The 224,401-nt window shown below is 69.4% G+C and carries 221 protein-coding genes, 4 tRNA genes, 1 other RNA gene, 1 pseudogene and 1 riboswitch (1 of these 228 only partly in view); of the genes and pseudogenes, 76 read left to right on the top strand and 151 right to left on the bottom strand.

What is annotated here, in order from left to right:
• Nucleotides 1–660: the start of a chromosome segregation protein SMC gene (gene smc, locus LBN7_RS00265; RefSeq protein ID WP_407360631.1), read on the bottom strand. Its footprint begins 2,883 nt before the window's first position; 660 of the gene's 3,543 nt are visible here — the first part of the coding sequence; its start codon is at nt 658–660; its stop codon lies beyond the left edge, outside the window.
• A gap of 530 nt (nt 661–1,190) precedes the next feature.
• Here smc and LBN7_RS00270 point away from each other — a divergent pair.
• The 5 genes from LBN7_RS00270 (at nt 1,191) to LBN7_RS00290 (ending at nt 5,767) form a co-directional block, all read left to right on the top strand.
• A complete protein-coding gene (locus LBN7_RS00270; protein WP_116635086.1) occupies nt 1,191–1,472 on the top strand; it encodes a hypothetical protein in 282 nt (93 codons plus the stop codon).
• Nucleotides 1,473–1,486: 14 nt separating this feature from the next.
• The gene (locus LBN7_RS00275) at nt 1,487–2,575 is read left to right on the top strand and encodes a GNAT family N-acetyltransferase (RefSeq protein WP_407360632.1); all 1,089 of its coding nucleotides are present in this window, start codon (nt 1,487–1,489) and stop codon (nt 2,573–2,575) included.
• The gene (locus LBN7_RS00280) at nt 2,572–3,651 is read left to right on the top strand and encodes a GNAT family N-acetyltransferase (protein WP_407360633.1); all 1,080 of its coding nucleotides are present in this window, start codon (nt 2,572–2,574) and stop codon (nt 3,649–3,651) included. Before LBN7_RS00275 ends, LBN7_RS00280 begins: the two co-directional genes overlap by 4 nt.
• Nucleotides 3,652–3,752: 101 nt before the next feature.
• Nucleotides 3,753–4,448 (top strand): ABC transporter ATP-binding protein, encoded by a 696-nt coding sequence (locus LBN7_RS00285; RefSeq protein ID WP_407360634.1) that lies wholly within the window; start codon nt 3,753–3,755, stop codon nt 4,446–4,448.
• The gene (locus tag LBN7_RS00290; protein WP_116635090.1) at nt 4,445–5,767 is read left to right on the top strand and encodes an FtsX-like permease family protein; all 1,323 of its coding nucleotides are present in this window, start codon (nt 4,445–4,447) and stop codon (nt 5,765–5,767) included. The genes LBN7_RS00285 and LBN7_RS00290 overlap by 4 nt, the downstream gene beginning before the upstream one ends.
• Nucleotides 5,768–5,778: 11 nt before the next feature.
• Here LBN7_RS00290 and mutM read toward each other — a convergent pair whose 3' ends face one another.
• The 6 genes from mutM to LBN7_RS00320 all read right to left on the bottom strand — a co-directional run bounded on the left by mutM (nt 5,779) and on the right by LBN7_RS00320 (nt 10,906).
• Nucleotides 5,779–6,642 (bottom strand): bifunctional DNA-formamidopyrimidine glycosylase/DNA-(apurinic or apyrimidinic site) lyase, encoded by an 864-nt coding sequence (mutM, locus tag LBN7_RS00295; RefSeq protein ID WP_407360635.1) that lies wholly within the window; start codon nt 6,640–6,642, stop codon nt 5,779–5,781.
• Nucleotides 6,635–7,327: a ribonuclease III gene (rnc, locus tag LBN7_RS00300; RefSeq protein ID WP_116635092.1), complete on the bottom strand. Its 693-nt coding sequence runs from the start codon at nt 7,325–7,327 to the stop codon at nt 6,635–6,637. Before rnc ends, mutM begins: the two co-directional genes overlap by 8 nt.
• Before the next feature lie 14 nt (nt 7,328–7,341).
• On the bottom strand, nt 7,342–7,551 hold the full coding sequence (gene rpmF / locus LBN7_RS00305; protein ID WP_116635093.1) for a 50S ribosomal protein L32: 210 nt from the start codon (nt 7,549–7,551) through the stop codon (nt 7,342–7,344).
• A 2-nt stretch (nt 7,552–7,553) separates the two neighbouring features.
• Nucleotides 7,554–8,102 (bottom strand): DUF177 domain-containing protein, encoded by a 549-nt coding sequence (locus LBN7_RS00310; RefSeq protein ID WP_116635413.1) that lies wholly within the window; start codon nt 8,100–8,102, stop codon nt 7,554–7,556.
• Between the two features lie 71 nt (nt 8,103–8,173).
• Nucleotides 8,174–8,671 carry a pantetheine-phosphate adenylyltransferase gene (gene coaD / locus LBN7_RS00315; protein ID WP_116635094.1) on the bottom strand — a complete coding sequence of 166 codons (498 nt, stop codon included), beginning with the start codon at nt 8,669–8,671 and terminating at the stop codon, nt 8,174–8,176.
• Nucleotides 8,672–8,731: 60 nt separating this feature from the next.
• The gene (locus LBN7_RS00320) at nt 8,732–10,906 is read right to left on the bottom strand and encodes an ATP-dependent DNA helicase RecG (protein ID WP_407360636.1); all 2,175 of its coding nucleotides are present in this window, start codon (nt 10,904–10,906) and stop codon (nt 8,732–8,734) included.
• Nucleotides 10,907–10,967: 61 nt separating this feature from the next.
• On the opposite strand from LBN7_RS00320, the gene rsmD reads away from it, so the two are divergent.
• Nucleotides 10,968–11,603, top strand: a complete 636-nt coding sequence (gene rsmD / locus LBN7_RS00325) for a 16S rRNA (guanine(966)-N(2))-methyltransferase RsmD (RefSeq protein WP_407360637.1) — start codon at nt 10,968–10,970, stop codon at nt 11,601–11,603.
• Here rsmD and thiL read toward each other — a convergent pair.
• The gene (gene thiL, locus LBN7_RS00330; protein ID WP_407360638.1) at nt 11,573–12,568 is read right to left on the bottom strand and encodes a thiamine-phosphate kinase; all 996 of its coding nucleotides are present in this window, start codon (nt 12,566–12,568) and stop codon (nt 11,573–11,575) included. The two genes, rsmD and thiL, sit on opposite strands and share 31 nt — an antisense overlap.
• Nucleotides 12,569–12,591: 23 nt before the next feature.
• On the opposite strand from thiL, the gene LBN7_RS00335 reads away from it, so the two are divergent.
• Nucleotides 12,592–13,074: a DUF3515 domain-containing protein gene (locus LBN7_RS00335; RefSeq protein ID WP_116635098.1), complete on the top strand. Its 483-nt coding sequence runs from the start codon at nt 12,592–12,594 to the stop codon at nt 13,072–13,074.
• A 1-nt stretch (nt 13,075) separates the two neighbouring features.
• Here the strand turns inward: LBN7_RS00335 and LBN7_RS00340 are convergent, their stop codons facing one another.
• The 6 genes from LBN7_RS00340 to leuC form a co-directional block, all read right to left on the bottom strand.
• Nucleotides 13,076–14,158 (bottom strand): D-alanine--D-alanine ligase family protein, encoded by a 1,083-nt coding sequence (locus tag LBN7_RS00340; protein WP_407360639.1) that lies wholly within the window; start codon nt 14,156–14,158, stop codon nt 13,076–13,078.
• On the bottom strand, nt 14,064–15,200 hold the full coding sequence (locus tag LBN7_RS00345; protein WP_116635100.1) for an NAD(P)H-dependent glycerol-3-phosphate dehydrogenase: 1,137 nt from the start codon (nt 15,198–15,200) through the stop codon (nt 14,064–14,066). The genes LBN7_RS00340 and LBN7_RS00345 overlap by 95 nt, the downstream gene beginning before the upstream one ends.
• On the bottom strand, nt 15,190–15,954 hold the full coding sequence (locus LBN7_RS00350; protein ID WP_116635101.1) for a 1-acyl-sn-glycerol-3-phosphate acyltransferase: 765 nt from the start codon (nt 15,952–15,954) through the stop codon (nt 15,190–15,192). Before LBN7_RS00350 ends, LBN7_RS00345 begins: the two co-directional genes overlap by 11 nt.
• Nucleotides 15,951–17,318, bottom strand: coding sequence for a UDP-N-acetylglucosamine 1-carboxyvinyltransferase (murA, locus tag LBN7_RS00355; protein WP_116635102.1), 1,368 nt, complete (start codon nt 17,316–17,318; stop codon nt 15,951–15,953). The genes LBN7_RS00350 and murA overlap by 4 nt, the downstream gene beginning before the upstream one ends.
• Before the next feature lie 67 nt (nt 17,319–17,385).
• Nucleotides 17,386–17,982: a 3-isopropylmalate dehydratase small subunit gene (gene leuD / locus LBN7_RS00360; protein ID WP_407360640.1), complete on the bottom strand. Its 597-nt coding sequence runs from the start codon at nt 17,980–17,982 to the stop codon at nt 17,386–17,388.
• Between the two features lie 2 nt (nt 17,983–17,984).
• Nucleotides 17,985–19,442 (bottom strand): 3-isopropylmalate dehydratase large subunit, encoded by a 1,458-nt coding sequence (leuC, locus tag LBN7_RS00365; protein WP_407360641.1) that lies wholly within the window; start codon nt 19,440–19,442, stop codon nt 17,985–17,987.
• Between the two features lie 190 nt (nt 19,443–19,632).
• On the opposite strand from leuC, the gene LBN7_RS00370 reads away from it, so the two are divergent.
• Nucleotides 19,633–20,928: an O-acetylhomoserine aminocarboxypropyltransferase/cysteine synthase family protein gene (locus tag LBN7_RS00370; RefSeq protein WP_116635105.1), complete on the top strand. Its 1,296-nt coding sequence runs from the start codon at nt 19,633–19,635 to the stop codon at nt 20,926–20,928.
• Nucleotides 20,925–22,238: an LLM class flavin-dependent oxidoreductase gene (locus LBN7_RS00375; RefSeq protein WP_407360642.1), complete on the top strand. Its 1,314-nt coding sequence runs from the start codon at nt 20,925–20,927 to the stop codon at nt 22,236–22,238. The genes LBN7_RS00370 and LBN7_RS00375 overlap by 4 nt, the downstream gene beginning before the upstream one ends.
• A 21-nt stretch (nt 22,239–22,259) precedes the next feature.
• Here the strand turns inward: LBN7_RS00375 and LBN7_RS00380 are convergent, their stop codons facing one another.
• A complete protein-coding gene (locus LBN7_RS00380) occupies nt 22,260–22,757 on the bottom strand; it encodes a DUF427 domain-containing protein (protein ID WP_407360643.1) in 498 nt (165 codons plus the stop codon).
• A 36-nt stretch (nt 22,758–22,793) separates the two neighbouring features.
• On the opposite strand from LBN7_RS00380, the pseudogene LBN7_RS00385 reads away from it, so the two are divergent.
• Nucleotides 22,794–23,389, top strand: a pseudogene (locus LBN7_RS00385) (LON peptidase substrate-binding domain-containing protein).
• A 2-nt stretch (nt 23,390–23,391) separates the two neighbouring features.
• On the opposite strand, the gene LBN7_RS00390 reads toward LBN7_RS00385, so the two are convergent.
• Entirely contained in the window at nt 23,392–24,396 is a 1,005-nt protein-coding gene (locus LBN7_RS00390; RefSeq protein ID WP_407360644.1) for a TerC/Alx family metal homeostasis membrane protein, read from the bottom strand.
• Nucleotides 24,397–24,596: 200 nt separating this feature from the next.
• On the opposite strand from LBN7_RS00390, the gene LBN7_RS00395 reads away from it, so the two are divergent.
• From LBN7_RS00395 to LBN7_RS00415, 5 genes are all read left to right on the top strand, one after another.
• Nucleotides 24,597–25,262 (top strand): TIGR00645 family protein, encoded by a 666-nt coding sequence (locus LBN7_RS00395; protein ID WP_243408880.1) that lies wholly within the window; start codon nt 24,597–24,599, stop codon nt 25,260–25,262.
• 60 nt (nt 25,263–25,322) lie between these two features.
• Nucleotides 25,323–25,880, top strand: a complete 558-nt coding sequence (locus tag LBN7_RS00400) for an RNA polymerase sigma factor (protein ID WP_116635110.1) — start codon at nt 25,323–25,325, stop codon at nt 25,878–25,880.
• The gene (locus tag LBN7_RS00405) at nt 25,877–26,986 is read left to right on the top strand and encodes a DUF4349 domain-containing protein (protein WP_407360645.1); all 1,110 of its coding nucleotides are present in this window, start codon (nt 25,877–25,879) and stop codon (nt 26,984–26,986) included. The genes LBN7_RS00400 and LBN7_RS00405 overlap by 4 nt, the downstream gene beginning before the upstream one ends.
• 111 nt (nt 26,987–27,097) lie before the next feature.
• Nucleotides 27,098–27,646 carry an ArsR/SmtB family transcription factor gene (locus tag LBN7_RS00410; RefSeq protein WP_407360646.1) on the top strand — a complete coding sequence of 183 codons (549 nt, stop codon included), beginning with the start codon at nt 27,098–27,100 and terminating at the stop codon, nt 27,644–27,646.
• Nucleotides 27,646–28,887: an MFS transporter gene (locus tag LBN7_RS00415; protein ID WP_407360647.1), complete on the top strand. Its 1,242-nt coding sequence runs from the start codon at nt 27,646–27,648 to the stop codon at nt 28,885–28,887. The genes LBN7_RS00410 and LBN7_RS00415 overlap by 1 nt, the downstream gene beginning before the upstream one ends.
• A gap of 52 nt (nt 28,888–28,939) precedes the next feature.
• Here the strand turns inward: LBN7_RS00415 and LBN7_RS00420 are convergent.
• Nucleotides 28,940–29,012 (bottom strand) — tRNA-Glu (locus LBN7_RS00420).
• Nucleotides 29,013–29,164: 152 nt separating this feature from the next.
• Here LBN7_RS00420 and LBN7_RS00425 point away from each other — a divergent pair.
• Both LBN7_RS00425 and LBN7_RS00430 read left to right on the top strand, forming a co-directional pair.
• Nucleotides 29,165–29,803, top strand: a complete 639-nt coding sequence (locus LBN7_RS00425) for an MBL fold metallo-hydrolase (protein ID WP_116635114.1) — start codon at nt 29,165–29,167, stop codon at nt 29,801–29,803.
• Nucleotides 29,800–30,330 (top strand): GNAT family N-acetyltransferase, encoded by a 531-nt coding sequence (locus LBN7_RS00430; RefSeq protein ID WP_407360648.1) that lies wholly within the window; start codon nt 29,800–29,802, stop codon nt 30,328–30,330. Before LBN7_RS00425 ends, LBN7_RS00430 begins: the two co-directional genes overlap by 4 nt.
• On the opposite strand, the gene pepN is transcribed toward LBN7_RS00430, so the two are convergent.
• From pepN to LBN7_RS00450, 4 genes are all read right to left on the bottom strand, one after another.
• Complete coding sequence (gene pepN, locus LBN7_RS00435) at nt 30,327–32,813, bottom strand: aminopeptidase N (RefSeq protein WP_407360649.1); 2,487 nt, start codon at nt 32,811–32,813, stop codon at nt 30,327–30,329. The two genes, LBN7_RS00430 and pepN, sit on opposite strands and share 4 nt — an antisense overlap.
• Before the next feature lie 49 nt (nt 32,814–32,862).
• On the bottom strand, nt 32,863–33,876 hold the full coding sequence (locus LBN7_RS00440; protein ID WP_341945515.1) for a DNA topoisomerase IB: 1,014 nt from the start codon (nt 33,874–33,876) through the stop codon (nt 32,863–32,865).
• 88 nt (nt 33,877–33,964) lie between these two features.
• Nucleotides 33,965–34,459, bottom strand: a complete 495-nt coding sequence (locus tag LBN7_RS00445) for a hypothetical protein (protein ID WP_407360650.1) — start codon at nt 34,457–34,459, stop codon at nt 33,965–33,967.
• 9 nt (nt 34,460–34,468) lie between these two features.
• Nucleotides 34,469–35,791, bottom strand: a complete 1,323-nt coding sequence (locus tag LBN7_RS00450; protein ID WP_243408903.1) for an MFS transporter — start codon at nt 35,789–35,791, stop codon at nt 34,469–34,471.
• 116 nt (nt 35,792–35,907) lie between these two features.
• On the opposite strand from LBN7_RS00450, the gene LBN7_RS00455 reads away from it, so the two are divergent.
• The gene (locus tag LBN7_RS00455; protein ID WP_407360651.1) at nt 35,908–36,759 is read left to right on the top strand and encodes a hypothetical protein; all 852 of its coding nucleotides are present in this window, start codon (nt 35,908–35,910) and stop codon (nt 36,757–36,759) included.
• Nucleotides 36,760–36,766: 7 nt separating this feature from the next.
• Here the strand turns inward: LBN7_RS00455 and LBN7_RS00460 are convergent, their stop codons facing one another.
• The 3 genes from LBN7_RS00460 to LBN7_RS00470 form a co-directional block, all read right to left on the bottom strand.
• Entirely contained in the window at nt 36,767–37,762 is a 996-nt protein-coding gene (locus LBN7_RS00460) for an SDR family oxidoreductase (RefSeq protein WP_407360652.1), read from the bottom strand.
• Nucleotides 37,763–37,845: 83 nt separating this feature from the next.
• Nucleotides 37,846–37,917, bottom strand: a tRNA-Gln gene (locus LBN7_RS00465).
• A gap of 106 nt (nt 37,918–38,023) precedes the next feature.
• Nucleotides 38,024–38,575, bottom strand: coding sequence for a CGNR zinc finger domain-containing protein (locus LBN7_RS00470; protein WP_407360653.1), 552 nt, complete (start codon nt 38,573–38,575; stop codon nt 38,024–38,026).
• Nucleotides 38,576–38,708: 133 nt separating this feature from the next.
• Between LBN7_RS00470 and LBN7_RS00475 the strand changes: the two genes are divergently transcribed.
• Both LBN7_RS00475 and LBN7_RS00480 read left to right on the top strand, forming a co-directional pair.
• Nucleotides 38,709–39,155: a VOC family protein gene (locus tag LBN7_RS00475; RefSeq protein WP_407360654.1), complete on the top strand. Its 447-nt coding sequence runs from the start codon at nt 38,709–38,711 to the stop codon at nt 39,153–39,155.
• A 20-nt stretch (nt 39,156–39,175) separates the two neighbouring features.
• Nucleotides 39,176–39,424 carry a hypothetical protein gene (locus LBN7_RS00480; RefSeq protein WP_407360655.1) on the top strand — a complete coding sequence of 83 codons (249 nt, stop codon included), beginning with the start codon at nt 39,176–39,178 and terminating at the stop codon, nt 39,422–39,424.
• On the opposite strand, the gene gltX is transcribed toward LBN7_RS00480, so the two are convergent.
• Nucleotides 39,380–40,885, bottom strand: a complete 1,506-nt coding sequence (gene gltX / locus LBN7_RS00485) for a glutamate--tRNA ligase (protein ID WP_407360656.1) — start codon at nt 40,883–40,885, stop codon at nt 39,380–39,382. The two genes, LBN7_RS00480 and gltX, sit on opposite strands and share 45 nt — an antisense overlap.
• 172 nt (nt 40,886–41,057) lie before the next feature.
• Between gltX and LBN7_RS00490 the strand changes: the two genes are divergently transcribed.
• Nucleotides 41,058–42,302, top strand: coding sequence for an acyl-CoA dehydrogenase family protein (locus LBN7_RS00490; RefSeq protein ID WP_407360657.1), 1,245 nt, complete (start codon nt 41,058–41,060; stop codon nt 42,300–42,302).
• 16 nt (nt 42,303–42,318) lie between these two features.
• Here the strand turns inward: LBN7_RS00490 and LBN7_RS00495 are convergent, their stop codons facing one another.
• The 5 genes from LBN7_RS00495 to LBN7_RS00515 form a co-directional block, all read right to left on the bottom strand.
• The gene (locus LBN7_RS00495) at nt 42,319–43,578 is read right to left on the bottom strand and encodes an MFS transporter (protein ID WP_407360658.1); all 1,260 of its coding nucleotides are present in this window, start codon (nt 43,576–43,578) and stop codon (nt 42,319–42,321) included.
• On the bottom strand, nt 43,575–44,351 hold the full coding sequence (locus LBN7_RS00500; RefSeq protein ID WP_407360659.1) for a fumarylacetoacetate hydrolase family protein: 777 nt from the start codon (nt 44,349–44,351) through the stop codon (nt 43,575–43,577). The genes LBN7_RS00495 and LBN7_RS00500 overlap by 4 nt, the downstream gene beginning before the upstream one ends.
• 28 nt (nt 44,352–44,379) lie before the next feature.
• Complete coding sequence (locus tag LBN7_RS00505; protein ID WP_116635415.1) at nt 44,380–45,480, bottom strand: branched-chain amino acid aminotransferase; 1,101 nt, start codon at nt 45,478–45,480, stop codon at nt 44,380–44,382.
• Between the two features lie 61 nt (nt 45,481–45,541).
• Entirely contained in the window at nt 45,542–46,585 is a 1,044-nt protein-coding gene (locus LBN7_RS00510) for a 3-isopropylmalate dehydrogenase (RefSeq protein ID WP_116635126.1), read from the bottom strand.
• 73 nt (nt 46,586–46,658) lie between these two features.
• Nucleotides 46,659–48,194, bottom strand: coding sequence for an MFS transporter (locus tag LBN7_RS00515; protein ID WP_116635127.1), 1,536 nt, complete (start codon nt 48,192–48,194; stop codon nt 46,659–46,661).
• 63 nt (nt 48,195–48,257) lie between these two features.
• On the opposite strand from LBN7_RS00515, the gene LBN7_RS00520 reads away from it, so the two are divergent.
• The gene (locus tag LBN7_RS00520; protein ID WP_116635128.1) at nt 48,258–48,800 is read left to right on the top strand and encodes a TetR/AcrR family transcriptional regulator; all 543 of its coding nucleotides are present in this window, start codon (nt 48,258–48,260) and stop codon (nt 48,798–48,800) included.
• A gap of 66 nt (nt 48,801–48,866) precedes the next feature.
• Here the strand turns inward: LBN7_RS00520 and serA are convergent, their stop codons facing one another.
• The 3 genes from serA to LBN7_RS00535 form a co-directional block, all read right to left on the bottom strand.
• Complete coding sequence (serA, locus tag LBN7_RS00525; RefSeq protein ID WP_407360660.1) at nt 48,867–50,471, bottom strand: phosphoglycerate dehydrogenase; 1,605 nt, start codon at nt 50,469–50,471, stop codon at nt 48,867–48,869.
• Between the two features lie 114 nt (nt 50,472–50,585).
• Nucleotides 50,586–50,918, bottom strand: a complete 333-nt coding sequence (locus LBN7_RS00530; protein WP_407360661.1) for a hypothetical protein — start codon at nt 50,916–50,918, stop codon at nt 50,586–50,588.
• Entirely contained in the window at nt 50,915–51,379 is a 465-nt protein-coding gene (locus LBN7_RS00535; RefSeq protein ID WP_116635131.1) for a hypothetical protein, read from the bottom strand. The genes LBN7_RS00530 and LBN7_RS00535 overlap by 4 nt, the downstream gene beginning before the upstream one ends.
• 80 nt (nt 51,380–51,459) lie before the next feature.
• Between LBN7_RS00535 and LBN7_RS00540 the strand changes: the two genes are divergently transcribed.
• Nucleotides 51,460–52,398 carry a hypothetical protein gene (locus LBN7_RS00540; RefSeq protein WP_116635132.1) on the top strand — a complete coding sequence of 313 codons (939 nt, stop codon included), beginning with the start codon at nt 51,460–51,462 and terminating at the stop codon, nt 52,396–52,398.
• A gap of 17 nt (nt 52,399–52,415) precedes the next feature.
• Here the strand turns inward: LBN7_RS00540 and LBN7_RS00545 are convergent, their stop codons facing one another.
• A complete protein-coding gene (locus LBN7_RS00545; RefSeq protein WP_407360662.1) occupies nt 52,416–53,072 on the bottom strand; it encodes a GntR family transcriptional regulator in 657 nt (218 codons plus the stop codon).
• A 74-nt stretch (nt 53,073–53,146) separates the two neighbouring features.
• Here LBN7_RS00545 and LBN7_RS00550 point away from each other — a divergent pair, with 74 nt between their 5' ends.
• Complete coding sequence (locus LBN7_RS00550; RefSeq protein ID WP_407360663.1) at nt 53,147–55,981, top strand: FAD-binding and (Fe-S)-binding domain-containing protein; 2,835 nt, start codon at nt 53,147–53,149, stop codon at nt 55,979–55,981.
• Nucleotides 55,982–56,046: 65 nt separating this feature from the next.
• On the opposite strand, the gene ilvC is transcribed toward LBN7_RS00550, so the two are convergent.
• The 7 genes from ilvC to LBN7_RS00585 form a co-directional block, all read right to left on the bottom strand.
• Complete coding sequence (gene ilvC / locus LBN7_RS00555) at nt 56,047–57,075, bottom strand: ketol-acid reductoisomerase (RefSeq protein ID WP_243408881.1); 1,029 nt, start codon at nt 57,073–57,075, stop codon at nt 56,047–56,049.
• 83 nt (nt 57,076–57,158) lie between these two features.
• Nucleotides 57,159–57,671 (bottom strand): acetolactate synthase small subunit, encoded by a 513-nt coding sequence (gene ilvN / locus LBN7_RS00560; protein WP_116635136.1) that lies wholly within the window; start codon nt 57,669–57,671, stop codon nt 57,159–57,161.
• A gap of 3 nt (nt 57,672–57,674) precedes the next feature.
• Nucleotides 57,675–59,477, bottom strand: a complete 1,803-nt coding sequence (locus LBN7_RS00565; protein ID WP_407360664.1) for an acetolactate synthase large subunit — start codon at nt 59,475–59,477, stop codon at nt 57,675–57,677.
• 72 nt (nt 59,478–59,549) lie between these two features.
• Nucleotides 59,550–61,268 carry a dihydroxy-acid dehydratase gene (gene ilvD, locus LBN7_RS00570; RefSeq protein ID WP_341945531.1) on the bottom strand — a complete coding sequence of 573 codons (1,719 nt, stop codon included), beginning with the start codon at nt 61,266–61,268 and terminating at the stop codon, nt 59,550–59,552.
• A 9-nt stretch (nt 61,269–61,277) separates the two neighbouring features.
• Nucleotides 61,278–62,075 carry a trehalose-phosphatase gene (gene otsB, locus LBN7_RS00575; RefSeq protein ID WP_116635416.1) on the bottom strand — a complete coding sequence of 266 codons (798 nt, stop codon included), beginning with the start codon at nt 62,073–62,075 and terminating at the stop codon, nt 61,278–61,280.
• 25 nt (nt 62,076–62,100) lie between these two features.
• Nucleotides 62,101–63,531, bottom strand: a complete 1,431-nt coding sequence (locus tag LBN7_RS00580; protein WP_407360665.1) for a trehalose-6-phosphate synthase — start codon at nt 63,529–63,531, stop codon at nt 62,101–62,103.
• Nucleotides 63,532–63,602: 71 nt separating this feature from the next.
• The gene (locus LBN7_RS00585; protein WP_407360666.1) at nt 63,603–64,868 is read right to left on the bottom strand and encodes an MFS transporter; all 1,266 of its coding nucleotides are present in this window, start codon (nt 64,866–64,868) and stop codon (nt 63,603–63,605) included.
• A gap of 219 nt (nt 64,869–65,087) precedes the next feature.
• Between LBN7_RS00585 and LBN7_RS00590 the strand changes: the two genes are divergently transcribed.
• Entirely contained in the window at nt 65,088–66,293 is a 1,206-nt protein-coding gene (locus LBN7_RS00590) for a PLP-dependent aminotransferase family protein (RefSeq protein ID WP_407360667.1), read from the top strand.
• Nucleotides 66,294–66,302: 9 nt separating this feature from the next.
• Nucleotides 66,303–66,602: a hypothetical protein gene (locus LBN7_RS00595; protein WP_116635141.1), complete on the top strand. Its 300-nt coding sequence runs from the start codon at nt 66,303–66,305 to the stop codon at nt 66,600–66,602.
• Between the two features lie 23 nt (nt 66,603–66,625).
• Here the strand turns inward: LBN7_RS00595 and LBN7_RS00600 are convergent, their stop codons facing one another.
• Genes LBN7_RS00600 through LBN7_RS00610 form a run of 3 tightly spaced genes read right to left on the bottom strand, consistent with a single transcriptional unit; the run spans nt 66,626 to nt 69,276 of the window.
• Nucleotides 66,626–67,825, bottom strand: coding sequence for an acetyl-CoA C-acetyltransferase (locus tag LBN7_RS00600; protein WP_407360668.1), 1,200 nt, complete (start codon nt 67,823–67,825; stop codon nt 66,626–66,628).
• Complete coding sequence (locus tag LBN7_RS00605) at nt 67,818–68,486, bottom strand: 3-oxoacid CoA-transferase subunit B (protein ID WP_207769944.1); 669 nt, start codon at nt 68,484–68,486, stop codon at nt 67,818–67,820. Before LBN7_RS00605 ends, LBN7_RS00600 begins: the two co-directional genes overlap by 8 nt.
• A 1-nt stretch (nt 68,487) precedes the next feature.
• On the bottom strand, nt 68,488–69,276 hold the full coding sequence (locus LBN7_RS00610; protein ID WP_407360669.1) for a CoA transferase subunit A: 789 nt from the start codon (nt 69,274–69,276) through the stop codon (nt 68,488–68,490).
• 105 nt (nt 69,277–69,381) lie between these two features.
• On the opposite strand from LBN7_RS00610, the gene LBN7_RS00615 reads away from it, so the two are divergent.
• From LBN7_RS00615 to LBN7_RS00630, 4 genes are read left to right on the top strand one after another with little or no spacing between them, the layout of a single operon-like run.
• Nucleotides 69,382–70,170, top strand: coding sequence for an IclR family transcriptional regulator (locus tag LBN7_RS00615; protein ID WP_341945539.1), 789 nt, complete (start codon nt 69,382–69,384; stop codon nt 70,168–70,170).
• 37 nt (nt 70,171–70,207) lie between these two features.
• The gene (locus tag LBN7_RS00620; protein WP_116635145.1) at nt 70,208–70,645 is read left to right on the top strand and encodes a MarR family winged helix-turn-helix transcriptional regulator; all 438 of its coding nucleotides are present in this window, start codon (nt 70,208–70,210) and stop codon (nt 70,643–70,645) included.
• Nucleotides 70,642–71,871, top strand: a complete 1,230-nt coding sequence (locus tag LBN7_RS00625; RefSeq protein ID WP_407360670.1) for an MFS transporter — start codon at nt 70,642–70,644, stop codon at nt 71,869–71,871. The genes LBN7_RS00620 and LBN7_RS00625 overlap by 4 nt, the downstream gene beginning before the upstream one ends.
• 31 nt (nt 71,872–71,902) lie before the next feature.
• Nucleotides 71,903–72,385 (top strand): YbaK/EbsC family protein, encoded by a 483-nt coding sequence (locus tag LBN7_RS00630; RefSeq protein ID WP_407360671.1) that lies wholly within the window; start codon nt 71,903–71,905, stop codon nt 72,383–72,385.
• Between the two features lies 1 nt (nt 72,386).
• Here LBN7_RS00630 and LBN7_RS00635 read toward each other — a convergent pair whose 3' ends face one another.
• The 3 genes from LBN7_RS00635 to LBN7_RS00645 all read right to left on the bottom strand — a co-directional run bounded on the left by LBN7_RS00635 (nt 72,387) and on the right by LBN7_RS00645 (nt 73,356).
• Nucleotides 72,387–72,797, bottom strand: a complete 411-nt coding sequence (locus LBN7_RS00635) for a protease inhibitor I42 family protein (RefSeq protein ID WP_407360672.1) — start codon at nt 72,795–72,797, stop codon at nt 72,387–72,389.
• A 44-nt stretch (nt 72,798–72,841) separates the two neighbouring features.
• On the bottom strand, nt 72,842–73,210 hold the full coding sequence (locus LBN7_RS00640; RefSeq protein ID WP_407360673.1) for a hypothetical protein: 369 nt from the start codon (nt 73,208–73,210) through the stop codon (nt 72,842–72,844).
• Between the two features lie 73 nt (nt 73,211–73,283).
• Nucleotides 73,284–73,356 (bottom strand) — tRNA-Lys (locus LBN7_RS00645).
• 154 nt (nt 73,357–73,510) lie between these two features.
• Here LBN7_RS00645 and hisN point away from each other — a divergent pair.
• Entirely contained in the window at nt 73,511–74,308 is a 798-nt protein-coding gene (gene hisN, locus LBN7_RS00650; protein ID WP_341945545.1) for a histidinol-phosphatase, read from the top strand.
• Between the two features lie 19 nt (nt 74,309–74,327).
• Nucleotides 74,328–74,897: a hypothetical protein gene (locus LBN7_RS00655; RefSeq protein ID WP_407360674.1), complete on the top strand. Its 570-nt coding sequence runs from the start codon at nt 74,328–74,330 to the stop codon at nt 74,895–74,897.
• 19 nt (nt 74,898–74,916) lie between these two features.
• Here the strand turns inward: LBN7_RS00655 and LBN7_RS00660 are convergent, their stop codons facing one another.
• The 4 genes from LBN7_RS00660 to LBN7_RS00675 are packed head-to-tail and all read right to left on the bottom strand — an operon-like array spanning nt 74,917 to nt 78,859.
• Nucleotides 74,917–75,729 (bottom strand): ABC transporter ATP-binding protein, encoded by an 813-nt coding sequence (locus LBN7_RS00660; RefSeq protein ID WP_407360675.1) that lies wholly within the window; start codon nt 75,727–75,729, stop codon nt 74,917–74,919.
• Nucleotides 75,726–76,769: a FecCD family ABC transporter permease gene (locus tag LBN7_RS00665; RefSeq protein WP_407360676.1), complete on the bottom strand. Its 1,044-nt coding sequence runs from the start codon at nt 76,767–76,769 to the stop codon at nt 75,726–75,728. The genes LBN7_RS00660 and LBN7_RS00665 overlap by 4 nt, the downstream gene beginning before the upstream one ends.
• Nucleotides 76,766–77,809 (bottom strand): iron chelate uptake ABC transporter family permease subunit, encoded by a 1,044-nt coding sequence (locus tag LBN7_RS00670; RefSeq protein ID WP_116635152.1) that lies wholly within the window; start codon nt 77,807–77,809, stop codon nt 76,766–76,768. Before LBN7_RS00670 ends, LBN7_RS00665 begins: the two co-directional genes overlap by 4 nt.
• Before the next feature lie 3 nt (nt 77,810–77,812).
• The gene (locus LBN7_RS00675) at nt 77,813–78,859 is read right to left on the bottom strand and encodes an ABC transporter substrate-binding protein (protein WP_165808047.1); all 1,047 of its coding nucleotides are present in this window, start codon (nt 78,857–78,859) and stop codon (nt 77,813–77,815) included.
• Nucleotides 78,860–79,020: 161 nt separating this feature from the next.
• Here LBN7_RS00675 and LBN7_RS00680 point away from each other — a divergent pair, with 161 nt between their 5' ends.
• Together LBN7_RS00680 and LBN7_RS00685 are read left to right on the top strand one after the other, a co-directional pair.
• Entirely contained in the window at nt 79,021–79,833 is an 813-nt protein-coding gene (locus tag LBN7_RS00680) for a helix-turn-helix domain-containing protein (protein ID WP_407360677.1), read from the top strand.
• Between the two features lie 12 nt (nt 79,834–79,845).
• Nucleotides 79,846–80,358, top strand: a complete 513-nt coding sequence (locus tag LBN7_RS00685) for a GNAT family N-acetyltransferase (RefSeq protein ID WP_116635155.1) — start codon at nt 79,846–79,848, stop codon at nt 80,356–80,358.
• A 24-nt stretch (nt 80,359–80,382) separates the two neighbouring features.
• Here the strand turns inward: LBN7_RS00685 and LBN7_RS00690 are convergent, their stop codons facing one another.
• Together LBN7_RS00690 and ssrA are read right to left on the bottom strand one after the other, a co-directional pair.
• On the bottom strand, nt 80,383–81,468 hold the full coding sequence (locus tag LBN7_RS00690) for an ATP-binding protein (protein WP_116635156.1): 1,086 nt from the start codon (nt 81,466–81,468) through the stop codon (nt 80,383–80,385).
• Nucleotides 81,469–81,605: 137 nt separating this feature from the next.
• Nucleotides 81,606–81,975: a transfer-messenger RNA gene (gene ssrA, locus LBN7_RS00695) on the bottom strand.
• 141 nt (nt 81,976–82,116) lie between these two features.
• Here ssrA and LBN7_RS00700 point away from each other — a divergent pair.
• A complete protein-coding gene (locus tag LBN7_RS00700) occupies nt 82,117–82,779 on the top strand; it encodes an SIMPL domain-containing protein (RefSeq protein ID WP_407360678.1) in 663 nt (220 codons plus the stop codon).
• Nucleotides 82,780–82,791: 12 nt separating this feature from the next.
• Here the strand turns inward: LBN7_RS00700 and hflX are convergent, their stop codons facing one another.
• Nucleotides 82,792–84,120, bottom strand: coding sequence for a GTPase HflX (gene hflX / locus LBN7_RS00705; RefSeq protein ID WP_407361688.1), 1,329 nt, complete (start codon nt 84,118–84,120; stop codon nt 82,792–82,794).
• Between the two features lie 244 nt (nt 84,121–84,364).
• On the opposite strand from hflX, the gene LBN7_RS00710 reads away from it, so the two are divergent.
• The gene (locus LBN7_RS00710) at nt 84,365–85,006 is read left to right on the top strand and encodes a class I SAM-dependent methyltransferase (protein ID WP_407360679.1); all 642 of its coding nucleotides are present in this window, start codon (nt 84,365–84,367) and stop codon (nt 85,004–85,006) included.
• A 38-nt stretch (nt 85,007–85,044) separates the two neighbouring features.
• On the opposite strand, the gene dapF is transcribed toward LBN7_RS00710, so the two are convergent.
• From dapF to LBN7_RS00800, 18 genes are all read right to left on the bottom strand, one after another.
• Nucleotides 85,045–85,917: a diaminopimelate epimerase gene (gene dapF, locus LBN7_RS00715; RefSeq protein ID WP_116635163.1), complete on the bottom strand. Its 873-nt coding sequence runs from the start codon at nt 85,915–85,917 to the stop codon at nt 85,045–85,047.
• Nucleotides 85,918–85,962: 45 nt separating this feature from the next.
• Nucleotides 85,963–86,490: a dihydrofolate reductase family protein gene (locus LBN7_RS00720; RefSeq protein WP_341945557.1), complete on the bottom strand. Its 528-nt coding sequence runs from the start codon at nt 86,488–86,490 to the stop codon at nt 85,963–85,965.
• A 37-nt stretch (nt 86,491–86,527) separates the two neighbouring features.
• Entirely contained in the window at nt 86,528–87,442 is a 915-nt protein-coding gene (gene miaA, locus LBN7_RS00725) for a tRNA (adenosine(37)-N6)-dimethylallyltransferase MiaA (RefSeq protein ID WP_341945558.1), read from the bottom strand.
• Complete coding sequence (gene miaB, locus LBN7_RS00730) at nt 87,439–88,986, bottom strand: tRNA (N6-isopentenyl adenosine(37)-C2)-methylthiotransferase MiaB (protein WP_341945559.1); 1,548 nt, start codon at nt 88,984–88,986, stop codon at nt 87,439–87,441. The genes miaA and miaB overlap by 4 nt, the downstream gene beginning before the upstream one ends.
• Nucleotides 88,987–89,034: 48 nt before the next feature.
• Nucleotides 89,035–89,949 carry a regulatory protein RecX gene (locus LBN7_RS00735; protein WP_407360680.1) on the bottom strand — a complete coding sequence of 305 codons (915 nt, stop codon included), beginning with the start codon at nt 89,947–89,949 and terminating at the stop codon, nt 89,035–89,037.
• Nucleotides 89,949–90,998, bottom strand: coding sequence for a recombinase RecA (recA, locus tag LBN7_RS00740; RefSeq protein WP_341945561.1), 1,050 nt, complete (start codon nt 90,996–90,998; stop codon nt 89,949–89,951). The genes LBN7_RS00735 and recA overlap by 1 nt, the downstream gene beginning before the upstream one ends.
• A gap of 269 nt (nt 90,999–91,267) precedes the next feature.
• A complete protein-coding gene (locus tag LBN7_RS00745) occupies nt 91,268–91,492 on the bottom strand; it encodes a DUF3046 domain-containing protein (RefSeq protein ID WP_407360681.1) in 225 nt (74 codons plus the stop codon).
• Nucleotides 91,493–91,515: 23 nt separating this feature from the next.
• The gene (locus tag LBN7_RS00750) at nt 91,516–91,824 is read right to left on the bottom strand and encodes a helix-turn-helix domain-containing protein (protein ID WP_060925763.1); all 309 of its coding nucleotides are present in this window, start codon (nt 91,822–91,824) and stop codon (nt 91,516–91,518) included.
• 141 nt (nt 91,825–91,965) lie between these two features.
• Nucleotides 91,966–92,454, bottom strand: a complete 489-nt coding sequence (locus tag LBN7_RS00755) for a CinA family protein (protein ID WP_407360682.1) — start codon at nt 92,452–92,454, stop codon at nt 91,966–91,968.
• On the bottom strand, nt 92,451–93,026 hold the full coding sequence (pgsA, locus tag LBN7_RS00760; RefSeq protein ID WP_341945563.1) for a CDP-diacylglycerol--glycerol-3-phosphate 3-phosphatidyltransferase: 576 nt from the start codon (nt 93,024–93,026) through the stop codon (nt 92,451–92,453). Before pgsA ends, LBN7_RS00755 begins: the two co-directional genes overlap by 4 nt.
• Entirely contained in the window at nt 93,026–95,734 is a 2,709-nt protein-coding gene (locus tag LBN7_RS00765) for a DNA translocase FtsK (protein WP_407360683.1), read from the bottom strand. The genes pgsA and LBN7_RS00765 overlap by 1 nt, the downstream gene beginning before the upstream one ends.
• Nucleotides 95,735–95,807: 73 nt before the next feature.
• The gene (locus tag LBN7_RS00770; protein ID WP_116635173.1) at nt 95,808–96,302 is read right to left on the bottom strand and encodes a GNAT family N-acetyltransferase; all 495 of its coding nucleotides are present in this window, start codon (nt 96,300–96,302) and stop codon (nt 95,808–95,810) included.
• A gap of 74 nt (nt 96,303–96,376) precedes the next feature.
• Nucleotides 96,377–98,053, bottom strand: a complete 1,677-nt coding sequence (locus LBN7_RS00775) for a ribonuclease J (protein ID WP_407360684.1) — start codon at nt 98,051–98,053, stop codon at nt 96,377–96,379.
• A gap of 53 nt (nt 98,054–98,106) precedes the next feature.
• Complete coding sequence (gene dapA, locus LBN7_RS00780; RefSeq protein WP_116635175.1) at nt 98,107–99,084, bottom strand: 4-hydroxy-tetrahydrodipicolinate synthase; 978 nt, start codon at nt 99,082–99,084, stop codon at nt 98,107–98,109.
• 28 nt (nt 99,085–99,112) lie between these two features.
• Complete coding sequence (locus LBN7_RS00785; protein WP_407360685.1) at nt 99,113–99,535, bottom strand: EF-Tu/IF-2/RF-3 family GTPase; 423 nt, start codon at nt 99,533–99,535, stop codon at nt 99,113–99,115.
• A gap of 13 nt (nt 99,536–99,548) precedes the next feature.
• A complete protein-coding gene (locus LBN7_RS00790; protein WP_407360686.1) occupies nt 99,549–100,310 on the bottom strand; it encodes an SDR family NAD(P)-dependent oxidoreductase in 762 nt (253 codons plus the stop codon).
• Entirely contained in the window at nt 100,310–100,786 is a 477-nt protein-coding gene (locus LBN7_RS00795) for a dihydrofolate reductase (protein ID WP_407360687.1), read from the bottom strand. Before LBN7_RS00795 ends, LBN7_RS00790 begins: the two co-directional genes overlap by 1 nt.
• The gene (locus LBN7_RS00800; protein ID WP_341945570.1) at nt 100,783–101,592 is read right to left on the bottom strand and encodes a thymidylate synthase; all 810 of its coding nucleotides are present in this window, start codon (nt 101,590–101,592) and stop codon (nt 100,783–100,785) included. The genes LBN7_RS00795 and LBN7_RS00800 overlap by 4 nt, the downstream gene beginning before the upstream one ends.
• 118 nt (nt 101,593–101,710) lie before the next feature.
• Between LBN7_RS00800 and LBN7_RS00805 the strand changes: the two genes are divergently transcribed.
• The 3 genes from LBN7_RS00805 to LBN7_RS00815 all read left to right on the top strand — a co-directional run bounded on the left by LBN7_RS00805 (nt 101,711) and on the right by LBN7_RS00815 (nt 103,224).
• Nucleotides 101,711–102,124 (top strand): thioredoxin family protein, encoded by a 414-nt coding sequence (locus LBN7_RS00805; RefSeq protein WP_407360688.1) that lies wholly within the window; start codon nt 101,711–101,713, stop codon nt 102,122–102,124.
• Between the two features lie 22 nt (nt 102,125–102,146).
• The gene (locus tag LBN7_RS00810; RefSeq protein ID WP_407360689.1) at nt 102,147–102,713 is read left to right on the top strand and encodes a DUF4395 domain-containing protein; all 567 of its coding nucleotides are present in this window, start codon (nt 102,147–102,149) and stop codon (nt 102,711–102,713) included.
• 85 nt (nt 102,714–102,798) lie between these two features.
• Nucleotides 102,799–103,224, top strand: coding sequence for an OsmC family peroxiredoxin (locus LBN7_RS00815; protein ID WP_116635182.1), 426 nt, complete (start codon nt 102,799–102,801; stop codon nt 103,222–103,224).
• Between the two features lie 25 nt (nt 103,225–103,249).
• Here LBN7_RS00815 and LBN7_RS00820 read toward each other — a convergent pair whose 3' ends face one another.
• The 5 genes from LBN7_RS00820 to LBN7_RS00840 all read right to left on the bottom strand — a co-directional run bounded on the left by LBN7_RS00820 (nt 103,250) and on the right by LBN7_RS00840 (nt 108,684).
• Nucleotides 103,250–103,687: a hypothetical protein gene (locus LBN7_RS00820; protein ID WP_407360690.1), complete on the bottom strand. Its 438-nt coding sequence runs from the start codon at nt 103,685–103,687 to the stop codon at nt 103,250–103,252.
• Nucleotides 103,684–104,424, bottom strand: coding sequence for a 4-hydroxy-tetrahydrodipicolinate reductase (dapB, locus tag LBN7_RS00825; protein ID WP_407360691.1), 741 nt, complete (start codon nt 104,422–104,424; stop codon nt 103,684–103,686). Before dapB ends, LBN7_RS00820 begins: the two co-directional genes overlap by 4 nt.
• 52 nt (nt 104,425–104,476) lie before the next feature.
• On the bottom strand, nt 104,477–105,079 hold the full coding sequence (locus LBN7_RS00830; RefSeq protein ID WP_116635185.1) for a histidine phosphatase family protein: 603 nt from the start codon (nt 105,077–105,079) through the stop codon (nt 104,477–104,479).
• Between the two features lie 70 nt (nt 105,080–105,149).
• Nucleotides 105,150–106,190 carry an aldo/keto reductase gene (locus LBN7_RS00835; RefSeq protein WP_116635186.1) on the bottom strand — a complete coding sequence of 347 codons (1,041 nt, stop codon included), beginning with the start codon at nt 106,188–106,190 and terminating at the stop codon, nt 105,150–105,152.
• Between the two features lie 217 nt (nt 106,191–106,407).
• On the bottom strand, nt 106,408–108,684 hold the full coding sequence (locus LBN7_RS00840) for a polyribonucleotide nucleotidyltransferase (protein ID WP_116635187.1): 2,277 nt from the start codon (nt 108,682–108,684) through the stop codon (nt 106,408–106,410).
• Between the two features lie 366 nt (nt 108,685–109,050).
• Between LBN7_RS00840 and LBN7_RS00845 the strand changes: the two genes are divergently transcribed.
• Nucleotides 109,051–110,361, top strand: coding sequence for a UDP-glucose dehydrogenase family protein (locus LBN7_RS00845; RefSeq protein WP_407360692.1), 1,311 nt, complete (start codon nt 109,051–109,053; stop codon nt 110,359–110,361).
• 24 nt (nt 110,362–110,385) lie between these two features.
• On the opposite strand, the gene LBN7_RS00850 is transcribed toward LBN7_RS00845, so the two are convergent.
• Nucleotides 110,386–112,329, bottom strand: coding sequence for a GDSL-type esterase/lipase family protein (locus LBN7_RS00850; RefSeq protein ID WP_407360693.1), 1,944 nt, complete (start codon nt 112,327–112,329; stop codon nt 110,386–110,388).
• Between the two features lie 139 nt (nt 112,330–112,468).
• Here LBN7_RS00850 and LBN7_RS00855 point away from each other — a divergent pair, with 139 nt between their 5' ends.
• Both LBN7_RS00855 and LBN7_RS00860 read left to right on the top strand, forming a co-directional pair.
• Entirely contained in the window at nt 112,469–113,053 is a 585-nt protein-coding gene (locus LBN7_RS00855; RefSeq protein ID WP_243408887.1) for a DedA family protein, read from the top strand.
• A gap of 37 nt (nt 113,054–113,090) precedes the next feature.
• Nucleotides 113,091–113,267 carry a DUF5302 domain-containing protein gene (locus tag LBN7_RS00860; RefSeq protein ID WP_165808049.1) on the top strand — a complete coding sequence of 59 codons (177 nt, stop codon included), beginning with the start codon at nt 113,091–113,093 and terminating at the stop codon, nt 113,265–113,267.
• 77 nt (nt 113,268–113,344) lie between these two features.
• On the opposite strand, the gene LBN7_RS00865 is transcribed toward LBN7_RS00860, so the two are convergent.
• Nucleotides 113,345–114,781 carry a cation:dicarboxylate symporter family transporter gene (locus LBN7_RS00865; RefSeq protein WP_116635190.1) on the bottom strand — a complete coding sequence of 479 codons (1,437 nt, stop codon included), beginning with the start codon at nt 114,779–114,781 and terminating at the stop codon, nt 113,345–113,347.
• Between the two features lie 148 nt (nt 114,782–114,929).
• On the opposite strand from LBN7_RS00865, the gene LBN7_RS00870 reads away from it, so the two are divergent.
• Complete coding sequence (locus tag LBN7_RS00870) at nt 114,930–116,213, top strand: ATP-binding protein (protein WP_407360694.1); 1,284 nt, start codon at nt 114,930–114,932, stop codon at nt 116,211–116,213.
• Nucleotides 116,210–116,902, top strand: a complete 693-nt coding sequence (locus tag LBN7_RS00875) for a response regulator (RefSeq protein WP_407360695.1) — start codon at nt 116,210–116,212, stop codon at nt 116,900–116,902. Before LBN7_RS00870 ends, LBN7_RS00875 begins: the two co-directional genes overlap by 4 nt.
• A gap of 4 nt (nt 116,903–116,906) precedes the next feature.
• Here the strand turns inward: LBN7_RS00875 and LBN7_RS00880 are convergent, their stop codons facing one another.
• Nucleotides 116,907–118,259, bottom strand: a complete 1,353-nt coding sequence (locus LBN7_RS00880) for an FAD-binding oxidoreductase (protein ID WP_407360696.1) — start codon at nt 118,257–118,259, stop codon at nt 116,907–116,909.
• A gap of 58 nt (nt 118,260–118,317) precedes the next feature.
• Nucleotides 118,318–118,461: riboswitch (FMN riboswitch) on the top strand.
• Nucleotides 118,462–118,474: 13 nt separating this feature from the next.
• Here LBN7_RS00880 and LBN7_RS00885 point away from each other — a divergent pair.
• Nucleotides 118,475–118,909 carry a 6,7-dimethyl-8-ribityllumazine synthase gene (locus LBN7_RS00885; protein WP_407360697.1) on the top strand — a complete coding sequence of 145 codons (435 nt, stop codon included), beginning with the start codon at nt 118,475–118,477 and terminating at the stop codon, nt 118,907–118,909.
• Nucleotides 118,910–118,934: 25 nt separating this feature from the next.
• Here LBN7_RS00885 and LBN7_RS00890 read toward each other — a convergent pair whose 3' ends face one another.
• Entirely contained in the window at nt 118,935–119,579 is a 645-nt protein-coding gene (locus tag LBN7_RS00890; RefSeq protein WP_407360698.1) for an FMN reductase, read from the bottom strand.
• A gap of 1 nt (nt 119,580) precedes the next feature.
• Nucleotides 119,581–120,807 carry an LLM class flavin-dependent oxidoreductase gene (locus LBN7_RS00895; RefSeq protein ID WP_407360699.1) on the bottom strand — a complete coding sequence of 409 codons (1,227 nt, stop codon included), beginning with the start codon at nt 120,805–120,807 and terminating at the stop codon, nt 119,581–119,583.
• Nucleotides 120,808–120,918: 111 nt separating this feature from the next.
• Here LBN7_RS00895 and LBN7_RS00900 point away from each other — a divergent pair, with 111 nt between their 5' ends.
• Together LBN7_RS00900 and LBN7_RS00905 are read left to right on the top strand one after the other, a co-directional pair.
• Entirely contained in the window at nt 120,919–122,049 is a 1,131-nt protein-coding gene (locus tag LBN7_RS00900) for an acyltransferase family protein (protein ID WP_116635197.1), read from the top strand.
• 9 nt (nt 122,050–122,058) lie between these two features.
• The gene (locus tag LBN7_RS00905; RefSeq protein ID WP_407360700.1) at nt 122,059–122,922 is read left to right on the top strand and encodes a serine hydrolase domain-containing protein; all 864 of its coding nucleotides are present in this window, start codon (nt 122,059–122,061) and stop codon (nt 122,920–122,922) included.
• A 4-nt stretch (nt 122,923–122,926) separates the two neighbouring features.
• Here the strand turns inward: LBN7_RS00905 and efeB are convergent, their stop codons facing one another.
• The 3 genes from efeB to efeU are packed head-to-tail and all read right to left on the bottom strand — an operon-like array spanning nt 122,927 to nt 126,437.
• The gene (efeB, locus tag LBN7_RS00910) at nt 122,927–124,204 is read right to left on the bottom strand and encodes an iron uptake transporter deferrochelatase/peroxidase subunit (protein WP_407361689.1); all 1,278 of its coding nucleotides are present in this window, start codon (nt 124,202–124,204) and stop codon (nt 122,927–122,929) included.
• A gap of 59 nt (nt 124,205–124,263) precedes the next feature.
• On the bottom strand, nt 124,264–125,496 hold the full coding sequence (efeO, locus tag LBN7_RS00915; RefSeq protein ID WP_116635200.1) for an iron uptake system protein EfeO: 1,233 nt from the start codon (nt 125,494–125,496) through the stop codon (nt 124,264–124,266).
• Nucleotides 125,493–126,437: an iron uptake transporter permease EfeU gene (gene efeU / locus LBN7_RS00920; protein WP_407360701.1), complete on the bottom strand. Its 945-nt coding sequence runs from the start codon at nt 126,435–126,437 to the stop codon at nt 125,493–125,495. Before efeU ends, efeO begins: the two co-directional genes overlap by 4 nt.
• A 121-nt stretch (nt 126,438–126,558) precedes the next feature.
• Here efeU and LBN7_RS00925 point away from each other — a divergent pair, with 121 nt between their 5' ends.
• Complete coding sequence (locus LBN7_RS00925; RefSeq protein ID WP_341945586.1) at nt 126,559–127,563, top strand: 2-oxoglutarate and iron-dependent oxygenase domain-containing protein; 1,005 nt, start codon at nt 126,559–126,561, stop codon at nt 127,561–127,563.
• A 24-nt stretch (nt 127,564–127,587) separates the two neighbouring features.
• Here the strand turns inward: LBN7_RS00925 and LBN7_RS00930 are convergent, their stop codons facing one another.
• The 3 genes from LBN7_RS00930 to rpsO form a co-directional block, all read right to left on the bottom strand.
• Nucleotides 127,588–127,929 carry a winged helix-turn-helix domain-containing protein gene (locus tag LBN7_RS00930; protein ID WP_407360702.1) on the bottom strand — a complete coding sequence of 114 codons (342 nt, stop codon included), beginning with the start codon at nt 127,927–127,929 and terminating at the stop codon, nt 127,588–127,590.
• The gene (locus tag LBN7_RS00935) at nt 127,926–128,813 is read right to left on the bottom strand and encodes a hypothetical protein (RefSeq protein ID WP_407360703.1); all 888 of its coding nucleotides are present in this window, start codon (nt 128,811–128,813) and stop codon (nt 127,926–127,928) included. The genes LBN7_RS00930 and LBN7_RS00935 overlap by 4 nt, the downstream gene beginning before the upstream one ends.
• 163 nt (nt 128,814–128,976) lie before the next feature.
• Nucleotides 128,977–129,246 carry a 30S ribosomal protein S15 gene (gene rpsO / locus LBN7_RS00940; protein ID WP_055993247.1) on the bottom strand — a complete coding sequence of 90 codons (270 nt, stop codon included), beginning with the start codon at nt 129,244–129,246 and terminating at the stop codon, nt 128,977–128,979.
• Between the two features lie 187 nt (nt 129,247–129,433).
• Between rpsO and LBN7_RS00945 the strand changes: the two genes are divergently transcribed.
• Nucleotides 129,434–130,726, top strand: a complete 1,293-nt coding sequence (locus LBN7_RS00945) for an MFS transporter (RefSeq protein ID WP_407360704.1) — start codon at nt 129,434–129,436, stop codon at nt 130,724–130,726.
• Nucleotides 130,727–130,759: 33 nt separating this feature from the next.
• Here the strand turns inward: LBN7_RS00945 and LBN7_RS00950 are convergent, their stop codons facing one another.
• Together LBN7_RS00950 and LBN7_RS00955 are read right to left on the bottom strand one after the other, a co-directional pair.
• Nucleotides 130,760–131,314 carry a YceI family protein gene (locus LBN7_RS00950; RefSeq protein WP_116635206.1) on the bottom strand — a complete coding sequence of 185 codons (555 nt, stop codon included), beginning with the start codon at nt 131,312–131,314 and terminating at the stop codon, nt 130,760–130,762.
• A gap of 179 nt (nt 131,315–131,493) precedes the next feature.
• Complete coding sequence (locus tag LBN7_RS00955) at nt 131,494–131,862, bottom strand: FKBP-type peptidyl-prolyl cis-trans isomerase (protein ID WP_116635207.1); 369 nt, start codon at nt 131,860–131,862, stop codon at nt 131,494–131,496.
• A 99-nt stretch (nt 131,863–131,961) separates the two neighbouring features.
• Between LBN7_RS00955 and LBN7_RS00960 the strand changes: the two genes are divergently transcribed.
• Complete coding sequence (locus LBN7_RS00960; RefSeq protein WP_407360705.1) at nt 131,962–132,765, top strand: FadR/GntR family transcriptional regulator; 804 nt, start codon at nt 131,962–131,964, stop codon at nt 132,763–132,765.
• A gap of 31 nt (nt 132,766–132,796) precedes the next feature.
• Complete coding sequence (locus LBN7_RS00965; RefSeq protein WP_341945589.1) at nt 132,797–133,516, top strand: cache domain-containing protein; 720 nt, start codon at nt 132,797–132,799, stop codon at nt 133,514–133,516.
• Nucleotides 133,517–133,608: 92 nt separating this feature from the next.
• Here LBN7_RS00965 and LBN7_RS00970 read toward each other — a convergent pair whose 3' ends face one another.
• Both LBN7_RS00970 and LBN7_RS00975 read right to left on the bottom strand, forming a co-directional pair.
• A complete protein-coding gene (locus LBN7_RS00970; RefSeq protein WP_407360706.1) occupies nt 133,609–134,298 on the bottom strand; it encodes an alpha/beta fold hydrolase in 690 nt (229 codons plus the stop codon).
• Between the two features lie 40 nt (nt 134,299–134,338).
• Complete coding sequence (locus tag LBN7_RS00975) at nt 134,339–135,658, bottom strand: PrsW family intramembrane metalloprotease (RefSeq protein ID WP_116635211.1); 1,320 nt, start codon at nt 135,656–135,658, stop codon at nt 134,339–134,341.
• Between the two features lie 89 nt (nt 135,659–135,747).
• Here LBN7_RS00975 and LBN7_RS00980 point away from each other — a divergent pair, with 89 nt between their 5' ends.
• Nucleotides 135,748–136,617 carry a fumarylacetoacetate hydrolase family protein gene (locus LBN7_RS00980; protein ID WP_407360707.1) on the top strand — a complete coding sequence of 290 codons (870 nt, stop codon included), beginning with the start codon at nt 135,748–135,750 and terminating at the stop codon, nt 136,615–136,617.
• A 67-nt stretch (nt 136,618–136,684) separates the two neighbouring features.
• Here the strand turns inward: LBN7_RS00980 and LBN7_RS00985 are convergent, their stop codons facing one another.
• Both LBN7_RS00985 and LBN7_RS00990 read right to left on the bottom strand, forming a co-directional pair.
• Nucleotides 136,685–138,145: an aspartate ammonia-lyase gene (locus LBN7_RS00985; protein ID WP_116635213.1), complete on the bottom strand. Its 1,461-nt coding sequence runs from the start codon at nt 138,143–138,145 to the stop codon at nt 136,685–136,687.
• 60 nt (nt 138,146–138,205) lie between these two features.
• The gene (locus tag LBN7_RS00990) at nt 138,206–139,126 is read right to left on the bottom strand and encodes a phosphodiesterase (RefSeq protein ID WP_407360708.1); all 921 of its coding nucleotides are present in this window, start codon (nt 139,124–139,126) and stop codon (nt 138,206–138,208) included.
• Between the two features lie 62 nt (nt 139,127–139,188).
• On the opposite strand from LBN7_RS00990, the gene LBN7_RS00995 reads away from it, so the two are divergent.
• Nucleotides 139,189–139,755: a TetR/AcrR family transcriptional regulator gene (locus tag LBN7_RS00995; protein ID WP_341945593.1), complete on the top strand. Its 567-nt coding sequence runs from the start codon at nt 139,189–139,191 to the stop codon at nt 139,753–139,755.
• A gap of 15 nt (nt 139,756–139,770) precedes the next feature.
• On the opposite strand, the gene LBN7_RS01000 is transcribed toward LBN7_RS00995, so the two are convergent.
• Together LBN7_RS01000 and LBN7_RS01005 are read right to left on the bottom strand one after the other, a co-directional pair.
• Nucleotides 139,771–140,106, bottom strand: coding sequence for a peptidase (locus LBN7_RS01000; RefSeq protein WP_116635216.1), 336 nt, complete (start codon nt 140,104–140,106; stop codon nt 139,771–139,773).
• A complete protein-coding gene (locus tag LBN7_RS01005; protein ID WP_116635217.1) occupies nt 140,103–141,461 on the bottom strand; it encodes an inorganic phosphate transporter in 1,359 nt (452 codons plus the stop codon). Before LBN7_RS01005 ends, LBN7_RS01000 begins: the two co-directional genes overlap by 4 nt.
• Nucleotides 141,462–141,619: 158 nt before the next feature.
• Between LBN7_RS01005 and LBN7_RS01010 the strand changes: the two genes are divergently transcribed.
• Nucleotides 141,620–143,746 (top strand): S9 family peptidase, encoded by a 2,127-nt coding sequence (locus tag LBN7_RS01010; RefSeq protein WP_407360709.1) that lies wholly within the window; start codon nt 141,620–141,622, stop codon nt 143,744–143,746.
• On the opposite strand, the gene LBN7_RS01015 is transcribed toward LBN7_RS01010, so the two are convergent.
• The 7 genes from LBN7_RS01015 to LBN7_RS01045 form a co-directional block, all read right to left on the bottom strand.
• Nucleotides 143,716–144,744 (bottom strand): 6-phosphofructokinase, encoded by a 1,029-nt coding sequence (locus tag LBN7_RS01015; protein WP_407360710.1) that lies wholly within the window; start codon nt 144,742–144,744, stop codon nt 143,716–143,718. The genes LBN7_RS01010 and LBN7_RS01015 overlap by 31 nt on opposite strands.
• A gap of 201 nt (nt 144,745–144,945) precedes the next feature.
• Entirely contained in the window at nt 144,946–147,111 is a 2,166-nt protein-coding gene (locus tag LBN7_RS01020) for a DEAD/DEAH box helicase (RefSeq protein WP_407360711.1), read from the bottom strand.
• A 210-nt stretch (nt 147,112–147,321) separates the two neighbouring features.
• Nucleotides 147,322–148,275 carry a bifunctional riboflavin kinase/FAD synthetase gene (locus LBN7_RS01025; RefSeq protein ID WP_407360712.1) on the bottom strand — a complete coding sequence of 318 codons (954 nt, stop codon included), beginning with the start codon at nt 148,273–148,275 and terminating at the stop codon, nt 147,322–147,324.
• Nucleotides 148,272–148,709, bottom strand: a complete 438-nt coding sequence (locus LBN7_RS01030) for a hypothetical protein (protein WP_243408889.1) — start codon at nt 148,707–148,709, stop codon at nt 148,272–148,274. Before LBN7_RS01030 ends, LBN7_RS01025 begins: the two co-directional genes overlap by 4 nt.
• A 57-nt stretch (nt 148,710–148,766) precedes the next feature.
• Nucleotides 148,767–149,135, bottom strand: a complete 369-nt coding sequence (locus tag LBN7_RS01035; protein ID WP_407360713.1) for a hypothetical protein — start codon at nt 149,133–149,135, stop codon at nt 148,767–148,769.
• The gene (gene truB, locus LBN7_RS01040; protein ID WP_407360714.1) at nt 149,132–150,025 is read right to left on the bottom strand and encodes a tRNA pseudouridine(55) synthase TruB; all 894 of its coding nucleotides are present in this window, start codon (nt 150,023–150,025) and stop codon (nt 149,132–149,134) included. Before truB ends, LBN7_RS01035 begins: the two co-directional genes overlap by 4 nt.
• 45 nt (nt 150,026–150,070) lie before the next feature.
• Entirely contained in the window at nt 150,071–150,712 is a 642-nt protein-coding gene (locus tag LBN7_RS01045; protein ID WP_407360715.1) for a hypothetical protein, read from the bottom strand.
• 182 nt (nt 150,713–150,894) lie between these two features.
• Between LBN7_RS01045 and LBN7_RS01050 the strand changes: the two genes are divergently transcribed.
• On the top strand, nt 150,895–151,665 hold the full coding sequence (locus LBN7_RS01050; protein WP_407360716.1) for an A/G-specific adenine glycosylase: 771 nt from the start codon (nt 150,895–150,897) through the stop codon (nt 151,663–151,665).
• A gap of 16 nt (nt 151,666–151,681) precedes the next feature.
• Here the strand turns inward: LBN7_RS01050 and LBN7_RS01055 are convergent, their stop codons facing one another.
• The 5 genes from LBN7_RS01055 to nusA all read right to left on the bottom strand — a co-directional run bounded on the left by LBN7_RS01055 (nt 151,682) and on the right by nusA (nt 158,667).
• Nucleotides 151,682–153,754 carry a LuxR C-terminal-related transcriptional regulator gene (locus tag LBN7_RS01055; RefSeq protein ID WP_407360717.1) on the bottom strand — a complete coding sequence of 691 codons (2,073 nt, stop codon included), beginning with the start codon at nt 153,752–153,754 and terminating at the stop codon, nt 151,682–151,684.
• Between the two features lie 240 nt (nt 153,755–153,994).
• Nucleotides 153,995–154,420 (bottom strand): 30S ribosome-binding factor RbfA, encoded by a 426-nt coding sequence (rbfA, locus tag LBN7_RS01060; protein WP_116635227.1) that lies wholly within the window; start codon nt 154,418–154,420, stop codon nt 153,995–153,997.
• A gap of 113 nt (nt 154,421–154,533) precedes the next feature.
• Nucleotides 154,534–157,272, bottom strand: a complete 2,739-nt coding sequence (gene infB / locus LBN7_RS01065; RefSeq protein ID WP_341945599.1) for a translation initiation factor IF-2 — start codon at nt 157,270–157,272, stop codon at nt 154,534–154,536.
• 94 nt (nt 157,273–157,366) lie between these two features.
• Nucleotides 157,367–157,621: a YlxR family protein gene (locus LBN7_RS01070; protein ID WP_116635229.1), complete on the bottom strand. Its 255-nt coding sequence runs from the start codon at nt 157,619–157,621 to the stop codon at nt 157,367–157,369.
• A gap of 59 nt (nt 157,622–157,680) precedes the next feature.
• Complete coding sequence (gene nusA, locus LBN7_RS01075) at nt 157,681–158,667, bottom strand: transcription termination factor NusA (RefSeq protein WP_116635230.1); 987 nt, start codon at nt 158,665–158,667, stop codon at nt 157,681–157,683.
• Nucleotides 158,668–158,733: 66 nt separating this feature from the next.
• On the opposite strand from nusA, the gene LBN7_RS01080 reads away from it, so the two are divergent.
• Nucleotides 158,734–160,155, top strand: coding sequence for a flavin monoamine oxidase family protein (locus tag LBN7_RS01080; RefSeq protein ID WP_407360718.1), 1,422 nt, complete (start codon nt 158,734–158,736; stop codon nt 160,153–160,155).
• Here the strand turns inward: LBN7_RS01080 and LBN7_RS01085 are convergent.
• From LBN7_RS01085 to LBN7_RS01095, 3 genes are all read right to left on the bottom strand, one after another.
• Entirely contained in the window at nt 160,124–161,164 is a 1,041-nt protein-coding gene (locus tag LBN7_RS01085) for a TIGR00730 family Rossman fold protein (RefSeq protein ID WP_116635232.1), read from the bottom strand. The two genes, LBN7_RS01080 and LBN7_RS01085, sit on opposite strands and share 32 nt — an antisense overlap.
• 87 nt (nt 161,165–161,251) lie before the next feature.
• Entirely contained in the window at nt 161,252–163,006 is a 1,755-nt protein-coding gene (locus LBN7_RS01090) for a proline--tRNA ligase (RefSeq protein WP_407360719.1), read from the bottom strand.
• A gap of 43 nt (nt 163,007–163,049) precedes the next feature.
• Nucleotides 163,050–163,820 carry an isocitrate lyase/phosphoenolpyruvate mutase family protein gene (locus tag LBN7_RS01095; RefSeq protein ID WP_407360720.1) on the bottom strand — a complete coding sequence of 257 codons (771 nt, stop codon included), beginning with the start codon at nt 163,818–163,820 and terminating at the stop codon, nt 163,050–163,052.
• A 163-nt stretch (nt 163,821–163,983) separates the two neighbouring features.
• On the opposite strand from LBN7_RS01095, the gene LBN7_RS01100 reads away from it, so the two are divergent.
• Nucleotides 163,984–165,360 (top strand): DUF222 domain-containing protein, encoded by a 1,377-nt coding sequence (locus LBN7_RS01100; protein WP_407360721.1) that lies wholly within the window; start codon nt 163,984–163,986, stop codon nt 165,358–165,360.
• Between the two features lie 71 nt (nt 165,361–165,431).
• Nucleotides 165,432–166,847, top strand: a complete 1,416-nt coding sequence (locus tag LBN7_RS01105; RefSeq protein ID WP_407360722.1) for an RNB domain-containing ribonuclease — start codon at nt 165,432–165,434, stop codon at nt 166,845–166,847.
• Nucleotides 166,848–166,892: 45 nt separating this feature from the next.
• Here the strand turns inward: LBN7_RS01105 and LBN7_RS01110 are convergent, their stop codons facing one another.
• Genes LBN7_RS01110 through ispG form a run of 3 tightly spaced genes read right to left on the bottom strand, consistent with a single transcriptional unit; the run spans nt 166,893 to nt 169,299 of the window.
• Complete coding sequence (locus LBN7_RS01110) at nt 166,893–167,756, bottom strand: hypothetical protein (RefSeq protein ID WP_407360723.1); 864 nt, start codon at nt 167,754–167,756, stop codon at nt 166,893–166,895.
• Between the two features lie 56 nt (nt 167,757–167,812).
• The gene (locus tag LBN7_RS01115; protein ID WP_407360724.1) at nt 167,813–168,145 is read right to left on the bottom strand and encodes a nuclear transport factor 2 family protein; all 333 of its coding nucleotides are present in this window, start codon (nt 168,143–168,145) and stop codon (nt 167,813–167,815) included.
• Between the two features lie 23 nt (nt 168,146–168,168).
• The gene (gene ispG, locus LBN7_RS01120; protein ID WP_116635238.1) at nt 168,169–169,299 is read right to left on the bottom strand and encodes a flavodoxin-dependent (E)-4-hydroxy-3-methylbut-2-enyl-diphosphate synthase; all 1,131 of its coding nucleotides are present in this window, start codon (nt 169,297–169,299) and stop codon (nt 168,169–168,171) included.
• A 250-nt stretch (nt 169,300–169,549) separates the two neighbouring features.
• On the opposite strand from ispG, the gene LBN7_RS01125 reads away from it, so the two are divergent.
• Nucleotides 169,550–171,433 (top strand): chorismate-binding protein, encoded by a 1,884-nt coding sequence (locus LBN7_RS01125; protein ID WP_407360725.1) that lies wholly within the window; start codon nt 169,550–169,552, stop codon nt 171,431–171,433.
• 20 nt (nt 171,434–171,453) lie between these two features.
• Here LBN7_RS01125 and LBN7_RS01130 read toward each other — a convergent pair whose 3' ends face one another.
• A complete protein-coding gene (locus LBN7_RS01130; protein ID WP_116635240.1) occupies nt 171,454–172,767 on the bottom strand; it encodes an RIP metalloprotease in 1,314 nt (437 codons plus the stop codon).
• 65 nt (nt 172,768–172,832) lie between these two features.
• Here LBN7_RS01130 and LBN7_RS01135 point away from each other — a divergent pair, with 65 nt between their 5' ends.
• The 3 genes from LBN7_RS01135 (at nt 172,833) to LBN7_RS01145 (ending at nt 175,913) form a co-directional block, all read left to right on the top strand.
• Nucleotides 172,833–173,414, top strand: a complete 582-nt coding sequence (locus LBN7_RS01135; protein ID WP_407360726.1) for a hypothetical protein — start codon at nt 172,833–172,835, stop codon at nt 173,412–173,414.
• Between the two features lie 100 nt (nt 173,415–173,514).
• Complete coding sequence (locus LBN7_RS01140; RefSeq protein WP_407360727.1) at nt 173,515–174,198, top strand: YcnI family protein; 684 nt, start codon at nt 173,515–173,517, stop codon at nt 174,196–174,198.
• A gap of 92 nt (nt 174,199–174,290) precedes the next feature.
• Nucleotides 174,291–175,913: a Mur ligase family protein gene (locus LBN7_RS01145; protein WP_407360728.1), complete on the top strand. Its 1,623-nt coding sequence runs from the start codon at nt 174,291–174,293 to the stop codon at nt 175,911–175,913.
• 682 nt (nt 175,914–176,595) lie between these two features.
• Here the strand turns inward: LBN7_RS01145 and dxr are convergent.
• Together dxr and LBN7_RS01155 are read right to left on the bottom strand one after the other, a co-directional pair.
• A complete protein-coding gene (gene dxr / locus LBN7_RS01150; RefSeq protein WP_407360729.1) occupies nt 176,596–177,678 on the bottom strand; it encodes a 1-deoxy-D-xylulose-5-phosphate reductoisomerase in 1,083 nt (360 codons plus the stop codon).
• A gap of 31 nt (nt 177,679–177,709) precedes the next feature.
• Nucleotides 177,710–178,672, bottom strand: a complete 963-nt coding sequence (locus tag LBN7_RS01155) for an FKBP-type peptidyl-prolyl cis-trans isomerase (RefSeq protein ID WP_407360730.1) — start codon at nt 178,670–178,672, stop codon at nt 177,710–177,712.
• 123 nt (nt 178,673–178,795) lie between these two features.
• Between LBN7_RS01155 and LBN7_RS01160 the strand changes: the two genes are divergently transcribed.
• Complete coding sequence (locus LBN7_RS01160) at nt 178,796–179,593, top strand: 1-acyl-sn-glycerol-3-phosphate acyltransferase (protein ID WP_116635247.1); 798 nt, start codon at nt 178,796–178,798, stop codon at nt 179,591–179,593.
• A gap of 18 nt (nt 179,594–179,611) precedes the next feature.
• On the opposite strand, the gene LBN7_RS01165 is transcribed toward LBN7_RS01160, so the two are convergent.
• Nucleotides 179,612–180,112 (bottom strand): OsmC family protein, encoded by a 501-nt coding sequence (locus LBN7_RS01165; RefSeq protein WP_341945613.1) that lies wholly within the window; start codon nt 180,110–180,112, stop codon nt 179,612–179,614.
• 48 nt (nt 180,113–180,160) lie between these two features.
• On the opposite strand from LBN7_RS01165, the gene LBN7_RS01170 reads away from it, so the two are divergent.
• Nucleotides 180,161–181,156, top strand: a complete 996-nt coding sequence (locus LBN7_RS01170; RefSeq protein ID WP_407360731.1) for an asparaginase — start codon at nt 180,161–180,163, stop codon at nt 181,154–181,156.
• A 24-nt stretch (nt 181,157–181,180) separates the two neighbouring features.
• Here LBN7_RS01170 and LBN7_RS01175 read toward each other — a convergent pair whose 3' ends face one another.
• The 17 genes from LBN7_RS01175 to prmC form a co-directional block, all read right to left on the bottom strand.
• Entirely contained in the window at nt 181,181–183,922 is a 2,742-nt protein-coding gene (locus LBN7_RS01175; RefSeq protein WP_407360732.1) for an FtsK/SpoIIIE domain-containing protein, read from the bottom strand.
• 59 nt (nt 183,923–183,981) lie between these two features.
• Nucleotides 183,982–184,782, bottom strand: coding sequence for a PP2C family serine/threonine-protein phosphatase (locus tag LBN7_RS01180; protein ID WP_116635251.1), 801 nt, complete (start codon nt 184,780–184,782; stop codon nt 183,982–183,984).
• A gap of 79 nt (nt 184,783–184,861) precedes the next feature.
• Entirely contained in the window at nt 184,862–185,845 is a 984-nt protein-coding gene (locus tag LBN7_RS01185; RefSeq protein ID WP_407360733.1) for an aldo/keto reductase, read from the bottom strand.
• A gap of 98 nt (nt 185,846–185,943) precedes the next feature.
• Nucleotides 185,944–186,735 carry a large exoprotein gene (locus LBN7_RS01190; RefSeq protein ID WP_116635253.1) on the bottom strand — a complete coding sequence of 264 codons (792 nt, stop codon included), beginning with the start codon at nt 186,733–186,735 and terminating at the stop codon, nt 185,944–185,946.
• 139 nt (nt 186,736–186,874) lie between these two features.
• Nucleotides 186,875–187,621, bottom strand: coding sequence for a peroxide stress protein YaaA (locus LBN7_RS01195; protein WP_341945617.1), 747 nt, complete (start codon nt 187,619–187,621; stop codon nt 186,875–186,877).
• Between the two features lie 89 nt (nt 187,622–187,710).
• A complete protein-coding gene (locus LBN7_RS01200) occupies nt 187,711–187,971 on the bottom strand; it encodes a F0F1 ATP synthase subunit epsilon (protein ID WP_045280545.1) in 261 nt (86 codons plus the stop codon).
• A 2-nt stretch (nt 187,972–187,973) separates the two neighbouring features.
• Nucleotides 187,974–189,428 (bottom strand): F0F1 ATP synthase subunit beta, encoded by a 1,455-nt coding sequence (atpD, locus tag LBN7_RS01205; RefSeq protein ID WP_116635255.1) that lies wholly within the window; start codon nt 189,426–189,428, stop codon nt 187,974–187,976.
• Between the two features lie 21 nt (nt 189,429–189,449).
• Entirely contained in the window at nt 189,450–190,349 is a 900-nt protein-coding gene (locus LBN7_RS01210; protein ID WP_341945618.1) for a F0F1 ATP synthase subunit gamma, read from the bottom strand.
• 20 nt (nt 190,350–190,369) lie between these two features.
• A complete protein-coding gene (gene atpA / locus LBN7_RS01215; RefSeq protein ID WP_116635257.1) occupies nt 190,370–192,010 on the bottom strand; it encodes a F0F1 ATP synthase subunit alpha in 1,641 nt (546 codons plus the stop codon).
• 47 nt (nt 192,011–192,057) lie between these two features.
• Entirely contained in the window at nt 192,058–192,849 is a 792-nt protein-coding gene (locus LBN7_RS01220) for a F0F1 ATP synthase subunit delta (protein ID WP_116635258.1), read from the bottom strand.
• On the bottom strand, nt 192,849–193,406 hold the full coding sequence (locus LBN7_RS01225; protein ID WP_407360734.1) for a F0F1 ATP synthase subunit B: 558 nt from the start codon (nt 193,404–193,406) through the stop codon (nt 192,849–192,851). The genes LBN7_RS01220 and LBN7_RS01225 overlap by 1 nt, the downstream gene beginning before the upstream one ends.
• Nucleotides 193,407–193,433: 27 nt before the next feature.
• The gene (gene atpE, locus LBN7_RS01230; RefSeq protein ID WP_025103147.1) at nt 193,434–193,670 is read right to left on the bottom strand and encodes an ATP synthase F0 subunit C; all 237 of its coding nucleotides are present in this window, start codon (nt 193,668–193,670) and stop codon (nt 193,434–193,436) included.
• Between the two features lie 57 nt (nt 193,671–193,727).
• Entirely contained in the window at nt 193,728–194,516 is a 789-nt protein-coding gene (gene atpB / locus LBN7_RS01235) for a F0F1 ATP synthase subunit A (protein ID WP_407361690.1), read from the bottom strand.
• Nucleotides 194,517–194,659: 143 nt separating this feature from the next.
• On the bottom strand, nt 194,660–195,178 hold the full coding sequence (locus LBN7_RS01240) for a hypothetical protein (protein WP_116635261.1): 519 nt from the start codon (nt 195,176–195,178) through the stop codon (nt 194,660–194,662).
• On the bottom strand, nt 195,178–196,347 hold the full coding sequence (locus tag LBN7_RS01245; RefSeq protein WP_116635262.1) for an MraY family glycosyltransferase: 1,170 nt from the start codon (nt 196,345–196,347) through the stop codon (nt 195,178–195,180). Before LBN7_RS01245 ends, LBN7_RS01240 begins: the two co-directional genes overlap by 1 nt.
• Nucleotides 196,344–197,084, bottom strand: a complete 741-nt coding sequence (locus LBN7_RS01250) for an L-threonylcarbamoyladenylate synthase (RefSeq protein ID WP_116635263.1) — start codon at nt 197,082–197,084, stop codon at nt 196,344–196,346. Before LBN7_RS01250 ends, LBN7_RS01245 begins: the two co-directional genes overlap by 4 nt.
• Nucleotides 197,085–197,136: 52 nt before the next feature.
• Entirely contained in the window at nt 197,137–197,997 is an 861-nt protein-coding gene (gene prmC, locus LBN7_RS01255; protein WP_341945621.1) for a peptide chain release factor N(5)-glutamine methyltransferase, read from the bottom strand.
• Between the two features lie 98 nt (nt 197,998–198,095).
• On the opposite strand from prmC, the gene cysK reads away from it, so the two are divergent.
• Together cysK and epsC are read left to right on the top strand one after the other, a co-directional pair.
• Entirely contained in the window at nt 198,096–199,034 is a 939-nt protein-coding gene (gene cysK / locus LBN7_RS01260; RefSeq protein WP_116635265.1) for a cysteine synthase A, read from the top strand.
• Nucleotides 199,031–199,606, top strand: a complete 576-nt coding sequence (gene epsC, locus LBN7_RS01265; RefSeq protein ID WP_407360735.1) for a serine O-acetyltransferase EpsC — start codon at nt 199,031–199,033, stop codon at nt 199,604–199,606. Before cysK ends, epsC begins: the two co-directional genes overlap by 4 nt.
• Nucleotides 199,607–199,618: 12 nt before the next feature.
• Here the strand turns inward: epsC and LBN7_RS01270 are convergent, their stop codons facing one another.
• From LBN7_RS01270 to lysA, 6 genes are all read right to left on the bottom strand, one after another.
• Complete coding sequence (locus tag LBN7_RS01270; protein ID WP_116635267.1) at nt 199,619–200,026, bottom strand: phage holin family protein; 408 nt, start codon at nt 200,024–200,026, stop codon at nt 199,619–199,621.
• Between the two features lie 32 nt (nt 200,027–200,058).
• On the bottom strand, nt 200,059–201,138 hold the full coding sequence (gene prfA, locus LBN7_RS01275) for a peptide chain release factor 1 (protein WP_116635268.1): 1,080 nt from the start codon (nt 201,136–201,138) through the stop codon (nt 200,059–200,061).
• Nucleotides 201,139–201,149: 11 nt separating this feature from the next.
• Nucleotides 201,150–203,156, bottom strand: coding sequence for a transcription termination factor Rho (rho, locus tag LBN7_RS01280; protein ID WP_116635269.1), 2,007 nt, complete (start codon nt 203,154–203,156; stop codon nt 201,150–201,152).
• A 172-nt stretch (nt 203,157–203,328) separates the two neighbouring features.
• Nucleotides 203,329–204,282, bottom strand: a complete 954-nt coding sequence (thrB, locus tag LBN7_RS01285; protein WP_407360736.1) for a homoserine kinase — start codon at nt 204,280–204,282, stop codon at nt 203,329–203,331.
• A 2-nt stretch (nt 204,283–204,284) separates the two neighbouring features.
• Nucleotides 204,285–205,589 (bottom strand): homoserine dehydrogenase, encoded by a 1,305-nt coding sequence (locus LBN7_RS01290; RefSeq protein ID WP_116635270.1) that lies wholly within the window; start codon nt 205,587–205,589, stop codon nt 204,285–204,287.
• Nucleotides 205,590–205,619: 30 nt separating this feature from the next.
• A complete protein-coding gene (gene lysA, locus LBN7_RS01295) occupies nt 205,620–207,038 on the bottom strand; it encodes a diaminopimelate decarboxylase (RefSeq protein ID WP_116635271.1) in 1,419 nt (472 codons plus the stop codon).
• 151 nt (nt 207,039–207,189) lie between these two features.
• Here lysA and LBN7_RS01300 point away from each other — a divergent pair, with 151 nt between their 5' ends.
• The 4 genes from LBN7_RS01300 to LBN7_RS01315 are packed head-to-tail and all read left to right on the top strand — an operon-like array spanning nt 207,190 to nt 210,491.
• Entirely contained in the window at nt 207,190–208,236 is a 1,047-nt protein-coding gene (locus LBN7_RS01300) for a YihY/virulence factor BrkB family protein (RefSeq protein WP_116635272.1), read from the top strand.
• Nucleotides 208,237–208,295: 59 nt separating this feature from the next.
• On the top strand, nt 208,296–209,201 hold the full coding sequence (locus LBN7_RS01305) for an alpha/beta fold hydrolase (RefSeq protein WP_407360737.1): 906 nt from the start codon (nt 208,296–208,298) through the stop codon (nt 209,199–209,201).
• A complete protein-coding gene (locus LBN7_RS01310) occupies nt 209,176–209,757 on the top strand; it encodes a TetR/AcrR family transcriptional regulator (RefSeq protein WP_407360738.1) in 582 nt (193 codons plus the stop codon). The genes LBN7_RS01305 and LBN7_RS01310 overlap by 26 nt, the downstream gene beginning before the upstream one ends.
• A gap of 2 nt (nt 209,758–209,759) precedes the next feature.
• Nucleotides 209,760–210,491 (top strand): alpha/beta fold hydrolase, encoded by a 732-nt coding sequence (locus LBN7_RS01315; RefSeq protein WP_407360739.1) that lies wholly within the window; start codon nt 209,760–209,762, stop codon nt 210,489–210,491.
• 15 nt (nt 210,492–210,506) lie between these two features.
• Here the strand turns inward: LBN7_RS01315 and LBN7_RS01320 are convergent, their stop codons facing one another.
• Entirely contained in the window at nt 210,507–211,358 is an 852-nt protein-coding gene (locus tag LBN7_RS01320) for a DUF2993 domain-containing protein (protein ID WP_407360740.1), read from the bottom strand.
• A gap of 39 nt (nt 211,359–211,397) precedes the next feature.
• Entirely contained in the window at nt 211,398–213,062 is a 1,665-nt protein-coding gene (gene argS / locus LBN7_RS01325) for an arginine--tRNA ligase (protein ID WP_116635277.1), read from the bottom strand.
• A 93-nt stretch (nt 213,063–213,155) separates the two neighbouring features.
• Here argS and LBN7_RS01330 point away from each other — a divergent pair, with 93 nt between their 5' ends.
• Together LBN7_RS01330 and LBN7_RS01335 are read left to right on the top strand one after the other, a co-directional pair.
• Entirely contained in the window at nt 213,156–213,971 is an 816-nt protein-coding gene (locus LBN7_RS01330) for an SGNH/GDSL hydrolase family protein (protein WP_341945628.1), read from the top strand.
• A 16-nt stretch (nt 213,972–213,987) separates the two neighbouring features.
• Nucleotides 213,988–214,060: transfer RNA gene (locus tag LBN7_RS01335), tRNA-Arg, on the top strand.
• A gap of 79 nt (nt 214,061–214,139) precedes the next feature.
• On the opposite strand, the gene LBN7_RS01340 is transcribed toward LBN7_RS01335, so the two are convergent.
• The 5 genes from LBN7_RS01340 to LBN7_RS01360 form a co-directional block, all read right to left on the bottom strand.
• Complete coding sequence (locus tag LBN7_RS01340; protein ID WP_341945693.1) at nt 214,140–214,385, bottom strand: hypothetical protein; 246 nt, start codon at nt 214,383–214,385, stop codon at nt 214,140–214,142.
• An 86-nt stretch (nt 214,386–214,471) separates the two neighbouring features.
• Nucleotides 214,472–214,720, bottom strand: a complete 249-nt coding sequence (locus LBN7_RS01345) for a DUF2945 domain-containing protein (RefSeq protein WP_407360741.1) — start codon at nt 214,718–214,720, stop codon at nt 214,472–214,474.
• Between the two features lie 64 nt (nt 214,721–214,784).
• Nucleotides 214,785–215,051, bottom strand: a complete 267-nt coding sequence (locus LBN7_RS01350; RefSeq protein WP_341945695.1) for a DUF6510 family protein — start codon at nt 215,049–215,051, stop codon at nt 214,785–214,787.
• Complete coding sequence (locus tag LBN7_RS01355) at nt 215,051–215,791, bottom strand: ferredoxin reductase (RefSeq protein ID WP_341947849.1); 741 nt, start codon at nt 215,789–215,791, stop codon at nt 215,051–215,053. Before LBN7_RS01355 ends, LBN7_RS01350 begins: the two co-directional genes overlap by 1 nt.
• On the bottom strand, nt 215,788–216,381 hold the full coding sequence (locus tag LBN7_RS01360; RefSeq protein ID WP_341945696.1) for a sulfite oxidase-like oxidoreductase: 594 nt from the start codon (nt 216,379–216,381) through the stop codon (nt 215,788–215,790). The genes LBN7_RS01355 and LBN7_RS01360 overlap by 4 nt, the downstream gene beginning before the upstream one ends.
• 98 nt (nt 216,382–216,479) lie before the next feature.
• Between LBN7_RS01360 and LBN7_RS01365 the strand changes: the two genes are divergently transcribed.
• Nucleotides 216,480–216,887 carry a hypothetical protein gene (locus LBN7_RS01365; protein ID WP_116635283.1) on the top strand — a complete coding sequence of 136 codons (408 nt, stop codon included), beginning with the start codon at nt 216,480–216,482 and terminating at the stop codon, nt 216,885–216,887.
• Here the strand turns inward: LBN7_RS01365 and LBN7_RS01370 are convergent.
• Nucleotides 216,816–219,323: an HAD-IC family P-type ATPase gene (locus LBN7_RS01370; protein WP_407360742.1), complete on the bottom strand. Its 2,508-nt coding sequence runs from the start codon at nt 219,321–219,323 to the stop codon at nt 216,816–216,818. The two genes, LBN7_RS01365 and LBN7_RS01370, sit on opposite strands and share 72 nt — an antisense overlap.
• A 162-nt stretch (nt 219,324–219,485) precedes the next feature.
• Here LBN7_RS01370 and LBN7_RS01375 point away from each other — a divergent pair, with 162 nt between their 5' ends.
• Nucleotides 219,486–219,926, top strand: a complete 441-nt coding sequence (locus LBN7_RS01375; protein WP_341945698.1) for a hypothetical protein — start codon at nt 219,486–219,488, stop codon at nt 219,924–219,926.
• Entirely contained in the window at nt 219,923–221,047 is a 1,125-nt protein-coding gene (locus LBN7_RS01380; RefSeq protein WP_407360743.1) for a DUF998 domain-containing protein, read from the top strand. Before LBN7_RS01375 ends, LBN7_RS01380 begins: the two co-directional genes overlap by 4 nt.
• On the opposite strand, the gene LBN7_RS01385 is transcribed toward LBN7_RS01380, so the two are convergent.
• Together LBN7_RS01385 and LBN7_RS01390 are read right to left on the bottom strand one after the other, a co-directional pair.
• Complete coding sequence (locus LBN7_RS01385) at nt 220,998–221,378, bottom strand: PLDc N-terminal domain-containing protein (protein ID WP_407360744.1); 381 nt, start codon at nt 221,376–221,378, stop codon at nt 220,998–221,000. The genes LBN7_RS01380 and LBN7_RS01385 overlap by 50 nt on opposite strands.
• 88 nt (nt 221,379–221,466) lie before the next feature.
• A complete protein-coding gene (locus LBN7_RS01390) occupies nt 221,467–221,676 on the bottom strand; it encodes a hypothetical protein (RefSeq protein WP_116635288.1) in 210 nt (69 codons plus the stop codon).
• A gap of 137 nt (nt 221,677–221,813) precedes the next feature.
• On the opposite strand from LBN7_RS01390, the gene LBN7_RS01395 reads away from it, so the two are divergent.
• A complete protein-coding gene (locus LBN7_RS01395) occupies nt 221,814–224,378 on the top strand; it encodes a LuxR C-terminal-related transcriptional regulator (protein ID WP_407360745.1) in 2,565 nt (854 codons plus the stop codon).
• Nucleotides 224,379–224,401 lie beyond the last annotated feature (23 nt).

Below are 224,401 nucleotides of genomic sequence, written 5' to 3' on the forward strand. Positions count from 1 at the left end.
CGCCGCGATGGTCTGCGCCTCGCGAGCGATCTCCGCCTGCCGGCCCAGGGGCTTGAGCTGACGCCGGATCTCGCCCGCCAGATCGCTGAGGCGCGTGAGGTTCGCCTCCATGGCGTCGAGCTTGCGGAGGGTCTTCTCCTTGCGGCGACGGTGCTTCAGGATGCCGGCGGCCTCCTCGATGAAGCCACGACGATCCTCGGGCGACGCCTGCAGGACGGTGTCGAGGCGCCCCTGTCCGACGATGACGTGCATCTCGCGTCCGAGACCCGAGTCGCTCAGCAGCTCCTGCACATCGAGCAGCCGGCAGCTCTCCCCGTTGATCGCGTACTCGCTCGAGCCGTTGCGGAAGAGGGTCCGGCTGATCGTCACCTCGGCGTACTCGATGGGGAGCGCGCCGTCGGCGTTGTCGATCGTGAGCTGGACCTCCGCCCGTCCGAGGGGTCCTCGAGTCGAAGTACCGGCGAAGATGACGTCCTCCATCTTGCCGCCGCGGAGCGTCTTGGCGCCCTGCTCCCCCATGACCCAGGCGAGCGCGTCGACGACGTTCGACTTGCCCGATCCGTTCGGGCCGACGATGCAGGTGACGCCCGGCTCGAACACGAAACTGGTCGGCTGGGCGAACGACTTGAACCCCTTGAGCGTCAGGCTCTTCAGATGCATGCGGGCACCGCTCGTCCGGGGAGAATCACGCCGCTACGCTACCGGAATCGCGCCGATCGGCCGTCATCCCGCGCGGGCGGGCGATGAACCCGCGCCGGCGGCGACACGCCGGGAGACGGCGGATGTGCTTGACGACCTCGGCGATCCTTCGCTACCGTGTCCTCCGGATCGCCACACGAAAGGAGGTTACCGATGATGTTCATTCAGCTCAACGCACAGGCCACAGGCCTCGCCGCGCCCGCGCACTCTGCGCCGCGCCCTGCGTACTCGGTGACCGCCGGCGTCCGCTTCAGCGCGTTCGCATAGAACCACAGCTCGAGAACTCCGGCCCGTACCGGGCTCCCTTCTCGCCGGTTCACCCGCGCCCCACCCTCTGATCTGCTCGCAGATCACGGATCTCCCGCCACTCTCGGCGTCCGCTTCTCGCGACCCCGAGGCGTCGCATCCTTCCTCGCCGTCCCCGACCGCCATCGCGGCCTCTCGACGACGAATCCGCACACCCATCCACCATTCATCTCGAAGGAATCATCGTGAATACGACGCTGCACCGCGGCATCACCCACCCGCCCGATACCGAGGACCGGCAGGTCCTCCAGATCCCCCGCCCCGACGAACTGCGCCGCCTCGCGCTCGCGGATCGTCTCTCCCTTCGGATCGGCCTCTGGCTGCTCCAGAGGGCGCAGCGTCCCCGGCGCGAACGCCGGAAGCTGCACCTCCCGCCCGCTGATTCACTGATCCTCGGGGAGCGCGAGCGCTCCGCCGCGGAGACCTACGCGCTGCTGGCCTACGACCTGCAGCGCAGCATGCGCTGATCGGAGTTCGCCACATGGACATCCCTCTCACCGCAGCCGCGACCCTGCGTCCGCTCGTGCTCCCGGCACGAGCGGACGCAGCGGACGCGGGCGAGTTCCGCGAGCTCGCCCGCGTCCGCAACCTCGTCTACCGCGAGATCACCGGCCGATCCGAGGACGACCTCACGCCCGAGGCGCTGCTGCCGATCCTGCGGTCCCGGAAGGAGCGCTCCACTTTCGTGTGGGCCGTGCGCATCGGCGAGGAGATCGTCGGACGCGCCGTCGTGAACATCCCCCACGAGGAAGGCTCGCGTGTCGCGATCGTCTCGATCGAGCTTCGACCGCACGTCTGGGGTCGCGGGATCGGCAGCGCGGTGCTTCCCCACCTGGAGGCCGTCGCCCGCGAGCATGGGCGCTCCGTGTTGCAGGAGTGGATCGAGCAGCAGCCGAGCGACGGCCCGCGCATCTCCGCGCCGACCGGCTTCGGCAGCGTTCCGGAGGATCATGTCTCCCGGTTCCTCCTCCGCCACGGCTACCGCCTCGAGCAGGTCTATCGCGTGAGCCATCTGACGCTCTTCCCGGAGACGATCCAGAGGGCGCGCGACCTCCTCGATCAGGCGCGCTCGGCCTCCACCGACTACCGCGTCGTGCAGTGGACTCTTCCGACGCCCGCCGATCGGGCCGCCGGGTACGCGTGGATGAAGTCGCGCATGTCCACCGACGCACCCTCGGCCGGGATCGAGACGGATGAGGAGACGTGGGACGTCGATCGTCTGCAGGAGGGCGAGCGACGGATCGCCGAGATGGGCCGAACGGTGCTGGTCACCGCCGCGGAGCACATCGCATCCGGCGAGCTCAGCGCGTTCACCGAGCTCGCCATCGGTCCGGACGCGGACGCGGTCACCCATCAGGAGGACACGCTCGTGCTCCGGGAGCACCGCGGCCACCGCCTGGGGCAGCTGGTGAAATGCGCCGCGCTGCTCGAATGGCTCGAGATCGCCCCTCGCTCGCCGAGCGTGATCACCTACAACGCCGAGGAGAACCGGCCGATGCTCTCCATCAACGAGGCCATGGGCTTCGCCCCCACCGCCTACGAGGGCGCCTGGAAGAAGGAACTGACATGACCACGATCGCAATGACGATCACTCCGCTCACCGCTCCGCGCTCGCTCGATGATGCCGATGCCGCGGACTTCCTGGCCTACGGCGAGCTCAACCGGCTCGTCTGCGACGAGGCCGTCGGGCTGCCCGATCTCGCTCCGGATGCCGCGCAGATGCTGCCGGCGTGGCACGACAGCACCGATGCGCTGCAGACCGGATTCGTCGCGCGTTCGGGCGACCGGATCCTCGGGATGGTGACGGTGTCCTTCGCGCAGGAGGCCGAGGCGCATGCCGCGGAGATCGACCTGCTCGTCCCGGCGGAGCACTGGGGACACGGCGTCGAGGATGCCCTGCTCTCGCGGGCGGAGGACGAAGCGCGCGCACAGGGCCGCCGCGTCCTGCAGATCTGGTCCCTGCACCGCCCGGAAGAGGCCGAGCGCATGCTGGTTCCACGCACCGGCTGGGGCCGGGTGCCCGCGATCCCGCTCAGCGATCTGCTCGAGGAGCGCGGCTTCACGCTCGAGCAGGTGGAGCGCAACAGCGAGTTCGACCTGCGCCAGGACCCGGAGCCGCTGCGCCGGGCACTCGCGGACGCGCAGTCCTTCGCCGGCGCCGACTATCGGCTCGTCGAATGGATGCTGCCGACGCCGCCCGAGCTCCGCGACGGCTTCGCCGCCGTCCTCGCGCGCCTGTCGACGGATGCGCCGAGCGGTGAGATGGACTTCGTCGCCGAGGCGTGGGACGCGGATCGGGTGATCCGTCGCGAGGCCCAGTTCACCGGCGCAGGGCAGACGATGTCCGTGGCGGCGGTCCAGCACGTGCCGACCGGGGAGCTCGTCGCGTACAACGAGCTGCTGATCGGCGCCGATCGCGGAGGCGTCACGCACCAGTTCGGGACGCTGGTTTCGCGCGAGCATCGTGGCCACCGGCTCGGGATGATCGTCAAGTGCGCGAACCTGATCCGCTGGCGGGAGCAGATGCCGTCATCGCCGGTCGTCTCCACGTTCAACGCCGAGGAGAACCGGCCGATGCTGAGCATCAACGAGGCGATCGGCTTCGTGCCGGTGTCGTACGCGGGAGCGTGGCAGAAGAGGATCTGAGCCGGTTGCGGACCCGATCTCATTCTCCGGGATGACGTCGGGCCCGCTCCCTCATCCGCCTGACGGACGACGGCGGCGAGGCCGATGACGAGGCTGGAAGCATGAACATCCCCGTCATCGAATCCCACGCCCTCACCAAGAACTTCGGTTCGACCCGTGCCCTCGCCGGCGTCGACCTCGCGGTCCACCGCGGCGAGTCCGTCGCGATCATGGGAGCCTCGGGGTCGGGCAAGACGACGCTGCTGCATGTGCTGGCCGGCATCGTCTCACCGGATGCCGGCACCGTGACCTTCCGCCCCGCCGAGGGTGCCGCAGTGGAGGTGACCTCGCTGGGAGAGGCTGCCCGCTCCCGGCTCCGTCGCGAGCGCTTCGGCTTCGTCTTCCAGCAGGGACTGCTGATCCCCGAGCTGACCGCCGTCGAGAACGTCGCACTGGCCTCGATGATCAACGGGATCCGTCGACAGGACGCCGCGCAGCATGCGGCCGCTTGGCTCGCTGCGCTCGGGCTCGCCGGCATGGAGGATCGCCGCATCGGCGAGCTCTCCGGTGGTCAGGCGCAGCGCGTGGCGATCGCGCGCGCCCAGGCGACCGGCGCGGAGCTCGTCTTCGCCGACGAGCCCACCGGTGCGCTGGACTCCCAGACGTCGGCCGAGGTCATGGACGCGCTGCTCTGGTCGACGACCGGACAGGGTCGCACGCTCGTCGTCGTGACCCACGACCCCGAGGTCGCCGCACGCTGCACCCGCACGATCGCGGTGCGCGACGGACGCATCGTCGCCTCGGCGGTGTCCGCATGAACGCCAACGTGCTCGCCCTGCTCCTCCGCCCCGCTCCCGGTCAGAACAGCGTCCTGGCCCTGCCGGTCGTGGCCTTCGGCATCGTCACCACGCTCGTGCTCACCGTGATCGGCGGCGCGCAGTCGTTCTGGGGGTGGACCGACGAGTACGCGCCCCTGTACCAGGCGCTGGCCGCGATCGCGCTGGTGCTTCTCGTCGTCCCGCTCCTGTCGCTCGGCGGAGCGGCGGCGCGTCTCTCCGCACGTCGTCGCGACGAGCGGCTCTCCACGCTCCGGCTCCTCGGAGTCTCCCCCGCCGGAGTCACCGTCGCGACCGTCACCGAGTCGGTGCTGGTCGCCGGAGCCGGAGCGCTCGCCGGCATCCTCGGCCATCTGGCGATCAGTCCGCTGGTGGGGATGATCCCGTTCCGCGGAGAACCGCTCGGCTTCGGCGCGGTCGTCCTGTCTCCGCTGCACATCCTCGCCGTTCTCGGGGGCGTTCTCGTGCTGGCGGCGGGCAGCGCGATCGTCGGACTCCGCCGTGTCGTGATCTCGCCGCTGGGAGTCCGGACGCGAGCCACCGTCTCGAGCGTGCACTGGATCCGCGCGGTCATCGCCGTCGGCGCCATCGCGATCGCCTTCGTCCTGATCAAGGTCTTCCCCTCGGTCGGAAGCCTCGTCGCGACCATCGCGGTGCTCGCCGGGCTCTTCGGCGCCGTGCTCGCCGTGCTGAATGTCGTCGGCCCCTGGGTCCTCAAGGTCTCGGCGTCCCGACAGCTGCGTCGCGCGGAGAAGCCGGAGCGCCTGCTCGCCGCGCGCATCGTCCTCGACTCCCCCAAGGCGGCGTGGCGCCAGGTCGGCGGGATCGCGATGGCCGCGTTCATGGCCGTGTTCGCGGGCACGGGCGTCGCACTCCTGGACGTCATGGGCGGCGAGGGGGCGACCGCGTCGGACATCGCCCTGGCGGACGACATCCGCACCGGGCTCGTCGTCACGCTCATCGGCTCGTTCCTCATGGTGGCGGCATCCGTCGGTGTCAACCAGGCATCCGACGTGCTGGATCAGCGAGAGCTCCACCGCAGCCTGCATCACCTGGGAATGCCGCTGGAGACGGTCGATCGGGCGCGACGTCGGGCCATCATGTCGCCGCTGCTGGTGACGGCGATCGGATCGGCGCTGTGCGCGGCCGTCGTCGTGTTCCCGCTCGTGGGCATCGCCCTCATCACGGCACCGCTCTCGCTCCTGACGATCGCTGCCATCGTCGCCGTGGGCATCGGCGTCGTCTGGGCGAGCACCTGGGCCACGCGTCCGCTGCTGAACGGGGCGTTCCAGGCAGCGTGACGATGCCGCGGTCAGCGGCGGCGCTGGCAGGTCGGGCAGAAGTGCGAGGAGCGGTTCATGAACGCCGCCCGGCGGATCGGCGTCCCGCAGCGCGGGCACGGCTGACCACCGCGACCGTAGGCGTTGAGGGAGTGCGCGAAGTACCCGGCCTGCCCGTTCACGTTGACGTACTGCGCGTCGAAACTCGTTCCGCCCTCGGCGAGTGCCTTCGCGAGGACCGCGCGCACCTCGGCGAGAAGCCGATGAACCGCCGGTGTGGACAGGCGGCTCGCCGGTGTCTCCGGATGGATGCGCGCCGCCCAGAGCGCCTCGTCGGCGTAGATGTTGCCGATGCCGCTGACCACGTTCTGGTCGAGGAGCACCCGCTTGATCGCACTGTTCTTGCGGGCGAGAGCCTGCCGGAAGCGCTCGTCGTCGAACGCGTCGTCGATCGGATCCCGGGCGATGTGGCCGACCTGCGTCGGGATCAGGGACGAGCCGTCATGGATCAGGGTGTCGACCGCGAGGGATCCGAACGTCCGCTGGTCCGAGAAGACGATCGCGAGCTCGCCGTGCTGCGGATGCTCGAGATCGATGCGGATGCGCTCATGGCGCTCCGCGGCGGCATCCGGTGCGCGCAGCAGCATCTGCCCGCTCATCCCGAGATGCGCGATCAGCGCGGACTCCGCATCGTCGAGCGGGAGCCAGAGGAACTTCCCGCGCCGGGATGCCGCAGAGAACCTGCGCCCCTCGAGGCGTCCGACGAAATCGGCCGCGCCGGCCGGATGCCGTGTCAGCGCCCGCTCGTCGAGGACGGTGACCGCGGTGATCAGAGAATCGATCGCCGCAGGCGCGAGACCTGCGCGGACGACCTCGACCTCGGGAAGCTCAGGCACGCTCGTTCAGCGTGCGCCAGGCGCTCAGCGCGGCCGCCATCTCGGCGGTCTTCTTGCTGCTGCCGGTGCCGGTCATGCGGATGTCGCCCACCTCGACCGTCGCGGTGAAGCGTCGATCGTGATCGGGCCCGCTGGCCTCGACCGAGTACTGCGGCGGCGTGGCCCCGGAACGAGCGGCGAGCTCCTGAAGACTGGTCTTCGGATCCATCGCCGCGCCGTAGCGCTCGGGATCGGCGAGCAGCGGCTCGGTCAGGCGGAGCACGAGCTCGGTCGCGGCCTCGGGGCCCGCCGACAGATAGGTGGCGCCGATGACGGCTTCCATGGTGTCGGCGAGGATCGAGTCCTTGTCGCGACCGCCGGTCTGCTCCTCGCCACGACCGAGCCGGAGGTGGCTGCCCAGATCGATGCCGCGCGCCACCTCGGCGAGGGCGACGGTCGACACGACGCTCGCGCGGCGCTTCGCCAGCTCGCCCTCATCCAGATCGGGGTGCGTGGTGAACAGCATGACCGTGACGGCCTGGCCGAGCACCGAGTCGCCGAGGAACTCCAGGCGCTCGTTGTGCGGGATGCCGCCGTGCTCGTACGCGTACGAGCGATGGGTGAGCGCCAACTCCAGAAGCTCCGCGTCGATGTCGACGCGGAGCTTGACTGGGAGAGGTCTCGTCCCCCCGGGGACCTCCGTCACGATGAGTTCGCGACTCAGACGTCGGCGACCTTGCGGCCCTTGTACTCCAGGAAGAGCTCAGTGCCCTGCGAGTCGGTGACGACCTTCGCCTGGTGGGGACGGCTGTAGACGGTCTTGCCGTTCTCGATCGTCTTCACGAGGGCGACGGGAGCCGCCTTCCACTGCGCGCGGCGCGAGCGGGTGTTCGAACGGGAGACCTTGCGCTTCGGGGGGTTACCAGCCATGACTAGCTCTCTTCTTTCTCGGCGGCGCGGCTCGATGCCTTGCCGTCTTGGTCTGTGATCTGCTGGAGCGCGCTCCATCGAGGATCGATGGGAGCGGCCTGCTCCGTCCCGGTGCTCACGGTCAGCCTTTCGCCCGTTTTCGGGTCGAGACCCGGGCAGTCCGGCTGACACACCGGCTGAAATGGAAGCGACAACACGGCCGCATCCCTGACGAGAGTTTCAAGATCCACGTGGTCGTCTTGAACCTCGAAGTCAGTTTCTTCCTCACCAGGATACGCGAAAAGCTCCTGGAACTCGACTTCGACAGGCTGAGTGATGTCGATGAGGCATCTTCCGCACACTCCCGCGTACTCCGCCTCCGCCGTTCCGGAGACCAGGATCCCCTCGTGGACCGACTCGAGACGCACGTCGATGTCGAGGTCGGAACCCGCCTCGTACCGGACGATCCCCTCACCCCAGGGTTCGGCGAGACTCACCGTGAACTCGTGTTCACGCATCTCCCCCGGGCGTCGGACGATGTCGCGGACGGGAAGGACGAAAGGGCCGTTCAGTCGAGATCGCACCACGCCATGCTACCCGGCTCCGTCTGCGAGCGGGCCGGACGAGCGGCGGTGAGCGGTCCTCAGATCCCGCGCGCGCCGGTGTCGAGGAATGCGGCGACGGCCGGAGGGACGAACGGCGTGACGTCGCCGCCGAGCGACGCGACCTGGCGCACGAGCGAGCTCGACACCATCGCGTGCGACGGGTCCGGAAGCAGGAAGACCGTCTCGATGTCGGCCAGGTGCCGGTTGACGATCGCCATCGGCGATTCGTACGCCACGTCGATCTGGGAGCGGATGCCCTTCACCAGGACGCCGGCTCCGACGTCGCGGGCGTAGTCAACGAGGAGGCCCATGCTCCAGGAGCCGATCACGATGGTCCCGGCCATGCCGTCTTCGGCGATCGAGCGCTCGAGGAGCGAGAGGCGCTGCGCGATGGGCAGCATCGCCTCCTTGCCGGGGTTGTGGACGACGAGCACGTGCAGCTCGTCGTAGAGCTTCGCGGCACGACGGATCACGTCGAGGTGACCCAGCGTCGGCGGATCGAAGGAACCGGGGACGACGGCGATCCGGCTGCTCACTGGGACTCCATCCGTCGCTCCATGCATCGCATGGCTCCAGCCTAGGGCACGCGGATCGCGTCAGTTCTTCGCCAGCGCGGCGCGGTCCTCGTCGCTCACCCGGCGGCCGATCACTTCGCGCAGTCCCGGATGCCGCGCGAGTTCGGGGTCCGCCGAGAGGATCTGCTCGGCGACCTCACGGGCACGGGTGATGAGCCCCGCGTCCTTCACGACGCGCAGCAGCTTGAGCGACGATCGGACGCCCGCCTGCGCCGCACCGAGCACATCGCCCTCGCCACGCAGCTCGAGGTCGACCTCGGCCAGCGCGAAGCCGTCGAGGGTCGCCGCGACGGCATCCACGCGCTCGCGGGCGACGGAACCTGCCTCGGCCTCCGTGACCAGGAGACAGAGCCCCGGCACCCCGCCGCGACCCACCCGGCCCCGCAGCTGATGCAGCTGGGAGACGCCGAAGCGGTCGGCGTCGAGGACGATCATCGTCGAGGCGTTCGGAACGTCGACGCCGACCTCGATGACCGTGGTCGCCAGCAGCAGGTCGATCTCGCCGCGCGCGAAGGCCTGCATCACGGCATCCTTCTCGTCCGAGGGCATCTTGCCGTGCAGCACGGCCCGACGGAGCGATCCCAGCTTCGGGTGCGTCGCGAGCGCCTCGTCGAGCTGCACCACACCCCACCGCGGCCCTGCCGCACCTTCGGGCGCGAGAGCGGTCTGCTCCCCCGGCTCCGCCGTCTTCTTGGCGGTGTCGATCGCTGCGCAGACGGCGAAGACCTGCCGACCCTGCGCGATCTCCTCGGCAGCGCGGTCCCAGACCCGGTTGAACCACCCCGGATGCTCGGCGAGCGGAGCGACGAACGACTCGATGCCGGCCCGTCCGGCCGGCATCGTCCGGATGACGGAGGTGTCGAGGTCGCCGAAGACCGTCATCGCCACGGTCCTCGGGATCGGGGTCGCCGTCAGCACCAGCGCATGCGGGCTCGAGCCCTTCGCCCGCAGGGCCTCCCGCTGCTCGACGCCGAAGCGATGCTGCTCGTCGACGACCACGAGGCCGAGATCGGCGAACGTCGTCTTCTCGCCGAGCAGCGCGTGCGTTCCGACGACGATGAGCGACTGCCCTGACGCGACGCGCAGCGCGGCCTTGCGGCGTTCGGCGGCCGGGAGCTGTCCGGTGAGCAGCGTCGGCATGACGAGAGGTGCGAGCTGCGGGCCGAGCATCTTCGCGATGGAACGGAGGTGCTGACCGGCGAGGACCTCGGTCGGAGCGATCAGCGCGGCCTGCCCTCCGCTCTCGGCGACCTGCAGCATCGCGCGCAGCGCGACAAGCGTCTTGCCGGAGCCGACCTCGCCCTGGACCAGGCGGTTCATCGGCCAGGCGCCCACCAGGTCGTGCGCGACCTGGTCGCCCACTGTCTGCTGGTCAGGGGTCAGCATGTAGGGCAGCGAGGCGTCGAAACGCTCCAGCAGGCCTCCGGGCTCCGCAGGGCGCGCGGTGGCCGAGAGCGCGCGGACCGCATCGCGCTGCTGGAGCAGGGCCGTCTGCAGCGTGAGAGCCTCATGCATCCGCAGGGTGCGAACGGCAGGATCGATGTCATTGCGCGTGCGCGGCCGGTGGATGAGCTCGAGAGCCTCGGCGGCCGTGAGTAGCTCCTCCCCGGTGCGCACCTCTTCCGGGAGCGGATCGGGGATGCCGGTCAGGTCGTCGAGCACCCGTCCGACGAACTTCGCGATCTGCCAGGTCTGCAGCGTCGAGGTCGCCGGGTAGATCGGGATGAGCACCGCCGCCCGCGCGTCGGCCCGGCGCCGGGCCGCGTCTTCGTCGTCGAAGAGCTCGTACTCGGGGTGAGCGAACTGGGTGACGTCGTTGAACATGCCGACCTTGCCCGAGAACACACCGCGCCGTCCGACCGCGAGGTCTTTCGAGCGCCACTCGGCGGCGCCGAGGTTCTTGGCGAAGAACGTCAGCGACATGCGCCCGATGCCGTCGCCGATCACGACATCGACCATGGCCCCCTGGCGGTTGCGCATGCGGCGGAAGCTCGAGGAGAGCACCTCGGCCACGATCGTCACGGTCTCGCCGATCGGGAGGTCGCGGATGGGCGTGAGCTCCCCCGGATCGGCGTAGCGCCGGGGGTAGTGCGAGACCAGGTCTGCGACCGACTGCATGCCGAACGCCCGGTTCAGCGTCTTCGCGGGGGCGGCGCCGAGGGCCTCCTCCAGCGAGGAATCGAGCGTGAGCGGCATGCTCCGAGTCTAGGGAACCCCGCGGACACCTCGGACGCCGTGTCTGTCGTATCGTGAACGGGTGACGAGGATCATCGCCGGACGGGCACGCGGAGCACGACTCGAGGTGCCGGGCGCCGGCACACGTCCGACCAGCGACCGGGTGCGCGAGTCCCTGTTCGGCGCTCTGGAGTCCGCGGATGCCATCGACGGCGCGCGCGTGCTGGACCTCTATGCGGGATCCGGGGCCCTCGGGCTGGAGGCTCTCAGCCGCGGCGCGGCGAGCACGGATCTCGTCGAGCGCGGACGCCAGGCGGCCGCGCTGATCCGCCGCAACGCCGCAACCGTGGCGAAGGCGGGCGGTTCGGCGGCCGTCCGTGTGCACGAGGTGGCCGTGCACACCTACCTGCTGCGGGCCTCCGGCACGTTCGACCTCGTGTTCTCCGACCCGCCGTACGATCTCGACGATGAGGCGATGACGGCCGACCTGGTCGCCCTCGCGCCGCTGCTCTCGCCACAGGCGCTCGTCGTCGTCGAACGTGCTCGGCGCTCGACACCGCCTGACTTCGCCGCAGCGGGCCTCGAGCTGTTCCGCGAGAAGGCCTACGGCGACACGGCGCTGTGGTGGGCGGAGCCGGTCTCACCGGACGCTGAGCCCGGGATCGATGCTCAGCCCGGGATCGACGCTCAGCCCGCGACCGAGTCCCAGTCGCGATAGGGATCCCAACCGGAGACGTCCACCGGGTGCTCGTCGCACAGCAGCTCGTCGCTGCCGGCGGCCCGCACCTCGCCGATGACCCGGAATCCGGGCGGGAGGACGCCGTCCGGGAACGTCGCGAGGAGACCGTGATCCTCGCCGCCCGCCAGCGCACGATCCGGATCGTCGCCGAGGGACCCGCCGTCGAGAGCGATCGTCACGCCCGACGCCGCGGCCATCCGCCGCGCATCGAGTGCGAGGCCGTCGGAGATGTCCATCATGGCGGTCGCGCCCGCCGTCGCGGCCACCGGGCCGAGTCCGACCGGCGGAGAAGGACGCAGCTGCGCGGCGACCGCGGCGCTCTCCCCCGCGGCGAGCTTCGACGGATCGATCGCGACCGGCACGTCGCCGTCACGGAACCGACCGAACAGCACGGCGAGGCCATGCGCGGCGTGCCCCAGCTCGCCCGCGACCGCGACCACGTCGCCCGGTCGGGCGCCGGAGCGGGTCACCGCCGCCCGTCCCTCCAGATCGCCGAGCGCGGTCACCGCGACGGTCAGCACATCGGAGACCGTGAGGTCCCCGCCCACCACGGCGCAGCCGGGAGCCAACGCCGCGCAGGCCTCACGGAACCCGTCGGCGAGCCGCTCGACGAAGGACAGGCGCAGATCACGCGGGACGGCGAGGGCCACGAGAAGCGCGGTCGGGCGGGCGCCCATCGCCGCGATGTCCGCGAGGTTCACCGCCGCCGCCTTCCAGCCGAGGTCGTACCCGTTCGACCAGGCGAGCCGGAAGTCCGGTCCGTGCACGAGGGTGTCCGTCGTCGCCACCACGCTGCCCGACGGCGCGGCGACGACAGCCGCATCGTCGCCCGGCCCGAGGAGCGTGTACGTCCCCGGAGCGGTGCGGGTGAGGATCGCTCGGAGGATCGCGCCCTCCGAGAGATCTCCGAGGGCAGGGTCGTCGGCTGCGGGTCGGGAGGGCATGCTGTCAAAGGTAGCCTGGAAGCATGCTCCGTTCCCGTCGCCTCGCAGCCGTCGCAGGTGCGGTGATCCTGGCCGCGGCCCTCGCCGGCTGCTCCACGACCGTGCATCTCGAACCCGCCGAGGATGCGAACGATCCCGGCTGCGCTGCGGTCTCCGTGCTGCTCCCGGACAGCGTCGGAGGGTTCGACCGGGTCTGGACCGATGCTCAGGCGACCGGCGCGTGGGGCGACCCGACGATCGTGCTGCGCTGCGGCGTCGAGCCGCCCGCCCCGTCCGCGCTCGTGTGCACGACGATCGGCGGCGTCGACTGGCTCGTCCTCGATCAGGAGGAGGAGCGCCAGCGGCTCGTCACCTACGGCCGCGAACCCGCCGTCGAGGTCAACATCCGCCGCGGCGAGCAGATCGACTTCCAGGCCGTGGTCGACACGATCTCGTCCAGCATCCAGCCGGGGCTCTCCCCGGCGACCGCGCAGTGCACCGAGCGGGTCGAGTTCCCCGCGGGCTGAATCAGCGCCGCAGCCCGGCCTCGACCAGTTCGGTGATCAGATCGCCGTAGCTCAGCCCGGAGGCCACCCAGCACTTCGGGAACATCGAGATCGGCGTGAAGCCGGGCATCGTGTTGAGCTCGTTGACGACCAGCTCACCCGCAGGCGTCAGGAACATGTCGACGCGGGCGAGACCGCGCCCGTCGACGGCCTCGAACGCGCGGATCCCGGCGTCCTGGATCGCGGCGACCTCGGCGTCGGTCAGCTCGGCCGGGCAGACGACGTCGACCCCGTCGCCGCCGAGGTACTTCCCCTCGAAGTCGTAGAACCCTCGAGAGGTCAGCACGATCTCGCCGGGAAGCGACGCCCGCACACCGTCGGCGCTCTCGAGCACCGCGACCTCGATCTCCCGGCCGCTCACCCCGGTCTCGATGAGCACCTTGTCGTCTTCGGCGAAGGCGGTCGCGAGAGCGGCATCCAGCTCGTCCAGGCTCTCGACCTTCGAGACACCGACGCTCGAACCGGCACGCGCCGGCTTCACGAACAGCGGCAGGCCGAGGTCTGCGGCGCTCGCGCGCACCGGCGCGGCATCCTGGTCCCACTCCCGACGTCGGACCGTGACGCCCGGCGCGACGGAGATGCCGGCCGCCTGGAGCGCGATCTTCATGAAGTGCTTGTCCATGCAGAGCGCGGAGTCGAGGACTCCACCGCCGGCGTAGGGAACCTCGAGGGTGTCGAAGAAGCCCTGGATCGTCCCGTCCTCCCCGTGCGTGCCGTGCAGGATGGGCAGGACCACGTCGATCTCGCCGAGCCCCTCGGTGTCACCGTCGGGGTGCACGACCCGCAGAGTGCGGTCGCCACCCGGCTCCGGCCACAGGACGCGGGTGCCGTTGTCGACCACCTCGGGAAGGTGCGCCGCGTCGAGCGGGAACTTCGCGGGGTCGTCGTCCTCGAGGACGAATGCCCCCTCGCGCGTGATCCCCACCGGGATCACGGAGTAGCGGTCGCGATCAATCGCTCCCAGCACGCCCCCCGCCGTTGCGGAACTGATCGAATGCTCGCTGGAGCGCCCTCCGAAGAGCACCACCACCGTCTGCTTGTCCATGGTTGGTCCTCTCACCCTGGGGGGTGTCGTCGTCCGTCGTCAGGTGGGGTGCGATATCGCGGGGATCCATCTTCCCGTCGAGCACCATCTTCACCTGTTCGACGATGGGCATGTCCACCTCGGACTCGCGGGCGAGCTGCAGCACAGGGGCGACGGAGGCGAGGCCTTCCGCCGTCTGCTGCATCTGCTTCACGACATCCTGGAAGCTGTATCCCTGGCCGAGCAGGCGCCCGGCCGTGTTGTTGCGGCTCAGCGGAGACTGGCAGGTCGCGATGAGGTCGCCGAGACCGGCGAGCCCCTGGAGCGTCTCCGGGTGCGCACCGTTCGCCACGGCGAAGTCGGTCATCTCGACGAGGCCGCGGGTGATGATCGAGGCCTTGGTGTTCTCGCCGTAGCCCACGCCGTCCACGATGCCGATCGCGACCGCGATCAGGTTCTTCAGCACACCGCCGAACTCCGTGCCGATCACGTCGGTGTTCACGAACGTGCGGAAGTAGCTGTTCCGCGCCGCCCTCGCGACGATCTCCGCCGTCTCCTGGCTGCGCGAGGAGATCACGGCGGCGGTCGGCTGCTCGCGGGCGATCTCCAGAGCCAGGTTGGGCCCGGATGCCACGGCGATGCGGTCGGGATCGCAGCGCAGCTCCTGCTGGATGACCTGGCTCATGCGCAGTCCGGTGCCGCGCTCGACGCCCTTCATCAGGCTGACGATCTTGGCGTCGCTGTCGGCCAGCAGGGGGCGCAGCGCCTTGAGGTTCTCACGCAGCGACTGGCTCGGCACCGAGAGATAGACCTGCTCCGCGCCCTCGAGCGAGGTGGCCAGCTCATGCGTCGCCGCCATCGAGCGGGGAAGGTTGATGCCTGGTAGGTATCGCGAGTTGCGCTTGGCCTCGTCGATCTCGTGCGCGAGCTCGGCGCGGCGTGCCCACATCGTCACCTGCGCCCCGCCGTCGGCGAGGATCTTGCCGAAGGTGGTGCCCCAGCTGCCGGCGCCGATGACCGTGGCCCGCGGGCCGATCGGGACGGCGGGTCTCTTAGGAGTCAAGGCGACCCGTCTCCTTCTGGCCGTGGCTCGCGGGATTCCAGCGTTCCGCGGGCGCCTTCTCATCGCGCAGCTCCTCGAGCAGAGCGGTGATCGCATCCATCAGACGCGTGGTCGCCTCGTTGAGCGCCGCCGGCTCACCCGCGCGGCTGCGCAGGTCGGAGACGTCGACCGGATCGCCGATGACCACCTGCACGGGCTTGCGCAGCGGCCAGAGGCTGAGGCCCTTCTGGTAGCGGCCCATGATGGCCTGCGTGCCCCACTGCGCCATGGGGATCAGCGGGATGCCGTCGGCGAGGGCCAGTCGCACCGCGCCGGACTTGCCGCGCATCGGCCAGAGCTCGGGGTCGCGCGTGAGCGTGCCCTCCGGGTACACGATGACGCCGCGTCCGTGCTCGACGAGCTCGGCCGACTGCTTCATGGTCTGCTTCGCGGACGCCGCGGACGACGTGCGGGCCACGGGGATCATGCCGGTGCGCTTCAGGAACCACCCCAGCACCGGTACACGGAAGAGGCTCTCCTTGGCCATGAACCGCGGGGCGCGGCCGATGCGCCACACGGCGACGGACACGATCAGCGGATCGAACTCGGAGTAGTGGTTCGGAGCGAGGACGAAGGACCCCTCCTGCGGAAGCTTCTCCGCACCCGTGACGCGGATCTTCGCGATCAGGGCGACCGGTGGGATCACCAGCGCGGCGAGCGGCCAGAAAACACTCGGCCGCGTCGTCTCCGACGATCGGGAAGTCACCCGCGTCACCGGATGACGTCGAAGTCGGCGCCCAGTGCGTCGAGCTTGGCCAGGAACTTCTCGTAGCCGCGGCTGAGGATGTCGACGCCCGAGACCTTCGACTCGCCCGTCGCGGTGAGGGCGGCGATGACGTGGCTGTAGCCGCCCCGGAGGTCGGGGACGACGATGTCGGCGCCGTGCAGCGGGGTCGGGCCGGTGATGACGGCGGCCTGCTCCAGCTCGCGACGCGGAACCCGACGAGGACCGGCCTGAAGGCCGTGCGGGTGCACGACGATGTCGGCGCCCATCTTGACCAGCGCGTCGGTGAAGCCCATCCGGTTCTCGTACACGGTCTCGTGCACCACGGAGCGGCCGTGCGCCTGCGTGAGCGCCACCACGAGCGGCTGCTGCCAGTCGGTCATGAAGCCGGGGTGCACGTCGGTCTCGACGACCACGGGCTGGATGTCGCCGTCGCGACGGAAGAGGATGCCGTCCTCCTGGACGTCGAACCAGCCGCCGGCCTTGCGGAACACGTTGAGGAACGTGAGCATCTCCTGCTGCTTCGCTCCGCCGACGAAGATCTCGCCGTCGGTCGCCAGCGCGGCAGACGCCCAGGACGCGGCCTCGTTGCGGTCGAAGATGGAGCGGTGGTCGTAGCCGCGGAGCTTCTCGACGCCCTCGATCACGATGACGCGGTTGGGCTCGTAGGAGATGATCGCGCCCATCTTCTGCAGGACGGCGATGAGATCCATGATCTCGGGCTCGATGGCCGCGTTGCGCAGCTCCGTCGTGCCCTCCGCGCGGACGGCGGTGAGCAGCACCTGCTCGGTGGCGCCGACGCTCGGGTACGGGAGGTGGATGTTCGCCCCGTGCAGACGCCCGTGCGGCGTGGAGAGACGGATGCCGCTGGGGAGCTTCTCGACCACGGCGCCGAACTTGCGGAGCGCGTCCAGGTGGAAGTCGATCGGGCGATCGCCGATGCGGCATCCGCCGAGGTCGGGGATGAACGCCTGACCGAGACGGTGCAGCAGCGGTCCGCAGAAGAGGATCGGGATCCGGGAGGCGCCGGCATGGGCGTCGATCTCCTCGAAGTGCGCCGATTCGACGTCGCTCGGGTCGAACACCAGCGCGCCGGGCTCGTCTCCGTCGGAGACGTTGACGCCGTGCACTTCGAGCAGCGAGCGGACGACGGCCACGTCGCTGATCGCGGGGACGTCGCGGAGCACGCTGACGGTCTCGCCGAGGAGCGAGGCCACCATCGCCTTCGTCGCGAGGTTCTTGGCCCCCTTGACGTCGACGCGACCGCTGAGCGGGCGGCCGCCTCGAATGGCGAGGACGTCTCCGGTGAGAGCGGGGACTCCGTCCGGAAGAGCGTCGCGCACAGGTGTCGTCATTCGGAGCCTCACTTCATTCCACGGATTTCGGGGGCGGGTTGCCCCTGGCTCCCCCGCCCCCTCCGTGTCACTGCACGGGGAGGGTTCGGGGCCGCCACGACTCGCGACGGGCCTCGAACTGCGCGATCTTGTCTTCGTTGCGCAGCGTGAGCCCGATGTCATCGAGCCCTTCGAGGAGCCGCCATCTAGTGTAATCGTCGATCCCGATGTCGGCCTGGACGTCGCCGATCGAGGCGGTGCGCGCCTCGAGATCCACGGTGATCTGCGCCCCGGGATTCCGGTCGATCTCGGCCCAGATCAGCTCGAGATCCTCTTCCGAGATGGTCGCTGCGAGGAGTCCCTGCTTGCCCGAGTTGCCGCGGAAGATGTCGGCGAATCGCGGGCTGAGCACGACCTTGAAGCCGAAGTCGCGCAGCGCCCAGACGGCGTGCTCACGGCTGGATCCGGTCCCGAAATCGGAGCCGGCGACGAGCACCGAGGCCGCCTGGAACGGCGCCTGGTTGAGGACGAACTCCGGATCCTGACGCCAGGCGTGGAAGAGCGCATCCTCGAAGCCCGTCTTGGTGACCCGCTTCAGGAAGACGGCGGGGATGATCTGATCGGTGTCGACATTGGAGCGCTTCAGCGGAGCCGCGATGCCGGTGTGCGTGGTGAACTTCTCCATGATCAGGCCTCTTCTCCGATGGTGACGAGCAGATCGGCAGGGCTCGACAGCGTGCCGCGGATGGCGGTCGCCGCCGCGACGAGCGGCGACACGAGGTGCGTGCGCCCGCCCTTGCCCTGACGGCCCTCGAAGTTGCGGTTGGAGGTCGACGCGCAGCGCTCCCCCGGTGCGAGCTGATCCGGATTCATGCCGAGGCACATCGAGCAGCCTGCGAAGCGCCACTCGGCGCCGAAGTCGGTGATGATCTTGTCCAGGCCCTCGGCCTCTGCCTCGAGCCGCACGCGGGCGGAGCCGGGGACGACCATGACACGGACGCCGTCCGCCTTCTTCTTGCCCTCGATGATCGAGGCGAAGGCGCGCAGGTCCTCGATGCGGCTGTTGGTGCACGAGCCCATGAAGACCGCGTCGACGGGCACCTCCTTGAGCGGCGTCCCCGGCGTGAGGGCCATGTACTCCAGGGCGCGCTCCGCCGCGGCGCGCTCGTTCGGATCGGCGATCTCGGCCGGGTTCGGAACGGATGCCGACAGCGAGCTGCCCTGCCCCGGGTTGGTCCCCCAGGTAACGAACGGCTCGAGCTCGTCGGCGTCGATGAAGACCTCGGCGTCGAACACCGCGCCCTCATCGGTGGGCAGCGTGCGCCAGTAGGCGACGGCATCCTCCCAGTCCTGGCCCTTCGGCGCGTGCTGGCGCCCTTCCAGGTAGGCGAACGTCGTCTCGTCGGGCGCCACCATCCCGGCGCGGGCGCCGGCCTCGATCGACATGTTGCAGATCGTCATGCGGCCCTCCATCGACAGCGCGCGGATGGCGCTGCCGCGGAACTCCAGGACGTAGCCCTGACCGCCGCCGGTGCCGATCTTGGCGATCACGGCGAGGATGATGTCCTTGGCGGTGACGCCGGGGCGCAGCGTGCCCTCGACCGTGATCGCCATGGTCTTGAAGGGCTTGAGCGGCAGCGTCTGCGTGGCCATGACGTGCTCGACCTCGCTCGTGCCGATGCCGAACGCCATGGCGCCGAACGCGCCGTGCGTCGAGGTGTGCGAGTCGCCGCAGACGACGGTGATGCCGGGCATGGTCAGGCCGAGCTGCGGTCCGACCACGTGCACGATGCCCTGCTCGGCGTCGCCCAGCGAGTGCAGGCGCACGCCGAACTCGGCCGCGTTGCGCCGCAGCGTCTCGATCTGCGTGCGACTGGTGAGGTCGGCGATCGGCTTGTCGATCTCCCACGTCGGGGTGTTGTGGTCTTCCGTGGCGATCGTGAGGTCGAGTCGGCGGAGGGGGCGGCCTTCGCTGCGCAGGCCGTCGAAGGCCTGCGGGCTGGTGACCTCGTGCACGAGGTGCAGGTCGATGTAGATGAGGTCCGGTTCGCCGTTCTCGCCCTTGACGACGAGATGGTCGTCCCAGACCTTCTCGGCCAGGGTCCTGCGGCGTGCGGAATCGGAACCGGGTGCGGGGGTGCTCATTGCGTTTCTCCAGAAGCTGGCGGTTCGGCCCACGATGGACTCCGCGACGAGGAGGGGCTCAGAACGAGGTCTCGTCGCGGCCGCTAAGAAGAAGGAGCACGGTCCGCATGACGTCAGATTACCACCGCCCAGGCGTGCTCCGACCCGCCGTGACACTCTGTTCTTCACCCGACCGACCGAGAGGCACCGCATGACCGTCGACACCGCCCGCTTCGCCACCCGTGCGGTGCATGCCGCGAGAGGCCGCGAGACGGCGGCACCCCGAGCCACGCCGATCTACCTCACGGCCGGGTTCGAGTTCGACGACTTCGACCATGCGGCGGACCACTTCGGCACCGGCACCGGATTCGGCTACACCCGCACCGGGAACCCGACCGTGCACGCGGCAGAGCGTCAGCTCGCCGCCCTCGAGTCCGGAGCGGATGCCGTGCTCGTCGCGAGCGGGCAGGCCGCGGTCGTGACGGCGCTGCTGACCGTCGCCGGCGCGGGCGATCACATCGTGACCTCGACGCACATCTACGAGGGGACCCGGGGCCTGTTCCTCGACAACCTCGCCCGACTCGACATCGAGACCACGTTCATCGACGACATCGCCGACCCGGAGGCCTGGCGTGCGGCGATCCGACCCAACACGCGCGCGCTGTTCGCGGAGTCCATCGCCAACGCCCGCAACGACGTGCTCGACGTCGCCGCCATCAGCGCCGTCGCCGACGAGGCGGCCATCCCCCTGATCGTCGACAACACGCTGGCCACTCCCTTCCTGCTGCGCCCGATCGAGCACGGCGCGGCGATCGTCGTGCACTCGGCGTCGAAGTTCCTCGCCGGCCACGGATCGGTCCTCGGCGGGGTGATCGTGGACGACGGTCGCTTCGACGCGGAGCGCGCGGGTCACAACGCACCGCATCTCGTGCTCCCCGGTCGCGGCGGACTGCCGAGCGTCGCCGCCCGGCACGGCGGCCGCGCGCGGATCGCGTACGCACGCGAGTCGGTGGCTCCGCGCTTCGGCGCCTCCCCCTCGCCTCTGAACGCCTTCCTGATCGGTCAGGGCGCGGAGACCCTCGGGCTGCGCGTCGAACGTCAGTCGCGCAACGCCCTGGCGATCGCTCAGTGGCTCGAGGCGCAGGAGGCGGTCGAGAGCGTCGACTACGTCGGCCTGCCGTCGCACCCGGATCACGACACCGCGGTGCGGTACCTCGAGGGCGGCTTCGGCTCCATCTTCACGTTCACTCTTCGCGGCGGCCTCGACGCCGCCCGCCAGTTCGTCGAGCAGGTGCGCGTCTTCACGCACATGACGCACATCGGCGACGTGCGCTCGCTGGTGCTGCATCCCGGCACGACGAGCCACGCGCAGCGCACGGAGGAGGAGCGCGAACTGCTCGGCGTGCGCCCCGGCACGCTGCGCCTGTCCATCGGCATCGAGGACATCGAGGACCTCATCTCCGATCTGGCGCGCGTGCTCGACGCCACGCGCGAGGCGGTGGCATGAGCCGCCCCCAGCACTTCGGGTGGTTCCTCGCCCGCGGTTTCGGGCCGCAGGGGTGGGGCTATCCCGCCCTCGACTGGGACTACGACTGGACGCGCCCCGAGATCTACCAGGAGGCCGCGCGAACGCTCGAGCAGGCGGGTTTCGATCTCGTCATCATCGAGGATGCTCCGTCGATGGGATCGCCGGAGACCATCGACATCCGCGTCCGGCACGCGTTCGGCGGTCCGAAGCACGACCCGCTGCTCCTCGCGCCCTACCTCTTCCAGGCCACGAAGCACCTCGGTGTCGTTCCGACCGTCAACCCGGCGGCGTCTCTCCCCTACACGTCCGCGCGACAGTTCGCGACGCTGCAGCACCTGAGCGCGAATCGTCTCGGCCTCAACGTCGTGACCGACACCGGCAGTGCACGCCACTTCTCGGATGCCGCCCAGCTGGGCCACGACGAGGCGTACGACCGCGCCGAGGAGTGGCTCGACGGCATCCGCTCGCTCTGGCGCAGCTGGGACGAGGGCGCGCTGGTGCGGGATCGCACCACGGACGTGTTCGCGGACGGCGCGAGGATGCGACGCGTGCAGCACCGCGGCACGCACTACTCCTTCGACGGGCCGCTCAACGCACTGCCCTTCACCGACGGCGAGCCGGCGATCGTGTCACCCGGAGGTTCCGGACGCGGCCTCGGCTTCGCCGGAGCGAATTCCGACGTGCAGCTCGCGCTCGCCCCGTTGCACGAGGCATCCGTCCGTGCATACCGGGCGAAGATCCACGATGCCGCCGTCGCCGCGGGCCGCCGCCCCGACGACATCAAGATCCTCTTCGCCATCCAGCCGGTGATCACCTCGTCTTCCGAGGAGGCCGATCGTCTCGTCGCCGCGTCGGCGCATCCCGACGACTCGGCCCTCCTGCAGATCGCCCGCAAGCAGTCGAGCGATCTCGAGACCGATCTCACGTCGCTCGACCTCGACAAGCCGCTCGACCTCGAGATCTTCGGCCCGCACGTCTCGCGCGGGAGCATCCAGCGACTGGTCGGCGACCGCGGTGAGGATGCCCCGCTGCGGGCGCACCTGACGGCCCTCGTGCGCGCCGGCCGCTTCTCCGACCGCACCGGCTTCGTCGGGACCGCCGAGGAGTTCGCCGATGTGATCGAGGAACTCGGCGAGTGGGGCAACGACGGCGTGCTGCTGTGGGGCGACTTCCACCCGGTCAGCCTGCACCGCACGCTCGACGAGCTGGTCCCCGCGCTCCGCCGACGCGGCATCCTCCGTCGCGAGTACACGGACGGCGGGCTGCAGGCGAACCTGCGCGCCTTCTGATCGGGAGGCTCGGCAGCCGCGCTACCAGCCCAGCGAGCCCGGGCCGCCTTTGAACGGTCCGACGACCGAGGACGTGACCCACCCGCCGTAGAAGCCGCCCGGCTGCGGGGAGACGACCTCGTCCCCGACGGTGCATCCGTCCATCGGCCCCGCGTACACCGCGACCCGGTCACGCAGCGTCTCGAACCCCGGCGCGGGATTCGGGTAGTTCCACGCCGCGCCCTCGCGCACCGTGTCTCCGCCGCGCACGTCGAGGTAGCGCGCGGCGCCCTTGAACTCGCAGAACGAGCTGCCGGGAGCATCCGTCAGCGCTCCCGGGACGAAATCGACGATCGGGAGATAGTAGACGGGAGGATGGCTCGTCTCGAGCACCCGCACGGCATCCCGGGTATCGGCGATCAGCACGCCGCCGAGGCGGATGGTCACGCGCTCCCCGACCGGCTCGACCCGAGGTGGCCTCGGGTAGTCCCACACGGATTCCTGCCCCGGAGCGGGGATGACGGGAAGAGGTCGGCGCATCTGTTCAGAGTACGTCGCTCCGTGTTGACTGATGTCATGACCGCGATACCGATGTTCCCGCTCGGCTCGGTGCTCTTCCCGTTCACCCGCTGCCGCTGCGCGTGTTCGAGCCGCGGTATCTCACGATGGTCGGACGGCTTCTCGACGAGGACGACCCCGAGTTCGGCGTCGTGCTCATCGAGCGCGGCCACGAGGTCGGCGGCGGCGACCGGCGCAGCAGCATCGGCACGATGGCCCGGCTGGTCAGCGTCTCGGCCGGCGCCGAGGTGCTGACCGCCGTCGCTGTCGGCACCGATCGCTTCACGGTCGAGCAATGGCTCGACGACGACCCCTACCCCCGCGCGGATGTCACGCCGCTTCCCCGACTCGAGTGGGACGATGCACTCGCCCCGCTGGAGAAGGAAGCCGAGGCCATCGTGCGTCGCACTCTCGCTCGCGCGCCCGAGACGCGGTGGGACGCCGACACCGAGCTCGCCGATGACCCGCTCGCCGCGGCATGGCAGCTCGCCGCGATCGCTCCGCTGGGCGAATACGACAGGTACACCCTGCTGCAGTCGACGACGGCCGGCGCCCTCCTTCGACAGATCATCGATCTCACGCTCGAGGCCGAGCTCCTGTGGTCAGCCGAGTGATCTCACTCGGTGATGACCGCCTTCTTCTCGGCCCGCTTCTCGCGCCCTGAGGCGATGAGGCTGGCGATCGTCGCGATCGTCATCGACGCGATGATCACGCCCAGCGAGACCATGTTGTCGATGTCGGGCACCCACTCGACGTGCTCGCCGCCGTTGATGAACGGCAGCTCGTTCACGTGCAGCGCATGCAGGATGAGCTTGATGCCGATGAAGCCGAGGATCACGGCGATGCCGTAGTGCAGGTAGCGCAGGCGGTCGAGCAGGTCGCCGAGCAGGAAGTACAGCTGGCGCAGGCCCATCAGCGCGAAGATGTTCGCCGCGAACACGAGGAAGCCGTTCGTCGTGATCTCGAAGATCGCCGGGATCGAGTCGATCGCGAAGATCAGGTCGGTCACACCGATCGTGATGAGCACGATGACCATCGGAGTGAACATCCGCTTGCCGTCTACCGTGGTGCGCAGCTTCGAACCGTCGTAGTGGTCGCTGATGTCGATGCGCCGACGCAGCAGTCGCACGACGAAGTTCTCGCGCTGCACCTCGCCCTCGTGATCGCCGTCCGGCATCGCCTGGCGGATCGCCGTCCAGATGAGGAATGCGCCGAAGACGTAGAAGATCGGCGAGAAGTTCTCGACGATCGCGACGCCGACGAGGATGAACGCGCCGCGCAGGACGAGGGCGATGATGATCCCGATCATGAGCACCTGCTGCTGCAGCCGCCTCGGAACGGCGAACTGCGCCATGATCAGCACGAAGACGAAGAGGTTGTCGATCGAGAGGCTGTACTCGAGCGCCCATCCGGTGATGAAGTCGCCCGCGTTCTTCCAGCCGCCTACGTTGCCGAGCAGCACCGCGAACAGCAGCGCGAGGCCGACGTAGAACACCACCCAGAGGGTGGACTCCTTCGTCGAGGGGATGTGCGGGCGCAGCTTGATGAGCAGGAGGTCGCCGATGAGGATGATCGTGAGGACGACCATCGAGGTGATCTCGAACCAGAGAGGGATTTCCAAGGGCGCACGGCACCTTTCAGGAGGGTCGGGAAGAAGCCGAAAGTCTCTCCCCCGCACAGAAGTGCGTCGCGCGCCCGGAGCAGCGATGCCGATGCTCGTGATGACGTTACGCGCGGATCCGGGATACTCCCTCTCGCGGGAGCAATGCTACCGGAGCAACACTGTCTCGGAGAACGACATTGCATGGTGGAATAGTCGTCGTGACCTCGACTTCGCACCCAGACCACATCGAACACGGCATCGCTCCCCTGGAGACCCGGCCCCAGAACTCCTGGGCCCGGGCGATCGGCTCGCTCATCTTCGTCAGCCGCTGGCTGCAGGCCCCGCTCTACCTCGGCCTGATCGTCGCCCAGCTGGTCTACGTCGTCGTGTTCATGGTGGAGCTGTGGCACCTGATCGCCGAGGACGTGTTCGGCGACATCACGCACATCGAAGAGGCCACCATCATGCTGACGGTGCTCGGCCTGATCGACGTCGTGATGATCGCGAACCTCCTCATCATGGTGATCATCGGCGGATACGAGACCTTCGTCTCGCGTATCAACACGGAGGGGCACCCGGATCAGCCCGAGTGGCTCTCGCACGTCAATGCGAACGTGCTCAAGGTGAAGCTCGCGATGGCGATCATCGGCATCTCCTCGATCCACCTGCTCAAGACATTCATCGAGGTGGGCGGCATGAGCGAGTCGGGGATCAACGAGGACGGCGAGAAGTACACCCCGACCGGCGTCCTCTGGCAGGTCGTCATCCACTGCGTGTTCATCCTCTCGGCCCTCGCGCTGGCCTGGATCGACAAGATGTCGCAGAGCACGGCGAAGGCCGCGCACGCTGCGGCGCAGACCGCTCCGCAGAACGCCGCGCACTGATCTGAGACGATGGGGCGTCCGTCGACACTTTCCCAGTGAGAGACACCGAACGGAAACAGGATGCCCGTGCAGACGAGTGATCAGAGATGGGCCGCGCAGGCCGCAGCAGGCGACGAGAGCGCCTTCCGCGAGCTGTACCGAGCCCACGTACGACCGGTCTACTGGATCGCCAACGGCATCCTCGCGTCGCCCGCCGACGCCGAGGATGTGACGCAGGAGACCTTCGTGGTCGCGTGGCGCAAGCTCCCGGGGCTCGAGCTCCAGGGCGAGTCGATCCTGCCGTGGCTGGCGACGATCTGCCGATTCCAGGCGGCGAACCGGCTCCGCCAGCGCCGCCGTGACCAGGCTCACACGGCCGAAGCCCTCGACGAGGAGCTGCCGGACACGGTCAGCGTCGAGGAGCAGGTCATCACCGCGGATCTCGCGGCGCGGATCGCCGCCGAGGTCGGCACACTGAGCGAGCTCGATCGCGAGATCTTCCGCCTGTGCGCATCCGAGGGCTATGCCTATCAGGCCGCAGCCGAAGAGCTCGGCGTGAGCCACGCCGTCGTCCGGAACCGTCTCTCCCGAGTGCGCACCCAGTTGCGCGGCGCTGTGAAGGAAGCGAGAGACGCATGAACGACCAGACCCCCCGAGACGAGCTCCCCGAGCTCTCCGACGAGACCATCGCCCGCATCGAGACCTCCGTGTTCTCGGCGATCGAGGCGGAGCGCCCACGCGTGGCGGCGCCGTCCGCGGACCGTGCGCGGACCAGACGGCGTCGCTGGCTGACCGGCGCCGGAGTCGCGGCCGCCTTCGTCGTCGGCGTCCTCGTGACACCCCCGATCCTCGGCGCCGTCGGCGGCGGATCGATGATGACCGCGGACGGTGCCGGCGGAAGCGTCGCCGAGTCCGGCGCCGCCTCCCCCGACCGGAGTCTCGAGATCGCTCCCGGTGCCGTGGATGAGGCGGCGACCGACCCTTCTGCGCTTGCCGGCAAGGAGCTCGCGGTGAGCGACCGGGAGATCATCGCCACCGCCCGCGCCACCGTGCAGGTCAAGAGCATCACAGATGCCGCCGCGGCCATCACCGCCCTGGCCGAGGAGCGCGGCGGCTACGTCGAGAGCACGGAGATCGGCAAGGCCGTGGCGGTCGACGGCACGACCGAGCCGGTCCCCGCCGATTCCGGCTACGGATGGATCAGCATCCGCGTGCCCTCCGCCGAGCTGTCCGACGTGATCGCCGCTCTCGAGGATTCGGGCGAGGTGCTGTCCTCCTCGATCTCGAAGCAGGACGTCACCTCGGTCGCGATCGACCTCCGCGCCCGCGTCGACGCGACGAAGGCATCCGTCACGCGGCTCACCGAGCTCATGGCCCAGTCGGGCAGTGTCTCGGAGCTGATCGAGGCGGAGGTCGCGCTGACCGACCGTCAGGCGCAACTCGAGTCCTACGAGCAGCAGCTCGCGTCGATCGAGGATCAGGTCGCGATGTCGACGCTCCAGGTCGAGCTGACCCGCACCACCGCGCCGACGACGGCGGACCCGGCCGGATTCGGCGATGGGCTGCTGGCCGGCTGGAACGGCCTCGTGGTCTCGCTGAACGCACTCGTCATCGCCGTCGGCTTCCTCCTCCCCTGGCTCGCGGTCGCCGGGTTCGTCGTGCTGGTCGTGTGGCTCATCCGCCGGGCCCGTCGCACCCGGCGCGCGAGACGGAACGCGACGACGACGGCGTCCGACGCGGACTGATCGTCTGATCGAGAGCGGCTCCCGGCACCGTCGGGGGCCGCTCTTCGTTGATTTTCCGGGGTATACAAGAAGTCTTGTGGAAACTGCGAGGCCGCACATAGCGTTCTTCCCGTGGAAGACATCTCCGTGATCACCGCCGTGCACCACCCTCTGCGTCGCCGTATGTTCGACTATCTGCTGCTGTTCGGCGCCTCGCAGGTGACAGCGCTCTCCCGTGCGCTCGACAGCCAGGTGGGGAGCATCAGTCACCATCTGCGGATGCTGGAACGCGCGGGCGTCGTGGAGCGTGTGGAGGATCCGACCGGCGACAAGCGCACCAGCTGGTGGAGAGTCGCACGCCGCGGCCTGACCTGGTCGGCCGACGACTTCGCCGATTCCCCCGCCGACGCACTCCTCGCACGTGAGGCGCAGCGCCAGGGCATCCGCCTGCAGTTCGAGCGGCTGCAGCGCTGGCACCGCCACCGCCACGATGCGGACTACGCGGACTACGACGGCTACAGCACCGACAGCACCGCCTGGGCGTCACCGGCCGAGCTGCAGGACCTCTCGATGCGGCTCCTTGCCACGATCCGCGACTGGCAGGAGTCGATCGACGTCCGAGACGGGCAGGACCGCACCCCGGTCTTCCTCTTCGCCCACGCCTTCCCCTCGGAGCCCTGATGACCGCTGTCGTCGATCCGGTGCAGGTGCGCGAGGTTCCGCCGTTCCGCCGCGATCGTCTCGTGCACGCATGGATCGGGGTGAAGGCCCTGTCGGACGCCGGAGATGCGCTCTGGACCATCGCGCTGGTCTGGACGGCTGTGCAGATCGCCTCTCCCGCCGTCGCCGGCCTGATCGTCGCCGCCGGCACCGTGCCGCGAGCGGTGGTGCTGCTGTTCGGGGGCGTGATCGCGGATCGAGCCGATGCGCGCCTGGTCATGCTCCTGTTCAACACCATCCGAGTCGGCGTGCTCGTCGCGGTGACGCTCTGGGTCCTCGCCACCCCGCCGACCGTGGTCGTGCTGCTGTTCGCCGCGATCGCGTTCGGCGTGTGCGACGCCTTCTACGAACCCTCGGCCGGCACGATCTCGCGCCGACTGGTCCGGGCATCCGACCTGCCGGCCTACGGCGCCGCGGCGCAGACGGCGTCGCGTCTGGGGACCATGGGCGGCGCCGCCGTCGGGGGCGTCATCGTCGCCCACGCCGGTCTCGCAGGGAGCGCAGCCGCGAACGCGCTGACCTTCACGTTCGTCGTCGCGTTCCTCGCGATCTGGCTGCGACCGCGCTTCCTGCTCGCGCGCGCCGAGAAGGAGTCCGCGCTGCGCGGGATCGCTGCCGGCTTCCGCCATCTCGCCGCCACCCCCACGACGCGCACGCTCGTGCTCGCCCTCTCCGGCCTCAACCTGGCCGTGGGACCGGCGGTCGGCATCGGACTCGCGCTGCGGGCGCACGACCAGGGTTGGGGCGCGCCGGCCGTCGGACTCTTCGAGGCGCTTCTCGGCCTGGGCGCGGCGATCGGCGCCGTCTCCGTCGCGAAGTGGCGTCCGCGCCGCGAGGCGGTCGCGGGGTTCTGGGCGCTCGTCGTGCAGGGCGCGGCAATCGTCGCCCTCGGATTCGGGCCGATCTGGACCGTGGCGGCATCCGCCTTCGTCGTCGGCGCGACGGCCGGATACGCCTCGGTGCTGCTGAGCGCGACGTTCTCGGCGACCGTCGACACCGCCTATCTCGGACGCATGGGCTCGATCACGCGGCTGGGCGACGACTGCCTGATGCCGCTCGCCATGGCCGGGTTCGGTGCGCTGGCTTCGGCGACCTCCGTCTGGGTGCCCTTCGTGCTCTTCGGGGTCACGATGATGGGGCTGATGGTCGTGCCTCTCCGCACCGGCACCTTCCGCGAGATGTCTTTGCGCTCCGGCCGATGACACCCGAATACGAGGAAAGCCCCCGGCGAACCGGGGGCTTTCTCGTGTCGTGTGACCCCAGCGGGATTCGAACCCGCGTTACCGCCGTGAGAGGGCAGCGTACTAGGCCGCTATACGATGGGGCCGTCTGGCCGGACGTTTCCGTCCCGCGGCAACCGTTCAAGTATGCCACGACGATTCTCGGTCCGCAAAATCGAGGCCGCCCTTCGCGAACTCTCGGGCGTGGCGGGCGGCGAATGTGTTTGCCGCCGAGCGTCCGAAGGGGTTGACTCGTCTCATGCGCGTCACGAAGTTCGAACATGCCACCCTCCGCATCGATGTGGACCAGGACACCCTCCTGATCGATCCGGGCTCCTTCACGTCTCCGCTGGTCGACCTCGGCGGCCTCGTCGGCGTCGTGATCACGCACGAGCACCCGGATCACTGGACTCCGGACCACCTGGATCGCATCCTGCGCGATGCCCCCGGGACCCCGATCTACGCGCCGTCCGGCGTCGCGCGCGCTGCCGAGGGATACGAGATCACCGTCGTCGCTCCCGGCGACACGATCGAGGTCGGGGCGTTCACCCTTCGGTTCTTCGGCGGCACGCACGAGGTCATCCACTCCTCGCTCCCGGTCGTCGAGAACGTCGGCGTGCTCGTGAACGACGAGCTCTACTACCCGGGCGACTCCTACGCGGTGCCGGAGGGCGTCGAGGTCGACACGCTCGCAGCTCCGCTGGGCGCGCCGTGGCTCAAGATCGGCGAGGCCATGGACTACGTGCTCGCGGTGAAGCCGAAGCGCTCGTTCGGCACCCACGACATGACCCTCTCCGTCATCGGCAAGAACATGCACCGCCAGCGCCTGCAGTGGGCGACGGAACAGGGCGGCGGTGCGTTCACGGTGCTCGAGCCCGGCGACTCGCTCGACCTGTGACAGGCCCCGTTCGTCGGCTCCTGCCGGAGCCGACCCCTCGTCTGCGCTTCCGCGAGATGACCGCCGGCGACCTCGATGCGATGGCCGAACTGCTGGGCGACCCCGAGGTGATGGCGTACTACCCGGCGCCGAAGACCCGGTCGGAGAGCGCCGACTGGATCGCACGCATGCGGGACAGGTACGAGAGCCACGGCCACGCCCTCTGGACGATCGAGACGCACGACGGCGTGTTCGTGGGCGACTGCGGCATCACGTGGCAGTCGGTCAACGAAGCTCCGGTGCTGGAGGTCGGCTACCACGTGCACCGATCCCTGCAGCGGCAGGGGCTAGCGACCGAGGCGGCGCGCGCATGCGTGGATCTGGTCGCACGGGAGTTCGCGCCGACGCTGCTGACCGCGATCATCCATCCGGACAACACCGCGTCGCGCCGTGTCGCGGAGAATCTGGGCATGACCCACATCGACGATGACCACGCGCATCCGTGGATCGTTCGCACCGTGATGGGGATGCAGGTCTCTCCGCGTTAGCTCCGCGTGATCGCCCGCACCCGGAGCGAGCGCTCCAGATGGTCGCGCTGCTCGATGACGAGGCGCCGGAGGGCCGCGGGCGCCTCCGCGTGCTCAGCGAGCCATGCGTCTGCCCGGTCCAGGGAGTCGCCCGCGGGGAAGAGCCCGACCACGAGGCGTCTCGCCAACTCGATGCTGCGCGCGTCCCACGCCTCGCGGATCCGGGCGAAGTACTCCGCGTCGAACTCCGCGATCAGATCGCGACGCCCTCCCGCCCGGAAGCCGGCGATCTCGGCATCCAGATGGTCGTTGCTCAGCGAGTGATCGGTCCACGCCGTGTTCCAGGCCTGCCGACGCACCTCCGCATCCGGGCGCGACGACAGGGCGCGCCGCTCGGCGGTGCGCCCGCTGCCGGTGTCGTCGCGCGCGAGCTCGGCGGCGATGTCGTCGGCGCCCGCATGGCCCGTCGACACGAGAGCCGTGAGCAGCTGCCAGCGCAGATCGGGGTCGACGGTGAGACCGTCCGGAACCCGGCCGTCGAGCATCGCCCGCAGCTCGACGTGCCGTACGTCGTCGAAAGCGGATGCCGAGGCGAGGGCCCTCGCCCACGACAGCTGCGCGTCGCCGCCGGGCTCCGCGACCTGCAGAGCGCTCCCCGCCGCTTCTGTCCAGGCGCGCTGCTCGTCGGCGCGGTGCGCGTCGGGGACGAACTGGCGCACCGCCACGGCGGCGTTGGCGAGCACACCGGAGAGCAGCCCGATGTTCCCCTCCCCCGGAGCGTGCGTCCGCACGATCGAGAGGTAGCGACGCGCATCGAGCACGCCGTCGCGGGTCGCGTTCCACAGCGACGACCACACGAGGGCCCGCGCCAGCGGATCATCGACCGCGGACAGCGACTCCTCGACGGTGCGGAGCGAACGCTCGTCGAGCCGGGCCTTCGCATACGTGAGGTCGTCGTCGTTGACCAGCACGAGATCGGCCTCGCCGAGCTCGATCTCGGTCTGCTCGCCGACGATGTCGAGTTCGCGCTGCTCGCGACGCACCACGCGCCCGTCGACGCGGTCATAGAGACCGATGCGCAGGCGGTGCGGGCGCGGATCGGTCTGCCGCAGCGTGCGGCGGCCCTCGGCATCCGTCTCGATCCACAGGGCCGACACCCCGGATGTCTGCAGCCATGCGCGCGACCAGTCGCTCATGTCGCGGCCCGACACGGCGCTCAGCTCGACGAGGAAGTCGTCCAGGGTCGTGTTGCCGAAGGCGTTCGCGGCGAAGTACCGGCGCGCTCCCTCGAAGAAGGCATCGTCGCCCACGAACGCGACGAGCTGCTTGAGCACGGCGGCGCCCTTGGCGTACGTGATGCCGTCGAAGTTCAGCTTCGCGGCCTCGAGGTCGGTGATGTCGGCGACGATCGGGTGGGTGGTCGGCAACTGGTCCTGCTGATACGCCCAGGCCTTGCGGTTCGCGGCGAACTTCACCCATGCGTCGTGGAATCGCGTCGCGACCGCTGAGGCGTGCGACCCCATGTAGTCGGCGAACGACTCCTTCAGCCAGAGGTCGTCCCACCACTTCATCGTGACGAGGTCCCCGAACCACATGTGCGCCATCTCGTGCAGGATCGTGTTCGCGCGGGCGGCGCGCTGGGCGTCGGTGGCCGCTCCGCGGGAGATGTACCCCTCCGTGAACGTCACGAGACCCGGGTTCTCCATGGCGCCGAGGTTGTACTCGGGCACGAAGATCTGATCGTACTTCCCCCACGGGTACGGGTAGGCGAAGGCATCCGTGAAGAAGTCGAGGCCCTGACGGGTGATCTCGAGGATCTCGTCGGACTCCAGGTGCTGCGCGAGGGAACGGCGCACGAACACGCCGAGCGCGATGCGCTGGTCGTCGCGCTCCCAGGCTCCGTCGACCCGCGCGTAGGGACCGGCGGCGACGACCGTGATGTAGCTCGAGATCGGCAGCGTCGGGGCGAACTGCACGCGCTGCACGCCGAGGCCGGGATCGGTGCGCTCCGGGGCCTGGTTGGAGAGGACCTCCCAGCCGGAAGGCGCATCCACGACGAACGTGTAGGCGGCCTTCATGTCGGGCTGCTCGAAGCAGGCCATCACCCGGCGGGAGTCCGCGGGCTCGTACTGCGTGTAGAGGTACGTCGCATCGTCGACGGGATCATGGAACCGGTGCAGTCCCTCCCCCGATCGGCTGTAAGCCCCGACGGCCTCGACGCGGACCACGTTGGCAGTCGTCAGCCCCGACAGCACGATGCGGGCGCCGTCGTACTCGACAGGGCGCTCCTCACCGTTCACGACGACGCGACGCACCTCTTCTCCGATGAAGTCGAGCCAGGTCGCGTCGACCGTCGCGTCGAACTCGAGAGTCGTCGTCGTCGGGAAGCCGGTCCGTGCGCGCTCCGGCGCTCCGGTCAGGTCGAGCTCGACGCGGATGCTGCGCAGAGTGACCGCCGCGGATCGCGCCGCGGTCTCCTGTCGGCTGAGGTTGGCGGTGTCCATCCCACCATCCTTTCATCCGGCGGCTACCGACCCGGACGCCCGCCCTCGCTCAGCGCCGACGCTCCCTCTTCTCACGCCGTCCGGCCTTGCGGCTCTTCTCGGGCCCGCCGAGCAGACGACGGATGGCCGTCTCCGGCGTCACGGTCAGATCGAGCGTCTGTCCGCGGGCGTAGAGCCGGAAGACACGAGGGTCGATGTAGCTGCCGCGCGCGACGGCCGTCGTGTTCCCGAGTGCCGTCGCCGTCGCCTGGACCGCGAGACGCTCCGCCCTGGCCCGATCCCCGCGACGGTCGAGCTCGCCGATCCGCGCCAGCGCATCCGCTGCGGTGATCGTGCCGTGCAGGGTCCGGAAGTCCTTCGCCGAGAACGTGGCACCCGTGATCTCGCGCACGTACGCGTTGACCTCCGCCGGAGTGATGCGCACGCGCCGACGCCCCTTGCGGTAGGCGAGGAGGAACTCCCGTGGGCCACCCGCGGCGAATTCGGTGAGAGCCTCGGCGAGGGAGTCGTCCGTGATCTCGATCGACGCCGTCCTGCCGCTCTTCGCGGGGAAGGACAGGGCGACAGCGCTGCCGTCGAGCTTCACGTCGCGTCTGCGCAGGGTCGTCAGCCCGCGGCTGCCGTGACGCACGAGGTATCGCTCGGATCCGATGCGGAGCGCGGCGTCGTCGAGCAGGCGGAAGGCGATCGCGAGAGCCTTGGCCTTCGTCTGCCCGTCGTCACCGAGCGCGCGGGTCACCTGGGCCCTGGCGCCCGGAAGCGCGGCGGCGAGGTCGAGCGCGCGGATGAACTTGCGTCGATCACGCGAGACCCGCCAGAGCGGGTGATACAGGTACTGCTTGCGTCCGGCTTCGTCGATGCCCACGGCCTGGATGTGAGCCAGGGGGTCGGCGGCGATCCAGACGTCGGTCCATGCCGGCGGGATCACCAGGTCGCTGACCCGCTCCCGATCGGCCTCCGGAGCCGTCTCACCCGCCGCATCCACGTAGCGGAACCCGGACCCGGATCGCACACGACGGAATCCGGGGTCCTGCCCGGGAACGACGCGGTTCAGTCTCGCCATCCGCTCTGCCTCCTCGACTCATTGTCGGATCGAGGATGTCGTGCTTGCTTCGCCACTGAAAGGGAGTGGCGTCGCGTGCTCTGCCGTGCTATCGATCCCCGGCACGGGGTGCGGCGAAGGCACTGCGCATATGGTCGCTCGTGAGGAAGTCGGCGATGCCGATCATGATCAGGCTGAAGACGATCTGCTCGGAGACCATCCAGAGCGGGTAGAGGCCGGGGATCGCCGCCATCACGAGCGTGATCACCGGGAAGATCTGCGCGAACAGCCGCAGCCGTCGATACGCCCACCGCCATCCTCGCCGCGCCCGCCAGGCGAAGTAGAACAAGGTGGCGGTCATCGCGAGCACGACCAGCGTCCGCATCCAGACGGCGAAGGAGACCGGCTCCCCCTCGACGGCGAGCAGCAACGCGACCACGACGGCTCCGACGCCGATCACGAGCTCGACGACGAGAAGCCAGAGGATCCAGGTGAACGCTCGCACGGTCTTGGGGTGTGTGCGGTCGGCCTCGCTGATCGCGACGCCGGCCTGCCGCCCGCCCGCGATCCGGTCGAGACGGAGGAAGAGGGATTCCAGGGCCATGGCTGGAGCCTAAGGGCTTCGACCCCCGCCGTCGTCGTCCGTTCGATGGATGCCGGAAACGCCCGCAGCCCCGGCATCCGGTCCGCCATCGGCACCGACCGACGACACTCCGTTCGCCTCGGGCAGGACGACCCGTTCGAGCACCAGGGCCAGCACGCCGACGGCGAGGCTCCCCGCGATCATCACGCCGATGAACCAGCCGTCCCATCCCCCGCCGAGCATCACACCGGCCACGAGCGGTCCCGTGATGGCGCCGCCCTGGAAGGCCGCGGAGTTGATCGCGTTGTAGCGCCCTCTCGTGCGGTCGGAGGCGAGATCGTTGTAGATGGCGGGGACCGTGGGCTGCAGCATCGTCTCCCCGAATGCGAAGACGCCCATGAAGGCGATCACACCGATCGCTGCCGTCACCGAGCCGGGAAGGAATCCCGTCGCTCCGAGAATCACCCACGACAGCGCCCAGATGAGCGCCATCACCTGCATGACCCTGGTGCGTCGTCGGCCGGAGATGAGCCGGAGCACCGCGAACTGCAGCAGAACGATCACCGCCGTGTTCACGGCGAACGAGAGGCCGACCACCTGCGTCGACACCTCGGAGACCTGCCGCGCGAATGCCGGGAACCCCGCCTCCATCTGCCCGTATCCGATGAACACGGCCAGGAACGTCAGCAAGGTGAGCCACAGGACGGCCGGCCGACGGAGGATCTCGCGGTACCCGCCGACCGGGGGCGCGTCGGCCTCGGCCTCGTGCTGAGTGCGCACGTGGCGGAGCGGTCCAAGCAGCAGCGCCAGCGGGATGAGACTGCTCGCCGCATCGACCAGGAAGATCGTCGTGAACGTCGTGGGGTCGTGCACGTCGACGAAGAACCCGCCGATCACACCGCCGACGCCGATGCCGAGATTCACCAGAGCGAAGTTGACGCCGAAGTACTGCTGACGCACCTCGCCGTCGACGACCGTGGCGATGAGCGCGTTGAAGCCCGGCCATGAGACGCCGAAGTTGACGCCGATGAGGATGACGGCGATCGCGGCGACCGCCGGATGCGTGGCGAACGCGAGCAGCGCGCAGCCCGCGATCATCGACAGGAGTCCGACGATCAGCACGCGCCGCGCGCCGAAACGGTCGATCAGCGTCCCGCCGGGGCCCGTGACGATCAATCCGGTGATCGCGATGAGGCTCATCAGCGCGCCCGAGATGCCGAGATCGAATCCGCGGACCTCGTGGAGATAGATGATCGTGAACGGGAGCGTCATCCCTCGACCGAGAGTCTGGATCGCCACGGTCGACAGCAGCCAGCGTCCTTCGGTGGGCAGCGCGTTCCAGAAGCTTCTCATGCCGGTCACCCGAGCATTCTTCCCGATGCCTCCGACATCCTCCGTGCGCAGGGCCGGATCACCCGAACGCGAATCCGGATTGTCCGGATCCCACCGGTTCTGGGATGATCCTGAACATGGCACTGTCACTCGAGGAGTTCCGCGCCGCCCTGCTGAGCGCGGACGGACGCCGTCACCTCGGCATCACGCTGACGGATGCCGAGGCGCAGCAGGTGCACGACGACCCGGCATCCGCGCAGAGCTGGTACTCCTACTGGCTCACGACCCCCGCCGCCGCGGCCGCTCCCGCGACGACGCCGTATCCCGCCGTACCGCAGGTCCCCTCACCTCCGGCGCCCTCACCTCCGGCGCCCGTGCCGCAGGCTCCCCTCGGCGATCACGATCTGACGCGGATCCTGCCCGCCGCACCCGGGGCGTACGCGGGTGGATCTCCGTACCCTTCGGCCCTCCCCCCGACGGACACGGCTCCGCGGAAGAAGAACGTCGGACTCTGGGTCACTCTCTCGATCCTCGGGGCCCTGCTGCTGATCGCGGCGATCGTCGTCGTCTTCGCCTTCACGACCGCGCGCCACTGGACCAAGGTCGATGTGCCCGAGAAGCCGGAGACGTTCCACAGCGAGGAATTCGAGACCGGACGGTTCGACGTGGCCATGGACGCGGTCAACCCCTGCTTCGTGAACCAGGACTGGACCGACTGCATCACCGTGATGCAGGCGCAGTACGACGCGACGTGCGCCGGTGTCGAGCTCACCGAGTCGGCCGCCGCCCTGTGCGCGGACTACCTCGCGGCCGTCGACGAGATGAGAGCCCTCGACGAACCGGGGTCGTACGTCGCCTCGCTCGGCGACTACGGCAGCCTCTCGCGCACTGCGGAGATCGACACCCGGCAGGTGTCCAACAACGATCAGGCACCGGCCGTGACCCACGAGGCCGTCTGCTACCTGGGCTTCATCGGAGAGTGCGAGTAGTCCGGGATCAGCTCCGCGGCAGAGCGAGAACGCGCTTGAACGCCGCGTCGGCCGCGGCATCGACGATCTGACGATCCGGGTTCGCGTCGTACCACGCCAGGATCTCGTGCGCTCCCTTATCGAAGGTGACCGTGGTGCGGAACTCGGGCACGAGGCCCTTCACCTTGCTGTTGTCGAAGACCATCGAGTGCGCCTTGTCGCCCAGCAGGCCATCACCCCACGCGGGGTGCACCGCCGCGATCGTGTCGGACGCGACGTGCACGAGCTCGGGATCGACGCCGGCCGCCGCTCCGAGCCATCGATAGATCTGATCCCACGTCGGCGCGTGATCACCCGTGATGTGGAACGCGTCGCCCACGGCGGCAGGATGGCCGAGGAGACCCACGAACCCCACCGCGAAATCCCGAGTGTGCGTGATGGTCCACAGACTGGACCCGTCGCCGTGCACCACGACCGGCTTGCCCGCGCGCATCCGGGCGATGTCGGTCCATCCGCCGAGCGTCGGCACCGAGGTCGCGTCGTAGGTGTGCGACGGCCGCACGATCGTCACGGGGAACCCGCGTTCCCGGTAGGCCGAGACGAGCAGGTCCTCGCAGGCGATCTTGTCTCGCGAGTACTGCCAGTGCGGATTGCGCAGCGGCGTGGACTCGGTGACCGGAAGACGTGACGGCGGCGTCTGGTACGCCGACGCCGAGCTGATGAACACGTACTGCCCGACCCGGCCCTCGAAGAGATCGATGCCAGACTGCACCTGATCCGGCGTGAAGGACAGGAAATCCGCCACGACGTCGAAGTCCTCCCCGGCAGCGTCCAGCGCCGCCCGGGTCGCCTCCGGATCCCTGATGTCGGCGACGATCGACCGGGCACCGTCGGGCAGCGGACGGATGCCGGTGGTCCCGCGGTTGAGCACCGTGACGTCGTGGCCGAGGTCGAGGGCGTGCGACACGCTGGCGGAGCTGATGATCCCCGTGCCGCCGATGAACAGGATCCGTTGTGGGCTCATGAGGTCAGTCTGCCAGGAGCGCCGTGCGGAGAACCACTCGCTTCAACGAAAAAACCCCCGCTCACGCGAGGGTTCTCATCTTGCTGGGGTACCTGGACTCGAACCAAGAATAACGGAACCAGAAACCGTCGTGTTGCCAATTACACCATACCCCAAGGGCGAAACCGGAGCCTCGCACCGAGAATCAAGCCTACCGGAGCAGGGGCAGAACGCCAAAACGCCCCGTGTCTCCCGCGCCCCGGGCGCGTCGCGCGCGACATGTCATGCCGACGCTTCCGCGTCCGCGCGCTGACGAGCCCGGAAGTTCGCCGCCTTCACCCGGTTGCCGCAGGTCTTCATGGCGCACCACTCGCGGCGATGACCGCGAGACCGATCGAGATACACCTGAGTGCACTCGGGGCGAGCGCACTCGCGCAGCAGCGCCGCATCCTCTCCTCCGACGATCTCGACGGCCTGGCGAGCCAGGGACGACAGCCCTTGGGCGACGGTTCCCGATCGCCGCACGATGCCGTCGAGCCGCACGCCGATCGGCATCCCCTCGGCGAAGCCGTTCACGATCTCTCTCGCCGGGCCGGGAATCGCATCACCTCGCCGTCGAGCGCTCACGAGGTCGTAGACGGCCTCACGCAGGGCGATGGCCGCCTCGAGGTCGCCGGTCGCAACGTCCGGAGCATCGTGGACCAGCCCGGATTCCTCGAACCATGCCGTGAGCGCGGCATCCGAGTCGAGCTTCTCCGTGGGCGACGCGTTGCGGCGCGCGCGCAGCGTTCCGACGAAGTCGAGGGCGGGCGTTCCGCAGGGAAAGGCGTGCATAGCGTAACCATTCTGGCGGGTCACAAGAAATTGTGCAATCCGGAATAACCTGCTTGACAAGTTACGTTGAGTTGAGCAAGAGTCGTAACCGCTTCAACAAGTTACGCAGATCACCCACACGAACAGGCTCATCATGGAACTCACACTCGAGATCGTCGTCCTCCCCGTCTCCGACGTCGATCGCAGCAAGGCCTTCTACACGCGTCTCGGCTTCCGCCTCGACGCGGACTTCACCACCGATCGCGGTCTGCGCGTCGTCCAGGTGACGCCTCCGGGAAAGGGAACGGCGTCGATCATCTTCGGCGAGAATCTGACGGATGCCGCTCCTGGCTCGGTGCGCGGACTGCACCTCGTCACCCCCGACCTCGAAGCGGCCCGTGCCGAACTCGTCGCCGGCGGCGCAGACGTCTCGGAGATATGGCACGACGCCGACGGGATCTTCCACTGGGCAGGCGATCGGAACCGTCTTCCGGGCGCGAACACCCAGCACGACAGCTACTCGTCGTACGTCTCCTTCGAAGACCCCGACGGGAACGAGTGGATCATCCAGCAGATCGTCGATCGCCTCCCCGGGCGTTGATCACCGAAGCCGGGAACACCATGGATGAGACGACGCGCATCCTCCAGGACCTTCTCACGCGCGCGGCCGCGGCGCACGGCGTGCACGAGCAGGAGGACCTCGGCGGGATCCACGACGAGCAGTGGCCGCAGTGGTACGCGGCCCACATGAGCGCAGCGCTCGTGGAGCGAGGGCTCCGCCTCGTCGCGGACGACGCGAGCCGAGAGGACCCGGGACTCGGGGACTCAGCTCGCGAGGAACTCGGCGAGCCCCCGCAGACGGCGCAATGACTCGTCCTTCCCGAGCAGCTCCATCGACTCGAAGAGCGGCGGCGAGACCCGACGACCGGTGATCGCGACACGCGGCGGACCGTAGGCGACACGCGGCTTGAGCTCCAGCGTCTCGACCAGCGCGTGGGCGAGGGCATCCTGGATCTTCTCCGGGGTGAACTCGCTCACCGGCTCGAGCGCGGCGACGCAGGCCTCGAGCACCTCGGCGGCGTTCGCCGGCAGACCCTTGAGCGCATCGGCGTCGTACGAGACGTCATCCGCGAACAGGAAGCCGACCATGCCGGGCACCTCGCCGAGCAGCTGCACGCGCTCCTGCACCAGCGGCGCGACACGGAAGGCCGTGACGAGCTGCTCGCGGGTCGGCTCGTCGAAGAGGCCGGCGGCCGCCAGATACGGGATCGTGCGCTCGGCGAAATCCTTCTCCGCCAGCGTGCGGATGTGGTCGCCGTTGATGGACTCGGCCTTCTTCTGATCGAAGCGTGCCGGGTTCGGGTTGACGTTCTCGACGTCGAAGGCGGCGGTGAACTCCTCCAGGGAGAAGACGTCGCGATCGTGCCCGATCGACCAGCCGAGCAGGGCCAGGTAGTTGAGCAGGCCCTCCGGGATGAAGCCGCGATCGCGGTGCAGGAACAGGTCGGCCTGCGGGTCGCGCTTCGAGAGCTTCTTGTTGCCGGTCTCCCCCAGCACGAGAGGCATGTGCGCGAAGCGCGGCACGAATGTCGTGACGCCCGCCTCGATGAGCGCCGCGTAGAGCGACAGCTGGCGTGCGGTCGACGGCATGAGGTCCTCGCCGCGCAGGACGTGCGTGATCCCCATCAGGGCGTCGTCCACCGGGTTCACGAACGTGTAGAGCGGGATGCCGTTCGGCCGCACGACGACGAAGTCGGGGAAGGACCCCGCCGGGAAGGTGACCTCGCCGCGGATGAGGTCGACGTAGGTCAGGTCCTCGTCGGGAACGCGCAGGCGCAGAGCGGGCTGGCGGCCCTCGGCGCGGAACGCCTCCTTCTGCTCGTCGGTGAGGTCGCGATCGAAGTTGTCGTAGCCGAGCTGCTTCGCCCGGCCGTTCGCCTCGTTGCGGGCGTCGATCTCCTCCGCGTTCGAGAAGCTCTCGTAGAGGGCGCCCGAGGCGAGGAGCTTGTCGATGACGCCGCGGTAGATGTCGTGCCGCTCCGACTGGCGGTACGGCGCGTGCGGTCCGCCGACCTCGACACCCTCGTCCCAGTCGATCTTGAGCCAGGTGAGCGCGTCGAGCAGCTGGCGGTAGCTCTCCTCGCTGTCACGCGCAGCATCGGTGTCCTCGATGCGGAACACCATCTTGCCGCCGTTATGACGCGCGTACGCCCAGTTGAAGAGGGCGGTGCGCACGAGGCCGACATGCGGCAGGCCGGTCGGCGAAGGGCAGAAGCGGACGCGGACGTCGGCACCACGTGCAGTCGTGGTGAGGGGGTGAGGGGTAGCCATAGCCCTTCGATTCTAGTTGGCGATGCCCGGCTCTCCGACGGCTCGACCGGTGTGCCGGGGCGACGTATCGGGACACTCCGAGTAACAGACGCTCACCCCCGGTAATCCGGGGCGCGAGATCCGCGACCGGCTCCTATCGTTGCGGCACACGTTCCCCACAGGAAGGCACACCATGACCATCGCAGACGCAGTGACCACAGGCCTCGGAGACCGCTGGCGCGAGGCCGCACCCCCGCGGACGAGCATCGAGTGGCTCGATCGCGCTCAGGAGGTCGCCGACATCCTGTCGGTCGACGCCGTCGAACGCGATCGCACCAACGCCGCCCCGCACCTGGAGGTGCAGCTGCTCAAGGACTCCGGACTCGTCACGCTGCTCGGCCCTGTCGCGCACGGCGGTGCCGGCGAGAGCTGGGAGACGGCCTACAAGGTCATCCGGACCGTCGCACGCGGCGACGGATCGATCGGACAGGTGCTCGGGTACCACTACCTCTGGGCGTGGGCGGCCCGGCTGGTCGCGACGGACGAGCAGATCGCCGCCGTCGAGGAGCTCTACACCGTGAACCGCTTCCTCTTCGGCGGTGCGGTCAATCCTCGCGATTCCGACCTGGTGATCCGCGAAGAGGGCGACGACCTCGTCTTCTCCGGGACCAAGTCGTTCTCCACCGGCGGCCGCGTCTCGGACCTCACGGTCCTCGAAGGAGTCCTCGAGGGCACGGACACCCACATCTTCGCCATCGTGCCGACCGCGCAGGAGGGCATCGTCTTCGCCGGCGACTGGGACAACCTGGGTCAGCGGCTCACGGAGTCCGGATCGGTCGCGATCCGCGACGTGCGGGTGCCCTGGGCCTCCGCCGCCGGGTTCGTGGGCAAGGTCTTCCAGCCGCTCACGTACAACACGTTGAACGTGCCCGCGATCCAGCTCGTGTTCGCGAACTTCTACCTCGGCATCGCGCAGGGCGCGCTCGAGACGGCCTCGGCCTACACCCGCACGACCACCCGGGCATGGCCGTACGGCGGCGACGACAAGCAGCGCGCCACCGACGAGTGGTATCTGCTCGAGGGCTACGGGACGCTGGCATCCAAGCTCTGGGCGGACGAGGCCCTGCTGGATGCCGTGGGCGCGGAGATCAGCGCGGTCCTGCACGCCCCGCGCGAGGAGCTCACGGCGCGCCGGCGCGGCGAGATCGCGGTGCGGATCGCGGCGGGCAAGCTGCGGATCGTCGATGACGGTCTCGAGGTCGCCACGAAGGTCTTCGAGCTCACCGGTGCCCGCGCGTCGGCGAACTCCGTCGGGCTCGACATCTTCTGGCGGAACCTCCGCACGCACAGCCTGCACGACCCGATCGCCTACAAGAAGCGCGAGGTGGGCGACTACGTGCTGCGCGGCGAGGTGCCGGAGCCGACCTGGTACACGTGAGCTGCGTCGCGGGATCTCAGCGGGACGACGTGCGCCCGAGCGGCGAGAGCACCACGATCGCGACCACCAGGACGGATGCCGCGACGCCGAGCCCCGCGTACTGGAAGTTCGAGAGGACGACACCCGCGAGCACGGATCCGGCCGCGGCGGAGAGGCTCATGAGCGAGTCGCTGCGCCCCTGCCGGCGCGTGCGGACGTCCGGTGCCGATGCCTCGGTCAGGAGTGCGGCGCCGGCCACGGTCGCCGCACTCCAGCCGAGTCCGAGCAGGATCAGCGCGACGATCACGCCCCATTGCTCGGTTCCGGAGAAGATCGCGAAGGCCAGCGCGCCGGCGAGCAGGACCTGGCCGAGCAGCACGACCCGGAGCCGGCCCCAGCGGTCGGCCAGCACACCGAAGACCGGCGAGAGCGCGTACATGCCGCCGACGTGCAGCGCGATGGTGATGCCGACGAGAGCCGAGACGTCTGCGGGCGTCGGAGCCATCCCGTGGGCACCGTGCGCCATGTGCGAGAGGTGCACGGGAGTCATCGCCATGACGGACGCCATCACGACATGGGACCCCGCGACCGCGAAGATGGCGTACCTCGCCACCACCGGTCGGTCGGCCACGATCGCGCCGGTGGTGGCGGCCGCCGCCTTCGCGAGTCGCTGGGCCGCCAGCAGCGGGTCGGGGCGCAGTGCGACGACGTACAGGATCAGCGCCGCGCACTGCGCGACGAAGGAGAACACGTAGGACCCGGTCTGCGGCGGCATCCCGATCGCCTGCCCGACGATCTCGCCCGGCGCCAGCAGCAGCGGTCCCGCGACTCCCCCGATGGTGGTCGACCAGACGACGATCGAGAGGTCCCGACCGCGATGCTGCGGAGCGGCGAGGTCGGTCGCCGCGAACCTCGACTGCAGGTTGCCTGCGTTGCCGGCGCCGATCATCAGGATCCCCGCCAGCAGCAGCGGGAACACCCGGAGCGACGCGGCGAGGATCACCACCGCGATGCCCACGAGGGCGAACAGGTTCCCCAGGGTGAGGGCGCGCCGACGCCCGACCCGTGCAGCCAGCCGAGCGAGAGGGATGGCGCAGACCGCCGCGCCGAGTGTCACCGACGCGGTCGCGAGACCGGAGAGCGCATCGCTGCCCGAGATGTCCGCGGCGAGCAGAGCGCCCAGCGACACCGTGGCACCGAATGCGATCCCGCCGAGCACCTGCCCGAACGACAGCACGAGCACGGTGCGCCGCTGCACGGCGGACTGCTCGGCCGCCGTCAGGGCGACGTCGGTCATGACGCGGGTGCGGCGTCGCGTGCGCTGTTGCGGAGGATCCCCAGACCTGTGATCTCGACCTCGACGACGTCGCCGGCGCCGAACTCGCCCACGCCGGCCGGGGTGCCGGTCATGATGACGTCACCGGGAAGAAGCGTGAAAACGGCGGAGGCGTACTCGATGATCGCCGGGACCGAATGGATCATGTCGGTGAGCGGCGCCTGCTGGCGCACCTCGCCGTTCACGCGGGTCTCGATGCTCGCGGATGCCGGATCGAAGTCCGTCTCGATGACCGGACCCAGCGGACAGAACGTGTCGAAGCCCTTCGCGCGCGACCACTGGCCGTCCTTGCGCTGCAGATCGCGCGCGGTCACGTCGTTGCCGATCGTGTAGCCGAGCACGTAGTCGAGCGCGTTCTCGGTCTTGACGTTCTTCGCGATCTTGCCGATCACGACCACCAGCTCGCCCTCGTACTCGGTGCGCTCGGACAGGGTCGGCCGCACGATCGCGTCGCCCGGCCCGATCACCGCGGTGTTCGGCTTAAGGAAGAGGAGCGGCTCCTCGGGAGCCACTCCCCCCATCTCGGCGGCGTGATCGTGATAGTTCTTGCCCACGCAGACGACCTTGGACCGCGGGATCACCGGGGCGAGGAGCGCAGCATCCGCCAGCGGCACGCGCGCACCCGTCGTCTCGTATCCCGAGAACATCGGGTCTCCGGCGAGCACGACGAGGTCGGTCCCGTCGATGATTCCGTACATGATGGCGTCGTCGTGGCTGAACCGGGCGATCTTCATGGTTCCAGCCTAGCGAGCGCGCTCCCCCTCAGGCGTCGAGGCGGAGCAGCCAGCCGTGCCGGTCCTCGCGACGACCGTACTGGATGTCGGTGAGCTCCTCGCGCAGCGACAGGGCCAGCTCGCCCAGGGGCTGCGGCTCGTCGAAGCCGTCGCCGACCAGCGCGCCGATCGGAGTCACGACCGCGGCCGTGCCGCACGCGAACACCTCGACGATGTCGCCCGATGCCACGCCCTCGCGCCACTCGTCGATCGAGATCGGCCGCTTCTCCACCGTGTACCCGCGGTCCTCCGCCAGCTGCAGCAGCGAGTCGCGGGTGATGCCCTCGAGGATGCTGTCGGACTCGGGCGTGACCACGCGGCCGTCCTTGAAGACGAACACGACGTTCATGCCGCCGAGCTCCTCGACGTTGCGGTGCTCGTTGAGGAAGACGACCTGGTCGCAGCCCTTCGCGCTGGCCTCGCTCTGCGCCAGCAGGCTCGACGCGTAGTTGCCTCCGGTCTTCGCCTTGCCGGTGCCGCCCTTGCCCGCGCGGGCGTAGTCCTCGGACAGCCAGATGCGCACGGGCTTCACGCCGCCGGAGAAGTAGGCGCCGGCGGGGCTCGCGATCACGTAGTACGCGACCTTCTGCGCCGCACGGACGCCGAGGAAGGCCTCCTTGGCGAACATGAACGGGCGCAGGTACAGACTCTGGTCGGCGCCCGACGGCACCCAGTGCCCGTCGACCTTGACGAGCTCGCGCAGCGACTGGATGAAGTACTCGGTCGGCAGCTCCGGCAGCGCCAGGCGCCGGGCGCTGGCCTGCATCCGCGCCGCGTTGCGGTCGGGGCGGAACGTGTGGATGGATCCGTCCTCGTGACGGTAGGCCTTGATGCCCTCGAAGATCTCCTGGGCGTAGTGCAGGACGGATGCCGCGGGGTCGAGCGCGATCGGCCCGTACGGCTGCACGCGCGGCCGGTGCCAGCCGCCCTTGGCGGACCAGCAGATGTCGACCATGTGGTCGGTGAAGACGACGCCGAACCCCGGGTTCTCGTGGACCTCGGCCACTCGCCCCGGCGAAGCCGCGGTCAGGTTCTTCGTCACCGCGAACTCCAGTGGAGCCACGGTCGCCTCAGCATCGATGGTCGTCATCTCGTCATCCATTCCTCGTGGGTGGGCGCATCGTCGCGCCCTCTCAGCCTACGCCTGAAGGTCAGAGCCGCGCGGCGATCGCGGAGCCGATCTCCGCCGTCGTGCGAGCCGCGCTGCGGGCGGCGATATCAGCCTCGACCGCCGCGCTCACGCGCGCGGATTCGTCGACGAGGCCGAGGTGGTCGAGCAGCAGCGCGACCGAGAGGATCGCGGCCGTCGGATCGGCCTTCTGCTGTCCGGCGATGTCCGGAGCGGAGCCGTGCACGGGCTCGAACATCGAGGGGAACGCGCCGTCCGGGTTGATGTTCCCGGATGCCGCCAGGCCGATGCCGCCCGTGACGGCGCCGGCGAGGTCGGTGAGGATGTCGCCGAAGAGGTTGTCGGTGACGATGACGTCGAATCGCGAAGGGTCGGTCACCAGGAAGATCGTCGCGGCGTCGACGTGCAGGTAGTCGACGGACACGTCGGGGTGGGAGGCGGCGACCTCGTTCACGACCCGCTGCCAGATCGCGCCGGCGTGCACGAGCACGTTCGTCTTGTGCACCAGGGTGATCTTCTTGCCGCGCCGCTCGGCCAGCTCGAACGCGTAGCGCACGACGCGCTCGACACCGAACGCGGTGTTCACGGAGGTCTCGTTGGCGACCTCCTGCGGCGTGCCCTTGCGGATCGCGCCGCCGTTGCCCACATAGGGGCCCTCGGTGCCTTCGCGGACCACGACGAAGTCGATCTCGCCCGGGTTCGACAGCGGACCCGGCGCACCCGTGAAGAGCTTCGACGGCCGCAGGTTCACGTAGTGATCGAGCGTGAAGCGGAGCTTGAGGAGGAGTCCGCGCTCGATGTTCGCGTCCTTGAGCCGGGGGTCCCCCGGCGTGCCGCCGACCGCTCCGAGGAGGATGGCGTCGTGTGCGGCGATGGCCTCGAGGTCGTCGTCGGTGAGCGTGTCGCCGGTCTCGAGGAAGCGCGCGGCCCCGAGCGAGAAGCGGGTCTTGTCGAAGACCACGTCGCTCTGCGCGGTGACCGCTTCGAGGACCTTCTCGGCCTCGGCGACGACCTCGGGACCGATGCCGTCACCGGGGATGACGGCCAGCTTCACGACACGCGACATGACACTCCTTGCACCGGGATGAGCCGGTCACGCTCTCCGCTCGTGGAGCGGACCGGTCATCCCAGCGTAGTGCTCAGTGCGAGGGGGCTTTGCGCAGTGTGACGGCGGCGATCACGCCCGCGAGGACGACGAGGCCCGCGCCGATCAGAGACGTCACCATCACGCCGGAGCCGAACGCCGCGGCAGCGGCGTTCCAGAGCGCGTCGCCGAGTGCCGCCGGGAGGTCGCGCGCCGCGGTGTAGGCACCGGCGAGCGTCTCGCGCGCGGCGTGCGCCACCTCCGCGGGCAGCCCCTCCGGCAGCGCGAGCGCTCCGCGGTAGAACGCCGTGATGATGCCGCCGAGGATCGCTGTGCCGAGCACGGCTCCGAGCTCGTAGGCCGTCTCGGACACCGCACTCGCGGCTCCGGCCTTCTCGGCCGGGGCGCTCGACAGGATCAGCTCGTTGGAGATCGTCTCCGCGGCGCCGATGCCGATCCCGAGCACGACGAACGCGATGATCAGCGGCGCGACGCCGTGCGCGTGGGTCGTGAAGGCGACGATGAGGTAGCCGGCCACCGAGAACAGCAGCGCGCTCGGCACGAGCACGTGCGGCGGGACACGGCGCGAGATCGGCACGACCGTGAGACCGGCCACGATCATCGCCGCCATGCCGGGCACCAGCGCGATGCCGGCGAGCATCGGCGACAGACCGAGCACCAGCTGCAGATGTTGGGAGACGAAGTAGAGGAAGCCGACCAGGGCGACGACACTGAGCAGGTTCACGAGGATGGCCCCCGAGAACGTCCCGCGCCGGAACAGCGCCATGTCGAGCATGGGCACCGTCGAACGGTTCTGCCGGCGGACGAACAGCACGCCCATCGCGATGCCGAGCAGCGCCCATCCGCCCGCGACGAGCGACGGCCCATCGACGGCCAGCGACTTGATGGCGTAGACGACGGGGATCATCGCGGCCATCGACAGCACGATGCTGACAGGGTCGATGCGTCCCGGGTTCGGGTCACGGCTCTCCGGTACCAGGAGGGGCCCGCAGATCAGCAGCGGGATGAGGACGGGCACCGCGATGAGGAAGACCGACCCCCAGGCGAAGTGCTCGAGCAGGAACCCGCCGACGATCGGACCGAGCGCCGCACCGGCCGAGAAGGCCGAGGCCCAGACCGCGATCGCCATGCGGCGCTGGTCCCGGTTCTGGAAGATCGAGCGCAGCAGCGAGAGGGTCGACGGCATGAGCATCGCACCGAAGAAACCGAGCAGCGCCCTGGCCGCGATCAGCAGCCCCGCGGTCGGCGCGAACGCGGCCAGTGCCGAGACGGCGGCGAAGCCGACGGCACCGATCAGCAGCATGCGACGCCGGCCGAACCGGTCGCCGAGGGTGCCCATCGTCACGAGGAGACCGGCGAGCACCAGCGGGTAGACGTCGATGATCCACAGCTGCTCGGCACCGGAGGGCGCGAGCGCGATGGAGATCTCGGGGAGCGCGAAGCTCAGCACCGTGTTGTCCACCGAGACGAGCAGCACCGGCAGCATGAGGACGACGAGCGCCGCCCAGCCGCGGGCCCCGACACGGGGAGCATCCGTCTCTGTCGTCGGGATCGACGCAGTACGGGTCATGGAACACCTCTCAGGATCTTGGCGGCCTCGTTAGTGAACCGTCCAGCTGGTATAGTAACAGATATGCCCCGCCCTCCCCTCGCACGTGAGAAGGTGCTCGACGCCTTCGAGTCCATCGTCATCGCCGACGGCGAGCGGGCGGCGACGCTCGACGCCACGGCCAGAGCAGCCGGTGTCTCCAAAGGCGGGCTGCTCTACCACTTCGGGTCGAAGGAAGAGCTCGCGGCCGGGCTCCTGGAGCGGCTCGACACGCTGACCACCGCAGACCTCGAGGTCATGGCGGCAGCCGAGGAGGGGCCGGTCGCCTACTACATCCGCACCTCGGTCATGGAGGACGACGCCCTCGATCGCGCACTGATCGCCGCGTCGCGTCTCGCCCAGGGCGGCTCGGTCGCCGCGGCGGAGGGCCTGCGCAACAACCGGCGCCGCTGGGAGGACGCGATCCGTCCGCATGTGCGCGACCGGACGAGCCTCGACCTCGTGATGCTGCTCAGCGACGGCCTCTACTTCAACAACTCGCTCGACGTGCACGGGCCGGAGCGCCTCGTTCCCCATCACGACGAGCTCGCGGCCCTCATCGCCCTGGTCCTGAAGACCACCTCGTAGACCCGAGCCGCTGAACGCGATGAAGGCGGAGAGGCTCTCGCCTCCCCGCCCTCATCGCACGGTGATTCAGACCTCGGTGATCTCGATCTGACGGAACAGGTCGGCGTCGATCGCGGCGCTGACGTCTTCCAGCAGCTCCTCGGAAACCGGCGAGTCGAGCGTCAGCACGCTGAGCGCCTGCGCGCCGGCCGCCTGACGAGCGATCTGCATTCCGGCGATGTTGATGCCCGCTTCGCCGAACTTCTGGCCGTACACCGCGACGATGCCGGGGCGGTCGGTGTAGAGCATGACGACGTGGTGCTTCTCGATCGGCAGCTCGAGAGTGTGGTCGTTGATCCCGACCAGCTTCTCGGCCTGCTTCGGACCGGTGAGCGTTCCGGAGACCGAGAGCTGCGAGCCGTCGGAGAGCGCACCGCTGAGCGTGATCACGTTGCGGTACTCGTCGCTCACGTCGTCCTTGAGCAGACGCACCGCGATGCCGCGCTGCTCGGCGAGCAGAGGCGCGTTCACGTAGGACACGGTCTCGCTCACGATGTTCGTGAAGACGCCCTTGAGGGCGGCGAGCTTGAGCACGCTCACGTCGTAGTCGTTGAGCTCGCCGTGCACCTCGACGTCGAGGCTCGTGAGCGGCGAGGTCGCGAGCGACGCGAAGATCTGGCCGAGCTTCTCGACGAGCGAGATGCCGGGGCGGACGTACGGGTCGATGACGCCGCCGGCGACGTTGACGGCATCCGGCACGAGGTCTCCCCCGAGCGCGAGCCGCACGGACTTGGCGACCGAGACGCCCGCCTTCTCCTGCGCCTCTTCCGTGCTCGCTCCGAGGTGGGGAGTGACGACGACGTTCGGCAGGTCGAGCAGCGGCCGCGCCGATCCTCCCTCTGCGGGCGGCTCGGAGGTGAAGACATCGAGTCCGGCACCGGCGATCTCGCCGGCGACGAGCGCCTCGTGCAGAGCCTCCTCGTCGATGAGGCCACCACGCGCGACGTTCACGACGAACGCCGTCGGCTTCATCGCGGCGAACTGCTCCGCGCCGATCATGCCGGTGGTCTCCGGCGTCTTCGGCATGTGGATCGTGAGGAAGTCCGCCTCGGCCACGAGGTCGTCCAGCGACAGCAGCTGCACACCGAGCTGCTGCGCGCGGGCGGAGGTGACATAGGGGTCGTAGGCGACGACGCGCATGTCGAACGCGGCGAGGCGCGCGGCGACGAGCGCCCCGATCCGGCCGAGGCCGACGATGCCGACGGTCTTCTCGAAGAGCTCGGCGCCGGTGAACGAGCTGCGCTTCCACTGCCCGGCGGCGAGCGATGCGTGCGCAGCCGGAATGCGGCGGGCGAGGCTGAGGATGTGCCCGACCGTGAGCTCGGCGGCCGAGACGATGTTGGACGTGGGCGCGTTCACGACCATGACACCGGCAGCCGTGGCGGCCTTGATGTCGACGTTGTCGAGCCCGACGCCGGCACGGGCGACGACCTTCAGCTTCGGCGCGTGCGCCAGGGCCTCTTCGTCGATGCGGGTGGCCGAGCGGATGAGCACCGCGTCCGCCTCGGCCAGCGAGGCGAAGAGCGCCTCGCGGTCGGTGCCGTCGACGTCACGGACGTCGAAGTCGGGGCCCAGAGCCTCGATCGTGGCGGGAGAGAGCACTTCGGCGATGAGCACAACGGGCTTCGGCACAGAGAATCCTTCGGGGCAGCGCGACAGGCGGGAGGGGCCGATGCGCCGCACACCATGGGGGCGCGATCACCTCAACTGTACCCGAGCGCTCGCGACGCTCCGTGCGTGTGACGCTCAGGCGCTGGGCAGGGTCAGGCTCAACGCGATCAGGCTCATCCAGAAGACGGCGACGATCCCGAGCCCTGCCAGCAGGGACAGGGCCAACTCCCCCACACGACGTCGCCGGCCGATGAGGAACGCGAAGACGAAGACGATCACGGGGAAGACCACCCCGAACAGCAGCGTGATCCAGCCGGTTCCGGTCAGGCCGGTCCGCGCCATGTTGATCAGATGCGCGACCGCGTTCCAGACCGCGTAAGCGTAGAGGAGTCCCGCGAAGCCGAGGACGACCCCGACGAGCCAGCGCGGGGAACCGGCCGCGATGGGTGCGCTGTGCGCATCGGTCATGATCCGATCACCCCCACGGTGACGAAGGGCCAGGGCACGAGGAGGACGACGCCGGCGAGGAGGAAAGCGACTCTGACCCAGGCCGCTCTCCCCCGCGTCAGCACCCACGTCGCCAGGAACCAGAGGGCGGGGGCGGCGATGGCGAGCACGAACCACGGCAGGAACATCGCATCGTCGACGAGGAACGAGGCGAGCGGCTTGAGCCGCAGCCCGCCGACCACCCAGCCGATCGTGTACAGCAGGTAGACGCCGCCGACGACGCCGAGGATGAGGAGCATCGCCGTGCTCAGCCCGGCGCGCTCCGGCTCCTCCGCCGGCGTGACGGATCCGTCGTCCTCGATCCGGCCGACGTCGGCGCTGCCCTTCCCCACGGCGTTCCATCCGCGCGGCAGCGCCGGATCCTCGGGCGTCCGCGCCTCGTCGCCGTCCCAGCGGAGGGCGTCGTCGGAATCGGAAGTCATGTCCCCAGAGTAGGACACGCGGTCCACTATGCTCGGGGGCATCGGGCCGCGGAGGCCTTCGGCAGGGGGAAAGGACCGCTGTGGCTGAGAAGAAGAAGGTCGATCGCACGGAGCAGGTCGCGACGAACGCCGGCACCGGAGAACCCCCCGCTGGCTGGGTGCCGACGGCTGCCGCCAAGCAGAAGGCGACGACATTCCGCTGGATCGCCGGGGTCCTCTGGGCGATCGCGATCGCGGGCGAGGCGGTCGGCATCTTCTGGCTGCTCCGTCAGCGGGTCTTCGTCGGCGAGGACGGCACGCTCGTGCGCGACCCCGACACGGGCCTCCTCCAGGAGCAGGGCGTCACGGCGCAGTTCCCGCAGTGGGCGTTCATCGCCCTCCTCGTCCTGCTCGTCGTCATCGCCGCACTGTCGATCACCGGCTCGGTGCTCTGGAAGAAGGCGAACCGCCTGGACCCTGCGCGCAAGTCCGAGACGGTCAGGTTCTTCGTCCAGAACCAGCTCGGAGCGATCATCGCCATCGTGGCGTTCCTCCCGCTCATCATCCTGATCTTCCTGAACAAGGACATGGACAAGGGGCAGAAGACGACGGCGGGCATCGTCGGCATCGCCCTCGCGGCGCTCGCGGTCGTCCTGGGCATCGACTTCAACCCGCCGTCCGTCGAGCAGTACACCGCGGATCAGTCCGCCGTGATCCAGCTCCTCGGCCAGGACGAGGTCGTCTGGGTCGACGGAGGAGCGGTCTACCACGTCTGCGACCAGGTGTCCGCGATCCAGACGGGCAGCGAGATCCGCACCGGAACCACGGCCGAGGCCGTCGAGGCCGGCAAGATCCGCCTCACGCTGCAGTTCGCCTCCGAGCTCCGCGCCTGCGACCTGGCCGTACCGGAGAACGCCGACGAGATCACCGAGGCCCTCCGCGCGATCCAGGCGGGGCAGGTCGACACGCTGCTGCCCGCTCCGGTCTGGGCCGATCCCGCCGACGCCCCGATCCAGGTCGAGGAGGCGCCGGCCGAGTGACGGCCGGCTGAGCGGCGTCACTCGGCGACGACGGCGTCGACCAGTCGCTCTTCGGCCGAGGAGAGATGCGCGGCGAGGAGTGCGGCGGCACGGTCGCCCTCGCCTGCGGCGACCGCTTCGAGCATCTCCGCGTGCTGGGCGGCGATCACCGCGGCGTCCAGCAGGCGGCGGCCCTGCACCTGCGCCATGCAGAGTCGCGCCTCGTCGAGGACGCTGCGATACATCCGTGCCGTCCGCTCGCTGCCGAGCGCGTCGATGAGAGCGGTGTGGAATCGCAGATCGGGGTCGACGGTCGCCGCATCGGGACCGGGCGGCATCGCCAGGATCTCGGCGTTCGCCTCGACCGCCGACGCGGGCACGGCGCGGGTGATCGCCAGTTCGCGGAGCGCGGCGCTCTCCAGTCGGGACCGCGTGCGGTAGACGTCGCGAACGGTCTCCGGATCGATTCCCACGACGCGTGCCGAGCGGTGCGCCGTGCGCACCAGCAGACCGGTGGCGACCAGCTGCTCGATCGCCGCCTTCGCGCTGGGCCTCGCCACGCCGAACGTCTGGGACACCGCAGCCTCGGTGAGCGGCTCGCCGGAGCGGATGTCACCGCTCAGGATGCGCTCGCGGAGTCGGCGGGTGACGGCGTCGACCACGCCGACGATTCCCAGTGCAGCGTCCGTCGTCATCCGAGCAGTCTATCCAGACCTCCGCGAGTCAGTACACTTGTCAGACAATCCTTCGAGCGGAGCAGAGGAGCACCGTGACGACCACACTCGTAGAACCGCTGGACCCCGCCCTGCTCGGGTCGTCGACCGAGGTCCACTCCCGTTCGATCGATCGATTCGCGCGAGCGCACGATGCCTCGCACTACCTCCTGATCCCCGACGCCGTCCTCTCCCCCGCGGATGCCGAGGGCGTCGCCCGGGCGTTCGGCGCCGTCCGTGCCGCCGGTCGGTCGATGACGTTCCGCTCCGGCGGCACGAGCCTCTCCGGGCAGGGCGTGAGCGGCGACATCCTCGTCGACACCCGCAGTCACTTCCGCGAGATCGTCGTCGAGGACGGTGGCGCATCGGTGCGCGTGGGACCGGGCGCCACCGTCCGCCAGGTCAACACGCGACTCGCGCGCTATCGCCGCAAGCTCGGCCCCGACCCCGCCAGCGAGATCGCGTGCACCATCGGCGGCGTGGTCGCCAACAACTCCAGCGGCATGGCCTGCGGCATCACCGAGAACTCGTACCAGACGATCGAGTCGATGCGGATCGTCCTCCCGAGCGGCACGATCCTCGACACCGGCGATCCTGAGGCGGGCGCCCTGCTCCGCGCCGCCGAACCCGCTGTCGTCGACGGGCTGCTGGCACTCCGGGAGCGGCTCCTCGCCTCGCCGGAGCACGTCGCGTTCCTCCGGCAGCAGTTCTCCATGAAGAACACGATGGGCTACGGGCTCAACGCCCTCCTCGACTTCGACGACCCGGTGCGGATCCTCGAGCACCTCATCATCGGCTCGGAGGGCACTCTCGCCTTCGTCGCCGAAGCCCGTTTCCGGACGATCGAGATCCGGCCCGCGATCGCCACCGGATTGCTGGTGTTCGAGACGCTCTCGGCCGCGATGACGGCGCTGCCCGCTCTCGCGGAGCTCGGCCTCGCCACGATCGAGCTGCTGGACGCCGCATCGCTGCGGGTCGCGCAGAGCCTGAGCGATGTGCCGGCCACGATCGCCGAGATCGATGTGCAGGGGCACGCCGCTCTCCTCGTCGAGGTCCACGCCTCCGACGACGCCGGGCTCGCGGCGGCGAGCATCTCAGCGCAGTCCCATTTCGAGTCGCTGCCGCTGGCCATCGCGCCGCGTCTCACGACGGATGCCGCGGAGCGGGCAGCGCTCTGGCACGTCAGGAAGGGCCTGTACACCGCCGTCGCCGGCGCGCGTCCCTCCGGCACGACCGCGCTCCTCGAGGACATCGTCGTGCCGGTCCCCCGCCTGCTCGCCACCTGCGAGCGGCTCATCGAGCTCTTCGCGGAGCACGGGTACGAAGGGTCCGTCATCTTCGGTCACGCGAAGGACGGGAACGTGCACTTCCTGCTCAACGAGCGCTTCGACGACCCCGCGAGCGTCGCGCGCTACCGGCGCTTCACCGACGATCTGGTCGCCCTGGTGCTGTCGCAGCAGGGATCGCTCAAGGCCGAGCACGGCACCGGACGCATCATGGCCCCGTTCGTGCGGCGCCAATACGGCGACGCGCTGACCGACATGATGTGGGAGATCAAGAGGCTCCTCGATCCCGACCTCATCCTCAACCCCGGCGTGGTCCTCTCCGACGACCCCGACTCCTACCTCGACGATCTCAAGCGGGTGCCGACCGTCGAGAGCGAGGTCGACCGCTGCGTCGAATGCGGCTACTGCGAGCCGACGTGCCCGAGCAAGAGCATCACCCTCACGCCGCGCCAGCGCATCGTGATCCGGCGGGACATGGCCTGGGCCGAGGAGCAGGGCGACACCGCGCTGCTGCAGGATCTGAAGGCCGACTACGACTACGACGGTGTGCAGACCTGCGCGGTCGACGGCATGTGCGGCGTCGCGTGCCCTGTCGACATCAACACGGGCGATCTGGTCCGACGCCTGCGCGCCGAGGAGTCGTCGAAGATCGAGGACACGGTCTGGGACGCCGCCGCCAAGGGCTGGGGGGCTGTGACGCGCGTCGGCGGCACCGCTCTGACCTTCGCCGCCGCGATGCCCGCCCCCCTCGTGAAGGGCGTGACCCGGGTGGGTCGCGCGATCCTCGGCGACGACACCGTGCCGCTCTACGACGGCGGGCTCCCCCGCGGCGGAACGAAGGCCCCGACGGCGCAGAACCCTGCAGATGCCCGTGCGGTGTTCTTCGGCGCGTGCATCGGCACGATGTTCGGCGCGGAGGGCCACGGAGAGGGCTCCCGCGACGCGGTCCGCGCTCTGCTCGACCGCGCGGGAATCGCGGTCGTCATCCCGGAGGACACCGGCGGCATGTGCTGCGGCACACCCTGGAAGTCGAAGGGACACCTCGCGGGCTACGACCGGATGACGGAGCGGGTGCTCTCGTCGCTCTGGGAGGCCAGCCGGCACGGTGAGCTCCCGGTCGTGTGCGACGCGGCATCCTGTACCGAGGGACTGCATACGATGCTCGCGAAGTCCGTCGCCGAGTACCCGGAGTACGCGAAGCTCGTGATCGAGGACGCCACGACCTACATCGCGAGGGAGGTGCTCCCCCGCGTGACGGTGTCGGCGAAGCTCGACAGCGTGGCGGTGCATCCGACCTGCTCGACGACCGCGCTGGGCGCGACGGGAGCGCTCACCGAGATCGCCGCGGCCGTCGCCACCGAGGTTTTCGTCCCCGACGGATGGGGATGCTGCGCCTTCGCCGGCGACCGCGGCATGCTGCACCCCGAGCTCACCGCCAGCGCGACGGCCGTCGAATCGGCGGAGGTCCGTGCGGCGGATGCCGACCGCGGCGGATTCGATGCCTTCGTCTCGGCGAACCGCACATGCGAGATCGGTATGACCCGCGCGACCGGCCAGCCGTACCGCCACGTGGTCGAGGTGCTCGAGGAGCTCACCCGCGGCTGAGACCAGGCCAGACGATGAAAGAACGGGCGCCCCCGCAAAGGGGCGCCCGCTCTTCGTGGATCAGATCAGCGCGCAGCGCTGCCGTCGACGTAGTCCTCGTCCTGCTGCTTCCAGGCGAAGAGCGAGCGCAGCTCCTTGCCGGTGACCTCGATCGGGTGCGTCTCCTCCTTGGCGCGCAGCGCCAGGAACTCCTCGGCCCCGTTGTCCTGGTCGTCGATGAAGCGCTTGGCGAAGGCACCGGACTGGATGTCGGCGAGGACGCCCTGCATGCTCTCCTTGACGCGGGCGTCGATGACGCGGGGGCCGGAGACGTAGTCGCCGAACTCGGCGGTGTCGGAGATCGACCAGCGCTGCTTGGCGATGCCGCCCTCCCACATGAGGTCGACGATGAGCTTCAGCTCGTGCAGCACCTCGAAGTAGGCGATCTGCGGCTGGTAGCCCGCCTCGGTGAGGGTCTCGAAGCCGGCCTGCACGAGGTGGCTGACGCCACCGCAGAGCACGGCCTGCTCGCCGAACAGGTCGGTCTCGGTCTCCTCGGTGAAGGTCGTCTTGATGACGCCGGCACGCGTGCCGCCGATGGCCTTCGCGTACGAGAGGGCGACGTCCCAGGCCTGGCCCGATGCGTCGCGCTCGACGGCGATGATGTCCGGGATGCCGCGGCCGGCGACGAACTCGCGGCGGACCGTGTGACCCGGCGCCTTCGGGGCGACGAGGATCACGTCGACGCCCTCGGGAGCGTCGATGTAGCCGAAGCGGATGTTGAAGCCGTGCGCGAACGCGAGGGTCTTGCCCGCGGTCAGGTTCGGCGCGATGGACTCGCTGTAGATGATGCGCTGGTGCTGGTCCGGCGCGAGGATCATGATGAGGTCGGCCCACTCGGTGGCCTCGGCGACGGTCTTGACCGCGAAGCCGGCCTCCTCGGCCTTCGCGGCGGACTTGGAGCCCTCCTTGAGGGCGATGGCGACCTCGACACCCGAGTCGCGCAGGTTCTGCGCGTGGGCGTGGCCCTGCGAGCCGTAGCCGACGATCGCGACCTTCTTGCCCTGGATGAGGGACAGGTCGGCGTCGGCGTCGTAGAAGATCTCGGTGCTCACGGTGTGTTTCTCCTTGTTCATTGCGTTTCGTCTCGCTCCGCTCGCTCAACGAGCGGCGAAACCTTTGGGATATGTGATGTCTGTCAGCCGCGCAGGACGCGCTCTGTGATGCTCTTGCCACCGCGGCCGATCGCGAGAAGGCCCGACTGGGCGATCTCCTTGATGCCGAAGGGCTCGAGCGCCTTGAGCAGGGCCTCGACCTTCCCCTTGTCGCCCGTGACCTCGACCACGAGCGCGTCGGGCGCGTAGTCGACGACCGAGGCGCGGAACAGGTTCACGACCTCGATCACGTTGGAGCGCGAGGCGTTGTCGGTGCGCACCTTGACGAGCATGTGCTCGCGCTGCACCGACGAGGCGGGGTCCAGCTCCACGATCTTGATGACGTTGATCAGCTTGTTGAGCTGCTTGGTCACCTGCTCGAGAGGAAGCTGCTCCTCCACGTCGACGACGACCGTGATCCGGGAGATCCCCGGAACCTCGGTCACGCCGACCGCGAGGGATTCGATGTTGAAGCTGCGACGGGCGAACAGCCCGGCGACACGGGTCAGAAGGCCGGGACGGTCTTCCACCAACAGGCTCAGCACGTGGGTCGACATGGATCAGTCCTCTTCGTCGAAGCTCGGCGCGTGGTCGCGCGCGTACTGGACATAGCTGTTGCTGACTCCCTGCGGGACCATCGGCCACACCATGGAGTCGGCGCTCACGACGAAGTCGATCACGACCGGACGGTCGTTGGTCTCGAGGGCGAGCTTGATGGCGGCATCCACCTCGTCCTCCTTCTCCACGCGGATCGCGAGGCAGCCGTACGCCTCGGCGAGCTTGACGAAATCGGGGATGCGGATGGTGCCGTGACCCGTGTTGAGGTCGGTGTTGGAGTGGCGACCGTCGTAGAACAGCGTCTGCCACTGCCGCACCATGCCCAGCGACGAGTTGTTGATGATCGCGACCTTGATCGGGATGTCGTTGATCGCGCAGGTCGCGAGCTCCTGATTGGTCATCTGGAAGCAGCCGTCGCCGTCGATCGCCCACACCGGGCGGTGCGGTTCGGCGACCTTGGCGCCCATCGCGGCCGGAACTGCGTAGCCCATCGTTCCGGCGCCGCCGGAGTTCAGCCAGGCGTTGGGACGCTCGTACTTGATGAACTGCGCCGCCCACATCTGGTGCTGGCCCACGCCCGACGCGTACACGCCCTCCGGTCCCGTGAGCTCGCCGATCCGCTGGATCACGTGCTGCGGTGCGAGGAGCCCGTCGGTCGGCGGGGTGTAGCCGAGCGGGAACTCGGTGCGCAGTCCGTCGAGGTACGACCACCACTCCTCGGTGTCGGGCTGGGAGCCCGCCGTCGCACCGCGGTAGGCGGCGTCGAGGTCGGTGAGCACATCGCGCACGTCGCCCACGATCGGCACGTCGGCCGTGCGGATCTTCGAGATCTCGGCCGGGTCGATGTCGACGTGGACGACCTTCGCGTGCGGAGCGAACAGCGCGGCCTTGCCGGTCACACGGTCGTCGAAGCGGGCGCCGAGCGAGATGAGCAGGTCGGCCTCCTGCAGCGCGAGCACCGCCGGGACCGTGCCGTGCATGCCGGGCATGCCGAGGTGCTGCGGGTGCGAGTCGGGGAAGGCGCCGCGCGCCATCAGGGTGGTGACCACGGGGGCGCCCGTCGTCTCAGCGAGTGCCAGGAGTTCGGCCGACGCGCGTCCGCGGATCACTCCGCCGCCGACGTACAGCACCGGCTTCTTGGCCTCGGCGAGCAGCGCGGCCGCGGCCTGGATCTGCTTGCCGTGGGCCTTGGTCACCGGGCGGTAGCCGGGGAGGTCGACCTTGGGCGGCCAGACGAACGGCGCCATGGCCTGCTGCGCGTCCTTCGTGATGTCGACGAGCACGGGGCCGGGGCGGCCGGTCGAGGCGATCTCGTAGGCGGCGGCCAGCGCACCGGGGATATCGGCCGCGTCCTTCACGAGGAAGGAGTGCTTCGTCACCGGCATCGTGATGCCGACGATGTCGGCCTCCTGGAACGCGTCGGTCCCCATCAGCGTCGAGAACACCTGACCGGTGATCGCGAGCAGCGGGACGGAGTCCATGTAGGCGTCGGCGATCGCCGTGACGAGGTTCGTGGCTCCGGGGCCCGACGTCGCGATGCAGACGCCGACCTTGCCGGACGCCGAAGCGTATCCCTCGGCCGCGTGGCCGGCACCCTGCTCGTGGCGCACGAGGATGTGGCGGAGCTCGGACGCGTCCATCAGCGGGTCGTAGACGGGGAGGATCGCACCTCCGGGGATGCCGAAGACGTCTTTGATCCCGAGCATCTCGAGCGAGCGGACGACAGCTTCGGCGCCGGAGATCTCCGGCGCTGAAGTCTGGCGGGCGGGCGGCCTCGGCACGGCCGAGACGGAGTCAGCAGTCATGACATTCCTTCTGGTGATCTGAAGAGGAATCCGGTCCTTCGACGGGCTCAGGAACCCATCGAACGAATCGGATCAACCGGTGGTCGCTCCCTCGGCGGCGGACCGCACGAGGCGCGAGTACTTGGCGAGAACGCCTCGGGTGTAGCGCGGGGGAAGCGGCTCCCAGCCAGAGCGGCGGGAGGCGAGCTCAGCGTCGTCGACGAGTAGGTCGAGAGAGCGAGCTGCGATATCGACCCGTATCAGATCACCATCGCGCACGAAGGCGATCGGACCTGCGTCCACCGCTTCGGGTGCTATGTGGCCGATGCACAGGCCGGTTGTGCCGCCTGAGAATCGTCCGTCTGTCAAGAGTAGTACATCTTTTCCGAGGCCAGCGCCCTTGATGGCCGCGGTGATGGCCAGCATCTCCCGCATGCCGGGACCGCCCTTGGGTCCTTCGTAGCGGATGACGATGACGGTTCCCGGTTCGATCTCGCCCTCGGCGACGGCATCCATCGCCGCGCGCTCGCGCTCGAACACCCGCGCCGGTCCCTCGAAGACCGCGGCATCGAAGCCGGCCGTCTTGACGACCGCGCCCTCGGGAGCGAGCGAGCCGTGCAGGATCGTCAGACCGCCGGTGGCGTGGATCGGGTTGTCGAACGTGTGGATCACGGTGCCGTCGATCGGCTGCGGATCGAGCTCGGCGAGGTTCTCGGCAAGCGTCTTGCCCGTCACGGTGAGCGCGTCGCCGTGCAGCAGGCCCTCGTCGAGCATGGCCTTCATGATCACCGGGATGCCGCCGTGGCGGTCGACGTCGTTCATGACGTACTTGCCGAACGGCTTCATGTCGGCGACGTGCGGCACCTTGTCGCCGATGCGGTTGAAGTCGTGCAGGTTCAGGTCGACATCCGCCTCGCGGGCGATCGCGAGCAGGTGCAGTACGACGTTGGTCGAGCCGCCGAGCGCCATCGCCAGTGCGATCGCGTTCTCGAAGGCTTCCTTGGTGAGGATGTCGCGGGTGGTGATGCCCTGACGGAGCAGGTTGACCACGGCCTCGCCGGAGCGGTGCGCGTAGTAGTCCCGGCGCCGGTCGGCCGCGGGCGGTGCGGCGGAACCGGGGAGGCTGAGGCCGAGAGCCTCGGCGACGGACGCCATGGTGTTCGCGGTGTACATGCCGCCGCAGGCGCCTTCACCCGGGGCGATGGCACACTCGATGCGCTTCAGGTCCTCTTCGCTCATGAGACCGGCTCGGCACGCGCCGACCGCCTCGAACGAGTCGATGATGGTGACGTCCTTCTCGGTGCCGTCCGACAGCTTCACCCATCCGGGGGCGATGGAGCCCGCGTACAGGAACACGCTCGAGAGATCGAGGCGGGCGCTGGCCATGAGCATGCCCGGGATCGACTTGTCGCAGCCGGCGAGCAGCACGGAACCGTCGAGGCGCTCGGCCATCATCACGGTCTCGACCGAGTCGGCGATGACCTCGCGCGAGACGAGCGAGAAGTGCATCCCCTCGTGGCCCATCGAGATGCCGTCCGAGACCGAGATCGTGCCGAACTGCAGCGGGTACCCGCCGCCCGAGTGCACGCCCTCCTTCGCGCCCTGGGCGAGCCGGTCGAGGCTCAGGTTGCAGGGCGTGATCTCGTTCCAGCTGGAGGCGATGCCGATCTGCGGCTTCTCCCAGTCGGCGTCGCCCATGCCGACGGCACGGAGCATGCCACGGGAGGTCGTCGCCTCGATGCCGTCGGTGACGACGCGGCTGCGGGGCTTGATGTCGATGGACGCGCGGGGATCAGGATCGAGCGAGGACATGACGGAAGTCTATTCCCGCCGCGCGGAGCGCTCGTCCGCGAGGGCCTCCAGAAGCCGGCCCATCTCTTGTGGGTTCTCCACACGCAGGATCGCGGCGCTCTCCCCCGGTCCCACACGCACGCCGAGATCGCCGTCCTGCAGCACGCCGATGGCATCCTCGTCGGTCACGTCGTCGCCCGCGAACAGGATGCCGGTGGCGTCGAAGCGCTCGCGCAGGGCGGCGACCGCGGCATCCTTCCCCTCGGTGCGCGACGAGAACTCCAGCACACGGTGTCCCGCGCGACGGCGCCAGTGCGGGAACCGCTCGGCGACGAGAGCGTCGATCTCCGCGAAGACGCGCTCCTCCGTCTCGCGGTCCGCGCGTCGGGTGTGCACGCCCATCCCGAACGTCTTGGGCTCGAACTCGGCCCCCTCGTAGCGCTCGATGATGGGCTTGGCCGCCGCCCATAGCTCCTCGCGCGCGCCGTCCTCGGTCGCCTCACCCGTCGACGCGGCTTCGCCCTCGCCCGGGAACCAGTACTGGGCGCCGTGCGACCCGGCCAGCGCGATGACGGAGTCGTCGTCGTGCTCGGTGATCACCCGGAGGTCGTGCATGCTGCGTCCGGAGACATAGGCGACCACGGTGTCGGGCAGGGCGGCGAGTCTGGCCACCTGCGTCGCGACCTCGGGGAGTGCCCGTGCCGCCATGGGATCGGGCACGAGGGGCGACGCGGTGCCGTCGAAGTCGAGGGCGACCACCAGACGGGGCGTCGCGGCGAGGGCCGACAGGTCGGCGTCGGGGGCTCCGGGGGTCCAGGCGCGGGTCACGTGCTCTCCGTTCGAGGTCAGGGTGTCAGCGTGCATCGCGCGCTGCGGTGAGGGCCGACAGGAAGGAGTCGGACCAGGCGTTCACATCGTGGTCGAGCACGCGGCGGCGCATCGACCGCATCCGCCGGGACTGCTCGCGCGGAGGCATCTCGACGGCGCGCATGATCGCCTCCTTGAGGCCCTCGATGTCATGCGGGTTCACCAGGATCGCGCTGCCCAGTTCGTCGGCGGCCCCGGCGAACTCGCTCAGCACGAGCGCGCCTCGGTTGTCGGTGCGGGTGGCGACGTACTCCTTCGCCACGAGGTTCATGCCGTCGCGCAGCGCGGTCACGAGCATCACATCGGCGGCGAGGTACAGGGCGACCATCTCCTCGCGCGGGAATCCCTGGTGCAGGTACCGGATGGCGGTGTGCCCCATGGTGTCGGTGTCGCCGTTGATGCGGCTGACGGCGAGCTCGATCTCGTCGCGCAGGTTGGCGTAGGCGTCGACGCGCTCACGGCTCGGGCTCGCCACCTGCACGAGGGTGACGTCCTCGACCGAGAGCTGACCGGATGCCAGCAGCTCGCCGTACGCCTTGACGCGGTGGCCGATGCCCTTCGTGTAGTCGAGGCGATCGACACCGAGCAGGATCCGCTTCGGATTGCCCAGGCTCTCCCTGATCTCGGCGGCACGGGCCTGGATGTCGGGGCGCGCGGCGAGTTCCAGGTACGGCACCGTGTCGATCGAGATCGGGAAGGCCTTCACCAGAGCGCGATGCGACTCTCCCCTGTCGTCGACCTCGCCGTTGCCCGACGGCACCGTGACGGTCGAGGACTTGATCTCGTACTTCAGCCGTCGCCGGATCGCGTTGAGGAAGTTGGTGGCGTCGGTGGCGCGCTGGAAGCCGATCACGTCGGCGCCCAGGAGTCCCCGCAGCACCTGTCCCCGCCACGGCAGCTGGGCGTAGAGCCCGTGGGTGGGGAACGGGATGTGGTGGAAGTACCCGATGGTCACGTCGGGGCGCAGCGCCCGGACCATCTGCGGGACGAGCTGCAGCTGGTAGTCGTGTACCCACACCGTCCCGTCCTGCGCCACGGCGGCTGCCGCGGCGTCGGCGAAGCGGCGGTTCACGGCGACGTAGGCGTCCCACCACTCGCGGTGGTACTGGGGCGGCGCGATGACGTCGTGGTAGAGCGGCCAGATCGTGTCGTTGGAGAAGCCCTCATAATACTCGGCGACCTCCTGCTCGCTCAGCGCGATCGGGATCAGCCGGAGGCCGCCGGACGTGAACGGCTTGAGCTCGAGATCAGCCTGCCCGGGCCAGCCGACCCAGGCGCCGTTGACGCCCTGCATCACGGGCTCGAGAGCGGCGACCAGACCGCCGGGAGACGTGCGCCACACCTCTTCGCCATCGGGACCGGGGACACGGTCGACGGGAAGCCTGTTGGCGACCACGACGAAATCTGCGGCGGCCATGCGGACTCCTCACGACAGGGGAACGGATGTCCCCAGGCTACCGAGGTTGCGAGGCTGCTTCCGCCACGGCGTCAGGCGGCGACGCGCACGGCACGCGGCGTCGTGCGACTGAGGAACCAGTTGGCGAGTCCGGCGGCGAACACGAGGGCCGCCGCGATCATCGGGATCAGCAGGGCCGGGGCCGTGCCGACCCCCTCGGCGATCTCCCCGGTCGTCGCGGCACCCAGGGACTGCCCCACGACGACCCCGGAGCCGAGCATCGTCATGACGGTCGCCGAGCGGCCCAGCGGACTGCGGGCGGCGCCGAAGCTGTACTGGGTGACGAGTGTCGGTCCGATGCCGATCCCCATGATGGCGAGCGCGACCATCATCGTGCCCGGCGAATCCACGAACAGGAGCAGCACGGTGCCGGCGAGCAGGATGCCGGAGAACACCAGCCACCGCGCGCGCAGGGTGAACGCGGGCGGCAGCCAGGCGACGCCGAGCGCGAGGATCGCGGAGCCGACGCCCATCACGCCGTACAGGAGTCCGGCCTGCTCCGGCGCGCCGCGGTCGGCCATGAAGGACGTGAGCGCGGTCAGCATCGCGCCGAAGAAGACCCCCACTCCGAGGATGCCGAGCACGACGATGAGGAGCTGCGGACGGAAGAGCTCCGAGACGGCGGACGGCGCCTTGCCGTCGGCGTCGCGCTCCTGCGAGACGTGGCGGCCGCTCGGATGCAGGGCGAACGCGCCGACGAACAGCACGGTGAGGGCCGCGGCTCCGGCCAGGGGCGCCCAGGGCGCGAGCGCCGAGGCGAGGACGCCGACAAGGAAGGGCCCGAAGACGAAGACGGTCTCGTCCGCCGCGGACTCGTAGGCCATCGTGCCGGAGAGGGTGCGCGCCTGCCGGGCATCCGGCATCCGCTCGCGGATGATCGTCACCAGACGCGAGCGGGACAGCGGTGCCACCTGCGGTGCCGTCGCGCCGATGCCCGCCGCCGCCAACAGCACGAAGCCGTCCGCCGCGCTGCCGTAGACGACCAGGGTGAAGACCACGAGCATCGCGCCGTTCGCCAGCGCGAGTGCGAGGAGCACCCCGCGCTGGCCCCACCGGTCGGCCGCCGCCCCCAGGAGCGGACCGAAGCACGCGGTCCCGAGCCCCACGGCGGCAGAGGTGAGTCCGCCGAGCGAGAGCGAACCGCGCGCCGAGACGACGACGGTGAGCACGCCGACGACCATCATCGCGAACGGCAGTCGTGCGATGAAGGCGATGAGGAAGTACGGGAGCCCCGCCAGGCGGAAGAGGCTGGGCTCGTCGGAACGGAGCGTCGTGGTGTGCGGTGATGCGTGTGTCATGGCTCTCGCGCGTCGATGACGCGATGTCGGGTGCCGCCGCTGTCCGCGGGAATGCCCGCGGCCGGTAGTTACACGGTCTGTGCGGCCGCGGACGAGCCGCGACACCCCCATGGTATCCGGTCGCACTGGACAGCGGCAGGGAGGGCACGGACTCCGCGGCACGCGGGGCACCGCTAGTCTGGTCGACACTCCGTCGCACTCCCCTTCCAGGAGGAACCGTTGTCCGCTGCCCCGCAGACCTCCACGCCCACCCGTGCGCTCCCGGACCGCTCGCAGCGCGCGGGTTCCGCGAAGACCTCACCGGTGCGCGACCTGCTCGCGCTCACCGAGCGTCCCGAGGTCATCTCCTTCGCGGGCGGACTGCCGGCCCCCGAGCTCTTCGACCTCGACGGGATCCGCGCGTCCTTCGACGCCGTGCTGTCGTCCCCCGCAGTCCTCCAGTACTCGACCTCGGAAGGCAGCACCGCTCTCCGCGAGGAGGTCGCCCGGCGCTACACCGAGGACGGCCTGGAGACCGCGGCATCCGATCTGATCGTCACCACCGGGTCGCAGCAGGGGCTCGGGCTGCTCGCGACCTCGCTGATCGACCCGGGAGACACGATCCTCGTCGAGGAGCCGTGCTACCTCGCGGCGCTGCAGACCTTCGCTCTCGCCGGGGCGCGTGTCGTCGGCGTCCCCTACGCCGGCGACCGCCTCGACCTCGACGCCCTGGAGCGTCTCGCCGCCGACACGGCGCCGAAGTTCTTCTACACCGTGCCGACGTTCCAGAACCCCACCGGTCGCACTCACGATCGGGAGGCGCGGGTGCGGATCGCCGAGATCGCGCAGCGGCACGGCATCCGGATCATCGAGGACGAGCCGTACCGTCAACTCCGCTACTCCGGTGATGCGCTGCCGTCTCTGGCGGCGTTCGCACCCGACCACGTCCTGAGCCTCGGCAGCTTCTCGAAGGTGATCGCCCCGGGGCTCAGGATCGGATGGATCCGCACGACCCCGGATGTGCGCCCGACGGTCACGATCGCGAAGCAGGCGGCAGATCTGCACACGTCGACGATCGATCAGGCCGCCGCGGCGCACTACCTCCTCTCCGGACGGGGAGAGCCGGCGCTCGACCGCATCCGCTCCGCCTACGCGGAGCGACGGAACGCCATGCTCGATGCGCTTCCCGACGTCCTTCCCTCCGGAAGCGAGTGGAACAGGCCGGACGGCGGCATGTTCGTGTGGGTGCGCCTGCCGGAGGGAAGGGATGCCGCGGCCTCGCTCGGCGCCGCCCTCGCGCAGGACGTCGCCTACGTCCCCGGGGCGTCGTTCTTCTCCGGGACTCCCGATGTGCGCACTCTCCGCCTCTCCTTCACCACCTACCCTCCTGCCAGCATCAGGGAGGGGTTGTCAAGGCTCGGGACGGCCTGGGCGGCAGGCGGGTAGCGTAGGAGCATGCGCTACCTCTTCAGCACAGGACTCGTCGCCGCGATCTCCGCGGGGATCTCGCTGCTGCGCGGCACCCGCCAGGAACCCATCACCTGGCGTGCCGCCCTGTCGTGGGTGAGCTGGGGCATCACCATGGCGCTCGCAGTCGGAGCGGTCGTCGACATGAATCGCGAACGTCGCGGCGTGCTCGTCGACGCGGACTCCCCGCAGTCGGTCAAGAAGTCGAAGAAGGCGCAGCGCCTGCAGTTCCGCTCGCAGAAGGCACTCGCCGACGCGCAGGACCACGCCAAGGACCGTCGCAGCTGAGACGACCCTTGGCGCACTCCGCTCTAGCGTGTGAGGATGAGCGCCTCGCCTTGACCCCCGCCGCCGCACAGCCCGACGGCTGCGGTTCCGCCGCCTCGACGGGCCAGCTCATGGGCCAGGTGCACCACGAGCCTGTTGCCCGATGCGCCGATCGGGTGTCCGATCGCGATGCCGCCGCCGTGGATGTTGACGATCTCGCTGTCCAGCCCGAGCTCCACCTGTGAGCGGGCGACCACAGCGCCGAACGCCTCGTTGATCTCGACGAGATCGAGGTCTGCGGGTGAGATCCCCTGCTTCTCACAAGCCCGCTCGATCGCACGAGCCGGCTGAGCCTGCAGCGAGTTGTCGGGGCCGGCCGTCTGTCCGCTCGCGCCGACGGTCACGAGCACCGGCCAGCCCTTGGACTGGGCGACCCTGCGAGACGTGACGATGACGGCGGATGCACCGTCCGAGATCTGCGAGGAGTTCCCCGCGGTGATGGAGCCGCCTTCGGCGAACGCCGCACGCAGACCGGCGAGCGTCTCGACGGTGGTCTCCGGGCGGACGCCCTCGTCCTTCGTCACCAGAAGCGGCTCGCCTCTGCGCTGCGGCACCGAGACGGTCACCAGCTCGGCGTCGAAAGCACCGGCCTCCTGCGCGGCGGCCGCGCGCTGATGCGAGAGCGCGGCGACGGCATCCTGCGCCTCGCGCGTCAGCTCGTACCGCGCGTTGTGCCGCTCGGTCGACGCGCCCATGCTCTCGCGGTCGTAGGCATCCGTCAGCCCGTCGTAGGCCATGTGGTCGAGCACCTCGACGCTGCCGTAGGTCCACCCGTCGCGGGAGCCCATCAGCAGGTGCGGGGCACGTGTCATCGACTCCATGCCCGCCGCCACGACGACCTCCGCGTCGCCCGTGCGGATCATCCGCGCGGCGTCGATGATCGCGGTCAGTCCCGAGAGGCAGACCTTGTTCACCGAGTGCGCCGGCACGTCCCAGCCGATCCCGGCGCCGATCGCGGCCTGACGGGCGGCGTTCTGCCCCGACCCCGCGGCGAGCACCTGGCCGACGATGACCGCATCGATGTCGGCCGGATCGACGGACCCCTGCTCTAGTGCGCCGCGGATGGCGAAGGCGCCGAGCTGCGGCGCCGTGAAGGCGGCCAGCTGCCCCTTGAGGCGTCCCTGCGGGGTGCGCGCTGCGGTGACGATGACGATGTCGTCCTCCGCCCCGTTGCGTTCAGCCATGTTCTTCGATCCTTCCGTCGGTGAGAGCGTCCGCGATGATGAGAGGCGGCTCGGTCGCCGCGACGACCTCGTCCACGGTCACGCCGGGGGCGAGCTCCACGAGGACGAGGCCCTGTTCAGTGATGTCGATGACCGCCAGGTCTGTGATGATCCGGTCGACGACCCCTCGTCCGGTGAGCGGGAGCGAGCAGCTGTCGACGATCTTCGCGCTCCCGTCACGAGCGACGTGCTCCATCAGCACGATCACGCGGCCGGCCCCGTGCACCAGGTCCATGGCTCCGCCCGGCCCCTTGACCATCTTGCCCGGGATCATCCAGTTGGCGAGATCGCCGGATGCCGACACCTGCATCGCGCCGAGGATCGCGGCGTCGATCTTCCCTCCGCGGATCATGCCGAAGCTCGCCGCAGAGTCGAAGAACGCGGATCCCGGCAGGACCGTGACGGTCTCCTTGCCGGCGTTGATGAGGTCGGGGTCGACGGCCTCCTCGCGCGGGTAGGGACCGACGCCGAGGATGCCGTTCTCCGACTGCAGCACGACGGTGACATCGCCGGGCACGTGGTTCGGCACGAGCGTGGGAAGGCCGATGCCGAGGTTGACATAGGCGCCGTCCTCGAGCTCGGCGGCGGCCCGTGCGGCCATCTGGTCTCGGGTGAGCGCCATGTCAGGCTCCTTCCACGGCGGCAGCAGGATCGGAGACCGTGTGCCGCTCGATGCGCTTGGGGATGTCGGGGCCGACCTCGACGATGCGATGCACGTAGACGCCCGGCAGATGGATGCTGTCCGGGTCGAGGTCGCCCGGTTCCACGAGTCGCTCGACCTGCGCGATGCATACGCGACCGGCCATCGCGGCGAGCGGGTTGAAGTTGCGCGCCGCCTTGTTGAAGACGAGGTTGCCGTGGCGGTCGCCGGCGGCGGCGTGCACGAGGGAGAAGTCGGTCGTGATGGCCTCCTCGAGGACGAACTCCTTCGGCACGCCGTCCACGTCGAACGTGCGGACGTCCTTCACCGGGGAGGCCACGGCGATCGATCCGTCCGCGTTGTACCTCCGGGGCAGCCCTCCCTCGGCGACCTGCGTGCCGACCCCGGTCTGGGTGAAGAACGCGGCGATGCCGGAGCCGCCGGCCCGGAGCTTCTCGGCGAGCGTGCCCTGCGGGGTCAGTTCGAGTTCGAGCTCGCCCGAGAGGAACTGCCGCTCGAACTCCTTGTTCTCGCCGACGTACGACGAGGTCATCTTGCGGATGCGCTGTGCCGCGAGCAGGACCCCGAGGCCCCAGTCGTCCACGCCGCAGTTGTTGCTGACGACGCTGAGCCCTTTCGTCCCCTGCGCGAGGAGCGCCTCGATGAGGGCGATCGGGTTGCCGGAGAGACCGAACCCTCCGACCGCGAGAGATGAACCGTCTGTGATGTCGGAGACGGCCGCAGCCGCCGATTCCCACTGTTTGTCGATCACGCCTGCTCCTTCGAATACGCGTCCTCGTCCAGCATCCGCCTTTCTCCCCCGACGAGGGAACAACAGTCTTGCGATGTGGGCGATCTCGGAGATAGCGTCCACATTATGGAACCGGCATCCCGCACCGTCCCGGGCGCTCAGGCCATCGCCAGAGCCGCCTCCCTGCTGCGCCTCGTCACGGCGGCCGGCGCCGAGGGGGCTTCTCTGCAGGACCTGGCCCGCGCGGCGGATCTCTCGAGATCGACCGCGCACCGCCTGCTCAGCGCGCTGAAGGCCGAGGGACTGGTCGATCGAGACGGCGAGAGCACCCGCTGGATGCCGGGACCAGAGCTCTTCCTCATGGGGTCGGTGGCGGCGGCGAGATACGACGTCACCGGGCTCGCGCGCGACATCGTTCGCTCGCTGGCCGTCAAGACCGAGGAGAGCGCGTTCTTCTCCGTGCGGCGCGCCGACGAGACGGTGTGCCTGCTGCGCGAGGAGGGATCGTTCCCGATCCGCTCGTTCGTGCTCAGTGAGGGCGTGCGGTTCCCCCTGGGTGTCGCGAGCGCGGGTCTCGCCATCCTGGCCTTCCTCCCTGACCACGATGTGGATGCGTACCTCGAACGTCATCCGGAGCTGGAGAGCAGCTGGGGCCGCGCACACGGAGACCTCCCGCTGCGCACACGGCTGACCGAGACGAAGGAGCGCGGCTACGCCGTGAATCCGGGCTTGATCGTGGAGGGCAGCTGGGGCATGGGGGCCGCCGTGTTCGATCGCGCAGGTCGCCCGGAATGGGCGCTCAGCCTCACCGGTGTGGAGTTCCGCTTCGGCCACGATCGCATCGCCGAACTCGGCCGCACGCTGCTGTCTCACGCGCACCAGCTGTCGGCGCGCATCGCGAGCGCTCGGCGGTGAGAGCCCGATTCATACCAACAGGTATATACTTGCTGGTATGAATCGTTCGGAAGTGATCCCTTCGCTCGTGCTCTCCGGCTACGCGCTCGGACGCATCGCCGCGCAGGATGCCGGCAACGATGCACCGGCCGCCCAGTGGCGCGTGCTGAGTCTCCTGGAACAGGCGGGAGCACAGCGCGTCGGCACTCTCGCTTCCGCCGCGCGCACGACGCAGCCCGGCATGACGCGCCTGATCGGCGGACTCGAGCGGGACGGACTCGTGCGACGCTCCCCCGACCCGGACGATTCACGGGCCATCGTCGTCGACATCACGGTGCACGGCGCCGACACGCTCTCCGCGTGGCGTCGGGAGTTCCGCGAGACGCTCGCTCCGCGCTTCGCGGGCCTGAGCGACGACGACTGGAGCGCCCTCAGCCGAGCGGCCGAGATCCTCGCCGCGCACACCACCCCCGACTCGACAGGAGAAGCACGGTGAACACCCCCGCCACCACCTCGGTATGGAAGCAGCCCGCGCAGGTCTGGGCCGTCGCGTTCGCCTGCGTCGTCGCCTTCATGGGCATCGGGCTCGTCGATCCGATCCTCCCGGCGATCGCCGAGTCCCTCGAGGCCTCGCCGGTCGAGACCGAGCTGCTCTTCACGAGCTACCTGCTGGTGACGGGGCTGGCGATGCTCGTGACGAGCTGGATCTCCAGCCGGATCGGCGCCAAGGCCACACTCCTGATCGGGCTGGCGCTGATCGTCGCCTTCTCGCTCCTCTGCGCGCTCAGCGGCAGCGTCGATGCCGTCATCGGGTTCCGTGCGGGTTGGGGACTCGGCAACGCGCTCTTCATCTCCACGGCCCTCGCCACGATCGTCGGGGCGGCATCCGGCGGCAGCAGCGCGGCCATCATCCTGTACGAGGCCGCCCTCGGACTCGGCATCGCGATCGGTCCGCTCCTCGGCGGCATCCTCGGCGAGCAGAGCTGGCGCGGGCCGTTCTTCGGCGTCGTCGCGCTCATGGCCATCGCCTTCGTCGCCGTGCTGGTGCTCCTGCGCGGTCCCGGTGAGAAGCGTCAGCCGGTGCCCTTCTCGGCGCCGTTCACCGCGTTGCGTCGGCCCGCGCTCGCGATCCTCGCGGTCGCCGCCCTGTTCTACAACATCGGATTCTTCGTCCTCCTGGCGTTCTCGCCGTTCCCGCTCGGATTCGGAGCGCTCGGCATCGGGTTCACGTTCTTCGGCTGGGGTGTCGCCCTCGCGGTCACGAGCGTCTGGGTCGCTCCCGTCCTGATGCGTCGGATGCCACGGACCCGCATCATCCTCATCGTGCTGCCGCTGCTCGCGCTCGATCTCGTGGCCGCCGGGCTCGTCGTCGGAAGCGCCGGCGCCCTGGTCGTCTGCATCGTGATCGGCGGACTGCTGCTCGGTGTGATGAACACCGTCCTGACGGAGGCCGTGATGGAGGCGACTGATCTCCCCCGCTCCGTGGCGTCGTCGGCCTACTCAGCCGTCCGCTTCCTGGGCGGCGCCATGGCTCCGCCGATCGCCGCGCTGCTGTGGCACGCGTTCAACGCGACGGTGCCGTATCTCTTCGCCGCCGTGTCCGTGCTGCTCGCCGCCCTCACGGTGTTCCTCGGGCGCCGCGTGCTCGCGCGCATAGATGACGAGCCATCAGATGCGGCTGCCGAAGACGCCGAGGCGATCCTGATCGGTGATGCCGCCTGAGGCGCTCGTCGGGCTTCGCTACGGTGGAGCGATGAGCGATGCCTCCTCCCTCCCCGAACGCAGCGTCATCGTGCACCGTCACCTGACGGATGCCGGCGTGGACACCGAGATCCGCGTCCTCCCCGACTCTGCTCGCACCGCGGTCGAAGCCGCGTCCGCGATCGGCTGCGAGGTCGCCGCGATCGCCAACAGCCTCGTGTTCCTCGCCGACGGCGCACCGGTACTGGTGATGACGAGCGGCGGACACCGTGCCGATCTCGTGGTGCTGGCTCGGAACATCGGCGCCGCGGAGATCGTGATGGCACCGGCATCCGTCGTCCGGTCTGCCACGGGCCAGGCGATCGGCGGAGTCGCTCCGGTGGGCCACCCTGCCGCTCTGCGCACCTTCGTCGACGAGGACCTGCAGCGGTTCGACGTGATCTGGGCCGCAGCGGGACACCCGCACACGGTCATGCCGCTGACCTTCGACGAACTCCGTCGGATCACCGACGGTCAGGTCATCGCGGTGGTGTGAGTCACTTCACCGTGACTTCGATCTTCGCCGTCTTCTGATCTTCCGGCTCCTCCGGGATCTCCCCACGGAAGCGGTACTCGAACTCGATCACGGTCGTCCCCTCCCCCGCCGGCGCGAATCGGTACGTGACCTCGCTGGGCGCACCGGTCATGCCGTCCTCGCCGAGATAGCGCGAGCGCTCCTCCCCGGGGCCGAGTACATCGGCATCGGGCTCCTGCGTGATCTCCCAGTCCTCACCCACCGAGGAGTTGACCTCGCCGAAGTCGATGACGAGCGCCTCACCCGGGGCGAGAGTGACGGAGTCCGCCGTGTGGTCGATGACCTTCTCAGCCGCGCCGGCGCAGGACGCGAGTCCCGCTGCAACGGCGATCGTGCCGACCAGGATCACTGCGGACCGAATGAATCCGTGCATCGCACTCCCCCTCCGAGATGAGGATCACGGTATCGCATGTCGCGTCAGAGGAGCGGCGCGAACGATACGGGGACCGTCACGTTCGGCGGGACCCCGATGAACAGGGGCGCGACCTGTTCCGGCGTGTAACCGGCGATGCCGCAGCCGACCGGTGTGAGCAGGAACCGCAGTTCCGGGTGCACCGACGCATAGGCGATGAAGGCGCGCGCCTCGCTCTCGAGCACGTCCAGCCCGCTCATCGTGTCGATCGCGTAGGTCTGACCGTGGCGCCCGTGGCCCTCACCCCACACCGCGCCGAACCTCTCATGGGCGATGCGCGCCGCGCCGCCGCCATGCAGGCCTCCCGCATTCGAACCGAACACGAAGACCTCATCCGGACGCAGCTCGGAGATGCGCTCAGGGGTGGTTTCCATAGCGGAACACTACGCCGCAGCCGCGAAAGCAGAAAAGCCCCGGAAACTGGCGAGAGTTTCCGAGGCTGATCCGTGCACCCCCTCGGACTTGAACCGAGAACCCACTGATTAAGAGTCAGTTGCTCTGCCGATTGAGCTAGAGGTGCGTGGCCCGGGATGACCCCGACCGAGGAATTACATTACCAGCCGATGGGCCCGAGGCGAAATCGAGGTCACCCCGGGCGTGGCAGACGCCGGACGGACCAGAAACCTGGCGGAACGTCCCTCTGGCCGCCTCGCACGAACGACTATTCTGGGACCGTGACCGCCTCCCCCAGCGACGACCTCCTCACCCGCGACCTCGAGCTCGCGCTCCGCCTCGCGGATGCCGCCGATGCCCAGTCGCTCCCGCGTTTCGACTCCGCGGACCTCGAGATCTCGACGAAGGCCGACAACTCGCACGTGACCGACGCCGACCTCGCGACCGAGCGCGCGATCCGCGGCATCCTCGAGGCCGAGCGCCCCGACGACGGCATCTTCGGCGAGGAGTTCGGCGCGCAGGGCAGCACGCAGCGCCAGTGGATCATCGACCCGATCGACGGCACGGCGAACTTCCTCCGTGGCGTCCCGCTATGGGGCACGATGATCGCCCTCGCGATCGACGGAGTCCCCCAGGTCGGGGTCGTGAGCATGCCGGCGTTCGGGCGACGCTGGTGGGCGTCCACGGGCAACGGCGCATGGACGTCGAGCCCCGAAGGACCCCGACGGATCCAGGCGTCCTCGGTCGCCGCACTGGACGATGCCAGCGTCAGCTTCCAGAGCATCGCGCAGTGGTCGCGCGCCGGACACCGTGATGCGCTCCTCACGCTCGCGGATCACGTCTGGCGCGATCGCGCGTACGGCGACGTCTACGCCTACATGCTCCTGGCCGAGGGCCGCATCGACATGGTCGCCGAGTTCGACGTCAAGGAGTACGACATCGCGGCAGCCGTGCCGATCGTCCGGGAAGCGGGCGGACGCATGACGTCGTTCGACGGCGAGGACACGATCTCCGCCCGCTCGACCCTCGCCACCAACGGCGTCCTCCACGATGCCTTCCTGACGCTCCTGCACGACTGATCGGACTGCGAGACCCGCCATGCTCCGCCGCATCATCTCCGCCGTCGCCGGTGGACTGGTGGCGCTCGGCGCACTGGCAGCCTGCGCGGCGCCGTCGGATCCGCCGGCCTCCTCGCCCTCCGCGTCGACGGCGAGGACACCTGACACGGACGGTGGACCGACGGGCTCCCCCTCCGCGACCGCACCGGGCGAGGAGATCTCCTGCGAGACGATGATCTCGCCGGGAACGGTGGACGCGCTCTCGGCGGCCGGATGGACCGCGCAGCCGAAGGAGTTCGTGATCGGCGGCGTCGAGCTCACCGCCGGGATGCTGTGCTTCTGGGCGGACTACTCGGTCGGCTCCGACCACGGACAGCTCTACGGGTGGTCGCCGATCACCGCCGAGCAGGCCGCCGAGGCCCAGGAGGCACTGGCTGCCGGCAAGTGGCGCCGTGAGGAGGGCCCGCAGGGCGTGTACTTCACCGAGGACCCCGAGTACTCGATGGGCACCGACGACGACGGCTACGGCATGACGTACCTGTTCGGCGACGGCTGGGTGAAGGTGTCCGACACCCGGCAGGGCCTCATCCTCGTCACCTGGTCCGGCTGAACCGAACGCCTCCGTGCGCTCAGCGATTCTCCGCGGAGCGCACACGACCGATCGGCACGACACTGGGCTTGCCGGTGATCGGATCGGGCACGACCACGCACGGGAGGCCGAAGACCTCCTCGACGAGCTCAGCGGTCACGATGTCGGATGGGCGTCCCTCCGCCACCACCTCGCCGTCCTTCATCGCGATGAGGTGCGTGGCATAGCGGGCGGCGTGATTCAGGTCGTGCAGGACCGCGACCAGCGTGCTTCCTCCCTCGTGCAGGTCGGTCAGCAGCTCGAGGAGCTCGATCTGATGAGCGATGTCGAGGAACGTCGCCGGCTCATCGAGGAGCAGGAGCGGCGTCTGCTGCGCGAGGACCATCGCGACCCAGACCCGCTGGCGCTGTCCTCCCGAGAGCTCGTCGACGAGTCGTGCGGACAGCTCCGTGATCCCGGTCGCCGCCATCGCCTCGTCGACCGCGGTCTGATCGTCGTCCGACCACGGTCGCATCAATGTCTGGTGGGGATATCGACCTCGCGCCACGAGGTCCGACACACGGATGCCGTCCGGGGCGAGCGAACTCTGCGGGAGGAGACCGACCCGGCGCGCGACCTCCTTGGCGCGGTAGCTGTGGATCTCCTTCCCGTCGAGGACCACATCGCCCTTCTCCGGCCGGATGAGGCGCGAGAGCGCACGCAGCAGCGTGGACTTGCCGCAGGCATTGGGACCGACGATCACCGTGAAGGAGCCGTCAGGAATCGCGACGGTCAGGTCTGTGGAGATCGTCCTTCGGTCGTAGCCGATCGTCACCCTTTCGGCGTGCAGGCGGGTCGAGGGCTTTCCGGTCATCGACGGAATCCTTCCTTGATGAGCAGCCAGGCGAAGTAGCCGCCGCCCAGCACCACGGTGACGAGCCCCACGGTGATCTCGAAGCGCTGGCCGATGAAGTCCGCCGCGAGGAGCAGCACCGCACCGGTCAGGCCCGCGCTCACCATGTCGAGCCCGGGAGACCGGACGAGTCTCCGGGCGACCTGAGGGGCGACGAGAGCGACGAACGAGATCGGCCCGGCGGCAGCCGTCACGATCGCGGTGAGCGATACGCCGAGCACCGTCATGATCAATCGTGATCGCTCGAGGCCGACGCCGAGCGCTCTGGCAGCGTCGTCCCCGAGCTCGAGCTGGGCGAATCCGCGCCGCACCATCGCGACGAGCGGAAGGACGACGACCAGCACGAGAGCGAACGGCAGCAGCTGCTCGGCTCCGAGGGCCGAGAAAGAGCCGAAGCCCCAGGCGATCGCGGCTCGTGCCTCCTGGGCGCCGGTGCTGATCAGCAGGTAGCTGTTGATGCCGACGAGGAAGGCCGAGAGCCCGATGCCGACGATGATGAAGCGGAATCCCTGGATACCGCCGCGACAGGCCAGAACGTAGACGAGCAGCGCCGTGACCACCCCGCCGAGAACGGCGCCGGTGGCGATCAGCGTGTAGGAGACGCTGCCGAGAACGAGCATGACGACGAGCGCGCCGGTGTACGACCCGGCGTCGAAGCCGATGACATCCGGGCTGCCGAGAGGATTGCGAGTCAGAGATTGGAAGATCGCGCCGCTCACCCCCAGTGCGATCCCCCCGAGCACGGCGAAGAGAACCCGGGGCAGACGCCACTCGAGGACCAGCTTGCGGACGTTGCCCTCCCCGGATCCGGTCAGCGCGGAGAGGACCTGCGCGAGATCGAGCTGGAACGTTCCGATGGCGAGGGCCGCCATACCGAGTACGACGAGCACGAGGACGAGGACGATGCGCACGACGAGGGTGCGCATCTCGATGCGCCAGATCGCCCCGCCCATCCGGACGGAGAGCACGCGCGGCGGTGCGTCGACGGTGAGCGCGCTCACAACCCACTCACCTTCTTGCGTCGTGCGAGGGCGATCAGCACGGGCGCCCCGACGATGGCGGTGACGATGCTCACCTGCAGCTCGCCCGAGGGGAGCACGACACGACCGATGACATCGGAGAACAGGAGCATGCTCGGCGCGACCACGGCGGAGAAGGGGATGATCCAGCGCTGATCCGGGCCGGTGAACCATCGCACGGCGTGCGGCACCATGAGTCCGATGAACGCGATGGGGCCGGCGACGGCGGTGGCTCCGCCGGCCAGGACGGTCACCCCCACCACGGACAGGATCCTGGTGCGCACGAGGCGGGCGCCCAGCGTGCGCCCCAGGTCGTCACCGAGCGCGATCGCATTCAGCGGACGGGCGAGGAGGAAGGACAGCAGGAGGCCCGCCCCGATCAGGGGTGCGATGACCGCGAGTGCGCTCTCATCGCGCCCTCCGAGGCTGCCGAGGCCCCAGAAGCGCAAGGTGCTGAACACCTCCATGTTCTTCAGGATCACGATCGAGGTGATCCCGCTGAGGACGGCGCCGATCGCGACTCCGGCCAGCGTCATCCGGCCGGGAGAGGGACCGCCCCGACCGGCGGCGCCGATCAGATAGACGACGAGCGTCACGACGAGCGCCCCGCCCAGAGCGAACCACACGTACGCGCTCGGACCGCGGACTCCGAGCAGGCCGATGCCCATTGTGACCGCGAACGTCGCACCGGCGTTGACCCCGAGGATGCCCGGATCAGCCAGCGGATTACGGGTGAAGGCCTGGATCAGGGCACCGCACACTCCGAGCGCGGGACCGACGACGAGTCCCACGATCGTGCGCGGCAGACGCGAGTCGCGGACGATCGCCTGGGCATCCGACCCGTCGAAGTCCACGAGCGCGCCGATGGCCGTCGCGGGCGGGAGCGCCTTCGCGCCGACCATCAGGCTCAGCAGCACCGCGATGAGGAGGACGATGATCGCGAGAGCGAGACCGCCCGCTCGAGATGCCGCGCCGCGGGACGTCGGAAGACGTTCCGCGGCGCGGCTCGACACGGCGGTCATCGATCAGTTCGACGAGGGGACGCCCGAGGAGAGCGCGTCTGCGAGGTCATCGATGGTCGCCGGGATGCTGAGCACGCTCGGTGCCGTGGTCGCCCATCCGAGTCGTTGGTCCTGGAAGAAGTAGTACGAGCCGTCTGCGATCGGCGCCCAGCGAGCGAGCAGCGGATCCTCGACGGTGTGCGCGACCTCGTCCGGAGTGTTCGCCCACCCGACGTGGAACTGCGACTCGATGTCGCCGACCTCTTCCAGGCTGACGTTCGCGAAGAACTCCTCGGTGCTGTCCTCGAGCGCGGCCACGTCGGGCGACGACACGAAGCCGAGCTGTTCGAGCAGCGGCACCCGCGGGTCGCGCGGCAGGTAGAGGCCGATCGAGGTCTCGCCTTCGGCGACGAACCAGCCATAGGTGAACACCACGTCCTGGAACTCCGGGTGCGCCTCGGCGGCGGCGGCGATCGCGGCGTCGGCCTCGTCGAGCAGGACCTGTGCTTCCTCCTCCTTGTCGAGGATCGATCCGATCGTGAGGGTGAGCTCTTCGCGATCCGACGCCCACATCGATTCGGCGAATCCGACGGTCGGGGCGATCTCGGAGAGACGCTCGTAGTCGGTCTCCGTGATCCCCGAGTGGTTCGCGAGGATCACATCCGGTCCGAGGGCGAGGATCTGCTCGAAGTCGTATTCCGCGGCGTCGGTGAAGGAGATGATCTCGGGCAGCTCTCCGCCCAGCTCCTCGACCTTGTCGGCGAACCACGGCAGGTACGTGTCGACGTTCCCCCAGCTGAAGTCCTCGACGCCGACGGGCACCTCGCCGAGGGCGGCCACCACATCCTGCGAGTACCAGCCGAGGGTGACGATGCGCTCCGGCTTCTCGTCGATCGTCGTCTCCCCGTACGCGTGCTCGACGGTCAGGGGGTACACCCCGGAGCCACCGGATGATGCGGCATCCCCCTGGGACGAGTCGGCCCCCGCACAGGCGGAGAGGGCGGATGCGGCGACGATGAGCGCGGTGAGCGCGACGAGCGCTCGCGGGGCGCGCCGGAGGGGGCGGGACATGGGACTCCTCGGGTGGAAGGCAGGGATGACGCGCTCCAACATAGTGAAGGCTTACCTTATTTGCTATCGTCCTGAGAGGACTCCTATCTGCTTCGAACTCCCGTGGCCTGTCCACCGGGGACGATCCATGGCCGTTGCGAACGGCAGAAGGGCGGGATGCTGTGCTTGGAACGACATCCGAGAATCTGGAGGCGCATCGGGAGAGAGTCGCGTCCGATCAGTATTTCGAGCCGCATCTGCACGACACGGACCAGTTGGCGTGGATCCCGGGCGGTGCTCGCGTCGTCATCGGTCGATCGCGATGGCACCTTCACGCCGATCATCTCGTGTGGATCCCCGCCCTCACCGAGCATGAGATGCGGATGGTCGGCTCGGGCGACATGTTCAGCATCTACCTCGATCAGTCCCTGCGCCTCCCCCAGGACCGCTGGGACCGTCCGCTCGTCCTCCCCGTCGACACCGTCGGCGTGGCGATCATGCAGGACCTGTGCGCGCACGCCACCGAGGATCGTCGTCTGCAGGCGTCGGTCGCGCTCCTGCTCGAGATCCTGTCGGCCACGGACGAGAGCTACGACGCCCTGACGGTGCCCTCCGATTCCCGCGCGCGGACCGTGGCCGACGCCATCCTGCACGAGCCCCACATCGACCGGGACCTCGGCGCATGGGCTCGCGACCTCGGAATCAGCACGAAGACCCTGCACCGGGCGTTCCTGGCAGACACCGGGCTCTCCTTCAGCGAGTGGCGCACTCGCGCGCGGGTGTACGCCGCCGAGCGGCTGCTCGTCGACGGCCTGCCCGTCACGGACGCCGCGGAGATGGTCGGATACCGCACAGCCACCGGCTTCATCAAGGCGTTCCGGCAGGTCTTCGGATCGACCCCCGCTGCGTACATCCGCGCGAAGCGCAGAGCGCGCAGCGCCGGTGCTCCACGGATCTCGGGGAACTCCCGGCCGCGGAATGTCCCTGCCCCGTGACAGGCTGACGACGTGGAATCCCTCTCGCTTCGGCCCTGGCACGACGACGACCTGCCTCTGCTCCGCCGCGCGAACACGCCGGAGATGACGTCGCATCTCAACGGCCCGGAGACCGACGAACAGGTGGCCGATCGCCATGCGCGCTACCTGCGGTATGCGCAGACCGGCGAGGCGCGGATGTTCGCGATCCTGCTCGACGCGGAGCCCGTCGGCTCGATCGGCTACTGGAGGCTGCGCTGGAAGGAGCAGGAGGTGTGGGAGACCGGGTGGTTCGTCCTCCCGGAGGCGCAGGGGCATCGTGTCGCCGCGCGCGCTCTCGGGCTCCTGATCGACGACGCCCGCCGCCACCCCGAGAGGCGTGGCAAACTGGTCGCGTTCCCGTCGGTGGAGAATCCGCCGTCCAACGCCGTGTGCCGGCGCGCCGGCTTCGTCCTGACGGGATCGGAGACGGAGACGTTCCGCGGGACACAGCTGACGATGAACGAGTGGGAGTTCGATCTCACCGCGCCGCCCATCACCGTCTAGCGGGCGACGCATCCGCGCACCGCATCAGCTCCGCAGTGGCACCCGGACGTCTCCCCCGGACTCCTGGGTGAGCCGCTCCCCCATCTGCACGAAGGTCGGCGACGCGATGAATCCGCCGGCGAAGAGAGCCTGACCCTGCGCGAACGTCTGCGCGCGGCGGATCACCTCGTCCGATGCGAAGCCGAAGACCTCCGCGAGCTCGGCCAGATCGCGCGGCGCGTTCACCCGCATCAGCGCCAGGTTGTCGCACTGGGAGAGCACGTTCGGATGGATCTTGGTCGGACGCTGCGTCGACAGGAGGAGCCAGAGCCCGAACTTCCTGCCCTCGGCGGCGATCTGGACGAGCTTCGCCGTCAGCTCCCTCTCCACAGCGGTGGAGGGTTCCGGCGAGCAGAGGTTGTGCGCCTCGTCGATGACGATGAGCACGGGTCGACGTTCCTCGCGTCGCGCCCAGAGGTGCTCCAGCACCGCGAGGGCGGCGACCTTGGGCTCCGCCGGATGGTCGAAGCCGCCGAGGTCGAGAACGGTGGCACGGGGCCGCTCCTGGACGTCGTCGACGACGGATGCCGCACCGCGGGACCAGAGATCCCACTCGAGCACCTGCAGGTTCTCCATGCGGTTCGCCAGACGCGCCTGCATCGGGTCTCCGCTCGCACGGAGGCCTCGGATCATCTGTGCTGTATCGAAGGTCTCGGAGACCATCTCCAGGTGCAGGAGGATGTTGTACTCCTCGGCGTCCGCGATGGGATCGATCTGCAGTACGGCAGCCTTCGATGCCGGGGAGAGGTCGACGTATCGCACCCGCAGCGGGTCTCCGTCGGCATGACCCGAGCGGAACACCCGCACATCGAGCCCGGAGATGCGGCTCGCCTCGGCCTCTCCGGCGGATGAGCGCACTTCGCGCAGGCGCACGAAATCGGCATTGGGGTCCAGGATGAGCAAGGGGAGGTCGGTGTGGAGCAGCAGCTGCTCGAGCACGACACCGAGCGCGTACGTCTTGCCGCTGCCGCTCTGACCGCACCAGAACGTGTGCCGATTGAACCTCCGCGGATCCAGTTGCACCTGCGCGGCGTCATCGTCGATCGCTGCGCCGATCGTCAGCTCCGGCATACGGGGACCTCCTCCTGCTCCTCCCCAGAGTGCACCCTCCGCCGCGCGCAGGGAAGAGGCGATCGTCCCCGGCAGACGCGAAAGGCCCGCCTCCTCGGTCTCCCGGGGAGGCGGGCCTTTCACCCGCGACAACGGCTTGGTGGAGCTGGGGGGAATCGAACCCCCGTCCAACGCTGCTAATCCACGCCTTCTCCGGGCGCAGTCTGCGAAGACGTTCTGCTCGGCTCCGACCTTTGTCACAGACACCTAAGTCGACGAGCCCAGCCTGGGAAGAGTCCCGCGTGACGTCCAGACGCCATCACACAGCAAGATTCCTAGATGACGCCAGGGTCCGTGTCGGAATCACACACGGTCTGACGGACTATCGGGCTCGCTTATGCAGCGAGGGCGAAGTCGTTGCGCTTGGTTTCGGCAACTATTTTTTTGCAGAGAGCGTTTACGAGATAACTCTGCATCCTCGGCCCGCTTCTCGTGGATACACAGGCGCTGTCGAAACCGATCAGCCCCGTGGTCCTTCTCTCGAAGGAGCCGTTGTCGCACTGTGGAATTTTCACCCCGGGTGCGGAACACCCGAGCATCTCAGACTACAACGTCTGGAGCGGCTTCGCCATTCCGCGGAGGCCCGACCCGCTGGCGTAGAGTCGCCCCATGAGCGAAGTCACGGTCACCGTCCGCGGCGAGCACGAGGCGCGTGTCGCGCCCGAGCGCGCAACCATCCGCGTCAGCGTGCGAGCGGAGGGGCCTGAGCGCACTTCCGTCGTCGAGCAGGTGATGCGTCTCGCCGAACCGGTGCGCGGAAGCATCACCGAACGAGCGGATGCCGGCAGCGTCGTCGATTGGACGAGCAAGCGGCTGTCCGTGCGCGCGGAGCGCCCCTGGAACAACGAGGGCAAGCGCCTCGCACCCGTCTACTACGCCAGCATCGACTTCACCGCGACCTTCGTCGAGGCATCCGAGCTCTCCATCTGGGTGTCGGACATCTCCCCCTGGGACGGCGTCGAGGTCGGCTGGGTCAACTGGCATCTCACGCCGGAGACCAGCGCGCGGATCGAACGCGAGGTCGCAGCGCAGGCCGTCGGCGTCGCCGTCACGCGCGCCGAGACCTACGCCCACGCGCTCGGACTCGAAGGGGTCACTCCGCTCGAGATCGCCGACGTCGGACTGATCTCGAGCGGCCAGCCCGCGCCTCCCGCCCCGATGATGAAGGTGCGCGGTGCGGCGTTCGCCGCGGACTCGGCGCCCGCGATGGAGTACGAGCCGGAGGACATCGTGATCTCCGCAACGGTCGAGGCGCGCTTCCTCGCCCGGTGACGGAGGTCCGCCTCAGCGGGTGAAGGGCTCCAGCTCCGCAGCGAGACGCTCGGAGACGCGCGCGTGCACGGCGGTCCCGTCCTCCTGGTGATCGACCGAGAGCAGCATGCCCGTCTCGTGGATCGCAGCGATCAGATCGCCGCGGTCGTACGGGACGACCGCGTGAACCTCGACGGCCGGCTTCGGGAGGGCCTCCTCGATCGCGGCGCGGAGTTCGGCGATGCCCTCGCCGGACCGCGACGAGACGAAGTGCGCGTGCGGCTGCAGGCCGCGCAGCACCAGGCGCTCGTCCTCGCCGATGAGGTCGGCCTTGTTGAAGACCACGATCTCCGGCAGGTCGCGCACGCCCACATCGCCCATCACATCGCGCACGGTCTGCAGCTGGCCCGCGGGATCGGGGTGCGATCCGTCGACGACGTGCAGCACGACGTCGGCCTGCCCGACCTCTTCCAGCGTCGAGCGGAACGCCTCCACCAGCTGATGCGGGAGGTTGCGGACGAATCCGACGGTGTCGGTGATCGTGTAGACGCGGCCGTCCTCGGTCTCCGACCGGCGGACCGTGGCATCGAGGGTGGCGAACAGTGCGTTCTCGACCAGCACACCGGCGCTCGTCAGGGCGTTGAGGAGACTGGACTTCCCGGCGTTCGTGTAGCCGGCGATCGCGACGGACGGGATCGTGTTGCGCTTGCGCTCGGCGCGCTTGGCTTCGCGAGCCGGACCGAAGTCGCGGATCTGCTTGCGCAGCAGCGCCATCTTCGTGCGGATGCGACGTCGGTCGAGCTCGATCTTGGTCTCACCGGGGCCACGGGAACCCATACCGGCACCGCCGGCACCGACCTGGCCGCCGGCCTGACGGCTCATCGAGTCGCCCCAGCCGCGGAGGCGGGGAAGAAGATACTCGAGCTGCGCGAGTTCGACCTGCGCCTTGCCCTCTCGGCTCTTCGCATGCTGGCTGAAGATGTCGAGGATCACCGTGGTGCGATCGATGACCTTGACCTTGACGACGTCTTCCAGTGCACGCCGCTGGCTCGGGGCCAGCTCGGTGTCGGCGATCACGGTGTCGGCGCCGACGGCTGCGACGATGTCCTTGAGCTCCTGCGCCTTGCCCCGGCCGAGGTACGTGGCGGCATCCGGATGAGGACGGCGCTGGAGCACACCGTCGAGCACGACGGCGCCGGCGGTCTCGGCGAGAGCGGCAAGCTCGCGCAGCGAGTTCTCGGCATCCTCCTGAGCACCCTGCGGGTAGACGCCCACCAGCACGACGTTCTCCAGCCGCAGCTGCCGGTACTCGACCTCGGTGACGTCCTCGAGCTCGGTCGAGAGCCCGCCGACACGGCGCAGCGCGTGGCGATCCTCGAGATCCCACTGATTGCCGTCCGTCGTGGAGTGCGTCGCCGTCGATTCGTCCTGCAGCGCCTGCGCGGCACCGAAGACGCGCACCTCGGATCGCTTCTCTGCGTTCGCGAGGACGCGGTCGAGCGCCTCGTCATCGGTGGAGTGGGTCGTGGTCTCCGTCATCCGTTCCTGATCTCTGCTTTCGTTGCGAGCCTTAACCTTAGCCCGGGCGGTCCGGTACGCTCACCGTATGGGGTCTGAACATTACTTCACTGCGGCCCCGGCAAGCCCCGAGAATCTGCGCTCGATCCGTGTGTCGCTCGCAGGCCGTGAGCTGGATGTCACCACCGCGGGTGGAGTCTTCAGCCCGGATCGGCTGGATGCCGGCACCGCCGTGCTACTCGCCAACATGCCCCCGGTACCTCCGGGCGGCAACCTGCTCGACCTCGGCAGTGGCTGGGGACCGATCAGTCTCTCGATGGCCCTCGCCGCTCCGCACGCGACGGTCTGGGCCGTCGACGTGAACGAGCGAGCCCTCGATCTCGTCCGCCGCAATGCCGCGGCTCTCGGGCTCACCAATGTCAACGCCTCTCTGCCCGACGATGTTCCCGGCGACGTCACATTCCGCACGATCCGCTCGAACCCCCCGATCCGTGTGGGCAAGAACGAACTGCACGGCCTCCTGGAGCGCTGGATCCCCCGACTCGACGACCGCAGCGACGCCTGGCTCGTGGTGCAGCGGAACCTCGGTGCGGATTCGCTGCAGCGATGGATCGGCGCGACCTTCCATCCCGGCTACAGCGTCTTCCGCACCGCCACGGGCAAGGGCTATCGCATCCTCAAGGTGCGCAAGCACGGCAGCCCGCCGACCGAGCCCATCGCCGTCGCCTGACGCCGTATTCGCCTGGCGCGGCGCTCGCCTGAGGCCCGTCAGACGAGGTCGACCTCGCCCTGGAACACCAGCTGCGCGGGGCCGGCCAGTCCGACGTGCTCGCCGTCTTCCGCCGGGAACATGCGCACGCTCAGCGTGCCGCCGGGAACCTCGACCTGCCAGTTGTTCGGGGCCTGCTCGCCGGCCCAGTAGCGCACCGCGAGTGCCGTCGCAGCGATTCCGGTGCCGCAGCTGAGGGTCTCGCCGACACCACGCTCGAAGACGCGCATGCGCACGTGTCCGATCCCGTCGCGGACCAGCGGCTCGCCCGGCACGACGAACTCGATGTTGGCGCCGGCCGGCAGCGCAGGCTCCAGGTCCGGAGCACGGTGCAGCTCCACCGAGGCGAGCTCTGCCTCCGAGGCGAGAGCGACGACCACGTGGGGGTTGCCGACGTCGATGCCGAGGCCGGGACGTGTGACGGGGAGCCCGTCCACACGCACCAGGGGGTCGTCGCCGGAGAGCTTCCACAGGCCGAGATCGACCTGATACCCGGTTGCGCTCCGCGTCACATCGCGCACGCCCGCGCGCGTTCCGATCGGCAGCGTCGAACCCTGCTCGATCGTGGCGAGTCCCGCGCGCACGAGGAAGTGGGCGAAAACCCGGATGCCGTTGCCGCACATCTCGGCGATCGAGCCGTCGGCGTTGCGGTAGTCCATGAACCACTCGGCGTCGGGCTCTTCCGCAAGTGCGGCCGCCCCCTCGGCGATCGCGGAGGACCGCACGACCCGAAGGATTCCGTCGGCACCGATTCCGAAGTGCCGATCGCAGAGGACGGCGACCTGCTCGACGGTCAGATCGAGCTCCCCGTCGGGGTCGGCGATGATGATGAAGTCATTGCCCGTGCCGTGTCCTTTGGTGAATGCGACCATGAGCCCAGTCTAGGGATTGCACGAGGGCGGCTCGCTCCACGCCTCTCAGGCGCGCAGCACGCGGTACCGTCCGCAGAGGAAGCTGCGATTGCGCGCGACGTCGAGGAGTTCGAGATCGAGTTCGCGCGGGAGCAGCGGAGCGCCGGAGCCGAGCGTCACCGGCGCGTACTGCACCCAGACCTCGTCGAGCAGTCCGGCATCGGCGAACTGTCCGGCGAGGTCTCCGCCGCCGATGACCCAGAGATCCTTGCCACCGGCGGCCTCGACCATCTCGGCGTGCACCTCGGAGATCTCGCCCTGGGTCAGACGGATGTCGGCCCCGTCGGGAACCTCGAGGTGACGGTGGGTGAACACCCACGCCGGCTGGGTGTATCCCCAGCGGCCTTCTTCGTGCCGCATGACCCATTCATAGGTCGACGCCCCCATGGCGAGCGCGCCGATCGTCTTCTCGAAGCCCTGATAGGCCATCGGCCCCTCGGGGTCGATGTCCTGCTTCAGGAGCCAGTCGAGCGAGTGCTCGGACGTCGCGATGAATCCGTCGAGGCTGGACGCCGTGAAGAAGTGTGTCGTCATTCCGACAGCGTCGCATCGACCTCCGACATCGTGCCCGTCAGACGCCGACGATCCCGTCGAGGCCGGCGGTCGCTTCCCGCCACTCCACCTCGCGGTACCGCTTGAACCAGGAGACCTGTCTTCGGGCGTAGCGTCGCGTGAGCGCCTGCGTCTCGGCGATCGCCTCCCCTTCGGACAGGCGTCCGTCGAGCTGTCCGAGCGCCTGCGCGTAGCCGATGGCGCGACTCGCGGTCACCCCCTGCTCGAGACCCTGACGGCGGAGCTCGGCGACCTCGTCGACGAGCCCCGTCTCCCACATCCTCTCGACGCGCGCATCGAGGCGCTCGACCAGTGCCGGGCGATCGACGTGCAGGCCGATGATGCGGGTCTGCGGGTGCCAGAGGGTCGGGTGCTCCGGGAGCGCCGCCCCGTGCGTGCTGCCGCCCTGCTCGAGCACTTCGAGCGCACGGACGACACGTCGACCGTTCCGAGGGTCGACGCGTCGAGCGGTGATCGGGTCGCGGGCCCGGAGCCGCTCGAGGAGGGCGTCCGGTCCGTCGGCCTCCAGTTCCCTCTCGAGGCGTTCGCGGATGGCCGGGTCGCGCGGAGGGAAGTGGAACTCGTAGACCACGCTCGAGACGTAGAGACCTGAGCCCCCGACGAGGATCGCGTCTCCGCCGCGTCCGTGGATCGCGCCGATCGCCGTCCGCGCCTGCGGCTGGTACCAGGCGACAGCGGCCTCCTGATCGACCTCGCGCACATCGAAGAGGTGATGCGGGATCCCTCTCCGCTCCGCGAGCCGCAGCTTGGCCGTACCGATGTCCATGCCGCGATAGAGCTGCATGGCATCCGCGTTCACGATCTCGGCGGGATTGCCTTTCGAGCGCAGCGCCTCAGCGAGGTCGAGGGCGAGGTCGCTCTTGCCGGTGCCGGTCGCCCCGACGACGGCCCAGAGCCGCGGGCCGTCGGTCACACGCCGACGCGCAGTGTCGGAAGACCGAGCGACACGGCCCGCGGGCCGCCATCCGAGCTCGGGGCCGGCACAGCGCACGACTCGGACTGCGCGCGATCCCACGCATCTCCGCCGCGCGTCCGCCGGATCCGCAGCGGCGCACCCGTGGGGTCGTCGGCGAGCAGGTGGAAGGGCGCCGCGTGCGTGACCGTCACGGTGACGACGTCGCCCGGTCGCGGAAGGTCCGATCCGGGGGTCACCTCGAAGTGCACGAGACGGTTGTCCTCCCCTCGGCCGGTGAGACGGTGCGTCTCGGCGTCCTTCTTCCCCTCGCCGGTCGAGACGAGCACGTGGATCTCGCGACCGATCTGCTTCTGGTTCTCCTCCAGGGAGATGCGCTCCTGCAGGGCGATCAGACGGTTGTACCGGGCCTGGACGATATCCTTCGGGACCTGATCCTCCATCGTGGCGGCGGGTGTGCCCTCACGGATCGAGTACTGGAACGTGAAAGCCCCCGAGAAGCGCGCCTGCTCCACGACGCGCATCGTGTCCTCGAAGTCCTCCTCGGTCTCGCCCGGGAAGCCGACGATGATGTCGGTCGTGATCGCGGCATGCGGGATGCGGTCGCGGACCCGGTCGAGGATGCCGAGGAACCGCTCGCTGCGGTACGAGCGGCGCATCGCTTTGAGGATGCGGTCGCTTCCGGATTGCAGCGGCATGTGGAGCTGGGGCATCACGCTCGGCGTCTCGGCCATGGCGTCGATCACATCGTCGGTGAAGGCGGCGGGATGAGGGCTCGTGAACCGGATGCGCTCGAGGCCCTCGATCTCTCCCGCCGCTCGCAGCAGCTTTCCGAACGCCTGACGGTCACCGAACTCGACACCGTACGAGTTCACGTTCTGTCCGAGCAGGGTGACCTCGATCGCACCGTCGTCGACGAGCAGCCGGATCTCGTTCAGGATGTCGCCGGGACGACGGTCCTTCTCCTTGCCGCGCAGGCTCGGCACGATGCAGAAGGTGCAGGTGTTGTTGCAGCCCACGGAGATCGAGACCCAGCCGCTGTGCGCGGAATCGCGCTTGGTCGGCAGCGTGGACGGGAAGACCTCGAGAGACTCGAGGATCTCGAGCTCGGCATCGCCGTTGTGACGTGCACGCTCGAGAAGACCGGGCAGCGAGCCCATGTTGTGCGTGCCGAACACGACGTCCACCCACGGCGCCTTGTCGAGCACGGCCTGCTTGTCCATCTGCGCGAGGCAGCCGCCGACGGCGATCTGCATGCCGTCCTTGCGGCGCTTCACGGAAGCGAGGTGCCCGAGCGTTCCATACAGCTTGCCGGCCGCGTTGTCGCGCACCGCGCACGTGTTGATGATGACCACATCGGCCTCTGCGCCCTCGGACGCGCGCACGTACCCCGCGCTCTCCAGCGACCCGGACAGACGCTCCGAGTCGTGGACGTTCATCTGGCACCCGAAGGTGCGCACTTCATAGGAACGCTGTCGGCCGTCGACATCGATGGCTGCCGACGACGCGCTGATGATCGTCGGTTCACTGCGCGGGATAGTCATGATCCTCCCATTGTACGAGCGGATCAGGGACGGGAGGAGCGTCGCAGCTCAGTCGGAATCCACGAATCGGACGCCGGACGTCGACCCTCCGGACGAGACCTCGCGCAATGCCGCCTTCGCCGCGTTCATCGCCACCGCGCCGTTGTATCCGCGACGCGAGAGCTGACCCATCAGGCGACGTACGGCGGTGTCGTTGTCGAGTCTGGCCATCGACCGCGCCTTGGAGCGCGCGTAATCGAGAGCGCGCTCGGCGTCGTCGTCCGGCAGCTCATCGAGGGCCGCGTCGATGACGTCGCGCGACAGTCCGCGCTGAGACAGAGCCCGCGAGAGCGCGACCCGCCCCTGCCCCTTGCGCTCGACTCCGGATGTGACGAGCAGACCGGCGAGAACGGCGTCATCGAGATACCGCCGCCGGCAGAAGTCGTCGATCACGTCTTCGATCTGCCCGGAGTCGAGATCATGCCCCTTGAGCACGAGCCTGGCCTCCGAGATCGACAGCGACTTCGCGCGGAGTTTGCGCAGCAGCGCCTCTTCGGCCGTCGCGCGGATCTCATCCGGAGATCGCACCGGCTCCGCGCTGTCGCGATCACCATCGTCCTGGAGGTCGTGCAACGCGCGAAGACGCGGCGCCGATCTCTCCGGAGCGCGCTCCTCCGGCGCACCCGAGTCGAGGTCGCCGCTGTTCGATGCCGCCGTCCTCGCCGCAGCTCCTCTGGCGGGATGGCGATCGCTGGGCGTGCCTGCGTCGCGAGCGTCGCCGAAGCGCGACGGCTCGGGCTGCGCATCCCAGGTCGAACGCCAGAGACCCGCATCGCCGGTACGACGCGGGACCACCTTCTCCGCGCGATCAGCGTCGTCGTCAGAGACCTTCGCCGGCATCGCCTTGCGACCCCCGGCCTTGCTGCCGAAGAGAGGGATGATGGGGGCGATCCGCTCGGAATCGCCCCCATGCGTGTCAGTCATCAGGCCGGACGACGCTCGGCGAGCTCGTCAGCAGCCGCGGGGGCCGCAGCCTGCCCGCCGATGCCGAGCTTCTGCTTGATCTGCGTCTCGATCGCCAGCGCGATGTCGGGGTTGTTGAGCAGGAACGTACGCGCGTTCTCCTTGCCCTGACCCAGCTGGTCGCCGTCGTAGGTGTACCACGAGCCGGACTTCTTCACGATGGCGTGCTCGACCCCGAAGTCGATCAGGCTGCCTTCGCGCGAGATGCCGACACCGTAGAGGATGTCGAACTCGGCCTGCTTGAAGGGCGGGGCCATCTTGTTCTTCACGACCTTGACCCTGGTGCGGTTCCCCACCGCGTCAGTGCCGTCCTTCAGCGTCTCGATCCGGCGGATGTCCATGCGGACCGAGGCGTAGAACTTCAGCGCCTTACCACCCGCCGTGGTCTCGGGCGAGCCGAAGAAGACGCCGATCTTCTCACGCAGCTGGTTGATGAAGATCATCGTGGTGTTCGTCTGGTTGAGACCACCGGTGAGCTTTCGCAGAGCCTGCGACATCAGTCGCGCCTGCAGACCCACGTGCGAGTCACCCATCTCACCCTCGATCTCGGCGCGGGGCACGAGTGCCGCCACGGAGTCGATCACGATGAGGTCGATCGCACCCGAGCGCACGAGCATGTCGGCGATCTCGAGTGCCTGCTCACCCGTGTCGGGCTGGGAGACGAGGAGCGCGTCGATGTCGACGCCGAGCTTGGCGGCGTAGTCGGGGTCGAGCGCGTGCTCGGCATCGATGAATGCGGCGATGCCACCCGCGCGCTGTGCGTTCGCGATCGCGTGCAGGGTGAGGGTCGTCTTACCGGACGACTCCGGGCCGTAGATCTCGACGATGCGACCACGCGGGAGACCGCCGACGCCGAGGGCGACGTCGAGGGCGATGGAGCCGGTCGGGATGACCGCCACGGGGGCGCGCTCATCGCTGCCCAGCCGCATGACGGAGCCCTTGCCGAACTGACGGTCGATCTGGGCGAGTGCTGTCTCGAGGGACTTCTCGCGGTCGGCGGGTGATGGCATGGTCTGCTCCTTCTGCTCGCGTGGTGCCGCCTGTAGGCTGCCGCGGCGCTCCCGATTGGGAGCAACTCTCCGACAAGGCGTATGGCTCTGGGCCTGTTCTTCACCGTACGAGGAGCCACCGACATTGCGTCGAAGCATCCGCGAACCGTGTGGAACGAAACTCAGAGACCACTTGTGCAGAAGACTACGCCCGCTTCGAACAGATCTTCGACGACACGCCGTCATCGGCGTGTCGGATACCGCACGACTCGAACGAGCTGTCGCCGACGTCAGCGACGCCGCGGCTCCTGACGCCCGACGCCGTGTCGCCGGTTCTCCGGCACGTCCATCTCGGCGCAGAGCGCCAGCCAGATGTCGCGGGGCGGCGCGCCGTCCGCGAGCGCCTCCACGGCCGTCCGATTGCCGAGCGCGCCGAGCACGAGGTCATTGACCAGCGATGACGCGCGGGCCTGGAACTCCATCTCGACGGCGCGAAGGAACTCGCTGCGACGCATCCTGTCTCCGAGCCGGCAGAAGGTCAGTGCAGGGAGAGCTCGGGCTCGATCGACGCCACGAGGTCGTCGGGGACGACATCCGGGAAGACCTGGATGCCCTCGAGCACGGAGATGCGATCGCCGACCTCGCGCATGATCGTCGAGATGGGCACATCGAGCGCATCGGCGACCGAGGCGAGAATCTCGCTCGATGCCTCCTTCTGACCCCGCTCGACCTCACTGAGATATCCGAGCGCGACCGAAGCCTTGCTTGCGACCTGCCGGAGGGTGCGCCCCTTCTGCAGGCGGAAGTCCCTCAGCACATCGCCGATTTCCTGTCGTACAAGAATCATCGGAACCTCCTCCCCGTTCGATCCATCGAGTTCCCCCTCGATGAGACAGCCAGTCTAGTCCCCCTGGCTTGCACAGAATCTACCCCTGCACTCTGTGGTTTCAATGTGAGCACATCGGAGATAACCGCGGAATGCACGCGACTATTCCTGGAGGATCTCGAGAAGGAAATCGAGTGCGGCCGAGACCGAACCTGCCCGGACCGCGGCGCGGTCGCCGTCGAGGTGCAGCTCTCGCGTCTGCGAGGCGATCGGGGTGACGACGCCGATGTGCACCGTGCCGACCGGCTGCCCGTCCGGCGAATCCGGACCGGCGATCCCGGTCGTCGACACTCCGACATCAGCCGGTCGCCCACCGACGCCGACGGCATGTCGCACGCCGTCGGCCATCTGCCGCGCGACGTCCGGGTACACGGGTCCGTGCTGCGCCAGCGTCGCGGCGTCGACACCGAGAACGGTGTGCTTGACGGGTGTCGCGTAGGCGACCACTCCCCCGAGCAGGACCGCGGACGCACCGGGCACCGAGACCAGCTCAGCACAGAGCGCTCCGCCGGTGAGGGATTCCGCCACGCCCAGCGTCCAGCCCCGGCTCTTCAGCGCGGACAGCACGGCGGCCGCCGGGGAATCGCTCACGACTTCTGCCGTGCCCCTCTGACCTGCGCGACGATGTAGTCGATCCCGCTGGCCACCGTGAGCACCAGGACGACGATCATCAGCAGGAAGGTCACCAGCGTCCACGGACCGAGGCCGATGACGACATGGAGCGGCAGCAGAGCCCAGCCCAGGGCCACGCCCTGGAACGCGGTCTTGATCTTGCCCATCCACGCGGCGGCGACCACATGCTCGCTGGCCACCATGAGCCGGTGCACCGTGATGCCCCACTCTCGGATGAGGATGACGGCGACGATCCACCAGTCGACCTCACCGAGGATCGCGAGCCCGATGAAGCCCGCGCCGGTGAGCATCTTGTCGGCGATCGGATCCCAGAGCTTTCCGAAGTCGCTGACGATCTCGTACTTGCGGGCGAGGTAGCCGTCGACCCAGTCCGTGGAGATGCCCACGATGAACAGGATCGCGGCGGTCCAGCGCAACGCAGGATCGGGGAGGCCGTAGGTGCCGCCGAGCAGCAGCAGGATGAAGAAGACGACGGCCAGGGGGATGCGGGCGATCGTGATGGCGTTGGGCAGCTGCCGCGGAATGGCCATCAGTCGCGACCCGTCAGACCCCAGGCGTCTTCGTCGCCCTCGGCCTCCACCACCGGAAGCCCGCTGTACTGCGCCTCGACCGGATCATGCGCGGGAGCCGCGGACGCGGCCGATGTCACGGGAGGCGCCGGAGCCGCGGCGGGAGCGTCTTCGCCGCGGAGCTTGGCCATCACCTGCGGAAGCTGTTCGGCCGTCGCGAGCACGTCGCGCGCCTTCGAACCCTCCGACGGGCCGACGATCTCCCGCGACTCCAGCAGATCCATCAGACGACCGGCCTTCGCGAAGCCGACGCGCAGCTTGCGCTGCAGCATCGACGTGGAGCCGAACTGGGACGACACGATGAGCTCGGCGGCCGCGAGCAGCAGTTCGAGGTCGTCGCCGATGTCCTCGTCGACCTCCTTCTTCTTCGTGGGCTCGAGGGCCTCCTGCACGTCGGGACGGTAGTCCGGGCGCGCCTGGCGCGTGACGTGCTTGACGACCGCGTCGATCTCCTTCTCGTCGACCCAGGCGCCCTGGAGGCGGAAGGGCTTGGAGGATCCCATCGGAGAGAACAGGGCGTCACCCTGACCGATGAGCTTGTCGGCTCCGGGGCTGTCGAGGATCACGCGGCTGTCCGTGACGCTGGTGACGGCGAAGGCGAGCCGCGAGGGCACGTTCGCCTTGATCAGGCCGGTCACGACGTCGACGCTGGGTCGCTGCGTGGCGAGGACGAGGTGGATGCCCGAGGCACGGGCGAGCTGGGTGATGCGCACGATCGAATCCTCGACGTCGCGCGGCGCGACCATCATCAGGTCGGCCAGCTCGTCGACGACGACCAGGAGGTACGGGTAGGGCTTGAGAACGCGCTCGCTCCCGACCGGAAGCTCGACCTCACCGGCGCGCACGGCGCGGTTGAAGTCGTCGATGTGGCGGTACCCGAACGACGCGAGGTCGTCGTACCGCATGTCCATCTCCTTCACGACCCACTGCAGCGCCTCGGCCGCCTTCTTCGGGTTCGTGATGATGGGCGTGATCAGGTGCGGCACGCCCGCGTAGCTCGTGAGCTCCACGCGCTTGGGGTCGATCAGGACCATGCGCACATCGGCCGGCCGTGCCCGCATCAGCAGGCTCGTGATCATCGAGTTCACGAAGCTGGACTTACCCGAGCCGGTCGAACCGGCCACGAGGAGGTGAGGCATCTTCGCGAGGTTGGCGATCACGATGTTGCCGCCGACGTCCTTGCCGACGCCGATCGTCATCGGGTGAGTGCTCTTCAGCGCCGCAGGAGAGCGCAGCACGTCGCCGAGCGCGACCATCTCCTTGTCGGCGTTCGGGATCTCGATGCCGATGGCGCTCTTGCCGGGGATCGGCGAGAGGATGCGGACGTCGTTCGACGCCACGGCGTAGGCGAAGTTGTTGCTCAGCTGCAGGATCTTCTCGACCTTGACGCCGTGACCGACCTCGACCTCGTACTGCGTGACCGTCGGACCGCGCGAGAAGCCCGTCACCTTCGCATCGACCTTGAACTGCGTGAGGACGCTCGTGATCTGCTCGATGACCTTGTCGGTCGCCTCGGAGCGCATGACCGGCGCCGGGCCCTCGACCAGCAGACCGGGCGACGGAAGGATGTACGGGGCCACGGGCGCCTGCGGCCCACGGTCCCCCGGTCCCTCGGTGCCGAATCCGTCGAGGCCGGGCAGCTCGGGCATCTCGCCCGTGTCGGACTCGTCGTCGAGCAGCGCCGTGGCCTGCTGCTCCGCGAGCGAGTCGGTGACGGAGCGGACATCGGTCAGCACTTCTGTGGCCGCGTCGTAGGGGTTCTCCACCACCACGGCCTGATCGTATGCGGGGGTCGGCTCGGCGGTGTTCAGCAGAGCGGTGATGTCGTCGGAGCCGAGGGTTCCCTCGTCGGGATCCTCTTCCCTGCCCGTCTTGTTCCGTCGCCACCACGGCAGAACGTCCGGGTCGTCGACCTTGTCGGCCTCGTCGATCGCCGCCGCATCCTTCGCGGGCTTCTCGGCGCGCTCCGCGTCGAACATCCAGGCGTAGAGGTCGCCGAGGCGGGCCCCGATGCGGTTCGGCGGGGTCTTGGTGAGGATCAGGACGCTCAGCGCGGCGAGAAGCGCCAGCACGATGTAGGCGGGGATGTCGGTGAGGTAGGTCAACGGTTGACCCAGCATCCATCCGAAGAGCCCACCCGACTCGCTGAGCGCGAGCATGCCCTCCTTGGGCTGCGGGCGGGCTCCGGCGACGTGGCAGATGCCTGCGAGCGTCAGCACGAACAGGCCGAAGCCGATCCCGATGCGCCCGTTGTCGTGCACGGACGACGGATGCCGGAACAGCCAGCCCGCGAGCAGGAGCAGCATCACCGGCATGACGAAGGCGACGCGTCCGATCAGTCCTCCGACCGAGAACGCACTGATGTTCGCGGCGACAGCGTTGCCGATGAAGAACCATTCGTTGACGGCACCGGCGACCGCGAGCAGCACGAGCAGGAAGGGGAATCCGTCGCGACGGTCGTCCTTCTCGAGGCTCTCCGGGCCGAAGGCGCGGAACAGTCCTCCGACGCCGTGCGCCAGACCCGTCCAGGCGCGGACGGCGACGGGCGGCCGCTCCTGCTCGTCGATGTACTTCTTGGGCGTGGGCTGGGCCTTGGGAGCCGTCTGCCGCTTGGGGCGCGACGGTGCGCTCGCGGACGCACGCTCAGTCTTCGTGGAACTCCTGGCCATGCTCTCACGTTACGACGGACAGCCGACATATCCGCGCAATGACGCGGCTTCTCGCCGATCCCGCTCGGGCGGATCAGGCGGTGCGCCGCACCATGGTGTCGCGGACCGTGCCCTCCGTCGTGACGTTGAACCCCTCGGAGCGATACAGGTTGCGGGCGAAGTTGTCGCGCTCGACGCTCAGGCTGATGCGCGCGTACCCCTGTGCGCTCGCGAGCTCGACGATGCCCCGCAGCAGCGTACGACCGACGCCGCGAGCCCGCCAGAGCGGATGGACGCCGATGATGAGCTCCGGCACCCCGGCGCCGACGAACCCGAATCCCGGCTCGTTCTGGGGCAGCATCCGGTACCAGGCGGCACCGACCGGCACGCCGTCGTCGCCGACGGCGATCAGTCCTTCGTCCGCGGCGCGCTTCCAGCCCGCGAGGTACCGGCGATGGTCCGCGGACGTCAGCACCTCATGTCGCGGGCGCACTCCCCCGGCGCGCCAGTTCGCGGCCTCGACGAGCATGTCGCCGAGGAAGACCGCGTCGGGTTGCGTCGCCCGCCGGGTGGAGAAGCCCGAGAACATGTGGTGAGCCTAGAGGGCGGCTGTTACGACGATGTGTCGGTCAACCGTGAGTGCGCGTGCGACGGCGCGGACCCTCACGCCTCGATGACCAGCGGGACGATCATCGGACGCCGACGCAGCTTCTGGTTCACCCAGCGTCCGATCGTCCGGCGCACCACCTGCGACAGCGCATGCGTGTCGCGGACGCCGTTCCCTGCGGCTTCCTTGAGCGCGGCGACGATCTTCGGGGCGACGTCGTCGAAGACGGAGTCATCCTCGGCAACGCCGCGGGCATGGATCTCCGGTCCCGAGATGATGCGTCCGGTGCCGGCATCCACCACGACGATGACGGAGATGAACCCCTCCTCGCCGAGGATGCGCCGGTCCTTGAGATCGGCATCCGTGATCTCGCCGACCGTCGAGCCGTCGACGTACACGAAGCCGAGGTCCAGCTGCCCGGTGACACGCGCGGTGCCGTCCTTCAGGTCGATCACGGTGCCGTTCGCGGCGATGATCGTGTTCTCCTCCGGGATGCCGGTGTCCTGGGCGAGCTTCGCGTTCGCGATCAGGTGACGGTACTCGCCGTGCACGGGGAGGACGTTCTTCGGCTTCAGGATGTTGTAGCAGTAGAGCAGCTCGCCCGCCGCGGCGTGACCGGAGACGTGCACCTTGGCATTGGCCTTGTGCACGACGTTCGCACCGAGCTTCGTGAGGCCGTCGATCACGCGGTAGACCGCGTTCTCGTTGCCCGGGATGAGGCTGGAGGCGAGGATGACGGTGTCTCCCTCGCTCACCTCGATCGCGTGGTCGAGGTTGGCCATGCGGCTCAGCACGGCCATCGGCTCGCCCTGCGATCCGGTGGACATGTAGACGATCTGGTCGTCGGGGAGGTCGCGGGCCTTCTTGTAGTCGATCAGGACGCCGGCCGGGACCTTGAGGTACCCGAGCTGCTCGGCGATCGTCATGTTGCGGACCATGCTGCGCCCGAGGAACGCCACACGGCGCCCGTTCGCGTAGGCGGCGTCGATGACCTGCTGCACGCGGTGCACGTGGCTCGAGAAGCTCGCCACGATGACGCGGCGGGGCGCCTTGGCGATGACCTGGTCGAGCACCGGTCCGATCGACCGCTCGGTCGGCGTGAAGCCGGGCACGTCGGCGTTGGTGGAGTCGACCAGGAACAGGTCGACGCCCTCCTCGCCGAGGCGGGAGAAGGCGCGGAGGTCGGTGATCCGGCCGTCCAGCGGCAGCTGGTCCATCTTGAAGTCGCCCGTCGCGAGCACCATGCCCGCGGGGGTGCGGATCGCGACGGCGAGAGCGTCGGGGATCGAGTGGTTCACAGCGACGAACTCGAGGTCGAACGGGCCGACGCGCTCCTCCTGGCCCTCGGTGACCGTCAGGGTGAAGGCCTTGATGCGGTGCTCCTTGAGCTTCGCCTCGACCAGCGCGAGCGTCAGGCCCGACCCGATCAGAGGGATGTCGCTCTTCAGACGCAGCAGATACGGGACGGCGCCGATGTGGTCCTCATGGCCGTGCGTGAGCACCACTCCGACGATGTCGTCGAGGCGATCGCGGATCGGCTCGAAGTCGGGCAGGATCAGGTCGACGCCCGGCTGGTGCTCCTCGGGGAAGAGCACGCCGCAGTCGACGATCAGGATCTTGCCGTCGTACTCGAACATGGTCATGTTCCGACCGATCTCGCCGAGGCCGCCGATCGGGATGACCCGAAGCGTCCCTTCGTCGAGAGCGGACGGTTCTGACAGGGGGATGGACATGCTGTCTCCTCAGTCGGACACTGTGCGCGTCCGTTCGTTCATGGCGACGCGGCTCAGCGCGTCGTGCCGTGCACCTTCGGCAGGGCACCACCCGCAGCCGCATTGCGGTCGGGTCGGAAGTTCGAGAAATCGGCACCGGGCACGTCCTGGACGAGGTCGAGCTCGTCTTCGATGAGCGCGGCCTCCCATTCCTCCGGGCCGACGAGGGGCAGACGCACCCGGGGGCTCGAGATGCGACCGAGGCCGTGCAGGATGTACTTGGCCGCGACGGTGCCTGGCACGTGGGTCATCACCGCGCGCACCAGCGGCTCGAGGCGCTTGTGCTCCGCCGTCGCCGTGGCCAGATCGCCGGCGTTCACCGCATCGATGATGGTGCGGTACGGAGCGGCCGCGACGTTGGCCGTCACGCCGATGAGGCCGGTCGCACCGATCGCGAGGTGCGGAAGGACGTTCGCGTCGTCGCCGGAGAAGTACATCAGGTCGGTCTGGTTGAGCACGCGGCTCACCTCGGAGAAGTCACCCTTGGCGTCTTTCACCGCGAGGATGTTGGGGTGCTTCGCCAGGCGCAGGATCGTCTCGTACTTGATCGGCACGCCGGTGCGGCCGGGGATGTCGTAGAGGATCACCGGCAGATCGGTCGCATCCGCGACCAGCCGGAAGTGCGTGAGGATGCCCGCCTGCGTCGGCTTGTTGTAGTAGGGCGTGACGATCATGATGCCGTCGGCGCCGGCCTTCTCGCTGGCCTTGTACAGCTCGATCGCGTGCGCGGTCTCGTTCGAGCCGCCACCCGTGATGATCTTCGCGCGGCCGGCGGCGACCGACTTCCCGACCTCGACGAGCTTGAGCTTCTCGGGGTCCGTGAGGGTCGAGGTCTCGCCGGTCGTTCCCGTCACGACGATGCCGTCCGCACCCGCGGTGATCACGTCATCGATGTGCTTCTCGACGGCGGGCCAGTCGACTTCACCGTCGGCCGTCATCGGAGTGACGAGCGCGACGAGAACCTGTCCGAAGGGGTTGCCCGAGTGCGTCATGCCACCAGCGTATCGGTTCGGATGCCGCTCACCCAGACGAGCCGACCCGGATGACGTCACCACGAGCCACGCCGGTCTTGCCGCGCAGCAGCACCCCGATCATGGTGCCGGCGGATGCCGCGTCCGCGCGCTTGCGGAACATCTCGATGCCGGTGATCTCCGTGTCGGCCACCGGAGCCCCTTCGCGGAACACGACGACGGCGTCGCCGACCCTGATCGTCCCCGTCGTGACGGTGCCGGTCGCGACCTGGCCGCGGCCCGTGATCGTGAAGACGTCCTCGACGGCGAGCTCGGCCGCACCGGCGCCTGCGCTGATGAACGGGGATTGCTCCCGCGTCGCCGTTCCGCCGTTCGCGAGAGCGGCCAGGCGCACCGCCTCCGCCTCGTTGTACTGCCGCAGGATCTCGTTCGCATCCTGCGGATCGTGTCTCCGCCTGCGGAACCATCCCATGCCGGGCTCCCGTTCAGACGCGACCGCGGCGGGCGACGCCGGACGTGAGCGCGCTCGGGAGGATGCTCGCCAGCGCCACGATCGCCTTGTAGCGCAGCGAGGGGATGGACACGGACCGCCCGAGCGCGGCATCCCGCAGCCCTGCCCGCACGACGTCGCGGGCATCGAGCCACATGAAGGCGGGAACACCCTCCTGGCCCACCGCGAGCCCCATGCGCTCATGGAACGTGGTGTGGGTGAATCCGGGGCAGACCGCTGTGACGGTGACGCCGTCTCGGGCGTACTCGGTATTCGCCCAGCGGCTGAAGCCGATCAACCAGGACTTGCAGGCGGAGTACGTGGAGCGGGAGATGAATCCGGCCACCGAGGCGACGTTGATGATGCGTCCGCCGCGACCCCGCATCGTCTGCAGTGCCGCGTGCATCAGCCGCATCGAGGCCTCGACGTGCACGCGCAAGTGGCGGACCTCGTCGTCGATGTCGTTGTCGGCGAACTGCAGCGGCAGCCCGAAGCCGGCGTTGTTCACGAGGAGGTCGACCGGGTCGGCGGCATTCCGCAGCCGGTCGGCGACCTTCGCGACGCCTTCATCTTCGGCGAGATCCGCGACGAGCACCTCGACGGCGACACCGTGCGCGCTCCGCAGGTCGGCGGCCAGGGCGTCCAGCGCATCCGTGGACCGTGCGACGAGGATCAGGTCCGCGCGACGGCGGGCGAGCTGGCGGGCGAACTCGGCGCCGAGTCCGGCGCTGGCTCCGGTGATCAGCGCGGTGGGCATCAGCGCTCGTATCCGAGGAAGCGGTACCGCACGCCCGTGCGCGAGGTCTGCCACTCCCCCTCGTCGACCAGACGCCACCCGGCCTTGGAGGGGGCGTACGCGTCACCGTCGACGGCGAGATCGAGCTCGGTCACTTCGAGACGGTCGGCATCCGCGATGACGAGACGGAAGATCTCCGCCCCGCCGATGATCCACACCTTGTCCTTGCCGCGCACGGACTCCGCGACGTTCGCCGCACGATGCGCGCCCTCGGCAGCCCAGTCCTGCTGGCGGGTGATCACGATGTTCTCCCGGCCCTCCAGCGGTCGGAACCGTTCCGGAAGGGAATCCCAGGTCTTGCGCCCCATCACGACCGGAGCGCCGAGCGTGACCTCCTTGAAGTGCGCGAGGTCCTCGGGCACATGCCAGGGCATTCCGCCCTCGGCGCCGATCACGCCGCCCTGCGCCTCGGCCCAGATCAGGCCCACCCAGGTCATACGGCCACCGCCGCGCGGATCGGGGCGTGGTGCTGGTAGTCCTCCACGACGAAGTCCTCGTAGCGATAGTCGAGGATCGACTCCGGGGTGCGGGCGAACCGGAGCGTCGGGTAGGCGAACGGCTCGCGCGTGAGCTGCTCGCGCACCTGCTCGAGGTGGTTGTCGTAGATGTGGCAGTCGCCGCCCGTCCAGACGAAATCGCCCGGCTCGAGACCGACCTGCTGGGCGATCATCATCGTGAGCAGCGCGTACGACGCGATGTTGAACGGCACCCCGAGGAACATGTCGGCGCTGCGCTGGTACAGCTGGCAGGACAGCTTGCCGTCGGCGACGTAGAACTGGAAGAGCGCATGGCAGGGCGCGAGCGCCATGTCGGGGATGTCGGCGGGGTTCCAGGCGGACACGATGAGGCGGCGCGAGTCCGGAGTCTGGCGGATCTGCTCGATCACCTGGGAGAGCTGGTCGATGCTCTCGCCGGCGGGCGTCGGCCACGAGCGCCACTGCACCCCGTACACCGGCCCGAGATCGCCCGTCTCGTCGGCCCATTCGTCCCAGATGGTGACGCCGTTCTCCTGCAGCCACCGCACGTTGGAATCACCGCGCAGGAACCAGAGGAGCTCGTACGCGATCGACTTGAAATGCACCCGCTTCGTGGTGATCAGCGGGAAGCCCTGGGAGAGGTCGAAGCGGATCTGCCGCCCGAAGACGCTCGTGGTCCCCGTGCCCGTGCGATCCGACTTGTGAGTGCCGCTCTCCAGCACGTCGCGGAGCAGGTCTTCGTAGGGTGTCGGGACGGCTGCGCTCATGACAGCCACGATACCCGTCGACCGTCGGCCGCGGGCGGACGCCGTCCCGCTCGCGCGCCGATCGTCACGGTCGGAAACATCGGCCCTCGACCCCCTCGGGGCGACGTACTCTCGACGCATGTCGCCAGCACTCGCGGGAGGGATCGCGGCAGCACTCCTGGTGCTCGCCACGATCATCGGAGTGACCCTGCGCCGCCGTGACGGACGCAGGCTGGATGCCGGCGCGCTCCGTTTCGATCGGGCGGATGCAGCATCCGCCGAGTTCGGCTCCCGCGCGACGCTCGTGCAGTTCAGCACCGAGATGTGCGCGCGGTGCCCCCAGGTCCGGCGGATGCTGCATGCCTACGCCTCCGACCACGACGGGCTGAGCCACGTCGAGATCGATCTGACCCACCGACCGGACCTCTCGGCCCGGTACAAGGTGCTGCAGACCCCCACGACGTTCGTGGTCGACGCCTCCGGCGCCGTTCGTGCGCGATTCCACGGCGTCCCGCATCGTCACGCCCTCACCGAAGCCGTCGCCTCCGTCTGAGGCCCCGAAGACTGGAGCACCTATGACCTCTCCCGCAGGCATCGATCCGCGCGGCCCGCGCTTCGCGGCCACGATCACGGCCGTGCTCCTCCTGGTCGCGACGTTCCTGGCGCTGATCGGCATCTCGACGGCGCAGGCGACCGGCTGGTTCGCCTATCAGCCCCTGGCGGACGCGACCTTCGTCCCCGGCACCTGGGCGATCGCATCGGCATCGCTCGCCCAGCGCGCCCTCGACCCGGGCTTCCTCGTCACCGTCGTCATCGCCCTCCTGTTCCTCTGGAGCGTCGTGTCCCCCGGAACCGCTCCCTGGGGCGTGCTGTTCCGCCGCCTCGTGCGCCCGCGTCTCGCGCCGCCCGCCGAGCTCGAGGACCCCCGCCCGCCGCGCTTCTCGCAGGGTGTCGGGCTCTTCGTCGTCGGCATCGGCCTGGTCCTGCATCTGATCGGCGTACCCTGGGCGCTCCCGATCGCCACAGCGGCGGCCTTCATCGCGGCGTTCCTGAACGCCGCCTTCGCGTTCTGCCTCGGCTGCCAGCTGTACCTGCTGCTGCAGCGCGTCGGCATCATCGGTCGGGCGGCGTCGACCGCCTGATCGCTGTTCCGTCCGGTCGGCCCGGTCGATAGGCTGGCCGCGACGCATCCCGCACACCGAGCGGGGCGCGAGAACCGGAGGAATCATGCCCGTCACCAGCGAAGCCGCCAGCACGTGGACCGGATCGCTCATGGAAGGGTCGGGCACCGTCGCGTTCTCTTCATCGAACCTCGGCACCTTCCCGATCAACTGGAAGGCCCGCAGCGAGGGCAGCGACACGACCACGACCCCGGAGGAGCTCATCGCCGCGGCGCACTCGTCCTGCTTCAGCATGGCGCTCTCGCACGCCCTCGCCGAGAACGGGACCCCGCCGGAGAAGGTCAACACCAGCGCGTCGGTGACGTTCAAGCCGGGCGTCGGGATCACCGGCAGCCACCTCAACGTGAACGCGGTCGTCCCGGGTCTGTCGCCGGAGAGGTTCCAGGAGATCGCCGCCGAGGCCAAGGTCGGCTGCCCCGTGTCTCAGGCGCTCGCCGGCATCGAGATCACCCTCGAGGCCACGCTGGCCTGAGGCCGGTACCCGCTCGTCGTCGGGGTCAGCGTCGAGCGAGGCGGATCGCCTCGCGGATGCTGGCCCTGGCGTCTTTCCGCCTCCCGGCCGCATCCTGGACGACGCCCAGCCGATAGCGGGCACGCCAATCGTCCGTCGCGGCCTCGGAGGCGGCCGCATAGCGCGCGATCAGTGGATCGGCGTCCGCGCGGGCGATCCGTCCGCTCGGAGTCAGCTCGGTCTCCACGGGAGGCATCCCCCCTTCGGCGTCCAGCGTGCGCCCGAGGCGGTCGGCGGCGAAGCCGAATTGCATCTCGCGGATGAGCGCCCACGCGCCGATCGGGGCGAGCACGACGAGCGTGATCCCCATGCCGATCGAGATGGGGGTGCCGACCGAGATGAACATCACGGCGAGCCAGATGGCGACGGCGAGGTACACGAGCAGCGCCGCGGCCATCAGGCCGACGCCGATCCGCGACATCATGCGCGGATGCCGATGTCGATCATGTGCTCCAACCCCACGACCACGCCCTTCGCCTCGCGGGCGAACGGCACGGCGAGCCGGATGCCGGGGGCGTATGCGAGCGCGGGATCGACCGTGTCGTGCGTGAAGGTGAGGGACTCGCCGGGGCCCGAGAGGATGACCTCCTGCTTGGCCACCACACCGGGGCGACGCAGCGAGTGGATCGGCACGCTGCCGACCTGCTGACCCCGGGCGCGCTGATCCGCGTGCGGGGCGCTCACCGGTCCCTGCTCGGCGCGAGCAACGGCGATGAGCTCGGCGGTGCGCACCGCCGTGCCGCTGGGAGAATCGATCTTGGTCTCCTGATGCGCCTCGATGATCTCGGCCGAGCCGAAGAACGGGGCCGCGGCCGCGGCGAGGGCCGAGCCGAGGACAGAGCCGAGGGAGAAGTTCGGGATGAAGACCACGCCGGTGCCGGCCGCCTCGACGAGCGGCCGTACGAGCGCGATCCGCTCCGCCGACCACCCCGACGTCGCCACGAGCACGTTGATGCCGCGCTCGACGGCGGAACGCACGACGTCGATGCTGATCTGAGGCGTCGACGCGTCCACGACGAGGTCGGCACCCTCCAACTCGGAGAGATCGCTCGACGAGGTCAGCACACGGCTCACCTCGAAGCCCTCGAGATCATCGATCACCGCGTGGATGATCTTCCCGAGCTTCCCGGTTCCGCCGACGAGTGCTACCTGCGAGGTCATGCGTCCAGTCTAAGGAGCGGGCGGACGCCTTCCGGCCGGGGCGCGCGGGGCGTCAGACGGGCATCGGGTCCGGGATGCCCGTCCGCAGCTCGAACGGCAGGTGTCCGGTGTCGTTGTGGTTGAGCAGCGTCCACGGTCGCCCCTGCTTCTGCGCGATGATCGTCAGTCCGCAGTGCGCCTGGTTGAGTGTCATCCAGCGCCATTCCGGTGCACCGAGCACCTCGCGGACGAACCACGAGATCACGAAGTTGTGCGTGATGAGGACCTCGTGCACCTCGCCGTTCTTGCGCATCAGGAACTCGTTGACGGCATCCGCCATCTGCGCGCGACCGGCATCGATCTCCGCGTCGGAGATCGACCCGAAGAACGGCTCGAACGCGGCAGGCGTCTCCTCCGTCATCCCGGTGGGGACGCAGTCGAAGAGCAGCGCGGTCGGTTCGGGATCGACGGACGGGAGCCGACCGGCGATCGCACGGGCGGTCTCGTTGGCCCGCAGCAGCGGCGAATGCCAGACGGCGTCGAGCGGCAGACCGGACAGCCGGTCGGCGATCAGCTCGGCCTGCCGCTGCCCGCGCGGCGACAGGGGACCGTCGGCGAGGCCGTGCTCGGCATCCTGATGTTCACCATGTCTGACCAGATATATGTAGTGCGTCACAAACTCGCTCGCTTCATCGCCAGCATCCGCCGGACCTCCCTTCCACCCTATGTCACGGGTGGGACGATGCTCAGTTGCCGGCGCGCGTGAGCTCGGCGACCTGGGCACGCGAGAGCGTGACCCCCGCGCCCTGCATGAGCTCGTCGACGTGCTCGGTCGCGAAGGTGTTCACGATCGGGGCGGCGACCGTGCGCTGGGCCAGCAGCCAGGCGATCGAGACCGCGGCCACCGGGACCGCGAGTTCCGTGGCCACCTGATCCAGCGCGCGGAGGATCTTGATCCCCCGACGGTTGAGATGACCGCGCAGCTGCTCGCCGCGGACGCCCTGCGACGTCAGCGCCTTGCTCCGATGACGACCGGACAGGAAGCCGTGCTCGAGCGCGTGCGAGGGCGTGACGGCGAGGTTCTGCGCCCCGGCGACGAGGCGGAGGTCGCCTTCGAACGGCTGCCGACGGAGCAGGTTGTACGGCGCGTCGATCACCTCGATGCGCGGGTAGCCGGCCGACGCCAGGATCCGCGCCTCCACGAGCTTCTCCGGTGCGAAGCCGAAGGCGCCGACGGCACCGATCTTGCCCGCGTCCTTGAGCCATTCGACCGTCGCGAGAGTGTCTTCGACGTTCGTCGTCCTGTCGAGGGTCGCGTCGAGGTAGAGCACATCGATGCGGTCGACGCCGAGCCGCGTGAGCGACCCCTCGACGGCGCGGACGAGGTTCACGGAGCCGAGACCGGGGTTGTCGGCATGTGCTCCGATGCGCACGCTCAGGATCGCCCGATCGCGCTGTCCGCGCGACCGCAGCCACTGACCGAGGATGTGCTCGCTCCGACCGCCGGAGAAGCCGTCGGCCGTGTGGATCGCGTTGCCGCCGAACTCCACGTAGCGGTCGAGGATGCCGTGGCTCGTCTCGAGGTCGACGTTCCAGCCGAACTCCGCGGCTCCCAGCATGAGCGGGAACGTGTCGAAGCCGGTCTCGCCGAGCGGCATCCGCACCGTCTCCCCCACGCCGGGTCCGACGATCGGGATCGGTGCGGAGGGATGCTCGATGGAGGCGGGTTCCGTGCCCCTCTGGGCTCGCTCGTCCGACGCTCCCGCGCCTACGCTGAACAACCGCATACTCTCACCCCCGCGTCGATCGATGCGTTCCGATCTCCGTCACTGCCTGTGGTGCACCCCCCGGTGCGTACTTCGAGGGTAAGGGACTTCGGCGAACGTCCCGACCAATCCAGGGAACGGCGCGAAAACTTCCGATAACGGTTTGGTCACGCCGCAGACGACGGAACCCGAGCCCATCCTGTGCGGATGGACCCGGGTTCCGGTTCGAGCGCGGAGCTTACTCGGCGGCTGCATCCTCGGCGGGCGCGGCCTCGGCGGCAGGTGCGTCGTCGAGCACGGGCTCGAGCGACAGCTTGCCGCGGTCGTCGATCTTCGTGATCTTCACGAGGATCTTCTGGCCGACCGAGAGGACGTCGTCGACGTTCTCGACGCGCTTGCCACCGGCGAGCTTGCGCACCTCGGTGACGTGGAGCAGGCCGTCCTTGCCCGGGAGCAGCGAGACGAAGGCGCCGAAGGTGGCGATCTTCACGACGGTTCCGAGGAACTGCTCGCCGATCTCGGGGTTGGTCGGGTTGGCGATCGCGTTGACCTGCGCACGAGCGGCCTCGGCCGAGGGGCCGTCGGTCGCGCCGATGTAGACGGTGCCGTCCTCCTCGATGGAGATCTGCGCGCCGGTCTCGTCCTGGATCGCGTTGATCGTCTTGCCCTTCGGGCCGATCAGCTCGCCGATCTTGTCGACCGGGATCTGCACGCTGATGACGCGAGGCGCGGTCGGCGCCATCTCGTCGGGAGCGTCGATCGCGGCGTTCAGGACGTTGAGGATCGTCAGACGAGCCTCGCGAGCCTGGGTCAGCGCGCCGGCGAGCACCGACGACGGGATGCCGTCGAGCTTCGTGTCGAGCTGGATCGCCGTGACGAACTCGCTCGTTCCGGCGACCTTGAAGTCCATGTCGCCGAGAGCGTCCTCGGCACCCAGGATGTCGGTCAGCGCGGCGTAGCGCGTCTCACCGTCGACCTCGTCGGAGACGAGGCCCATCGCGATGCCGGCGACGGCGGCGCGCAGCGGCACACCCGCGTTCAGCAGCGACAGGGTCGAGGCGCAGACGGAGCCCATCGAGGTCGAGCCGTTGGAGCTCAGCGCCTCGGACACCTGACGGATCGCGTACGGGAACTCCTCGCGGCTCGGCAGCACCGGCACGAGCGCGCGCTCGGCCAGGAAGCCGTGCCCGATCTCGCGACGCTTCGGCGAACCGACCCGGCCGGTCTCGCCGGTCGAGTAGGGCGGGAAGTTGTAGTGGTGCATGTAGCGCTTGCTCGTCGTGGGCGACAGCGAGTCGATCTGCTGCTCCATCTTGAGCATGTTCAGCGTGGTGACACCCATGATCTGGGTCTCGCCGCGCTGGAAGATCGCGGAGCCGTGGACGCGCGGGATGACCTGCACCTCGGCGTCGAGCGGACGGATGTCCGCCAGGCCGCGACCGTCGATGCGAGCACCTTCGGTGAGGATGCGACCGCGCACGATCTTCTTCGTGACCGACTTGTACGCCGCGGAGAACTCGAGCGGGGCCGCAGCCGGGAGCGATCCCGACTCGGTGGCCTCGATGAGCTCGGCCTTGACGCGATCCTTGATCGCGTCGTCCGCCGTCTGACGCTCGGTCTTGTCGGCGATCTGGTACACGCCGACGAGCTCGTCGTAGGAGCGGCCGGCGACGAAGTCGTAGACCTCCTGGCTGTACGCCGGGAAGACCGGGTACACGCCCGGCTCCTTCGACGCGGTCGCCGCGAGCTCGGCCTGAGCCTTGACGAGCTGGGCGATGAACGGCTTCGAGGCCTCGAGGCCCTGGGCCACGATCTCCTCGTTCGGCTTGGTGGCGCCGGCCTTGATGAGGTTCCAGCTGCCCTCGGTGGCTTCGGCCTCGACCATCATGATGGCGACGTCTTCCGTGCCATCGGCCTTGGTGACGACGCGACCGGCGACGATCAGGTCGAAGACGGCCTCGCCCACCTGCTCGGCGGTCGGGAACGCGACCCACTGGTCGGCGTGCTCGCCGTGGCCGGGGATGAACGCGAGACGCACACCGGCGACCGGGCCCGAGAACGGCAGACCCGAGATCTGCGTCGACGCGGACGCGGCGTTGATGGCGAGAGCGTCGTAGAACTCGCCGGGAGCGATCGACAGGACGGTGATGACGATCTGGACCTCGTTGCGCAGGCCGTCGACGAACGACGGACGCAGCGGACGGTCGATCAGACGGCAGACGAGGATCGCCTCGGTGGAGGGGCGGCCCTCGCGACGGAAGAACGAGCCGGGGATCTTGCCCGCGGCGTAGGAGCGCTCCTCGACGTCGACCGTCAGCGGGAAGAAGTCGAAGCCCTCGCGCGGGTTCTTGCCTGCGCTGGTGGCCGAGAGGAGCATGGTCTCGCCGTCGAGGTACGCGGCGACTGCGCCCTGAGCCTGCTGCGCGAGGCGGCCGGTCTCGAAGCGGATGGTGCGGGTGCCGAAGCGGCCGTTGTCGAGAACGGCCTCGGTGGCGGTGATTTCAGGACCTTCCAAGAGGTCTCTCCTTCTTTGTTTAGACTCGCGAATCCGTATGACGCGCGAGCGCATTCAAGAGGAGCGGAAACAGCAGGGTTCGGGCGCGCGGGCACTCCCGCGAACATCGCCTGCGCTGGCCACCAGTAGAAAGCCACCCGACATCTTCGTGCCGAGGAACCCACCACAGGGGACCAGCTTCTCCGCCGCTCGCTCCATGAGTCGATATGAAATTGTGCGATCGACACAGATCGATCCCGTCCACCCTACCAGCGGGGCCCTCGGAATCCCGCGCCTGGAGACGCTCGGCGGATCGGACACGTCCCGGCCATGAGGCGTTCACCGCACGGATGCCGGGGCGTGGGCGGCATCCGCTGTGCTGGGGCGATGCGCATGTCAGTGATCGGCTGCGGCTACCTCGGTGCCGTGCATGCCGCCGCCATGGCCTCGATCGGACACGATGTCGTCGGCATCGACGTCGACGAGGGGAAGGTCGCCGCACTGGCCGCGGGGACGGCGCCGTTCTTCGAGCCTCGGCTCACCGAGCTGCTCTCGGACGGCCTGGCATCCGGACGGCTGCGCTTCAGCAGCGACATGGCGGATGCCGCGGGTGCGGACGTGCACTTCCTCGCGGTCGGCACGCCCCAGACGGCGGGAGGACACGCGGCGGACCTCCGATACGTCGACGCGGCCGTGGAGAGCCTGCTCCCCCACCTCCGCGCCGGGGACGTCGTCGCGGGGAAGTCGACGGTCCCGGTCGGCACCGCGGCGCGACTGGCCGAGCGCCTGACGCGCACAGGGGCCGCCCTCGTCTGGAATCCGGAGTTCCTCCGCGAAGGCTGGGCCGTCCACGACACGCTCACCCCGGACCGGCTCGTAGTCGGCGCCGCCCCGGACGCCGACGGCTCTCGGGCGGTCGACGTGCTCCGCGAGGCCTACGCGGACGCGATCGCGTCGGGCACGCCGTTCCTGGTGACCGATCTGGCCACCGCCGAGCTCGTCAAGGGCGCGGCGAACGCCTTCCTCGCCACGAAGATCTCGTTCATCAACGCGATGGCCGAGATCGCCGAGGCGGCCGGCGCCGACGTCACCCTCCTCGCCGACGCTCTCGGGCATGACGGCCGCATCGGGCGGCGCTACCTCGGCTCGGGCATCGGCTTCGGCGGCGGCTGTCTCCCCAAGGACATCCGCGCCTTCGCCGCCAGAGCGGAGGAGCTCGGGCGCGGCGAGGCCGTGGGATTCCTCCGCGAGGTCGACGCCATCAACCTGCGGCGACGCGACCGGGCCGTGCAGCTCGTCGTCGACGCGCTCGGCGGCCTCGTCTTCGGTCGACGGATCGCGGTGCTGGGCGCGGCCTTCAAGCCGTTCAGCGATGACATCCGCGACTCGCCGGCCCTCGACGTCGCCGTGCGCCTGCGCGGGCTCGGCGCCGATGTCGTGGTGACCGACCCGGCGGCGATCGACAACGCGCAGGCCGCGCATCCCCAGCTCGGCTACGCGAGAGAGCGCGACGACGCGCTGCGCGAGGCCGACGCGGTCGTGATCGTCACCGAGTGGGACGAGTACCGCCGCGACCTCTCCCCCGCGCACGCCGGCGGCCTCGTCCGCGGACGGATCGTCATCGACGGGCGCAACTGCCTCGATGCCGCAGCGTGGCGCGCGGCCGGCTGGCAGTACCACGGCATGGGTCGGCGCTGAGGCGTCTCGCCTCGCGGCGCGCACTCAACGGTCGGAGAGCACTCCGCGCACGGCCGCGGACCGGCCGAGATACACATAGTCCTCGTGCTTCGCCGAGCGGCCGTCGCCGGCGGCGCGGCCGTGCAGGCGGCGCCAGACCCAGGGCAGGGCGTGCCGTCGCCACCACACGCCCGCGCCGATCGTCTCGTTCTCGTGCAGCGCCGCGTCGAGTGCGCCGAGCGCGTCGGCATCCGGGACGCCGAGCACCTCCGCCGCGCGGTAGGCGAGGAAGCGGTGTCCTCGGCTGCTCAGGTGCACGAGGTCCTCGCCCCAGTTCGGACGGTCCGGCAGCGACGGATGCAGATCGGTGTCGATCAGGATCGCTCCCGTACGCGCGGCGACCCCCGCGAGGGCGGTCGCGAAGGCGGAGAACCGTCGCGTGTAGATGGATGCGGCGCGCCGCCCCGGCAGGAAGGGCGTCACCAGCACCACATCGGCACCGATGTCGCGGAGCCGGACCACCGCCTCCTCGAGGCGCACCGCCAAGCCGGCGACGTCGGCGCGGTGCTTCACCAGGTCGTTCGCACCGACGAGGATCGACACGAGGTCCGGCCGCAGTTCCAGGGCCCGCTCCAGCTGCGTGCCGCAGACGTCTCCGACGCGCTTCGAGCGGATCGCGAGGTTCGCATAGTGCAGGCCGCCGCGCGCGGCGAGGAGCAGCGCGAGCCGGTCGGCCCAGCCGCGCAGGGCCCCGTCCGGAGCCGGATCGCAGAGCCCTTCGGTGAGCGAGTCGCCGAGGGCCACGTAGCGACGCCATCTCCGCGGCGAGGCAGGTGCGGCGACCTCCGGGCGCACCACACGGCGAGCGCGAGCACCGGCATCCACCCGATGCAGCGTCCGCGCGTCCTCGAAGTGTCCGAGCAGCTGGTCGCACACACTCGTCCAGCTGCGCCCCTGCACGGCGTCGCGTCCTGCTTCGCCGAAGGCACGCCGCTTGCGGGCGTCCCCCGCGAGATCGGCGACGCGCATGCGGAGGTCGGCGAGGTCGCCCGGCCGGTAGAGCCAGCCGTCGACGCCCATGCGCACGAGGTCGAGCGGACCGCCACGGCCGGTCGCGATGACCGGCACTCCGCTCGCGTGAGCCTCCTGCAGGGTCTGCCCGAACGTCTCGCTCTCCCCCGGGTGCACGAACAGGTCGAAGGAGGCCATCGCCGCGGCGAGCGCTTCGCCGTCGAGATGTCCGAGGAAGACGGCATCCGGCAGCAGGCTCTCCAACCGGGAACGGCTGGGTCCCTCGCCCACGATCACGAGTCGCGTCCCTGGCAGGTCGTGCAGCGCCGCGAGGTCCTCGACCTGCTTCTCCGGAGCGAGCCTGCCGACATAGCCGATCACGACGTCCGCTCCCCAGCCGGCGCGCAGCGCGCCGTCACGGCGGGCGGGCTGGAACCGCTCGGCATCCACTCCGCGGCCCCAGCGGCGCACGCGGTCGATGCCGAGCGCGGCCAGTTGCTGGGCCGACTCCGCCGAGGGGGCGAGCGTCAGGGTCGCGCGCCGGTGGAGCCGGGCGATGTGCGTCTGGGCGATGCCCGTGGTCGCGGCGATGCCGTAGCGCTCCGTGTAGGCGGCGACGTCGGTCTGGTAGGCGGCGACGGATGCCGTATCGAGCCGTTCCGCCGCGAGCACGCCGCGCCACCCGAGCGCGAAGGGCGAGGCGAGATGGACGACGTCCGGCTCGAATCGGCGAAGGGAGGTCGCGACGCGGTGCGCCGTCGAGGTGCCGACCCGGACGTTCCGATAGCCCGGCAGCGCGAGGCTCGGGATGGCCTCGATGCGCGCGCCGTCCACGGTCTCCGGGATGCCGACGGCGGCGGGGGCGATGACATGCGCGTCGTGCCCCCGGCGCTCGAGGTGTCGCAGGATCTGCAGCACCGATCCGGTCACGCCGTTCATGTGCGGAAGGAAGGACTCCGTGATGATCGCTACTCTCACATCCTCAGGATGACGGCGCCGCGGCCCTGCGCTCCCCCGAATCGGCCCTCGCCACCAGATGTTCACCGGATGCTGGATCGCAGGTCACCGGCTATCCGGTCTTTGGTTCCCGTTCACCGTCGACGTGCACAGTGAGCCCGTGCCGACCGATGTGCTCGCCGAATCGCTCACCGGACCCTGGAGCCTCATGCTGATGAGCCTCCTCGTCCTCGGGGACGCCTTCTTCGTGGTCGTCCCCGGCGAGATCGCGGTGACGGCGCTCGGAGCGCTCGCGGTCACGAACGGCGCCCCCGCGCTGTGGGCGGTGATCGTGTGCGCGGCCGGTGCCGCCGCACTCGGCGATGCGTGCTGCTATCTGATCGGGCGGCTGGTCGGCACGGACCGCTGGCGCTGGATGCGGGCGCCGCGCGTACGGCAGGCGCTCGAGTGGGCAGGGCGCCGCCTCGAGAGCGGCACCGCCACCGTGCTCTTCACAGCGCGCTTCGTGCCCTTCGCGCGGCTCGCGATCAACCTCGTCGCCGGAGCATCGCGGATCCACCCGCCGCGCTATCTCGCACTCGTCGCGATCGCCGCGACCGCGTGGGCCGCCTACCAGGCGGCCGTGGGAGCCGCCGTCGCCGCCGTCGTCCCCGGAGGGCCTCTCGTCGCGGTGCCGGTGTCGATCGCGGTGGCGGTGGGCGTCGGCGCCCTGATCGACCTCGCCCTGCGCCGCAGCCGGCCCTGACCTCCCCCTCACGGCGAGCGTGCTCTAGGCTCGGGGCATGAGCACCGAAGAAGGCGCCACCTCCTCCGAGGAGATGAAGCGCAAGTTCAAGGAAGCGCTCGAGAAGAAGAACGCGCAGCACCGACAGGGCGAGTCGCACCTCGACGGCGATTCCGCCGTGCACGGCGCGGCCGCCCCGCAGACGCGGCGCGAGTTCCGACGCAAGAGCGGTTGACCACACGGATGCGGGGCCGGAATCATCCGGTCCCCGCATCCCTCTCTCCGCTCTGCGGCCTCGCTCTTCAGATCAGCTCAACGCTGTGCGGCACGGTCCCTGGCCCGCTGCTCCTTCGCCGCCATCTCCGACACGGCCGAGTCGCTGAGCCCCTGCACCCCGACGGCCTGCGGAGCATCCGACATCCCGTGCCCGTCGACGCCGTCCATCATGGACTCGTCGAACGGCAGCTCCCCGCTGAGCACCCGGCGGGTGCGGTCGCGGTCGATCTGCTTGGTCCACGTGCCGATGAGGAGCGTGGCCACCGCGTTGCCCGTGAAGTTCGTCAGGGCGCGCCCCTCCGACATGAAGCGGTCGATGCCGACGATCACCCCGACGCCGTCGACGAGGTCCGGGCGGTAGGCCTGCAGCCCGCCCGCCAGCGTGGCGAGACCGGCGCCGGTGACGCCCGCCGCGCCCTTGCTCGCGATGATCATGAAGACGAGGAGGCCGATCTGCTCGCCGATCGACATCGGCTGGCCCATGCCCGTCGCGATGAACAGAGAAGCCATCGTCAGGTAGATCGCCGTGCCGTCGAGGTTGAACGAGTATCCGGTCGGGACGGTGATGCCCACCACCGGCTTCGAGACGCCGACGTGCTCCATCTTCGCGATCAGACGCGGCAGCGCCGACTCCGAGGACGAGGTGCCGACGATCAGCAGGTACTCGCGCGCCAGGTACTTCATGAGCGAGAAGATGTTGACCCGCGTCACCGCCCACAGCAGCGTGCCGAGCACCACCACGATGAACAGGATGCACGTGATGTAGAAGGCGACCATCAGGATGCCGAGGCTCCAGATCGCGGAGATCCCGGTCTTGCCGACCACGGCCGCGATCGCGCCGAACGCGCCGATCGGCGCGAGCCACAGGATCATGCCGAGGATGCGGAACACGAGCTTCTGCAGCTGCTTGACCGCCTCCATGATCGGGGCACCGCGGTCGCCCAGCCCCTGCAGGGCGAAGCCGACGAGCAGGGCGATGAACAGCACCTGCAGCACGCTCTCACCCGTGAAGGCGGAGAAGAACGTGGCCGGGATGATGGCGAGGATGAACTCCTGCGTGGTCTTCGCCTCGCCCTCGGCCTCATACGAGGAGGCCGCCATGTCGAGCCCGGATCCCGGGTGGATGAGGTTGCCGACGACGAGGCCGATCGCGAGCGCGAACGTCGACATGATCATGAAGTACAGCAGCGCCAGACCGCCGATCTTCCCGACCGTCGCCGCCTTCGCGATGGATCCGACCCCGACGACGATCGTGCAGAAGATGATCGGCGCGATCATCATCTTGATCAGCGCCACGAACCCCTTGCCGAGAGCCTCGAACCCCTGCCCGACCTCGGGCCAGATGAGGCCGACGAGTGCGCCGAGCACGACCGCGATGATCACCGCCACGTACAGCCACGTGTGCCGATCCCAGGCCTGCTTGCCGCGCCGCGAGTTGAACCCCGGCAGACGGAACCCCGTTGTGATGGCCATGTCTTTCTCCTTGATCATGAACGTCGTCGTGTCATGTGTGCGGCGGCATCCTCGTCGCCGATGACATTCACCGTCGCGGACTTCACACCGCGACGCGATTTGTGGTCGTATTGGTCACTACCGAGATCGCCGACGACCGGAGGATGCGATGGCACACGCCTCTGACGGCCGCAGCACCGCGTCGCGCGTGTTCGTCGTGCTCCTCGGGGTCGCGGTCGTCATCGGCGTGCTCGTCGCCGTCTTCCTCGTCGTGGAGGCGCAGCGAGCCATCCGCGCCGAGGCGGAGCGGGTGACGGCCGCCACCGCCGTCTCTCTCGCGGCCGCGCCGGACGTCGTCTCCGCACTGGGTGCCGGAGACGACGACGCCGCGACACGCCTGCTCGAGCCTTATGCGATGACGGTCGTGGAGGACGCCGGCCTCGACTTCATCACCGTCATGACCGCGGATGGCGTGCGCGTCACCCACCCCGACCTCGCACAGATCGGCGGGCGCTATCTCGGCACGATCCCCTCGACCCCTCGGACCCTCACCGAGGAGTTCACCGGCACCCTCGGGCCGTCCGTCCGCACGATCGTGCCGGTCCTGGACCCCGACGGCCCCCTGATCGGCTGGGTGGCGGCGGGAGTGACGACCGAGGCGATCTCCGACACGCTCATCCGCCGTCTCCCCCTCACGCTCGGGATCACCCTGGGGCTCGTGGCGCTCGGCGCGTGCGGCGCCCTGATCGCTCGCCGCGTCACTCGACGCATCGCCGGAGACCTCCCGCCCGGCCAGCTGCGCGACGCGGTGTCGTCCTACGAGTCCATCCGCACCCTCGGCGAGGCGCTGCGCGCGCAGACCCACGAGCACGGGAACCGTATGCACACCGCGGTCGCTCTGCTCGAGCTCGGTCGCAGCGACGAGGCGATCGAGATCCTCACCGAGACCTCACGCCAGAGCCAGTCCCTCGTCGACCAGGTCACGGCCCGGCGCCAGGGCGACCCCGCGGTCGGCGCCCTGCTGCTGGGGAAGGCATCGCAGGCGAAGGAGCGCGGCATCGACTGGCGGGTGCGGATCGACCCGGAGACCCCGCGCTCGCCGCTGTCGACGGTCGACAGCGTTTCGGTGCTCGGCAACCTCGTCGACAACGCGATGGATGCCGCGGCGGAGTCCGACGACCGCTGGGTGGGCGTCTCCCTCTCGCCGGCCGCGGATGGCGGCATCGTGCTCGAGGTCTCGGACAGCGGACCGGGTGTCCCGAGCGACCGACGTGAGCAGATCTTCCAGCAGGGCTACTCCACCAAGCCCGCCGATGCGCAGGGGCGCGGCATCGGTCTGGCGCTCGTGCGATCGGTCGTCACGGGCGTCGGCGGCACGGTGACGGTGGGCGACCAGCCCACCACCTTCCGCGTCGTGCTGCCCGCGGCGAGTGCGAGGAGGCGCCGCTCATGATCCGCACCTTGATCGTCGACGACGATGCGCTGACGCTCGAACTCCATCGGGACTACCTCGCACGCCTCGAGGGATTCGAGGCCTCCGGAGAGTGCAGCGGAGCACGCGCCGCGATGAGCGCGGTGCTGGATCGCCGAGGCGCGGACGCCTTCGACCTCGTCCTGCTCGACATCACGATGCCGGACGGCTCCGGCATCGATGTCCTGCGCGCCCTCCGCGCCAGGGCGGCCTCCGTCGACGTGATCGCGATCACCGGAGTGCGCGACGCCGAGACCGTCCGGCAGATGGCGGCACTGGGCGTCTTCCAGTACCTCGTGAAGCCCTTCCCCTTCGCCGTGTTCAAGGAGCGGATGGAGCAGTACCGGTCGTACCGCGCTCAGGCCCGCACCACCGACGGTGAGGCGACGCAGGCCGAGATCGACGCTCTGCTCGGCCGCGCGACCGGCGCGATCCCGCTGCCGAAGGGCTTGTCGGTGGGCTCTCTGGACCGCGTGACCGCTGCACTGCGCTCGTCGGGCCCGCTGTCGGCGAGCGAGGCGGCCGAGCACCTCGGCATGTCCCGCGTGGCCGTGCGACGCTACCTCGAGCACCTGGCCGCCGAGGGTGTGCTCAGCCGCACGGCGCGGTACGGCGCGCGCGGTCGCCCCGAGACCGAGTATCGCTGGAACCGGGGCGGCGACGACGCCTGAGAGCTCAGCGCGGAAGACGCCCCGCGTGCAGTGCACCATCGGGATCGACGACGGCACGGAGCGCACGCAGCCGCTCGAGGTCCGCCGCGGTCCCGCAGCGCTCGAGCGTCTGCCCCGGCACGAGGAACGTCGGCACCGTCTGCGGGGCCTCCGCTCGCGCCAGCACCTCGACGAAGCCTGCGAGGCTCGCGTCCCCCGGTTCACGCGGAACGCCGGGGAACAGCGGAGCGAGCGCGTGGAGCAGCCAGCCGGCCGAGGCCAGGGTCGCGAAACCGCTGCGCCGTGGCGCGTCGAGCGCGCCGCCCAGCATCCGGATGTCGATCCCGATGATCGGAGCCTGCTCCGGGAGCTCACGGAACTCCACGAGCGCATCGATCGTGGCGTCGTCCAGCGACGTGAGCGCCATGGACGCGCCACGGCCCGGAGTCGGCTCGGTCGGCTCGTTGGACGCGGCCACGAGGGCGCCGGGAGACGTGGCCCCGATCGTCTCGTGCTGCACGACACCCGCGCCGCGGAGCCGATCGATGAGGTCGCCCGCGTCGCCGTCGACGGACAGCGCCTGCACCTCGAGGAAGCTGCGCCCGCGGATCGCCTCGGGCAGCTGCGGCGCGTCGGGCAGGCGCATCGAGTTCATGAAGACGTTCAACGTCGCCGGTGCGTCGACGGAGAGGTCGCGCACCGCCCGGATGACGGCGGCCGCGTCCGACACGGCGAACGTGAGGCTCGCACCCCACAGCGCTGGTGTGCGCACCAGATCGATCTCGAGCGCCGTGACGATCCCGACGATGCCGCCCGCACCCCGCAACGCCCACATGAGCTCGGGATCGCTGTCGTCGTCGACGCGCTCGTGGGATCCGTCCGCGCGCAGCACCCAGGCCGCGCGCAGGTTGTCGGAGCCGAGACCCGCCGTGCGGCTGAACCACGAGTGCCCGCCGCCGAGCGTGTACCCGGCCACGCTGACGACCGGGCTCGTGCCGGCCGGCGCCGCCCAGCCGGTGCCCTCGAGAGCGTCGACGACAGCGCCCCAGCGCACACCGCTGCCCACACGGAGGATCCCGGCATCCACGTCGACGTCGAGCGCATCGAACGCCGACATCCGCACGATCACAGCACCGTCGAGATCGCCCGATGCTCCATGGCCGCTCGGCTGGACCGCGAGGCGGAAGCCCGACGCGCGCGCGGCGCCGAGCAGGGTGCGCAGATCGGCGACATCTGCGGGGGCGGCGACGGCGAGGGGTCGCTGATCGATCGCGAGGTTCCACGGCTGTCTCGCCCCATCGAACTCGGCGTCGCCGAGGCGGAACAGTGAGCCGCTCAGTCGGTCACGAAGCGCATCGAACGAGGAGATCGAGGTCATGACGCCACGGTAGGACACCCCTCGGACATTCGACGATGCCCAGTGGTAGCCTCGTGCCGAATGTCCTCAGGGCGGGGTGCGATTCCCCACCGGCGGTGTCACGGCGGGGCCGTCGAGCCCGCGAGCGGAGTCCACGGTGGAGTCTGCAGACCCGGTGCGATTCCGGGGCCGACGGTCACAGTCCGGATGGAAGAGGACGAGAAGGAGCAGTCATCATGCCCAGAATCGCCATCGTCGCCGCGCAGTGGCACGCCGAGATCGTCGATCAGGCCGTCGAGTCCTTCGAGGCAAGGCTCGCGTCACTCGGCTTCGACGACGTCACCGTCCTGCGGGTACCCGGAGCCTTCGAGATCCCGCTGCACGTGCAGCGGCTCGCCCGCAGCGGTCGGGTCGACGCCATCGCCACCTGTGCGCTCGTCGTGGACGGTGGCATCTACCGCCATGATTTCGTGGCTTCCGCGGTCGTCGACGCGCTGATGCGCGTGCAGCTGGAGACGGACGTGCCGGTGTTCTCGGCGGTCCTCACGCCGCACAACTTCCACGAGCACGAGGAGCACCGCGAGTACTTCCGCCGTCACTTCTCCGTCAAGGGCGCCGAGCTCGCCGACGCGGTCGTGAAGACGCTCGCCGGACTCGACGCCCTCGCCTGATCGGCCGCGAAGGCGGACATTCGCGTCACTCCCCCGCGAGACCGCCCAGCAGGTGACCGAACGACCGTCCTTCGCCCAGGTACGTGGCCGGGTCGAACGGGTCGGCGGCCGTGGCGGCGTCGCGCCGGGCGACCGCATCCGCGAGCTCGCGTGCGCCCTTCTCGACGCGCTTCGCGAGCGGGGCGACGTCATCTCCGGCGCCTCCCCAGTCGCTCGAGGCCGCGAACACGCCCGTCGAGACGGCGTCGGCGTGCAGGTAGGCGAACAGCGGGCGTATCGCGTAGTCGATCGCCAGCGAGTGACGGGCGGTGCCGGCGTTCGCACCGATGAGGACCGGCTTGCCGGTCAGCGCGTCGGGGTCGAGCACGTCGATGAACGACTTGAAGAGTCCCGAGTAGCTGGTCGAGAAGATGGGCGTCACCACGATGAGCGCGTCGGCCGACACCACGGTGTTGATCGCCGTCTCCAGCGCGGGGGGCGCGAATCCGGTGAGCAGGTTGTTCGTGATGTCGTGCGCGTAGTCGCGCAGCTCGATGACGTCGACGCTCGTCTCGATGTCGCGCTCGCGGAGCGCCTTGACCGTCTCGGCGGCCAGGCGATCCGCGAGCATCCGCGTGGACGAGGGATTCGAGAGACCGGCCGAGACGACGGCGATGCGGCGCACGGTCATCTCAGGCCTCCTTCCGGCTGAGCCCGAAGGCCGCTCCGGCCGGTGCCGGCGTGTCCTGGTAGGGCGAGTCACCGGTCAGGTTGTCGCCGCGGTTCGCACCAGGACGGGCCTGACGGGTCGGTCCGTCGCCGTACTCCGCCTTCACGCGCGCGGCATGGGTGGGAGCATCCGGCACGGCCTCCGGACGCCCCTTGGCGAGCTCCTTGCGCAGCACGGGGACGACCTCGGAGCCGAGGATGTCGAGCTGCTCGAGCACGATCTTGAGCGGAAGCCCGGCGTGGTCGATCAGGAAGAGCTGGCGCTGGTAGTCGCCGTAGTGCTCGCGCATGGCGGCGTAGCGATCGATGATCTGCTGCGGCGATCCCACCGTCAGCGGGGTCATCTCGGTGAAGTCCTCCATGCTCGGACCGTGACCGTAGACCGGGGCGTTGTCGAAGTACGGGCGGAACTGGTTCGCCGCGTCCTGCGATTTCGCGGCCATGAACACCTGCCCGCCGAGACCGACGATCGCCTGCTCCGGCGTGCCGTGCCCGTAGTGCGCGTAGCGCTGGCGGTACAGCTCGATCAGGCGCTGGTAGTGCTCCTTCGGCCAGAAGATGTTGTTCGCGAAGAAGCCGTCGCCGTAGTAGGCGGCCTGCTCCGCGATCTCCGGGGTGCGGATCGATCCGTGCCAGACGAAGGGTGCGATGCCGTCGAGGGGCCGGGGCGTGGAGGTGAAGCCCTGCAGCGGCGTGCGGAACTTGCCCTCCCAGTCGACGACGTCCTCTCGCCACAGCTTGTGCAGCAGCGCGTAGTTCTCGATCGCGAGCGGGAGTCCCTGACGGATGTCCTGGCCGAACCACGGGTACACCGGGCCCGTGTTGCCGCGACCGAGCATGAGGTCCATGCGGCCGTCGGACACGTGCTGCAGCATCGCGTACTCCTCGGCGATGCGCACCGGGTCGTTCGTCGTGATGAGCGTGGTCGAGGTGGAGACGATCAGACGCTCGGTACGCGCCGCGAGGGCGGCGAGGAAGGTCGTGGGGCTCGATGACCAGAACGGCGGGTTGTGGTGCTCGCCGATCGCGAACACGTCGAGACCGACCTCTTCGGCGTGCGTGGCGATGGTCAGCGTCGCCTTGATCCGCTCCTGCTCGCTGGGCGTGATGCCCGTGGTGGGATCGCGGGTGATGTCGCTGACCGACATGATGCCGAACTGCATCGCCTGCGCGCCTGACTGCTCGCTCATGATTGCTCCATTTTCCTCGAAGCGGATGACCGTGCATCCGTTTCTATTCATTTGAATGTATATGAGTCAACGCGATGCGGACAACTTTATTCCCGACGGTAGCCTCGGAGGATGAGCAACGCAGCCGCGGCCTCCTCCGGCCCTCCGACCGCGTCGACGGCGCGCCCTCGTCGCCGCGTCCCGTTCTGGGACAACGCCCGCTACGCGTGCATCGTGCTGGTGGTGCTGGGCCACGCGATCCAGCGACTCATCTACGACTCCGACATCGCGTTCGCGTTCTACCTGGCCCTCTACGCGTTCCACATGCCCGCATTCGCGATCATCTCCGGCTACTTCTCGAAGTCCGGTTCGCCGACCAGGACGCAGATGGCCAGGGTCATCACCGACATCCTGGTGCCGTACCTCATCTTCGAGGTGCTGTGGACGCTCACCAAGTGGCTCGTCGAAGGGCAGGCGAACCCCAACATCACCAAGCCGTCCTGGACGCTCTGGTTCCTGCTCGCGCTGGGGATCTTCCGCCTGGTGCTCCCCTATCTCGCCCTGCTGCGCTGGCCGCTGGCCTGGACGATCGTGATCTCGATCGGCGTCGGGTACCTGCCCAACGTCGACAGCACGTTCTCGCTCTCGCGGACGCTCGGCCTGCTGCCGTTTTTCGCGTTCGGATGGTGGCTCCGGGAGCGCGACATCGTCGCCCGGTTCCGCCTCCTCGACTTCCGCCCCTGGTGGGTGCGGGTCGCGGCCGTCGCGGTGCTCGCGTCGACGGGCTGGGCGGCATGGAACTGGCTTCCGGTGTGGCAGGCGATCGACCTGCGGCACTGGCTGTTCTACGAGGACTCGTACGCCGACCTCGGCGGCGAGCAATGGTGGGCCGGCGGCCTCCGGTTCGCGCTCATGCTGCTCGCCGTCGTCCTCTGCGCCGCGTTCTTCGCGCTCATCCCCCGCGGGACCTACTGGTGGACGCACTTCGGCCAGTACACGATGTACGTTTTCCTCCTGCACTCGTTCGTGCTGTACCCCTTCCGCGAGTCCGGCGCCCTGCGCGACCTCGAGCCGACCTGGATCTGGCTGCCTCTCGTCACGATCCTGTCCGTCGTCGTCGCGCTGGCGCTGGCGACGAAACCCGTGCGTCGCCTGTTCCGCCCGCTGGTCGAACCGCGGCCGAAGTGGCTGTTCGCCGACCCCGCTCTCGCCTCCCGCGAGGGGCGGAGGAACGACCCGACCGGATCGCGCCGACCGCGATAGCCTGAACGGATGCTCCGCGCCTCGACCATCCGTGATCGGATCGTCCGACAGGTGGAGGCATCCGGCTTCGGAGCGCACGGACTGCACGTCCTCATCGGCGCGGAAGCGGCGGACCACCGTTGGACCCCCGACATCCGCGAGGACGTGCATTCCGCGGCGAAGGGCGTCTGCGTCCTGGCGGCCGGTATCGCCGCCGACGAGGGGCTCATCGATCTCGACGCCCCGATCGGGGTCTACGTCGGCGACGTCGATCTCGGCCCCGGGGTCGATCGCGTGACGCTCCGCCGTCTGCTGACCATGACGAGCGGCGTCGACCTGCCGTGGTCGGAGACGATGATGACCGACTGGCCCGACCTCGCGATCGAGTTCCTGGGCCGCCCGTCACGGGGACCGGTGTTCCAGTACTCGAACGCCAGCACCTACACGGCGATGGCCGTGTTCGCGCGTCGGGTCGGCGATGTCGCCGAGTATCTCGATCCGCGGCTGTTCCGTCCGCTCGGCATCCACGACGTCACCTGGGAGCGCTGCCCGAACGGCCGGATCGTCGCCGGCGGAGGGCTCGCGCTGCGCACCGAGGAGCTGGCTCGCATCGGCGCGCTGATCCGCGATCGCGGCATGCGGGAGGGGACGAGGCTGATCTCGGCGGAGTGGATCGACGCGATGCACTCCTCCTGGGTCGTGGCGGGAGCGACGCCCGGTTACGACCGCTACGCGCTCGCGGGCTGGGGCGGACCGGGCCGCGCATGGCGGCTGCACGGCGCCTACGGCCAGCTGCTCATCTTCGTGGACGATGCCGTGGTGACCATCACGGCGGACGATCATCCGGGCGCCGACGCCATGGCGGCCGCCGTCGTGCGGATGCTCGAGGGCTGACCCGCTAGGCGAAGAGTTCGGCGCCCACGTAGGAGCCGGGCTTCACACCGGCGGGGATCGCCCAGATGCCCGAGCCGACATGCCGGATGTACTCGTTCAGGAGATCGGTCGACAGGCGGCGCTGCAGGGTGATGAACTGCGCGGGGTCGCGCTGGTAGGACAGGAAGAAGAGCCCGGCGTCGAGCCTGCCCAGCTCGTTGTTGCCGTCGACGTAGTTGTAGCCGCGGCGGAGGATGCGGATGCCCTCGTTCTGCTCCGGGTGGGCGAGGCGCACGTGGCTGTTCGCATCGATCGATGCGCCGCCGAAGTCGGGCGCCGTGAACTCGTCACCCCCGGAGAGCGGCGCGCCCTCCCCCTTGTCCCGGCCGATGATCGTGTCCTGCTCGGCGAGACGGACACGGTCCCACGTCTCGATGAGCATCGCGATCTTGCGGGCCACCAGGTACGACCCGCCCGTCAGCCAGGCCGGCTCGTCGTCGGACGCGACCCACACGTGATCATCGAGTGCTGCCGCATTGTCGGCCAGGATGTTCGCTGTGCCGTCCTTGAACCCGAAGAGGTTCCGCGGGGTCGCCTGGGCGGAGGTGGTGCGCGACGTCTTGCCGAATCCCAGCTGCGACCACCGCAGCCGCGCACGGCCGAAAGCGATCCGGCTGAGGTTGCGGATCGCGTGCACCGCGACCTGCGGGTCGTCGGCGCACGCCTGGACGCAGAGGTCGCCGTGCGACGCCTGCGGGTTCAGGTCGTCTCCGAGGAAGGCCGGCAGCCGCTCCAGGCCGGATGGACGGAGGGACGCGATGCCGTAGCGGTCGCCGTCCTCGTTCTCGAAGAGTCCTGGCCCGAATCCGAAGGTGATCGTGAGACCGGCGGCCGGAAGCCCCAGCGCCTCGCCGGTGTCATCCGGGGGCGCCTCCGCCGGACCGCCGACCGCGCCGCTGGCGCTCACCTCGAGCCCCTGCGTCATACGCGCGGCCGCGTATGACCAGTCCTGCAGCAGCGAGATGAGGTCGTCGCGATCCGTGCGCGGCATCATGTCGAAGCTCGCGAAGTGGAGGTGGTCCTGCACGGATGTCGTGATGCCGGCCTGGTGCGCGCCGAAGAACTCATGCACGGGCTGCGCGTCGGCGTGTGCGCGCTCACGCCCGATCGCCACGCCGCCCGCGAGGCCGGCACCGGCACCCACCGCCAGTCCTGCGACACCTCCGCCGATGGCGAGGCCGAGCAGGCCGCGCCTGCTCAGCCCTGCCGGAGGGGATGCCGCAGCCGTGTCGGCCGTCGCCATGTCGGCTGCGGCATCCTCTTCTGGTTCGTTCACGTCCGCGATCGTACCGGCTCGGGCGATCAGTCGAGGACCGTGCCGGTCAGCTGCGACAGCGGCTCGGCCAGCGCGTTGATCAGATCGGTGAACTCGCGCTTGTCCGCCTCGGTGAGCTGCGAGTACCCGACGAACCCGTCGGTCAGCGAACCGTGCGCGGCGAGCGACTCCTCGAGCGCCGCGTAGCCGGCTTCGATCTCCTCGACGAGAGCCTTGCCGTCATCGCCCTGCGCGGTGGCGAAGTCCTGCACGAGGGAGAACGCCATCTTGGAGCCCTCGACGTTCGCGGCGAAGTCGTACAGGTCGGTCCCGGACCACCAGTCCTCCTCGCCGGAGATCTTGCCCGTCGCGACCTCGTCGAGCAGCGCGATCGCGCCGTTGGAGATGCCGCCGATGCCCTGGTCGTCCAGCGCCGTGGTGAAGTCGTCCGAGTGGACGTAGTCGTAGAGCTCCTGGGCATCGGCGAGCAGAAGGTCGCCGAAGTCTGCCCGCTCCTGCGGAGTCGACGGCGCCCAGTCCTGCCAGGCGGGGGTCTCTCCGTCGGCGTTCAGCGCGTCCTGCGCGGGCACCCAGAGGTCCTTCTCGATGCGGTGGAAGCCGGTCCAGTCCAGACCCTCGGCGACCGCGTCGACCTCGCGGTAGTCGATGCGCGGGTCGAGATCGCCCAGCGCCTCGGCGACGGGCTCGATGCGCTCGTAGTACGCGCGCACCTGCGGGAAGAGCGCACGCGCCGTCTCGTCGTCGCCCGACTCGTATGCGGCGACGAAGTCCTCGACGGCCGGCACGAGCTGGCCGACCTGGTCCTTCACGAAGGCCGCGTACAGATCGACCGCCTTCTGCTTCTGCTCGGCGTCGGGGCCGTCGACCGATACGCGGTCACCCGTGACGGTGAACGCCGCCTTTCCGACGCCTTCGCCGATCATGCCCGGCTTGCAGAGCGTGAAGTAGTCACCCGGCTGCGCCACGACGGTCAGCGTGCGGGATGCCGCGGGTGCGATGTTCTCGACCTCGCCGACGATGCGCAGTCCGTCCTCCGCGAGCAGGTAGAACTCCGAGACCTGGTCGGTGTCGTTCGTCACGTCGAACGTCAGCGTCCCGCTCTTCGCCGTCGCCGCCGACACGGCGCAGTCCGCGTCTGTCGAGGAGACGTCGAAGGCCGCTGCGGCGTCGACGTCGCTCTTCGCGACGCAACCGCTCAGGACGAGTGCGGCGGCGCCGGTGGCGGCCACCGCCCCGAGGATCCGATGGAAGGTGGTCATGCTGCTCCTTGTGGTGAGTGGGATGCCGTTGCGAGCTGCGGATCCGTCGACGCACGCGGCGTGGACGGTCGCCGCGAGCGGAGACCGCGGATGTACAGGTATCCGACGATGAGGATGTAGAGCGTCCACGCGATCACCTGCAGCCAGGTCATCGCGGGCATGAACCCGACGGTGGCCTGCAGGATCGCCGCGAGCGGTCCGCCGGGCGCGATCGTCGCCGAGACGTCGAACGCCCAGCCGAACGGCAGGCCCGCCCAGCCGACCGCCACACCGCCCGTGACCGGGTCGATCGGAGCCGCCGCGGTGAACGGCCCGGGAAGGACGCCGGCCTCCTGGAGGTCCATGAGCGCATAGGCGAGCACGCCGGCCGCGACGATGACGAGGAAGCCGCCGGTCCAGGCGAAGAATCGGCGCAGGTCCAGCTTCACGGCGCCGCGGGAGATCAGCCAGCCGACGATGACGGCGGTGACGAGCCCGAGGAGCGCTCCGAGCAGGGCGGAGGGCGCGTCGCCGAACGACTGCACCATCGACCACAGGAGCAGGGTCGTTTCGATCCCCTCGCGGGCGACGGAGACGAAGCCGATCGCGATGAGGGCCCAGAGCCCGCCGACGGTGAGCGCGCGGTCGATGCCGCCCTCGAGAGTCGCCTTCATCGTGCGGCCCGCGCGCTGCATCCAGAAGATCATCCAGGTCACCATGCCGACCGCGAGCAGCGAGAGACCGCCGCCGATCAGTTCCTGGGCGGTGAAGGTCAGCTCGTACGCACCGAAGGTGAGCACCGCTCCGATCCCGAGGGCGAGAGCGATCGCGAGCCCGACACCGGCCCAGAGCTTCGGGAGCGCGTCCTGGCGTCCGAGCCGACGGAGGTAGGCGACGAGGATGCCGACGACGAGCGCGGCTTCGAGGCCCTCGCGAAGGCCGATGAGGAAGGTGGCGAGCACGGAATGATCGACTCTCTGGTGAACACTGAGGTAAGGCATCCCTTACTCACGAGACTCTAGCACTGGGTAATGCGACGCAACACACGCCCGCCACCCCCGAAAGCCGACGTAGCCTCGGTCCATGGCTGAACTCTCGCTCCCCATCCTCGACCTCTCCCAGCTCGACGAAGGCCCCGAAGCCGCCGCTCGCTTCCGGGACGATCTGCGCGCGGCGACGCACGACGTCGGATTCTTCTATCTCACCGGCACGGGCATCTCCCCCGAGCTGGAGGCGCGGCTCCACCGTGCGGCGCTCGACTTCTTCGCGCTCCCCGAAGCCGACAAGCTCGCGATCGAGAACGTGAAGAGCCCGCATTTCCGCGGATACACGCGCGTCGGCGGCGAACGGACGCAGGGAAAGGTCGACTGGCGCGAGCAGATCGACATCGGGCCGGAGCGCGAGCCCGTCTCGGGCGGGCCCGCCTTCAACCGCCTCACCGGCCCGAACCTGTGGCCCGAGGCGCAGCCCGAGCTCCGGGGCGTGGTCACCGAATGGCACGACACGCTCACCGCGATCGCCCGCAAACTGCTGGGCGCGTGGGCCGTGACGCTCGGAGCAGAGGAGACCTACTTCGACGGTCCCTTCCGTGACCCCTCCACCCTGATCAAGATCGTGCGCTACCCCGGTTCCCACGAGCCCGAGCCGCAGCAGGGCGTGGGCGCGCACAAGGACTCCGGCGTGCTGACGCTGCTCTGGGTCGAACCGGGCAAGGGCGGTCTTCAGGTCGAGCGCGACGGCGAATGGGTGTCGGCTCCTCCGGTCGACGGCGCTTTCGTCGTCAACATCGGCGAGCTTCTCGAATACGCGACCGGCGGGTATCTCAAAGCGACGAATCATCGGGTCATCTCTCCTCGTGCACCCGAGGAGCGCATCTCGATCCCGTTCTTCTTCAACCCCGCGCTCGATCAGCAGCTCCCGCTGCTCGAGCTCCCTGCCGATCTGGCCGCCGCCGCCACGGGCATCACCGATGATCCGAGCAACCCGATTCACGCGACCTACGGCGAGAACGCCCTGAAGTCCCGGCTGCGCGCGCATCCCGATGTGGCGGCGATCCATCACCCCGACCTCGTGGGTGCATCCGCCTGACGGCTGTCGGCGCAGCAGAGGAGCTCACGGCATCCGCTGCCCGCCGAGCTCGACGATCTCGCGCAGTGCACGCAGGTGCCCGTCGAAGGCGCTGAGCCCCGCTGCGGTCGAGCGCACCCACGTGCGCGGGCGGGTGCCCACGTATCCCTTGCGGCCCGTGACGTAGCCGGCCTGCTGCAGATGACTGATCGCCTTACTGAGGGCGGAGTCGCTCGCCTGCAGGATCTCCGCGAGAGTGGCGAAGTCGAGCTCGATCCCCTCGCCGAGCGACGCCATCAGGGAGAAGCGGATGGGCGTGGAGAAGTTGTCGTCGAGGCGGGTTCTCGGATGCGCGGGGCCTCGAGCCTCCACACGATCAGCCGTCATGACCGTCGACTGTCGCGCGCGCGCCGCTGCTCCGGGAGCACGGCGGATCCGATCAGCAGGGCAGCGACCAGGGCGCCGCAGAGGAGGTAGGTCGACGTCGCCATCGGCCCCGAGTAGACCGTCTGCACGTTCGCCCACAGCATCACCACGACGGTCAGTGCGTACGCCAGGAACTGCGGCCATCGCCAGTACCTGCCGAGAGCGGCCGGTCCGGCATCCGTCCTCCACGCGATGAACCAGCCGACGACGATCATCATCAGCACCAGCGTCACGATGGACGTGGTCAGATCATCGCCGACGCCGATCGACAGCGTGGCCAGCGCCAGCAGCAGCCCGACGGATGCCGTGGCGATGCGCGTCCCGAGCGGGATCGGATCGCGCGCGGGGTGCGCGGCGGGAGCGCTTCCGCGCGTCTTCCAGAGCTGAGCGACTCCGACCCCTCCGAATCCGACGAGCATGATCGCGCCGGGGATGAAATACGCCCACATCGGTCGCGCTTCGGGTGAGATCAGCAGGGCGAAGAACGTTCCGACGACCGCGAGGGCGAAGAGGACGACGAAGACCATGTACCACCGTGTGGATCGTGGAGTGCGCCACTGCAGACCGTTCCGCTCGCCCACGCCCGCGATGATCTGCGATGTGACGAGGAGAAGGAAGAGAAGCGGCTGTGCGGCAGACGCCTCCGCCCGCACGACCAGGAGATACGCGGTGAAGATGGCCGCGGTCACCACCGCCGTGACGATCGACTGCCAGGCGACGGCGCGCCGGTCGATCCGCTCCTCACGGCGCTGCTCGATCACCTCGATCTCGTCGAGGTAGAGTCGTGCGACCTCAGGAGACGGAGGGTCGAGCGGCCCGGATCCGTGCATCGGCCTCTGCTCCATGGCGAACCTCGGCTTCCTCTTTCCAGGTGGAAAGCTCTACTACTTTCCTAATGGAAACCTTTTGAGACGTCAACCCTCCCCGGACGCGATGAAGGCCGCCCCACACCGTGGGGCGGCCTTCTCAAGAATGTTCTGCGCGATTGAACGCTGGGTTCGCTCTGCCTTATCGGCGGAGTCCGAGACGCTCGATCAGCGAGCGGTAGCGCTCGATGTCGATGTCCTGGAGGTAGCCGAGCAGACGACGGCGCTGACCGACGAGCAGGAACAGCCCACGACGCGAGTGGTGGTCGTGCTTGTGCTCCTTGAGGTGCTCGGTGAGGTCCTTGATGCGCTGCGTCAGCATTGCGACCTGCACCTCGGGGGATCCGGTGTCACCGGGGTGCGTCGCGTACTCTTCGATGATCGCCTTCTTGACGTCTGCTTCCAGTGCCATAGATTCGATCCCCTTTCAGCTTGTTGCGCGGCGCCCGACGCCTGATGCGAGGGCTCTCTTTATCCGCGGCCGATCAAACGGCAACCTGAAGAGTCTACCAGCCGCGGACTTCCTCGGGTGACATGCGGTCCGGAGTGCACCCGTCGGCGCTCGGCTAGTCTCGGAAGGTGCAGAAGAGGGCCTTCGAGTGAGCGCAGCGCGCGGACACCTGATCGACCTCACCCCGTTGAAGTCCAGCCCCGCGTTCGCACGGATGTGGATCGGCTCCACACTCGCGGGCATCGGCGGTCAGCTCACGATCGTGACAGTGATGCTGCACGTGTTCGCGCTCACGCAGAGCACCTTCGCCGTCTCGATGATCGCTGTCGCGGGACTCGTCCCGATGATCCTCGCCGGCCTCTACGGCGGAATGCTCGCCGATGCGTTCGATCGCCGCCGCGTCGCCCTCATCGCCGCAACGGTCACGTTCGCCTCGACCGCACTGCTCGCGGCCCTGACCTGGACCGGCGCCGAGACGATCTGGTGGCTCTACGCGCTCAGCATCGTCAACTCCGCCGCGAACTCGGTCGGCATGGCCACCCGCACGGCGATCGTGCCGCGCCTCATCCCGCGCGACATGCTCGCGTCGGCATCCGCGCTCAACGGGGTGGCATTCGGTGTCACGGTCATGGCCGGCCCCGCTCTCGCGGGTCTTCTCGTCGCACTCACCGGCTACGGCTGGACCTACACGATCGACGTCGTGCTGATGCTGTCGATGTTCCTCGGCCTGTGGACGCTGCCCGCGCTCCGCCCGGAGGGCGACATCGTCCGTCCGGGGCTGGCATCGCTCGTCGACGGATGGCGATTCCTGCGCCGGGCGAGCAACATCCGCACGCAGTACATCATCGACATCATCGCGATGACCTTCGGGCAGCCGCTGGTGCTGTTCCCCGCGCTCGGGACGGTGATCCTCGGCGGCGGAGCCGTCACGACGGGAATCCTGACCGCGGCGGTCGCCGTCGGCACGTTCGCGTCGAGCCTCCTGTCCGGCCGCGTGGTGCACTACCGCTGGCACGGCCGCGGCATCGAGCGGGCCGTCGAGGCCTACGGGGCCTCGATCCTCCTGTTCGGGGTCGTGCTGCTCATCGGCGCCCTCTCCGGCTCCGCGACCGAGCACTCCCCTCATGTCGCGCTGATCGTCGCGGCATGCGTCGCGCTCGCCCTCTCCGGCGCCTCGGACAACGTCAGCTCGATCTACCGCAACACGATGATGCAGGCGGCTGTGCCCGACACCATGCGCGGGCGGCTTCAGGGCGTCTTCATCGTCGTGGTCACCGGCGGGCCGCGCGTCGGAACCCTCTACGCCGGCACGCTCGCGACCGTGACCGCACTCTGGTTCCCCCCGCTGCTCGGCGGCATCCTCGTGATCGCGCTGGTCGCTCTGCTGGCACGCCGCAGCGGTCGATTCCACGACTACGACGCAGAGAACCCCGAGCCCTGAGGCCCGGGGTTCTCCGAGTGCGATCTGACGCGATCAGTCCTGCTGCAGAGCGCCCTGCAGGTCGAGGTTGATCGTCACGTCCTTGCCGACGAGCACGCCGCCGGTCTCGAGCGCGGCGTTCCAGGTGAGACCGAAGTCCTCGCGGTTGATCACGGTCTTGGCGGATGCACCGGCCTTGTAGTTGCCATAGGGGTCGGTACCGAAGCCGCCGAAGTCGAGCTCGAAGCTGACCGGCTTGGTGATGCCGCGGATGGTGAGGTCTCCGTCGACGAACAGCTCGTCGCCCTTGACGTGCGCGCCGGTGGAGACGAACTCCATAGTCGGGAAGTTCTCGGTGTCGAAGAAGTCACCGGAACGGAGGTGCGCATCGCGACCCTCGTCGTTCGTGTCGATCGAGGTGACGTCGACGGAGGCCTCGACCTTGGCCTCCAGCGGGTTCTCCGGGGCGATCAGCGTGGCGTTCTTGACGCCGAACGTCCCGCGCACCTTGGAGATCATCATGTGGCGGACGCTGAAGGTCACCTCGCTGTGCGCGGGGTCGAGGACCCAGGTGCCGGAGCGGTAACCGGGGATGTCGATGCTGGTCATGTTTTCTCCTCTGGAGACGTCAGCCGCTTCTGCGGCAAGGGACAGGGGCCGCGTGCGCGGCATCATCCGTTCCAACTTGCATTCAGGCGCATATATTCCCGTGCATGCAGATCTCTTCGGCACAGAAGAGGCGCCCCGCTCCCGAAGGAGCGAGGCGCCTCATCCGGCGTCGTGCGGACTCAGCCGACGGCGACGAGATCGATGATGAAGATCAGCGTCTTGCCGGAGAGGAAGTGGCCGCCTCCGACGGGACCGTATGCGAGGTGCGGCGGGATGACCAGCTCGCGGCGTCCGCCGACCTTCATGCCGGGGATGCCGTCCTGCCAGCCCTGGATCAGGCCGCGGAGGGGGAACTGAATGGTCTCGCCGCGACCCCAGGACGAGTCGAACTCCTCGCCGGAGTCGAACTCGACGCCGGCGTAGTGGACGGTCACGGTGTCACCGGGCTTCGCCTCGGCTCCGTCACCCTCGATGAGGTCGCGGATGACGAGCTCCGCGGGGGCGGGGCCGGTGGGGGCGTCGAACTCGGGCTTTGTGCGATCAGTCATGCCTCCATCCAACCCGAGCCGCGCTGACGGGTCAACGCGGGGGCACCTGCTCACAGCGAACACTTCGACAAGCGGCTGATGACAAGGCAGAATCGCAGGATGGAATCGGTTTCGTCACCTCAGGAGGTCGCCGATTCCGTCGCGCCTGCGCCCAGCGCAGCTCCGGCGCGCCAGCATCCTCACCGCCTGCAGGGCGTGCTGTTCCAGCCGATCGGCGACGAGGGGCGCGCCGAGCTCGTGGAGCGCCGACTGGTCGACGCCATCACGCGTGGCCACCTGCGCGCCGGCGAGCGCCTGCCCTCCGAAGCGGAGCTGGCGAGGAGTCTCGGAGTGGCGCCGGTCACCGTCCGCGAGGCCCTGCTCGCGACCCGCGAACGCGGACTGGTGGTCACGCGCCGCGGAAGGAACGGCGGCAGCTTCGTCGCCGCGCACGCCGATCCCCTCTCCTTCGCGCGCGAATCCGTCCGCTCGTCGTCCCGGGTGGCACTCCGCGACCTCGGCGCCCACTACGCCGCCATCACCGGAGCGGGCGTGCGTCTCGCGGCACGACGAGCCGATGCGTCAGAGGCCCAGCAGGTCCGGCGAAGGATGGAGCGACTCGACGAGCTCGACGGCGAATCGCAGCGGCGCCTCCTGGATGACGTCCAGATCGAGATCGTCGCGCTGAGCCAGTCGGCGCGGCTGACGCGCGAGCAGATGAAGCTGCAGGCGGAGTTCTCGCCGTACCTGCGGCTCGTCGCGCACACGTCGGAGGACCAGCGCCGGCAGGCTGCGCACCTCGCCGCGGTCGTCGACGCGGTCGGAACGGCCGACGCCGACGCCGCCGGCGCGCGCACCGACACGATGGTCGCGGAGATCATCGACGCCCTGATCCAGCTGCAGGCGCACCCGAGGAACGGCTGACGATGCCGGAGAACGCCACCCGGAGGACACGATGACGACAGGAACCGACACCGCGACCCGCGCCGCCGCGACCATCGTCGAGGAGTACTTCTCCTCGCCGATACGCACGCTCCTCGGCTGGGTCGGACCGTTCGCCGCCCAGGTCGCCGAGGCGAAGAGCTCCGGCCCGCTGACCAGCTCCAGGATCGACGCGCTCGTGGAGCCGCACGCGCTCCGAACGCTCGGCCTCCGGGATGCCCCCGTCTACGGTGCCGGATTCATCGCGGCGATCGATCTGCCGTCCGACGCCCGCAGCCACCTCGCCTGGTGGCAGGGCGAGGATCGCCGGCAGCTGGTGCTCGCCGCGCAGTCTCTCAACAAGGAGAACATCGACTACAGCGCACTCGAGTGGTACCGCCTCCCGATGGAGACGGGCGAGCCGCACATCGCCGGACCGTACGTCGACTACCTCTGCAGCGACGAGTACACCATCACGGTCGCCGCACCCGCGGAGGTCGACGGCGTGCGCATCGGCGTCGCGGGGCTCGACATGCTCGTCGCCGAGGTCGAGCGGGATCTCCTGCCCCGCTTCGCCGCTCTCGGTCGCGAGGTCACCCTCATCAACGGCATCGGTCGCGTCGTGGTCTCGACGGACCCGCGGTGCGCGACCGGCGATGCCGTGCGCAGCGGACGGTGGGCGGAGCTCCCCCGGTTCGCCTGCGCCGGCGTCGCGCTGACCGTGATCGTCGAACCCGACCCAACTGACCCTTGACACCCCGCAGGGCCGGGTGCACCCTGTTTACAGACCAACTCAGCGCCCGGGAGACATGCAGGCATCGCCGCAGCACCGGGCGCTGAGTCTTGCTATCGGATCTCGTCCGCGTAGCTCACCAGCAGCTCGGCGATCTCCTCCGGCCGGCTCAGCATGGCGCAGTGGCCGCCGGGCACCTCGTCCGCGAGGATGCCGAGGCGTCGGCGCGCCAGATCGCGGAGGAAGTCCGCCGGGAAGAAGCGGTCGTCGGCGCACACGATGAACCGTGTCGGCACGTCGGGCCATTCCGCGAGCGGCCAGGGCGCCGCCATCGCCGCCGCAGAGGGGTGCGCGCGCTCCCTGCTCAGCGCCGCGTCGGCCAGCTCGCGCGGGACGTCGTGATAGAAGCTCACATACGGGTCGTCGTTGCCGGTCAGGCCGCCGTCGCGGGCGGACTGCTCGCCGACGGCGAGGCCGTACCCGCTCGCCTCCCACCAGTCCTCCGGAGGCTCCCCCGGGGTGGGGATCATCCCGGCCAGCAGCACCAGGGCGTCGGCAGGGAGCCGCGCGGCGACGATCGGCGCTGTGAAGCCCCCGAACGAGTGCCCGACCACGACCACGTCGCGTCGGTCCCCGACGGCCGCCACGACCGCGTCCGCGTAGTCCTCGAGGGTGAGCGCGTCGTCGTCGGCTGGGAGGTCGGGCGCCACCACGTCGTGTCCCCGTGCCGCCAACGCCGCGGCCACGAGATGCCACGACCAGCCGACGTCGCCACCGCCATGGATCAATGCGAACGTGGTCATCGCGCACCGCCTCTCCTGCGAGAAGAGTACGCCCGGAACGTCAGTATGCGAGCAGGGCCGCCCTGGTCGCCCTCGTGCGGATGAGCAACGCCCGCTCATCCTCGGCGGCCAGCGGATCCCGTCCGGTGATCGCCCGCTGCCGGACCGCCGCGAGGGCCGTCGCGTCCTTGATGAACTCGCGCATGAGCGGTCGCCGATCGCCGCGCAGCTGCGCCGCCCAGGTGAGTCCGACCTTGCGTCCGGCCGGCGTCGCCAGCATCGTGACCTCCTCGGGCGTGAACCAGCCCGCGGCCGCGTACTCGCCGAGACGCGACTTCGTCAGTCGCGCCTCCTCTCTGCGCAACGCGATGATCCCGAAGATGAAGCCGAGGAAGAGCGGCACCTGAAGCGTGAAGTACAGGCCGAAGAAATCCGCGAACGTGGCGGATCCGTTCCACAGTGCATGCAGGAGGATCGCCCCCAGCATGCCGAGGAGTCCCGCTCCGAGCGCGACTCCCGCCGAGGAGTACCGTCGTGCGGCGAGGCCGATCGCGAAACCGGTCAAGGCGGTGAACATCGCGTGCGCGAAGGGAGAGAGCAGCGCGCGCACCACGAAGGTGACCGTGAGCTGCGACCCGCCGCCCTCGATCAGACTGATCGCGAAGTACTGGATGTTCTCGGTGAAGGCGAACCCGGCGCCGACCAGGGCGCCGTACACGACGCCGTCGACCGGGCCGTCGAACGCCCGACGGGCCACGAGGAAGATCAGGAAGACTCCGAGGCCCTTCCAGAACTCCTCCACGATCGGCGCCTGCACGACCGCGGAGAACGTGTCGTCGCGCAGGCCGACCAGGAAGGTCAGGCCGATGTCGACGAGGAGCGTGAGGCCGATCGCCGCGACGGCGCCCCAGGCGATCGCGAAGATGACGAGACGCTTCGGCTCGGGATCCCAGCGGTCGATCATCCGCACACCGAGGAAGACGATCGTCAGCGGGATGAGGGCGAGCACCAGACCGATCACGGATGCCATCGGTCCCAGCGCCCAGCCGAAGTAGCCGATGAGCGCCAGGAGCAGAAAGCCCAGGAACGCGAACAGCCACAGCGAGACGGTGCGCCCCTTCTTCGTCGGCACCGGGAGCGCCGGCAGCGACGGTGCCGGGGCGGGCGCGACAGGCGCGGGCGGCGTGTACGGCGTCGGCTGCGCCAGAGCGGACGCGTATGCCGGCTGCGCCGAGAACTGCGGAGGGGTGTACGGCGACTGCGCGTACTGCGGAGAGGAGTACTGCGGAGCAGCGTACTGCGGCGGATTCGCGGGCTGCGCGGGCGGCGGCGTGTAGGGCGACGGCTGCTGCGGCTGCTGGGGAGGTCCTCCGAAACTCATAGCTGAAGCATATGGGGCACAAGCGATATCGCTTCGTTCTGGCGAAGTCCTCCACGCGGCGGTCCCGCGCCACCGGGTAGCGTAGAACCATGCGGTTCGCTCATCTGCGCCGTCCGGACTCCCCTCTCGCGGTTCTCGCCGTGATCCAGGATTCGGACGCCATCCTCGTCTCTGATCTCCTCAACGATGCTCCTGCGACTCTGCAGCAGCTCATCGAGAGAGGTGACGGGGTGCTCGACGAGCTGCGGATTGCTCTGGCCGGTGGCATCGCACCGCGGCATCCGCTCGGCGACTGGGAGTTCTCCTCCGCGGTGCTCGCTCCCCCGGCGGTCCTGGCCGTCGGGCTCAACTACGCCGCGCACTCCAGCGAGCTCGGCCTCAAGACCGATGCCGCGCCGACCGTCTTCACGCTCTGGCCGAACTCCCTGACCGGCCACGAGCAGACCACGTCGTGGAGCCGCGACCTCAGCGAGGCCGTCGACTACGAGGCGGAGCTCGGGGTGATCATCGGAGCGCCCGCGAAGGACGTGAGCGAGGCCGAGGCGCTCTCGCACGTCTGGGGCTACACCGTGGTCAACGACATCACCGCTCGGAACATCCAGTTCTCCGAGGCCCAGTGGTGCCGGTGCAAGTCGTTCGACGGCTTCACGCCGACCGGCCCGTTCGCCGTCACCGCCGACGAGATCACCGATCCGCAGGACCTGCACATCTGGGCGGTCGTCGACGGGCACACCGTGCAGGACGCCAGCACCGGGCAGATGGTGCGATCGGTCGCCGAACTGATCGCGCATCTGTCGCAGTCCGTGACCCTCCTGCCGGGCACCCTGATCTCCACCGGAAGCCCGGGCGGCGCCGGTTACTCCCGCGATCCGCAGATCTTCCTGCGCGACCACTCGACGGTCACGGTCGGCATCGACGGGATCGGGGAGCTCACCACCCACTGCCGCATCACCGACTGAGCGCACTCGCGCACACGCAGAAGGGGACGGATGCGAGCGGCATCCGTCCCCTTCTGCGTGTGTCGACTCAGATCTCGACCAGGTCCTCCGGCGTGATCACGGGGATCGCCGCCGTGATCGCCTCGAGACCGGAGAGCCGCGCCGGCGACAGCTGCTTCACGACCTCTTCCCGCGACATCAGGCCGGCCTCGACGACCAGATCGGCCACGTTGCGGTTCGTCAGCAGGGCGGTCTTCGCGAGGGCGGCGGCCGCCGCGTAGCCGATGAACGGCGTCAGAGCGGTGATGACGCCCACCGAGGCGCCGACCATGGCGCCGAGACGGTCGCGGTTCGCGGTGATGCCGTCGACGCAGTTGACGCGCAGCGTCCACATCGCCTGACGCATCCAGGTGATGGACTGGAAGATCGAGTGCGCGATCACGGGCTCGAACGCGTTCAGCTGCAGCTGTCCGGCCTCGGCGGCCATCGTGACGGTCATGTCCGCGCCGGCGACGGCGAACGCCACCTGGTTGACGACCTCGGGGATGACCGGGTTGACCTTGCCGGGCATGATGCTCGAGCCCGCCTGCATCGCGGGCAGGTTGATCTCGCCGAAGCCGGCCTGCGGCCCGGAGGAGAGCAGACGGAGGTCGTTGCAGATCTTCGACAGCTTCATCGCATTGCGCTTGAGCGTCGACGAGAACGACATGAACGAGCCGGTGTCGCTCGTGGCCTCGACGAGGTCGGCCGACGTCTTCAGGTCGAGCGACGTGATCTCGCGCAGGTGCTTGAGCACGGCCGGCGCGTAGTCCGGGTGCGTCGTGATCCCGGTGCCGATGGCCGTCGCGCCCATGTTGATCTCGAACATGAGCGAGGCGTTCTCGGTCAGACGGGTGTGGTCGAAGCCGAGCGTCGACGCGAAGCCGTGGAACTCCTGCCCGAGCGTCATCGGCACGGCATCCTGCAGCTGCGTGCGGCCGACCTTGAGCACGTCGTGGAACTCGCGGGACTTGCCGAGGAACGACAGGCGCAGCAGGTCGAGCTCCTCGAGCAGCGAGCGCAGCGTGAGCGACAGGCCGATCTTCACGGCCGTCGGGTACACGTCGTTCGTCGACTGACTGCGGTTGGTGTGGTCGATCGGCGAGAGGAAGGCGTAGTCGCCCTTCTCCCGGCCCGCCATCTCGAGCGCGATGTTGGTGATGACCTCGTTCGCGTTCATGTTGGTCGAGGTGCCGGCGCCTCCCTGGATCACGCCGACGGTGAACTGCTCGTGGAACTCGCCGTCGATCACGCGCTGGGCGGCGCGGTCGATGAGGTCCGCACGCTCGGGGTCGAGGACGCCGATCTCCCGGTTCGCCCGTGCGCTCGCCTGCTTGACCATCGCCAGCGCGATCACCAGATCGGGGTAGACCGAGATCGGGCGTTTGGTGATCGGGAAGTTCGCGTCGGCGCGGGCGGTGTGGATGCCCCAGTACGCGTCGACGGGAATCTCCATGCTCCCGAGGGAATCGGTCTCGGTGCGGGTCAGGGCAGGCGCGGCAGAAGCCATGTCACATCCTTGTGGGTCGTGGCGGGTGAGTGTGTGGGGGATGCGTCCAGTCTACGCGGCTCACCGTCCGGGTTTCCGGGAGAAGGCTTCGAGCCGCCCCTCCGGGGTGAGTCCCGCCATGCGCTCCAGCCACTCCTCGGAGAAGTAGCTCCCCGTCGCCGCATCCGTCACCGGGACGACCGAGTGCGTGATCGTGTCGGGGTGCACGTGCACGAGCTGGAAGGCCTGCGCGGCATCCATCCCGTTGACGTCCGCGGCCGGCAGGGCGACGTTCATCGTGTAGCACGTCGCAGACGCGACGCTCACCGGGACGCCGGCGAACATGCCGTGCGAGGAGTAGTGCAGATGCCCGGCGAGGATGCCGCGCACATCGCTCCCCCGGATGATGTCCGCGAGCTCGTCCTGGTGACGCAGCTCCAGGATGTCGAAGAGCGGCAGGTGGCTCGGCAGCGGCGGGTGATGCATCGCCAGCAGCGTGCCGTGCGGCGCCGGCACGGCGAGGACCTCTCGCAGCCAGTTCCGCTGCGCCGCGTCCAGATCTCCGTGGTGCCACCCGGGAACGCTCGTGTCCAGGGCGACGACGCGCAGCCCGTCGAGATCCCAGACGCCGGTGACGGGCTCCTCGGTCGGCGCCAGATCGAGCAGATCGCGCCGCAGCGCAGGGCGCTCGTCGTGATTGCCCGCAACCCAGATGACCGGGGCGCCCAGCTCGGCCGCGACCGGCTCGACCGCGGCGCGCAGGCGGCGGTAGGCGTCCGGCTCCCCCAGGTCGGCGAGATCACCGGTGACGACGATGGCGGCGGGGTTCGGATGCACGGCGCGGATCGCGGCAAGCGTCCGCGCGAAGTTCGCCTCGACGTCGTAGCGCCCGCCGAGACGCGCGCCTTCCGCGAGGAAGTGCGGATCGCTGACGTGGATGAGGACGTGAGACGCGGGCCGGTGTCGGCCGAACGCGTACGCGCTGCCTGTTCCTGCTGACATGGCATCAGCCTATGCGCCCCCACCGACTACTGCGTCTGTAGTGCTCACACTAGGATTCGTTCATGGCCAAGAACGAGAGCCGACGACGGACCATCGCGGATGCCGGCCTGACCGTGCTCGCGCGAGACGGATCCCGTGGACTCACCCACCGCGCGGTCGATGTCGCCGCCGCCGTCCCGACCGGAACCACGTCCAACTACTTCCGCAGCCGCGACGCCCTCGTGGCAGGACTCGTCGAGCGCATCGGAGAGCGCCTGGCTCCGACGCCGGAGGACCTCGAGCGCCGCGCCTCCGCCACGCCGGGACCGGCGCTGTTCGCCGACTACGTCCGCGACATCGTCCGACGCCTCAGCGACGACCGCGACGTCACGATCGCCCTGTTCGAACTGCGTCTGGAGAGCAGCCGCCGCCCCGAGGTCGCCGCGGTCCTCGGAGCGTGGCAGCGCGCCGGCCTCGACGGCGACGTCGCGTTCAACGCGGCGGCGGGTCTGCCCGGGGGCCGACGCGAGATCGCGCTGTTCCACTACGCGATCGACGGCCTCCTGCTGGATCGGCTGACATCGCCGATCGATCCGGACACCTCGACCGACGAGATCGTCGACGCCCTGGTGGCCGGGCTGCTGCGTTGAGACGGCGGCCGCGGGTCAGTGTCCGAGGACGATGATCAGGATGCCGGCGACGACCGCGGCGGCGCACATCACGAAGCAGCCGTAGGCGCCCACGAGTGAGAGCGACTTCTGCGACTCTGTCAGCGGGCTCTTCTTGGCTGCCTTCGCGGCCTGCTTCGCCGCCCGCTTGAGCTCCTTCTCGGAGATGACGGTGATCGCATCGGTGAATTCCGCGGGGCTCACCACCGGAGCGCGCCCGCTGCGCACGAGCAGTCGGAGACCGAGCGCGTAGAACGTGACGATGGCGGTGGCGCCGATCAGAGCGGCGGCGAACACCTGGAGGAAGGCGAGCCAGTCGATGGACACGTTCATGCGGAATCTCCGTCCCGGCCGGCATCCACGGGCTTCGGGCTCTTCCCGGACTTCGAAGCCCCCTTGGCCTCGGCCTTCTTCTTCGCCCGCGCCTTGGCCTCGGCCTTGGCCTTCTCCCTGGCCTCGGCACGCGCCTTCGCCTCCGCCTTCGCGCGCTCGATGCGCTGCTGACGACGCGTCGGCGGCGGCGTGTCGGGAACCTCCACCGCCAGGTGGGATTCGGCGACGTCGCTCATCGCGTTCGCGTGCGTCACCGCGTTGCGGCGCGAGCGCATGAAGAGACCGAGGATGATGAGCACGGCGATGACGGCGTCGATCGCGACGCCCCAGTTGCCGAGCCACACGACGAGCAGAGCGGCCAGTGCACCCACGCCACCCGCGGCCGGCAGCGTGAGCAGCCAGCCGACGCCGATGCGTCCGGCGGTGCGCCAGCGCACCGTGGACCCCCGGCGTCCGAGGCCGGAGCCGATGACCGATCCGGAGGCGACCTGGGTGGTCGAGAGGGCGAATCCGAGCGCGCTCGAGGCGAGGATCGTGGCGGCGGTCGAGCTCTCCGCCGCGAAGCCCTGCGCGGGCTTGACGTCGGTGAGCCCCTTGCCGAGCGTGCGGATGATGCGCCACCCGCCGAGGTAGGTACCCAGGGCGATGGTGAAGGCGCACGCGATGATCACCCAGAGCTCGGGCTCATGGTGGGCCCCGGACTGCCAGCCGATCGTGATCATCGCGAGAGTGATCACGCCCATGGTCTTCTGCGCGTCGTTGGTGCCGTGCGCGAGCGCGACCAGCGACGACGTGAAGATCTGGCCCCAGCGGAATCCGTCGCGACCGTCGGGCTTCCCGTCGTAGCGACGGGTGATCGAGTACGCGATCTTGGTCGCCGCGAAGGCGATGATCCCGGCCGTGACCGGGGCGATCAGCGCCGGGAGCACGATCTTCGACAGCACGGCGCCGAAGTCGATGCCGCCGAGACCTGCGCCCACGAGCGTGGCCCCGATCAGTCCGCCGAACAGGGCGTGCGAGGAGCTCGACGGCAGGCCGAGGAGCCACGTCAGCATGTTCCAGGTGATGGCGCCGATGAGTCCGGCGAAGATCAGCGAGAGGAAGAGATCGGCGCCGGCGGCGATGATCGCGTCCTCCTTGATGATGCCACCCGAGATCGTCTTCGAGACCTCCGTCGAGAGGAAGGCTCCGATGAGGTTCAGGACGGCCGCGAGGAGGACGGCGGTCTTGGGCTTCAGCGCACCGGTGGCGATGGGCGTGGCCATCGCGTTCGCGGTGTCGTGAAACCCGTTGGTGAAGTCGAAGAACAGTGCCAGCGCGATGACAAGCACGACGATGAGGGCTGCGGTTTCCACCGTTCGCTTTCGGTCGTTTGAGGAAGAAAAGGAGATGTCGACGGGATCGACGTGATGAACGAAGAGTTCACCGTGGGTTTCACTTCCGTTTACCGGCCCCGCTAAATCCTCCCACCCTCCCCCGCGCCGGTCAACTCGACCTGGGATAGCGTGGGACGGTGACCGACGCCCCCACCGCAGACCGCCGCTCCACCACTCGCACCCACCACGGAGACGCGTTCGACGATCCGTACGAGTGGCTCCGCGCGAAGGAGTCCGCCGAGGTGATCGAGCACCTCGAGGCGGAGAACGCCCACACCGAGGCGGAGACCGCGCATCTCGCCGATCTCCGCGAGAAGCTGTTCGAGGAGATCAAGGGCAGGGTACAGGAGACCGACCTGTCGGTGCCCACCCGTCGCGGAGACTGGTGGTACTACAGCCGCACCGAGGAGGGCGCGCAGTACGGCATCCACTGCCGGGCCGCCGCTGCCCCCGGCGACTGGACTCCCCCGGTTCTGGAGCCCGGCGTGCCCGTTCCCGGGGAGGTCGTCCTGCTGGACGGGAACGTCGAGGCCGAGGGCCATGAGTTCTTCTCGCTCGGTGCCTTCGACACCTCGGACGACGCGACCAAGCTGCTCTGGTCCACCGACTTCGAGGGCGACGAGCTCTACACGGTGCACGTGCGCGATCTGACGACGGGCATCACGCTCGACGACGTGATCCCGAACACCGGCGGCGCCTTCTTCACGCCGGACGGCACCGGCGTCATCTACACCACGCGGGACGAGGCCTGGCGGCCCGACACCCTGTGGCTCCATCGCCTGGGAACCCCCGTCTCCGAGGACGTCACGCTGTTCCACGAGCCGGATGAGAAGTTCTGGCTGGGGGCGGGGATCACGCGCAGCCGCCGCTACCTCGTGATCGGGGTCGGGTCGAGCATCACCGGCGAGGAGTATCTCGTCGACCTCGCCGGAGATCTCACGGCCGAGCCGCAGCTCGTATGGCCGCGGGTCGAGGGCGTCGAGTACTCGCTCGAGCACGCCGTCGTCGACGGCGAGGATCGCCTGCTGATCCTGCACAACGATGAGGCCCTCGACTTCGAGCTGGTCTCGGTCGCGGCATCCGACCCCCAGGGCGAGCGGCGCGTCGTGATCGCGCACGAGCCGGGCCGTCGACTCCTCGGAATGGATGCGTTCCGCGACTTCGCGACGGTCGAGTACCGCAGCGGAGGACTCGAGCGCGTCGGCCTGCTCGACTACGCGACGGACGCCGTCGAGGAGATCTCCTTCGACGAGCCGCTGTACTCGGCCGGTGTCAGCGGCAACCCGGAGTGGCACTCGCCGTTCCTGCGACTCGGGTACACGTCGTTCGTGACCCCCGGCACCGTGTACGACCTCGATCTGGCCTCCCGCGAACTGGTGCTGCGCAAGCAGGTCGCCGTGCTCGGCGGGTACGACCCGACGGAGTACGGACAGCGGCGGGAGTGGGCGACGGCCTCCGACGGCACGCAGGTGCCGATCTCGCTGGTCTGGAAGCGCGCGTTCGGCGACCCCGGATCGGCACCGCGACCGGTGCACCTCTACGGCTACGGCTCCTACGAGCACTCGATCGATCCGGGTTTCTCCGTCGCCCGGCTCTCCGAGCTCGACCGCGGGGTCGTCTTCGCGGTGGCACACGTCCGCGGCGGCGGCGAGATGGGCCGCCAGTGGTACGAGGACGGCAAGCTGCTGCACAAGCGGAACACGTTCACGGACTTCGTCTCCTGCGGCCAGCACCTCGTCTCGACCGGCGTGACCACCCCGCAGCAGCTGGTGGCCGAGGGCGGCAGCGCGGGCGGTCTGCTGATGGGCGCGGTCGCGAATCTCGCTCCCGAGCTGTTCGCCGGCATCCTCGCCGCGGTCCCCTTCGTGGATGCGCTGACGACGATCCTCGACCCCTCACTGCCGTTGACCGTGATCGAGTGGGACGAGTGGGGCGACCCGCTGCACGACCCGGAGGTCTACGCGTACATGAAGTCGTACACGCCCTATGAGAACGTCCGCGACGGCGTCGCCTATCCGCGCATCCTCGCCGTGACATCGCTCAACGACACCCGTGTGCTCTATGTGGAGCCCGCGAAGTGGGTCGCCCGGCTCCGTGAGGCCGGCGCATCCGACGTCCTCCTGAAGTGCGAGATGGTCGCCGGCCACGGCGGCGTCAGCGGACGCTACAACTCCTGGAAGGAGCGCGCGTTCGAGCTCGCCTGGCTGCTCGACACGCTCGGCCTGGCGGGCGCTCAGCCGAAGAGGGCAGCGGCCTCGTCGTAGCGGTAGCGCGGCACGGTGTGGAGCTCGCCGAGAGCGTCGGCGAAGGGCACGCGCACGATGTCGGTGCCCTGCATCGCCACCATCTGGCCCCAGGCGCCTTCGACGATCGCGTCTGCGGCATGCAGGCCGAGGCGCGTCGCGAGCACGCGGTCGAACGCCGAGGGCGACCCGCCGCGCTGGATGTGTCCGAGGATCGTGGCGCGCGTCTCGATTCCGGTGATGCGCTCGATCTCCGGCGCGAGCTGATCGCCGATGCCGCCCAGACGCGGACGGTTGAACGCGTCGAGGCCCTTGTCGCTGTACGCCTCTTCCATGCCGAGGAGCTTGAACCCCTCGGAGACGACGACCAGGGGCGCACGACCACGGTCGTGCGCGTTCGTGACGAGCGCCGTGATGTCGTCGATCGACATCGGCACCTCGGGGATGCAGATGACATGCGCCCCTGCCGCCATGCCGGCGTGCAGAGCGATCCAGCCGACGTGACGGCCCATGACCTCGGCGACCATGCAGCGCTGGTGCGAGTCTCCCGTGGTGCGCAGCCGGTCCATCGCGTCGGTGGCGATGTTCACGGCCGTGTCGAAGCCGAAGGAGTAGTCCGTGGCCTGCAGGTCGTTGTCGATCGTCTTCGGGACGCCGAGCACCTTGATGCCGTCCTTCGACAGGCGGTCGGCGGCCGCGAGCGTGCCCTCGCCGCCGATCGCGACGATGCCGTCGATCTTGTGTCCGTAGAGCGTCTTCGCGATGTTCTCGGCGCCGCCGCGCTCCCCCTCGTAGGGGTTCGTGCGGCTCGTCCCGAGGATCGTGCCGCCCACCTTGGAGAGACCCTTCACCTCGTGCCGGGTCAGCGGCATGAAGTCGCCTTCGACGACGCCGCGCCAGCCGTCGCGGATGCCGACGAACTCGAGGTCGTACGTGGTGGTGCCCTTGAGGACGATGCCGCGGATGACCGCGTTGAGTCCGGGGCAGTCGCCGCCGCTCGTCAGGATGCCGATCTTCATGCTGGTGCCTTCCGACGTTCGGGGAAAGGGGGAAAGGCGACGCTGCCTGCGATCGACACTAGTGCCACCGCGCGGTTCGGCGCCATTCGAGAGCGGCGAAAACCGATGATCTTTACGACGTCGAGACCGGCCGTCGCAGAACTTCACGACACATCCGGTTTCGGACCCGAAATCGCCGTTAAGAAACCGGGTTCTTGACGCCTATGCCGCGCCCAGCGCCTGCCGCAGCAGGTGCATGAGGGCCGCCAGCTGCACCGGTTCCGCCGCCACGTCGTCGATCGCCTCGCCGTCGAGGGCGCGCGCCGCGAGCCCCTGCTTCTGGTCGATGAGCTCGGCGATCTTCGTGTCGATCGTGTGCGCGGCGATGATCCGCCACGCGGTGACCGGCTCGTCCTGTCCGATGCGGTGCACGCGGTCGATCGCCTGGGTCTGCTCGGCGGCCGTCCACGACAGCTCGGCCAGCACGACGTTCGACGCGGCCTGCATGTTGAGCCCGACGCCTGCGGCGGTGAGGGAGCAGACGGCGATGCCGACGTCGGGATCGCTGTTGAAGTCGTCGATCGCCTGCTGACGCGCCGTCGACGTCTGATCTCCACGGATCGACACCGACCGGATCCCCGCGGCGGCGAAGTGCGCCTCTGCCTGATCCATCACGTCGACGTGCTTCGCGAAGAACACGACCTTGCCGACCGAGCGCTGCAGCTGGGCTGCGTAGTCGGCGGCGAGCTGCGCCTTGGCCTGACCGATGCGGCGAACCATCGTGAAGACGTTGTCTCCCCCGGTTCCGGCCGCCTTCGACTCCTCGAGCTCGTTCTGCGCGACGAGGCGCACGATGTCCTCGTCGATCTCGCCCGGGGCCCCCTTCGACGAGTTCAGGGATCCAGCAGAGGAGGAACGGGCCTCGATGATGCGGCGGTAGCGAGCGGCGAGCCGCTCCCCCAGCTCGCGCTCGGCCTGACGGATGCTGCGCCCGAACTCGTCGTCGAGCTGCACGGGCAGATCGGCGATCAGCTTGTCGGGGAGGTCGGCCGCGACGTCCTTCTTCTTGCGGCGGACGATCCCCATGGAGATCACGGCGTCGCGCGCCTCGGGATAGAACGCCTTGTCCGCGGGGGTGAACCCGGTCGCGTCGAGCTTCTCCATCAGCTCGGGTCCGGGCTTCTCGCCCGTGGTCCAGCCGAGGAACCGCCAGATCGCGTCGAAGTCCTCGACGTCGTTGATCAGCGGGGTTCCGGTGAGAGCGAGCATGAGCGGGTCGCCGCCGGGCGTGCGCTCGCGCATCCGCGTCGCGAGCGAGAGCACGTTCTGCGACCGCTGCGACGAGAGGTTCTTGATGAAGTGCGCCTCGTCGACGACCATGCCGCGCAGACCGATCGAGCCGAGCCACGAGAGGTGGCGGTCGAGGATCTCGTAGTTGACGATGAAGACGTCCGCGAAGGCGTCGATGTCCTGGCCGTCACCCTGGATGACCGTGGCACGGCGCTGGGGCGTCCACCGCTCGACCTCGCGGGCCCAGTTCATCTTCACGACGTTCGGGACGACCGCGAGCAGCGGATAGGCGCCGGCGACGGAGGCGGCGAGCAGCGACTGCGCCGTCTTGCCGAGTCCCGGCTCGTCGGCCAGCAGGAAGCTGCGGTGGCCGGCGCGCACGGCTTCGAGGAAGCGGGACTGGTGCACCATCACCTCGAGGCCCTTGGGCGAGAGGTGGTCGTACTCGGGCGCAGGGGGCAGCTCCATCGTGGCAGCGGACCCGCCCGCTCCGGTCTCGAACGCCTTGTAGAGCGGGCCCATCAGCTCCCACCCGTCGAGGCGACGACGCGGAGTCGAGGTGCTGCGCGGGGTCAGGTCCGGCGCGAGGAAGGGGTTCGCCAGCTGTCGGGACTCGACCGACGGAGGCGTGACCTGGCGCTCGGCGATCGCGGCGGGCACCGAGGAGATCTGCACGGGAGCCGCGTCCGCGATGATGAGCTCCTCCGGTGCCAGCTCGGCTCCGGACTCGAGCAGCCAGTCTCGACGCATCCGCTTGGCGACCGGCGATGTCGCCTGGTCGGCTTCGAGGAGCTGGATCAGCGAGGTGTCGCGCGCGGCGGTCTTCGCGAGGATGGTCGCGACGCCGTCGAGCCGCTTGAGCAGCTCCGCGCGGGCGGGGTCGCCGATCTCGGCATCCGCCTTCACCCTGGCGCGCTCCTCGCGCACCAGGAACGCGATCACCTGGAACTTGACGCGGTTGGTCGGGCCGAGCTTCCCTCGCTGCGACTTCGCCTCGATCTCGCGCACCTTGCGCGCGAGGATCGGGATGAGCGGGGCCTCGTCGTCTCGACGGGACGTCTTCTTGCGCCGCGTGGCGGCGGTTGCCGTGGTCGGCATGCTCCTCCTGAGCGTGAAGGCCCCGGCATCCTCATGAAGCCGTGAGCCGTTCTCGATGTCCGCGTGTGGCGTGAGCCAGGACCGTACGAACAGTAGTTCCGGTTCCCGCCGATGCACGCGATGCGCGTGAGGATCGGTTCGAACCGGTCACCAGTCTATGCCATCCGACCCCGGCGACGGAGGATTTCGTCACCGGAGCACGTCACGAGCTCAGCGGACAGCCCCGGCCAGCACCCGTCGCGCGTCCGCGACGTCGACGGCGATCTGGGCCGAGAGCTTGTCGATGCCCTCGTACGCGACCATGCCGCGCAGCCGCTCGACGAACTCGACGGTGACGTCGTGACCGTAGAGATCGAGGCTCGTCTCGTCGAGCACGTGCGCTTCGACCTGGCGCTCGAGCACGTCGTCGAAGGTCGGGTTGGTCCCGACCGAGATGGCCGACGGATGACGGATGCCGGTGTCATGGTCGATGAGCCATCCGGCGTAGACCCCGTCAGCGGGGACGAACGCGTCGACGATCGTCGAGAGGTTCGCGGTGGGGAAGCCGAGCTCCCGACCGCGCTTGAGCCCGTGGACGACTTCGCCGCGCACGTCGGGATGACGCCCGAGCACACGCGCAGCCTCCGTGACATCGCCGTCGATCAGCAGTTCGCGGATCCACGTCGACGAGACACGCCGGGACGACCCCGGCAGATACACGTCGTCGACGACCTCGACGGAGAAGCCATGCGCCGGCCCGAGTTCCCGGAGCAGCGCAGGCGTGCCCGCTCCCCCACGACCGAACCGGAAGTCCCGCCCCACGAGGACCGTGGAGACCTTCAGCGCGCCGACGAGGATGTCGACGACGAAGTCCTCGGCGCTGCGCGCCGCGAGCTCCTCGTCGAAGGTGAGCACGAGCGTCGCGTCGAGACCGAGCTCCCCGAGGAGCTCGAGCTTGCGGTCGACCGTCACGACGTTCTCCGGGCACCGGTCGGGGCGGAGGACGGCGAGGGGGTTCCGGTCGAAGGTCACGGCGACCGCGCGGCTGCCCGACGCGGCTGCCGCCTCGTTCAGGCGGCGGATGACCGCTCGGTGGCCGGCGTGGACGCCGTCGAACTTGCCGATCGCCACCGCGCTGGGGCCGAAGTCGTCGGGCACTTCGGCGGGACTGCGGAACACGATCACGCGGTGACCTCGATCGGACGATCCGCGGCGGACGGCTGGTGCGTGCGGAGCCACCAGATGCCGAACACCGGCAGCACCAGCGGGATGAACAGGTATCCGCGCCCGAAGAGCGACCACACGGTCTCGTGCTGGAACAGAGCGGGAAGGAGGATGCTGAGCAGTCCGACGACGAGCACCCCGGTGAGCTCGAACACGATGGCGATCCAGGCGACCGTGTACCACCCTCGACGGCGCGCGAGGATGAGGGCGAGGGTGGCGAGGATGTAGACCACCGCAGCGAGCGCGGACAGCGAGTACGCGAGCGGCGCCTCGTCGAAACGCCGGACGATCTGCACGAAGCTGCGCCCCGTGGCAGCCAGCGCCATGACGGCGTAGACGATCACGAGGACGCGACCGATTCCGGTCATCCGAGTGGAGGGGGTGGTGGTGCTCATAGCGCATTCCATCTTAGAGCCGCGCGGGCATGCGGGACTCCGCCGGCGCTTCCGGCGTCATGCGATCTGCACGGTCCAGATGACCTGCATGCGCCAGAGCATGATCGCGATGGCCAGGGCGGCCACACCGAGGATCACGGTGCTCCACCTGCTGCGCTCCATCAGCGCCCACAGCACCGCACCGACCGGCAGCAGCACCGCCGAGACCAGGTACACCCAGTACTCGAGCAGGTCGCCGGTGGGCGGATTGCCGGCCAACGGCGCGACGATCGCCGCGATCACCTGCACCACCAGGAGCAGCTCCACGAGCGCGAGGGCACCGACGCTGATGTCGCTCGGTCGGCGTCCGGCGAGTCCGGCGACGATGCAGAAGGCGCCGGCGGCGACGGCCACGACGATCTGGACGACGGTCAGCCACAGGATCATCGCGCGACCTCCGGCATGTTCATGGCGCTCTTCAGATCGGCGCCCCGTCGTTCGACGATGCCCACCAGCGTGCCGTCCTCGTCGATCGCGGCGGCGAGAGCGCCGTCGAGGCGCGCGGCCTGATCGGCGAGCCTCTTGCCGTGCCGGAGGTCGCGCGCCTCGTCCGTCGATACCGCCAGAGGCTGGAGGATGCGCGCGGCGGCCTGGGCGGGCGTCAGCGTCGTCGCATCGGCGAGGTCGTCGAGCACGACGGCATCCGTCACCGCGAACGGACCCACCCGTGTGCGGCGCAGCGACGTGAGGTGACCGCCCACGCCGAGCGCCGCGCCGAGGTCGCGCGCGAGCGCGCGGATGTAGGTGCCGGACGAGCAGTCGACGACCACGTCGAGGTCGAGGACGCCGTCCCCCTGACGTCTTGAGAGCACGTCGAACCGCGAGACGGTGACATCGCGTGCGGCGAGCACGACGTCCTCCCCCGCGCGCACACGGTCGTAGGCGCGGCGTCCGTCGACCTTGATCGCCGACACGGCGCTGGGGACCTGCGAGATCTCCCCGGTCAGCGCCGCGACGCCGGCGTGGATGGCGGTCTCGGTCACGGCATCCCATGCCTCCGGATCGGCCACCCCGACGATCTCGCCGTCGGCGTCGTCGGTGCCGGTCGTCTGCCCCAGACGGATCGTCGCCTCGTAGGTCTTGTCTGCGCCGACGACGTAGGTGAGCAGACGCGTCGCGCCCTCGATGCCGATCACCAGCAGTCCGGTGGCCATCGGATCGAGTGTGCCGGCGTGCCCCACCTTCCGCGTACCGAACGCGCGGCGCGTGCGGGCGACGACGTCGTGACTGGTCAGCCCTGCGGGCTTGTCGACGAGGAGGATGCCGGGCGAGACCATCCCCCCAGCCTACGATGCGGGCCGCGTGCCGCCGTCACCCGACGATCAGCCGCACACCTCGTACGAGGGCGCGTCCCGCGACGTGACCGTCACGCTGCTCGCCTGGTCCTCGCCGTCTCGGAACTGGAAGAAGACGTGCCCGTCGGCATCACCGGGAAGGCGCATCCATGTGCCGCTCCCGATCTCATCCGATCCCTGCTCCGCGTCCGGGTATTCCGTGAGCACCTCCGCGGTCGACGCGCCGACGCCCAGTCCCTCCGCGGTCCGAGGACCCTGGACGCTGCCGAGGTCCTCCGCGGCCGAGTACACCGACACCTCGCTGACGGGCGCCGTGTCGGATTCGGTGCCGCGCACGAAGTACGCACCGTAGGACGAGTCCGCCGCTGTCCACCACGCCGTCCAGGAGCAGACGTCGTCGTTCTTCCAGGTGTCAGGGAGCATTCCGAGCACGGCGGCGAAGTCGCCGCCCAGCTCCGCGGGCCCGATCCCCGCCTCGCTGATGACCCAGGTCGCAGGGTCGGCGGGATCGGCCTCGGGAATCTCGGTCGGCGTCGGCGTCGGCTCCGTCGAGGCGGTGGGTCCGGCCGAAGGCTCCTCCGCGGTCGAAGGCGCGCATCCGGCCAGGAAGCCGAGGACGGCGGCCGCCGCGACCGCGGAGAAGACCCGTCGCATGTCGTTCGTCCGCATCGCCGCTCTCCGGTTCTCGAGCACGCGTCGCGCTCGCCTAGGCTGTCGTCGTGCCCGCGACCCCCTCACACCCTCTCGAGGAGATCGTCCGGCCGGTGCTCCGATGGTATCGACTCGGTGCCCGTGATCTCCCCTGGCGCCGCGCGGCGTTTCATGAAAAGTTCGGCGCATGGGGCGTGCTGGTGAGCGAGTTCATGCTGCAGCAGACTCCGGTCGCCCGCGTGATCCCGCACCTCGAGGCGTGGCTGGCGCGCTGGCCCACGCCTCCGGCGATGGCCGAGGCCTCCGCGGCGGACGTCGTGCAGCAGTGGGCCAACCTCGGGTACCCGCGCCGCGCACTGTGGCTGCATCGCGCCGCCGTCGAGGTGACGGCGCGCCACGGCGGCGTCGTCCCGCGCGACGTCGACGCGCTCCTCGCACTCTCCGGCATCGGCGACTACACAGCCAGGGCGGTCGCCGTCTTCGCATACGGAGACCGCCATCCCGTCGTGGACACCAACACGCGCCGCGTGCTCGCCAGGGCGGTGGAGGGTCGCGCGCAGCCCGCGCCGCCCTCCCGCCGAGACCTGACGCTGATGGAGTCGCTCCTGCCCTCGGACGACGTCGACGCCGCGGCCTTCAACGCCGGCGCGATGGAGCTGGGCGCGACGGTGTGCACGGCGCGATCCCCGCGCTGCGAGGTCTGTCCTCTCTCCGGCACCTGCGCCTGGCTCGCCGCGGGACGACCCGACACCGGCGACACCCGCCGACGCCAGGCGGCGTACGAGGGTTCGGACCGGCAGGCACGTGGCGCGGTCCTGCGGCTGCTGCGCGATGCCGCGCCCGCTCCGGTGCCGCTGCACACGGTCCTGCACGACTGGCCGGATACGCGACAGCGCGATCGGGCGATCGACTCCCTGATCGCCGACGGGCTCGCGGAGGCGGACGGAGAATCGATCTCCCTGCCGCGCTGACAGACCGCCTCGCGGCTCAGACGTGCCGATTGGTGCGGTGCGCGAGCGCCGTGAGCTCCACCCGCCGACGCACGTCGAGCTTGGCGAAGACGCGCCCCAGATGCACCTCGACCGTCCGGACGGAGACGCTCAGGGCCGCGGCGATGTCCTTGTTCCCCGCGCCGCCCACAGCGAGCATCGCCACCTCCACCTCGCGTGCGGTCAGCAGCTGCGACCAGACGTGTCGGCACGACGACAGAGGGTCCGTGGGGACATCCGCCTCGGCCCCGTGCGGCTCCAGGCGATCGAGCCGATCCCTGACGGCCCGCGCCCAGGCGGCCGCCCCGGCGAGTTCGAAGAGATGCCGGGCGATCCGCAGATGACCTCGCGCGGCGACGACGTCATCGCGGATGGCGCACTGGACGCCGAGCATGGTCTCGACGCGCGCTCTCGCGAAGGGCGAACGCAGGGTCCGGGCGGCGGCGTGCACCTCGTCGCGCTCGGACCGCCAGCGCGCGTCGGTCGTGGTCGCGATCCTGATCCGGAGTTCGTGCGCGAGGAAGACCTCCGGCGGCGCGACGATGCTCGGAGCATCCGAACCGGTCTCCGCGGTCGCGGCGACCTCGTCGAGACCGGGCACCGAGAGGGTCGTCTGCGGTGCCCCCAGGTCGAGCCAGAGCCGCATCGACGCGGCGGCATCGTCGAACGCACCGGCGAGGAACGACGCGATCGCCCTGTCGACCAGGACGTCGATCCTCGTCGCCGGCGGGAGCGCGGCCGTGAGGCAACGGGAGACCGGACCGATCTCGCCGCGCACCGCGAGATCCAATCGGCGTGCGAGCACGACCCCCAGGCCGGCGAACGGCATCGCGATCGGGAGCTCACGCGCGGCGAGCAGGATCCGTTCGCGAGCACGACCGATGTCGCCGCGCCACACGAGCAGCAGCACCTCGACGACCGACCGATAGGCCCGGACCACCGGGCTGAACTCGAAGCCGGCCACGAGGGGGTCCGGTTGCCCATCCATGATCGCGTCCGCTGCCAGAGTCCGCAGTCCGAGGTCGACATCCCCGTCGACGGCCGCGCGCATTGCGCTGAGCATCCGTCCGCTGAGCGGCCCGGTTCCGGTGATCTCGTCGAGGTCGCGGTCTCCGACGAGAAGCCAGCTCAGGGCGATCACCGGATCGCGGAGCTCACGCTCAGCGCCGACGCGTGCAGATCCGACACGCAGAGCATCCAGCCATCGGCGCATTCCCGGGCGATCGCCGCGCTCCGCGCAGAGCACGGCGGCGAGGGCCGCTGCACGGGTCCACGAATACCAATCGCCGGTGTCGTCCGTGCGGGGGCGGAGGGAGCTCGGGTCCACGTCCGGCACAGCACCCTGAAGATGCGTGCGGGCGGTGATCAATCCCGCGAGCCCCTGCAGCCGGTAGCGCTCGGTGCCGTCGGGGAACAGGCTCCCCAGCCACTCCGCGGCTTCCACCGTGAACCCCGCGCCCACTGAGGCCGCGCCGGCGACGAGCCGCGCCTCATCCCGGTCGGCGCCCTCCGCATGCTTCGTCGCCTCCCGCGCGAGGAGCAGAGCACGCTCCGGATGGCCGGCTTCCGACAGCTCCCGGGCGATCCGGGTGAGTTCGGCAGCGGCGCGCGGGTCCTGCTCGAGCGAGGCCCGCGCCCGGTGCCAATCCGCACTCACCGCATCACCCCGATTCCGGAAGACCCGGCTGAGCCGATCGTGCACGGCGCCGACGACGGCGGCGTCCGTCCTCGCCTGGACCCAGATCGCCAGACGCGTGTCCGTGAACCGCACTCTCCCTGCCCGGACGATCAGGTGCCGAGCGACCGGAGCCGCCGAGATCTCGAGCGCGGACCGACCGTCGAACGTCAACAGCGGATCGAGTCGGTCGTCGAGCGTGACGGAGAGCGCGAGGAGGAGGTCGCGATCTCGCGCCGGGAGGAGGAGGTCGTGAAAGCGGGCGGCGATCGCCGGGACGACCGGAAGCGGCGTCGGCAGCGGGCGCAGCCCCGCCCGCTGCGCCGGCAGCAGGCGCTCCACGACCTCACGGATGGCCGGCACGTCGCCCTGCAGCTCGACGGCCAGTCGAGACACGACGTGGGGCGCGCATCCCCACCCGCGGGAGAGCAGATCGTCGAGAAGCGCCTCGATGACCTCCGGCGTGGCCGGGAGGCCCTTCTGCGCGTTCGAACCCTCGATGCCGATCCCCCTCAGCTCGGCGGGACGCGATCCCGCAGAGGCGAGGCTAGCAACGGGGAGTCTCCGGCGGAGCGTCTCACCGACGTTGTATATCGGTCGACGTCCCTACCGGAGCAGACCTGCAGCCGGACGAGGTCAGTCCTGCTCGTCCTCGGTGCGATAGGGGTCGGCGTCGCCGGCGTGCGATGCCGAGGAGGCGAGCTTCGCGACCTCTGCATCGCGCTCCTGCGCCTCACGCAGGAGAGCGCCGATGTGGTCGGCGTTCTCCGGGAGCGCGTCGGGGATGAACTCGAGCGTCGGCACGAGCCGCGTGCTGAGCTGTCGTCCGACCTCGCTGCGCAGCATGCCCGTGGCCGAGGTGAGCGCTGCGCCGCTGGCGATGCGCTCCTCCTCCGTGCCCAGCACCGTGTAGAACACGGAGGCATGCTGGAGGTCGCCGCTGACGCGGACGTCGGTGAGGGTGACGAAGCCGAGGCGCGGGTCGCGCAGCCCCTTCTCCAGCCGCTCGGCGAGGATCACGCGGATCCGGTCCGCCAGACGAGCCTGTCGTTCACCAGCCATTGTTCTCTCCTAAGACCTGGCGGTCGTCGAGCGAGCGAAGCGAGACGAAACGCCCTGTAGAAGACGTTTCGTCTCGTCGCTTCGCTCCTCGCTCAACGACCGCGGTGGTTTGATCAGCCGCGAGGCTTCTCGACGAGCTCGGTCGTCTCGATCTCGTCACCGATCTGGATGTCGTTGAACTTGCCGAGACCGATACCGGCCTCGTAGTCCGTGCGAACCTCGGTGACGTCGTCCTTGAAGCGGCGCAGCGACTCGATGGCGAGGCCATCGGCCACCACGACACCGTCGCGGATGACACGTGCCTTGGCGTTTCGCGTGATCGTTCCCGACCGCACGATGACACCGGCGATGTTGCCGAACTTCGACGAGCGGAAGACCTCGCGGATCTCGGCGACGCCCGACTGGACCTCTTCGAACTCCGGCTTGAGCATGCCCTTGAGCGAGCTCTCGATCTCATCGATGGCGTTGTAGATCACCGAGTAGAACCGGATGTCGACGCCCTCGCGCTGAGCGCGCTCACGCGCCTTCGTGTCGGGACGCACGTTGAAGCCCACGATGATCGCGTTGTCGATCGTCGCGAGGTTCACGTCGGACTCGGTGATCGCACCGACTCCGCGGTGGATGATGCGCAGCTGCACCGAGTCGTCGACTTCGATCTTGAGGAGCGACTCCTCGAGCGCCTCGACAGCACCCGACACGTCGCCCTTGATGATGAGGTTGAGCGACTCGACCTTGCCCTCTTCGAGTGCACGGGTGAAGTCCTCGAGCGAGATGCGCTTGCGGGCCTTGGCCAGCTGAGCGTTGCGCTCGACCGCTTCACGCTTCTCAGCGATCTGACGGGCCATGCGGTCCTCGTCGGTGACGATGAACACGTCGCCGGCGCGCGGCACGGAGTTCAGACCCTGCACCTGCACGGGACGCGACGGGTAGGCCTCGAGGACCTGCTCGCCGTTCTCGTCGGCCATCGCACGCACGCGTCCGTAGGCCGTACCCGCGACGATCGCGTCGCCGACCCGGAGCGTTCCGGACTGGATGAGCACCGTGGCGACCGAACCGCGACCCTTGTCGAGCTTCGCCTCGATGGCGACACCGCGAGCGGCCTTGTTCGGGTTGGCCGTCAGGTCGAGACCGGCGTCGGCGGTGAGCAGCACCGCATCCAGGAGGTCCTGGATGCCGGTGTTGGCTCGCGCCGAGACGTCGACGAACATGACGTCGCCACCGAACTCCTCCGCGACCAGACCGTACTCGGTGAGCTGCTGGCGCACCTTGGACGGGTTGGCGTCGGGCTTGTCGACCTTGTTCACGGCGACCACGATCGGCACGTTCGCCGCCTGGGCGTGGTTCAGGGCCTCCACCGTCTGCGGCATGATGCCGTCGTCGGCCGCGACCACGAGGATCGCGAGGTCCGTGACCTGCGCACCGCGGGCACGCATGGCGGTGAACGCCTCGTGACCGGGGGTGTCGATGAACGTGATGGCACGCTCGATGCCCTCGTGCTCCGTCCACACCTGGTAGGCACCGATGTGCTGGGTGATGCCTCCGGCCTCACCCTCGATGACGTTGGTCTGGCGGATCGCGTCGAGAAGGCGCGTCTTACCGTGGTCGACGTGACCCATGACGGTGACGACCGGCGGACGGATCTCGAGGTCGTCCTCGCTCTCCTCCTCCAGCTCCTGCTCGAGGTTGAGACCGAAGCCCTCGAGGAGCTCCTTGTCCTCGTCCTCGGGCGAGACCATCTGGATCTTGTAGCCGAGCTCAGCACCCAGGACCTCGAAGGTCGCCTCGTCCAGCGACTCGGTGGCCGTGGCCATCTCGCCGAGGTTGAAGAGGATGGTGACGAGGGTTCCCGGCTGCACGGTGTAGCCGGTCAGCGTCTCGATCTTGTCGGCGAAGTCCGCGATGGATGCGCCGCGACGCATGCGGATGATCTCCCCGTTGCCACGGGTGACGTTGACGCCACCGACGACCGGGGCGCTCCGCATCTCGAATTCCTGCCGCTTCGCCCGCCGCGACTTGCGCTGCTTGCTCTTGCCGCCGCCCTTGCCGAAGGCACCGGCGGTACCACCACCGGGACCGCGGCCACGGCCGCCGCCACCACCGGGACGACCGGCGAAACCGCCACCGGGGCGTGCACCGGGGCCGCCTGCACCACCGGGTCCACCGGCGCCGCCGGGACGACCGGGGCCGCCGGGACGCTGCTGGAACGGTGCGCCGCCGGGACGACCGCCACCACCGGGGCGACCTGCGCCACCGGGACGCGGGGAACCGGGGCGCGGGGCGCCCGGACGCGGAGCGCCGGGGCGAGGCGCCTGCGGGCGCGGGATGTTTCCGGGCGTCGGGCTCGGGCGCTGGCCCATGCCCTGCGCGGAAGCGAAGGGGTTGTTGCCCGGACGCGGACCCGCCGGACGCTGGCCCATCCCCTGCGAAGAGGAGAACGGGTTGTTGCCGGGGCGCGGGGCACCGGGCTTCGGGGCGCCGCCGTCATCGGACTTCGCCGGTGCCGGCTCGGCTGCCGGAGCGGGGGTCTCCGCGGCGGGAGCAGGTGCTTCCGGAGCGGGGGCCGCCGGAGCGGGAGCCTCGGGGGCGGGCTTCGGGCCGGGCTTGGGGCCCGGGGTCGGAGCCTGCTTGGCGGCGGGCTTCGCTGCGGGCTTGGCCGCAGGCGCGGCATCCGCACCGGCCTTGAGCGAGCCGTCGGCCTCGATCGCCGCACGCAGCTTGCGCGCCACCGGCGGTTCGATGGTCGAGGACGGGCTCTTCACGAACTCGCCGAGTTCCTTGAGCTTTGCAAGAGCGACCTTGCTGTCGACGCCGAGTTCGGCGGCGATCTCATGTACGCGTGGTTTACCAGCCACAATTCTCCTGTCTGAGTCGGTCCACCCAGACAGGGCAGACCACTAGTCGCGGACGGGTCTCATTTCGAGCCGTTCACTTTGTTTCCATAGCTGTTCAGCCTTTGTTTCTTGGTGGGTGCTGTTCGAAGGTCCGCGTGTCCAGCTGAGTGGACACGCGCAGTGCTCGTCCGAATGCGCGACGCCGCAGAGCGGCATCCATGCATTCCTGTGTCGGATGCAGCCACGCGCCTCTCCCCGGCAGAACGGCACGCTCGTCGATGACGAGCACGTTGTTCTGGGACACCACTCTGAGAAGAGAGGAGCGGGGAGCACGCGTGCGACAGCCGACGCACGTTCGTACGGGTTCCATCTTACACCTGCGTTCCCTCGACCCTCTCCCCGCGTGGTGCGAGTCGGGACGAGATCCGGTCAGTCGTCGAGGACGCTGTCGGGCTGGATGTCGATCTTGGCTCCGGTGAGCTTGGCGGCCAGTCGGGCGTTCTGCCCCTCCTTGCCGATCGCGAGCGACAGCTGGTAGTCGGGCACCAGGGCGCGCACGGCCTTGGTGCCGGCGTCGAGCACGAAGGCGCTCGTCACCTTGGCCGGCGACAGGGCGTGCGCCACGAAGGTCGCCAGGTCCGGGTCGTGATCGACGATGTCGATCTTCTCCCCCGCGAGCTCCTCGGTCACCGCGCGGACGCGGCGCCCCATCTCGCCGATGCAGGCACCCTTCGCATTGATCGACGGATCGTTGGCCTTCACCGCGATCTTGGTCCGGTGCCCGGCCTCGCGGGCGAGCGAGACGATCTCCACGAGACCGGCCGCGATCTCGGGCACCTCCAGTGCGAAGAGCTTGCGTACGAGGCCGGGGTGGGTGCGCGACACCGTGATCTGCGGACCCTTCAGCCCCTTCGCGACGCTGGTCACGTAGACGCGCAGGCGGGATCCGTGGGTGTACTCCTCGCCCGGAACCTGCTCCTCGGGGGGCAGGATGGCCTCGACGGAGCCGAGATCGACGTGGATCATCCGCGGGTTCGGTCCCTGCTGGATGACGCCGGCGACGATGTCGCCTTCCTTGTCCTTGAAGTCGCCCAGCACGACGTCGTCCGCGATGTCGCGGAGGCGCTGGCTGATGACCTGCTTGGCGGCGAACGCGGCGATGCGGCCGAAGTCGTCGGGCGTCGCGTCCTCCTCGCCGATGATGGCGCCCTCTTCGTCCTTGACGACCTGCAGCACGGCGACGTGGCCGGACTTGCGGTCGAGCTCGACGCGGACGCCCTCGGGCGTGGCACCGTCAGCGGCGACGTGCTTGGAGTACGCGGTCAGGATCGCCTGCTCGATGATCGAGACGAGCTCCTCGAAGGGGATCGCCTTCTCCTTCTCGATGCCTCGCAGCAGACTCAGTTCGATGTCCATGACGGCCTCCCTATTCAGCTCTCGTCGCGCCTGATCGCACGCGCGACATCCGTACCACGATACCCTGTGCCCACCGCCTGTTGCCACGGCGGCAGCCGCGCCGCCGCGGCGAAGACGCCGCAGGAGGACCACGTGAACTCGTTCGACACCATCGTGATCGGCGCCGGGATGTCGGGCGTCGCGGCTGCGCGGATGCTGACGGACGCCGGCCAGCGCGTCGTGGTGCTCGAGGGGCGCGACCGCATCGGCGGACGGATGAGCTCGGACCGGCAGGCCGGGTTCCCCGTCGACCTCGGGGCGTCATGGATCCACGGGATCGACGGCTCGGCGCTCTGGCGACTCGCTCAGGCCCTCGATGTGCCGACGCTGGAGTACACGGTGGGCAGCTTCCAGGTCGGCGGGCGCCCGATCGAGAACTTCGACGGCGACGGCAGACCGATGGATGCCGATGCCACCGCACGATGGATCGCGGATGTCGACGAGGCGGACCGTCTCCTCGTCGAGGAGATCGCGGCGTCCTCGCCCGGCGACACGTATCTGGACGTCACCGAGCGCGCACTCGACCGCTCCGGGCTCGCACCCGAGCGCATCGACGAGATCCGCGAGTTCTTCCGCCACCGCGTCGAGGAGCAGTGCGGCGCGTGGATCGGCGACCTCGACGCTCATGGCCTCGACGAGGACGCGATCGACGGCGACGAGGTGATCTTCCCGCGCGGCTACGACGAGCTGCCGCACCGCATCGCCGCGGGACTCGACATCCGCCTCGACCACGTCGTCACGCACGTCGCGCGGTCGGCGGCCGGAGTCGTCGTCCGCACCAGCGATGCCGAGTTCACCGCTGATCGCGCGGTCGTGACCGTGCCGCTCGGGGTGCTCAAGAGCGGCTCCCTCGTCTTCGAGCCCGCGCTTCCCGATGCCGTCGCCGGCCCCATCGACCGGCTGGGCATGGGCGTCTTCAACAAGATCTTCCTCCAGTTCCCCGAGCGGTTCTGGAACGAGGAGAGCTACGTCATCCGCGCGCTCGGAGAAGCCGGTGAGCACTGGCACTCCTGGTACGACGTCTCGGCGGTGAGCGGCATCCCGACCCTGCTCACGTTCGCCGCGGGGCCGTTCGGTCGGCACATGCAGGAGCTCCCGGACGACGAGGTCGTGGCGGACGTGGTCCGTGCGCTGCGGGTCCTCTACGGCGATGCGGTCGGAGAGCCCGCGGCGCACTGGATCACGCACTGGGGTGAGGACCGCTTCTCCGTCGGCTCATACTCCCACCTCGCCCTCGGCTCCTCGCATCACGATCACGACGAGCTCGCCGGTCCGGTGGACGACGTGCTGCACTTCGCCGGCGAGGCGACCTGGGGCGATGAGCCCGCGACCGTCGGAGCGGCGTACTACTCGGGGCACCGGGCTGCGGAGCGCATCCTCGGCCGGTCGGTGGATCTCGACGCCTTCGCCGCGGGCATCACTGCGCGCGAGCAGACGGAAGATCGTTGATCGCCCGGATGAGCCGGAACAGGTTCCCGACCTGACGCTGGTCCAGGTGCAGGATCAGTCGCGGCAGGTGCAGCACGTCGTCGTCGGCGACCTCGGCCCGCCGGGGCGCCGCTCGTTCGATCCGCCCGGACGAGAGCATCAGCGCGAACTGCTCGTTCAGCGACTCGATCTCGGCATCCGTCGGCTCGTTCCGCAGACGCAGGACGAGCGAGTCGCCGATCCAGCGGAGCGAATCGTAGTTCCGCCAGAAGCCGGCGATCTCGGCGCGCGCCTTGTCCGCGGAGTCGGTGACGACGACCCGGTCGAAGTCGCCGGGTGAGATGACGCCCATCGGCTCGAGGGTGTCGTCGATGTAGCGCTGCAGGCCCTGCCAGAACGTGCCGCCGGGCTGATCGAGGAGCACGATGGGCGTCGGCTCCGCCTTGCCGGTCTGCTGGAGCGTGAGGAGCTCGAACATCTCGTCGAGCGTCCCGAAACCTCCGGGCAGGCAGATGAACCCGGAGGATTCCTTGACCAGCATCAGCTTGCGCGTGAAGAAGTACTTCATCGCGACGACCTGACCCTGACCCGTGACGAGGCTGTTCGCCTTCTCCTCGAAGGGAAGCCGGATCGAGACGCCGAGCGAGAGTTCGGGGCCTGCCCCCTCCGCCGCGGCCTGCATGATCCCTGGACCCGCTCCGGTCACGACCATCCAGCCGTCGGTCGCGAGGGCCGCTGCGATGTCGCGAGCCTGCAGGTAGAGCGGGTCGTCCTGTCGCGTGCGCGCGGATCCGAAGACCGTGACCTTCGGCACGCCGTGGAAGGGCGCGAACAGCCGGAACGCATCGCGCATCTCGGCGAGGGCTGCGGAGGCGATCTTCAGGTCCAGTCGGCCCGCATCGTCCTCACCGAGACCGATCGCCGTGCGGATCATCCGCGTCACGAGCCTGCGTTCGTCATGAACTCCCGCGTCGTCGAGGAGCGCGTCGATCTCGGCGGTCAGGGTCTCCGCCAGCGGTTCGTCCGTCATGATCCCAGCGTCGCATGTGGGAAGGAGGTGATGCGTCCCGCAACGCCGCGCTCCGCGGGAGAGCGGGCGCGGCGTTCGGGCAGACACTCAGCAGGTCAGGCGCTCCACGACGTCGCCGACGGAGATCGCGTCGCGCTCCCCTGTGCTCCGGTCCCAGAGCTCGACCTGCCCATCGGCGGCGCCACGGCCGACGATGACGATCTTCGGCACGCCGACGAGTTCCGCATCGCCGAACTTCACGCCGGGCGAGACCTTGGGTCGATCGTCGTACAGCACGTCGAGTCCGACGCTCTCCAGCTGCGCCGAGAGCTCTTCAGCGACGTCGAAGGTGACCTGGTCGCGACCCGCGGCCACGACCTGCACGTCGAACGGCGCGACGGATGCCGGCCAGATCAGGCCCTTGTCGTCGTTGTTGAGCTCGGCGATGATCGCGAGGATGCGGGTCACGCCGATGCCGTAGGAACCCATGGTGACGGTGACGAGCTTGCCGTTCTCGTTGAGGACCTTGAGCCCCAGCGCCTCGGCGTACTTGCGGCCCAGCTGGAAGACGTGCCCGATCTCCATTCCGCGCGCGAGCTCGACGGGACCGGAGCCATCAGGTGCGGGGTCTCCTGCGCGGACGTTCGCGATCTCCACGATGCCGTCTGCGAAGAAGTCCCGCCCGGCGACGACCGAGTGCGCGTGCTTCTGGTCGATGTTCGCGCCGGTGATCCAGCTGGTGCCCTCGCTGACGCGCGGGTCGACCAGATAGCGGATGCCGGTGGCCGACTCCTCGCCGAGCACCGCACCGGTCGGCGACCAGGGGCCGATGTAGCCCTTCACGAGCAGCGGGTTGTTCTCGAAGTCGTCGGCCGTGGCCGTCGCCACCTCGGCGGGGGCGAAGGCCACTTCGGCGCGCTTCTCGTCGACCTCGCGGTCGCCGGGGATGCCGACGATGACGAGTTCGCGGGTGCCGTCGAGGTGCGTCAGCGAGAGGACGACGTTCTTGAGCGTGTCCGCAGCGGTGTACTCGCCGTCCAGGTGTGCATTGGTGTGCGCGACGAGCGTCTCGATGGTCGGGGTGTCCGGCGAATCGAAGATGACCGGCGCCGCATCGGCGTCGAACGCGATCGCGTCGGGAACAGCCGTCGTGAATGCCTCGACGTTCGCCGCGTAACCGCCGGCGCTGCGGACGAAGGTGTCCTCACCGACGGGCGTCGGGTGCAGGAACTCCTCGCTGCGCGAGCCGCCCATGGCGCCGGCATCCGCCTGCACGATGACGTACTCGAGCCCGAGACGCTGGAAGATGCGCTCATACGCGTCGCGCTGCGACTGGTAGCTGGCGTCAAGGCCCTCATCCGAGGCGTCGAAGGAGTAGGCGTCCTTCATCGTGAACTCGCGACCGCGGAGCAGACCTGCGCGCGGGCGCGCCTCGTCGCGGTACTTGTCCTGGATCTGGTAGATCGTCAGCGGGAGATCCTTGTACGACGAGTACAGGTCCTTCACGAGCAGCGTGAAGGCCTCCTCGTGTGTGGGCGCGAGGAGGTAGTCGCCGCCCTTGCGGTCCTGGAGACGGAACAGCAGATCGCCGTACTCCTCCCAGCGACCGGTCGCCTCATACGCCTCGCGCGGCATCAGCGCCGGGAAGTGCACCTCCTGCGCACCGGCCTCGGCCATCTCCTCGCGCACGACGGTCTCGATCTTCGCCTTGACGCGCAGACCCAGTGGCAGCCACGCGAAGATGCCGGCGGCCTGCGGACGGATGTATCCCGCCCGGATCAGCAGCTTGTGGCTCGCGACCTCTGCACCGGCAGGGTCTTCGCGAAGCGTACGGAGGAAGAATTTCGAGAGACGAGTGACCACGGCTCAAGTCTAGTGAGCCAGGTCACCCGTCTCTGCGACGAGGTCAGTTGAGCGCGGGCAGACCGGAGGGGACGACTCCCCCGCCGTACAGGCTGGCGGCGAGTTCCTGCAGGGCCGTCAGCGCCACGCGCTGCGGCAGCGGGCCGTAGGAGATGCGTGCGACGCCGAGCTTCTCGTAGTCCGAGGCGGCGAGAGCGCCGGGGACGCCGATCACGCTGACCTTGCGTTCGCCGATGCCCTCGACGAGCTGACGGGTGACGTTGGCGTCGAGAAGGCCCGGCACGAAGACCGCGGTCGCACCCGCGTCGAGGTAGGCGCGGCCCCGCTGGATCGCGTCGGCGATGCTCTCCGGGACCGGGCGGTGACCCGCGCGGACGAAGGCGTCGGTGCGCGCGTTGAGGGCGAACGGGATGCCCTCGGCCTCGGCGGCCTTCACGATCGCCTCGACGGCGGCGACCGACTCGTCGAACGGCTTGAGCCGGTCTTCGACGTTCGCACCGACGATGCCGACACCGATCGCGAGGCGGGTGGTCTCCCCCGCGTCTCCGTAGCCGTCGTCGAGATCGGCGGTGACAGGCACTTCGACGGATGCCGCGATGCGCCCGACCATGTCGATCATGAGGTCGCGCGGAGTCGCGCCGTCGTCGTAGCCGAAAGAGGCGGCGATGCCGTGTCCGGCGGTGGCGATCGCCTTCGTCTCAGGAAGGGCGGCGACGGCACGGGCGCCGACGACATCCCACACGTTCACGACGCGGAGGATCTCCGGAGCGTCATAGAGTCCGACAAGGGTCTGGGCCTTGGCTGCAGTGGTCATGACTCCACGCTAACGCGGGTGGTCGACATCGGGGGCGGTGCGGGCGGAACAATCGCGGGGCTCCTCAGAGGTGTTCCGTTGTGTTGGGACAGGATGCTGGTGTATCGGTTTGTGGGCGTGATCTGGGGGTTTCAATGTCGGTGGCTCCTGTTTCACTAGGGGTATGACAGCACTGGCGGACGCGACGATCGAGCAGGTGAACGCACTGGGTGCGGTCACCGAAATGCTCGTCGAGGTCGAGCGCACGATCAGCAGCATGCAGGCCGTCCGGGACGGGTTTCTTGCGGTCGGGTCCCGGTTGGCGGTCGACATCGCCCAGCAGGCCGCGTCACGGGACGAGGCGGAGCTGGCGTTGCGGACGGTCGCGGCGGAGTTCGCGGCCGCGCTGCGCGTGTCGGACCGGACGGTGCAGCGGCGGATGACGGACGCGTCGTTCCTGGTGGAGCGTTTCCCGTCGGTGTGGCGGGCACTGGGGTCGGGGCGGATCAGTGCCGCACATGCCCGGGTGATCTGCGACGCCGGCGAGCACCTGGACGATCCTGCGGACCGGGAGGCGTATTCGGCGGAGATGATCGGGTTCGCGGAGACGGAGTCCGCGAACCGGGTCGCGCGGCGGGCGCGGCGGGTCGCGGAACGGTACCAGTCCCGCCCGATCGGCGACCGGCACAAGGATGCGCGGAAGAAGCGGGGCGTGTGGGTGAAAGACCTCGCTGACGGGATGGCGGAACTCGGCATGTGCGGGCCCGCCGCGCTGGTGCATGGAGCATTCGACCGGATCACCGCCATGGGAAAGACCATGCACGAACAGACGGTACAGGAACCGGCGGTGCAGGAACAGGCGGGCCCGACCCGGGCGGATGCTGCCGCCGACGCGCGGGAGAGTGCGTTCGGTCCGGCCGCCAACAAGAAGCCCGGTGACACGGTCGCCAAAGACCCGCGCACTCTGGGACAGACCCGGGCCGACATCGCCCTCGACCTCCTCCTCACCGGAGCCCCGGCAGGCCACGACACCCCCGGCGGCCTCCTCGGAGCGATCACGGCAAGCGTGTCGGTCACGGTCCCGGTCACGACCCTCATGGGGCGGGGTGCGATCCCCGCGGAACTGAACGGGTGCACCCCGATCGACCCCGACACCGCGAGACGCCTCGCGGGGGCGGCATCCGGGTGGGATCGCATCCTCACCGACCCCATCACCGGGGCGCTCCTCACTGTCGACCGCTACCGACCCAGTGCGGAGCTGAAACGACACCTCCGGGCCCGGGACCAGCGTTGCCGATTCCCCACCTGCGGGTACCCACCATCGGACTGCGACATCGACCACCACCACGACGCCGCCCACGGCGGTGCGACCACGGTGGAGAACCTCGGCCACCTCTGCAGACGACACCACGTCCTCAAGCACCAGACCCCGTGGCACGTCGAACCCCTCGGCGACGGCACCTACGCCTGGACCAGCCCCACCCGCCGCACCTACATCGACAAGCCGCCGCCCCCGCACACGATCACCTTCACCGACGACGATTCGAGCCCGCCGTTCTGACACCCCGCGCCCTTCCGACACCCTGTGCTCTGCCGACGCCGCTCTGCAGCGGCTCGACCTAGTGTGGAGACATGCCTCAGCGCCGATCTCACGTCGCCCCGTCCGCCGCGCAGACCGAGCTCGCCTCGGCGCTGGCCGCGTTGCGGGAATCCGTCGACGCCCCGATCGAGTTCCCGGCCGACGTCCTCGCCGAAGCCGCAGCTGCCGATCCGACGGATCCCGAACTCGACCTGCGGGAGGTTCCGTTCGTGACCCTCGACCCGGCGGGATCCCGCGATCTCGACCAGGCGTTCCACCTGGAGCGCGACGGCGCCGGGTACACCGTCCGCTACGCGATCGCCGACGTCCCCGGTTTCGTGACACCTCGGGGTGCGGTCGATGTCGAGGCACGCCGCCGCGGGCAGACCCTGTATGCAGCGGACGGACGAATCCCTCTGCATCCGCCAGTTCTCAGCGAAGACCGCGCCTCTCTCCTCGCCGACGTCGACCGGCCCGCCCTGGTGTGGACGTTCTCGCTCGACAGCGACGGCGCCGTCACCACGTTCCGACTCGAGCGGGCGCTCATCCGCTCCCGCGCACAGCTCGACTACGTGACGACGCAGGCCTCCCTCGACCGCGGGGAGGAAGGACCCGCGACTCTGCTTCCCGAGATCGGCGCACTGCGCATCGAGCAGGAACGCGTCCGCGGCGGCGCGAGTCTCAATCTCCCCGACGAGGAGGTCGTGCGCGCTGCCGACGGCACCTATGGCATCGAGCGTGCCAGCCCGCTGCCCGTCGAGGAGTGGAACGCACAGCTCTCACTGATGACCGGGATGGCCGCCGCATCGCTCATGATCGACGCCGGCGTCGGCATCCTGCGCACGATGCCTCGACCCGATGACGACGCCTTCGAGACCTTCCGACACCAGACCGAGGCCCTCGGCCGCCCGTGGACCACCGGCGACTACGGCGAATACCTGCGAGCCCTCGACCGGACCGACCCTCTGACGCTTCCGGTGCTGCAGGCCGCCGCATCGCTCTTCCGCGGCGCCGGCTACGTCACGTTCGACGGAGCGGCCCCGAAGGACGCGATCCAGGCCGCGATCGCCGCGCCCTATGCGCACGCGACCGCTCCGCTGCGGCGCCTCGTCGACCGCTGGGTGCTCGCGATCTGCCTCGCGGTCTCGACCGGCCAGGAGATCCCGTCGTGGGCGCGCGAGTCGCTCGACGACCTGCCCGGATTGATGCAGGAGTCCGGACGACGCGCATCCCAGCTGAACGCGGCGACCATCAACAGCGTCGAAGCAGCTCTCCTCGCCCCGCTGGTCGGCACCGAGATCGACGCGACCGTCATCGAGCTCCGCGGCGAACGGGCATCCATCCAGATCGCGGAGCCCGCCGTGACGGCATCCTCTCCGGTTCCCGCCGGTGCGCAGCCGGGCGACGTGGTCCGGCTGCGGGTCGTCCGGGTCGACATCCCGCGCGGTGAGATCGAGTTCGCGATCTGAACCCGGGCCTCCGGCCTCGCCGACGGCGGGAGCGACGAGCGCCGCTCAGCCCGCCGGCACCGCGGTCGTCGTCATCACCAGCAGCTGCGGGTCGGTCAGATCCAGCGTCACCGTGATCGAGGCGAACTCCGACAGCGACGCGACGTGCGTCCCGCCGCACAGGATCACGGCTTCGCCCTCGGGCAGCTCGCAGTGCCAGCGCCGGCGATCGACGATGGTCGGCCCCTCGACCTCGATGCGGCTGGAGGCTCCCGACGCCACCCAGTCGGCGAGCTGGGCGTTGATGCGCGCCGCACGGGCGTCGAGCGTGGCTGCGAAGGTCTCCGTGTCGAACCCGGCACGACGCAGACTCTTCCCGAGCCGGTACTCGTCCAGCGCACCGTCCTCGTGGATGCGACTGGTCTGGTTCGCCCGACCCTCGAAGTCGGGGTTGCCGAGCGCGTCGGCGCCGGGGTCCTTGCGCCACAGGTCGGCGACGGCGAGGTCCAGCGCGAGCGAGGCGAGATGGCACGCGGTGTGCCCGCGGCTCAGTCCCGCACGGCGAGAGGCATCCACGGACAGGGTGACCGGTGTACCGGGGACGAGCCCCTCGGGCGCATCCGCAGCGAGGCGATGCCCCACCAGCCATGTCCAGCCCTCGGCGCCGCGCTTGACGGGGATGGCGCTGCCGACGGCGAACTCGCCGGCATCGCTCGACGCCGCCATGACGGCCTCGACGACGGCCGCACGCTCGTCCCCCGCGATCAGCTCTCCGGAATCGCCGGGCTGATCGGGCCAGGTGTGGTCCACGGGATGGAACGGCGACGCGTCGACGACGACCACGACTCCGTCGGGAGCGGCCTCGACCCGCGTGACCACACCGTCTCCGATCACAGAGCCATCGGCGAAGGACACGATCGTTGACGACATGGGACTCCTGGGGTCGGTGCGAAGTGACGGGACGGCGTCCGGGGACGCCGACATGATCAGTGAGCCGGCGGAATGGTGAAGCTCGCGAGTTTGTCGCCCTCCACCACGAAGATGCCGTCGGACTCGCCGTTGAACACGCGACTGGACCATCCGAACCGGATGCGGGTCGTCTCCCCCTCGGTCGTGGCGCTCAGCACGGTCATGCGCGCTCCGGCGCCGATCGCATCGCTTCCCGCCCAGCTTCGGAGGCCGTCGGGGCCCGCCCTGACCGTTCCCCAGTCGCTCACGAAGCCGTCGGCGGTGAACGCCGACACGAAAGCCTCGGTGTCAGCCGCGTTGATCGCATCGACCATCGCCTGCACGGGAGCGGGTACGGAGTTCTGCGACATCATCGTCTCCTTCGGGTCTCGCGTCAGACCGTGACGACCTGGGCCGTACCGAGCGGAGCCTCGGGGCCCATCTCGGCGGCGATCCGGTTCGCCTCCTCGATCAGCGTGGCGACGATGTCGGCCTCGGGGACGGTCTTGATGACTTCGCCCTTGACGAAGATCTGCCCCTTGCCGTTGCCGGAGGCGACACCGAGGTCGGCCTCGCGCGCCTCGCCGGGACCGTTCACGACGCAGCCCATCACGGCGACACGCAGCGGGACGGTCATGTCTTTGAGCCCCTCGGTCACGTCTTCCGCGAGGGTGTACACGTCGACCTGCGCGCGTCCGCACGACGGGCACGACACGATCTCGAGCTTGCGCTCGCGCAGGTTGAGGGACTGCAGGATCTGGTGACCGACCTTGACCTCTTCCGCAGGAGGTGCGGACAGCGAGACGCGGATGGTGTCGCCGATGCCCTCGCCGAGCAGGATGCCGAACGCCGTCGCACTCTTGATCGTGCCCTGGAACGCCGGACCTGCCTCGGTGACGCCGAGGTGCAGCGGCCAGTCGCCCATCTGCGCGAGAAGGCGGTAGGCCTGGACCATGATCACCGGGTCGTTGTGCTTCACCGAGATCTTGAAGTCGTGGAAATCGTGCTCCTCGAAGAGCGAGGCCTCCCAGCGTGCGCTCTCGGCGAGGGCCTCCGGCGTCGCCTTGCCGTACTTCTGCAGCAGACGCGGGTCGAGGGACCCGGCGTTGACGCCGATCCGCAGCGAGACGCCCGCGTCCTTCGCCGCCTTCGCGATCGCGCCCACTTGATCGTCGAACTTGCGAATGTTGCCCGGGTTCACACGCACGGCGGCGCAGCCGGCGTCGATCGCCTGGAAGACGTACTTCGGCTGGAAGTGGATGTCGGCGATCACCGGGATCTGGCTCTTCTTCGCGATGATGTGCAGCACGTCGGCATCGTCCTGCGAGGGAACCGCGACACGCACGATCTCGCAGCCGGACGCCGTGAGCTCGGCGATCTGCTGCAGGGTCCCGTTGATGTCGGTCGTCTTCGTCGTCGTCATGGACTGCACGCTGACGGGTGCGTCACCACCGACGAGCACCTTGCCCACCTTGATCTGGCGGGACTTGCGACGCGGGGCGAGGACGACGGGGACCTTCGGCATCCCAAGATTCACTGCTGGCACCCCTCAAGCCTACGCCGCCAGGATGCACGAGGGCTGGATGTCGGCCGCACGGTCACGGTGTCATCCGCCCGGGGACGGCGCCTCCGGTGTGGTAGTTTTCACCCCATGCTCGCGAACTTCACCTGGTGGCCCGCCTCCTAGGCGGTGTGTTCGCGTTCCCACGAATCCAGACCGCCTCCGGGGCGGTCTTTTCGTTGAGCCGAGCCGGAGCCCTGCACAGGAGACATCGATGACCCTCTCACGACTCGCCGAGCTCAGCACCGACCCGGCGTCATCCTTCGTGCTGATCGCACGCGACGGCGCCGACACCGTCGAGCTCCTCACCGGCGACGTCGTCGACGTCGACCTGCTCCGCGACATCCCACTCGACATCGACGGCGTGCCGCGCGAGGTGTTCGCGCTCGTCCCGTATCGACAGGTCCGCGAGCGCGGCTTCGTGGCGCAGGACGACGGGGCACCCCTGCGCTGCATCGTCGTGGACGAGCACGTGCACCTCGACACCGCGCAGCTTCTCGCCGCGCTCCCCGACGCACCCGTGCCGCTGCACGACGACGGCTTCGACATCGCGGACGCGGAGTACGCCGCGATCGTCGAGAAGGTCATCGCCGAGGAGATCGGACGCGGCGAGGGAGCCAACTTCGTCATCCGACGCGACTTCACGGCGAACATCGACGTCGACGACCGCACAGCGGCGCTCACCTGGTTCCGCGCGCTGCTCACGCACGAGCGCGGGGCGTATTGGACGTTCGCCGTGTTCACCCCCGGCCACATCGCGGTCGGTGCGAGCCCGGAGGCGCACGTCGTCGCCCGCGGCGGCGTCGTCACCATGAATCCGATCTCCGGCACGTTCCGGCACCCGGCCGGAGGCGCCACCAGGGAGACCCTCGTCGACTTCCTCGCGTCGACGAAGGAGACCGAGGAGCTGTTCATGGTCGTCGACGAGGAGCTCAAGATGATGAGCGCCGTCTGCTCCGACGGCGGCAGGATCACGGGTCCGCACCTCAAGGAGATGTCACGGCTCACGCACACCGAGTACATGCTCCGCGGACGCAGTGCCCTCGATCCCCGCGACATCCTGCGCGAGACGATGTTCGCCCCCACGGTCACCGGCTCGCCGATGCAGAACGCCTGCGCGGTCATCCGCCGGCATGAGAAGAAGCCCCGCGGCTATTACTCCGGTGTGGCGGCACTGTTCACCCCGAATGACGCCGGTGGACACGACCTCGACGCCCCGATCCTCATCCGCACCGTGTACCTCCAGGACGGCGCCCTGAGCGTCCCTGTGGGCGCGACCCTGGTGCGGCACTCGGACCCGCTCGGTGAGGTGTCGGAGACCCACGGCAAGGCAGCGGGCGTTCTGGGCGCCATCGGCGCCATCGACCGCGATCGCGTCGCCGAGGCCCGCAGCGACGCGGATGCCCCCGGTGACGAGAAGGCACTCGCCGACGACCCGACGATCGCCGCACTGCTCTCATCGCGCAACGCCCGGCTCGCGGACTTCTGGCTCAACCCGCAGGGCGACGACCTCGACGGACCTTTCGCCGGACGTACCGCCCTCGTCGTCGACGCCGAGGATCGCTTCACGACGATGCTCGCCCACCAGCTCCGCCACCTCGGCCTCGCCGTCACGATCAGCCCCTGGAGCGAGGTGCAGGACGCCGATCTCGATGCGGCCGACATCGTCGTGGCTGGCCCCGGCCCCGGCGACCCTCGGGATGCCGCGAACTCCCGTATCGCCCGCATGCGCGAGGTCGTCGCTCGGCGCATGGATGCCGAGGCCCCGCTGCTCGCCGTCTGCCTGAGCCACCAGATCCTCAGCGACCGCTTCGGCATCGCGCTGACGTCGCTCGATGCTCCGCATCAGGGCCTCCAGAAGGCGGTGCCCGTGTTCGGTGAGGAGCCGTCGATCGGCTTCTACAACACCTTCACCGCCCGGGTCGCACCCGGCACGACGACGGTCGGGCCGGCGGAGGTCTCGGCGGACGCCGGATCGGGTGACGTCTATGCGCTTCGCGGCGCCCACTTCGCCTCGGTGCAGGGGCATCTCGAGTCGATCCTGTCGCGCGACGGCATCCACACGCTCGAGCGTCTCGTCCGCCACGCGCTCGCCTGAGCAGCTGCCCCGGGGGCCGCTTACTGCAGGATGTCGACAGGGTTGAACAGGTCGGCGACCAGCAGGAGCGCACCCATCCCGATCAGCAGCACCGCGACGACGACCGTCAGCGGGACGAGCCTCGTGGCATCGACCGGCGCCGGCGGCGGCCGGCGGAAGAGCTTCGCCCAGATCCGCTTGATGCCCTCCCACAGCGCGACCACGACGTGACCGCCGTCGAGGGGCAGCAGCGGGATGAGGTTGAAGACGAAGAGGGCGATGTTGAGCGAGCCCAGAAGTCCGAGGAGCACCGCGAAGCGGTTCAGGATCGGGGCGTCGGTCGCGGCGACCTCTCCGGCGATGCGGCCGACCCCGACCACGCTCAGCGGCCCGTTCGGGTCGCGCTCGCCTCCGGTCACGAGTGACACTCCGACGTCCCAGAGCCGCACCGGCAGCGTGACGATCAGCGAAGCCACCCTGGCGACGTTGTCCGCCGTCATCTCCGGGCCCGCGCTCAGAGGCTGCTGCACGTAGCCCATCTGCGATCCCATGCCGACGTAGCCGACCTCCTTGACCACGGGCTCGCCGGCTTCGTCGAGGATCGGTTGCCCGCTGGCATCCGTGATCGTGCGCTCGGCGGCGATCGGCGTGATGCGCAGGGTCTGCTCCGCACCGTCGCGGCGAACCACCATGTCGAGAGTCTCGCCGGGTGCTGCCTGGACGATCGCCGTCGCATCGGCGAACGTCGACACCGGCTGGCCGTCGATCGAGACCAGCACATCGCCCGGCTCGATGCCCGCCTCGGCCGCCGGCGATGCCGGATCGTCGGCCGAGCACTCCGTGGCCGTGGACTCCGCCGGTACGACGCACTCGGTCACCGACGCGATCGTCGTCGTCCCCTGCTGCACGCCGATGCCGGAGACGAGGACCGTGAAGATGATGACCGCGAGGAGCAGGTTCATCAGCGGCCCGCCGAGCATGACGACCACGCGCTTCCACACCGGGAGCCTGTAGAAGACCCGGTCTTCCGCGCCCTCGGCGATGGTCTCGTCGTTCGCGGAGCGCGCATCCTGGATCAGCGTGCGGAACACGCCCTTCGCCGGACCGGCGGTCTTCGACGCCGGGTACATGCCCGACATCGAGATGAAGCCGCCCAGCGGCAGCATCTTGAATCCGTACTCGGTCTCGCCGATCCGCTTCGACCACAGCCGCGGACCGAAGCCGATCATGTACTGGCCGACGCGCACGCCGAAGAGCTTGGCGGGGACGAGATGGCCGACCTCATGCAGGCCGATCGACAAGCCGAGGCCGATCAGCATGAACAGGATGCCGCCCACATAGAGCAGGATTTCCACGTGCTCACGCTACTGCCCGCAGCCTAGGAATCCGCCCGGCACCCCGATCCGGCTAGGCTGACACGGTGACGACCCGGCAGCTGCGATTGGTACGCGCTGCCGCCGTCTCCTCCGTGGCCACGCTCATCGCCGCCGTCTCGCACACGCTCGGCGGCGGATCCGCGCCGCATCCGCTGCTGATCCTCGCGATGTCCACTCTGCTCACCCCGCTCTGCGCTCTTCTCGTGGGCGTCCGGCCGTCGCGCCCTCGCGTCGCCGCCACCGTCCTGTTCGCGCAGGCGGCTTTCCACCTGCTGTTCCAGGTGCTGGGTTCGCCGACGGGATCCGCCGCGGTCGGCGCCGGCCATTCGCATCACGTCGCGCTCGACGCCCTCGGGGCGCTGCCGCCTGTCGCGGCGGCGGATACGACCATGCTCTTCGCGCACATCGTCGCGGCGGCGATCACCACGCTGCTCATCTGGCACGGCGAAGCGCTGCTGCGCGGCATCGCCCGCTGGTTCCAGACGCTTCTCCTCCGAGCGTTCCTGAGCGCGCCCGCCGAGCACCGGCGCCCCGACTCTCTCCGTTCCCTCCTCCTGCGCCCGTCCGACGCCGCGGTCTCCGCCGCCGTGTCGCGACGCGGACCTCCGGTGCTCGTCCGCGGCTGATCCGCCGCACCGACGTTCCGCTGCCCCGGCAGCGTCATCCTTCGCGGGTTCCCGCGTCGTTCCGACGCGCCCGCATCAACGAGCAATCAGGAGTACTCCCATGTCCCGCAACACCTCCCGCCGCCGCGCCCGTCGCGTCTCGATCACCTCCGCCGCCGTCCTCGGCGGTGCCGTCCTCGCTCTCGCCGTCCCGACGATGGCCGCCGCGCACGTCAACGTCAGCCCCGACGAGATCGTGGCCGGCGACCACGGCGTGCTCACCTTCTCCTTCTCGCACGGGTGCGACGACTCCCCCACCACAGCACTCCGCATCACGATGCCCGAAGGTCTCGCATCCGTGGCTCCCACGCTCGACGGCGACTGGACCATCGACGTCGAGCGCGGCGCCGACGGATTGGTGAGCGCCGTGACCTACACAGCCCTCACCCCCGTTCCGGTCGATCTCCGTGGCGCGGTGAGCATGTCGGTGGGCCTCGACGAGGACACCCCGGCCTCTTTGGCGTTCCCGGTCGTGCAGCAGTGCGTCGAAGGGGCGACCGAGTGGACGCAGCTCGCCGCCGAGGGTGAGAACCCCCACGACCTGGACTCCCCCGCACCCGTCGTGACCGTCACCGAGGCCGCTGCGGGCGGCCATGGCGAGCACGGTGCGACGGAGACCACGACGGATGCCGCGGCGGAGCCGGTCGCCGCCGACCCGCTGCCCACGGTCCTCGGTGCAGGCGGACTCGTGGCCGGCATCGCCGCCCTCGTGGTCGCGGTGCTCGCCTACCGTCGCCGCGTCTGACGACACAGTCCGCCTCCTCCCATGCATCGCGCGCGGGAGGGGGCGGGCCGCAGACGGGGTTCGTCCCGGCTCCGTGAGATCATGGATTCGACATGTCGATTGAACAACAACCGAGCCTGCCTCCCGTGCTCCGCCCCGCGAACCCGCCCCGGCGTGAGCTGTCCGAACTCGCCTCCCGATTCGCCGACGCCGTCCGCGGCGACGTGACCGGCATCGTGGTCTCCGGCATCACCCTCGCCACCGCGGATCTGCGGCCCGGCGAGGCGTTCGTCGCGATCCAGGGCGTCAACCGCCACGGTGCGGACTTCGCCGTGGCCGCGGCGGAGAAGGGGGCCGTGGCCGTCATCACCGATGAGCCGGGCGCCGAGATCGCCGCAGCGTCCGGAGTCCCGATCCTCGTGGTGGAGAACCCCCGCGCGATCCTCGGAGACCTCAGCGCCTGGGTCTACGGCACCGGTGCCGACGACCCGCTCCCGCTGCTGTTCGCGACCACCGGCACCAACGGCAAGACGAGCGTCTCGCACCTGCTGGAGGGCATCCTCGATCAGATGGGCGTCGTCACCGGCCTCTCCTCGACCGCCGAGCGCCACATCGCGGGCGAGATCATCGTCTCGCGGCTGACCACGCCGGAGGCGTCCGAGATGCACGCCCTGCTCGCACTGATGCGCGAGCGCGAGGTCGAGGCCGTCGCAGTCGAGGTCAGCGCGCAGGCCCTGTCGCGGCACCGCGTCGACGGCATCCGCTTCGACGTCGCCGGGTTCACCAACCTCAGCCACGATCATCTCGACGACTACGCCGACATGGACGAGTACTTCGAGGCCAAGCTGCCGCTGTTCCGCCCCGATCGCGCGCAGCGCGCCGTGATCTGCCTCGACTCCGCTTCGGGCGCCGTCGTGGTGGAGCGCTCCGAGATCCCGTCTGTGACCGTCGGCACTCCCTCGATCGCGGCCGATCCCGACGCCGCAGGACGCGCGGACTGGGTCGTCGTCATCGATGAGGAGCGCGCCGCCGGCACGACCTTCACGATGACGGGCCCCGCCGGCTCGCTCACCACGACCGTCCCGGTGATCGGTCCGCACATGGCCGCGAACGCCGCGCTCGCGATCGTCATGCTCCTCGAGGGCGGATACCCGTGGCAGCGCATCGTCGACGCGCTCTCCCGCGACGGCGGCATCCGCGCCTATCTCCCCGGCCGCACGCAGCTCGTCTCCGGAGACCGGGGACCGGCGGTCTTCGTCGACTTCGGGCACTCGCCCGACGCGTTCGAGAAGACCCTCGCCGCCGTCCGGCGCGTGACGCCCGGACGCGTGCTGATGCTGTTCGGCGCGGACGGCGACCGCGACGCGAGCAAGCGGTTCGACATGGCTCGCACCGCCGTCGAGGGCAGCGATGTGCTCGTCGTGACCGACCACCACCCGCGCTTCGAGGATCCTGCCTCGATCCGGGCGACTCTGGTCGCCGGCGCGCGGCGCGCACGGCCGGATGCCGAGATCCACGAGTACTCCCCGCCCGAGAGCGCCATCGTCGCGGCCGTCGGCCTGGTCGGCGACGGCGATGCGATCCTCTGGGCAGGACCCGGGCACCAGGACTACCGCGACATCCGCGGGGTCCGCACGCCGTACTCGGCGCGAGAGCTGGCCCGACGCGCCTTGCGCGCTGCCGGATGGCCCGTGCCGGATTCGCGCTGGCCGGTGCCGTACCCCGACGAGGACTGACCGCGGGGCCGCCCCGGCGGTCTCTCGTCGTCAGGCCGCCGCGATCAGCCGATCGGCGGTCTGGCGCGCCCACGATTCCGCGGCCGCGAGCGACTCGACCGTGAGCGCATCGGGCGGCCGGCCAACCGCAGATTGGATATCCGTACGACAATCGAGGTCCACCAGTCGAGCACAAGCCAGTGGCTACATATCGATATTCTGAAATGCGCCTGCTTTCGCACTTGAGCACCATCTGAGGCCTGGACACAATAGGTCGTTGTCGCCACATACGGAGCAGTGAGAGGATTCAGGATCCCGATGATGAAAAAGACTGTGACACGGAACGCCGGCACGATATTGGGTGCTTCATTGCTGCTCGCAGGCGCGAGTGTAGCGGTACCCTCTGCCGCCCATGCAGGGACGATAGTCCAATCGAGGGATTACTCAACTCAGTTCCAGTGCAATATCGGCAGAGACACCCTTAGGGTCCAGGGGTTCAACGTCGCCCCCCATTGCACGTACGACGGCCTCTTCAAGACATGGAGCTTCTGGTACGAGACCAAGTGATCCGCTAGTCGCGTGTGGAAAGCGACTCGCGCGAGTGCGCCGGCAGTTGACAGTGACTTCGGTTGCTCCCTGTCGAAGCGCGGCACCCGGGCTGTCACACGCCCGGTCCAGCGGGGATCAAACGCAGGCGGGCGCGTCAGGCCGCCGCGATCAGCCGATCGGCCGTCTGGCGCGCCCACGATTCCGCGGCCGCGAGCGACTCGACCGTGAGCGCATCGGGCGGTTCGTGCGCGTCGACGACGCGGGCGATGGTGTCGACGATGCCGAGGAACGACAGGCGCCCCTCGTGGAAGGCGTCGACGGCCTGCTCGTTGGCGGCGTTGTAGACCGCGGGGAAGGTCGCGCCGGCTCGCCCGACGGCCTTCGCGAGTGCGACCGACGGGAAGGCCGCGGCGTCCAGAGGCTCGAAGGTCCACGAGGAGGCCGTCGTCCAGTCCAGGGGACGTCCGACTCCGCCGACACGGTGCGGCCAGTCGAGGCCCAGCGAGATGGGCAGGCGCATGTCGGGCGGGGAAGCCTGCGCGATCGTCGAGCCGTCGATGAACTCGACCATCGAATGGACGATGGACTGCGGATGGACCACGACGTCGATGTCGTCGTACGCGATGTCGAAGAGGAGATGCGCCTCGATGACCTCGAGCCCCTTGTTCACGAGGGTGGCGGAGTTCGTCGTGACCATGCGCCCCATGTCCCACGTCGGGTGCGCGAGCGCCTCCGCCGGGGTGACGTCTGCCAGCTCGGCGCGGCTGCGACCGCGGAACGGACCGCCGGATGCCGTGACGACGAGCCGTCGCACCTCGGCATGCGTTCCCGCACGGAGCGCCTGCGCCAGCGCGGAGTGCTCCGAGTCGACCGGCACGATCTGCCCGGGCGTCGCGGCCGCGAGCACGAGCTCGCCGCCGACGATGAGCGACTCCTTGTTCGCGAGAGCGAGGGTTCGTCCGGCCTTCAGCGCGGCGAGGGTCGAGCCGAGCCCGATCGAACCCGTGATCGCGTTGAGGACGACATCCGCCTCGACATCCCGCACGAGCTGCTCGGCCTCGACCGCGCCGAGGGCCGTGTCCTCGACCTGGAACTGCGCCGCCTGAGACGCGAGCATCTCCGCGTTCGATCCGGCGGCGAGGCCGACGAGTTCGAAGCGCCGAGGATTCGCGCGGATCACATCCAGCGCCTGCGTTCCGATGGAGCCGGTGGAGCCGAGGACGATGATGCGACGCATGACGCCAGCCTAGGACACGCGCCCGCCGCGACTACTGCTGCGGCTGGACGGGCGTGGTGGCGAGGATGTCGACGACGAAGACGAGGCTCTCCTTCTGGAGCTCGTGCCCCTCGCTCGCGCCGTAGCCGTCAGCCGGCGGCATCACGACGACGACCTGCGAGCCGACCTTCTGGCCCTCGAGAGCCTTCTGGAAGCCGGCGACGACACCGGTGGTCTGGAACTGCGCCGGCGCCGCGTCGCGGCTCCAGCTCGAGTCGAACTCGCTGCCGTCGGACCACTTCACGCCGAGGTACTGCACCACGACCAGGTCACCGGAGGCGACCGTTGCACCGTCGCCCTGCTTGAGGACCGCGACCTTGGTCTCGGTGGGCGCGTCCCCGTCGGGGATCGTCACGGTCGGCTTCCCGGCCTTGTCGAGCTCGACGGCGGGCATGCCGGGGGTCGGATCGACGGGGGTGCCCGTCGCGACCTCGGGGAGGTGCTCGACGGCCTCGGCGTAGACGACCTTGCTGGTCCCTCCCTCGCCGAAGACATTGCCCGGGAGCGCGAGAACGATGCGCGATCCGACCGGCTCGCACTCGAGAGCGGCGACGAACAACGAGGACTGGTCAGTGTCGAGCAGGATGGGCAGCAGCCCCTCGTCACCGCGTGCCGACGAGTCGAGGACCTCACCCGTCGCGGCCTCGATGATCTGATACTGCACGGACACGAGGTCACCCACCCCGATGTCCTCGCCGTCGCCCGCGCTCACCACGGTGCGCTCGACGCCCGCGAAGGCGGCGTCGGCCGGCACGGTGATCTTGGTATCGGCACCCTCGCCGTCGACGACCACCGCATCGGAGGTGTCGCCCGGCTGCGCGTCCAGCGCGCAGGAGCTCGACGCCGTGGGATCGGGCGTGCTCGAACTCTCCGGGGCGCCGCTGCCGGAGCAGCCTGCCAGCAGAAGGGTCGCCGCAGCGACGGTGGACAGGATGACGAGCGGACGCTTGCGCACAGGGAGACCTCAAGATCGCGGGCGGGACACTCCATCCTCCCCCATCCCCCTTTGCCCGCGCTGGGAGGCGCGGCGCGATTCTTCATTCCCGCGATGGCATGGATCCGGGAGTAACCTGCTCTGATGACCTCTGAGCAGTCCGTCGAGCCCGAAGCCTCGTCAGAAGAGATTCCGGCCTCAGAGGAATCAGCGAAACCGCGCCACGCCGGTTTCGCCTACCGGCTCGGCCGCGGGCTCATCACGCCGCTGGCCCGCCTGGTCTACCGGCCGCGGATCGAAGGCCGTGAGAACGTTCCGCTGAGCGGACCGGTGATCTTCGCGAGCAATCACCTCTCGTTCATCGACTCGATCGCCATCCCGGTCGCCGCTCCGCGACCCGTGCACTTCCTTGCGAAGTCGACCTACTTCGAGGGCACGGGCTTCCAGGGCTGGATGAGCAAGACGTTCTTCCAATCGATCGGTGCGATCCCGGTTCGCCGAGGCGCCGGGCAGGCAGCGCTCGATGCGCTCGACCTGCAGCGCCAGCTCCTGGATGAGGGCCTCGCGGTCGCGCTCTATCCGGAGGGCACGCGCTCCACCGACGGCCGCCTGTACAAGGGCCGCACGGGCGTGGCGTTCCTCGCTCTCCAGACGGGCGCACCGGTCGTACCCGTCGGCCTGATCGGAACCGACAAGGTGATGCCGGTCGGCGCGAAGGTCCCCACCATCTCCGAGCGGATCACGGTGCGGTTCGGCGAACCGCTCGACCTGTCCCCGCACGGGCCCGCGACGAGCGGACGAGCACGTCGACTCGCGACCGACGACATCATGGCAGCGATCCACGCACTCTCGGGCCAGGAGCTCGCCGGCGCCTACAACGAGGCTCCGGCGCAGGGAGCCATCGAGAAGATCAAGCAGGCGCTGCCGCACGAACGACGCTGACGCGACGGTCGCCGCGCGCTACGACGCGAGCGCGGTGACCGTCGCCTCGTGCCGCACCGGGAAGTTCATCGAGTTCGCGATGAAGCACCACTCGTTCGCCTGCGCGTGGGCGCGCTCGGCAGCGTCGATCATCGACGCCTCGGCGACGACGACCTCCGGCCGCAGCATGACCTCGACGAAGGCTCCTCCGCCCGCGCCGTTCTCGCGCATCATCCCGCTCGCCTGATCGCGGTAGGACACGACGACGACGCCGGCCGTCACGCAGGCATGGAGGTACGACAGCAGGTGGCATTCGGACAGCGATGCCAGCAGCAGATCCTCAGGGTTCCATCGTGAGGGATCGCCGCGGAACGGCTTGTCGGACGAGGCGAGGAGCTCGGGCTTCCCGTCGACCTCGATCGTGACGTCGCGGCGATAGTCGCGGTAGCCGCTGGTCCCGCTGCCGGTGTTCCCGGTCCAGGTGGACGTGAGGGCGTAACGGTGCTCGCCGAGGGCGCGGGGGGTCGACTGCTCTGCCATACGTCAAGTCTGCCAGGGCCCGGCGGGACGCGGCGTTAGGATCGAGAGGTGCTGGAGACTCTCACCGTTCAGGATGCCGTGGAACTCGCCGTCGTCGAACGCAGCGGGTTCGTCGAGTCCCGCCATGCGGGTGCCGCCGTCGTGCTGTCGCCCGACGGCGAGATCGTCGCACGCCACGGCAACGTCGAGGCGCTGATCCTTCCGCGTTCCAGCCTCAAGCCGCTGCAGGCCGTCGCCTGCATCACGGCGGGCGCCGTCCTGGAGGGCGAGCAGCTGGCACTCTCGACGGCCAGCCACACCGGGACCGATCGCCATGCCTCCGTGGTCCGCGACATCCTGACCGCGGGCGGTCTGACGGAGGACGACCTCGGCTGCCCCCCGGCATGGCCGACGGACTCGGCGACGCGGGACGAACTCGTCCGCGAGCACGGCCAGACGGCGCGCGTGCGCATGAACTGCTCCGGCAAGCACGCCGCGATGCTCCGGGCCTGCGTGGCCACGGGCTGGTCGACCGACGGATACCTGGATCCCGCGCACCCGCTGCAGGCTCACATCCGCGAGGTCGTCGAGCGCCTCTCCGGCGAGAAGATCGCGCACACGGCGATCGACGGCTGCGGAGCGCCGGTGCACGCGCTCACGCTCACCGGACTCGCCCGCGCCATCCACCGGATCGGCACGGCTTCGGATCGCTCCCCGTTCGCGCTGCACCGTGTTGCCGGCTCTCTGGTGCGCGCGGTGCGGGAGAACCCGTGGACGATCGAGGGCCCCGGCCGTCCCGACACGATCGCGATCGAGAAGCTCGGGGTGTTCACCAAGGGCGGCGCCGAAGGCGTGATGGTGATGGTCGCCCCGAACGGCACCACGGTGGCGCTGAAGATGCTCGACGGCGCCCCGCGTGCCTCGACCGTCGTCGCCGCGACCCTGCTGGCTCGCGCCGGCGGTCTGAGCGATGCCGACGTCGCAACTCTCCAGGCGGCTCTTCCGCTCGAGGTCCTCGGTGGCGGCGGCGTGGTCGGCAGCATCCGACCGGGTAGCGGCATCTGACCCACCCCGGGTCGGCACCCTCTCTCACCCCGGCGTGAGCGCCGGAACGATGACGCGCCGCGGCGACCCAGCCCCGCGCACCGACCACGCACGACCGGCGTGCGGACGCGCGAAGGGCGGAAGCTCGCGGACGCCTGCGAGCTGACGGAGATCCGTCGGCTGCTCGGCGCGGATGAGGATCTCCCCTTCGGCGCGGATGCGCTGCCAGACCGACCAGCTGCGCTGCCAGGTCTCCGCGTCCGCGACGAGGATGCACGAGGCGGACGGACGGAGCCTCTCCGCACCGGGCAGGAGCACCTCGCAGTCGGGGTGAGCGATCTGCAGCCGCGCGACGATCTCCGGGGCGCCCGTGCTCACCACCGCGGTGATGCTCGCCGCCGGGACCCACGCCGGAGGCACTGCCTCCGCGGAGATGGCGACCGCGTGCTCCTCGACCCACGCGAACTGGACCTCACGCCCGCCCAGCGTCGCGCGGCCGGCGATGCGATCGCGGACGAACCCCGCCGGCTCGCCTCCGGCGGCGATGTGCTCGACGCGGCTCGGCATCCGCAGCAGAGCCCTCCGCGGAAGCGCGTCGAGAAGGCGCCCCACCGGGCCTGTCGCACGCGCCGCGGTCATCACGACGGTTGCGCCTCCGCCCGCCCTCAGGACCTGTTCCCAGCGCTGGGCGAGCTGCTGCGCGTGCTCGGACGGCAGTCCGGCGAGAAGGACGTCCACATCGTCGCACAGCACCACAGCGGGCAGCGGTTCGCCGCCGGTCGCCCAGGCCGTGACGAGATCCCAGGCGTGCTCGGGATCGGACGGCACCCATCGTGCATCGGCGCGCTGCGCCGCGATCGTGCGCAGCGCCGCGGTTCGCCCCGACCCCGGAGCGCCCAGGATGGACAGGCCCCGCTCCGGCCCGGGGTGCAGCATCTCCAGGGGCTGGGACTGCCGCTCGGGAGCGTCGGCCCGTCCGAGGACGACCTGTCCCGCCGGGAGAGCCGCGGCGGGTCCGGTGAGATCGCTGAGCGGGATACGGCCGGGGAGCGAAGCAAGCCAGGGGCTGCGCGGCCGGTCGACGGCTGCCCACCGCATCCCCACGCGCCGCAGGTCCGACGCGCCGGTGAGGGCGACACGCAGCGCCACCGGAGCATGATCCTCGGGGCGGCGCACCAGGGCGACACCGCGTGAGCCCGCGCCGCCCGGGAGCTCGGCCGCGGCATCCGTGCCGATCACGAGCCTGCTGTCGGCGGCGTCTCCGACCCGCAGGCTGATCCGCAGAGGGCAGTTCGCCGCGAGGGCGTCGCGGACCACCCCTGCGGCGCGCTGGGTGCCGAGGATGAGGTGCATGCCCAGCGCCCGACCACGCGCGGCGACGTCGGTGAAGACGGCACCGAGATCCGGATGCTCCTGCAGGAGAGCCGCGAACTCGTCGACCACGATGATCAGTCGGGGCATCGCCACGTCGCGCACGTCTCTGGCGCCCGCGGCCGCGAGCACCGCCTCCCGGTGCCGCAGCTCCGCGGTCAGACTCGACACGCCTCGTCGCGCGCCCTCGTCGTCGAGATCGGTGATGACGGCCGCGACCTGTCGGAGCTCTCTCAGCGGCTCGAAGGCCGTGCCTCCCTTGAAGTCCGCGAGCACGAACGTCACGCGGTCGGGGCCGTTGGACGCGGCGATCGCGGTCACCCAGGTCACGAGGAGCTCGCTCTTCCCCGTCCCCGTCGTGCCGGTGACGATCGCATGCGGCCCGTCCTCCACGATGTCGACCACGATGTCCTCGTGGGCGCTCCGTCCGATGACCGCGGGAAGCCCGTGGTCGCCCGGTGACTGCGCGAGTTCGCGCATGCCGACGGACACCGGAAGCATGTCGGCGTCCCGATGCTCCTCCCGGCATTCCCCGGCGACCGCCTGCGCCTGCGCGAGCGAGAGGCATTCCACGGCGACGTCCGCCATGCCTCGCGGCGTCCGCAGCGTCGCCGACCCCCGTTCCACGACGTCGATCACGGTCGTGATGCCGTCGGGCACCTCGCCTCCCGTCTGGGCCAGCCAGACGACCGCATCCGCATCGACCCGTGACCCGCTCGACGCCGCGACGCCGATCCGGAATCCGCTCCGTCGTGCGCGCAGCGCGTGCGGCAGCGACTCGAGTCCCCAGCGCGCGAGATCGTCGCCGACGAGCGAGAGCTGAGCCGCACCGAACCGCAGACACAGCTGCACGACGACGGCCCGGGCCACCGCGGCCGTCAGCGCCTCCGGTCCGCGCAGACAGACGCCCCGCCCGAGCGGTACCGCAAGCGGCGCATCGTGCAGCGTCGCCGACCGCTCCCGGAAGTCGCGCGTGCGTGCATCGTCTCCCCCACCGCAGCGGATGCCGCTCGGCACCCTTCCCCTGCCCACCACGAGCGCACTCGACTCGTCCGGCGGGTGCGCGCCGCGCAGCGGCGGCTGGACGAGGCATGACGCGGCATCAGGATCCTGGAGCCATCGTGCGGCGCGCTCCTCGCGCTGCCGGCGCTCCAGCTCGGCTTCGGCCTCGGCCCATGCCGCTGCGGCCTCCGCAGCGTTCCGGCGCCGGTCCCGGCGTCGGCTCCGCGCCGCGTCGGCGAGAGAAGCGACGAGCATCAGAGGTCCCAGTGCGGCGAAGCAGAGGGCGAACAGAGAACCGGTGACCAGCCAGAGCACCACGCCGGCCGCGACGGGGACGATCGCCGCCATGAACGGCAGAGCGGGCCTCCGCGGCGAAGGCGGCGCAGCAGGGAGCGTGATCGGAAAGGAGTCCATGCACCTCAGTGCACAGCATGGCGCATCCGGAGAGGATGCTGTCCACAGAAGTGGAGCGGTTACTCCGCGGACTCGTCCTCTGTGGAGAGCGAGTCGTCCTCACCGCTCACCTGAACGATGACCAGCGTGACGTTGTCGCGTCCGCCGTTCTCCAGCGCTGCGGCGAGCATCGCATCGACGGCATCAGCGGGGTCGGCGTTCTCGCGCAGGAAGTGCTGGATCCCGTAGTCGGTCAGCTCCTTCGTGAGCCCGTCCGAGCAGATGACGAAGCGATCGCCCGCCCGCACATCGATCGTGAGGTAGTCCGGCGGGGTGAGCTCGCTCGCACCGACGGCACGGGTGATGACGTTGCTGTACGGGTGCCCCTCGGCCTCCTCCGGACTGAGCTTGCCCGCCGTGATGAGCTCCTGCACGACGGAGTGGTCCGTCGTCACCTGCACGAGCCGGTCGTCACGGAGCAGGTAGACGCGGGAGTCGCCGATGTTGAGCGAGACCCACTGCGGCTCGTCCCCCGCGACGTCGAGGAAGACGCCGGTGAGCGTGGTGCCGGTGCCCTCGTCGGTCGTCTCCGGGTGATCGGCGATGTCGGCCACGGCCAGCTCGAGAGCGTTCTCGATCGCAGCCCTGTCGACCTCGCCCGACTCGACGACCGCCTCGAGCCTCGCGACGGTGCTGCGGCTGGCGATCTCTCCCCCGGCATGACCGCCCATGCCGTCGGCGACGATGAACAGCGGGTACTCCGCAAGGAACGCGTCCTGGTTCGTCTCACGACGACGTCCCAGGTCGGTGACGCCGGCCCACGAGAGCAGCAGCGGGCGCTGTGCGATCGTGATGCTGCGCGTCTTCGTCGTCTCAGCCACGTGCTGCCTCCGATGGACCTGCGGCGGATCGGGCGAGCGCAGGATACTCACACATCGTAGTGGAACTCCGGTTCCCGGCTCATACCCGGGCACCCGGGTCTTCGGGCAGCGGGAACAGCCTGTCGATGGTCTCGCGGTCGGCGGCGTCGGGGCGCCAGGCGTCTCCCGCAAGGGCGTTCGCCTCGACCTGGGCCGCCGAGGTGGCGCCGGCGATCACGCTCGAGACGACAGGGTTGGAGAGGAGCCAGCCGAACGACGCCTGCAGCATCGTGATGCCTCGTTCGTCGCAGAACCCGCGGAACTCCTCGATGGCATCCCACGGCGCGTTCTCCCACACGTGGCGACGACTCGACATGATGCGGCTCGATGCGGGGCCGCCTTCCCGGGTGAACTTGCCCGTCAGCAGCCCGTTGTGCAGCGGGAAGAACGGGAAGAACCCGAGCCCGTAGCGCTCCACGGCGGGGAGCACCTCGCGTTCGGCCGCACGAGCGAGCAGCGAGTAGTGGTTCTGAGAGGAGATGAAGCGGCCCGTCGACCGCTCGCGTGCGGTGAACTCCGCCTCGGCGATCTGCCAGCCGGAGAAGTTCGAATGCCCGTAGTAACGGATCTTGCCTTCGCGGACGAGTTCATCGAGGGCATCCGTCGTCTCCGCGATCGGCGTCTCGGGATCGGGCAGGTGCAGCTGGTAGAGGTCGATCCAGTCCGTGCGCAGTCGGCGCAAGGACTCCTCCACTGCTCGGCGGACGTATCGGCGAGAACCACGGCCCGCGGGAAAGGCGTAGCCCATGTCGCGCTCGTGGCCGAACTTCGTCGCGAGCACCACGCGGTCTCGGCGCCCTTCCAGGGCCTCTCCCATCAGGGTTTCGCTGGTGCCGGCGACGGCGCCGTACATGTCCGCCGTGTCGAGCAGCGTGATCCCGTTGGCGATCGCGGCGTCGATGACCTCACGGGTCCCGGTGAGCGTCTCGGTGGCGGTGCCGCTGCGTCCGAAATTGTTGCAGCCGAGGCCCGTTGCCGACACGAGGAGACCGGAGGCGCCCACCCGGCGCTGCGACATGACCATGGTCTCCACGTTAGCGCCCGTACCGTCGCTGTCGGCGCGGCCCACGGCGGGAACGGCACAGGGCCCCCGACCGAAGTCGAGGGCCCTGTGTCAGACGATCAGGCCGGAGGCTGCGTCGGGTCGGACGGCGGCGCAGGCGGAGCTGCCGGCGGCGCGGTCGGAGGTGCCGGCGGAGTGGCCGGAGGAGCTGCCGGCGGTGCCGGCGGCGTGGTGGGCTGCGCCGGAGGCACGGGGGCCCCGGTCGCCGGTGCGGCAGGAGCAGCGGGCGGCGCGTAGCCGGGCTGAGCCGGCGGCGCGTAGCCGGGCTGCGCGGGAGGCGCGTACCCCTGCGGAGCGGGAGGCGCGTAGCCCTGGGGGGCGGCGCCGTAGCCCTGCTGAGGTGCGGCGGCAGCCGGCTGGACGGGGATGCCGTCCCACACCGTGCGGTCTCCGAGGAAGCCGTTGCCTGCCCAGGAGGCCGGCTGGATGTTCGGGTTCCAGCGCGACTTGTCGAACGCGTTGATACCCAGCCAGACGATGCTCAGGAAGACGTAGAGCACGACCCAGACCGCATCCTTCTGCAGCTTGAGGCCGACGCGCCACGCGGCGATCACGGACAGCACGGCCAGCGCGATCGAGAAGACGAAGCCGATCCCGATCCAGCTGAGGAGCGCAGCTCCACCGATGCCGTAGAGCACGAGCCACGGGCTCAGGTCACCGAGCTTGAAGAAGATCATCGTGTTGTAGACGGGCACCCAGGCGCGCCACTTGCCCTGCACTCCGGCCTTCTCGAAGATCTTCATGTAGAAGAGAGAGCCCAGTACATAGCCGGCGATCGCGATCAGGAAGATCACGAAGGAATATGCGAGAAGCAGGCCGGCGTAGCCTGCTCCGTAGTCGTCGTAATCCATGAGACTCACATTCTTTGGTCTCGGGAGACGGCTTTCGCCCCCCGCAAACGAAGCGACCGCCTCGCATTGGACATGGTAGCGGTGCGCATGGGGGCGGGCAACGAACCACGCGGGGAGTTTCATCCCGCGTCACCTGGCGTCATTCGGCGACGACGAGCTCCAGGATGCCGGCATCATCCGTGCCGCGGAGGACGACGTCGCTCTTCTCCGCCCAGCGGCGGAGGCCCCGCAGCGACGTGATGCGCGGTCGGTCCTCGGCCAGCGCACGGACGAGGAGCCCCTTGGACTTCTTGTTGAAGTGGTTGAGCGCCCTACCGTGCTCCGTCACGACGCGCACGTAGGAGGAGGGGACGGATGCCGGCACGGGCCCGAGAGCAACGTACGCCTCGCTCCGCAGGTCGAGCACGAAGGCCGGAGCGGACTCCGCGATGGCAGACGACGTGGCATCCGCCCAGTGGCGCCGGAGGGCCGGGAGGCCGGGAACCGAGGTCCCTGCGGAGAGCCGGTACGTCGGCAGCGCATCTAGGGCCCCGATCGGTCCGAGCGGGGCGCTGTGGATCCACACGTGCTCGCCGAGCCAACGTCGGGATGCCGTCGACAGGGTCGCGGCGTCGAGCGCGTCGAAGAGCACTCCCGTGTAGCGGTCGACCGCCGGCATGGTCGGCGCGGTGCGCAGCGTCCGATTGTGCTCCACGTCACCGGCCTGGCGGTCGCTGAGCTTCAACACCCGACGGGCGGCTTCCTCGTCGGCGGCGAGATCGATCAGCGCGTCGAGCGCGGCGGATCGGTGCGCGTGGAGCTCTGGGAGCGCCAGTGACGAGAGCGCCAGCGGTGCGCCGTCGCCGCCCGGACGCTTGGTCTCCGACGGTGGGAGCAGGATCTTCATGGGACCTCGGGGACAGACACGACCGCCCCGGATCGCCGACGGCTCGAAGAGCGCGGGACGGTCCGGGGCGGACGGGTGGAACAGGACTGCTAGGCGATGAGAGCCGCGTTGCCGGCGACGATGGTCAGGGTGTCGCCCTCCATGGAGAGGAACCCGTCCTGCGCGTTGGCCAGCACCTTGGTGCCGTCGGTCTGGGTGATCCGGACCTGGCCCTCGGCGAGGATGGCCAGCACCGGCTCGTGGCCGGTCATGAAGCCGATCTCGCCCTCGACGGTCTTGGCGACCACGAGGCTCGCCTCTCCCGTCCAGACCTCCGCGTCCGCGGAGACGAGGCTGACGTGCAGAGCCATGGTCAGCCGTTCTCCTTCTGGATCTTCGCCCACTGCTCTTCGACGTCGGAGATGCCACCGACGTTGAAGAAGGCCTGCTCGGCGACGTGGTCGAAGTCACCGCGCGTGATCGCATCGAACGACTCGATGGTCTCCTTCAGCGGGACGGTCGAACCCTCGACACCGGTGAACTTCTTCGCCATGTAGGTGTTCTGCGAGAGGAACTGCTGGATGCGACGTGCACGCGACACGACGATCTTGTCTTCCTCGGAGAGCTCGTCGACACCGAGGATCGCGATGATCTCCTGCAGCTCCTTGTTCTTCTGGAGGATCTGCTTGACGGTGGTCGCGACGCGGTAGTGGTCCTCGCCCAAGTACCGGGGGTCCATGATCCGCGACGTCGAGGTCAGCGGGTCGATGGCCGGGTACAGACCCTTGGACGCGATCTCACGAGAGAGCTCGGTCGTGGCGTCGAGGTGGGCGAAGGTGGTCGCCGGAGCCGGGTCGGTGTAGTCATCGGCCGGCACGTAGATCGCCTGCAGCGAGGTGATCGAGTGACCACGCGTCGAGGTGATGCGCTCCTGGAGCACACCCATCTCGTCGGCGAGGTTCGGCTGGTAGCCCACCGCGGACGGCATACGGCCGAGCAGCGTCGAGACCTCGGAACCGGCCTGCGTGAAGCGGAAGATGTTGTCGATGAAGAGCAGAACGTCCTGCTTCTGCACGTCACGGAAGTACTCCGCCATCGTCAGAGCCGAGAGGGCGACGCGCAGACGCGTTCCCGGCGGCTCGTCCATCTGGCCGAAGACGAGGGCCGTCTTGTCGAAGACACCCGCCTCTTCCATCTCGTGGATCAGGTCGTTGCCCTCACGGGTGCGCTCACCGACACCGGCGAACACCGACACACCACCGTGGTCCTGCGCGACGCGCTGGATCATCTCCTGGATGAGGACGGTCTTGCCGACACCGGCGCCACCGAACAGACCGATCTTTCCACCCAGCACGTACGGCGTGAGGAGGTCGATCGACTTGATGCCGGTCTCGAACATCTGAGTCTTGGACTCGAGCTGGTCGAAGTTCGGCGCCTTGCGGTGGATGGGCCAGCGCTCGGTGACCTCGATGGTCTCACCGGGCTCGCCGTTGAGGACCTCGCCGATCACGTTGAAGACCTTGCCCTTGGTGACGTCACCGACGGGGACCGAGATGGCCTCACCGGTGTCGCGCACCTCCTGGCCGCGGACGATGCCGTCCGTCGGCTTGAGGGCGATGGCGCGCACGAGGTCGTCGCCGAGGTGCTGAGCGACCTCGAGCGTGATCTCGACGGAGGACTCGCCGATCACGATCGTGGTCTTCAGTGCGTTGTAGATGTCGGGGATCGAGTCGTGCGGGAACTCGATGTCGACAACCGGACCGTTGACGCGCGCGACGCGCCCGACGACCGCGGTCGCCGGCTGGTCAGCCGTGGCGGTGGGGGTCATTTTCGTCTCTTTCCTGATGGTCTATTTGCTCGACGAGAGCGCGTCGGCGCCGCCGACGATCTCTGCGATCTGCTGCGTGATCTCCGCCTGACGCGCGTTGTTGCGCAGGCGGGTGTAGTCGGTGATGAGCTTGTCGGCGTTGTCGCTGGCGGACTTCATCGCCTTCTGCGTCGCGGCCTGCTTGGCGGCCGACGACTGCAGGAGTGCGTTGAAGACGCGGCTCTGGATGTACACCGGCAGGATCGCGTCCAGCACGGTCTCGGCATCCGGCTCGAACTCGTACAGCGGGTAGACGGTGTTCCCGGCCTCCGACTCGTCTGCTTCCGAGATCTCCAGCGGAAGCAGGCGCACGGACTCCGGCGACTGCGTCATCATGCTGACGAAACGGTTGTACACGAGGTGGATCTCGTCGACGCCGCCCTCGTCCGCACCGCGGGAGAAGTCCTCGAGCAGCTGCTGCGAGATCTCCTCCGCCGTGTGGAACGACGGGGTGTCGGTGTCGCCGGTCCACTCCGCGGCCGCCGCGATGCGACGGAACTGGAAGTAGCCGACGGCCTTGCGACCGACGAGGTAGAACACCGGCTCCTTGCCCTGCTCGCGCAGGAGCTCCGCCACCTCGAGACCCTCACGGAGGATCTGCGAGTTGAAGGCTCCCGCGAGACCGCGGTCCGACGAGAAGATCACGACCGCGGAGCGGCGGATCGTCTCAGGCTCACGGGTGAGCGGGTGGTCGACGTTCGAGTGCGTCGCGACGGCGGACACGGCCCTCGTCACGGCCCGCGCGAAGGGACTGGACGCCTTGACGCGTGCCATCGCCTTCTGGATGCGCGAAGCCGCGATGAGTTCCATCGCCTTCGTGATCTTCTTGGTCGTCTGAGCAGAAGAGATCTTCTGCTTGTAGACCCTGAGTTGAGCGCCCATGAAATCAGTACCTCACGCGGTTACGCGCGACGACCCTTGACGATCTTCTCCTGGTTGACGTCGTCCGCCTCGGCCGCCGCATGCTCCTCGTGACCGGGAGCGCCGATGGCGTGTCCCTTGCCACCCTGGAACTCCAGGACGAAGGCATCCGTGTGCTTCTCGAGCTCTGCGACCGTGTCGTCGTCGAGGACGTTGGTCTCGCGCAGGGTCTCGAGGACCTTGGTGTTGCGACGCAGGTAGTCCAGGAGCTCGCGCTCGAAGCGGAGGACGTCGGAGACCTCGATCGTGTCGAGCTTGCCCTTCGTTCCGGCCCAGATCGAGACGACCTGCTCCTCGACGGGGTACGGCGAGTACTGCGGCTGCTTGAGCAGCTCGGTCAGACGCGCACCACGCGACAGCTGACGACGCGAAGCCGCATCGAGGTCGGACGCGAACATCGCGAAGGCCTCGAGCGAGCGGTACTGCGCCAGCTCCAGCTTCAGCGTTCCGGAGACCTTCTTGATCGACTTGACCTGCGCGTCGCCACCGACTCGCGAGACCGAGATACCCACGTCGACCGCGGGACGCTGGTTGGCGTTGAAGAGGTCGGACTGCAGGAAGATCTGGCCGTCGGTGATCGAGATCACGTTGGTCGGGATGTACGCCGAGACGTCGTTCGCCTTGGTCTCGATGATCGGGAGACCCGTCATCGATCCGGCGCCGAGCTCGTCGGACAGCTTCGCGCAACGCTCCAGCAGACGGGAGTGCAGGTAGAAGACGTCACCCGGGTAGGCCTCGCGGCCCGGCGGGCGACGCAGGAGGAGCGAGACGGCACGGTAGGCCTCGGCCTGCTTCGACAGGTCGTCGAAGATGATGAGGACGTGCTTGCCGCCGTACATCCAGTGCTGGCCGATCGCGGAACCCGTGTAGGGGGCGAGGTACTTGAAGCCGGCGGGGTCGGATGCCGGAGCCGCCACGATCGTGGTGTACTCCAGGGCGCCGGCCTCTTCGAGCGCGCCCTTCACCGAGGCGATGGTCGAGCCCTTCTGGCCGATGGCGACGTAGATGCAGCGGACCTGCTTGTTGACGTCGCCCGACTCCCAGTTGGCCTTCTGGTTGATGATCGTGTCGATCGCGATGGCCGTCTTGCCGGTCTGGCGGTCGCCGATGATCAGCTGGCGCTGACCGCGGCCGACGGGGATCATCGCGTCGATGGCCTTGATGCCGGTCTGCATCGGCTCGTGGACCGACTTGCGCTGCATGACGCCGGGCGCCTGCAGCTCGAGCTCGCGGACCGCTTCGGTGGCGACCGGGCCGAGGCCGTCGATCGGGTTGCCGAGCGGGTCGACCACGCGGCCGAGGTAGCCGTCGCCGACGGGGACCGAGAGGACCTCTCCGGTGCGGGTGACCTCCTGGCCGGCCTCGACGCCGGTGAACTCACCGAGGACGACGACACCGATCTGGTGCTCGTCCAGGTTGAGCGCGAGACCCTTGGTGCCGTCTGCGAAGGTCACGAGCTCGTTGGCCATGACGCCGGGCAGGCCCTCGACGTGCGCGATTCCATCCGCGGCGTCGATGACGGTGCCGACCTCGGTCGCCGCGGCCCCGGTGGGCTCGTAGGCGGCGGCGAAGTCCTTCAGCGCGTCACGGATGACGTCGGGGCTGATCGATAGTTCTGCCATTGTCTTCCCTTTGTATCTGGGTGCGCGGTTCCCCGCGCGAAGTCGTGTTAGCCCGCGAGCTTCTGGCGAAGGTCTGCGAGTCGAGCGGAGATGCTGCCGTCGATGACGTCATCGGCGATCTGCACGCGCAGGCCTCCGACGACGGCAGGGTCGATGACGACGTTGAGCGAGACCGTGCCGTCGTAGCGGCGCGAGAGCGCGTCGCTGAGACGGGTGCGCTGCGCCTCGCTGAGCTCGGACGCACTGTGGACCGTCGCCACGACTCGACCGTGCTGGCTCGAGACGATGCGCGTGGCGCGGCTGAGCAGCTGGCGCACACGCCGCTCGCGCGGCTGGCGCACGAGCGAGGAGACGATCAGCGTGGCGGGAGCGCTGTAGCCGCCGTCGGCGAGCAGTCGCTCCACGAGAGCGCCCTTGGCTTCCTCTCCCCCGAGGCGGCTGCCCAGGGCGAGCTCGAGCTCGGCGTTGGCGGCGATCACGCGGGAGAACCCGAAGATCTCCCCCTCGAGATCGGCGCCCGGCTCCGCGATCGACGCGGCGCGGATCGCGAGCTCCTCGATGCCGTCCACCAGCTCGGAGGCGTTCGACCAGCGCTCGGCGACGACGGTCTTCAGGACGCTCTGCGCGTCTGCGGAGAATCCGCCGAAGACCGCCGTGACGACGTTCTGTCGCGCCTCGGCCGGAGCCGAGGGATCAGCGAGCGCGCCGCTCAGCTGGGACGACTCGCTCACGGCACGCCCGGCAGCGAAGAGCTCCCGTGCGGTGTCGAGAGTGACGCCCTTCGCTGCGGCAAGCGTCTCGATGGATGCCGCGAGTGCCTGAGTGGTCGCGCTGCCCATTACTGAGCCGCCTTCTCGGATGCCTCGAGGTCGGCGAGGAAGCGATCGACGACTGCCGTGGCGCGTGCATCGTCGGAGAGGGTCTCTCCGACCACACCGCCGGCGAGGTCGAGGGCCAGCGAGCCCACCTCGCTGCGCAGCGAGACGAGAGCGGTCTGACGCTCGGCCTCGATCTGCGTGTGCGCGGTCGCGGTGATGCGTGCAGCCTCGCTGGACGCCGCATCCTTGGCCTCGGCGACGATCTTCTTGCCGTCCTCACGGGCGGCCTCACGGATCTCACCGGCCTCGGTGCGTGCCTCCGCCAGCTGGCGGGTGTACTCCTCGAGAGCTGCTTCGGCCTTCTTCTGCGCCTCGTCAGCCTTCGCCATGTTGCCCTCGATGGCCGCCGAACGCTCGTCGAGCATCTTCTTCAGCCGGGGAAGGGCGTACAACCACACGACGAGGAGGATGATGAAGAACCACAGCGCCGACCAGATGATGTCGTACAACGCCGGGATCAGCGGGTTGTTGACCGCCTCACCCTCAGCTGCGAGGTTCGTGACAAGAGCGTTGAGCATCCTGTCTCCTTCAGAAGTCGGTAGGGATTACGGGAAGGGGATGAATCCGACGGCGATGCCGACGAATGCGAGAGCCTCGGTGAAGGCGATACCGATCCACATGAGGACCTGAAGGCGACCGGCCAGCTCGGGCTGACGAGCGACGCCCTCGATGGTCTTGCCGACGACGATACCCACGCCGATGGCCGGGCCGATGGCTGCGAGGCCGTAGCCGACCGCCGCGAGGTGGCCGTTGATTTCAGCGAGAACCGTAGTTGCGTCCACGGGTTTTTCCTTTCGTTGGGTGGGAGGGCTGATGCCCGCCCGCTCAGAGTCTGTTGCTCAGTGCTCTTCTGCGACCGCGAGCTGGATGTAGACCGCGGTGAGGACGGTGAAGACGTAGGCCTGCAGGACGGCGACCAGGATCTCGAAGATCGTGAAGGCGCCGCCGAAGGCGAGGGTTCCGATGCCGAGGAAAGCCCAGCCGCCACCTGCGGTGAAGAAGAAGAACTGGGTAGCCGCGAAGCAGAGGACCAGGATCATGTGGCCGACGACCATGTTCATCAGCAGTCGCAGGGTGAGCGTCACCGGGCGGATGATGAAGGTCGAGAGCAGCTCGATCGGGGTGACGATGATGTACACCGGCCACGGGACGCCGGCCGGGAACAGCGCGTTCTTGAAGAACTTGCCCGGGCTCTTCTTGATGCCCGCGTAGATGAAGGTGACGTAGCTGACGAGCGCGAGCACGAGGGGAACCGCGATGATGCTGGTTCCGGCGATGTTCAGACCCGGGATGATGCCCGTGATGTTCATGAACAGCACCATGAAGAAGATCGTGGTGAGGATCGGCAGGAAGCGGTCGCCGTCCTTGCGTCCGAGCAGGTCGTGCGCGATGTTGCCGCGGACGAGCCCGAGACCCATCTCGACGAGGCTCTGGAAGCGGCCGGGCACCACCGTCATGCGGCGGGTGCCGAGCCAGAGGATGAGAACCACGGCGATCACCGAGAGGAACTGCACCAGGTGGATGCGGTGCACCGGGATGACACCGAACGCGTTGAAGAGGATCTCCGGGAAGAACTCATCGATCGACGGGCCGTGGAACTCGCCGTCAGTGGCGAGCTTAGGGATCAGGGTCGCAGCAAGATTAAACAGCGCGGGCTCCAGCTTCGGGGCACCGGTCTAAACCGGGGCGACGATGGTCGGTGTGCAATCAGCGCAAGCGCTCGCGGGCGAGCGGCGGGCACTCCTCAACACTATCAGAATCTGAGGATGCCCTAAGACCGGGGGCCGACCTCGGACGATCCCTCTTCGGGCCGATTCGCCGACCCGGGCGCGACGTCCTCCGGCACCTCGGTCGGCAGCGTCGTGTCGCTGACGTTCGGCAGCCGCATGCGCGTGAGCACGATGACGTCGATCACGAGCGACATGATCACTCCGGCGACGATCGAGAGGAAGAACACCATCGGGTGCAGCCACGGCTGACCGGCCAGCAGGATCATCACCACGACGAAGACGCCGAGCTTGAGCAGCCAGCCGCCGAGCACGATGGCGAAGAAGAACTGCACGTAGAGCGGGTCGCCGTACCAGCGGTTGGCGACGAGGATGCTGATGCCCGTGATGGCGAGGAACAGGGCGGAGAGGAGCACGCCGAGAAGGCCGCTCACGAGCCCCTCCCCCTGGGCGACGAGGAATCCGACACCGCCGGCGACGATCGCGAGCACCGCGGTCGCCACCGCCGACCAGATGAGGGTTCGACGCAGGATCGGGGTGCTGGATACGGGGCTGGGGCTCATCAGGACTCCACGGGTGTCGGATCGGGTGCAACCCCCGCCGGGCGCTTCCTGCGGCGGGTAGGACTCAGGGTGATGACGAGGCAGGCCGCGATGCCCACGATGCCGAAGCCGACGCCGGGCAGGTACTGGCCGGGCCAGTCCTCCCTCGCGCCGACGTACATGAGCAGGACGGCGAGCGAGATGACCGCCGTCCATGCGTAGAAGATGAGGACCGCGTCCCGGTCGCGATGTCCGAGGTCGAGCATCCGGTGGTGCAGGTGCTTGCGGTCCGGCGAGAACGGCGACTTGCCGGCGTTCATGCGGCGGAGCACCGCCAGACCGAAGTCGAGGAGCGGCAGGAGGACGACCAGGAGCGGCAGAAGGATCGGGATGAACGCACCGAGCAGCTGCGAGCGACCGAGGCGCTCCGGGTCGAGGGCCGAGGGATCCATCTGCCCTGTGAGCGCGATCGCGGACGTCGACATCAGCAGCCCGAGCACCAGTGCGCCGGAGTCGCCCATGAACAGCTTCGCCGGGCTCCAGTTGAGCGGGAGGAAGCCCAGGCACGCGCCGATGAGCACGGCGGCGATGAACGTCGAGAGGTTGAAGTAGCTGGAGGCACCGGAGTCGCGCGTGAAGATGTACGAGTACGCGAAGAAGACGCCGTTGGAGATGAGGCACACGCCCGCGACGAGACCGTCGAGGCCGTCGATGAAGTTGACGGCGTTCATGACGATCACGATCGCGAACATCGTCATCGTGATGCTGACCCAGCTCGAGAAGACGATGAGGTCGCCGAACGGGAGCGACAGGATCTGCAGGCCGCCGCCGACCGTGATGATCCCGGCGGCGAGGAACTGCGCGCCCAGCTTGATCATCCAGTCCAGGTCCCAGAGGTCGTCGACCACGCCGATGACGGCGATCAGGAAGGAGGCGCCGAGGATCGACCACATGGTCGTCGGCGGGATCCAGATGCTCTGGAAGAAGGGGTTGGCCGCCGAGAACGCGAAGGCGGCGGCGATGCCGAGGAAGATGGCGACGCCGCCGAGACGCGGGGTGGGCGTCGTGTGCACGTCACGATCGCGGATGCCGGGATAGAGCTTGAAGCGCAGGCTCAGCCGCCAGACCGCCCAGGTCAGCCCGAAGGTGATGACGGCGGTGATGACGATCGTGAAGAGGTACTGCTTCACGGGTTCCCGTCCTGCTCCTCCGTGTGCTCCTCGTGCGGGTGGTCCTCGTGCGACTCCTGCGCGCCGTCGGACTCGAGCAGATCGCCGAGCACCTCGGCCAGCTGCTCCCGCGTGACGACGCCGTGGCGGAGGATGCGCACGACCCCCGGCTCGTCGTCCCCGCGCCGGACGAGCGAGGTCGCGTCGACGATCGTCGAGGCGATGCCGTTCTTGCTCATGCCGTCGGCGAGGTACACCGCGACGCTGTCGCCCAGCATCTTCTCCGCGTCGAGAGCCGAGATCGCGGCATCCTCGCCCGTGAGGTTCGCGCTGGAGACGGCGAGCGGGCCGGTCTCGGCGAGCAGCTCGAGCGCCACGTGGCCCTCCGGCATGCGCACGGCGACGGTCCCGAGGGTCTCCCCCAGGTCCCAGACCAGAGACGGCTGCGCCGGGAGCACGATCGTGAGACCGCCGGGCCAGAACGCGTCGACGAGACGCTGCACGGGCTCCGGCACCGACTCGGCCAGTGCCGCGAGGGTGTCCTTCGAGCCGATCAGCACGGGCGGCGGCTGGTTGCGACCGCGACCCTTGGCGTCGAGAAGACGCTGCACGGCGGTCGGCGAGAAGGCGTCGGCGGCGACGCCGTACACGGTGTCTGTGGGCATGACGATGAGTTCGCCGCGGCCGATCGCCTGGCGTGCGTTGCGCATTCCGGCGAGCAGCTGCGCCTCGTCGCGGCAGTCGAAGATGGTTGACATGACGGTTCGATTCTATGCGGGACGGATGCGGCGGAAGCTCGACGTGAGCTGATCAGGGCCGGAGAGCGGTCGTCGTGCGGTCGCGCAGCGTCAGGTCGCGGTGCGTGGCGGCGGCGCGCCAGCCGTCGGCGGTGAGCAGATCGCGGATCGATCCGCCCTGCAGCTCGCCGTGCTCGATGACGAGCAGGCCGCCGGGGCGGAGCAGTCGAAGCGCCCTGGTGCTGAGCACGCGCACGATGTCGAGCCCGTCCTCGCCCCCGTACAGCGCCATGGCGGGGTCGAACAGACGGACCTCCGGATCGCGCGGGATCGCCGCGTCGGGGACGTAGGGCGGGTTGGAGATGACGACGGATGCCGTGCCGTCGAGCTCCGGGAAAGCCTCGCCGAGGTCGGAGAGGACGAGCGTCAGGTTCTCGACCCCTGCCGAGTTCCGGCTCGCCCACGCGTGCGCGTCCGGGGAGAGCTCCGCCGCGAAGACGCGGGCGTGCGGGACCTCGGTCGCCATGGCCAGGGCGATCGCTCCGCTCCCCGTGCCGAGATCGACGCCGATCGGCGCGGGCTCCGGCGCGCTCAGCAGCGCGTCGATCGCGTACTGCACGACCGTCTCGGTCTCGGGTCGCGGTACGAAGACGCCGGGGCCGACCGCGAGTTCGAGGTGCCGGAAGGGTGCGGTGCCGGTGATGTGCTGCAGCGGCTCGCGGGCCGACCGCCGGGTCACGAGTTCGTCGAGGGCGGCGGAGGCATCGTCGGACGCCCGGTCACCGCGGACGATCGCCGCCTGCACCTCGCCGCGGCGCTGGCCCAGCACGTGTCCGGCGAGCAGCTCGGCATCGACCAGCGGATCCGGCACACCGGCGTCGGCGAGGCGCTGGGCGGCGGCGCGCACGAGGGCGGCGAGCGAGTTCTCAGGCATGGCTTCCAGCGTAGAGTGCAAGCGTCCGTCACATTTCCGGCCCCCGCAGTCCGCTCACCTAGGCTGGTGCGCAGCGACCCGCTCAGGAAAGGTTCCTCATGCCCGGTATTCACTCCGACATCACGACCGCGTTCGGCAACACCCCGCTCGTCCGCCTGAACAGGGTCGCCGAGGGCGTCGGCGCCACAGTGCTGGCCAAGCTCGAGTTCTACAACCCGGCTTCCAGCGTCAAGGACCGCCTCGGCATCGCCATCGTCGACGCCGCCGAGGCATCGGGCGAGCTGAAGCCGGGCGGCACGATCGTCGAGGCGACCAGCGGCAACACGGGCATCGCGCTCGCCATGGTCGGCGCGGCTCGCGGCTACAAGGTCATCCTCACGATGCCGGCGTCCATGTCGAAGGAGCGGCGCATGCTGCTCAAGGCGTTCGGTGCCGAGCTCGTCCTGACAGACCCGACCAAGGGCATGACCCAGGCGATCGCCGAGTCCGAGGAGATCGCCGCGAAGACGCCGGGTGCGGTGCTGGCGAAGCAGTTCGCGAACGAGGCGAACCCCGCGATCCACCGCAAGACCACGGCAGAGGAGATCCTCCGCGACACCGACGGCAAGGTCGACTACTTCGTCGCCGGCATCGGCACCGGCGGAACGATCACGGGTGTCGGACAGGTGCTGAAGGAGCGCATCCCCGGCGTCAAGATCGTCGCCGTGGAGCCCAAGGACTCCCCCATCCTCACCGAGGGCCACCCCGGCCCGCACAAGATCCAGGGCATCGGACCCAACTTCGTGCCCCCGATCCTCGACCGCGACGTGCTCGACGAGGTCATCGACGTCACGTTCGACGACGCGATCCGCCTCGCCCGTGAGACCGCGGCCAAGGACGGCATCCTCGTCGGCATGTCGAGCGGTGCCGCGATCTGGGCGGCGCTCGAGATCGCCAAGCGCCCCGAGGCCGCGGGCAAGAACATCGTCGTGATCATCCCCTCGTTCGGCGAGCGGTACCTGTCGACGGCGCTGTACGAGCACCTCCGCGAAGAGTGAGCGCGTCGATCTGGGCTCGCGTCCGCGAGGACATCGCGGCCGCGCGCCTGCGGGATCCCGCTGCACGCAGCGCGGTCGAGGTCGCTCTGCTGTACCCGGGGCTGCACGCCATCTGGGCGCACCGCATCTCGCATGCGCTGTGGCGGCGCCGGCTCCGGCTGCTCGCCCGTGCCGGGTCGCAGCTGTCGCGCTGGCTCACCGGGGTCGAGATCCATCCCGGTGCGACGATCGGTCGGCGCTTCTTCATCGACCACGGCATGGGCGTGGTCATCGGCGAGACGGCCGAGATCGGCGATGACGTGATGCTGTATCACGGCGTGACCCTCGGCGGTCGCACGCGCGACGCCGGGAAGCGGCATCCGACGCTGGGTGACGGTGTCGCCGTCGGCGCCGGCGCGAAGATCCTGGGACCGGTGACGATCGGCGCCGGGTCCGTGGTCGGCGCGAACGCCGTGGTGACGCGGGATGCTCCTGCCGACAGCATCCTGGTCGGCGTGCCTGCCAAGCCACGGCATCGCACGATCGGCGAGGACACGCGAGCGCTGCTCACCGCGCCCGACTACTCCATCTGAGCGACGCCGCCGCTACCGGCGGCGGGAGTCCTTCGCCTCGACCTTGCGCTTGAGGAAGATCAGCGGCAGCAGCACGCTGCCGAGCGCGGTGATCAGCCAGACGATGACCGAGCCGAGCAGCCAGCCGGTGAGGTCGACGATGCGCAACCCGCCGATGGGGAGCAGCACCACGACGATGAGGGAGATCAGGGTCGAGAAGATCCCGATGCCGCCCATCAGCACCGGCGCGTAGCGGTCGGCGAGCTTGCTCACCCACGGCGCGAGCACGCTCTGCAGGATTGCGAAGATCAGGATGCAGATGACGAAGCCCCACCATTTGTCCCACTGGATCTGGAAGCCCTCGAGGAGCGCGTCGGCGACGATGAGGCCGAGGCCGGCGGACACGACGTACATCAGACCGCGGAACAGAAGTGTGATCACGGGCCGAGCCTAGCGCTCGGCGGAGGCAGACGTCAGGAGTCGCCGCCGACGGCGGCCAGACGCGCTTCCTCGTCGGCCGAGATGGCGCTCTCGATGATCGGGTCGAGCGCGCCGTCCATGACCTGGTCGAGGTTGTAGGCCTTGAACCCGGTGCGGTGATCCGCGATGCGGTTCTCCGGGAAGTTGTAGGTGCGGATGCGCTCGGAGCGATCCATGCCGCGGATCTGCGACCTGCGGGCGTCGGATGCCGCGGCATCCAGCTCTTCCTGCTGCCGGGCGAGGAGTCGCGCGCGCAGCACGCGCATGCCGGCCTCGCGGTTCTGCAGCTGCGACTTCTCGTTCTGCATCGAGACGACGATCCCGGTCGGCACGTGCGTGATGCGGACGGCCGAGTCGGTGGTGTTGACGGACTGCCCGCCGGGGCCCGACGACCGGAAGACGTCGATCTTGAGGTCGTTCTGATCGATCTGGATCTCCTCGGGCTCATCCACCTCGGGGAAGACCAGCACACCGGTCGTCGATGTGTGGATACGGCCCTGCGACTCGGTCGCCGGCACGCGCTGCACCCGATGCACGCCGCCCTCGTACTTCAAGTGTGCCCAGACGCCCTGCGCAGGGTCGGTCGAGGAGCCCTTGATCGCGACCTGGACGTCCTTGTAGCCGCCGAGATCGGACTCGTTCCGCTCCAGGAGCTCGGTCTTCCACCCCTTGGACGCGGCGTACTGCACGTACATGCGCAGCAGATCGGCGGCGAACAGCGCCGACTCGGCGCCACCCTCCCCCGCCTTGATCTCCATGATCACGTCACGGGCGTCGTCGGGGTCGCGCGGGATCAGCAGACGCCGCAGTCGCTCCTGCGAGGACTGCAGCTCCTCCTCCATCGCCGGGATCTCGGCCGCGATCGACTCGTCCTCACGGGCGAACTCGCGCGCGGTCTCGAGGTCGTCGGTCGCAGCGACCCAGGCCTCGTAGGCGGCGACGATGCGCGACAACTCGGCGTAGCGGCGGTTGACGCGCTTCGCCCGACCGGCATCGGCGTGCACCGCCGGGTCGGAGAGCTCCTCCTGGACCCGGCGATGCTCGTCGATCAGAGTCTGTACGGACTCGAACACGGAACGGCCGCTCAGCGGATGTTGTTGTCGTGCCCGTGCGCGCCCGAGGAGAGCGCGGGGATCGACTTCTGCATCTGCACGAGGAACTCGACGTTGGAGTTCGTCTCCTTGAGCTTGCCGAGCACGACCTCGAGAGCCTGCTGCTGGTCGAGGCCGGCGAGGGCGCGACGCAGCTTCCAGGTGATCTTGACCTCGTCGGCCGAGAGCAGCATCTCCTCGCGACGGGTGCTCGACGCGTTCACGTCGACCGCCGGGAAGATGCGCTTGTCGGCGAGAGCGCGCGACAGGCGCAGCTCGCTGTTGCCGGTGCCCTTGAACTCCTCGAAGATGACCTCGTCCATCTTGGAACCGGTCTCGACGAGCGCCGTGGCGAGGATCGTGAGCGATCCGCCGTTCTCGATGTTGCGCGCCGCGCCGAAGAAGCGCTTGGGCGGGTACAGCGCCGAGGCGTCGACACCGCCGGTCAGCACGCGACCGGATGCCGGAGCCGCGAGGTTGTACGCGCGGCCGAGGCGGGTGATCGAGTCGAGCAGCACGACGACGTCGCGGCCCAGCTCGACGAGGCGCTTGGCGCGCTCGATCGCGAGCTCGGCGACCGTGGTGTGGTCTTCGGCCGGACGGTCGAAGGTCGAGGCGATGACCTCGCCCTTCACGGTGCGCTCCATGTCGGTGACCTCTTCGGGGCGCTCGTCGACGAGCACGACCATGAGGTGGACCTCCGGGTTGTTCTGCGCGATCGCGTTCGCGATCTGCTGCAGCACGATGGTCTTGCCGGCCTTCGGCGGGGCGACGATGAGTCCGCGCTGCCCCTTGCCGATCGGGGCGACCAGATCGATGATGCGCTGCGTCAGCTTCTCGGGGGCCGTCTCCAGGCGCAGACGCTCCTGGGGGTACAGCGGGGTGAGCTTGCCGAAGTCGACGCGGGTGGCCGCGTCGTCGATCGACAGGCCGTTGATCGAGTCGACCTTGACCAGGGCGTTGTACTTCTGACGGCCCTGCTGCTCGCCCTCACGGGGCTGCTTGATCGAGCCGACGACCGCGTCGCCCTTGCGGAGGTTGTACTTCTTGACCTGTCCGAGCGACACGTAGACGTCGCTGGGACCGGCGAGGTAGCCGGTCGTGCGCACGAAGGCGTAGTTGTCGAGCACGTCGAGGATGCCGGCGATCGGGATCAGGACGTCGTCCTCGCCGATCTCGGTGTCGAACTCGTCGGTGGGCTCTCCGCCGCGGCGCTTGTTGCGCTGACGGTTGCGGTTGTTCCCGCCCGGCTGATCGTCTGCGGCGCCCGCGGCGGCCTGAGGCTGCTGCTGGTCCTGCGCGGCACCGTTCTGACCGCGACCACGGTTGCGGCTGCGGTTGCGGTTGCGGCCACGGCCGCCCTGTTCGTCGCCCCCGTCGGAGTCGGAGGAGGCGTCGTTGTTCTGCGCGTCGGCGTTCTGCGCGTTGCCGTTCTGGCCGTCATCGCTCTGGGCATTGCCGTTCTGGCTGCCGCCGCGCGCGTTGCTGTTGCGCGAGTTGCGCTTGGGGGCGGACTCGTTCTGTCCGCCGTCGTCCTGGCCGGACTCGGCGGGCGCGGAATCGGCGGCGGGCTCGGAGGCCGGGGTCTCGGCGTCAGCCGCCGGCTTCTGCGCGCCGCGGCGACCGCGACCCGTGGTCTTCGGGGCGGCCTCGGCCGGCGCCTCGGCGGCGGCAGGAGCCTCGGCCGGCGCCGCGGCGGCATCCGCGGCAGGAGCGTCGGCGTCTGCCTTCTTCGCACGGGTGCGGCGGGGAGCCTTCGCCTTGGGGGCGGCCTCCGCGCTCTCGGCGCCGTCGCCGGAGGGAGCCGCCTGCGGCTCGGCGGCCGCGGGCGCGGCATCCGTCTTCTCGGCGGCCTTCTCGGCCTTCGCCGCCGCTGTCGCGGTGGTGGCGCGACGCGGTGCGCGCTTGCGCGCCGGCGCCTTCTCGGTGTCGGCAGCGGCCGCAGGGGCATCGGCGACGGACGTCGTCTGATCGTTCTGGGTCTCGGAGAGGTTCTCCACGAGTACTCCCTTATATGTCATGGGAAATGAGCGTTGAACGCGCACAACGGGTGCTGCGCGCGATCGCACGGGCTGACGCTCGGCGCCAGCCGGCCTCGGCAGGGAGTTCTCGGAAGAAATCTGCCTCAGGGGTTTGCGTGCGGGTCTTGCAAGATTTGCAATGGGGCCAGATTCACGAAACTACGTGGAGCCCTCCGCTCGCCCCCACTGTACCACCACGGACGTCGACGGCGAGCAGGAGCGCCTCCCACGGGGTGTCGGTGACGCGATCCGCGAGATCGACGGCGTCCTGACGGCTGCCGGGACCGTCGGCGAGCACGAGCACGCTCGGTCCGGCGCCGGACACCACGGCGGCGAAGCCCTCGGCGCGGAGCGCCTGCACGAGCCGCTGCGTCTCGGGCATCGCCTCGGCGCGATAGTCCTGGTGGAGACGGTCGGCCGTGGCGTCGAACAGCAGCTCGGGGCTCTGCATCAGCGCGGCGATCAGCAGCGCCGAGCGCGAGACGTTGAACACCGCATCGGCCGTGGAGACCTGGGGCGGCTGCAGGGATCGCGCCTGCGAGGTCGACATCGTGTACGCCGGGACGAGCACGAGCGGAGAGACACCTCGGTGCACGAGGAGCTTCTTGTGCTGCGGGCCGCGCTCCCCCACCCAGGCGATCGTCAGTCCGCCGAAGAGTGCGGGGGCGACGTTGTCCGGGTGGCCCTCGAGCTCGGTGGCGAGACGCAGCAGGTCGGCGTCGTCGATCTCGACGTCGCCCTCCAGCAGCCCCTTCGCGGCGAGCACGCCGGCGGCGACGGCCGCGCCGGAGGACCCGAGACCGCGGCCGTGCGGCACGCCGTTCTCGGCCGCGATCCGCAGCCCGGGAAACGGACGGCCGACGTCCGCGAAGACATAGGCGATGGTGCGCACGATCAGGTTCGACGAGTCGCGCGGGATCTCCTCCGCACCGGAGCCGGTGACCTCGATCTCGAGCTGACCGGCGGGAAGCGCGGTGACCTGGAGCGTGTCGTAGATGCTGAGCGCCAGCCCCAGGGTGTCGAATCCCGGGCCGAGGTTCGCGCTCGTGGCGGGAACCGTCACCTCGACGGTGCGCCCCTCGACGGGCTGGGAGTCGGCCGCCACCGTCACTCGCCTTCCACGCGGAGCACGGAGATGACGCGCTCCACGACGGCGCTGCCGGCGAGGGCGTCGACGGTCGCGCTGAGCGCCTGCTCGGTCGCGCGGTGCGTGCCGATGATCAGTCGTGCGGTCGGCTCATCCTCGCCCTCCACCGTCTGCACGACGGTCGCCACGGAGACGCCCCCGTCGCTGAGCGTGCCGGCGACCGTGGCGAGCACGCCCGGTGCATCCGCGACCTCGAGCGTGATCTGATACCGGGTGGTCACGTGGCCGATAGGGACGACAGGGAGGTTGGCCCTGGTGGACTCGCCGACGCCGACACCGCCCGCGATGTGGCGGCGGGCGGCGGAGACGACGTCGCCGAGAACAGCGGATGCCGTCTGCACCCCGCCCGCGCCGGCGCCGTAGAACATGAGGGAGCCGGCGGCCTCGGCCTCGACGAACACCGCGTTGTTCGCGCCGTGGACGGATGCCAGCGGGTGCGTGGCGGGAACGAGCGCCGGGTAGACGCGCACCGAGATCGACTCCGCACCGTTCGCCTCGAGCCGCTCGCACACGGCGAGCAGCTTGATCACGAAGCCGGCGGCACGCGCCTCCTCGATCATCGAGGCCGTGACCGAGGTGATGCCCTCGCGGTAGACGGCGTCGAGCGGCACGGCCGTGTGGAAGGCGAGGCTGGCGAGGATCGCCGCCTTCTGCGCGGCGTCGTATCCTTCGACATCGGCCGTCGGGTCGGCCTCCGCGTAGCCCAGGCGCTGGGCGTCGGCGAGCACATCGCCGAAGTCGGCGCCCTCGGTGTCCATCCGGTCGAGGATGTAGTTCGTCGTGCCGTTCACGATCCCCATGATCCGCACGACGCGGTCGCCGGCCAGCGAATCGCGGAGCGGGCGGATGATCGGGATGGCGCCCGCGGCTGCCGCCTCGTAGTAGACGGAGGCGCCGACACGGTCCGCGGCCTCGAAGAGCTCGGGACCGTGCGTCGCGAGCAGCGCCTTGTTGGCGGTCACGACGTCGGCGCCGGATCCGATCGCCTGCAGGATGTTCGTGCGAGCGGGCTCGATGCCGCCGATCAGCTCGATCACGATGTCGGACCCGAGGATGAGCGTCTCGGCGTCGGTCGTGAAGAGCTCCTTCGGCAGGTCGGCGTCACGCGGTGCGTCGACGTCGCGGACGGCGATGCCCGCGAGCTCGAGCTCGGCCCCGGCCCGGTCGGCCAGTTCGTCGCCATGGCGCAGCAGGAGAGCCGCGACCTGCGAGCCGACCGCTCCCGCGCCCAGCAGCGCCACACGAAGTCGTCGGTAGTCAGTCATGGTTGCTCCTTCGGAAGCTTCGGAGGTGGGTCATCTGTCTCCCTCGGGGGCGTGCGCCCCGTCGATGCCCGCGTCCCGGGCCAGCAGGTCGTCGATGGTCTCACCGCGGACGATGACCCTCGACCGACCGTCGCGCACGGCGACGACCGGCGGACGCGGAACATGGTTGTAGTTGCTCGACAGCGAGGCGCAGTACGCGCCCGTCGCGGGAACCGCGAGCAGATCGCCCGGCACGAGATCGGCCGGGAGGTATTCGTGATCGACGACGATGTCGCCGGATTCGCAGTGCTTGCCGACGACGCGGCTGAGCTGAGGCTCTCCCCCGCCGATGCGCGAGGCGAGGCGTGCCGAGAACTGGGCGCCGTACAGCGCGGTGCGGGCGTTGTCGCTCATGCCGCCGTCGACGCTGACATACCGGCGGACCGCGCCGGATTCCACCGTCACGTCCTTCGTCGTGCCGACCTCGTACAGGGTCACGCCGGCGGTGCCGACGATCGCACGCCCCGGCTCGAAGGACAGGGCGGGCACCGGGATGCCGCGCGCGGCGCAGCCCTCGGCGACCGCGGAGACGATCTCACCGGCGAGGACCTCGATCGGCGTCGGATCGTCGACGCGGGTGTAGGCGATTCCGAATCCGCCACCGAGGTTCAGCTGCGGCACCGGACCGCCCTCCAGGAGTGCGGCGTGCAGCTCGAGGACGCGGGACGCCGACTCGCGGAAGCCCGCGACCCCGAAGATCTGGGAGCCGATGTGACAGTGCAATCCCGCGAAGTCGAGCCCGGGGAGCTCCCGGATGCGGGCGACCGCGTGCGCGGCCTCGGCGAGCGGGAATCCGAACTTCTGGTCCTCGTGGGCCGTGGCGAGGAACTCGTGGGTCTCGGCATGGACTCCGCTGATGACGCGCACCAGCACGCGCTGGACCGCACCGGTTCGCGCGGTGATCGCCGCGAGACGCTCGATCTCGATCGCACTGTCGACGATGACGGTGCCGACGCCGGCGATCACGGCGCGCTCGAGTTCGGCGGTCGACTTGTTGTTGCCGTGGAAGCCGAGCGACGCCGGGGACACGCCCGCGGCGAGCGCCACCTCGAGCTCTCCTCCGGTGCACACGTCGACACGCAGTCCTTCGTCGACGACCCAGCGCGCGACGGTCGTGGAGAGGAAGGCCTTGCCTGCGTAGTAGACCTGCGCCGTCGTGCCGTTGTCGGCCGCCGCCTGGTCGAAGGCGGTCCGGAAGGCCCTGGCGCGGCCGCGGACCTCGTCCTCGTCGAGCACGAGCACAGGGGTGCCGTAGGTACGGGCGAGGTCTGCCGCGCTCACGCCGGCGATGTCGAGGACGCCGTCGGCGTCGCGCACCGCGGAGGCCGGCCACACTCCGCTCGCGAGGTCGTTCGCGTCATCGGGGACGACGAGCCATTCCGGGGCGAGCGAATCGGCAGGGGGAAGCACTGAGCACCAATCGTGGAACGGAGCGCGTCGCTGAATACGCACATCGAGGTTGACCCGATTCTAGGGCACCGCCCCGGAGCGCCTTGTCACGGTGACGCCCGGCGTCAAGCCCCTCCGGCTGTTTCACACGGGCTCATAGGGTGGGGGCGTGATGAACACCGAATCGCCCTCTGAGACCGCTGATCGCCCTGGCCTCGTCGCGCGCGTCACCGGGCCCCTGATCGCCTGGGCGCTGCGGAGGCGCCTCGTGCGGGCCGCGCTGCTGTACACCGAGCGTCGCGGACCGATGCTCGCCGACAGCGTCACCTACCGCGCGCTGTTCAGCGTCTTCGCGGGAGTCCTCCTCGGCTTCTCGATCGCGGCCCTGTGGCTGGCGGGCAATCCCGAGGCGTGGCGGGCGATCATCGACTCGGTCCAGTCGGTGGTACCGGGGCTCATCGGCGACGACGGCGTGATCGATCCGAAGGATCTGCAGAAGCCGGCATCCCTGTCCGTCGCGGGCATCGTGTCGCTCGTCGCGCTCATCGGAGCTGCCCTCGGCGCGATCGGGTCGCTGCGCACCGCCGTGCGCGTCATCGCCGGCACGGTCCAGGACGACATCCTCTGGGTGTGGGTGATCCTCCGCAACCTCGCTCTGGCGCTCGGCATCGGACTCTCGTTCGTCGCCGCGGCCGCCGTGACCTTCGTCGGCCAGCTCGGCGTGGCGTGGATCAGCGATCTGCTCGGGCTCCCTGCGGACTCGGCGCTCGTCAGCTGGAGCGCCCCGGTGCTCTCCCTCGTGGTGGTCTTCGCCCTCGACACGCTCCTCCTCGTCGGCGTCTTCCGTCTGCTCTCCGGTGTGCGCCCCGCCGCGCGGTCGCTGTGGAGTGGTGCCCTGCTGGGCGCATTCGGGCTCGTCGTCCTCCAGCAGCTGTCGAGCCTCTTCGTCGGCGGCGCCACCAGCAACCCGCTCCTCGCCACCTTCGCCTCGCTCCTCGCGCTCCTGATCTGGCTCAACCTGTCGACGCAGGTGATGCTGCTGGCGTGCGCCTTCATCGTGACCGCCGAGGAGGAGCGGACAGACCGCGTGCATCAGAGGTTCGGGGCCACGACGTTCCCGCAGCGTCGCCTCCAGCGCGCCGAGGTCGACGTGCAGATCGCCACCGCCGAGCTCCGGGCCGCGCAGAAGGCCGCGTCCGGCGACGGCACGGCCTCCTGACAAGGGTCCACCCTCGTAGTGACCAAATGGGATAGTTTGGTCACAACGAGAGGAATCCCATGGACCCCCGACGCGCACGCATCACCGTCGCCGATGCGGAGATCTCCTTCCTCGAGTGGCGCCCGGCGGAGGAATCCGGCTCGACGGTCCTCCTGCTGCACGGCGGCGGCGCCGACAGCGCCGAGCTGTCCTGGTCCGAGGTCGGACCGGCACTCGCGGCCACAGGGCACCGTGTCATCGCTCCGGATCATCCCGGTTTCGGTCGCAGCCCGCGCGCGGCGTGGCCGCTCACACAGGATCGGCTGGTTCGCTACGTCGGCGAGTTCGCCGACGCCGTCGGCCTCACGGACTACGCGATCGGCGGACTCTCGCTCGGCGGGGGCATCGCGCTCGGACACGTCCTCGCCCAGCCGGGACGGGCACGCGGTGCGATGCTGCTCGGGTGCTACGGCCTCATGCCTCGGCTCGCCGACGGGCCCTTCGGCGGACTCACGCAGGTCATGACCTTCCTCCTGGTGCGGAGCGGGGCGCTGGCGGCGATGACCAGGCGCTACATGCGGAACCGTTCGGCGATGGAGCGCGGCCTCCAGGATCTCGTCCGCGAGCCGACGGCGCGCACGCCCGAGCTCGTCGATGCGGTCCTCGCCGAGGCGGCATCCGGCACCGGCACCGCCGTCTTCAGCGAATGGCAGAAGGACCAGGTGCTCTGGAACCGGCTGCGCACCGAATACACCGCGCAGCTGCCCTCCGTCCGCACGCCGACCCTCCTCGTGCACGGCGATCACGACAGCGGGGTGCCGATCGCGCGCATCCGGTTCGCCGCAGAGCGGATGCCGGACGCGACGCTGCTCACGGTCCCCGACGCGGGACACTGGGTGCAGCGCGACCGCCCCGACGTCGTCATCCCGGCGATGCTCACTCACCTGCAGAGGATCGACGATGCCCAGACCTCTCGTCCCGAATAGGCGCGAACGCATCCTCGATGCCGCCGAGGAACTCGTGCTCGCTCGCGGCTTCGACGCGATGAGCGTCGCCGCGATCGCCGAGGGTGCCGGCATCGGCAAGGGCGCCGTCTACCTGGAGTTCCCGGGGAAGAACGACATCCTCGACGCCCTGCTGCAACGCGGGACAGCCCGGCTTCGCGAACGAGCGCGGGCGGAGGTCGGAAATCGGCCGCGACTCAGTGCTGCGTATCGTGCCTCCGCACGGGCGCTGCGGGATGACGCGCTGATGACCGCCGCCTTCCTCGACGATCGTGGCGTGCTCGGCACCCACGTGACCGAGGTCGAGCACGGGCGCTACCGCGAGCGTCATCTCGGCGTCGTCGAATGGCTGCACGACCTCCAGCGCCGGGGAGAGATCGACGAACAGGTCGATGCGGAGGCGCTGGCTCTGGCGCTGTCGAGCGCGACGATCGGACTGCTCTCCGCCGCGCGACTGCTCGGTCCGCTCTCCTCGGAGCAGCTCGAGAGCGCGATCGACACCGTCGGCCGGATGGCCGCTTCCTTCGAGAGGAACTGACGATGCACATCGATCGCTTCGGCCCCGAAGGCGGCACACCGCTGCTGCTTCTGCACGGAGGCGGTGTCGCCGGCTGGATGTGGGAGCCGATGCGCGCGCACCTGGACGAGGGGCACCGCGTCCTCGTGCCCGACCTGCCGGGGCACGGACGCAGCGCGGACCAGACCTACACCTCGCACGACGACGTGCTCCCGGCGCTCGAGGAGCTGCTGGAGGGCGAGGGCCGCCCCGCCACGGTCGTCGGCTTCTCGCTCGGCGCCCAGTTGGCGGTGCTGCTGGCCGCCCGGCGCCCTGACCTGGTCGAGAAGGTGATCGTCGTCAGCGCTCAGGCGATCCCGATGCGCGCGGTCGGCCCCACGCTCGCCCTCCTCGGTGCGACCGCGGGACTCGCCCGGCAGGAGTGGTTCGCGAAGCTCCAGGCGCGGGAGCTGTTCGTCCCGCCGGAGCATCTCGACGACTACGTGCGGACGTCTGCCGGCATCTCCCGAGCGACGCTGCTCAACGCCGTCGAAGAGAACCTGCGCTTCACACCACCGGACGGCTGGCGGCATTTCCCGGGCGCCGCGCTGGTCCTCGCGGGTTCGAAGGAGAAGACGCTGATGAGGCGCTCGTCCGCCGCGCTGCACGAGGCCCTGCCGCAGAGCGAGCGGGAGACCATCGCCGGCTGCGGTCACGGCATCCCGCTGCAGCGCCCCGCCTGGTTCGCGCAGCGGGTCGAGTCCTGGATGCGCTGACGGCGCTCCTGCCGGTCAGCGCGGGCAGACGCCCTTCTCGAGCAGAGCCGGATCGGTGGCGATCGCACCGTCGACGTCGATGTCGATCACGGCCTCGCTGCCCACGATCGCGAGTCCGGTGAGGGTGAGGCCGGCGGGAAGCTGATCCGCGATGCAGATGCGCTGCGTCCTCGTCAGGCTGTCGCCGACCGATCCGAGCATCGAGCCGACGCCATCCACATCGACGTCGAGTCCGCCGATCGACAGCCCCACCGGCGTCAGCTCGAGGTCACCCTCCGCAGCACCGGGCGTGAGTGTCAGCGTGAGGGGGACGGCCGCCCCGAACACCGTGAACGAGCCGCCCAGCGTGGCGTTCGGCGCGTCGAAGACGACGGATTCGACCGGCAGGTCGGTTCCGGCGAGCAGGGTGGTGAACTCGGCCTGGTCGATCCGGATCGTGCCGGAGGCACCGCCCAGGTCTCCCCCGCGCAGGGGGATGCCCGTCGCGGTCACATCCGCGGCACCGGTGATCCCCTCGAGGGTCACGGCATCCGTCGACAGGTGCAGCGTCTCGAGTCGTCCGCCGATCAGCTGCGGGAGCAGCACGCCCTCCGCGTCGACGTCGAGCTGCTGGTCGGCGGGGAGGTCCAGCTGCTCGATGACGATGGACCGCACGATCCCGGGAAGGATCGAGCGCGCGATGAACTCCGCCGCGACGACGAGCAGCGCCAGCAGCACCACGACGATCAGCAGCACCCACGGCCAGCGGCGACGACGCGTCGGCCGCTCGGCATCCGCCTCCGCAGGCGCATCGGACCCGGGGATCACGAGCGTCGGATGCTCTGCCGAAGCGTCAGGATACGGCAGGGTGTGGTTGTCGTCGCTCATGCTGCCATCCTGCCCTACCGGCGCGGTGGACAGCCGTCGCTACATGCGCTCCGGTGCGGACACGCCGAGCAGGTCGAGTCCGTTGCGGAAGACCTGGCCGGCGGCATCGTTCAGCCACAGGCGCGTGCGGTGCACGCTCTCGATCGGGTCGTCGCTCAGGGGGATCACGCGGCAGTTGTCGTACCAGCGGTGGTACAGCCCCGCGAGCTCCTCGAGGTAGCGCGCCACGCGGTGCGGTTCGCGCACCTCGGCCGCGAATGCGACGATGCGCGGGAACTCCTGCAGCGCACCGAGCAGTGCCGCCTCGGACTCGTGCGTGAGCGTCTCGGGGGCGAACTCCGAGCGGTCGACGCCGGAGTCGGCGGCGTTGCGGGCCACGTTGTGGGTGCGGGCATGCGCGTACTGCACGTAGAACACCGGATTGTCGTTGGTGCGCTTCTGCAGCAGCTCGGGGTCGAGCGCGAGCGGCGAGTCGGCGGGCGAGCGCTCCAGCGAATAGCGCAGCGCGTCGGTGCCGAGCCATTCGCGCAGGTCGTCCATCTCGATGATGTTGCCCGCGCGCTTGCTCAGGCGCGCGCCTCCGACAGACACGAGCTGTCCGATGAGCACCTCGACGTCCTTCTCGGGATCGTCGCCGGCGGCGCCCGCGAGCGCCTTCAGGCGGTGCACGTAGCCGTGGTGGTCGGCGCCGAGCAGATAGATCTTGTGCGCGAAGCCGCGGTCGCCCTTGTTCAGGTAGTACGCGGCGTCTGCCGCGAAGTACGTGTACTCGCCGTTGGAGCGGCGGATCACGCGATCCTTGTCGTCGCCGAAGTCGGTGGTGCGCACCCACACCGCGTCGTCCTGGTCGAAGACGTGACCCTGTTCGCGCAGACGGTCGACGGCCTGGTCGACGAGGCTGACCCCGTCGGCGTTCTTCGCGTGCAGCGTGCGCTCGGAGAACCAGACGTCGAAGTGCACGTTGAACTTCGACAGGGACTCCTGCTGCTCCGCCAGCTGGTACTCGTAGCCGAGCTCTCGGGCGACGATCACCTTCTCGTCGTCTTCCAGGTTGAGGAAGTCGGGGCGGGCCGCGAGCACGCGGGCGGCGAGATCGTTGATGTAGCTGCCCGCGTAGCCGCCCTCCGGCGTGGGCTCGCCCTTCGCCGCGGCGACGATGGACTGCGCGAAGCGCTCCATCTGGGCGCCGGCGTCGTTGATGTAGAACTCGCGAGCGACGGTGGCACCGGATGCCGCGAGCACGCGGCCGATCGCATCGCCGAGCGCCGCCCAGCGGGTGTGGCCGATGTGCAGCGGCCCGGTGGGGTTCGCGCTCACGAACTCGATGTTGATGCTGCGTCCGGCCTGGGTCTCGTTCGTGCCGTAGGCGGCTCCGGCGTCGACGATCGTCTTCGCGAGCGCACCTGCGGCGGCCGCGTCGAGGCGGATGTTGATGAAGCCGGGTCCGGCGACCTCGGCGCTGGCGACGCCGTCGACACCGGCGAGACCGTCGGCGATCTGCTGGGCCAGCTCGCGCGGATTCGTGCCGAAGGGCTTCGCGAGACGCATCGCGATGTTCGAGGCCCAGTCGCCGTGGTCGCGATTGCGCGGACGCTCGAACACGATGTCGGATGCGGCGAGCTCGAGGGGCTCGCCAGGACGTCGTTCCTCCGCGATCGGTGCGAGGACGGCGAGGAGGGCTTCGGCGAGCGTTTCAGGGTTCATAGCCGTCCCAGTTTACGGCGCGCGATGACGGTCCCCGACGCCGCGGCGGCGCGGGGAATTTGCGTTCGCCTTCCGGTGATCTACTCTCATGCAATGCACGACTCCGCCGCCCGACGCCGACTGCGCACCGTGGGCATCGCCATCGCCCTGCTGCTCGCCGTCTCCGCGGGCGTCCTGGGCGTGTGGCGACCATGGACCCCGATGCCCGCCGCGGCCCCGGTCGGAGCCTCCGCCGACGGCGAGGGAAGCGCTGCCTCGGTCGTCGCTCCGGCACCGCTGAGCCTTCCCGATCACCCGCGTGTGCTCGTGTTCGGCGATTCCTGGACCTACGGTTCGGCAGCGACCGATCCGACCCAGGGATACGCCTACGTGCTCGCGGGACTCGTGGGCGGCGAGACCATCGTCGACGGTGTCCGCGGCAGCGGCTACCTCAAGCCCGGGCTCGACGGTCCGACCTTCGGCGAGCGCATCGCCCTCCTCGACCCGGCGCTCGCGCCGAACCTGATCATCATCCAGGGGTCGATCAACGACCGGGCCCAGGGCGTGGCCGGCTACCGCGAGGCCGTCACCGCCGCCTGGGACGCGCTGGCCGCGAAGTACCCGGAGGCGTCGATCGTCGTGCTGGGCCCCGCGCCGCACGAGCTGCCGGTGGGCGCGGCGACCGCGCGCATCGACACCGACCTCTCCGAGCTCGCGGCAGCACGCGGCTGGTGGTACATCTCCCCCATCGCGCTCGACTGGATCACCGATCAGAACTACCTCGACGTCATCGACGTGGACTTCGGTCACAAGCATCCGTCCACCGAGGGGCACCGTTATCTGGCCGAGAGGCTCGCCGCCGCACTCGATGAGCTGCGCGGCGCTCCCGTCACCGAGGCCGGTGGGTCGGAGACCACCCCCGACGAGTGATATCGTCGTTCGGTACGCCTCCGTAGCTCAGTGGATAGAGCGCCGGTTTCCGGTACCGTAGGTCGCAGGTTCGACTCCTGTCGGGGGCACGAAATCGCAGAAGGGGACCGTCCGCCAGGACGGTCCCCTTCTGCGATTTCTAGGTAACCCCCTACCGAGGGGCCCTGTTCAGAGGAGCAGATCCTCGAGGTCGCTGAGCGACAGAGTCCGTCCGCTCGCCACCGGATTCCCCTCCTCGACCCGGAAGTCGTAGAGGTCGCCGTCGCGCCGCAGGTGGGCGACGTAGTCGATGTCGTGCGCGCGGTGCACCTCCCACTCCCCCGGTGCGACGTACGTGAATCGGTACGTGTTGTTCGCGCTGCTCCATTCGGTGACGACATCGGGTTGATCCTCAAGACGGATCGAGTTGCTCACGGCGGGCTCCCTTCACTTCGAGGTCTTCTTCAGTCGCCGGAGGGCTGCGCCCTTACGCGCCGCGCGCGCACCGGTCTTCTCCGACGTCACGATGAACGCGGGCTCACCCGCGGATGCCGTGAACCTCTGCCCGTCGAGTCGAAGTCCTCGACACGCCTTTCCTCGACGACGCCTCGGGTGCGCCCCTGCGAGGTGTTCCATGACACCCGGTCGCCTCTGCCCAGGGATTCCGTCATCGCGTCTCCTTCTTCTCGGGTCGTGACCCCGCGCACGCTCGGCCACAGGGCTGCCTCTCTCCTGGTCCGATCGAGCCTGCGCTCTGATCGACGCCCCATGAAGGGGTTGCCAAGCGATCGGATCTCATGGCACCGGCAAAGATGTCGGAAAGCCGAGCCCCCGTCAGGCGCCGATCGCGCCGAGCGTCCCGACGACGAGTCGAGGGCCGTCCTGCCCGCGCAGCAGAGTGAACAGCGTCCTGGTGCAGGATCGGCACCGCACGATCGCGGAGTGACTGTCGACCTCGACCACGGTCTCGGCGACGTTCGCCGCGGTTCCGCACCCGGAGCAGGTGGCGACGAGCGAGGTGATGTCGGCGCCGAACAGGTCTCCCATCATCCCCGCGAGGCAGTTGCCGTCGACGATCATCGAGCTGTGAGCAGCATCCATCAGCGACCTCCGAATCGTTCGGTGCGCACGCGCGCAGGATCGTGCCCCAACCGGACGAGCGCGTCCGCCGCGTGCTCGACGAAACCGGTCGGGCCGCACACGAACACGAGCGGCTCCCGCTCGACGGGCCAGACCGCGTCTCGGAGCGTGTCCTCATCGACGCGGCCGACGCTGCCCTCCCAGTCGGGCGGGGCCGACCTCGTGTACACCCACCGCACATCGATGCCGGCTGCGGCAGCCGACACGACCTCCTCGCGGTAGATGGCATCCTCGGGACTGCGCACCGAGTACAGCATCCGGACGGAGTCGACCGCACCGGCATCCTGCGCCGCGCGCATCATCGCCACGAGCGGCACGACGCCCGATCCCCCGGCGATCAGCTGCACGGGCCCCCGTCGCTCCGGCTCCTCCTGATCCGGACGCCACACGAAGAACTGCCCGAGCGGACCTTTGACCTCGAGCTCATCGCCGATCCGGACATCGCGCACCAGATAGGGCGAGACCTCGCCGTCGGGTACCTCGTCGACAGCGAGCTCGATCACCTCGGTCGACGCCCCGTAGGAGCCGAGAGAGTAGGACCGCACCGCCTGATACCCGTCCTCCGCCGTGAGCCGCACGTCGACGTGCTGGCCCGCGTCACTGCCCGTCCAACCCGGAACCTCCAGGCGGATGCTGCGCGCAGAGGGAGACTGGGTGCGGGTCTCGATCACCCGTGCCGGACGCCACCCGCCGACGATCACCAATAGCGTTCCTCGGTCCACGGATCGCCGTGCATGTTGTAGCCGTTCTGCTCCCAGAAACCGGGCGCATCCTCGTCCATCAGGGTCAGCGCTCTCACCCACTTCGCGCTCTTCCAGAAGTACAGGTGCGGCACGAGCAGACGCGCCGGACCACCGTGCTCCGGGTCCAGGGGCTCGCCCTCGAACTCGAACGCGATCCACGACTGCCCACCGAGCAGGTCGTCGAGGGCGACGTTCGTCGTGTATCCGCCGTAGGAGTGGGCCATCGCGTACGACGCGGCCGTGTCGACGTCGGCGAGGAGCGTGTCGAGCGAGATGCCGCGCCATGCGGTGCCGAGCTTCGACCAGCGCGTCACGCAGTGGATGTCGGTGTGCACCTCCTCGATGGGGAGCGCCTGCAGCTCGTCCCAGGTCCAGGACGTCACGAACCCGGCTTCGTTACGGATGCCGAAGCTCCACTCGGCCGTGGAGATCTGCGGCGTCGGTCCGGCAGACAGCACCGGGAAGTCCTCTGTCAGATACTGGCCCGGCGGGAGCTTCGGATCGCTCTCCCTGCGGCGTGCGCCGAAGCCTCTCGAGATCACTGCCATGGTCATTCTCCTTCGCGGCCGGGTAGACGGACGCTAGCAGAGCATCACCCCGCTCGGCGATCACTTCACGGATCAGACCCTGCTTGTACAGTGATCGCGTGGACACCGTCACCGAGCAGCCCCGCACGCACAAGCGACCCGTCGTCGTCACCGTCGTGGTGATCCTGGTCGTGCTGAGCGGCCTGTCGAACGCGCTCCTCGGTCTCACCGTGCTCCTGAGCCGGTATCAGGTGCCCGACGGTGACGTGCTCGTCGTGTCGCTGATCGGCGCGGCCGTCATCCTGTTCGGCCTGCTGACCCTCGCAGTGGCGGCGGCGATCGCCCGCGGCAGTCGTCTCGCCCGCCTGCTGCTGACGATCTACATCGGCGTGCAGCTGGCTCTGCACGTCGTGACGGCGCTCACCACCACGTGGGATTGGGCCGTGCTCGTCCAGTCAGTCGTCGAGCTGCTGGTGCTGGTCGCCGTCTGGGCGCCGCCCGGATCGCGGCACTTCCTCGACCGCTGACCCTCCAGCCACGGCGTTCGACCGGGCGAGGAACCGCCGGTGGATCAGCCGGACGATCTCGATGGCGAGGATCGTCGCGATCGTGACGGCGGCGATCAGGTACGCGGCCCCCTCTCCCGGATCCACGAGCTGGAAGAACTCCCCGGCGAGCGGCACCGTGAACAGGATCGACAGCGCGATGAACATCGCACCCACCACCAGCACCTTGTAGCGGTTGAGCGGTCGCGCCAGCACCGAGAGCACCCAGATCCCGACGATGGCGAGGATGATGGTCGAACCGGTCCGCAGCTGCGGCTCGGTGACGCCGAGCGCCATGGCGCCGCGCGTGTACACGGTCAACGCGATCGCGATCAGGAGGCCTGCGGGGATCGCGAACGCCAGCGAGCGCCGCAGGAACCCGGGGACGTAGCGGCTCGCATTCGGCATCAGCGCGAGGAAGAACGCCGGGATGCCGATCGTCAGGCCGTCCGTGATCGACAGCTGTCTCGGCAGGAACGGGAACTCCAGCACCATGACGCCGAAGAGCACGGCGAGCGTCGTCGCGTAGACGGTCTTCGTCAGGAAGAGCATCGAGACGCGCTCGATGTTCGCGATCACCTGTCGCCCCTCCGCGACGACGTCCGGCAGGTGCGAGAACTGTCCGTCCAGCAGCACGAGCCGCGCGACGGCCTTCGTCGCCGGCGACCCGGAGTTCATCGCGATGCCGATGTCGGCCGTCTTGATCGCGAGCGCGTCGTTCACGCCGTCGCCGGTCATCGCGACCGTGTGTCCGCGCGCCTGCAGCGCGACCACCATGCGCTTCTTCTGCTCGGGGGTCACCCGGCCGAAGACGGTATGCGCTTCGAGCACCGGACCGAGCTCGGCGTCGTCCTCCGGGAGCTGCCGTGCGTCGTAGCCCTCTCCGGCATCGAGACCCACCTGCCGGGCGATCGCCGCGACCGTGCGCGGATTGTCTCCGGAGATCACCCGCACTCCGACGCCCTGCGCGCGGAAGTACGACAGCGTCTGCGCGGCATCCGGGCGCACCTTCTCGCTGAACGTGATGACGGCCACCGGGACGAGGCCCGTCGGAAGCGTCTCGGACTCCTGCGCGGCGGAGGAGTAGGGATCCGCGGTGAACGCGAGGACGAGCGTGCGCAGGCCCTCCGCGGCCAGGCGGGTGACGGCTTCGCCGACCTCGGTCCCGGCATCCGTCGCCGCGTCTCCCAGCACCATCTCGGGAGCGCCGAGCACCCAGGTCTCGTCGCCGCGGTCGGCGAACGAGAGGGCGCTCCACTTGCGCGCGGACGAGAAGGAGACATAGACGGATGCGTCGCGCGGCGCCGATGCGGGGAACGGCTTGCGCAGGCACCGCGCTGTCGCATTCGCATCCGGAGCGCCGCCGAACCAGGCGAGCGCCGCCTCCCACTCCCCCGTCGCCGAACCGAGCTCGAGCAGATCGCGGTAGGCGAGCTCGCCCTCGGTGAGAGTGCCGGTCTTGTCGAGGCAGATGATGTCCACGCGCGCGAGTCCCTCGACGGCCGGCAGCTCGTTGACGAGCACCTGCCGAGCAGCGAGTCGCGCGGCACCGACGGCGAAGGCGATCGACGTCATCAGCACGAGGCCGAGCGGGATCATCGCGGTCAACGAGGAGATCGTGTTGACGATCGCCTGCGTCCAGGTGCCGGTCTCCCACGCCGACACCCAGCCGCCCGCGACCATCATCTGCGCGTTCAGGACGAGGAGGCCGATCGGACCGATCCCCCAGCCGACCCACTTCAGCACACGGTCGATCGACGTGCGCAGCTCGGAGGACACGAGAGAGAAGCGCTTGGCCTCCTCGGCGAACTTGTTGGCGTAGGAGTCCGCCCCGACGCGCACGGCGCGCGCGATGCCGTCACCCGCCACCACGATCGAGCCGGACAGCGCCTCGTCGCCGTCGTTCTTGTCGACGGCATCCGATTCGCCCGTCAGCATCGACTCGTCGATCTGGAGCGCACGGTGCTCGAGCACGACGGCATCCGCGGTGACCTGATCTCCGGCGCGGAGCACGAGGATGTCGCCCTGGACGACGTCGGCCGGAGAGATCTCGATATCCTGCGAATCCCGGCGCACTCGTGCGCGCGGCGCATTCAGCAGCGCCAGCCGGTCGAGAGCCGCCTTGGCGCGGAACTCCTGCCAGCATCCGATGATCGCGTTGCCGAAAGCCGCGAGGCCGAAGAGCGCGTCCTGCCAGCGACCGAGGAGGAGCAGGACGAGGAAGCAGGCGCCGACGATCCCGTTGAAGAGCGTGAAGACGTTCGCGCGGACGATGTTCCACGCGCTGCGGCTGGAGTCGCCCGCGAACGCGTTGGTCCGGCCGTCCGCCGTCAGCTCGGCCACGCGCGCTGCCGTGAGGCCCGTCCGGGGGTCGGTGTCGAGGTCGTCCTGCTGCTGCACCGCCGTGGGGGACTCCATGCGCCCCATATTAGGGGCGGGCAGAACTCGAGCCGGGTTCGGCCGCGCATCACTCTCCCGGGGTGACGCGCCGCGCGCGAGCACGGCGCGAGAATCACCAGCGAGCGCAGGGATTCCGCCCCGCGCCCCGTCATGCCGCCCGTCGGCAGAGAGGTGTGAATCATGTCCTCCACCAGAGCGTCGACCGGATCCTCGGCCTGGACGGGATGGGCGGCTTTCGCCGGCGTCATCATCCTCATCAGCGGCATCTTCGGACTGCTGCAAGGTCTCGTGATCCTGCTCGGGCCGCGGGCCTCCTATGTCGTGGTCGACGGATCGCTGTTCCTCTTCGACGTCACCGGGTGGGGATGGTGGCACGTCGTCATCGGAGCGCTGCTCACGATCACCGCGTTCGCACTGTTCAGCGGTGCGACGTGGGCGCGCGTCGTCGCCGTCATCCTGGCGGTGATCAGCGCCGCCGGGCAGCTGCTCGTGATGCCGCTGCAGCCCTGGTGGTCGGTCATCGTGATCGCGATCGACGTGCTCATCATCTACGCCCTCACCGCGCACGGTCACGAGCTCTCTGAACGGCGCGCGCCGCATCAGCGCGGGAGCATGGTGTGACCGCACAGCTGCGCGTCAGGCAGGTGCTGCGCCACCCGTTCCGGAACGCGGAGTCGCGGGAGTCCGCCGCGCTGCTCATCGCCGCCGGTGTGCTCGTCGTCGCGACCGTCGTCTCGCTCCTGGTCTTCCGCGGCGGACCTCTCCCGATCGCGGGCCCCGGGTCGATCGGGCAGTTCGTCGCCCTCGCCGCCGCCGTCACGGCCTTCGGCGTCTTCATCGCCGCCGTGACGGTGTCGCACGCCGGCCCGCAGGACGCGCGGGCACTCCCCCGCATGCGATGGTTCGACATCGCGAGCATCGCCGCGGCGCACGGGGTCATCGCGCTGCTCGGCTGGATCGGCATGGCGAACATCGTGGAGCGCAGCTTCGTCGGCGCCGTCGTGTTCCCGGTGTCGGCAGCCCTGCTGGCCGGAGTCGCGATCGCGGTCACCGCCTATCTCACGACGGTGTCGGCGATGAGCATGACCCCGACGAGGCTGTCGCTGGTGCTCATGGTCTTCCTCGTGGTCGGGGTGTTCGCGAGCATGCTCAGCGCCACCGACCCCCTCTGGTGGCAGAAGAACCTCAGCACACTCGGGGTCTCCGACGACATGTCGGCGCTGGCGTTCAACCTCACCGTGATCATCGCGGGACTCATCGTCACGACCATCGCGCACTTCGGCACGATCGACATCCCCGTCGACACCGAGAAGGCCCGACGCGGACGGCGCGTCGTGCGGATCGAGCTGCTCCTGATGGGGGTGTTCCTCGCGGGCGTCGGCCTCTTCCCCGTCGACACCCACTTCGCGATCCACAACACCGTGGCCTCCGGGATGGCGGTGCTGTTCGTCGCGCTCGTGATCGGCCTGCGGTGGCATGTCCCCGGCACTCCCCGGGTGTTCCTGATGCTCGGCTACGCCTTCGTGCTCATCATCGTCGTGCTCGCCGTCCTGTTCACCACCGGCTACTACAACCTGACGGCGGTCGAGCTGATCGCCTTCCTCATCATCTTCGGCTGGCTGATGCTGTTCCTCCGCAACACGGCCGCCGCCGGCACAGGGGCCGACGGCGGCGAGCGCCGGACGGATGCCGTCAGCGAGCCAGCGCCTTCCCCTTCAGGGTCTCGTACTCTCCCGCAGTGATCGCACCGGAGTCGAGCAGCGCCTTGGCCTTGGTGATGTCGTCGGCGGGCGACGCCGTGCCGGCGGTCTCGCGGATGTAGGCGGTCTGCGCCTCACGCAGAGCGCCCATCTCTGCCGCGCGGCGCTCCGCCATCCCCTGTCCCCGGGCGATGAGGTAGACGAGGGCGGTGAGGAACGGCAGGAACACCAGGAAGATGATCCACACCGCCTTGAGCCAGCCGTTGAGCGACTGGTCGCGGAAGATGTCGCCGATGATCGTGAACACGACCATCAGGTAGGAGATGAAGACGAAGGACCAGAAGAACCAGGCGATGAGATCCCAGATGAACATGATTTTCTTCCTTTGCTCGGGGACACGACCGTGCCGGAACCGAAGCTAGTGAGCGGACGACCGGGCGGCGTCACCCTGCCCGGGTGACTCAGCGGTCCGCGACCGGATTCACCGAGATCACCTCGATGTGCAGGTCGTCGAAGGCGCCGAGCAGAGCGAGCAGGCGCGGTTGATCGATCACCGGACCGACGATGCTCGTCACACCGCCGTCGCGGAGCCCCACGGTGAAGCCGTCGAGCGCGCCGGCGAGCTCCGCGCTCAGCCGTCCGCGGACGATCACCTCGAAGGTCTGGACCATGCGGCCCCCTCTGATCAGCCGCCTCGGACGGCACCTGCGAACGTCGGTCCACCCCATGATCGACCGACGCGACCTGATCGTCCTCACCCCCTCTGGATGATCTGGTCGCGCACTGCGATACTGAGCGCGAGAGCGCGATGACCGTCTTCCCCCATGTGCCGGTTCACGCCGTCGATCGTCCGCGGTTGCGCCGCCGACTCGACGCGGCGCTCGGCGCGCCCTTGAGCACGATCGTCGCCCCGGTGGGATCCGGCAAGACGGTGCTGCTCTCGCAGTGGGTCGAGTCGCGCCCTGATGTGCGGTTCGTCTGGCTCGAGCTGGAGGCCGCCGACGACGATCCGCAGCATTTCGTCGCCCGCCTGCTCGAGGGATTCCGCAGCGATCCCCGCAGTCGTCACGACCTCGGGACGCCGCACGCCCTGAGCGACAAGGCGCTCGGCCGACCGGTGCTGGAGGCGCTCCTGGCCGTGTTCCGCGAGCATCCGGGGACGACGGTGATCATCGACGACGCGCATGCCGTGTCCAACTCCGCGCTGCTCGCCGACATCTGGTGGCTGGCGGATCATCTGCCGGAGGAGAACCACATCGTGCTGTCCTCCCGGGTGGATCTGGGCTTCCCGTGGAGCCGGCACCGGCTGCGGCACTCGCTTCTGGAGCTGCGACAGTCCGACCTCGCGCTGGATGACGACAGCGCGGCCACGCTGCTGCGGCGGATCATCGGCAGCCCGGTGAGCGCGGCGACCCTGTCGGCCGTCATGGAGCGGACGGAGGGATGGGCGGCAGGAGTCCAGCTGACCGCGCTCGGGCTGCGCGATCAGGACGATCCGGAGGGTTTCGCTCAGCACCTCCGCGGCACGGATCTCCTGATCGCCGACTACCTCAGCGAGCAGGCGCTCGCGCAGCAGTCGCCGGAGCGCCGGGACCTCCTGCTGCGCCTGTCGTCGCTCGATCGGATGTCGGCCGAGCTCATCGAGTCCGTGCTGCACCTCGACGACGCCGCGCAGCTCCTCGAGGAGCTCCAGCACGATTCGATGTTCCTGGTCTCCCTCGACGAGCGCAGGGAGTGGTTCCGCTTCCATCACCTGTTCCGCGATCTGCTGCACTACCGGCTCCGCGCGCGCGGCGACGGCGAGGAGACCCGGCTGTTGATCTCAGCGGCGGAGTGGCACCTCCGGGAGGGCGACCTGCCGTCGGCCATGGCGTATCTCCTCCGAGCGCGGGAGTGGGATCGCGTGCTCGATCTGCTCCTCGCGAGCGGCCGCGACGTGTTCGAGCGCAGCAGGACGCTGTCGGTGAGTCGATGGCTCGACGCGGTACCGGCGGAGGTCCGCGCCGAGCGCCCGGACGCCGAGATCCTGCGGGGGATCGTGCTCGGGATGAGCGGCGATGCCGTCCGCGCGGAAGACGTCCTCCGTGCGCAGAGCGCGCGCGACGACCTGACCGCAGCCCAGTCCGCGGTCGTGCACGCCTACATCGCCGCGCGGGTGCAGTTCCGGTCGGAACCGGAGATCGCCCTGCGCGCGGCGAAGACGTCGATCGCCTTCCTCCGGCACGACCCGACGCTGCGGCCGCCCGACATCCTCGGACTGATGCATCCGTCCTTCCTGCACACGCTCGCGCGCACGTCGGGGGGACGGGCGCACTTCCTCTCCGGCGACTTCGTGCGGGCCCGGCGCTGGTTCGACGACGCCCTCGCCGGCCCCGGCGCCGAGTACTCGCCCTACCGCGTGCATCTCCTGGGCTCCATCGCGCTGCTCGACGCGTGGTGCGGTCGCGTGTCGCACGCCTCGTCGCTCGCCCAGGAGGCGCTCGAACTCGCCGCCGATGCGCAGCTGCTCGCCCACCCCGCACCGGCGGACGCCTACCTCGCGGCCGCTCTCGCCGCCGTCGAGCGCGGAGAGCCCGGCAGCGCCGCGTTGAATCTGCACGAGGGCGTCGTGCGTGCGGAATCGAACAGACGCTCGCAGCTGCTGTGGATCGCTCACCTCGTCCGCACGCTGATGGATGCCGATGAGCCTCCGACCGCCCTGCCCCAGGGCATGGGCCGCCCTCCGGCGATCGTCGATGCGGCGCTGCGTGCAGAGGACGCTCGCACGCTGCGTGCCCAGCGGTCGTCCGCGCCGCTCGACGTGCCGACGGGTCGTTGGTCCCCACTGCTGGTCGAGTCGATCGCGGCCGCGCTCACGGAACGGAGACCGACGATGGCCCGCCGTCGCCTGGCGTGGACCGCGCCGGATCCGGACGCTGCTCCGCGGGAGAGGGTGGAGCGCCTCACCCTCGAGGCCTGGCTCGCCGCGTCGGAAGGCGGACCATCCGCCGCGCGGGACCTGCTGTCCGAGGCCCTCGCCGTCGCCGAATCGAACGGGCTCGTCGCGGTCTTCCCGCGCATGGGCCCCGAGGTCGTCCGACTCATCGCCGAGCTTCCGGGTGCCCCGTCGCGATTCCGCACCACGGTGCTGCAGCGCGCACGCGAGAGCCATCAGCGACGAGTCACCTCGCCGCTGCTCGCGGAGCAGCTCACCGACCGGGAGCTGGAGATCCTCGCGCATCTGCCCTCGCGCATGACCAACACGGAGCTGGCGGCGCAGTGCTTCGTCTCGGTCAACACGATCAAGACCCACACGGCCCACATCTATCGCAAGCTCGACGTCGCCAACCGCAACGGCGCCGTCGCGCGGGCGCAGGAGCTCGGCATCCTCTGACGCGCAAATCGCCCGGAAAGGAT

It is taken from the genome of Microbacterium sp. LBN7 (assembly GCF_045690345.1).
Taxonomy (GTDB): domain Bacteria; phylum Actinomycetota; class Actinomycetes; order Actinomycetales; family Microbacteriaceae; genus Microbacterium.

Coding starts and splice junctions, on each gene's coding strand:
- LBN7_RS00275 (WP_407360632.1), top strand. CDS start 1,487: ATGGACATCCCTCTCACCGCAGCCGCGACCCTGCGTCCGCTCGTGCTC.
- LBN7_RS00280 (WP_407360633.1), top strand. CDS start 2,572: ATGACCACGATCGCAATGACGATCACTCCGCTCACCGCTCCGCGCTCG.
- LBN7_RS00285 (WP_407360634.1), top strand. CDS start 3,753: ATGAACATCCCCGTCATCGAATCCCACGCCCTCACCAAGAACTTCGGT.
- LBN7_RS00290 (WP_116635090.1), top strand. CDS start 4,445: ATGAACGCCAACGTGCTCGCCCTGCTCCTCCGCCCCGCTCCCGGTCAG.
- rpmF (WP_116635093.1), bottom strand. CDS start 7,551: ATGGCTGGTAACCCCCCGAAGCGCAAGGTCTCCCGTTCGAACACCCGC.
- LBN7_RS00320 (WP_407360636.1), bottom strand. CDS start 10,906: ATGCCGCTCACGCTCGATTCCTCGCTGGAGGAGGCCCTCGGCGCCGCC.
- thiL (WP_407360638.1), bottom strand. CDS start 12,568: ATGCCCTCCCGACCCGCAGCCGACGACCCTGCCCTCGGAGATCTCTCG.
- LBN7_RS00335 (WP_116635098.1), top strand. CDS start 12,592: ATGCTCCGTTCCCGTCGCCTCGCAGCCGTCGCAGGTGCGGTGATCCTG.
- LBN7_RS00340 (WP_407360639.1), bottom strand. CDS start 14,158: ATGGACAAGCAGACGGTGGTGGTGCTCTTCGGAGGGCGCTCCAGCGAG.
- murA (WP_116635102.1), bottom strand. CDS start 17,318: ATGACGACACCTGTGCGCGACGCTCTTCCGGACGGAGTCCCCGCTCTC.
- leuD (WP_407360640.1), bottom strand. CDS start 17,982: ATGGAGAAGTTCACCACGCACACCGGCATCGCGGCTCCGCTGAAGCGC.
- leuC (WP_407360641.1), bottom strand. CDS start 19,442: ATGAGCACCCCCGCACCCGGTTCCGATTCCGCACGCCGCAGGACCCTG.
- LBN7_RS00370 (WP_116635105.1), top strand. CDS start 19,633: ATGACCGTCGACACCGCCCGCTTCGCCACCCGTGCGGTGCATGCCGCG.
- LBN7_RS00375 (WP_407360642.1), top strand. CDS start 20,925: ATGAGCCGCCCCCAGCACTTCGGGTGGTTCCTCGCCCGCGGTTTCGGG.
- LBN7_RS00380 (WP_407360643.1), bottom strand. CDS start 22,757: ATGCGCCGACCTCTTCCCGTCATCCCCGCTCCGGGGCAGGAATCCGTG.
- LBN7_RS00400 (WP_116635110.1), top strand. CDS start 25,323: ATGCCCGTGCAGACGAGTGATCAGAGATGGGCCGCGCAGGCCGCAGCA.
- LBN7_RS00405 (WP_407360645.1), top strand. CDS start 25,877: ATGAACGACCAGACCCCCCGAGACGAGCTCCCCGAGCTCTCCGACGAG.
- LBN7_RS00415 (WP_407360647.1), top strand. CDS start 27,646: ATGACCGCTGTCGTCGATCCGGTGCAGGTGCGCGAGGTTCCGCCGTTC.
- LBN7_RS00425 (WP_116635114.1), top strand. CDS start 29,165: ATGCGCGTCACGAAGTTCGAACATGCCACCCTCCGCATCGATGTGGAC.
- pepN (WP_407360649.1), bottom strand. CDS start 32,813: ATGGACACCGCCAACCTCAGCCGACAGGAGACCGCGGCGCGATCCGCG.
- LBN7_RS00440 (WP_341945515.1), bottom strand. CDS start 33,876: ATGGCGAGACTGAACCGCGTCGTTCCCGGGCAGGACCCCGGATTCCGT.
- LBN7_RS00445 (WP_407360650.1), bottom strand. CDS start 34,459: ATGGCCCTGGAATCCCTCTTCCTCCGTCTCGACCGGATCGCGGGCGGG.
- LBN7_RS00450 (WP_243408903.1), bottom strand. CDS start 35,791: ATGAGAAGCTTCTGGAACGCGCTGCCCACCGAAGGACGCTGGCTGCTG.
- LBN7_RS00455 (WP_407360651.1), top strand. CDS start 35,908: ATGGCACTGTCACTCGAGGAGTTCCGCGCCGCCCTGCTGAGCGCGGAC.
- LBN7_RS00460 (WP_407360652.1), bottom strand. CDS start 37,762: ATGAGCCCACAACGGATCCTGTTCATCGGCGGCACGGGGATCATCAGC.
- LBN7_RS00470 (WP_407360653.1), bottom strand. CDS start 38,575: ATGCACGCCTTTCCCTGCGGAACGCCCGCCCTCGACTTCGTCGGAACG.
- LBN7_RS00475 (WP_407360654.1), top strand. CDS start 38,709: ATGGAACTCACACTCGAGATCGTCGTCCTCCCCGTCTCCGACGTCGAT.
- LBN7_RS00480 (WP_407360655.1), top strand. CDS start 39,176: ATGGATGAGACGACGCGCATCCTCCAGGACCTTCTCACGCGCGCGGCC.
- gltX (WP_407360656.1), bottom strand. CDS start 40,885: ATGGCTACCCCTCACCCCCTCACCACGACTGCACGTGGTGCCGACGTC.
- LBN7_RS00490 (WP_407360657.1), top strand. CDS start 41,058: ATGACCATCGCAGACGCAGTGACCACAGGCCTCGGAGACCGCTGGCGC.
- LBN7_RS00495 (WP_407360658.1), bottom strand. CDS start 43,578: ATGACCGACGTCGCCCTGACGGCGGCCGAGCAGTCCGCCGTGCAGCGG.
- LBN7_RS00500 (WP_407360659.1), bottom strand. CDS start 44,351: ATGAAGATCGCCCGGTTCAGCCACGACGACGCCATCATGTACGGAATC.
- LBN7_RS00505 (WP_116635415.1), bottom strand. CDS start 45,480: ATGACGACCATCGATGCTGAGGCGACCGTGGCTCCACTGGAGTTCGCG.
- LBN7_RS00510 (WP_116635126.1), bottom strand. CDS start 46,585: ATGTCGCGTGTCGTGAAGCTGGCCGTCATCCCCGGTGACGGCATCGGT.
- LBN7_RS00515 (WP_116635127.1), bottom strand. CDS start 48,194: ATGACCCGTACTGCGTCGATCCCGACGACAGAGACGGATGCTCCCCGT.
- LBN7_RS00520 (WP_116635128.1), top strand. CDS start 48,258: ATGCCCCGCCCTCCCCTCGCACGTGAGAAGGTGCTCGACGCCTTCGAG.
- LBN7_RS00530 (WP_407360661.1), bottom strand. CDS start 50,918: ATGACCGATGCGCACAGCGCACCCATCGCGGCCGGTTCCCCGCGCTGG.
- LBN7_RS00535 (WP_116635131.1), bottom strand. CDS start 51,379: ATGACTTCCGATTCCGACGACGCCCTCCGCTGGGACGGCGACGAGGCG.
- LBN7_RS00545 (WP_407360662.1), bottom strand. CDS start 53,072: ATGACGACGGACGCTGCACTGGGAATCGTCGGCGTGGTCGACGCCGTC.
- ilvN (WP_116635136.1), bottom strand. CDS start 57,671: ATGTCGACCCACGTGCTGAGCCTGTTGGTGGAAGACCGTCCCGGCCTT.
- LBN7_RS00565 (WP_407360664.1), bottom strand. CDS start 59,477: ATGACTGCTGACTCCGTCTCGGCCGTGCCGAGGCCGCCCGCCCGCCAG.
- ilvD (WP_341945531.1), bottom strand. CDS start 61,268: ATGTCCTCGCTCGATCCTGATCCCCGCGCGTCCATCGACATCAAGCCC.
- LBN7_RS00580 (WP_407360665.1), bottom strand. CDS start 63,531: ATGGCCGCCGCAGATTTCGTCGTGGTCGCCAACAGGCTTCCCGTCGAC.
- LBN7_RS00585 (WP_407360666.1), bottom strand. CDS start 64,868: ATGACACACGCATCACCGCACACCACGACGCTCCGTTCCGACGAGCCC.
- LBN7_RS00595 (WP_116635141.1), top strand. CDS start 66,303: ATGCGCTACCTCTTCAGCACAGGACTCGTCGCCGCGATCTCCGCGGGG.
- LBN7_RS00600 (WP_407360668.1), bottom strand. CDS start 67,825: ATGGCTGAACGCAACGGGGCGGAGGACGACATCGTCATCGTCACCGCA.
- LBN7_RS00605 (WP_207769944.1), bottom strand. CDS start 68,486: ATGGCGCTCACCCGAGACCAGATGGCCGCACGGGCCGCCGCCGAGCTC.
- LBN7_RS00615 (WP_341945539.1), top strand. CDS start 69,382: ATGGAACCGGCATCCCGCACCGTCCCGGGCGCTCAGGCCATCGCCAGA.
- LBN7_RS00620 (WP_116635145.1), top strand. CDS start 70,208: ATGAATCGTTCGGAAGTGATCCCTTCGCTCGTGCTCTCCGGCTACGCG.
- LBN7_RS00630 (WP_407360671.1), top strand. CDS start 71,903: ATGAGCGATGCCTCCTCCCTCCCCGAACGCAGCGTCATCGTGCACCGT.
- LBN7_RS00635 (WP_407360672.1), bottom strand. CDS start 72,797: ATGCACGGATTCATTCGGTCCGCAGTGATCCTGGTCGGCACGATCGCC.
- LBN7_RS00640 (WP_407360673.1), bottom strand. CDS start 73,210: ATGGAAACCACCCCTGAGCGCATCTCCGAGCTGCGTCCGGATGAGGTC.
- LBN7_RS00655 (WP_407360674.1), top strand. CDS start 74,328: ATGCTCCGCCGCATCATCTCCGCCGTCGCCGGTGGACTGGTGGCGCTC.
- LBN7_RS00660 (WP_407360675.1), bottom strand. CDS start 75,729: ATGACCGGAAAGCCCTCGACCCGCCTGCACGCCGAAAGGGTGACGATC.
- LBN7_RS00670 (WP_116635152.1), bottom strand. CDS start 77,809: ATGACCGCCGTGTCGAGCCGCGCCGCGGAACGTCTTCCGACGTCCCGC.
- LBN7_RS00675 (WP_165808047.1), bottom strand. CDS start 78,859: ATGTCCCGCCCCCTCCGGCGCGCCCCGCGAGCGCTCGTCGCGCTCACC.
- LBN7_RS00690 (WP_116635156.1), bottom strand. CDS start 81,468: ATGCCGGAGCTGACGATCGGCGCAGCGATCGACGATGACGCCGCGCAG.
- LBN7_RS00700 (WP_407360678.1), top strand. CDS start 82,117: ATGAGCGAAGTCACGGTCACCGTCCGCGGCGAGCACGAGGCGCGTGTC.
- LBN7_RS00710 (WP_407360679.1), top strand. CDS start 84,365: ATGGGGTCTGAACATTACTTCACTGCGGCCCCGGCAAGCCCCGAGAAT.
- dapF (WP_116635163.1), bottom strand. CDS start 85,917: ATGGTCGCATTCACCAAAGGACACGGCACGGGCAATGACTTCATCATC.
- LBN7_RS00720 (WP_341945557.1), bottom strand. CDS start 86,490: ATGACGACACACTTCTTCACGGCGTCCAGCCTCGACGGATTCATCGCG.
- miaB (WP_341945559.1), bottom strand. CDS start 88,986: ATGACTATCCCGCGCAGTGAACCGACGATCATCAGCGCGTCGTCGGCA.
- LBN7_RS00735 (WP_407360680.1), bottom strand. CDS start 89,949: ATGACTGACACGCATGGGGGCGATTCCGAGCGGATCGCCCCCATCATC.
- recA (WP_341945561.1), bottom strand. CDS start 90,998: ATGCCATCACCCGCCGACCGCGAGAAGTCCCTCGAGACAGCACTCGCC.
- LBN7_RS00745 (WP_407360681.1), bottom strand. CDS start 91,492: ATGCGTCGCAGCGAGTTCCTTCGCGCCGTCGAGATGGAGTTCCAGGCC.
- LBN7_RS00750 (WP_060925763.1), bottom strand. CDS start 91,824: ATGATTCTTGTACGACAGGAAATCGGCGATGTGCTGAGGGACTTCCGC.
- pgsA (WP_341945563.1), bottom strand. CDS start 93,026: ATGGCCATTCCGCGGCAGCTGCCCAACGCCATCACGATCGCCCGCATC.
- LBN7_RS00765 (WP_407360683.1), bottom strand. CDS start 95,734: ATGGCCAGGAGTTCCACGAAGACTGAGCGTGCGTCCGCGAGCGCACCG.
- LBN7_RS00770 (WP_116635173.1), bottom strand. CDS start 96,302: ATGTTCTCGGGCTTCTCCACCCGGCGGGCGACGCAACCCGACGCGGTC.
- LBN7_RS00775 (WP_407360684.1), bottom strand. CDS start 98,053: ATGTCCATCCCCCTGTCAGAACCGTCCGCTCTCGACGAAGGGACGCTT.
- dapA (WP_116635175.1), bottom strand. CDS start 99,084: ATGACGCACTCGGGCAACCCCTTCGGACAGGTTCTCGTCGCGCTCGTC.
- LBN7_RS00785 (WP_407360685.1), bottom strand. CDS start 99,535: ATGGGATGGTTCCGCAGGCGGAGACACGATCCGCAGGATGCGAACGAG.
- LBN7_RS00790 (WP_407360686.1), bottom strand. CDS start 100,310: ATGCCCACCGCGCTGATCACCGGAGCCAGCGCCGGACTCGGCGCCGAG.
- LBN7_RS00795 (WP_407360687.1), bottom strand. CDS start 100,786: ATGACCTGGGTGGGCCTGATCTGGGCCGAGGCGCAGGGCGGCGTGATC.
- LBN7_RS00800 (WP_341945570.1), bottom strand. CDS start 101,592: ATGAGCGCAGCCGTCCCGACACCCTACGAAGACCTGCTCCGCGACGTG.
- LBN7_RS00805 (WP_407360688.1), top strand. CDS start 101,711: ATGTCGCCAGCACTCGCGGGAGGGATCGCGGCAGCACTCCTGGTGCTC.
- LBN7_RS00810 (WP_407360689.1), top strand. CDS start 102,147: ATGACCTCTCCCGCAGGCATCGATCCGCGCGGCCCGCGCTTCGCGGCC.
- LBN7_RS00815 (WP_116635182.1), top strand. CDS start 102,799: ATGCCCGTCACCAGCGAAGCCGCCAGCACGTGGACCGGATCGCTCATG.
- LBN7_RS00820 (WP_407360690.1), bottom strand. CDS start 103,687: ATGATGTCGCGGATCGGCGTCGGCCTGATGGCCGCGGCGCTGCTCGTG.
- dapB (WP_407360691.1), bottom strand. CDS start 104,424: ATGACCTCGCAGGTAGCACTCGTCGGCGGAACCGGGAAGCTCGGGAAG.
- LBN7_RS00835 (WP_116635186.1), bottom strand. CDS start 106,190: ATGCGGTTGTTCAGCGTAGGCGCGGGAGCGTCGGACGAGCGAGCCCAG.
- LBN7_RS00845 (WP_407360692.1), top strand. CDS start 109,051: ATGCGCATGTCAGTGATCGGCTGCGGCTACCTCGGTGCCGTGCATGCC.
- LBN7_RS00860 (WP_165808049.1), top strand. CDS start 113,091: ATGAGCACCGAAGAAGGCGCCACCTCCTCCGAGGAGATGAAGCGCAAG.
- LBN7_RS00865 (WP_116635190.1), bottom strand. CDS start 114,781: ATGGCCATCACAACGGGGTTCCGTCTGCCGGGGTTCAACTCGCGGCGC.
- LBN7_RS00870 (WP_407360694.1), top strand. CDS start 114,930: ATGGCACACGCCTCTGACGGCCGCAGCACCGCGTCGCGCGTGTTCGTC.
- LBN7_RS00875 (WP_407360695.1), top strand. CDS start 116,210: ATGATCCGCACCTTGATCGTCGACGACGATGCGCTGACGCTCGAACTC.
- LBN7_RS00880 (WP_407360696.1), bottom strand. CDS start 118,259: ATGACCTCGATCTCCTCGTTCGATGCGCTTCGTGACCGACTGAGCGGC.
- LBN7_RS00885 (WP_407360697.1), top strand. CDS start 118,475: ATGCCCAGAATCGCCATCGTCGCCGCGCAGTGGCACGCCGAGATCGTC.
- LBN7_RS00890 (WP_407360698.1), bottom strand. CDS start 119,579: ATGACCGTGCGCCGCATCGCCGTCGTCTCGGCCGGTCTCTCGAATCCC.
- LBN7_RS00895 (WP_407360699.1), bottom strand. CDS start 120,807: ATGAGCGAGCAGTCAGGCGCGCAGGCGATGCAGTTCGGCATCATGTCG.
- LBN7_RS00900 (WP_116635197.1), top strand. CDS start 120,919: ATGAGCAACGCAGCCGCGGCCTCCTCCGGCCCTCCGACCGCGTCGACG.
- LBN7_RS00905 (WP_407360700.1), top strand. CDS start 122,059: ATGCTCCGCGCCTCGACCATCCGTGATCGGATCGTCCGACAGGTGGAG.
- efeB (WP_407361689.1), bottom strand. CDS start 124,204: ATGGCGACGGCCGACACGGCTGCGGCATCCCCTCCGGCAGGGCTGAGC.
- efeO (WP_116635200.1), bottom strand. CDS start 125,496: ATGACCACCTTCCATCGGATCCTCGGGGCGGTGGCCGCCACCGGCGCC.
- LBN7_RS00925 (WP_341945586.1), top strand. CDS start 126,559: ATGGCTGAACTCTCGCTCCCCATCCTCGACCTCTCCCAGCTCGACGAA.
- LBN7_RS00930 (WP_407360702.1), bottom strand. CDS start 127,929: ATGACGGCTGATCGTGTGGAGGCTCGAGGCCCCGCGCATCCGAGAACC.
- LBN7_RS00935 (WP_407360703.1), bottom strand. CDS start 128,813: ATGGAGCAGAGGCCGATGCACGGATCCGGGCCGCTCGACCCTCCGTCT.
- rpsO (WP_055993247.1), bottom strand. CDS start 129,246: ATGGCACTGGAAGCAGACGTCAAGAAGGCGATCATCGAAGAGTACGCG.
- LBN7_RS00950 (WP_116635206.1), bottom strand. CDS start 131,314: ATGACCAGCATCGACATCCCCGGTTACCGCTCCGGCACCTGGGTCCTC.
- LBN7_RS00955 (WP_116635207.1), bottom strand. CDS start 131,862: ATGACTGATCGCACAAAGCCCGAGTTCGACGCCCCCACCGGCCCCGCC.
- LBN7_RS00960 (WP_407360705.1), top strand. CDS start 131,962: ATGGAATCGGTTTCGTCACCTCAGGAGGTCGCCGATTCCGTCGCGCCT.
- LBN7_RS00965 (WP_341945589.1), top strand. CDS start 132,797: ATGACGACAGGAACCGACACCGCGACCCGCGCCGCCGCGACCATCGTC.
- LBN7_RS00970 (WP_407360706.1), bottom strand. CDS start 134,298: ATGACCACGTTCGCATTGATCCATGGCGGTGGCGACGTCGGCTGGTCG.
- LBN7_RS00975 (WP_116635211.1), bottom strand. CDS start 135,658: ATGAGTTTCGGAGGACCTCCCCAGCAGCCGCAGCAGCCGTCGCCCTAC.
- LBN7_RS00980 (WP_407360707.1), top strand. CDS start 135,748: ATGCGGTTCGCTCATCTGCGCCGTCCGGACTCCCCTCTCGCGGTTCTC.
- LBN7_RS00985 (WP_116635213.1), bottom strand. CDS start 138,145: ATGGCTTCTGCCGCGCCTGCCCTGACCCGCACCGAGACCGATTCCCTC.
- LBN7_RS00990 (WP_407360708.1), bottom strand. CDS start 139,126: ATGTCAGCAGGAACAGGCAGCGCGTACGCGTTCGGCCGACACCGGCCC.
- LBN7_RS00995 (WP_341945593.1), top strand. CDS start 139,189: ATGGCCAAGAACGAGAGCCGACGACGGACCATCGCGGATGCCGGCCTG.
- LBN7_RS01000 (WP_116635216.1), bottom strand. CDS start 140,106: ATGAACGTGTCCATCGACTGGCTCGCCTTCCTCCAGGTGTTCGCCGCC.
- LBN7_RS01015 (WP_407360710.1), bottom strand. CDS start 144,744: ATGAAGATCGGCATCCTGACGAGCGGCGGCGACTGCCCCGGACTCAAC.
- LBN7_RS01020 (WP_407360711.1), bottom strand. CDS start 147,111: ATGCCGACCACGGCAACCGCCGCCACGCGGCGCAAGAAGACGTCCCGT.
- LBN7_RS01030 (WP_243408889.1), bottom strand. CDS start 148,709: ATGAGCACCACCACCCCCTCCACTCGGATGACCGGAATCGGTCGCGTC.
- LBN7_RS01035 (WP_407360713.1), bottom strand. CDS start 149,135: ATGATCCTGTGGCTGACCGTCGTCCAGATCGTCGTGGCCGTCGCCGCC.
- truB (WP_407360714.1), bottom strand. CDS start 150,025: ATGGTCTCGCCCGGCATCCTCCTCGTCGACAAGCCCGCAGGGCTGACC.
- LBN7_RS01045 (WP_407360715.1), bottom strand. CDS start 150,712: ATGCGGACGAACGACATGCGACGGGTCTTCTCCGCGGTCGCGGCGGCC.
- rbfA (WP_116635227.1), bottom strand. CDS start 154,420: ATGGCTGGTGAACGACAGGCTCGTCTGGCGGACCGGATCCGCGTGATC.
- LBN7_RS01070 (WP_116635229.1), bottom strand. CDS start 157,621: ATGGAACCCGTACGAACGTGCGTCGGCTGTCGCACGCGTGCTCCCCGC.
- nusA (WP_116635230.1), bottom strand. CDS start 158,667: ATGGACATCGAACTGAGTCTGCTGCGAGGCATCGAGAAGGAGAAGGCG.
- LBN7_RS01085 (WP_116635232.1), bottom strand. CDS start 161,164: ATGACGGACGAACCGCTGGCGGAGACCCTGACCGCCGAGATCGACGCG.
- LBN7_RS01095 (WP_407360720.1), bottom strand. CDS start 163,820: ATGACCACTGCAGCCAAGGCCCAGACCCTTGTCGGACTCTATGACGCT.
- LBN7_RS01100 (WP_407360721.1), top strand. CDS start 163,984: ATGACAGCACTGGCGGACGCGACGATCGAGCAGGTGAACGCACTGGGT.
- LBN7_RS01105 (WP_407360722.1), top strand. CDS start 165,432: ATGCCTCAGCGCCGATCTCACGTCGCCCCGTCCGCCGCGCAGACCGAG.
- LBN7_RS01110 (WP_407360723.1), bottom strand. CDS start 167,756: ATGTCGTCAACGATCGTGTCCTTCGCCGATGGCTCTGTGATCGGAGAC.
- LBN7_RS01115 (WP_407360724.1), bottom strand. CDS start 168,145: ATGTCGCAGAACTCCGTACCCGCTCCCGTGCAGGCGATGGTCGATGCG.
- ispG (WP_116635238.1), bottom strand. CDS start 169,299: ATGCCGAAGGTCCCCGTCGTCCTCGCCCCGCGTCGCAAGTCCCGCCAG.
- LBN7_RS01125 (WP_407360725.1), top strand. CDS start 169,550: ATGACCCTCTCACGACTCGCCGAGCTCAGCACCGACCCGGCGTCATCC.
- LBN7_RS01140 (WP_407360727.1), top strand. CDS start 173,515: ATGTCCCGCAACACCTCCCGCCGCCGCGCCCGTCGCGTCTCGATCACC.
- LBN7_RS01145 (WP_407360728.1), top strand. CDS start 174,291: ATGTCGATTGAACAACAACCGAGCCTGCCTCCCGTGCTCCGCCCCGCG.
- dxr (WP_407360729.1), bottom strand. CDS start 177,678: ATGCGTCGCATCATCGTCCTCGGCTCCACCGGCTCCATCGGAACGCAG.
- LBN7_RS01160 (WP_116635247.1), top strand. CDS start 178,796: ATGACCTCTGAGCAGTCCGTCGAGCCCGAAGCCTCGTCAGAAGAGATT.
- LBN7_RS01165 (WP_341945613.1), bottom strand. CDS start 180,112: ATGGCAGAGCAGTCGACCCCCCGCGCCCTCGGCGAGCACCGTTACGCC.
- LBN7_RS01175 (WP_407360732.1), bottom strand. CDS start 183,922: ATGGACTCCTTTCCGATCACGCTCCCTGCTGCGCCGCCTTCGCCGCGG.
- LBN7_RS01185 (WP_407360733.1), bottom strand. CDS start 185,845: ATGGTCATGTCGCAGCGCCGGGTGGGCGCCTCCGGTCTCCTCGTGTCG.
- LBN7_RS01190 (WP_116635253.1), bottom strand. CDS start 186,735: ATGGATTACGACGACTACGGAGCAGGCTACGCCGGCCTGCTTCTCGCA.
- LBN7_RS01195 (WP_341945617.1), bottom strand. CDS start 187,621: ATGAAGATCCTGCTCCCACCGTCGGAGACCAAGCGTCCGGGCGGCGAC.
- LBN7_RS01200 (WP_045280545.1), bottom strand. CDS start 187,971: ATGGCTCTGCACGTCAGCCTCGTCTCCGCGGACGCGGAGGTCTGGACG.
- atpD (WP_116635255.1), bottom strand. CDS start 189,428: ATGACCCCCACCGCCACGGCTGACCAGCCGGCGACCGCGGTCGTCGGG.
- LBN7_RS01210 (WP_341945618.1), bottom strand. CDS start 190,349: ATGGGCGCTCAACTCAGGGTCTACAAGCAGAAGATCTCTTCTGCTCAG.
- atpA (WP_116635257.1), bottom strand. CDS start 192,010: ATGGCAGAACTATCGATCAGCCCCGACGTCATCCGTGACGCGCTGAAG.
- LBN7_RS01220 (WP_116635258.1), bottom strand. CDS start 192,849: ATGGGCAGCGCGACCACTCAGGCACTCGCGGCATCCATCGAGACGCTT.
- LBN7_RS01225 (WP_407360734.1), bottom strand. CDS start 193,406: ATGCTCAACGCTCTTGTCACGAACCTCGCAGCTGAGGGTGAGGCGGTC.
- LBN7_RS01240 (WP_116635261.1), bottom strand. CDS start 195,178: ATGAGCCCCAGCCCCGTATCCAGCACCCCGATCCTGCGTCGAACCCTC.
- LBN7_RS01250 (WP_116635263.1), bottom strand. CDS start 197,084: ATGTCAACCATCTTCGACTGCCGCGACGAGGCGCAGCTGCTCGCCGGA.
- prmC (WP_341945621.1), bottom strand. CDS start 197,997: ATGCCTGAGAACTCGCTCGCCGCCCTCGTGCGCGCCGCCGCCCAGCGC.
- cysK (WP_116635265.1), top strand. CDS start 198,096: ATGCCCGGTATTCACTCCGACATCACGACCGCGTTCGGCAACACCCCG.
- LBN7_RS01290 (WP_116635270.1), bottom strand. CDS start 205,589: ATGACTGACTACCGACGACTTCGTGTGGCGCTGCTGGGCGCGGGAGCG.
- LBN7_RS01300 (WP_116635272.1), top strand. CDS start 207,190: ATGAACACCGAATCGCCCTCTGAGACCGCTGATCGCCCTGGCCTCGTC.
- LBN7_RS01305 (WP_407360737.1), top strand. CDS start 208,296: ATGGACCCCCGACGCGCACGCATCACCGTCGCCGATGCGGAGATCTCC.
- LBN7_RS01310 (WP_407360738.1), top strand. CDS start 209,176: ATGCCCAGACCTCTCGTCCCGAATAGGCGCGAACGCATCCTCGATGCC.
- LBN7_RS01315 (WP_407360739.1), top strand. CDS start 209,760: ATGCACATCGATCGCTTCGGCCCCGAAGGCGGCACACCGCTGCTGCTT.
- LBN7_RS01320 (WP_407360740.1), bottom strand. CDS start 211,358: ATGAGCGACGACAACCACACCCTGCCGTATCCTGACGCTTCGGCAGAG.
- argS (WP_116635277.1), bottom strand. CDS start 213,062: ATGAACCCTGAAACGCTCGCCGAAGCCCTCCTCGCCGTCCTCGCACCG.
- LBN7_RS01330 (WP_341945628.1), top strand. CDS start 213,156: ATGCACGACTCCGCCGCCCGACGCCGACTGCGCACCGTGGGCATCGCC.
- LBN7_RS01345 (WP_407360741.1), bottom strand. CDS start 214,720: ATGGGGCGTCGATCAGAGCGCAGGCTCGATCGGACCAGGAGAGAGGCA.
- LBN7_RS01350 (WP_341945695.1), bottom strand. CDS start 215,051: ATGGATGCTGCTCACAGCTCGATGATCGTCGACGGCAACTGCCTCGCG.
- LBN7_RS01360 (WP_341945696.1), bottom strand. CDS start 216,381: ATGGCAGTGATCTCGAGAGGCTTCGGCGCACGCCGCAGGGAGAGCGAT.
- LBN7_RS01370 (WP_407360742.1), bottom strand. CDS start 219,323: ATGGAGTCCCCCACGGCGGTGCAGCAGCAGGACGACCTCGACACCGAC.
- LBN7_RS01375 (WP_341945698.1), top strand. CDS start 219,486: ATGTCCTCCACCAGAGCGTCGACCGGATCCTCGGCCTGGACGGGATGG.
- LBN7_RS01385 (WP_407360744.1), bottom strand. CDS start 221,378: ATGTTCATCTGGGATCTCATCGCCTGGTTCTTCTGGTCCTTCGTCTTC.
- LBN7_RS01390 (WP_116635288.1), bottom strand. CDS start 221,676: ATGGTCCAGACCTTCGAGGTGATCGTCCGCGGACGGCTGAGCGCGGAG.
- LBN7_RS01395 (WP_407360745.1), top strand. CDS start 221,814: ATGACCGTCTTCCCCCATGTGCCGGTTCACGCCGTCGATCGTCCGCGG.